The sequence below is a fragment of the Aquabacter albus genome, from assembly GCF_040049275.1.
Classification (GTDB): Bacteria; Pseudomonadota; Alphaproteobacteria; order Rhizobiales; family Xanthobacteraceae; genus Aquabacter.
In genome coordinates, this window is the sequence record NZ_JBDZDT010000002.1 from 448402 (window position 1) to 669693 (window position 221292).

The 221292-nt window shown below is 66.5% G+C and carries 230 protein-coding genes, 5 tRNA genes, 3 pseudogenes and 1 riboswitch (2 of these 239 cut by a window edge); of the genes and pseudogenes, 121 read left to right on the forward strand and 117 right to left on the reverse strand.

The genetic code is table 11. The annotated features are described in order from the left end of the window. The 15 genes from ABLE91_RS05085 to trxA form a co-directional block, all read left to right on the forward strand. Positions 1–403, forward strand: the final stretch of a protein-coding gene (locus ABLE91_RS05085) for a PAS domain-containing hybrid sensor histidine kinase/response regulator (protein ID WP_348928995.1). Its footprint begins 3104 nt before the window's first position; the window shows 403 of its 3507 coding nt (coding positions 3105–3507); its start codon lies off the left edge, out of view; its stop codon occupies positions 401–403. Positions 404–615: 212 nt separating this feature from the next. Continuing rightward, a complete protein-coding gene (locus ABLE91_RS05090; protein WP_348928997.1) occupies positions 616–813 on the forward strand; it encodes a hypothetical protein in 198 nt (65 codons plus the stop codon). A 230-nt stretch (positions 814–1043) separates the two neighbouring features. Further along, positions 1044–1814: a bifunctional demethylmenaquinone methyltransferase/2-methoxy-6-polyprenyl-1,4-benzoquinol methylase UbiE gene (gene ubiE / locus ABLE91_RS05095; protein WP_348928999.1), complete on the forward strand. Its 771-nt coding sequence runs from the start codon at positions 1044–1046 to the stop codon at positions 1812–1814. 33 nt (positions 1815–1847) lie between these two features. Further along, a complete protein-coding gene (gene ubiB / locus ABLE91_RS05100; protein WP_348929001.1) occupies positions 1848–3413 on the forward strand; it encodes a 2-polyprenylphenol 6-hydroxylase in 1566 nt (521 codons plus the stop codon). A 74-nt stretch (positions 3414–3487) separates the two neighbouring features. Then, positions 3488–4702: a bifunctional phosphopantothenoylcysteine decarboxylase/phosphopantothenate--cysteine ligase CoaBC gene (gene coaBC / locus ABLE91_RS05105; protein ID WP_348929003.1), complete on the forward strand. Its 1215-nt coding sequence runs from the start codon at positions 3488–3490 to the stop codon at positions 4700–4702. Next, positions 4699–5172, forward strand: a complete 474-nt coding sequence (dut, locus tag ABLE91_RS05110) for a dUTP diphosphatase (protein WP_348929004.1) — start codon at positions 4699–4701, stop codon at positions 5170–5172. The genes coaBC and dut overlap by 4 nt, the downstream gene beginning before the upstream one ends. 10 nt (positions 5173–5182) lie before the next feature. Continuing rightward, positions 5183–5620, forward strand: a complete 438-nt coding sequence (locus ABLE91_RS05115) for an RrF2 family transcriptional regulator (protein WP_348929006.1) — start codon at positions 5183–5185, stop codon at positions 5618–5620. A gap of 52 nt (positions 5621–5672) precedes the next feature. After that, positions 5673–6635, forward strand: a complete 963-nt coding sequence (cysK, locus tag ABLE91_RS05120; protein WP_348929007.1) for a cysteine synthase A — start codon at positions 5673–5675, stop codon at positions 6633–6635. 92 nt (positions 6636–6727) lie between these two features. Continuing rightward, positions 6728–7897, forward strand: coding sequence for an FAD-dependent oxidoreductase (locus tag ABLE91_RS05125; RefSeq protein WP_348929009.1), 1170 nt, complete (start codon positions 6728–6730; stop codon positions 7895–7897). Positions 7898–8032: 135 nt separating this feature from the next. Further along, positions 8033–10444, forward strand: coding sequence for a sensor histidine kinase (locus tag ABLE91_RS05130; protein ID WP_348929011.1), 2412 nt, complete (start codon positions 8033–8035; stop codon positions 10442–10444). Then, positions 10441–11994 (forward strand): tRNA (adenosine(37)-N6)-threonylcarbamoyltransferase complex ATPase subunit type 1 TsaE, encoded by a 1554-nt coding sequence (gene tsaE, locus ABLE91_RS05135; protein WP_348929013.1) that lies wholly within the window; start codon positions 10441–10443, stop codon positions 11992–11994. Before ABLE91_RS05130 ends, tsaE begins: the two co-directional genes overlap by 4 nt. Before the next feature lie 14 nt (positions 11995–12008). After that, the gene (locus ABLE91_RS05140) at positions 12009–12710 is read left to right on the forward strand and encodes a nucleotidyltransferase family protein (protein ID WP_348929605.1); all 702 of its coding nucleotides are present in this window, start codon (positions 12009–12011) and stop codon (positions 12708–12710) included. Positions 12711–13005: 295 nt separating this feature from the next. Next, complete coding sequence (addB, locus tag ABLE91_RS05145; protein WP_348929015.1) at positions 13006–16041, forward strand: double-strand break repair protein AddB; 3036 nt, start codon at positions 13006–13008, stop codon at positions 16039–16041. Beyond that, complete coding sequence (gene addA / locus ABLE91_RS05150) at positions 16038–19490, forward strand: double-strand break repair helicase AddA (RefSeq protein WP_348929017.1); 3453 nt, start codon at positions 16038–16040, stop codon at positions 19488–19490. Before addB ends, addA begins: the two co-directional genes overlap by 4 nt. Positions 19491–19596: 106 nt before the next feature. After that, the gene (gene trxA, locus ABLE91_RS05155; protein WP_348929019.1) at positions 19597–19917 is read left to right on the forward strand and encodes a thioredoxin; all 321 of its coding nucleotides are present in this window, start codon (positions 19597–19599) and stop codon (positions 19915–19917) included. 74 nt (positions 19918–19991) lie between these two features. Here the strand turns inward: trxA and ABLE91_RS05160 are convergent, their stop codons facing one another. The 4 genes from ABLE91_RS05160 to def all read right to left on the reverse strand — a co-directional run bounded on the left by ABLE91_RS05160 (position 19992) and on the right by def (position 22707). Next, positions 19992–20333, reverse strand: a complete 342-nt coding sequence (locus ABLE91_RS05160) for a hypothetical protein (protein ID WP_348929020.1) — start codon at positions 20331–20333, stop codon at positions 19992–19994. Positions 20334–20493: 160 nt separating this feature from the next. Then, a complete protein-coding gene (truA, locus tag ABLE91_RS05165) occupies positions 20494–21231 on the reverse strand; it encodes a tRNA pseudouridine(38-40) synthase TruA (protein WP_348929021.1) in 738 nt (245 codons plus the stop codon). Positions 21232–21242: 11 nt separating this feature from the next. Continuing rightward, positions 21243–22160: a methionyl-tRNA formyltransferase gene (fmt, locus tag ABLE91_RS05170; protein ID WP_348929023.1), complete on the reverse strand. Its 918-nt coding sequence runs from the start codon at positions 22158–22160 to the stop codon at positions 21243–21245. 28 nt (positions 22161–22188) lie between these two features. After that, entirely contained in the window at positions 22189–22707 is a 519-nt protein-coding gene (def, locus tag ABLE91_RS05175; RefSeq protein WP_348929026.1) for a peptide deformylase, read from the reverse strand. Positions 22708–22788: 81 nt separating this feature from the next. On the opposite strand from def, the gene ABLE91_RS05180 reads away from it, so the two are divergent. From ABLE91_RS05180 to ABLE91_RS05195, 4 genes are all read left to right on the forward strand, one after another. After that, complete coding sequence (locus ABLE91_RS05180) at positions 22789–24006, forward strand: DNA recombination protein RmuC (protein WP_348929028.1); 1218 nt, start codon at positions 22789–22791, stop codon at positions 24004–24006. Positions 24007–24277: 271 nt separating this feature from the next. Continuing rightward, the gene (gene mutM / locus ABLE91_RS05185; protein ID WP_348929029.1) at positions 24278–25159 is read left to right on the forward strand and encodes a bifunctional DNA-formamidopyrimidine glycosylase/DNA-(apurinic or apyrimidinic site) lyase; all 882 of its coding nucleotides are present in this window, start codon (positions 24278–24280) and stop codon (positions 25157–25159) included. An 87-nt stretch (positions 25160–25246) separates the two neighbouring features. Continuing rightward, the gene (locus tag ABLE91_RS05190) at positions 25247–26020 is read left to right on the forward strand and encodes an enoyl-CoA hydratase (protein ID WP_348929031.1); all 774 of its coding nucleotides are present in this window, start codon (positions 25247–25249) and stop codon (positions 26018–26020) included. 116 nt (positions 26021–26136) lie between these two features. Next, positions 26137–26221: transfer RNA gene (locus tag ABLE91_RS05195), tRNA-Leu, on the forward strand. Positions 26222–26470: 249 nt separating this feature from the next. On the opposite strand, the gene ABLE91_RS05200 is transcribed toward ABLE91_RS05195, so the two are convergent. The 3 genes from ABLE91_RS05200 to ABLE91_RS05210 all read right to left on the reverse strand — a co-directional run bounded on the left by ABLE91_RS05200 (position 26471) and on the right by ABLE91_RS05210 (position 29997). Beyond that, positions 26471–26836: a hypothetical protein gene (locus tag ABLE91_RS05200; RefSeq protein ID WP_348929034.1), complete on the reverse strand. Its 366-nt coding sequence runs from the start codon at positions 26834–26836 to the stop codon at positions 26471–26473. A 224-nt stretch (positions 26837–27060) separates the two neighbouring features. Beyond that, positions 27061–28299, reverse strand: coding sequence for an MFS transporter (locus ABLE91_RS05205; protein WP_348929036.1), 1239 nt, complete (start codon positions 28297–28299; stop codon positions 27061–27063). Positions 28300–28368: 69 nt separating this feature from the next. After that, complete coding sequence (locus ABLE91_RS05210; protein WP_348929037.1) at positions 28369–29997, reverse strand: sensor domain-containing diguanylate cyclase; 1629 nt, start codon at positions 29995–29997, stop codon at positions 28369–28371. 657 nt (positions 29998–30654) lie between these two features. Here ABLE91_RS05210 and ABLE91_RS05215 point away from each other — a divergent pair. After that, the gene (locus tag ABLE91_RS05215; protein WP_348929039.1) at positions 30655–31158 is read left to right on the forward strand and encodes a c-type cytochrome; all 504 of its coding nucleotides are present in this window, start codon (positions 30655–30657) and stop codon (positions 31156–31158) included. 7 nt (positions 31159–31165) lie between these two features. Here ABLE91_RS05215 and ABLE91_RS05220 read toward each other — a convergent pair whose 3' ends face one another. From ABLE91_RS05220 to ABLE91_RS05245, 6 genes are all read right to left on the reverse strand, one after another. Continuing rightward, a complete protein-coding gene (locus tag ABLE91_RS05220) occupies positions 31166–31876 on the reverse strand; it encodes an SDR family oxidoreductase (RefSeq protein WP_348929041.1) in 711 nt (236 codons plus the stop codon). A 12-nt stretch (positions 31877–31888) separates the two neighbouring features. Next, positions 31889–33379 (reverse strand): MFS transporter, encoded by a 1491-nt coding sequence (locus ABLE91_RS05225; protein WP_348929043.1) that lies wholly within the window; start codon positions 33377–33379, stop codon positions 31889–31891. A gap of 81 nt (positions 33380–33460) precedes the next feature. Beyond that, positions 33461–33973 carry a DinB family protein gene (locus tag ABLE91_RS05230; RefSeq protein ID WP_348929044.1) on the reverse strand — a complete coding sequence of 171 codons (513 nt, stop codon included), beginning with the start codon at positions 33971–33973 and terminating at the stop codon, positions 33461–33463. A gap of 58 nt (positions 33974–34031) precedes the next feature. After that, positions 34032–35744 (reverse strand): solute carrier family 23 protein, encoded by a 1713-nt coding sequence (locus ABLE91_RS05235; protein WP_348929046.1) that lies wholly within the window; start codon positions 35742–35744, stop codon positions 34032–34034. Between the two features lie 14 nt (positions 35745–35758). Beyond that, positions 35759–36469: a carbonic anhydrase gene (locus ABLE91_RS05240; protein WP_348929047.1), complete on the reverse strand. Its 711-nt coding sequence runs from the start codon at positions 36467–36469 to the stop codon at positions 35759–35761. 172 nt (positions 36470–36641) lie between these two features. Next, positions 36642–39122 carry a carbohydrate-binding family V/XII gene (locus ABLE91_RS05245; RefSeq protein ID WP_348929049.1) on the reverse strand — a complete coding sequence of 827 codons (2481 nt, stop codon included), beginning with the start codon at positions 39120–39122 and terminating at the stop codon, positions 36642–36644. A 221-nt stretch (positions 39123–39343) separates the two neighbouring features. Between ABLE91_RS05245 and aqpZ the strand changes: the two genes are divergently transcribed. Continuing rightward, entirely contained in the window at positions 39344–40030 is a 687-nt protein-coding gene (gene aqpZ / locus ABLE91_RS05250; RefSeq protein ID WP_348929051.1) for an aquaporin Z, read from the forward strand. A 73-nt stretch (positions 40031–40103) separates the two neighbouring features. On the opposite strand, the gene ABLE91_RS05255 is transcribed toward aqpZ, so the two are convergent. Next, positions 40104–42635 carry a carbohydrate-binding family V/XII gene (locus ABLE91_RS05255; protein WP_348929052.1) on the reverse strand — a complete coding sequence of 844 codons (2532 nt, stop codon included), beginning with the start codon at positions 42633–42635 and terminating at the stop codon, positions 40104–40106. A gap of 221 nt (positions 42636–42856) precedes the next feature. Next, the gene (locus tag ABLE91_RS05260) at positions 42857–43489 is read right to left on the reverse strand and encodes a LysE family translocator (RefSeq protein ID WP_348929054.1); all 633 of its coding nucleotides are present in this window, start codon (positions 43487–43489) and stop codon (positions 42857–42859) included. A 20-nt stretch (positions 43490–43509) separates the two neighbouring features. Beyond that, a riboswitch (ZMP/ZTP riboswitch) is annotated at positions 43510–43590 on the reverse strand. 87 nt (positions 43591–43677) lie between these two features. On the opposite strand from ABLE91_RS05260, the gene ABLE91_RS05265 reads away from it, so the two are divergent. The 4 genes from ABLE91_RS05265 to purN all read left to right on the forward strand — a co-directional run bounded on the left by ABLE91_RS05265 (position 43678) and on the right by purN (position 46448). Next, complete coding sequence (locus tag ABLE91_RS05265) at positions 43678–44043, forward strand: DUF4180 domain-containing protein (protein ID WP_348929056.1); 366 nt, start codon at positions 43678–43680, stop codon at positions 44041–44043. 15 nt (positions 44044–44058) lie between these two features. Then, positions 44059–44535: a CinA family protein gene (locus ABLE91_RS05270; protein ID WP_348929057.1), complete on the forward strand. Its 477-nt coding sequence runs from the start codon at positions 44059–44061 to the stop codon at positions 44533–44535. Between the two features lie 79 nt (positions 44536–44614). After that, complete coding sequence (purM, locus tag ABLE91_RS05275) at positions 44615–45676, forward strand: phosphoribosylformylglycinamidine cyclo-ligase (protein ID WP_348929059.1); 1062 nt, start codon at positions 44615–44617, stop codon at positions 45674–45676. 121 nt (positions 45677–45797) lie between these two features. Further along, positions 45798–46448: a phosphoribosylglycinamide formyltransferase gene (purN, locus tag ABLE91_RS05280; RefSeq protein ID WP_348929062.1), complete on the forward strand. Its 651-nt coding sequence runs from the start codon at positions 45798–45800 to the stop codon at positions 46446–46448. 183 nt (positions 46449–46631) lie between these two features. Here the strand turns inward: purN and ABLE91_RS05285 are convergent, their stop codons facing one another. The 13 genes from ABLE91_RS05285 to nagZ all read right to left on the reverse strand — a co-directional run bounded on the left by ABLE91_RS05285 (position 46632) and on the right by nagZ (position 59223). After that, the gene (locus tag ABLE91_RS05285) at positions 46632–48740 is read right to left on the reverse strand and encodes a molybdopterin oxidoreductase family protein (RefSeq protein WP_348929064.1); all 2109 of its coding nucleotides are present in this window, start codon (positions 48738–48740) and stop codon (positions 46632–46634) included. Positions 48741–48874: 134 nt separating this feature from the next. After that, positions 48875–49609 carry a TerC family protein gene (locus ABLE91_RS05290; protein ID WP_348929066.1) on the reverse strand — a complete coding sequence of 245 codons (735 nt, stop codon included), beginning with the start codon at positions 49607–49609 and terminating at the stop codon, positions 48875–48877. Positions 49610–49762: 153 nt separating this feature from the next. Beyond that, entirely contained in the window at positions 49763–50461 is a 699-nt protein-coding gene (locus ABLE91_RS05295) for a TerC family protein (RefSeq protein WP_348929067.1), read from the reverse strand. A gap of 180 nt (positions 50462–50641) precedes the next feature. Next, positions 50642–51064, reverse strand: coding sequence for a nucleoside-diphosphate kinase (gene ndk, locus ABLE91_RS05300; RefSeq protein WP_348929069.1), 423 nt, complete (start codon positions 51062–51064; stop codon positions 50642–50644). 255 nt (positions 51065–51319) lie between these two features. After that, a complete protein-coding gene (gene surE, locus ABLE91_RS05305; RefSeq protein WP_348929071.1) occupies positions 51320–52099 on the reverse strand; it encodes a 5'/3'-nucleotidase SurE in 780 nt (259 codons plus the stop codon). Between the two features lie 186 nt (positions 52100–52285). Beyond that, positions 52286–53692 carry a serine--tRNA ligase gene (gene serS, locus ABLE91_RS05310; protein WP_348929072.1) on the reverse strand — a complete coding sequence of 469 codons (1407 nt, stop codon included), beginning with the start codon at positions 53690–53692 and terminating at the stop codon, positions 52286–52288. 200 nt (positions 53693–53892) lie between these two features. Beyond that, positions 53893–54693 carry a twin-arginine translocase subunit TatC gene (tatC, locus tag ABLE91_RS05315; protein WP_348929074.1) on the reverse strand — a complete coding sequence of 267 codons (801 nt, stop codon included), beginning with the start codon at positions 54691–54693 and terminating at the stop codon, positions 53893–53895. Next, entirely contained in the window at positions 54690–55220 is a 531-nt protein-coding gene (gene tatB, locus ABLE91_RS05320) for a Sec-independent protein translocase protein TatB (protein WP_348929077.1), read from the reverse strand. Before tatB ends, tatC begins: the two co-directional genes overlap by 4 nt. Before the next feature lie 51 nt (positions 55221–55271). Further along, entirely contained in the window at positions 55272–55505 is a 234-nt protein-coding gene (locus ABLE91_RS05325) for a twin-arginine translocase TatA/TatE family subunit (RefSeq protein WP_348929079.1), read from the reverse strand. A gap of 96 nt (positions 55506–55601) precedes the next feature. Continuing rightward, positions 55602–56684 carry an ABC transporter ATP-binding protein gene (locus ABLE91_RS05330; protein WP_348929081.1) on the reverse strand — a complete coding sequence of 361 codons (1083 nt, stop codon included), beginning with the start codon at positions 56682–56684 and terminating at the stop codon, positions 55602–55604. Further along, positions 56681–57403: an SMC-Scp complex subunit ScpB gene (scpB, locus tag ABLE91_RS05335; protein WP_348929084.1), complete on the reverse strand. Its 723-nt coding sequence runs from the start codon at positions 57401–57403 to the stop codon at positions 56681–56683. Before scpB ends, ABLE91_RS05330 begins: the two co-directional genes overlap by 4 nt. After that, positions 57400–58206, reverse strand: a complete 807-nt coding sequence (locus ABLE91_RS05340; protein WP_348929085.1) for a segregation and condensation protein A — start codon at positions 58204–58206, stop codon at positions 57400–57402. The genes scpB and ABLE91_RS05340 overlap by 4 nt, the downstream gene beginning before the upstream one ends. Before the next feature lie 3 nt (positions 58207–58209). Further along, a complete protein-coding gene (gene nagZ / locus ABLE91_RS05345) occupies positions 58210–59223 on the reverse strand; it encodes a beta-N-acetylhexosaminidase (protein WP_348929087.1) in 1014 nt (337 codons plus the stop codon). Positions 59224–59397: 174 nt separating this feature from the next. Between nagZ and ABLE91_RS05350 the strand changes: the two genes are divergently transcribed. Beyond that, complete coding sequence (locus ABLE91_RS05350; RefSeq protein WP_348929088.1) at positions 59398–60744, forward strand: APC family permease; 1347 nt, start codon at positions 59398–59400, stop codon at positions 60742–60744. On the opposite strand, the gene ABLE91_RS05355 is transcribed toward ABLE91_RS05350, so the two are convergent. Then, the gene (locus ABLE91_RS05355; protein ID WP_348929089.1) at positions 60741–61376 is read right to left on the reverse strand and encodes a TetR/AcrR family transcriptional regulator; all 636 of its coding nucleotides are present in this window, start codon (positions 61374–61376) and stop codon (positions 60741–60743) included. The genes ABLE91_RS05350 and ABLE91_RS05355 overlap by 4 nt on opposite strands. Positions 61377–61474: 98 nt before the next feature. On the opposite strand from ABLE91_RS05355, the gene ABLE91_RS05360 reads away from it, so the two are divergent. Beyond that, positions 61475–62461 (forward strand): aldo/keto reductase, encoded by a 987-nt coding sequence (locus tag ABLE91_RS05360; protein WP_348929091.1) that lies wholly within the window; start codon positions 61475–61477, stop codon positions 62459–62461. A 43-nt stretch (positions 62462–62504) separates the two neighbouring features. On the opposite strand, the gene ABLE91_RS05365 is transcribed toward ABLE91_RS05360, so the two are convergent. The 11 genes from ABLE91_RS05365 to ABLE91_RS05415 form a co-directional block, all read right to left on the reverse strand. Beyond that, positions 62505–63479, reverse strand: a complete 975-nt coding sequence (locus ABLE91_RS05365) for an MBL fold metallo-hydrolase (RefSeq protein ID WP_348929094.1) — start codon at positions 63477–63479, stop codon at positions 62505–62507. Positions 63480–63802: 323 nt separating this feature from the next. After that, positions 63803–64816, reverse strand: a complete 1014-nt coding sequence (locus ABLE91_RS05370; protein WP_348929096.1) for an amino acid ABC transporter substrate-binding protein — start codon at positions 64814–64816, stop codon at positions 63803–63805. Positions 64817–64917: 101 nt separating this feature from the next. Continuing rightward, entirely contained in the window at positions 64918–65553 is a 636-nt protein-coding gene (locus tag ABLE91_RS05375) for a L,D-transpeptidase (protein ID WP_510181901.1), read from the reverse strand. 330 nt (positions 65554–65883) lie between these two features. Further along, positions 65884–67488, reverse strand: coding sequence for a GMC family oxidoreductase (locus ABLE91_RS05380; RefSeq protein WP_348929098.1), 1605 nt, complete (start codon positions 67486–67488; stop codon positions 65884–65886). Continuing rightward, a complete protein-coding gene (locus ABLE91_RS05385) occupies positions 67488–69680 on the reverse strand; it encodes an alpha-ketoacid dehydrogenase subunit alpha/beta (RefSeq protein ID WP_348929101.1) in 2193 nt (730 codons plus the stop codon). The genes ABLE91_RS05380 and ABLE91_RS05385 overlap by 1 nt, the downstream gene beginning before the upstream one ends. 27 nt (positions 69681–69707) lie before the next feature. Further along, on the reverse strand, positions 69708–70478 hold the full coding sequence (locus tag ABLE91_RS05390) for an SDR family NAD(P)-dependent oxidoreductase (RefSeq protein ID WP_348929103.1): 771 nt from the start codon (positions 70476–70478) through the stop codon (positions 69708–69710). Beyond that, on the reverse strand, positions 70475–71272 hold the full coding sequence (locus ABLE91_RS05395) for a shikimate dehydrogenase family protein (RefSeq protein WP_348929106.1): 798 nt from the start codon (positions 71270–71272) through the stop codon (positions 70475–70477). The genes ABLE91_RS05390 and ABLE91_RS05395 overlap by 4 nt, the downstream gene beginning before the upstream one ends. Positions 71273–71283: 11 nt before the next feature. Continuing rightward, positions 71284–71988 (reverse strand): ABC transporter ATP-binding protein, encoded by a 705-nt coding sequence (locus tag ABLE91_RS05400; protein ID WP_348929108.1) that lies wholly within the window; start codon positions 71986–71988, stop codon positions 71284–71286. After that, complete coding sequence (locus ABLE91_RS05405; protein ID WP_348929110.1) at positions 71972–73804, reverse strand: branched-chain amino acid ABC transporter ATP-binding protein/permease; 1833 nt, start codon at positions 73802–73804, stop codon at positions 71972–71974. The genes ABLE91_RS05400 and ABLE91_RS05405 overlap by 17 nt, the downstream gene beginning before the upstream one ends. Before the next feature lie 3 nt (positions 73805–73807). Then, positions 73808–74680, reverse strand: coding sequence for a branched-chain amino acid ABC transporter permease (locus ABLE91_RS05410; protein ID WP_348929111.1), 873 nt, complete (start codon positions 74678–74680; stop codon positions 73808–73810). Between the two features lie 254 nt (positions 74681–74934). Continuing rightward, positions 74935–76158 carry an ABC transporter substrate-binding protein gene (locus ABLE91_RS05415; protein WP_348929114.1) on the reverse strand — a complete coding sequence of 408 codons (1224 nt, stop codon included), beginning with the start codon at positions 76156–76158 and terminating at the stop codon, positions 74935–74937. 322 nt (positions 76159–76480) lie between these two features. Here ABLE91_RS05415 and ABLE91_RS05420 point away from each other — a divergent pair, with 322 nt between their 5' ends. Genes ABLE91_RS05420 through ABLE91_RS05435 form a run of 4 tightly spaced genes read left to right on the forward strand, consistent with a single transcriptional unit; the run spans position 76481 to position 79774 of the window. Then, complete coding sequence (locus ABLE91_RS05420; protein ID WP_348929116.1) at positions 76481–77485, forward strand: NAD(P)H-quinone oxidoreductase; 1005 nt, start codon at positions 76481–76483, stop codon at positions 77483–77485. Further along, positions 77482–78252, forward strand: coding sequence for an SDR family oxidoreductase (locus ABLE91_RS05425; protein WP_348929118.1), 771 nt, complete (start codon positions 77482–77484; stop codon positions 78250–78252). The genes ABLE91_RS05420 and ABLE91_RS05425 overlap by 4 nt, the downstream gene beginning before the upstream one ends. An 8-nt stretch (positions 78253–78260) precedes the next feature. Next, positions 78261–79001, forward strand: a complete 741-nt coding sequence (locus ABLE91_RS05430) for an SDR family NAD(P)-dependent oxidoreductase (protein WP_348929120.1) — start codon at positions 78261–78263, stop codon at positions 78999–79001. 32 nt (positions 79002–79033) lie between these two features. After that, the gene (locus tag ABLE91_RS05435; RefSeq protein WP_348929122.1) at positions 79034–79774 is read left to right on the forward strand and encodes a FadR/GntR family transcriptional regulator; all 741 of its coding nucleotides are present in this window, start codon (positions 79034–79036) and stop codon (positions 79772–79774) included. Between the two features lie 254 nt (positions 79775–80028). Here ABLE91_RS05435 and ABLE91_RS05440 read toward each other — a convergent pair whose 3' ends face one another. The 4 genes from ABLE91_RS05440 to ribA all read right to left on the reverse strand — a co-directional run bounded on the left by ABLE91_RS05440 (position 80029) and on the right by ribA (position 84678). Continuing rightward, the gene (locus tag ABLE91_RS05440) at positions 80029–80457 is read right to left on the reverse strand and encodes an acyl-CoA thioesterase (protein WP_348929123.1); all 429 of its coding nucleotides are present in this window, start codon (positions 80455–80457) and stop codon (positions 80029–80031) included. A gap of 96 nt (positions 80458–80553) precedes the next feature. Further along, a complete protein-coding gene (locus tag ABLE91_RS05445; RefSeq protein WP_348929125.1) occupies positions 80554–81303 on the reverse strand; it encodes an SDR family oxidoreductase in 750 nt (249 codons plus the stop codon). Positions 81304–81512: 209 nt separating this feature from the next. Beyond that, the gene (locus ABLE91_RS05450; RefSeq protein ID WP_348929127.1) at positions 81513–83411 is read right to left on the reverse strand and encodes a CASTOR/POLLUX-related putative ion channel; all 1899 of its coding nucleotides are present in this window, start codon (positions 83409–83411) and stop codon (positions 81513–81515) included. 217 nt (positions 83412–83628) lie between these two features. Further along, on the reverse strand, positions 83629–84678 hold the full coding sequence (ribA, locus tag ABLE91_RS05455; protein ID WP_510181902.1) for a GTP cyclohydrolase II RibA: 1050 nt from the start codon (positions 84676–84678) through the stop codon (positions 83629–83631). Between the two features lie 291 nt (positions 84679–84969). Here ribA and ABLE91_RS05460 point away from each other — a divergent pair, with 291 nt between their 5' ends. Together ABLE91_RS05460 and ABLE91_RS05465 are read left to right on the forward strand one after the other, a co-directional pair. Continuing rightward, positions 84970–85674, forward strand: coding sequence for a RibD family protein (locus ABLE91_RS05460; RefSeq protein WP_348929131.1), 705 nt, complete (start codon positions 84970–84972; stop codon positions 85672–85674). After that, positions 85634–86185, forward strand: coding sequence for a cytochrome b (locus ABLE91_RS05465; RefSeq protein WP_348929133.1), 552 nt, complete (start codon positions 85634–85636; stop codon positions 86183–86185). Before ABLE91_RS05460 ends, ABLE91_RS05465 begins: the two co-directional genes overlap by 41 nt. 7 nt (positions 86186–86192) lie before the next feature. Here the strand turns inward: ABLE91_RS05465 and ABLE91_RS05470 are convergent, their stop codons facing one another. From ABLE91_RS05470 to ABLE91_RS05485, 4 genes are read right to left on the reverse strand one after another with little or no spacing between them, the layout of a single operon-like run. Next, complete coding sequence (locus ABLE91_RS05470; protein ID WP_348929135.1) at positions 86193–87026, reverse strand: SAM-dependent methyltransferase; 834 nt, start codon at positions 87024–87026, stop codon at positions 86193–86195. Next, on the reverse strand, positions 87023–88087 hold the full coding sequence (locus ABLE91_RS05475) for a glycosyltransferase family 4 protein (protein WP_348929136.1): 1065 nt from the start codon (positions 88085–88087) through the stop codon (positions 87023–87025). The genes ABLE91_RS05470 and ABLE91_RS05475 overlap by 4 nt, the downstream gene beginning before the upstream one ends. After that, complete coding sequence (locus ABLE91_RS05480; RefSeq protein ID WP_348929138.1) at positions 88084–88482, reverse strand: 6-pyruvoyl trahydropterin synthase family protein; 399 nt, start codon at positions 88480–88482, stop codon at positions 88084–88086. Before ABLE91_RS05480 ends, ABLE91_RS05475 begins: the two co-directional genes overlap by 4 nt. Positions 88483–88505: 23 nt before the next feature. Then, positions 88506–89453 (reverse strand): zinc-dependent alcohol dehydrogenase, encoded by a 948-nt coding sequence (locus ABLE91_RS05485; RefSeq protein ID WP_348929140.1) that lies wholly within the window; start codon positions 89451–89453, stop codon positions 88506–88508. Between the two features lie 156 nt (positions 89454–89609). Between ABLE91_RS05485 and mdoH the strand changes: the two genes are divergently transcribed. Beyond that, positions 89610–91403, forward strand: a complete 1794-nt coding sequence (gene mdoH, locus ABLE91_RS05490; RefSeq protein WP_348929142.1) for a glucans biosynthesis glucosyltransferase MdoH — start codon at positions 89610–89612, stop codon at positions 91401–91403. Positions 91404–91618: 215 nt separating this feature from the next. Here the strand turns inward: mdoH and ABLE91_RS05495 are convergent, their stop codons facing one another. Continuing rightward, positions 91619–93109 (reverse strand): CoA-acylating methylmalonate-semialdehyde dehydrogenase, encoded by a 1491-nt coding sequence (locus ABLE91_RS05495; protein WP_348929144.1) that lies wholly within the window; start codon positions 93107–93109, stop codon positions 91619–91621. 228 nt (positions 93110–93337) lie between these two features. On the opposite strand from ABLE91_RS05495, the gene ABLE91_RS05500 reads away from it, so the two are divergent. Beyond that, on the forward strand, positions 93338–94222 hold the full coding sequence (locus ABLE91_RS05500; protein ID WP_348929146.1) for a LysR family transcriptional regulator: 885 nt from the start codon (positions 93338–93340) through the stop codon (positions 94220–94222). Positions 94223–94544: 322 nt separating this feature from the next. Here the strand turns inward: ABLE91_RS05500 and ABLE91_RS05505 are convergent. The 22 genes from ABLE91_RS05505 to ABLE91_RS05610 all read right to left on the reverse strand — a co-directional run bounded on the left by ABLE91_RS05505 (position 94545) and on the right by ABLE91_RS05610 (position 105435). Beyond that, positions 94545–94619, reverse strand: a tRNA-Thr gene (locus ABLE91_RS05505). 93 nt (positions 94620–94712) lie between these two features. Next, the gene (locus tag ABLE91_RS05510) at positions 94713–95624 is read right to left on the reverse strand and encodes a tyrosine-type recombinase/integrase (RefSeq protein ID WP_348929147.1); all 912 of its coding nucleotides are present in this window, start codon (positions 95622–95624) and stop codon (positions 94713–94715) included. A 20-nt stretch (positions 95625–95644) separates the two neighbouring features. Further along, complete coding sequence (locus tag ABLE91_RS05515) at positions 95645–95962, reverse strand: helix-turn-helix domain-containing protein (RefSeq protein WP_348929150.1); 318 nt, start codon at positions 95960–95962, stop codon at positions 95645–95647. Positions 95963–95965: 3 nt separating this feature from the next. Continuing rightward, complete coding sequence (locus ABLE91_RS05520) at positions 95966–96109, reverse strand: hypothetical protein (protein WP_348929152.1); 144 nt, start codon at positions 96107–96109, stop codon at positions 95966–95968. Positions 96110–96279: 170 nt separating this feature from the next. Continuing rightward, positions 96280–96525: a hypothetical protein gene (locus tag ABLE91_RS05525; RefSeq protein WP_348929154.1), complete on the reverse strand. Its 246-nt coding sequence runs from the start codon at positions 96523–96525 to the stop codon at positions 96280–96282. A 3-nt stretch (positions 96526–96528) separates the two neighbouring features. Then, positions 96529–96981, reverse strand: a complete 453-nt coding sequence (locus ABLE91_RS05530; protein ID WP_348929156.1) for a hypothetical protein — start codon at positions 96979–96981, stop codon at positions 96529–96531. After that, the gene (locus ABLE91_RS05535; RefSeq protein ID WP_348929159.1) at positions 96978–97262 is read right to left on the reverse strand and encodes an ASCH domain-containing protein; all 285 of its coding nucleotides are present in this window, start codon (positions 97260–97262) and stop codon (positions 96978–96980) included. The genes ABLE91_RS05530 and ABLE91_RS05535 overlap by 4 nt, the downstream gene beginning before the upstream one ends. Continuing rightward, entirely contained in the window at positions 97259–97804 is a 546-nt protein-coding gene (locus ABLE91_RS05540) for an XF1762 family protein (protein WP_348929161.1), read from the reverse strand. Before ABLE91_RS05540 ends, ABLE91_RS05535 begins: the two co-directional genes overlap by 4 nt. After that, complete coding sequence (locus tag ABLE91_RS05545) at positions 97804–99279, reverse strand: hypothetical protein (protein ID WP_348929164.1); 1476 nt, start codon at positions 99277–99279, stop codon at positions 97804–97806. The genes ABLE91_RS05540 and ABLE91_RS05545 overlap by 1 nt, the downstream gene beginning before the upstream one ends. Next, positions 99272–99505, reverse strand: a complete 234-nt coding sequence (locus ABLE91_RS05550) for a hypothetical protein (RefSeq protein WP_348929166.1) — start codon at positions 99503–99505, stop codon at positions 99272–99274. Before ABLE91_RS05550 ends, ABLE91_RS05545 begins: the two co-directional genes overlap by 8 nt. After that, positions 99505–99903: an HNH endonuclease gene (locus tag ABLE91_RS05555; RefSeq protein ID WP_348929168.1), complete on the reverse strand. Its 399-nt coding sequence runs from the start codon at positions 99901–99903 to the stop codon at positions 99505–99507. The genes ABLE91_RS05550 and ABLE91_RS05555 overlap by 1 nt, the downstream gene beginning before the upstream one ends. Continuing rightward, a complete protein-coding gene (locus ABLE91_RS05560; protein ID WP_348929171.1) occupies positions 99904–100170 on the reverse strand; it encodes a hypothetical protein in 267 nt (88 codons plus the stop codon). Next, complete coding sequence (locus ABLE91_RS05565) at positions 100163–100462, reverse strand: hypothetical protein (RefSeq protein ID WP_348929174.1); 300 nt, start codon at positions 100460–100462, stop codon at positions 100163–100165. The genes ABLE91_RS05560 and ABLE91_RS05565 overlap by 8 nt, the downstream gene beginning before the upstream one ends. Next, positions 100459–101391 (reverse strand): 5'-3' exonuclease, encoded by a 933-nt coding sequence (locus ABLE91_RS05570; RefSeq protein WP_348929177.1) that lies wholly within the window; start codon positions 101389–101391, stop codon positions 100459–100461. The genes ABLE91_RS05565 and ABLE91_RS05570 overlap by 4 nt, the downstream gene beginning before the upstream one ends. Next, positions 101388–101777, reverse strand: coding sequence for a hypothetical protein (locus ABLE91_RS05575; RefSeq protein WP_348929179.1), 390 nt, complete (start codon positions 101775–101777; stop codon positions 101388–101390). The genes ABLE91_RS05570 and ABLE91_RS05575 overlap by 4 nt, the downstream gene beginning before the upstream one ends. A gap of 59 nt (positions 101778–101836) precedes the next feature. Next, a complete protein-coding gene (locus ABLE91_RS05580) occupies positions 101837–102973 on the reverse strand; it encodes a recombinase RecT (RefSeq protein WP_348929180.1) in 1137 nt (378 codons plus the stop codon). Positions 102974–102980: 7 nt separating this feature from the next. Then, entirely contained in the window at positions 102981–103988 is a 1008-nt protein-coding gene (locus tag ABLE91_RS05585; RefSeq protein ID WP_348929182.1) for a hypothetical protein, read from the reverse strand. Next, positions 103981–104148 (reverse strand): hypothetical protein, encoded by a 168-nt coding sequence (locus tag ABLE91_RS05590; RefSeq protein WP_348929185.1) that lies wholly within the window; start codon positions 104146–104148, stop codon positions 103981–103983. The genes ABLE91_RS05585 and ABLE91_RS05590 overlap by 8 nt, the downstream gene beginning before the upstream one ends. Before the next feature lie 3 nt (positions 104149–104151). Then, complete coding sequence (locus tag ABLE91_RS05595; RefSeq protein ID WP_348929188.1) at positions 104152–104331, reverse strand: hypothetical protein; 180 nt, start codon at positions 104329–104331, stop codon at positions 104152–104154. Then, complete coding sequence (locus ABLE91_RS05600) at positions 104328–104615, reverse strand: hypothetical protein (RefSeq protein ID WP_348929191.1); 288 nt, start codon at positions 104613–104615, stop codon at positions 104328–104330. Before ABLE91_RS05600 ends, ABLE91_RS05595 begins: the two co-directional genes overlap by 4 nt. Before the next feature lie 11 nt (positions 104616–104626). Next, positions 104627–105016 carry a hypothetical protein gene (locus tag ABLE91_RS05605; RefSeq protein WP_348929193.1) on the reverse strand — a complete coding sequence of 130 codons (390 nt, stop codon included), beginning with the start codon at positions 105014–105016 and terminating at the stop codon, positions 104627–104629. A 2-nt stretch (positions 105017–105018) separates the two neighbouring features. Further along, positions 105019–105435 (reverse strand): hypothetical protein, encoded by a 417-nt coding sequence (locus ABLE91_RS05610; RefSeq protein ID WP_348929195.1) that lies wholly within the window; start codon positions 105433–105435, stop codon positions 105019–105021. A 199-nt stretch (positions 105436–105634) separates the two neighbouring features. Here ABLE91_RS05610 and ABLE91_RS05615 point away from each other — a divergent pair, with 199 nt between their 5' ends. From ABLE91_RS05615 to ABLE91_RS05625, 3 genes are read left to right on the forward strand one after another with little or no spacing between them, the layout of a single operon-like run. Then, positions 105635–105856: a hypothetical protein gene (locus ABLE91_RS05615; protein WP_348929197.1), complete on the forward strand. Its 222-nt coding sequence runs from the start codon at positions 105635–105637 to the stop codon at positions 105854–105856. Then, on the forward strand, positions 105857–106207 hold the full coding sequence (locus tag ABLE91_RS05620) for a DUF3572 family protein (RefSeq protein WP_348929199.1): 351 nt from the start codon (positions 105857–105859) through the stop codon (positions 106205–106207). Between the two features lie 9 nt (positions 106208–106216). Beyond that, positions 106217–106465, forward strand: coding sequence for a hypothetical protein (locus ABLE91_RS05625; RefSeq protein ID WP_348929202.1), 249 nt, complete (start codon positions 106217–106219; stop codon positions 106463–106465). Positions 106466–106714: 249 nt separating this feature from the next. Here the strand turns inward: ABLE91_RS05625 and ABLE91_RS05630 are convergent, their stop codons facing one another. Together ABLE91_RS05630 and ABLE91_RS05635 are read right to left on the reverse strand one after the other, a co-directional pair. Beyond that, positions 106715–107599: a hypothetical protein gene (locus tag ABLE91_RS05630; RefSeq protein ID WP_348929204.1), complete on the reverse strand. Its 885-nt coding sequence runs from the start codon at positions 107597–107599 to the stop codon at positions 106715–106717. Positions 107600–107617: 18 nt separating this feature from the next. Beyond that, entirely contained in the window at positions 107618–108430 is an 813-nt protein-coding gene (locus tag ABLE91_RS05635; RefSeq protein WP_348929206.1) for a helix-turn-helix domain-containing protein, read from the reverse strand. Between ABLE91_RS05635 and ABLE91_RS05640 the strand changes: the two genes are divergently transcribed. From ABLE91_RS05640 to ABLE91_RS05680, 9 genes are all read left to right on the forward strand, one after another. After that, positions 108429–108662, forward strand: coding sequence for a hypothetical protein (locus tag ABLE91_RS05640; protein ID WP_348929209.1), 234 nt, complete (start codon positions 108429–108431; stop codon positions 108660–108662). The genes ABLE91_RS05635 and ABLE91_RS05640 overlap by 2 nt on opposite strands. Before the next feature lie 742 nt (positions 108663–109404). Then, complete coding sequence (locus ABLE91_RS05645) at positions 109405–109740, forward strand: phage regulatory CII family protein (protein WP_348929211.1); 336 nt, start codon at positions 109405–109407, stop codon at positions 109738–109740. A gap of 77 nt (positions 109741–109817) precedes the next feature. Continuing rightward, complete coding sequence (locus tag ABLE91_RS05650) at positions 109818–110903, forward strand: KilA-N domain-containing protein (protein ID WP_348929213.1); 1086 nt, start codon at positions 109818–109820, stop codon at positions 110901–110903. A gap of 8 nt (positions 110904–110911) precedes the next feature. Continuing rightward, entirely contained in the window at positions 110912–111541 is a 630-nt protein-coding gene (locus tag ABLE91_RS05655) for a hypothetical protein (protein ID WP_348929215.1), read from the forward strand. Beyond that, on the forward strand, positions 111538–111960 hold the full coding sequence (locus ABLE91_RS05660; protein ID WP_348929217.1) for a hypothetical protein: 423 nt from the start codon (positions 111538–111540) through the stop codon (positions 111958–111960). Before ABLE91_RS05655 ends, ABLE91_RS05660 begins: the two co-directional genes overlap by 4 nt. Continuing rightward, positions 111957–112145 carry a hypothetical protein gene (locus tag ABLE91_RS05665; RefSeq protein WP_348929218.1) on the forward strand — a complete coding sequence of 63 codons (189 nt, stop codon included), beginning with the start codon at positions 111957–111959 and terminating at the stop codon, positions 112143–112145. Before ABLE91_RS05660 ends, ABLE91_RS05665 begins: the two co-directional genes overlap by 4 nt. Continuing rightward, positions 112142–112366, forward strand: coding sequence for a hypothetical protein (locus ABLE91_RS05670; RefSeq protein WP_348929220.1), 225 nt, complete (start codon positions 112142–112144; stop codon positions 112364–112366). Before ABLE91_RS05665 ends, ABLE91_RS05670 begins: the two co-directional genes overlap by 4 nt. Next, positions 112363–112950, forward strand: a complete 588-nt coding sequence (locus ABLE91_RS05675) for an MT-A70 family methyltransferase (RefSeq protein ID WP_348929222.1) — start codon at positions 112363–112365, stop codon at positions 112948–112950. The genes ABLE91_RS05670 and ABLE91_RS05675 overlap by 4 nt, the downstream gene beginning before the upstream one ends. Continuing rightward, the gene (locus tag ABLE91_RS05680) at positions 112947–114758 is read left to right on the forward strand and encodes a DNA cytosine methyltransferase (protein ID WP_348929224.1); all 1812 of its coding nucleotides are present in this window, start codon (positions 112947–112949) and stop codon (positions 114756–114758) included. The genes ABLE91_RS05675 and ABLE91_RS05680 overlap by 4 nt, the downstream gene beginning before the upstream one ends. A gap of 2 nt (positions 114759–114760) precedes the next feature. Here the strand turns inward: ABLE91_RS05680 and ABLE91_RS05685 are convergent, their stop codons facing one another. Continuing rightward, complete coding sequence (locus ABLE91_RS05685; protein WP_348929226.1) at positions 114761–115006, reverse strand: hypothetical protein; 246 nt, start codon at positions 115004–115006, stop codon at positions 114761–114763. Positions 115007–115053: 47 nt separating this feature from the next. On the opposite strand from ABLE91_RS05685, the gene ABLE91_RS05690 reads away from it, so the two are divergent. The 9 genes from ABLE91_RS05690 (at position 115054) to ABLE91_RS05730 (ending at position 122801) form a co-directional block, all read left to right on the forward strand. Further along, positions 115054–115401 carry a LexA family protein gene (locus ABLE91_RS05690; protein WP_348929228.1) on the forward strand — a complete coding sequence of 116 codons (348 nt, stop codon included), beginning with the start codon at positions 115054–115056 and terminating at the stop codon, positions 115399–115401. After that, positions 115398–116138 (forward strand): LvrA C-terminal domain-related protein, encoded by a 741-nt coding sequence (locus tag ABLE91_RS05695; RefSeq protein ID WP_348929230.1) that lies wholly within the window; start codon positions 115398–115400, stop codon positions 116136–116138. Before ABLE91_RS05690 ends, ABLE91_RS05695 begins: the two co-directional genes overlap by 4 nt. A gap of 61 nt (positions 116139–116199) precedes the next feature. Then, positions 116200–116586, forward strand: a complete 387-nt coding sequence (locus ABLE91_RS05700; RefSeq protein WP_348929232.1) for a hypothetical protein — start codon at positions 116200–116202, stop codon at positions 116584–116586. A 2-nt stretch (positions 116587–116588) separates the two neighbouring features. Then, positions 116589–117245 carry a transcription termination/antitermination protein NusG gene (nusG, locus tag ABLE91_RS05705; RefSeq protein ID WP_348929234.1) on the forward strand — a complete coding sequence of 219 codons (657 nt, stop codon included), beginning with the start codon at positions 116589–116591 and terminating at the stop codon, positions 117243–117245. 801 nt (positions 117246–118046) lie between these two features. Next, complete coding sequence (locus ABLE91_RS05710) at positions 118047–118223, forward strand: hypothetical protein (RefSeq protein ID WP_348929236.1); 177 nt, start codon at positions 118047–118049, stop codon at positions 118221–118223. A 524-nt stretch (positions 118224–118747) separates the two neighbouring features. Further along, the gene (locus ABLE91_RS05715; protein WP_348929610.1) at positions 118748–119365 is read left to right on the forward strand and encodes a hypothetical protein; all 618 of its coding nucleotides are present in this window, start codon (positions 118748–118750) and stop codon (positions 119363–119365) included. Further along, the gene (locus ABLE91_RS05720; RefSeq protein WP_348929238.1) at positions 119265–120599 is read left to right on the forward strand and encodes a DNA-packaging protein; all 1335 of its coding nucleotides are present in this window, start codon (positions 119265–119267) and stop codon (positions 120597–120599) included. The genes ABLE91_RS05715 and ABLE91_RS05720 overlap by 101 nt, the downstream gene beginning before the upstream one ends. Positions 120600–120606: 7 nt before the next feature. Beyond that, positions 120607–121995 (forward strand): DUF1073 domain-containing protein, encoded by a 1389-nt coding sequence (locus ABLE91_RS05725; RefSeq protein WP_348929240.1) that lies wholly within the window; start codon positions 120607–120609, stop codon positions 121993–121995. A gap of 152 nt (positions 121996–122147) precedes the next feature. Then, positions 122148–122801 carry a phage head morphogenesis protein gene (locus ABLE91_RS05730; protein ID WP_348929242.1) on the forward strand — a complete coding sequence of 218 codons (654 nt, stop codon included), beginning with the start codon at positions 122148–122150 and terminating at the stop codon, positions 122799–122801. Between the two features lie 57 nt (positions 122802–122858). Here the strand turns inward: ABLE91_RS05730 and ABLE91_RS28935 are convergent, their stop codons facing one another. After that, positions 122859–123275: an Arc family DNA-binding protein gene (locus tag ABLE91_RS28935; protein ID WP_510181903.1), complete on the reverse strand. Its 417-nt coding sequence runs from the start codon at positions 123273–123275 to the stop codon at positions 122859–122861. 74 nt (positions 123276–123349) lie between these two features. Here ABLE91_RS28935 and ABLE91_RS05740 point away from each other — a divergent pair, with 74 nt between their 5' ends. The 20 genes and pseudogenes from ABLE91_RS05740 (at position 123350) to ABLE91_RS05835 (ending at position 135924) form a co-directional block, all read left to right on the forward strand. Beyond that, complete coding sequence (locus ABLE91_RS05740) at positions 123350–123598, forward strand: Arc family DNA-binding protein (protein WP_348929245.1); 249 nt, start codon at positions 123350–123352, stop codon at positions 123596–123598. A gap of 9 nt (positions 123599–123607) precedes the next feature. Then, complete coding sequence (locus tag ABLE91_RS05745; protein ID WP_348929246.1) at positions 123608–124345, forward strand: phage antirepressor KilAC domain-containing protein; 738 nt, start codon at positions 123608–123610, stop codon at positions 124343–124345. Between the two features lie 68 nt (positions 124346–124413). After that, entirely contained in the window at positions 124414–124584 is a 171-nt protein-coding gene (locus ABLE91_RS05750) for a hypothetical protein (RefSeq protein WP_348929249.1), read from the forward strand. Continuing rightward, positions 124584–125198: a hypothetical protein gene (locus ABLE91_RS05755; protein WP_348929251.1), complete on the forward strand. Its 615-nt coding sequence runs from the start codon at positions 124584–124586 to the stop codon at positions 125196–125198. Before ABLE91_RS05750 ends, ABLE91_RS05755 begins: the two co-directional genes overlap by 1 nt. 228 nt (positions 125199–125426) lie before the next feature. Then, on the forward strand, positions 125427–126209 hold the full coding sequence (locus ABLE91_RS05760; protein ID WP_348929253.1) for a Rha family transcriptional regulator: 783 nt from the start codon (positions 125427–125429) through the stop codon (positions 126207–126209). 66 nt (positions 126210–126275) lie between these two features. After that, on the forward strand, positions 126276–127424 hold the full coding sequence (locus tag ABLE91_RS05765; protein WP_348929255.1) for a DUF2213 domain-containing protein: 1149 nt from the start codon (positions 126276–126278) through the stop codon (positions 127422–127424). A 12-nt stretch (positions 127425–127436) separates the two neighbouring features. Then, positions 127437–128183: a structural cement protein Gp24 gene (locus tag ABLE91_RS05770; protein WP_348929257.1), complete on the forward strand. Its 747-nt coding sequence runs from the start codon at positions 127437–127439 to the stop codon at positions 128181–128183. Positions 128184–128202: 19 nt separating this feature from the next. Then, positions 128203–129177: a DUF2184 domain-containing protein gene (locus ABLE91_RS05775; RefSeq protein WP_348929259.1), complete on the forward strand. Its 975-nt coding sequence runs from the start codon at positions 128203–128205 to the stop codon at positions 129175–129177. Between the two features lie 11 nt (positions 129178–129188). Beyond that, complete coding sequence (locus ABLE91_RS05780) at positions 129189–129578, forward strand: hypothetical protein (RefSeq protein WP_348929262.1); 390 nt, start codon at positions 129189–129191, stop codon at positions 129576–129578. Then, on the forward strand, positions 129578–129946 hold the full coding sequence (locus tag ABLE91_RS05785) for a DUF4054 domain-containing protein (protein WP_348929263.1): 369 nt from the start codon (positions 129578–129580) through the stop codon (positions 129944–129946). The genes ABLE91_RS05780 and ABLE91_RS05785 overlap by 1 nt, the downstream gene beginning before the upstream one ends. A 223-nt stretch (positions 129947–130169) precedes the next feature. Further along, positions 130170–130679: a hypothetical protein gene (locus ABLE91_RS05790; RefSeq protein ID WP_348929265.1), complete on the forward strand. Its 510-nt coding sequence runs from the start codon at positions 130170–130172 to the stop codon at positions 130677–130679. Continuing rightward, the gene (locus ABLE91_RS05795) at positions 130676–131047 is read left to right on the forward strand and encodes a hypothetical protein (RefSeq protein ID WP_348929266.1); all 372 of its coding nucleotides are present in this window, start codon (positions 130676–130678) and stop codon (positions 131045–131047) included. Before ABLE91_RS05790 ends, ABLE91_RS05795 begins: the two co-directional genes overlap by 4 nt. Continuing rightward, entirely contained in the window at positions 131025–131591 is a 567-nt protein-coding gene (locus ABLE91_RS05800; protein ID WP_348929268.1) for a phage neck terminator protein, read from the forward strand. Before ABLE91_RS05795 ends, ABLE91_RS05800 begins: the two co-directional genes overlap by 23 nt. Positions 131592–131594: 3 nt before the next feature. After that, positions 131595–132017: pseudogene (locus ABLE91_RS05805) on the forward strand (DUF3383 family protein); the annotation flags it as partial. A gap of 45 nt (positions 132018–132062) precedes the next feature. Continuing rightward, a pseudogene (locus ABLE91_RS05810) lies at positions 132063–132302 on the forward strand (hypothetical protein); the annotation flags it as partial. Positions 132303–132641: 339 nt separating this feature from the next. Next, positions 132642–133019 carry a hypothetical protein gene (locus ABLE91_RS28940; RefSeq protein ID WP_510181911.1) on the forward strand — a complete coding sequence of 126 codons (378 nt, stop codon included), beginning with the start codon at positions 132642–132644 and terminating at the stop codon, positions 133017–133019. 10 nt (positions 133020–133029) lie between these two features. Continuing rightward, positions 133030–133491 (forward strand): phage structural protein, encoded by a 462-nt coding sequence (locus tag ABLE91_RS05820; RefSeq protein WP_348929270.1) that lies wholly within the window; start codon positions 133030–133032, stop codon positions 133489–133491. Further along, complete coding sequence (locus tag ABLE91_RS05825; RefSeq protein WP_348929271.1) at positions 133491–133928, forward strand: phage tail assembly chaperone; 438 nt, start codon at positions 133491–133493, stop codon at positions 133926–133928. The genes ABLE91_RS05820 and ABLE91_RS05825 overlap by 1 nt, the downstream gene beginning before the upstream one ends. A 50-nt stretch (positions 133929–133978) precedes the next feature. After that, a complete protein-coding gene (locus ABLE91_RS05830) occupies positions 133979–134113 on the forward strand; it encodes a hypothetical protein (RefSeq protein WP_348929274.1) in 135 nt (44 codons plus the stop codon). Continuing rightward, positions 134110–135924, forward strand: coding sequence for a phage tail tape measure protein (locus tag ABLE91_RS05835; RefSeq protein ID WP_348929276.1), 1815 nt, complete (start codon positions 134110–134112; stop codon positions 135922–135924). Before ABLE91_RS05830 ends, ABLE91_RS05835 begins: the two co-directional genes overlap by 4 nt. Here ABLE91_RS05835 and ABLE91_RS05840 read toward each other — a convergent pair. Then, on the reverse strand, positions 135899–136294 hold the full coding sequence (locus ABLE91_RS05840; RefSeq protein ID WP_348929278.1) for a hypothetical protein: 396 nt from the start codon (positions 136292–136294) through the stop codon (positions 135899–135901). The genes ABLE91_RS05835 and ABLE91_RS05840 overlap by 26 nt on opposite strands. A gap of 223 nt (positions 136295–136517) precedes the next feature. Between ABLE91_RS05840 and ABLE91_RS05845 the strand changes: the two genes are divergently transcribed. The 13 genes from ABLE91_RS05845 to ABLE91_RS05905 all read left to right on the forward strand — a co-directional run bounded on the left by ABLE91_RS05845 (position 136518) and on the right by ABLE91_RS05905 (position 145651). Then, complete coding sequence (locus ABLE91_RS05845; RefSeq protein WP_348929280.1) at positions 136518–137024, forward strand: phage baseplate protein; 507 nt, start codon at positions 136518–136520, stop codon at positions 137022–137024. Next, on the forward strand, positions 137021–137326 hold the full coding sequence (locus ABLE91_RS05850; RefSeq protein ID WP_348929282.1) for a phage baseplate plug family protein: 306 nt from the start codon (positions 137021–137023) through the stop codon (positions 137324–137326). Before ABLE91_RS05845 ends, ABLE91_RS05850 begins: the two co-directional genes overlap by 4 nt. A gap of 9 nt (positions 137327–137335) precedes the next feature. Further along, positions 137336–138193, forward strand: a complete 858-nt coding sequence (locus tag ABLE91_RS05855; protein WP_348929284.1) for a baseplate hub protein — start codon at positions 137336–137338, stop codon at positions 138191–138193. After that, the gene (locus tag ABLE91_RS05860) at positions 138193–138897 is read left to right on the forward strand and encodes a Gp138 family membrane-puncturing spike protein (protein ID WP_348929286.1); all 705 of its coding nucleotides are present in this window, start codon (positions 138193–138195) and stop codon (positions 138895–138897) included. Before ABLE91_RS05855 ends, ABLE91_RS05860 begins: the two co-directional genes overlap by 1 nt. Further along, positions 138897–139265, forward strand: a complete 369-nt coding sequence (locus tag ABLE91_RS05865; RefSeq protein WP_348929288.1) for a contractile injection system sheath initiator — start codon at positions 138897–138899, stop codon at positions 139263–139265. Before ABLE91_RS05860 ends, ABLE91_RS05865 begins: the two co-directional genes overlap by 1 nt. Positions 139266–139272: 7 nt before the next feature. Continuing rightward, positions 139273–140175: a hypothetical protein gene (locus tag ABLE91_RS05870; RefSeq protein WP_348929291.1), complete on the forward strand. Its 903-nt coding sequence runs from the start codon at positions 139273–139275 to the stop codon at positions 140173–140175. 11 nt (positions 140176–140186) lie between these two features. After that, positions 140187–140885, forward strand: a complete 699-nt coding sequence (locus tag ABLE91_RS05875) for a baseplate wedge 1 family protein (RefSeq protein WP_348929293.1) — start codon at positions 140187–140189, stop codon at positions 140883–140885. A 15-nt stretch (positions 140886–140900) separates the two neighbouring features. Beyond that, a complete protein-coding gene (locus tag ABLE91_RS05880) occupies positions 140901–142187 on the forward strand; it encodes a hypothetical protein (RefSeq protein ID WP_348929296.1) in 1287 nt (428 codons plus the stop codon). Further along, a complete protein-coding gene (locus ABLE91_RS05885) occupies positions 142184–142777 on the forward strand; it encodes a DUF4376 domain-containing protein (protein ID WP_348929299.1) in 594 nt (197 codons plus the stop codon). Before ABLE91_RS05880 ends, ABLE91_RS05885 begins: the two co-directional genes overlap by 4 nt. A gap of 961 nt (positions 142778–143738) precedes the next feature. After that, positions 143739–144443 (forward strand): glycosyl hydrolase 108 family protein, encoded by a 705-nt coding sequence (locus tag ABLE91_RS05890; RefSeq protein WP_348929301.1) that lies wholly within the window; start codon positions 143739–143741, stop codon positions 144441–144443. Positions 144444–144499: 56 nt separating this feature from the next. Continuing rightward, complete coding sequence (locus tag ABLE91_RS05895; RefSeq protein ID WP_348929304.1) at positions 144500–144814, forward strand: Pam3-gp28 family putative phage holin; 315 nt, start codon at positions 144500–144502, stop codon at positions 144812–144814. A 115-nt stretch (positions 144815–144929) separates the two neighbouring features. Next, positions 144930–145199: a hypothetical protein gene (locus ABLE91_RS05900; protein WP_348929306.1), complete on the forward strand. Its 270-nt coding sequence runs from the start codon at positions 144930–144932 to the stop codon at positions 145197–145199. Continuing rightward, positions 145196–145651 carry a hypothetical protein gene (locus tag ABLE91_RS05905; protein WP_348929308.1) on the forward strand — a complete coding sequence of 152 codons (456 nt, stop codon included), beginning with the start codon at positions 145196–145198 and terminating at the stop codon, positions 145649–145651. The genes ABLE91_RS05900 and ABLE91_RS05905 overlap by 4 nt, the downstream gene beginning before the upstream one ends. A 442-nt stretch (positions 145652–146093) precedes the next feature. Here ABLE91_RS05905 and ABLE91_RS05910 read toward each other — a convergent pair whose 3' ends face one another. After that, complete coding sequence (locus ABLE91_RS05910; protein ID WP_348929309.1) at positions 146094–146570, reverse strand: hypothetical protein; 477 nt, start codon at positions 146568–146570, stop codon at positions 146094–146096. Beyond that, entirely contained in the window at positions 146567–147313 is a 747-nt protein-coding gene (locus tag ABLE91_RS05915) for an SOS response-associated peptidase family protein (RefSeq protein WP_348929311.1), read from the reverse strand. The genes ABLE91_RS05910 and ABLE91_RS05915 overlap by 4 nt, the downstream gene beginning before the upstream one ends. A gap of 106 nt (positions 147314–147419) precedes the next feature. Between ABLE91_RS05915 and ABLE91_RS05920 the strand changes: the two genes are divergently transcribed. The 3 genes from ABLE91_RS05920 to ABLE91_RS05930 are packed head-to-tail and all read left to right on the forward strand — an operon-like array spanning position 147420 to position 148187. Further along, positions 147420–147635, forward strand: a complete 216-nt coding sequence (locus ABLE91_RS05920) for a hypothetical protein (protein WP_348929313.1) — start codon at positions 147420–147422, stop codon at positions 147633–147635. Between the two features lie 3 nt (positions 147636–147638). Continuing rightward, positions 147639–147992: a hypothetical protein gene (locus ABLE91_RS05925; protein WP_348929316.1), complete on the forward strand. Its 354-nt coding sequence runs from the start codon at positions 147639–147641 to the stop codon at positions 147990–147992. Between the two features lie 12 nt (positions 147993–148004). After that, the gene (locus ABLE91_RS05930; protein ID WP_348929317.1) at positions 148005–148187 is read left to right on the forward strand and encodes a hypothetical protein; all 183 of its coding nucleotides are present in this window, start codon (positions 148005–148007) and stop codon (positions 148185–148187) included. Positions 148188–148201: 14 nt separating this feature from the next. Here the strand turns inward: ABLE91_RS05930 and ABLE91_RS05935 are convergent, their stop codons facing one another. The 6 genes from ABLE91_RS05935 to ABLE91_RS05960 form a co-directional block, all read right to left on the reverse strand. After that, a complete protein-coding gene (locus ABLE91_RS05935; RefSeq protein WP_348929320.1) occupies positions 148202–148675 on the reverse strand; it encodes a thermonuclease family protein in 474 nt (157 codons plus the stop codon). A gap of 486 nt (positions 148676–149161) precedes the next feature. Then, positions 149162–149494 (reverse strand): GYD domain-containing protein, encoded by a 333-nt coding sequence (locus ABLE91_RS05940; protein WP_348929322.1) that lies wholly within the window; start codon positions 149492–149494, stop codon positions 149162–149164. A 272-nt stretch (positions 149495–149766) separates the two neighbouring features. Then, positions 149767–150042 (reverse strand): hypothetical protein, encoded by a 276-nt coding sequence (locus ABLE91_RS05945; RefSeq protein ID WP_348929325.1) that lies wholly within the window; start codon positions 150040–150042, stop codon positions 149767–149769. 276 nt (positions 150043–150318) lie between these two features. Beyond that, a complete protein-coding gene (locus ABLE91_RS05950; RefSeq protein WP_348929327.1) occupies positions 150319–151989 on the reverse strand; it encodes an MFS transporter in 1671 nt (556 codons plus the stop codon). Positions 151990–152282: 293 nt separating this feature from the next. Next, positions 152283–153158, reverse strand: coding sequence for a TrmH family RNA methyltransferase (locus ABLE91_RS05955; RefSeq protein ID WP_348929330.1), 876 nt, complete (start codon positions 153156–153158; stop codon positions 152283–152285). 57 nt (positions 153159–153215) lie between these two features. Continuing rightward, a complete protein-coding gene (locus tag ABLE91_RS05960) occupies positions 153216–153986 on the reverse strand; it encodes a molybdate ABC transporter substrate-binding protein (protein WP_348929332.1) in 771 nt (256 codons plus the stop codon). Positions 153987–154224: 238 nt separating this feature from the next. Between ABLE91_RS05960 and ABLE91_RS05965 the strand changes: the two genes are divergently transcribed. From ABLE91_RS05965 to ABLE91_RS06025, 13 genes are all read left to right on the forward strand, one after another. Next, positions 154225–154309 (forward strand) — tRNA-Tyr (locus ABLE91_RS05965). 44 nt (positions 154310–154353) lie between these two features. After that, positions 154354–154427, forward strand: a tRNA-Gly gene (locus tag ABLE91_RS05970). Between the two features lie 142 nt (positions 154428–154569). Continuing rightward, a complete protein-coding gene (gene tuf / locus ABLE91_RS05975; protein WP_348929334.1) occupies positions 154570–155763 on the forward strand; it encodes an elongation factor Tu in 1194 nt (397 codons plus the stop codon). A gap of 249 nt (positions 155764–156012) precedes the next feature. Next, positions 156013–156089, forward strand: a tRNA-Trp gene (locus ABLE91_RS05980). A 73-nt stretch (positions 156090–156162) separates the two neighbouring features. Further along, positions 156163–156450, forward strand: a complete 288-nt coding sequence (gene secE, locus ABLE91_RS05985) for a preprotein translocase subunit SecE (RefSeq protein ID WP_348929335.1) — start codon at positions 156163–156165, stop codon at positions 156448–156450. 8 nt (positions 156451–156458) lie between these two features. Next, the gene (gene nusG, locus ABLE91_RS05990; RefSeq protein WP_348929337.1) at positions 156459–156989 is read left to right on the forward strand and encodes a transcription termination/antitermination protein NusG; all 531 of its coding nucleotides are present in this window, start codon (positions 156459–156461) and stop codon (positions 156987–156989) included. A 347-nt stretch (positions 156990–157336) separates the two neighbouring features. Further along, a complete protein-coding gene (gene rplK / locus ABLE91_RS05995; protein WP_348929340.1) occupies positions 157337–157786 on the forward strand; it encodes a 50S ribosomal protein L11 in 450 nt (149 codons plus the stop codon). Between the two features lie 5 nt (positions 157787–157791). Further along, complete coding sequence (rplA, locus tag ABLE91_RS06000) at positions 157792–158502, forward strand: 50S ribosomal protein L1 (protein ID WP_348929343.1); 711 nt, start codon at positions 157792–157794, stop codon at positions 158500–158502. A 609-nt stretch (positions 158503–159111) separates the two neighbouring features. Continuing rightward, positions 159112–159630 carry a 50S ribosomal protein L10 gene (gene rplJ / locus ABLE91_RS06005; RefSeq protein ID WP_348929344.1) on the forward strand — a complete coding sequence of 173 codons (519 nt, stop codon included), beginning with the start codon at positions 159112–159114 and terminating at the stop codon, positions 159628–159630. A gap of 51 nt (positions 159631–159681) precedes the next feature. Beyond that, complete coding sequence (gene rplL / locus ABLE91_RS06010; RefSeq protein WP_348929347.1) at positions 159682–160059, forward strand: 50S ribosomal protein L7/L12; 378 nt, start codon at positions 159682–159684, stop codon at positions 160057–160059. A gap of 242 nt (positions 160060–160301) precedes the next feature. Next, positions 160302–164432, forward strand: coding sequence for a DNA-directed RNA polymerase subunit beta (rpoB, locus tag ABLE91_RS06015; protein ID WP_348929349.1), 4131 nt, complete (start codon positions 160302–160304; stop codon positions 164430–164432). Positions 164433–164554: 122 nt separating this feature from the next. After that, complete coding sequence (gene rpoC / locus ABLE91_RS06020; protein WP_348929351.1) at positions 164555–168733, forward strand: DNA-directed RNA polymerase subunit beta'; 4179 nt, start codon at positions 164555–164557, stop codon at positions 168731–168733. Between the two features lie 209 nt (positions 168734–168942). Next, positions 168943–169446, forward strand: a complete 504-nt coding sequence (locus ABLE91_RS06025; RefSeq protein ID WP_348929353.1) for a methylated-DNA--[protein]-cysteine S-methyltransferase — start codon at positions 168943–168945, stop codon at positions 169444–169446. 53 nt (positions 169447–169499) lie between these two features. On the opposite strand, the gene ABLE91_RS06030 is transcribed toward ABLE91_RS06025, so the two are convergent. The 4 genes from ABLE91_RS06030 to ABLE91_RS06045 all read right to left on the reverse strand — a co-directional run bounded on the left by ABLE91_RS06030 (position 169500) and on the right by ABLE91_RS06045 (position 174486). Then, the gene (locus ABLE91_RS06030; protein WP_348929355.1) at positions 169500–171611 is read right to left on the reverse strand and encodes a DUF4114 domain-containing protein; all 2112 of its coding nucleotides are present in this window, start codon (positions 171609–171611) and stop codon (positions 169500–169502) included. A gap of 225 nt (positions 171612–171836) precedes the next feature. After that, complete coding sequence (locus ABLE91_RS06035) at positions 171837–173222, reverse strand: ATP-binding protein (protein WP_348929357.1); 1386 nt, start codon at positions 173220–173222, stop codon at positions 171837–171839. Continuing rightward, entirely contained in the window at positions 173222–173941 is a 720-nt protein-coding gene (locus ABLE91_RS06040) for a response regulator (RefSeq protein ID WP_348929358.1), read from the reverse strand. Before ABLE91_RS06040 ends, ABLE91_RS06035 begins: the two co-directional genes overlap by 1 nt. A 2-nt stretch (positions 173942–173943) precedes the next feature. Beyond that, positions 173944–174486 (reverse strand): MarR family winged helix-turn-helix transcriptional regulator, encoded by a 543-nt coding sequence (locus ABLE91_RS06045; RefSeq protein WP_348929360.1) that lies wholly within the window; start codon positions 174484–174486, stop codon positions 173944–173946. A 212-nt stretch (positions 174487–174698) separates the two neighbouring features. On the opposite strand from ABLE91_RS06045, the gene ABLE91_RS06050 reads away from it, so the two are divergent. Continuing rightward, positions 174699–175586 (forward strand): branched-chain amino acid aminotransferase, encoded by an 888-nt coding sequence (locus tag ABLE91_RS06050; RefSeq protein WP_348929361.1) that lies wholly within the window; start codon positions 174699–174701, stop codon positions 175584–175586. Between the two features lie 62 nt (positions 175587–175648). Here the strand turns inward: ABLE91_RS06050 and ABLE91_RS06055 are convergent, their stop codons facing one another. Then, positions 175649–176626 carry a putative antibiotic biosynthesis monooxygenase gene (locus tag ABLE91_RS06055; RefSeq protein ID WP_348929362.1) on the reverse strand — a complete coding sequence of 326 codons (978 nt, stop codon included), beginning with the start codon at positions 176624–176626 and terminating at the stop codon, positions 175649–175651. A gap of 236 nt (positions 176627–176862) precedes the next feature. Between ABLE91_RS06055 and ABLE91_RS06060 the strand changes: the two genes are divergently transcribed. From ABLE91_RS06060 to ABLE91_RS06070, 3 genes are all read left to right on the forward strand, one after another. Continuing rightward, entirely contained in the window at positions 176863–177588 is a 726-nt protein-coding gene (locus ABLE91_RS06060; RefSeq protein ID WP_348929364.1) for a transaldolase, read from the forward strand. Between the two features lie 453 nt (positions 177589–178041). Continuing rightward, complete coding sequence (locus ABLE91_RS06065) at positions 178042–178581, forward strand: TRAP transporter small permease subunit (protein ID WP_348929366.1); 540 nt, start codon at positions 178042–178044, stop codon at positions 178579–178581. A 38-nt stretch (positions 178582–178619) separates the two neighbouring features. Continuing rightward, entirely contained in the window at positions 178620–180029 is a 1410-nt protein-coding gene (locus ABLE91_RS06070; RefSeq protein ID WP_348929367.1) for a TRAP transporter large permease, read from the forward strand. A gap of 179 nt (positions 180030–180208) precedes the next feature. On the opposite strand, the gene ABLE91_RS06075 is transcribed toward ABLE91_RS06070, so the two are convergent. Then, positions 180209–182182: a methylmalonyl-CoA mutase family protein gene (locus ABLE91_RS06075; protein ID WP_348929370.1), complete on the reverse strand. Its 1974-nt coding sequence runs from the start codon at positions 182180–182182 to the stop codon at positions 180209–180211. Positions 182183–182411: 229 nt separating this feature from the next. On the opposite strand from ABLE91_RS06075, the gene ccrA reads away from it, so the two are divergent. Further along, on the forward strand, positions 182412–183698 hold the full coding sequence (gene ccrA / locus ABLE91_RS06080) for a crotonyl-CoA carboxylase/reductase (protein ID WP_348929372.1): 1287 nt from the start codon (positions 182412–182414) through the stop codon (positions 183696–183698). Positions 183699–183885: 187 nt separating this feature from the next. Here ccrA and ABLE91_RS06085 read toward each other — a convergent pair whose 3' ends face one another. After that, a complete protein-coding gene (locus ABLE91_RS06085; protein WP_348929374.1) occupies positions 183886–184956 on the reverse strand; it encodes a GGDEF domain-containing protein in 1071 nt (356 codons plus the stop codon). A gap of 130 nt (positions 184957–185086) precedes the next feature. On the opposite strand from ABLE91_RS06085, the gene ABLE91_RS06090 reads away from it, so the two are divergent. Then, a complete protein-coding gene (locus ABLE91_RS06090; RefSeq protein ID WP_348929375.1) occupies positions 185087–186331 on the forward strand; it encodes a TIGR03862 family flavoprotein in 1245 nt (414 codons plus the stop codon). A 100-nt stretch (positions 186332–186431) separates the two neighbouring features. Further along, positions 186432–186755 carry a hypothetical protein gene (locus ABLE91_RS06095; RefSeq protein WP_348929377.1) on the forward strand — a complete coding sequence of 108 codons (324 nt, stop codon included), beginning with the start codon at positions 186432–186434 and terminating at the stop codon, positions 186753–186755. Positions 186756–186800: 45 nt separating this feature from the next. Here the strand turns inward: ABLE91_RS06095 and ABLE91_RS06100 are convergent, their stop codons facing one another. From ABLE91_RS06100 to rpsT, 16 genes are all read right to left on the reverse strand, one after another. Continuing rightward, on the reverse strand, positions 186801–187367 hold the full coding sequence (locus ABLE91_RS06100; RefSeq protein WP_348929378.1) for a DUF924 family protein: 567 nt from the start codon (positions 187365–187367) through the stop codon (positions 186801–186803). Then, positions 187364–188497, reverse strand: coding sequence for a CobW family GTP-binding protein (locus ABLE91_RS06105; RefSeq protein WP_510181912.1), 1134 nt, complete (start codon positions 188495–188497; stop codon positions 187364–187366). The genes ABLE91_RS06100 and ABLE91_RS06105 overlap by 4 nt, the downstream gene beginning before the upstream one ends. Positions 188498–188546: 49 nt before the next feature. After that, the gene (locus ABLE91_RS06110) at positions 188547–189941 is read right to left on the reverse strand and encodes a D-alanyl-D-alanine carboxypeptidase family protein (RefSeq protein ID WP_348929383.1); all 1395 of its coding nucleotides are present in this window, start codon (positions 189939–189941) and stop codon (positions 188547–188549) included. A 355-nt stretch (positions 189942–190296) separates the two neighbouring features. Then, the gene (locus tag ABLE91_RS06115) at positions 190297–192081 is read right to left on the reverse strand and encodes a glucan ABC transporter ATP-binding protein/ permease (RefSeq protein ID WP_348929611.1); all 1785 of its coding nucleotides are present in this window, start codon (positions 192079–192081) and stop codon (positions 190297–190299) included. 8 nt (positions 192082–192089) lie between these two features. Then, on the reverse strand, positions 192090–193274 hold the full coding sequence (gene lhgD / locus ABLE91_RS06120; RefSeq protein ID WP_348929385.1) for an L-2-hydroxyglutarate dehydrogenase: 1185 nt from the start codon (positions 193272–193274) through the stop codon (positions 192090–192092). A gap of 299 nt (positions 193275–193573) precedes the next feature. Next, positions 193574–196000: a DNA topoisomerase (ATP-hydrolyzing) subunit B gene (gyrB, locus tag ABLE91_RS06125; protein WP_348929388.1), complete on the reverse strand. Its 2427-nt coding sequence runs from the start codon at positions 195998–196000 to the stop codon at positions 193574–193576. Positions 196001–196053: 53 nt separating this feature from the next. Continuing rightward, positions 196054–196671 (reverse strand): LysE family translocator, encoded by a 618-nt coding sequence (locus tag ABLE91_RS06130; RefSeq protein WP_348929390.1) that lies wholly within the window; start codon positions 196669–196671, stop codon positions 196054–196056. 168 nt (positions 196672–196839) lie between these two features. Then, complete coding sequence (locus tag ABLE91_RS06135; RefSeq protein ID WP_348929392.1) at positions 196840–197379, reverse strand: arsenate reductase ArsC; 540 nt, start codon at positions 197377–197379, stop codon at positions 196840–196842. A 90-nt stretch (positions 197380–197469) separates the two neighbouring features. Further along, positions 197470–197892 carry an arsenate reductase (glutaredoxin) gene (gene arsC / locus ABLE91_RS06140; RefSeq protein WP_348929395.1) on the reverse strand — a complete coding sequence of 141 codons (423 nt, stop codon included), beginning with the start codon at positions 197890–197892 and terminating at the stop codon, positions 197470–197472. Continuing rightward, a complete protein-coding gene (locus ABLE91_RS06145; protein WP_348929398.1) occupies positions 197889–198590 on the reverse strand; it encodes an aquaporin in 702 nt (233 codons plus the stop codon). The genes arsC and ABLE91_RS06145 overlap by 4 nt, the downstream gene beginning before the upstream one ends. Then, entirely contained in the window at positions 198587–198940 is a 354-nt protein-coding gene (locus tag ABLE91_RS06150; protein ID WP_348929400.1) for an ArsR/SmtB family transcription factor, read from the reverse strand. Before ABLE91_RS06150 ends, ABLE91_RS06145 begins: the two co-directional genes overlap by 4 nt. A 91-nt stretch (positions 198941–199031) precedes the next feature. Beyond that, on the reverse strand, positions 199032–199676 hold the full coding sequence (locus ABLE91_RS06155) for a L,D-transpeptidase (protein WP_348929403.1): 645 nt from the start codon (positions 199674–199676) through the stop codon (positions 199032–199034). Positions 199677–199871: 195 nt separating this feature from the next. Then, positions 199872–201008, reverse strand: coding sequence for a DNA replication/repair protein RecF (recF, locus tag ABLE91_RS06160; RefSeq protein WP_348929406.1), 1137 nt, complete (start codon positions 201006–201008; stop codon positions 199872–199874). Positions 201009–201022: 14 nt separating this feature from the next. After that, a complete protein-coding gene (gene dnaN / locus ABLE91_RS06165) occupies positions 201023–202147 on the reverse strand; it encodes a DNA polymerase III subunit beta (protein WP_348929408.1) in 1125 nt (374 codons plus the stop codon). Between the two features lie 174 nt (positions 202148–202321). Then, the gene (dnaA, locus tag ABLE91_RS06170; protein ID WP_348929410.1) at positions 202322–203791 is read right to left on the reverse strand and encodes a chromosomal replication initiator protein DnaA; all 1470 of its coding nucleotides are present in this window, start codon (positions 203789–203791) and stop codon (positions 202322–202324) included. A gap of 1058 nt (positions 203792–204849) precedes the next feature. Beyond that, on the reverse strand, positions 204850–205116 hold the full coding sequence (gene rpsT / locus ABLE91_RS06175) for a 30S ribosomal protein S20 (RefSeq protein WP_348929411.1): 267 nt from the start codon (positions 205114–205116) through the stop codon (positions 204850–204852). 262 nt (positions 205117–205378) lie between these two features. Here rpsT and ABLE91_RS06180 point away from each other — a divergent pair, with 262 nt between their 5' ends. The 4 genes from ABLE91_RS06180 (at position 205379) to ABLE91_RS06195 (ending at position 208723) form a co-directional block, all read left to right on the forward strand. Continuing rightward, the gene (locus tag ABLE91_RS06180) at positions 205379–206365 is read left to right on the forward strand and encodes a complex I NDUFA9 subunit family protein (RefSeq protein ID WP_348929414.1); all 987 of its coding nucleotides are present in this window, start codon (positions 205379–205381) and stop codon (positions 206363–206365) included. Between the two features lie 149 nt (positions 206366–206514). Then, positions 206515–207192 carry a phosphoribosylanthranilate isomerase gene (locus ABLE91_RS06185; RefSeq protein ID WP_348929416.1) on the forward strand — a complete coding sequence of 226 codons (678 nt, stop codon included), beginning with the start codon at positions 206515–206517 and terminating at the stop codon, positions 207190–207192. Then, positions 207189–208400 carry a tryptophan synthase subunit beta gene (gene trpB, locus ABLE91_RS06190; RefSeq protein WP_348929418.1) on the forward strand — a complete coding sequence of 404 codons (1212 nt, stop codon included), beginning with the start codon at positions 207189–207191 and terminating at the stop codon, positions 208398–208400. Before ABLE91_RS06185 ends, trpB begins: the two co-directional genes overlap by 4 nt. After that, entirely contained in the window at positions 208397–208723 is a 327-nt protein-coding gene (locus tag ABLE91_RS06195) for a hypothetical protein (RefSeq protein WP_348929420.1), read from the forward strand. The genes trpB and ABLE91_RS06195 overlap by 4 nt, the downstream gene beginning before the upstream one ends. Positions 208724–208879: 156 nt before the next feature. Here the strand turns inward: ABLE91_RS06195 and ABLE91_RS06200 are convergent, their stop codons facing one another. Then, positions 208880–209260 (reverse strand): endonuclease domain-containing protein, encoded by a 381-nt coding sequence (locus ABLE91_RS06200; RefSeq protein ID WP_348929422.1) that lies wholly within the window; start codon positions 209258–209260, stop codon positions 208880–208882. A 29-nt stretch (positions 209261–209289) separates the two neighbouring features. Here ABLE91_RS06200 and trpA point away from each other — a divergent pair, with 29 nt between their 5' ends. After that, the gene (trpA, locus tag ABLE91_RS06205; RefSeq protein WP_348929425.1) at positions 209290–210120 is read left to right on the forward strand and encodes a tryptophan synthase subunit alpha; all 831 of its coding nucleotides are present in this window, start codon (positions 209290–209292) and stop codon (positions 210118–210120) included. 222 nt (positions 210121–210342) lie between these two features. Here trpA and mctP read toward each other — a convergent pair whose 3' ends face one another. Together mctP and ABLE91_RS06215 are read right to left on the reverse strand one after the other, a co-directional pair. Continuing rightward, the gene (gene mctP, locus ABLE91_RS06210) at positions 210343–211824 is read right to left on the reverse strand and encodes a monocarboxylate uptake permease MctP (protein ID WP_510181904.1); all 1482 of its coding nucleotides are present in this window, start codon (positions 211822–211824) and stop codon (positions 210343–210345) included. After that, positions 211824–211991 (reverse strand): DUF3311 domain-containing protein, encoded by a 168-nt coding sequence (locus tag ABLE91_RS06215; RefSeq protein ID WP_348929431.1) that lies wholly within the window; start codon positions 211989–211991, stop codon positions 211824–211826. The genes mctP and ABLE91_RS06215 overlap by 1 nt, the downstream gene beginning before the upstream one ends. A 371-nt stretch (positions 211992–212362) precedes the next feature. Between ABLE91_RS06215 and accD the strand changes: the two are divergent. Together accD and ABLE91_RS06225 are read left to right on the forward strand one after the other, a co-directional pair. Continuing rightward, positions 212363–213314, forward strand: a pseudogene (gene accD, locus ABLE91_RS06220) (acetyl-CoA carboxylase, carboxyltransferase subunit beta). Further along, positions 213278–214603, forward strand: a complete 1326-nt coding sequence (locus tag ABLE91_RS06225) for a bifunctional folylpolyglutamate synthase/dihydrofolate synthase (RefSeq protein WP_348929436.1) — start codon at positions 213278–213280, stop codon at positions 214601–214603. Before accD ends, ABLE91_RS06225 begins: the two are co-directional and overlap by 37 nt. 165 nt (positions 214604–214768) lie before the next feature. Here ABLE91_RS06225 and rpoN read toward each other — a convergent pair whose 3' ends face one another. The 5 genes from rpoN to ABLE91_RS06250 all read right to left on the reverse strand — a co-directional run bounded on the left by rpoN (position 214769) and on the right by ABLE91_RS06250 (position 219514). After that, on the reverse strand, positions 214769–216307 hold the full coding sequence (gene rpoN, locus ABLE91_RS06230; RefSeq protein ID WP_348929438.1) for an RNA polymerase factor sigma-54: 1539 nt from the start codon (positions 216305–216307) through the stop codon (positions 214769–214771). Positions 216308–216344: 37 nt separating this feature from the next. After that, on the reverse strand, positions 216345–217244 hold the full coding sequence (gene lptB, locus ABLE91_RS06235) for an LPS export ABC transporter ATP-binding protein (protein WP_348929441.1): 900 nt from the start codon (positions 217242–217244) through the stop codon (positions 216345–216347). Positions 217245–217487: 243 nt separating this feature from the next. After that, positions 217488–218063: an LptA/OstA family protein gene (locus tag ABLE91_RS06240; RefSeq protein WP_348929443.1), complete on the reverse strand. Its 576-nt coding sequence runs from the start codon at positions 218061–218063 to the stop codon at positions 217488–217490. Further along, a complete protein-coding gene (locus ABLE91_RS06245; RefSeq protein ID WP_348929445.1) occupies positions 218060–218815 on the reverse strand; it encodes a hypothetical protein in 756 nt (251 codons plus the stop codon). The genes ABLE91_RS06240 and ABLE91_RS06245 overlap by 4 nt, the downstream gene beginning before the upstream one ends. 78 nt (positions 218816–218893) lie before the next feature. Continuing rightward, positions 218894–219514, reverse strand: coding sequence for a ribonuclease D (locus ABLE91_RS06250; protein ID WP_348929447.1), 621 nt, complete (start codon positions 219512–219514; stop codon positions 218894–218896). A 147-nt stretch (positions 219515–219661) separates the two neighbouring features. On the opposite strand from ABLE91_RS06250, the gene ABLE91_RS06255 reads away from it, so the two are divergent. Beyond that, positions 219662–220198, forward strand: a complete 537-nt coding sequence (locus tag ABLE91_RS06255) for a CVNH domain-containing protein (RefSeq protein ID WP_348929449.1) — start codon at positions 219662–219664, stop codon at positions 220196–220198. A 91-nt stretch (positions 220199–220289) separates the two neighbouring features. Next, positions 220290–220757 carry a CVNH domain-containing protein gene (locus tag ABLE91_RS06260; protein WP_348929451.1) on the forward strand — a complete coding sequence of 156 codons (468 nt, stop codon included), beginning with the start codon at positions 220290–220292 and terminating at the stop codon, positions 220755–220757. Between the two features lie 21 nt (positions 220758–220778). On the opposite strand, the gene ABLE91_RS06265 is transcribed toward ABLE91_RS06260, so the two are convergent. Together ABLE91_RS06265 and ilvD are read right to left on the reverse strand one after the other, a co-directional pair. Further along, positions 220779–221123, reverse strand: coding sequence for an STY0301 family protein (locus ABLE91_RS06265; protein WP_348929454.1), 345 nt, complete (start codon positions 221121–221123; stop codon positions 220779–220781). An 11-nt stretch (positions 221124–221134) separates the two neighbouring features. Beyond that, a protein-coding gene (gene ilvD, locus ABLE91_RS06270) for a dihydroxy-acid dehydratase (RefSeq protein WP_348929456.1) crosses the window boundary here: on the reverse strand, positions 221135–221292 show its 3' portion. 1699 nt of this gene lie beyond the right edge of the window; only the last 158 of its 1857 coding nucleotides appear in the window; its start codon lies beyond the right edge, outside the window — the gene reads right to left on this strand; it ends in the stop codon at positions 221135–221137.

The window sequence follows — 221292 nt, forward strand, 5'->3', positions numbered from 1 at the left end:
CGGCGCGGGCCCGGCGCCGCTGGAAGGGCTTGTCATCCTCGCCATCGACAATGAGGCGACCATCCTCGAGGGCATGGAATTGCTGCTCACCGGATGGGGCTGCACCGTCATCAAGGCGCGGGACGCGGCGAGCGCGCTGCGCGAGGTGCGCGCCGCCAAGCTCCAGCCGGACTATGTGCTGGTGGACTATCACCTAGATGGCGGCCACGGGGTCGATGCGGTCACCAGCCTGCGCTGGAAGCTGGGGCAGCTGCCGGCCGTGCTCATCACCGCCGACCGGACCCGCAAGGTGCGTGACGCGGCCCGCGCCGCCGACATGGCGGTGCTTCACAAGCCGTTGAAACCGGCTGCCCTTCGGGCACTCCTGGCCCAGCGCCGGCTGGCCCGCCCCGCTGCTGAATAGAACCTTTCCACAGGCTGCATCTTGGCCTTGGGATAATCCCGGTTCCTCCGCGCCAGCGCCAAATATTCGCCCCGATCTCTGGCGACGCTCCCGGCCGCCGAAAAGAGGTGATGATAATGTTTAGGCGGCTTTCCAGATGCCTAGACAGTAAATCCCTCTTTTTCGCCCATGCGTGCCGCGTATACGGAACGTTAACCATGTCGGAGATTGCCATGACATTTACCATCAATGTTCCGGTGTTTCCGATGCGGCAGGAAATCGAGATGCGCCGGCCGAAGACATCTTCGGCATTCCGCACCCCGCCGCGCCCCCGCTCGCGTGACGCCCATGGCTTCCTTGAGCTGGAGATGCTGCCGCTGGATCAGATCGACAGCGTGGAGAGCGCCCGGTCCCGCTGGTTGAAGCGGTAGGCGGCCCTGTTCTGCGCCACGATTACCCTCTTGGACCGTCATCCCCGGGCTTGACCCGGGGACCTCCCGCAGCGCCTGGCGCCCTGTCCTGAGGGAGATGGCCGGCTCAAGCCCGGCCATGACGGAGGTGACTGGGAGACGGACAAGGTGTGCGTACCCCGCCGCATGGCGCGGCCCGGCGCGATCCGGTAAGGTTCCGGCGAATTCCGCACGGAACCCCAAGAGCCGCGATGCCACAGGACCATCAGGACGCCGCAGAGACCCATTTCGGCTACCGCACCGTGCCGCTGGGCGAGAAGCAGCACCTCGTGGACGACGTCTTCCACAAGGTGGCGCGCCGCTACGACATCATGAACGACCTCATGTCCGGCGGCCTGCACCGGGCCTGGAAGGACGCGCTGGTCTCAAAGGTGCGCCCGCCCCAGGGCGCACGGCCGTTCCTGCTGCTGGACCTCGCCGGCGGCACCGGCGACGTGGCGTTCCGCGTGGTGCGCGCGGGCGGGGAGGGCACCCGCGCCATCGTCGCTGACATCAACACCGAGATGCTGGAAGTGGGCCGCGAGCGCGCCCGCAAGGCGGGGCTCGACACCAGGGTCGAGTTCACCGAGGCCAATGCCGAATCCCTGCCTTTCCCCGACGCCTATTTCGACGCCGTCACGATCGCGTTCGGCATCCGCAACGTTCCGCGCATCCCCCTGGCCCTGGCCGAGATGCGCCGTGTGCTGAAGCCGGGCGGACGGGCGCTGGTGCTGGAATTCTCCCAGGTCGACATTCCCATGCTCGACAAGCTCTATGAGCTCTATTCCTTCCGGCTCATTCCCGAGATCGGCCGGCGCGTGGCGGGGGATGCGGAGCCGTACCGCTATCTGGTCGAATCCATCCGCCGCTTTCCGCCGCCGGAGACGTTCGCGCGCATGATGCTGGAGGCGGGGTTCGGGCGGGTGTCCTTCACATCCATGACCGGCAACGTCGTCGCGCTCCATTCCGGCCACCGCATTTGATCGCGCTTTAGGCGCCGCTTCTGGGACTGACGCGTGATCTTCCTTCTTGCCGATCTCGCCCGCCTCATCCGCGCCGGCTACGTGCTGGCGCGCGAAGGCGTGCTGAGCCTGATCTCGCCCGGCGCCGTGCCGCCCGCCGCCCGCCCGCTGCTGCGCCTCGGCCAGCTCATCGCGCGCCGCGACGCCGGCAGCCGCGCCGCGCGCCTCTCCGCCGCCTTGAGCCGGCTCGGCCCGTCTTATGTGAAGCTCGGCCAGTTCCTGGCGACGCGCCCGGACGTGGTGGGCGCGACCGTGGCCCGCGATCTCGAGGTGCTCCAGGATCGCATGCCGCCCTTCGGGCAGGCGATCGCCGAGGCAACGGTGGCGGAAGCGCTGGACCGGCCTATCGTGTCCGCCTTCGCGGTCTTCGGCCCGGCGGTGGCGGCCGCCTCCATCGCCGAGGTCCACAAGGCCCAGGTGGTGGATGCGGACGGCACCCGCACGGTGGCGGTGAAGGTGCTGCGGCCCGACATCACCCACCGCTTCACCCGCGACATGGCGAGCTTCCGCCGCGTCGCCGCCTTCACCGAGCGCAACTTCCCCGAGGCCCGGCGCCTGCGGCTGGAGGCGGTGGTGGAGACGCTGGCGCGCTCCGTCTCCATGGAAATGGACCTGCGGCTGGAGGCCGCCGCCTATACGGAGCTGAAGGAGAACACGAAGGACGACGCCGAAATCTATGTGCCGAGCGTGGACTGGGACCGCTCCGGCCGTGAGGTGCTCACCACCGAATGGATCGACGGCATCAAGCTGTCCGACCGCACCGCTCTGGAGGCGGCGGGGCATGATTTGAAGGCGCTCGCGCGCATCGTCATGCAGTCCTTCCTCAGGCAGGCCATGCGCGACGGCTTCTTCCATGCCGACATGCACCCCGGCAATCTGTTCGTGGACAGCGAGGGGCGGCTCGCGGTGGTGGATTGCGGCATCATGGGCCGCCTCGGCGCCCGCGAGCGGCGGTTTTTGGCGGAGATTCTCTACGGCTTCATCACCCGCAACTGGCGGCGTACGGCGCAGGTGCATTTCGAAGCGGGCTACGTGCCCATGCACCATTCGGTGGAGGATTTTTCCCTCGCCATCCGTGCCATCGGCGAGCCCATCCATTCCCGCAGCGCCGAGCAGATCTCCATGGCGAAGCTGCTGTCGCTGCTGCTGGAAGTCACCGCTCTGTTCGACATGAAGACGCGGCCGGAGCTGCTGCTGCTGCAGAAGACCATGGTGGTGGTGGAGGGCGTCGCCCGCTCATTGGACCCACAGCTCAACATGTGGACCACCGCGGCCCCCGTGGTGGAGGACTGGATCGCCCGCAATCTCGGCCCCGTGGGGCGTTTGCAGGACGCGGGAGTGGGGATCGGGGAGGTGGGCCATTTCGTTCTGGATGCGCCCAATCTGCTCACCCGGGCGGGGCGGGTGGTCACCCAGCTCGACGAGGCGACGCGCAACGGCCTGTCGCTCTCGCCCGAGACGCTGGAAGGCATCGGCCGCGCCGAGGCCCGCCGCGCCTTCTGGGGCAATGCGGCGCTGTGGGTGATCGCGGTGGCGCTGCTGCTGCTGGCGTTTAAGTAGCGCGCTTCAAGCCGGCGTCCACATCCGCATCATTTCCTGCTATCCCAAGGGCGGTCCGCGCGGAGACGGGTTCCATGCTTCACGAACGTCGCATCCTGCTCATCATTGGCGGAGGGATCGCCGCCTATAAGTGCCTGGACCTGATCCGCCGCCTGAAGGAACGCGGTGCCACGGTGCGGGTCATCCTCACCGAGGCAGCGAAGCAATTCGTGACCCCCCTCTCGGTGGGCGCGCTCTCCGGAGAGCGGGTGTTCGGCGATCTGTTCGACCTCACCGCCGAGCACGATATCGGCCATATCCGCCTCTCCCGCGATGCGGACCTCGTGGTGGTCGCCCCCGCCACCGCCGACCTCATGGCAAAGGCCGCCAACGGCTTTGCGGACGATCTTGCCTCCACAGCGCTGCTCGCCACCGACAAGCCGGTGCTCATGGCGCCGGCCATGAACCCGCGCATGTGGGGCCATCCCGCCACCCGCCGGAACGTCGCACGGCTGAAGGAGGACGGCGTGTTCTTCGTCGGCCCCAATGCCGGCGCCATGGCGGAGCGGGGCGAGTTCGGCGAGGGCCGCATGGCGGAGCCGCTGGAACTTCTCGCCGCCATCGAGGCGCGCTTCGGCGACGAGGGCGTGCTGCTGAAGGGGCGGCGCATCCTCATCACGTCCGGCCCGACCCATGAGCCCATCGACCCGGTGCGCTATATCGCCAATCGCTCCTCCGGCAAGCAGGGCCATGCCATCGCTGCGGCCGCTGTGGCGGCTGGCGCCGAGGTGGTGCTGATCTCCGGCCCCGTGGACGTGCCGGACCCGCGCGGCGTCACCCTCATCCGGGTGGAGAGCGCGCAGGAAATGCTGGCGGCGGTGGAGGAGCACCTGCCGGTGGATGCCGCAATCTTTGCCGCTGCGGTGGCAGACTGGCGGGTGGCGAGCGCATCCGCGCAGAAGATCAAGAAGGAAGGAGAGGGGGCGCCCGCTCTCGCTTTGGTGGAGAATCCCGACATCCTCGCCTCCGTCTCCCACCATCACACGCTGCGTCCCCGCCTTGTGGTGGGGTTCGCCGCCGAGACCGAGAATGTGGTGCCCAACGCCAAGGCGAAGCGCCTGCGCAAGGGCTGCGACTGGATCGTCGCGAACGACGTCTCCCCCGCCACCGGCATCATGGGCGGGGACGCCAACACGGTGCATCTGGTGAGCGCGGACGGGGTGGAGGACTGGCCGTCCGCCAGCAAGAGCGAGGTGGCGCGCAAGCTGGTGGCGCGCATTGCGGGCTCGCTCGCCGGGAGCGCCGCATGAGCCTTCATGTGGATGTCGAGCGGCTGCCCCATGGGGCCGACCTGCCGCTGCCGGACTATGCCAGCGCGAGCGCGGCGGGGCTCGATCTTTTGGCCGCGATTCCCGTGGACGCCCCCCTCATTCTTGCCCCCGGCATGCGCACCGCCGTGCCCACCGGCCTCGCCTTCGCTCTGCCGGAGGGCTTCGAGGGGCAGGTACGTCCGCGCTCGGGACTCGCCCTGAAGTCCGGCGTCACCGTGCTCAACGCCCCCGGGACGGTGGATGCGGACTATCGGGGGGAAGTGAAGGTTATCCTTATAAATCATGGGCATGAGCCATTCGAGGTGACCCGCGGCATGCGCATCGCGCAGCTGGTGGTGGCCCCCGTCACGCGAATAAAGCTGGTAGAAAACGGAAAATTGAAAGAAACTGCACGCGGCGCCGGTGGATTTGGATCGACCGGTCTGCACGGCGCGCCGGAATTAAAATAGCCACAGCCACATGCCGCGTTTATCGGACAAAAGCCTCCTCGCCATTGCCGCCGTTGTCGATGTCGCCGTTCACGCCCGGGGTACTCCCGTGGCGGCGAAGGCGCTCGCGGCGCGCCACAATCTTCCTCCCCGCCGCCTTGAGCCGGTGCTCCAGGCCCTGGTGCATGCCGGCGTTCTGAAGGGCGTGCGCGGCCCGCGCGGGGGCTATGAGCTGGCCCGCGAGCGCCGCCGCGTCTCGGTGGCCGAGATCGTGCGCGTGGTGGAGGGAGACGAGGAGAAGGAGATCATCCTTCCCCCGCTGGTCACCGAGGTGGTCCAGCCGGCGGTCGCTGCCGCCGAGGACACGTTCGACAGCGCCCTCGACACCGTGACGCTGGAAGATCTGTGCCGCGCCGCCGACAATAAGGGGCACGGCTCGGAGCACGACCGCATCGACTTCACCATCTGAGGGGCGGAGCTTAAGCTCGCCCGCAAGCAATCAGGCAATGGGAGTGCCGTCCATGGCGGAAAGCGCGTTCAAGCCCGGCCGCGGCCGGGTCTATGATTCGATCACCGAGACCATCGGCGACACGCCTCTGGTGCGCCTGAAGCGCCTGCCCGAGCTGCGCGACGTGAAGGCCGAGATCCTGGCCAAGCTTGAATTCTTCAACCCCATCGCCAGCGTGAAGGACCGCATCGGCGTCGCCATGGTGGACGCCATGGACGAGGCCGGCGTGCTGCATCCCGACACCGTGCTGGTGGAGCCCACCTCGGGCAATACCGGCATCGCGCTCGCCTTCGTGGCGGCGGCGCGGGGGCTGCGGCTGATCCTGGTGATGCCGGAATCCATGTCGGTGGAGCGCCGCAAGATGCTGGCGCTGCTGGGCGCCGAACTGGTGCTCACCCCGGCCGCTTTGGGCATGAAGGGCGCTGTGGGCAAGGCCGAGGAATTGCTGCGCGATCTGCCGCGGGCGGTGATGCCCCAGCAGTTCAAGAACAAGGCGAACCCGGAAGTCCACCGCCGCACCACGGCGGAGGAGATCTGGAACGACACCCACGGCAAGGTGGACGTGGTGGTCTCCGGCGTCGGCACGGGGGGCACCATCACCGGCGTCGGCCAGGTGCTGAAAGCCCGCAAGCCGTCCATCAAGATGGTGGCGGTGGAGCCGGAGGACAGCCCGGTCCTCTCCGGCGGCCAGCCCGGCCCGCACAAGATTCAGGGCATCGGCGCCGGCTTCGTGCCGGAGGTGCTGGACCGCTCGGTCATCGACGAGGTGATGACGGTGGGCAACCAGACCGCCTTCGACACCGCCCGCGCGCTTGCTCGTTATGAGGGCATTCCCGGCGGCATCTCCTCCGGCGCGGCAGTGGCGGCGGCGCTGGAACTGGGCGCGCGGCCGGACATGGCGGGCAAGAGCATCGTCGTCATCGTGCCGTCCTTCGCCGAACGCTATCTTTCCACGGCCCTGTTCGAAGGGCTGTGACACGTCCTCCGGCCAGGTGCCGTCAGGCCGTTCTCATGATACGCGCGGTGTGTTTCTGAACGGGTTGAGCAGGCGTCTGCCTGGAGGTCGTCATGATCGATGTGCCGGATGCGATTGACGTTCTGATCATCGGCGCCGGGCCCACGGGCCTTGCGCTCGCCGGCGAATTGCGCCGGCAAGGGGTGGACGCCCTGGTGATCGAAAAGCATGCCGAAGGGGCGAACACCTCCCGCGCGGCGGTGGTGCATGCGCGCACCCTGGAGATCCTGGAGCCGCTGGGCGCAACCCCGCTCCTTCTGGCGGAAGGCATCAAGGTTCCGGTGTTCCGCGTCCGCGAGGGCGGAAAAACCTTGGCGACGGTGACGTTCGACCACCTGCCGTCCGCCTATCCCTTCACGCTCATGATCCCCCAGGACCGCACCGAGGCGGTGCTTCTCTCCCGCCTGAAGGCGCTCGGGGGCGATGTGCTGCGGCCCGCGGAGGCGGTCGCCATTCGTCCGGAAGCGGATCATGCGGAGGTGGACATTGTTCGCGATGGCGTGACGAAGACCATCACCGCCAAATGGGTGGTGGGCTGCGACGGGGCGCGCAGCCTCGCCCGCGAGGCGGCGGGCGTCGATTTCCACGGCGGCACCTATGACCAGGACTTTGTCCTGGCGGACGTCCACATGGCATGGCCCATCAGCCGGGACGAGGTGACGCTGTTCTTCTCCCTGGAGGGCTTCGTGATGGTGGCGCCCCTGCCGGGCGCGCCGGACCGCTACCGCATCGTCGCCACCTCCGATGCCTTGCCCGAGGCGCTGGACACCGCCTTCGTGCAGGAGATGCTGGATGTGCGCGGCACGGGCGTGGGGGAAGCGCAGGTGCGCGAGACCGTCTGGGCGTCGCGCTTCCACATCCACCACAGGGTCGTCTCGACCCCGCGGGCCGGCCGCATCCTGCTCTGCGGGGATGCCGCGCACCTGCACAGCCCGGCCGGCGGCCAGGGCATGAACACCGGCATCCAGGATGCGGTGACCCTCGCCACCCCCCTGGCCGAGGCCCTGCGTTCAGGATCGGAGACGGGGATCGAAGCCTGGGCACCCGCCCGCCACGAGGTGGCGAAGAAGGTGGTGGGCCTCACCGACAAGATGACCCGCGTCGCCGCCTTGTCGTCCACCACCGGGCGCATGGTGCGCAATGCAGCCCTGTCGTTCGTCGGCCATTTCCCGGCCGCCCGCGAGGCGCTGGCGCGCGAACTGGCGGAACTCGACAACGCCTGAACCGCGCAGGGGCACCTCCGACTTCTCTCCCTAAGGCCCCTTCGATAAAGTGACACTGATTCGCGGGCCTCAAGCGCTGGGCGCTGGGGCCAAAGCCCGCTCGATGGGATGGGGCCGAACCATATGTTGGGGCGCATGGCGGACCGAAACCGGAGCACCGCCCGGCTTCGTGCCGCCGGCGCCGTGGGGGCGTTGCTGGGCAGCACCTCCGGGGCATCGGCCTTCGCACTTGATCAGCTTTCCACCCAGGACGGGCTCCTGACCGCGCTCGCGCTCGGCGGCTGCACGGCCGCGCTCGCTCTGGCCGCTTATTACGGCCTGCGCGGCCGCAGCACCCGCACGGCGGAGCATGGCCCCGCCCGCGCGCTCGCCGCCGCCCGCGCGGACCTCCACGCCCTCAAGGCACTCATCGCCGCCGATGCCGAAGGCGGCATCATCTGGAGCGCGGGCGAAAAACCCCATCTGTTCGGCACCGCGCTCGCCCACGACGCCCTCGCGAAAGAGGATGGGGAGGTGGATCTGTCGCCCTGGCTCGGCAACAGCGCGGCCGAGGCTCTGGCCACTCCGCTGGCGCGTTTGCGGGGGGAGGGCGAAGCCTTCGCGCAGACCGTGCTCGGCGCCGACGGTGTGCATCGTCGGGTGGAAGGGCGGGGGGCGGCCGGCAGCCGTATCGTTGTCTCCCGCCTGCTGCCGAAGGAAAATGCAGGAACGCTCGCCGCCCCGTCCGCTGCCGCCTTGTTCGCCGCCGCGCCTCAGCCGGCATGGACGCGCGATGGAAATGGCGGCCTTGCCGCTGTGAATGAGGCATTCGCCAAGGCCGTTGCCGCCACTTCGCCGGCCGATGCGGTGGCCCGCAACCTCGAATTGCTGGATCAGGCGACGCGCGATGCCGCCGCGCTCGCCCGCACGGGCGGTGCGCCCTATCGCGGCCGGGCGCGGGTGGTCTCCGGCGGAGAACGCCGGGTGCTTGATGTCTTCGAGGCGCCGGGGCCGGCGGGCGCGGCGGGCCTCGCGGTGGATGTCACCGAGGAAGAGGGGCTGAAGCGCGAGATCGAGCGCACCGTCTCCGCCCATCGCCGCACCCTGGACCAGCTCGCCACCGCCGTCGTCATGTTCGGCGCCGACGAGCGGCTGATGTTCCACAATTCCGCCTACGAGACCCTGTTCGGCCTCGACGCGCCCTTCCTCGATGCCCGCCCCACCGAGAGCGAGATCCTGGAGCGCCTGCGCACCCAGCGGCGCGTGCCCGAGCAGGCGGACTTCCGCGCCTGGCGCGAGCATTTGCGCGAAGCCTACCGCGCGGTGGAGCCGGTGCATGACTGGTGGCACCTGCCGGGCGGGCAGATGCTGCGCATGGTGGCGACCCCCAATGCGGAGGGCGGCGTCACCTATCTGTTCGAGGACGTCTCCGAGCACATGGCCCTGGAGAGCCGCTATAACAGCCTCATCCGCATCCAGGGCGAGACCCTGGACGGGCTTGCGGAAGCGGTTGCGGTGTTCGGCTCGGACGGCCGGCTGCGGCTGCACAATGAGGCGTTCCTGGCGCTCTGGTCGCTGACCGCGCAGGCCCTGGGTGACAAACCCCATATCGATGCGGTGGCCGCCATGTGCCGGCCACTCCACGGCGAGACGCGGGCCTGGGCGCGCATCCGTTCCGTTGTGACAGCCATCGAGCACCGGCGCGGCGAGACGCTGCGCCTGGAGCGGGCGGACGGGCGGGTGCTGGACGGCGCCGCCCAGCCGCTGCCGGACGGCGGGACCATGGTGACGTTCCGGGATGTCACCGACAGCGTGAAGGTGGCGCGGGCGCTGATGGAGCGCAACCAGGCGCTGGAGGCGGCGGATGCGCTGAAGAACGCCTTCGTCGGCCACGTCTCCTACCATCTGCGTACGCCGCTCAATACGCTGATCGGCTACGCCCATATGCTGGGCGAGCCCGGCTTCGGCGCCTTGACCATGCGGCAGGAGGAATTCCTCTCCCATGTGCGCCAGTCCTCGGACACGCTGCGCGCGCTGATCGACGACATCCTGGACCTCGCCACCATCGATGCCGGCGCCATGGAGCTGGACCGCCACGAGCTGGATGTGCGCGAGACCCTGGACGCGGTGGCGGATGCGGTGCGCGACCTCCTCGCCGAGGCCGGCGTTCAGCTTGCCATCGACGCCCCTGCGGACGTGGGCAGCTTCGTCGCGGACGGGCGGCGGGTGCGCCAGATCCTCTTCAACCTCCTCTCCAACGCGGTCGCCGTCTCGCCTAAGGGCGGCACTGTGACCATCTGCGCCGAGCGGCGGCCGGATGCCCTTTATCTGAAGGTGCGCGACCAGGGCCCGGGTATCGCGCCCGAAATGGCCGAGACGCTGTTCGAGCGCTTCGAGGCGCGCCCCGTGGCGCGCGGCCGGGCGGGCGTCGGCCTCGGCCTCTCCATAGTGCGTTCCTTCATGGAGCTGCATGGCGGCTCGGTCTCGCTCACCAGCGCGCAGGGCGGCGGGGCGCTGGCGGTCTGCATCTTCCCGCTCGACACCCCGCGTCGCGAGGCCGCCGCATGACCATTCACCTCGCGCGGCTCGCCGGCCATCCCGAGGCCTTCGCGGTCGACCTTGCAAGCCTCATCGCCACCCGGCAACTGGCGGCGCTGCTGACGCCCTGGCTCTCTGTCGGCGATGTGATCGCCCTGTCCGGCGACCTCGGGGCGGGCAAGACCGAGCTGGCGCGCGCCATCATCCGGGCGCTCGCCGACGATCCGGCCATCGAGGTGCCGAGCCCCACCTTCTCCCTGGTGATCCCCTACGATCTGCCGCGTGGCAAGGTGCTGCACGCCGACCTCTACCGCGTGGAGGACCCGGACGAGCTGGAGGAGATCGGCTGGGAGGAGCTGTCCGACGAGGCCATCTCCATCGTAGAATGGCCCGACCGCGCCGGCGGCCGCCTGCCGGAGGACCGGCTGGAGATCGCCCTGGAGGCCGCCCCCGACCTCGGCCCCAATGCCCGGCGCGCGGTGCTCACGGGCAGGGGCGCCTTCGTGGAACGGCTCGACCGGCTGCATGTGGCCGAGCTCCTGATCGAGGCCAGCGGTTTTGCCGGGGCGGAGCACCGCTACATGCAGGGCGATGCTTCCACCCGCTCCTATGCCCGGCTCGTCCTGCCGGACCGCTCGGCGGTGCTGATGAACGCGCCGCGCCGGCCGGACGGCCCGCCGGTGAAGCGCGGCTTGCCCTATAGCCGCCTCGCCCATCTCGCCGAGGACGTGCGCGCCTTCGTGGCGGTGGCCAAGGGGCTGAAGGCGGAAGGGCTCTCCGCGCCGGAAATCTATGCCGCCGACCTCGACCGGGGCCTGCTGATCCTGGAAGACTTCGGCGATGACGGCGTCATCGAAGGGTCACCGCCGGAGCCTATCAAGGCGCGCTACGAGGCGGCCATAGAAGTGCTCGCAACGCTGCATGGCCGCCGCCTGCCGAGCCTCCTCCACATTGCCCCGCAAACCGAATATGTCCTCCCCACCTATGGCGTCGAAGCGCTCCTCATCGAGGTGGAGCTGATGCTGGACTGGTATCTGCCATTCCGGGGCATCGCCATCGACCAGGTGGTGCGCGAGGAGTTCATGCTGCTCTGGCGCAATGCGCTCGGCCCGGTGCTGTCCCAGCCCCAGACCTGGGTGCTGCGCGACTATCACTCGCCCAACCTCATCTGGCTGAAGGACCGCGAGGGCATCGAGCGGGTGGGGCTCATCGACTTTCAGGACGCGGTCATGGGCCCGGCCGCCTATGATGTCGCCTCGCTGGCGCAGGACGCGCGCCTCGACATTCCCGAGAGCCTGGAACTGCACCTCATCGGCCAGTATGTGCGCCACCGGCGCAGCGCGGACCCCACGTTCGATGCCCGCACCTTCGCGCACCTCTATGCGCTCATGGGCGCCCAGCGCGCCACCAAGATCCTCGGCATCTTCGCGCGCCTCAACCAGCGCGACCGCAAGCCTCACTATCTGCGGCACCTTCCCCGCATCCGGCGCTATCTGACACGCTGCCTCGGCCACCAGGAGCTGGGCTCGCTGCGCATGTGGTACGAGGCGGTGCTGCCATCGAAGGACTTCCAAACGTGACGATCCATAAGGCCATGGTGCTTGCGGCGGGCATGGGCACCCGCATGCGCCCGCTCACCGACACGCGGCCGAAGCCCCTGGTGGAAGTGGACGGCCGCCCGCTGGTGGACCATGTGCTGGACCGGCTCGCGGCCTCCGGCATCGAGGACGCGGTGGTGAATGTGCACCACCATGCCGACCTTCTGGAACACCATGTGAAAGGGCGCAACGGCACGCCGCGCATCCACGTTTCCGACGAGCGCGGCCGGCTGCTGGAGACCGGGGGCGGCACCAAGAACGCGCTGCCGTTGCTGGGAAAAGAGCCCTTCATCGCCATCAATGCCGACACCATCTGGATCGAGGGCGTGCGGCCGAACCTCTCGCGCCTCGCTGCGAATTTCGATCCCGAGCGCATGGACTGCCTGCTGCTGGTGGCGGCCACCGCGCTCTCCGTCGGCTATGACGGGGTGGGCGACTTCACCATGGACGGGGAGGGCCATCTCTCCCGCCGCCCGGAGCGGCTGGTGGCGCCCTTCGTCTATGCGGGCGCGGGGGTGTTCGCGCCGCGTCTGTTCGAGGATACGCCGGACGGGCCGTTCTCCCTGAACCTCGTGTTCGACCGCGCGCGGGAGGCTGGGCGCCTCTACGGGCTGCGGCTCGAAGGCGTGTGGATGCACGTGGGGACGCCCGACGCCATCGGCGAGGCGGAAGCGGCGATCCGGCAGTCGAGCGATTGAGCGGCCTTTGTCCCGGACAAGCGACGGCGAAGCCGAAGCGCAGATCCGGGACCCAGCGCAAGGCTCCGGCGAAGCCGGCAATAAGCGACCAGCGTAAAAGCACCATCGCCGCGTGGCGGCAATGGTGGGTTGAAGCACCTTCGGTGGGCTTCTGTGCTGGGTCCCGGATCTGCGTTCGAGCTGCGCTCTCACTTGTCCAGGACAACGATGCCATGAAGGCAGGGACAAGCCCTGAGATCACGGGTTACCCTGTGACCCTGGCCACGCGCCGATTCCCAGGATGACGCAGCGGTTCATGACGCGCCTCTTCACCATCCCGCCCTCCGCGCCCTTCCTGCCCACATTGGCGCAGGCGCTGCTGGACGGCGCGCTCATTCCCGGCTTCGCGCCGCGCGGTGACCCGTTCGCGCTGGCCTCCGCCACCATCTATCTGCCGACGCGCCGCGCGGGCCGGCTGTTCGCGGAGACATTGCTGGAGACCATGGGCAGCGAGGCGGTGCTGCTGCCGCGCATCGTGCCGCTGGGCGATGTGGACGAGGACGCCCTCGCCTTCTCCGACCTTGCCTCCCCGCTCACCGCGCCGCTGGCGGTTCCCCCCGTCCACCGGCGCATCGCGCTCACCGCTCTGGTGGAACGCTGGAGGGACACGCTGGCGCGGGCCAACGGGCAGGAGGCGGTGGCGGCGGGGCCGGCCTCCACCGTGGCGCTGGCGGACGAGCTGGCAAGCCTGTTCGACCAGATGGCCATTGCCCGCATCGACTGGGGGCGGCTCGATGGGCTGAACCTCGAAGAGCACGACGACTACTTCAACAAGAGCCTCGATTTCGTGCGCATCGCGCGCCAGGCGTGGGCGGCCCACCTTTCCGCCAACGGCCTCGTGGAGGCGGCGGAGCGGCGCGATGCCCTGGTGGCGGCGGAAGCCGCGCGCCTCTCGACCCTGGGCACGGCCGCAGGCCCCGTGATCGCCGCCGGCTCCACCGGTTCGCTGCCCGCCACCGCCCGGCTGTTGGCCGCCATCGCCAACCTGCCCCAGGGCGCCGTGGTGCTGCCGGGGCTCGACCTGGAAATGGAGGATGCTGCCTTCGCGCTGGTGACGGACGCGGCGGCGGGCGCGCCGGACCATCCCCAATACAATCTCGCCCGGCTGCTGGGCACGCTTGAGGCGGAGCGCCGGGACGTCGCGCCGCTCGGCCCACCTCCCTCCGCGCGGGTGCGGCTCATCAGCGAGGCCATGCGGCAGTCGGAGACCACGGACCTCTGGGCCTCGCTTCCCGAGCGGCTGACGATCCCCGTGCTGGACGCGGCCCTGTCGCGGGTGAGCGTGATCGAAGCGGCGGATGCGCGCGAGGAGGCTCTCTCCATCGCGCTCCTGCTCCGTGACAGCCTGGAGCGGCCGGGCGAGCGCGCCGCCCTCATCACGCCGGACCGCGATCTCGCCCGCCGCGTCGCCGCCGAATTGGCGCGCTTCGGCGTGGCGGTGGATGATTCCGCCGGCGAGCCCCTGGCCGAGACCGCGCCGGGCCGCCTCGCCCGGCTCGTGGTGCGGGCGGCGGCGGAGGGCTGCGCGCCGGTGCCCCTGTTCGCCCTTCTGAGCCATCCTTTGGCGACCTTCGGCCTTGCGCCGGACGACAAGCGCGAGGCGGTGACGGCGCTGGAACTGGTGGCCCTGCGCGGCCCGCGCCCGCGCACCGGCATCGCCGGATTGCAGCAGGCCGTGGAAGCGTTCGACCGCGACGCGCTCCACCGCCTCGACCCACGCCGACGGGTGGATGCCGCCGCGCTGGAGCGCGCGCGGGATCTCGTCGCGCGCATCGCGGCGGCGTTCGCGCCGCTGGTGCCGGAGCCGGTGCCTTTGACTGAGCGGGTCGCCGCCCACCGCGCGGTGCTGGAGGCAGTCGGCGGCTCGCTGGACCCCGAGGACGAGGACGCGGCCCGCGCCGCCCTCGCGCGGGCCTTCGATGAGATCGCCGGCGGCGCACAACACGGGCCGGTGCTGTCGCTGGCCGACTATGCCGACATGACCGGCGCGCTGCTCTCCGGCGAGATGGTGCGCCCGGCTGCTGGCGATGGCCTGCCGGTGCGCATCCTCGGCCCCCTGGAAGCGCGCCTCGTGACACTGGACCGTGTCGTGCTCGGCGGCCTCGTGGAGGGTTCCTGGCCGCCCGAGACCCGCACCGACCCCTGGCTCTCCCGCCCCATGCGCGCCGAGCTGGGGCTGGACCTGCCGGAGCGGCGCATCGGCCTGTCCGCCCACGATTTCGCGCAGGCCGTGGCCGCGCCGGAAGTGTTCCTCACCTTCCCCGGCAAGGTCGAGGGAGCGCAGAGCGTGCCTTCGCGCTTCGTCCAGCGGCTCGCCACCGTGGCGGGCAAGGACAGATGGGAAGCGGCGCGCGCGCGCGGCGTGTCCTGGCGCATGGCTGCCGCCGGGCTGGACGAGGCGCCCCCCGTGCCGCGCGTCACGCAGCCGGCGCCGACCCCGCCTCTGGCCCTGCGGCCCCGCCAGCTCTCCGTCACCGAGATCGAGACCTTTCTGCGCGATCCCTATTCCATCTTCGCCAAGCACGTCTTGAACCTCCAGCCCCTGGAGCCGCTGGACGCCGCGCCCGGCGGCGCCCAGCGCGGCACGGCACTGCACGATGCGCTGGGCGATTTCGCCAAGGCTTTTCCCGAGCACCTGCCGGACGATGCGCTGGAGCAGCTTCTGGCGCTGGGCCGCAAGGCGTTTGCGCGGCTCGCCGTGTTCCCGGCGGAGCATGCCTTGTGGTGGGCGCGGTTCCAGCGGGTGGCCGGCTGGGTGGTGGAATTCGAGCGCGAGCGCCGCGCCAAGGTGCGGCGGGTGGCGGCGGAAATCGGCGGGTCCCACGAGATGGCGCTGCCGGGCGGGTCGTTCCGCCTCACCGCAAAGGCGGACCGCATCGATGTGCTGAAGGACGGCCGCCTCGCCATCATCGATTATAAGACCGGCTCGGCGCCTTCCGCCGCGCAGGTGCGCTCCCTCTCGCCCCAATTGCCGCTGGAGGCCGCCATGGCGGCGCGCGGCGCCTTCAAGGCGGTGCCGCCGGAAAAGGTGGAGGACTTCTTCCATGTGGAGCTGAAGGGCGGCGCTGAGCCAGGCCAGGAGAAGGCGGCGGTGGCGAAGGGCATGACTGCCACCGAATTGGCCGACGAGGTCTATGGCAAGCTGATCGACCTCCTATCCGCCTTCGATGACGAGGCCCAGGGCTATCGCTCCCTCGCCGCGCCCCAGTGGCGCGGGCGCTTCGGCGATTACGATCACCTTGCGCGGGTGAAGGAATGGAGCCTCGGCGGCGACGGGGAGGACGCCCCATGACCCGCGAGATCGCAACCGGCCCCATTGCCGAGGCAACCCGCCGGCAGGGAGATGCCTCCGCGCCCGGCCGCTCGGCTTGGGTGTCCGCCAATGCCGGCTCGGGCAAGACCCATGTGCTCGCCCAGCGTGTGATCCGCCTGCTGCTGGCCGGCACGCCGCCGGGCCGCATCCTCTGCCTCACTTATACCAAGGCGGCGGCCGCCAACATGGCGAACCGGGTGCTCTCCATTCTCGGGCGCTGGGTGAGCCTGGGTGATGCCGCGCTCGATGCGGAGATCCTGCGCACCGAGGGTCGGATTCCGACGCCCGAGCTGCGCGCGCTGGCGCGGCGCCTGTTCGCAGCGGCGCTGGAGACGCCGGGCGGGCTGAAGATCCAGACCATCCACGCCTTCTGCGGCGGCCTGCTCCACCGCTTCCCGTTCGAGGCGGGCGTCGCCGCCGGCTTCCGCGAGCTGGACGATGCGGGCCGCCTCGACCTCATGGCCCGCATCCGCGCCGAGCTGATCGTGGAGGCGACGCAGAAGCCCGAAAGCCCCCTCGGCATCGCGCTCGCGCGGCTGATGGATGAGCGGAGCGATGCCAGTGTGGACGCGCTGCTGGAGGCGGCGGTGGCGCTGCGGGCGCAGATCCTGCCTCTGGCGGAGGACACGTCCGGCCGCCGCACCCGTATCGCCCGCGTGCTGGGCCTTGCCCCCGGCACGACGCGCGGAAGCGTCGAGGCGGAGATGCTGGAGAGTTACAACCTGCCCCGCAGCGAATGGGCCTCCGTCGCGGCCTTCCTGATGAGCGGCAGCCAGACCGACGCCGATCTCGGCCGCGCGCTGGCCGCCGCCGATGCGGCACGGCACCAGAGCGAGGCGCTCGCCGCTTATCTCTCCGTCTTCCTCACGGACAAGGGTGAACCGCGCAGCCGCTTCATCACCAAGGCGCTGCGGGCGCAGGAGCCGGACCTCACCGCCCATCTCGATCTGGAGAAGGAGCGCATTGCGGGCCTCATGGACACGCTGCGCGCCGCCGCGATCCTGGAGCGCACCGAGGCGGCGCTGACCCTCGGTGCCGCCGCTGCCACACGCTATGAGGCGGCGAAGGGGGCACGGGGGCTCCTGGATTTCGACGACCTCATCGAACGCACCGCGAACCTCCTGAAGCGCGTGCCCGCCTCCTTCGTGCACCTGAAGCTCGACAAGGGCATCGACCATGTGCTCGTGGACGAGGCGCAGGATACCAGCCCCCGGCAATGGGAGGTGGTGGAGGGCCTGGTCTCGGACTTCTTCGCGGGGGAGGGCGCCCGCGCGGGGCTCACCCGCACCTTGTTCGTGGTGGGCGACGAGAAGCAGTCCATCTTCTCATTCCAGGGCGCCGACCCGCGCGCCTTCGGCGCCATGCACGGCCGCGTCGCCCGCGCGGCCGGGGAAGACGCGTTCCGCGACATCAGCCTGCCCCACTCCTTCCGCTCCGCGCCGGGCGTGCTGGAGGCGGTGGACCAGATTTTTGCGCGCGAGAGCGCCCATGCCGGCCTCGTGGTGGACGGCGCCCCGCCGCCCCACGCCGCCATCCGCGCCGATGCGCCGGCTTTGGTGGAGATCTGGCCCACCGTCACGCCCGCGCCCAAGCCCAAGATGGACGACTGGCGCCGCCCGCTGGACGAGGTGCCCACCGACGATCCTGTCAATATCCTCGCCCGCCGCATCGCCGCCTTCGTGAAGTGGGGCATCACGGAACGCCTCGCCATTCCCGCGCGCCAGGGCCGGGCCATGCAGGCGCGGGATGTGATGATCCTGGTGCGGCGCCGGGGAAAGCTGTTCGAGGCCGTCATCCGGGCGCTGAAGGGCACCACGGGGGTGGAGGTTGCTGGCGCCGACCGGCTGGTGGTGGCCGACCACATCGCCGCGCTCGATCTGATGGCGCTGGGCGATGCGCTGCTCTCGCCGGATGATGACCTTGCGCTGGCGGGGGTGCTCAAGAGCCCGCTCTTCGGCTTCACCGACGACGACCTGATGGCGCTGTGCCCCGGCCGGGCCGGGCGGCTGCGCGGCGCCATGGCGGGAGATGCCCGCTGGGCGGGGGCGCTGGAGCGGCTGGCGCAATGGGGCACGGAGGCGCCGCTGCTGCGGCCGTTCGATTTCTATGCCCGCGTGCTGGGCCGGGATGGCGGGCGGCGGGCCATGCTGGCGCGGCTCGGCCCCGAGGCGGGCGATGTGCTGGACGAGTTCATGGCCCTCGCCCGTACCTATGAGGCCAGCGAGCCGGCGACGCTGGCGGGGTTCCTGGCCTTCCTGCGGCGCGGCGGGGCCGAGACCAAGCGCGACATGGAGAGCGGGCGCGACGAGGTGCGGGTGATGACCGTCCACGGCGCCAAGGGGCTGGAAGCGCCCATCGTTATCCTCGCCGACACGGTGGATACGCCCCGCGCGCGCATCCAGGGCGGCCTTCTGCCGGTGGCCGATGAGGACGGCGCCTTGGTGCCCGTGCTCGCCGCCCGCAAGGATGACGACCCGTCGGCCCTTGCCCGCGCGCGGGCGGAGGCTGCGGCGCGCGAGGGCGAAGAGTATCGCCGGCTGCTATACGTCGCGCTCACCCGTGCCGAGGATGCGGTCATCGTCTGCGGCGCCGAAACCCGCGTGGCCGGCAAGGACAAGCCCCATGCCCGCGCCGAGGGCTGCTGGTATGACCTCGTGAATGACGCGCTGGCGGGAGATGCGACGACCGTCTCATCTTCTTATGCGGAAGGCGACGTGCTCCGTTGGCGGCGAGAGGATCATTTCCCGCCCAGCACCCGCGCGCACGTGGCACCGGCCGAAGTTCGGTCCAGCCCGGTCCTCCTGTCCGCCGTCGCTCCGCCCTCGCCCCGCCTGCGGCTGCGGCCGTCCCGCGCGCCGCGCGCGGAGGGAGAAGCCAAGGCTGCGCCTGCTCCGGCCGCCATGGACCCCATCCTGCGCGGCGACCTGATGCATCGGCTCCTCGCCGGCCTGCCGGGGCAGCCGCCCGAAAGCTGGCACGCGGCGGGCCTGCGTCTGTTGCAGCAGGCGGCGGGCAGCCTTTCCCCGGCGCTCCACGAGGAATTGCTGGCGGAAGCGCTGGGTGTGCTCGGCCATGCTCCCATCGCGGAGCTGTTCGGCGCCGGCAGCGTGGCGGAGGTGCCTGTTGTCGGCCGCTGGAGGCTGCCGGATGGACGTGAGATAGATGTCTCGGGACGCATCGACCGCCTGGCGCGCCGGGACGGCCGAGTCGTGCTGGCCGATTTCAAGACCGACCGCGTGCCCCCTGCGGACCCCGCAGATATCGGCGGATCCTATGTTTCCCAGCTCGCCCTCTATGCGGCGGCGCTTCGCCGCGCCATGCCCGGCGGCAGCGTGGAGGCCATGGTCATTTATACGCGCGGGCCGCTCGTCCACAGGATTCCCCCCCATCGGCTGGCAGCGGCGCTGGCCGAACTTGAAGCAGGCTAAGGATCCCGTTCTCGTCACGAGGCCGCGACCTGCCTTGACGTGACGGGGAGGGGCTTCCTACGTTGCGGTCACGTTCCCGTATCGCGTTCACCCCGTGAGGTGTGCCATGGCAGTTGAAAAAGTTTCCGATCAGAGCTTCGAGCAGGACGTCCTGAAGTCGGGCGAGCCTGTGGTGGTTGATTTCTGGGCCGAATGGTGCGGCCCCTGCCGCATGGTGGCGCCCATCCTCGACGAAGTGTCCGGCGAATTGGGCGACAAGCTCAAGATCGTGAAGCTGAATGTGGATGAGAATCCCGAGACGGCTTCGAAGTATGGCATCATGTCGATCCCGACCCTGCTCCTGTTCAAGGATGGCAAGATCGCTTCCCGCCAGGTGGGCGCCGCCCCGAAGGCGAAGCTGGTGCAGTGGATCAACGGCGCCATCTGAGCGCCGCACCAGGACCTGAAACGAAAAGAGGCGGGCCCATGGCCCGCCTCTTTTCGTTTGCGGCCGGTCGGGCGTTAGCGGGAGAAGGTCCTGCCGCGCGCCTGCGGCTCGGCCACCAAGGGCGTGAAGCCGTTCAGCCCGGCAATGACGCGCCGCGCCGCGATGGCGACCCAGGATTCGTCTGCGCCGGCCGCGAGCTTGTTGAGGCGCTGCGCCTGCGCCTGGGCCTGCTCGGGATTGGAATAGGAACGGGCCTCGTCCAGGAAGAAGGCGCCGCCCGGCACCAGCGTGGGCACCCCGGCCTTGTCCTCCACCACGGTCTCGGACCCGTCGAAGAAGACCCAGGCCGACGGGGCAGCGTTCACCCAGCGCGCGACAACAAAGTCTTCGGGCTGAATGGTTTCCGTCTGCTGCAACAAGGACCGCCTGCGGCGGTCGAGAAATGCAAAACCGAGGTTCATTGCGCTCTCACCCCACGTGCCTCGCCTCCAGGGCGGCACGTACACAAGCGCAATTCCGCAACCGCGAAATGGTTCCGGACCCCGTGGACGCTGCGTCGTTTCTTCCCCGGTGTGCTTAATAATCCACAGCGGTGAGGTAGAGCCCTGCCGCCGGCGCCATGGGCCCGCAGCGCGTCCGGTCCCGGGCGGCGAGCGCATCTGCGAGATCGTCCGCGCTCCAGCGTCCCTCGCCCACCCGCAGCAGGGAGCCCACCATGGAACGCACCTGGTGGTGCAGGAAGGAGCGGGCGGAGGTGGTGACGCGGATCTGCGTGCCCTCCCGGCTCACGTCCAACTGGTCCAATGTCTTGATGGGGGAGGCGGCCTGGCACTCGGCGGCGCGGAAGGTGGAGAAATCGTGCCGGCCCAGAAGGCGCTGGGCGGCCGCATGCATGGCCTCCGCATCCAGCGGCTGGGGGATGCGCCACGCCCGGTCGCGGTCAAGGCTGAGGTCCGGCCGGCGATTGACGATGCGATAGAGATAATGCCGCCTCACCGCGGAAAAGCGGGCGTCGAAATCGTCCGGCACCTTCTCTGCGGCCAGGATGGCCACCGGATGGGGCCGGAGCTGGGCGGTGAGGCCGTCGCGGATGGTGTCTGTCCGCCAGTCGCGGGTGAGGTCGATATGGGCCACCTGGCCCGTGGCGTGGACGCCGGCATCGGTGCGCCCCGCGCCCGCCACCTGGACCCGTTCTCCGGAAAGCTTCTCCACGGCGTCCGCGAGCACACCCTGCACGGTCTCCTGCGCGGCCTGGACCTGCCAGCCGGCGAAGGGCGTGCCGTCATATTCGATGGTGAGCTTGTAGCGGGGCATCCCGTGGCGTCTCAGGCGAGCCGCGTGCCGGCGGGCAAAGGATTGCCGTTCAGGAACGCTTCCGCCCCCATGGGCTGCTTGCCGGCTTTCTGCAGGTCCGTGAGGCGCAGGGCCCCCTCGCCGCAGGCGATGGTGAGACCTTCCAGCACGGTGCCCGGCGCGCCGCTGCCGGGGGCGACGGTGGAGCGCAGCACTTTCACCCGCGTGCCGTCCTCCAGCGGGAACCAGGCGCCGGGGAAGGGAGAGAGCCCGCGGATGCGGTTGTGCACCTCGCGGGCGGGAAGCGACCAGTCGATCTTCGCCTCGGCCTTCTCGATCTTGCGGGCATAGAGGACACCGTCCTCCGGCTGGGGCGTGAAATGGAGCCCGCCACGCTCCAGCGCCGCGAGCGCCCGGCCCATGAGATCGGCGCCCAGCACCATCATGGTGTCGTGCAACTCGCCCGCGGTCATGTCCGGGCCGATGGTGATGCGCTCCAGGAGGCCCACGGGCCCGGTATCGAGCCCGGCTTCCATGCGCATCACCGCAACGCCGGTTTCCGCGTCCCCCGCCATGATGGCGCGCTGGATGGGCGCCGCGCCGCGCCAGCGGGGCAGGAGGGAACCGTGGAGGTTGAGGCAGCCCAGCGCGGGCGCGTCGAGCACGGCCTGAGGCAGCAGCATGCCGTAAGCCACCACCACCGCCACGTCGGCCTCGAAGCCGCGCATCTGCTCGGCGGCTTCTTCCGTACGCAGCGTGGCGGGCGTGAAGACCGGAATGCCGAACTTCTCCGCCACCGCATGGACCGGGGAGGGCACCAGATCGAGCCCCCGCCGTCCGGCGGGCGCCGGCGCGCGGGTATAGACGGCGGCGACGTCATGCCCCCGCGCGACGATCTCCGTGAAGGTGGGCACGGCGAAATCCGGCGTGCCCATGAAGACGATGCGCATTGCTAATTCCGTATCGGGAAGCGCCGGCTTAGCCGGTGGTCTCGCGCTTGGCCGCCTTGGCGAATTTCTTGGTGACCCGGTCGCGCTTCAGCTTGGACAGATGGTCGATGAAGAGCACGCCGTTGAGGTGGTCGATCTCGTGCTGCACGCAGGTGGCGAGCAGCCCGGCGGCCACCTGCTCCACCGTTTCGCGTTCGAGGGTCTGGTAGCGCACCGTGACCTCGGCGGGCCGCTCCACCTCTTCGTAATATTCCGGGATGGAGAGGCAGCCCTCGCTATAGACCGACTTCTCCTCGGAGACGGCAACGATCTCCGGATTGATCATCACGAGCGGCTGCTTCGGCTCGTCCTCGCGCGCGATGTCGATGGTCACCACCCGCTTCAGCACGCCCACCTGGGGGGCGGCCAGCCCGATGCCCGGCGCGTCGTACATGGTCTCGAACATGTCGGCCACCAGCGTCCTGATCTCGCCGTCGATCTTGTCGACAGGGGCGCAGATCAGCCGCAGCTTCGGCTCGGGGATGATGAGGATGGGACGAATGGCCATGCTTGGCAGATAGGCGATGGCGCGCGCAGGGTCAACATGTTCGCTCTTTGTTCGTGGCGCGGAATCGGCTAAGGAGGGAGAATGAGCGACGTTCTGTTCCAAATTGGCTCTTTGGCTGTCTCCACGGGCGAGGCGCTGGCCGCCTGCGCCGCCGCCGCGCTGCTCCTGCTCGGGCTCATGACCCTGTCCGCGCGCCGCGCGGCCGCAGACCGGGCCGCCGAAGCGGAAGAGATGGCCGCCCATGCCCGCGAGATGGAGGTGCGGCTGCGCGATCTTGCCCGCAGCCAGGCCGAGACCACGGGCCGGGTGCAGAATATGGGGGAGGTCCTCGCCCAACGGCAGAGCGAGCTGGCCCGTGCGGTCTCCGAACGGCTCGATTCCACGTCCCACCGCCTGGGCGAGAGCTTTTCCACCGCCGCGCGCGCGACCCATGAGAGCCTGACCAAGCTCGCCGAGCGGCTGGTGATGGTGGAGAAGGCGGAAAAGAGCCTTACCGACCTTTCCAGCCAAGTGGTCTCGCTGCGCGAGACGCTCTCCAACAAGCAGGCCCGCGGCGCCTTCGGGCAGGCGCGGATGGAGGCCATCGTCTCCGACGGCCTGCCCAAGGACAGTTTCGTGTTCCAATACACGCTGTCCAACGGCAAGCGGCCGGACTGCGCCGTGTTCCTGCCCGGTGATCCCCGGCCGCTCCTGCTGGATGCCAAATTCCCTCTGGAGGCGGTGACCGCGTTCCGCGAGGCGCCGACGCCGGAGGCGAAGAAGACGGCGGCGTCCCGTCTCACCACCGACATGATGAAGCATGTGAACGACGTGGCGGAGCGGTATCTGGTGCCGGGGGAGACGCAGGATATCGCGCTGATCTTCGTGCCCTCCGAATCCGTCTATGCCGAATTGCACGAGAGCTTCGACGAGGTGATCCAGCGTGCCTTCCGCGCGCGGGTGGTCATCGTCTCGCCCTCGCTGCTCATGCTCGCCATCCAGGTGGTGCAGGCCATCTCCAAGGATGCGCGCATGCGCGAGCAGGCCGACCGCATCCGCGCCGAGGTGGGTGCTCTGGTGGCCGACGTGACCCGGCTGCGCGACCGCGTGGGCGATCTTTCCAAGCATTTCGGGCAGGTGGGCGACGACGTCTCCAAGGTGCTCGTCTCCGCCGACAAGATCGCGAAGCGAGGCATGCGGCTGGAGCAGCTTGAGTTTGAGGATCTGCCGCAATCCCCGCCCAAGGCCGAGGCTGTGGCCCCGCCGGCAGAGCCGCGCGGCGGCCTGTTCGGCCTCACCTTGCCGGGCGCGGCGGAGTAGCTTTTCCGCCGTCATCCCCGGGCCTGACCCGGGATCTCCCTTCGTCGTCGTGAAATGGCCGCGCCAAGCCCAGGCATGATGGCTTCAGCGTAATTATTAGCCAACTATTTTACTCGCCCTCACGGAGCCGCTTTTCCCCGCTTTTTTACCCTCGGTGGACATCGCGAGAAATCCATCTTGCGCGGGACGGTTGCGTCGTTAGCTTCATCAACACGTCATGAATCAGGCCGGTGCTTCCGATTCGGAAGGCGCCACGGAGTTAAAGGACCAGATGCCCGAACTGCCCGAGGTGGAGACTGTCCGCCGCGGCCTCATGCCCGTACTTCAGGGCGCCGTCATTGAAGCTGCCGAGGCGCGGCGCCCGGATCTGCGCTGGCCGCTGCCGGACCAGTTCGCCGACCGGCTCGCCGGCCGCCGCATCGAGGCGGTGGGCCGCCGCGCGAAGTATCTGCTCGCGGATCTGGACGGGGGCGAGGTGCTCATCCTCCATCTCGGCATGTCCGGTTCCATCCGCATCGAGGGCTGGCAGGGCAGCACGCGGCCGGGTGCCTTCCACCACCCGCGCGGGGCGCCGGGGCCGCACGACCATGTGGTGTTCCACCTTGCCAGCGGCGCCACCGTCACCTTCAACGATCCCCGGCGCTTCGGGGCCATCCTGCTGGTGCCCTATGACCGCCTCGACAGCCACCCTCTGCTGCGCAATCTCGGGCCGGAGCCGCTGGGCAACCATTTCAGCGCGGCCCATCTCGCCCAGGCCTTGGCGGGCCGGCGCACCAGCCTGAAGGCCGCGCTTCTCGACCAGAAGGTGGTGGCCGGGCTCGGCAACATCTATGTCTGCGAGGCGCTGAGCCGGGCGCATTTGTCCCCCCGCCGCCTCGCCTCCACCCTCGCCACCAAGGCCGGCGCGCCGACGCAGCGGGCCGAGCGGCTGGTGGTGGCCATCCGCGACGTGCTGAGGGAAGCCATCCAGGCCGGCGGGTCAAGCCTGCGCGATCATCGTCGGGTGGACGGCGAACTGGGCTATTTCCAGCATTCCTTCCGCGTCTATGACCGCGAGGACCAGCCCTGTCCCACCTATCGCTGCAAGGGCCGGGTGCAGCGCATCGTCCAGGGCGCCCGCTCCACCTTCTTCTGCCCGGTCTGCCAGCGCTGAGCCTGCGAAGGGACCATGGGCGGCCATCGCCGGGGATGCTAGAGAGCACCCATAAAGCGAGGCGCCCAGCCCTTCGGGAGGCAGAAGATGACGTATGAGACGGTGAAGGTGGAGATCCACGGCGGCGTGGGCCTCATCCGGTTCGACCGGCCCCAGGCCATGAACGCCATCAACACGCAGCTGGTGCGCGACCTCTCCGCCGCCCTCGACGCCCTGGAAGCGGACCGGTCCATCGGCTGCCTCGTCCTCACCGGCTCGGAGCGCGCCTTCGCCGCCGGGGCGGACATCAAGGAGATGCAGAACTTCACCTATCCCGACACCTATCTGGATGATTTCATCACCTCGTGGGAGCGCCTGTCGCGCACCCGCAAGCCCATCATCGCGGCGGTGGCCGGGGTGGCGCTGGGCGGCGGCTGCGAGCTCGCCATGATGTGCGACTTCATCCTCGCCGCCGACACCGCGCGCTTCGGCCAGCCGGAGATTCGCCTGGGCGTGATGCCCGGCTCCGGCGGCACCCAGCGCCTGGCGCGCTTCGTGGGCAAGTCCAAGGCCATGGAGATGTGCCTCACCGGGCGCATGATGGACGCGGTGGAAGCGGAGCGCTGCGGGCTGGTCTCGCGCATCATCCCGGCGGCGGAGCTTCTGGACGAGGCGCTGAAGGTAGCGACCGCCATCGCCGCCATGTCGCTGCCCGTGGCCATGCAGACCAAGGAAAGCGTCAACCGCGCCTTCGAGACCAGCCTTGCCGAGGGCATCCGCTTCGAGCGCCGGGTGTTTCAGTCCCAGTTCTCCTTTGCGGATCAGAAGGAGGGCATGGCCGCCTTCATCGCGAAGCGGACGCCGGACTTCAACCAGGGCTGAGCCTTCACTAAACCCCCGCGCCGCCGTTTTTCCTTTGGGCGGCGCGCGGGGGCCGTTGACAAGCTATGACCTGCTCCCTTATGTGACGCCTCCCGCCGTTCCTCGGAGCGGCGTGGGCCCAGGTGGCGGAATTGGTAGACGCGCTGGTTTCAGGTACCAGTGGGTAACACCGTGGAGGTTCGAGTCCTCTCCTGGGCACCACTCTTTTCAGCCCGTTATTGCAGATGGATCTCCGGCTCTCGCCGGGATGTGCAGCGGGCGGGGCGCTGAGTGCGCCATTGGCGGCGGCAAGCCGCTTTCATCTTCCAGATGAGATTTCGTCCGACCCGGCCACGGATTCCCCATAGGAACCCGGCGGGGGCGTGCGCTCGTCCGACAAACTGAGCCGTATCGGCCCTTCAGGCCCGGCTGAGCTGCCACAGCAGGTGGAGAAGATCTTCGGCGCTCGAATCAGTGCCTCCACCCGTTGCAGTGCGCGGTCTCGTGTTCGAGCAGGTCCCGCCACCACTGGGAGCCATCGTCCGGCGGCATGTAGAGGATGCAGCTGCGTGCAAGCGGGACGGCGCAGGCATTGTGGTGATTGAAGGTGCGCCCGAACAGAACGCGTTCGAAGGCTGCGCCGCACTTCTCGTTCACCTGATGGGCCGGGAATATCCTGATCCGCACCGGGACCTTCGGCTTATGGCGATATTGGGCCGGTGGCGGCTCGATAAACCCGCGCGCCGCCGTCTCCATGGGAAGGGGCAGCACTGGCTGCGCACCAAAGGCCGGCGCCGCCATGAGCGCCGCCGTCAGTGCCGTCAGGACGACCTCCATCTTGCGCCATCTCCCCGCCCACGCGGGGAGGCCTTGCCGGCGGCGGGCGATATGTGTTTCCACGATTGCGCCGAACACCTCTCGCACATGAAAGCGGCCGCGCGCGGCCACCAGTTCAGGTTGCACCCGATATCACGCGCGAAAAGTGCGGTGATGCCAAGGACTCGTCTCTGAACGGCGCCTGCCGTCCACAGGTGAACGGCAGGCGCGGCACCAACGAACGATCAGGCCATGTCTTCGGCCTCCGCCGCGCCTTTCTCAGGCTCGGCGCCGCTCTTGATGGCGAGGGCCGGCAGGACGGCGAGCAGCACGAGGACGCCGCCGGCGGCCAGAAAGATATTGGCCGGGACCAAGCTGAGAAACTGGGTGAGGAGGCCGGAAATGAAGACGCAGACCGCGACGCTGGCAGCGGAGAGGCCCAGGAGCCAGCCGCGCTCGGTCTCATCCACCACCCCCGAGGCGGCGGACAGCAGCGACACATAGGCGAACACGTTGGTGATGCAGATGGCCAGGGCCAGCGCCACCTGCGCGGGCGCGCTCACGGGGAGGGCGGTGAACAGCAGGAGCCCGCCGCACAGGGAGGTGCCGAGCACCGCGATCAGCCGCTCCTGCTTCAGCCAGCGCGAAACGGGGGCGTAGCCCATGGCGGAGCCGAGCATGAAGCCGACGCCCATCACCACCGAGAACAGGCCGATCTGCGCGGTGCTGAAGCCATGGTCGCGCTGCATCACCACGAGGATGAAGGTGTAGTAGATGAGGAAACCTAGCTGAAACAGGAAGAAGGCGAAGAGCGGCGGGATCGCCAGAGGCCGGTCCTTCAGGCGGGCGAACAGCAGGAAGGGCTGACGCCAGTCGAAATGGAAGGCGCGCCGGCGCGTCTCTTCGCCGAACCGCGCCCGCGCCAGCATCACGGCGTTGAACGCGCACAGGATCAGGGCGAAGCCGAGGGGGAAGCGGAAGTCGTAATGGCCGAGCACGCCGCCAATGGCCGGGCCGGCCATGAGGCCCACGGTGTTGACCACCGTGATCTGGGCCATGGCGTCGCCGCGCTGCTCGGCCGGCACCGCGTCCACCATGCTGGCTTGCGCGATGGGCGCGGTGCCGGACATCAGCCCTGCTAGCATGCGCCCGGCGAAGAACAGCCAGAGATGATCCGTCTCCAGCGACAGCCACATCAGGCCATAGGCCGCCGACAGGCCCGCCATGCACACGACAAGGGTCCTGCGGCGCCCGAGGGCATCGGAGAGATCCCCCAGGAGCGAGCAGCCGAAGAATGCGCCGATGGGAAACAGGGAGAAGGCAAGCGCCATGAGCGTATCGCGGTTGGCATTGGCCACCGCGCCGGAAAATCCCGGACCGTCGAACAGGCCGACGATCAGCGGATACATCAGCCCGAACGATAAAATGTCCAGGAACACCGCCAGGAAGAGCGCGCCGTGGCTGCGATACAAAGCAAGGTTCATTATGTCCCCGGAGCTAAAAAGGACGGCCCTCGCACGTGATTGATGAAGACCGGGCCGGGAAGGGAATGCCTAAGCCGCTTCCTGCGCGGACGGATCGGAGCTGGCCGCGGCATCCGACGGCTCGCTTCCCGCCGCGGCGGCGCTTTCCCGCCACACCACCCGGTTCCTGCCGCTGGCCTTGGCTTCATAGAGCGCGTCGTCGGCGAGCTTGAGCAGATCGTTCGGGCTGCCGCGCGTGCCGGGCTGGGCCGTCACGATCCCGATGCTGACCGTGGTGCCCACGCGCAGCCCGGTCTCGAGGGAAATGGACGTCCGCTCGATGTCCGTGCGGATGCGCTCGGCAATGTACATGGCGCCTTTCACATCGGTGCTCGGCAGGAGCACCGTGAACTCCTCGCCGCCGAAGCGCGCCGCTACGTCGCCGGGCCGCACGGCGGAGCGCTGGATCTGCCGGGCGAGCATGCGCAGGAATTTGTCCCCTGTCAGGTGGCCGTGGCTGTCGTTGACGGCCTTGAAATGATCCACATCGATCAGCAGCAGGGCCATCTGCGTGCCTTCGCGCGCCATGCGCCGGAATTCGCTGTCGAACCGCTCCTCGAAGGCGCGGCGGTTGGGCAGGCCGGTCAGGACGTCGGTGAGCGACATGGTCTTCAGCAACTGCTCCATCTGCGTGCTGCGGATGAGGCCGAGCTGGAGCCCGCGCACCAGGAAGACGAGGGCGACGCAGAAGGCGAGCGTCAATGAGCCGAAGACGATCGCCTGCCGGTTCCACTCCGCATAGATGTCGTCGATGGACAGGCCGACGGAGAGGAGGAGCGGAAACGACCCGACGCGGCCGAAGATGTACAAGCGGTCCTTGCCGTCGACGCTCGCCGTTCCCACGAAGGGAGAGTTCGAGGTCAGCATTCGCTCGAAGACGGGCTGGCGGTTCAGGTCCATGCCGATATTGCCCTCGCCGTCGGTCGAGGGGGAGCGCATGAGAATGGAGCCGTTGAGGCCTATCAGCGATATGATGCTGTTGGGGCCGAGCTTCACATTGTCGAACAGGGTGCGGAAGTAAGCGAGCCGGAGGGACGCCATCACCACGCCGTTGAAGGAGCCGTCGGGGCTGGACAAGCGACGGCTCATGGCGACGCTTGGATCCCCGCCCTTGAAGCGGCTGCGGAAGGGCGGGCTCAGATACGTGCCGGCATTCTTCCTCACATGGGCGAGGAAGTAGTCGCGGTCGGAGAGGCTCAGGGTCGACAGGCTGGCGTCGCCAGATTCAATGACGACCTCGCCGCGCCGGGAAATCACCATCATCGAATTGATGAGGTCCGCGGAGGGCGTCCGGTCAAAAAGGAAGAGGTCGCGCTGTCGCGGCGAAAGGCCGTCCAGCTCGCCGCTCTCCAGCGAGACCTGGGCGGCGGTCACCGAGAACTCGACCCTGGCAAGCTTCTGATCGACCGCGTCCAACAGGGCATGCATGACGTTTTCGCCGGAGCGCACGGCGCTGTTCCACGCTTCCTGGCGCGATTGCCACAGCATGAAACCCTGGATGGCGAGCACCGCCGCAATGATCATGCCGGTCAGCGCTGGAACGTAGAGCCCGCTGGTGAACCGCTTCGGGACAGATTTTTGCTTCTGCAGGTTCGCGCTCGTGTCCAGGAGCGCGTGACCGACCCATGTGTCGTTCAGGTCGTCATTTACAACGGACATGTGGGACCAACCCCCGTCGGCGTGCTTGAAGCCTTTTCTTGATACCATACGGTAAATGCTTGCGCAGGGCTGTCGTGATTCGCAGGCGGATAAGGTTAAGCTACCGCTTGAGAATTCGGCTGCCGAGGCTGGCATCCTCCAATGTTGGACGTCGCTTGTTTGTGACGTGCCTATGACGAAGGTGAAATATTGAGCTGAACAGAAATATCCAAATCTATGAAGGTGTTGGGCTACGCACTGGACGGCATTGTGATTCCATTCCTTTTACAGTCCAGGCCGGTCAAACCCTTTCCGGCGCCTTCCGCAATGAACACAGTGCTTTAGCTTAGCCAGCCAGCAAGCGACACTATGGCGCGTATTCTAAAGGGCGGGAGGCCCTTGCGCACCTTAAGCTTGTGCGATTTTCCGCACTTTACCCCCGTCGCTTTTCCGCTTTCCGGCCATCCCGGCGCCGTGCGCCCCATCCAGTCGCCCCCGCGTGCTCCTTCTTTGGTTGTCCTTTGGTGCGCGTCAAGGGTTTCGTGACGTTGCATTCCGCGTCTTACCCAGGTGCGCCGTAGCCTCCGCCGAAAGAGGAATTGGCCATCCGCGCGCTGGTGGATGTTTGTTGGAGGTGGAAAAATATCCAAACCACTGGGGAGGCGAGGGAGCGGAGCTATGCGCAGATCGGTGACTCTTGCAGCGACTGTCGCGGTCGGTGTCGTGGGTGGAAGCAGCATCGCCGAGGCGCAGACCCCGCAGGAGCGCGTGAAGCGCGGCCAGTATCTTGCGACCATCATGGATTGTGGCGGATGCCACACGCCCGGTGCGCTTGTGGGCAAGCCGGACCACGCGCTGCATCTTGCCGGCTCCGACGTCGGCTTCCAGGTGCCCGGCCTCGGTGTCTTCTACCCGCCGAACCTCACCTCGGACCGGGAAACCGGCCTTGGAACCTGGAGCGAGAAGGACATTGCCAAGGCCGTGCGCACCGGCGAGCGCCCCGATGGGCGGATGCTGGTTCCGGTCATGCCCTGGCCGAACTATGCGAAGCTGACCGATGCGGACGCCCTGGCGCTCGGCACCTACATCAAAAGCCTGAAGCCCATCCGGCGGCAGGCGCCGGCCATGGTGGGCGCGTCGCAGAAGCCGATCGCGCCCTATCTCTCGCTCGTGCAGCCCTGAGGGCGCCTCAGGCGATGGCGCCGCCGCCGTCCAGATAGACGACGCTGCCCGTCATGTAGGGATTGGCCATGAAGGCCAGCACCTGCACGGCGATATGCTCGGGCAGGCCCACAAGGCCGGCGGGAAGGCGGGCCGCGGCATTCTCGAACATGGCCTGCCGGCTGTCGCCGGCAAGGCCGGCGAACATCTCCGTGGCCACGAGGCCGGGAGAGACGCAGTTCACGCGTACAGGGGCGAATTCCAGCGCGAGGCCCTTGGTGAGGGCCTCCACAGCGCCGTTGATGGCGCCCTGGATGGCTGCGCCCTTGCGGGGACGGATGGCGAGGAAGCCGGAGACCAGGGTGAGCGAGCCGCCGGGCGCGATGCGCACGGCGCGGGCGATGCGGTAGGCGCCCCAGAATTTCGAGTTCATGGACTGGCAGGCGTCGGCGAGCGGCAGCTCGCGCACGGCGGCAACCTTGGTCTGGGAGGCCGAGACCACCACATGGTCGAACGGCGCATGCCGGGAGAAAAAGGCTTCGATGCCGGGCTCATCGCCCGTATCGAGCACTTCGCCCACCGCCCCATCGCCGAGGCGGGAGAGGGCGCCTTCCACCTTCGCGAGCGAACGGGAGGCGATGGTGACGTGGGCGCCTCGCGCCTGCGCCGCCTCTGCTACGCCGAAACCGATGCCGGAACTGCCGCCGACGACGAGCACCCGTTTTCCCTGAAGGTCCATGACCCGTTCCCCCTATTTGCCTGACGCGGTCGTGAGAGGCTTGCTTTCCGCAGGCGCCGTCCCGGCGGGCTTTGTGTCTGAGGGCTTGGGCTTGCGTGCGATGTGGTCGCCGGCCGAGGGATCGAGCCGGATGCTGTCATAGAGAGCCAGCAATGAGACCAGCGCGACGATGAGGAAGGCGGCGCGATAGCTGGCGGCCGGTGCCCCGGCGAGACCGGCCGCCTCCACCAGGACGCCGCCCAGGCGCACGGCGATGGCGCCAAGCGCGATGCCGAGCCCCATGGCGATCTGGAAGGCGGTGGAGAACAGGGTGTTGGCGGCGCTCATGCGCTCCTGCGGGATATCGGCAAAGGCGATGGTGTTGAATGCGGTGAACTGCATGGAGCGCGTGAGGCCGCCCAGGAACAGGATGGCGGCGATCACCGGCACGGGCGTCGTCGGCGTGAACAGGGCACAGGAGGCGAGCGCGGCCACGTTGATGAGGCCGTTGACGATCAGCACCCGGCGGAAGCCGAAGCGGCGCAGGATCGGCGTCGTGCCGGGCTTCATCAGGAGGTTGCCGGCGAACACCGCCATCATCAGCAGGCCGGACTGGAAGGCGTCGAGCCCGAAGCCCACCTGGAACATGAGCGGCAGAAGGAACGGTACGGCGCCGATGGCCATGCGGAAGATGGAGCCGCCCCGCATGGTCACGCCGAAGGTCGGCACCCGCATGGCGGAAAGCTCGATCATGGGATGGGGCGTGCGCCTGAGATGGCGGATGCCAAAAGCCAGCAGCACGGCGCCGATGATGAAGGTGACGCCCGCCAAGGTCCATTCCGCATCGGGCTGGCCGAGCGTCTCCGCGGTCCACAGGAGGCTGAACAGGGCGGTGCCGGTGAGCAGGAAGCCCAGCCAGTCGAACGGGCGCCGCGTATGGGTGTCATCGCGCGGGATCAGGATCAAAGCGGCGACGAGCGCGATGAGACCGAGCGGCAGGTTGAGATAAAAGATCCAGCGCCAGGAGGCGTAGTTGGTGATGAAGCCGCCCACTGGCGGACCCAGCACCGGCGCGGCCAGCGCCGGCCAGGTGAGGGTGGCGATGGCGGCGATGAGCCGTTCCTTGGGCGTCGTGCGCAGCACCACGAAGCGCCCCACGGGCACCATCATGGCCCCGCCAATGCCCTGGAGGATGCGCAGCAGGACAAATTCCGTGAGCCCCTGGGCAAGGCCGCAGAGCAGGGACGCGAAGGTGAAGATGAAGATGGCGGTGGCGAACACCCGCCGCGAGCCGAACCGGTCGGCCACCCAGCCGCTGATGGGGATAAACACGCCGAGCGTCAGAAGATAGGCGCTGACGCCCACATTCAGCGCGATGGGCGCGACCCCGAACGTGCGCGCCATATCAGGCACGGCGGTGGTGATGACCGTGCCGTCCAGGTTTTCCATGAAGAAGGCGCCCGCCACCAGAAGCGCGATGGCGATGCTGCGCCGGCGGCTGGGCGGGGAGGGAGGAGCGTGCATGGGCTTTTTTCATACCTGTCCCGCCGCGCCGGCGCCACCGCTCCCAAGCGTCAGCGGGCACATTGGGGAAGGATTGAGGCGTCAGCCTTCGGTTGGCTTTTCCCGCTGGAACACGATCATGTCCAGCGATGGTGCGGCGTCCCTGCCGGCGATGAGGGAGAGAAGGGCGTGCGCCTGGCCGCGATGGTGGGTCTGGTGGTTGAAGAAATGGTCGAGCGCGCTCCACAGCGTCTGGGAGAAGGCCTTCCCCGAGCTGTTGGTATAGGTGATCACCGCTTCGAGCTCGGTCTCATCCAGGATTTCCACGAAGGCGCGGATGCGGGTGTCTTCCGCCGTGCGGGCGTTGCGCAGGGCGAACAGCTCTTCGAACAGGATGGTGTCCAGGGCCGGCGCCGGGCAGTTGAACCGCATGAAGCGGTCCATCCAGATGCGGTCGGTGACGAGGAGGTGGTTCAGCGTGCCATGGACCGAGCGGAAGAAGGCTCCGCAATCGCGGCGGTAATCGGCGTCGGGCAACCGGGCGGCGGCATCGTAGAGGCGCGCGTTCGCCCATTCATTATAGGCGGCGAAGTCGTGGTAGGCGCGATGCGGCATGGCATATCCCTCAAAGCAATGGCCCAGCATAGCCGCATGGGGGAAAACGCTGCAAAGCTCAGACGTTCAGGCGGAAATGCAGCTCCCACATCGTGCCGGTGCGCTGGATGCGGAAGTCCGGCACGAGGCGCGTCAGGAGAAAGCCCGTCAGCGATTGGGCGAGGTCGGGTTGCTCCATCAGCTCTTCGGCCGTGGGCGGCTTGGTGGCCAGCGAGGGAGCGGTGCCCTCATAGCGCAGGATGACGTCCAGCATGATGTCGTTATAGCTGGTCGCCACCTCGATGACCGGCTTCTCCGGATCGACGAAATCCCGTCCGATGAGGTCGATGGCCTGCCAAGCCACATGGGCGCCGCGCTGGACCACATCCACCCGCGCGCCCCATCGCGCGCCCTCGGATTCCAGGAAGTCCGCCACCTCGTTGTGCGACGCCATGTGGGCCGGGAAGCGCTTCACCACCCGGCGGGTGACGCCGATGCGGAACACGGCGAGGAGCGCGACCGTGACGAGCATCGACACCGCGAAGGCCGAGAAGGTGACGAGGCGCAGCTCCGGCACATGCCCTTCGAGGAGGGCCCGCACCGGCTCATAGGCGATGGCGGTGACGAAGCCCATGCCGAGGGCCAGGACCTTGCGTGAATCGAGCACGCGGCTGGCGACGAGCTGGATGCCGTTCACCGTGGTGAAGGTGGCGAGGAACAGGAACAGCGCGCCGGTCACCGAGTCCGGCATCAGGAACCAGAAGCCGATGAACTTCGGCAGCACGCTGAACAGGATGAGGAGGCCGCCGGTCCAGAAGGCGAGGGTCCGCGCGGTGCAGCCCGACGCCGCCGCCAGCGCCACGGCGCCGCCCGAGGCCACCATGGGCAAGGCATTGAAGAAGCCCGCCAACAGATGCATCACCCCCTCCGCCCGCACGCCGCGGCTGATGGCGACGAGGTCCGGCGCCTTCCAGTCGCGGTCATTGTTGCGCTGGGCGATGGTCTGCACGCCGATGGAGGTGAGGGCGAAGACGAAGCCGGTGATGACGAAGGGGACGATGGCGCCGACCTGATAGTCCCAGCCGAACACCGGGGGGACGGGGAAGCTGATCCAGGGCGCGCGGTAGAAGAGAGCGACGTCGGAAGGATCCAGCTGGCCGGCGGCCGCGCTGACGCCGAGGCCCACCGCAAGGCCGATGAGATTGGTGAAAAGCCGCAGCCGGTTGGCGACATAGACGTGGAGGAAGATGAGGGTCGCCAGCGTCAGCCCCGTCACGCCTACATGCGCAACCGCATCGGTCAGCTCCTCGGGAACATCGAGGATCAGGACCAGGCCCTGCTGGCCAAGACCCACGCCGATGAGGAACACGGCGAGGCCCGCCACCTCCATGGTGAAGATGCCGCGCAGGCGCACGATGACGAAGGAGAACAGGAACTGGGTGATCCCGATCACCGCCACCATGGTGAAATTCTGGGCGAGATTGAGCCCGGCCGAATTGGCGTAGAGCAGCGCAGGAATCGCGGCGGTGGTGCATTGGAGCGGATAGAACAGCCGGGAGCCGATCCCGAAGCGCCCGAAGCCCTGGAGGATCACCACGACGCCGGAGCAGAACAGGGTCGTCGCGGAAAGGTTGTAGAAGTCCTGATCGGACAAGTGGAGCCGCGCGGCGGCGACCCCGGGAACCGCGAGGAGGGCCACCAGGAAGGCCACCTGCTGGAGCGCGGCGAAGAACGCCACGCGCGCCGGTGGCAGGTCGTCTACACCGTAGACGAGGTTTTCCGGTTTGCGCATGCTCCTCCGCCCGCTCAGGTGACGGGCATGAGCGGGGCGGTCGGGGTATCGGTGGCCCACAGGTCGCCGCTGTCGAGGTCGAACCACCAGCCATGAAGCTGGAGCGTTCCCGCCTCCACACGCTCGCGGACCCAGGGATAGGTCATCAGATTGTTCAGCGAACCGAGGATGGAGGCCCGCTCGGCGAGGAAGGGCACTTCCTTCAGGTGTTCAAGCGGCATTTCCCGCTTCCCGCCCGTCTCATCGGTGACGTAGAGGCGGCTCGCATTGAGCGCCATCTCCACCCATGGGGTGACGAACTCGCGCGGCGGCCGCTCGCCGCCTGCGGTAGAGAGCATGGCCTTGATGCCCCCGCAATGGGCGTGGCCGAGCACGACGATGTGATCGACCTTGAGGTCGCGCACCGCATATTCGAGCGCGGCGCCGGTGCCGTGGAGGCCGTCGTCGGGCCGGTAAGCCGGCACGAGATTGGCGACATTGCGCACCACGAACAGCTCGCCCGGGTTGGCGCCGGAAAGGATCGCCGGATCGACGCGCGAATCAGAGCACGAGATCATGAGGGTGGCCGGCGCCTGGCCTCTTTCCGCCAGGAGCTTCATCATCGATGGCGACTGCTCGTAGAACCGCGCCTTGAAGCGGCGGATACCCTCTACGAGATGGGAGATGTCACGGCAGCCGGGACCTTCAGAATGGTCATGGCCATGGTGGGACGTTTCATCAGTCACGAGCCTCTCCTATCCCCAGAGCACTGCGGCTGACATCCGGCCGCAGCTTGGCGCAGCCGAACGCGCCTCTGCGTAGCCCAATTGTCGCGCTGCGAAAAGAGCTTAAGAATCAATCCAAAATGAAACAGGCGCCCGGTGGGGCGCCTGTCTTGACGTCAAGTCTGGCAATTCCTCAGCGGCGGAAGCCGCCGCCGCCGAAGCGCTCGCCGCCACCGCCCCAGCCGCCGGAACGCTGCGCGCCCCATTCGCGGGCCTGGCGCTCGCTGTCCAGGTTCTGCGTGTTGTAGGAGCGGTCCACCGGCTGCCAGCCGGAGGAGGTGTTGCGGTTCCAGCCGTTATTGTCGTGCTGGTACACGTTGCCGTCGTGGTCGGCATAGACGTTGCCATTGTTCCAGGCGACCGAGTTGCCGGTGCGCTGGTTGGTGGCGACGCCTTTGCTGTCCACGTCCACTTGGCCGTTGGTGCGGCTCACCGAGGTGGAGGAGGCGTGGGCCGTGCCGGCGGTGGGATTGGCGCCGGCCGACTGGCGGTTGGCGTCGAAGTTGCCGGTATAGGCGTTGCCCGTCACCGATGCGCTCGAGGCGCCGCGCGCGCCCGTGGTGGGATTGGAGCGGGTCGTGTCCCGGTCCGCGGCATAGTTGCCGGTATAGGCATTGCCCGTCACCGCGGCGCTCGTGGACCCGCGGGCGCCCGTATAGGGATTGTAGCGGCTGGTGTCGCGGGCCGCGGCATAGTTGCCCGTATAGGGGTTGAACGCGGCGGCGGAACGGCCGGCCACATCCGTGCCGCGGGCCGTGGTGCCATAGCCGGAGCGGGCGCCCCATTCGGTGCCGTTCCAGGTGGTGCCCCAGGCGCGGGTCACGGTGGCAGAACCGCCCCAGCGGCCATAGACGTTGGCGGTGTTGACGTTGGCATAGCCCCAGCGGCCCCAGCCGCCGGCGCCCCAATAGGGACCCCAATAGGGCCCGACCGCCGCGCCCCAGGCCCAGCCGGCGGCAAAGCCGAAGCCGAAGCCCACGGCCGCGCCGAGGGAGAAGCCGGCGCCGTAGCCGTAGGTGGTGGGGCAGGGATACCAGTAGGTCGCGCCCACATAGCCGTAGCAGCTATAGCCGGTGCCGTAGACGACGGTGCCGCCCGGGGCGACGACGACGCCCATATAGCCCGGCGTGTAGCCCACCACGACCGCGTCCGGCTGCACGGAATAGACCCGTACATAGGTGACGTAGTGCACCGGAGAGGCGACCGGGATGGTGTAGATGACCGGGGGGATCTCCGCCGCCACCACCCAGGGGCCGGCGGGCGAGCGGGAGGTGAACCACACGCCGTTCGCCACCATGAAGTAGCTGGTCGGCGAGACCATGATGACCGGCGAGGCGGTGTTGACCGCATATTTCAGCTGCGTGCCGGAAATCTCCGCGAACTGCGGCGCGCCCGAATAGGCCACCGTGGCGGTGGTTGAGCGCTTCACCGTGGAGGTCTGCGGGATGGTGGCGGCAACGGCCGCCTCCTTGGCCTGCGGGGTGCCGGCCACGGAGACCAGCACGTTCGCCTTGGGATCGTTCGGGGAGATCTTGGCGAAGTCGGCCGGCAGGGCGTCGGAGGCGACGAAGGCCCACGGCCCCTCGAGGCTCGCGGAGCGGAACCAGCGGCCGGAGATGAGCACGTAGAAACTGTTGTTGCTCGGATCCATGAACACGGCGTGATCGGCATTGCTCATGGTCAGGAGCTGCGTGCCGTCCACGGGGAGCATCAGCGGCTGCCCGTTGGTCTGGACCAGCTCGGTTGCCACCGTGGAGATGAGGATGGCCGGCGGCGGGGTGATCGCCTTGCCGTCCTTGCTCAGGAGCGGGTCGGCTGCGGCGGCCTTGTTGGCGGCGGCGCCCGCACTGACCAGGGCGTCGGACGGCTTCGGCGTCACCAGCCAGGTGCCGGTCAGGCTCGAGCTCTCATACCAGGTGCCAGCGGCCTGGAGGTGGAACACGCCGTTGGCGTCCTGCAGGATCAGCGGGCGGGTGTTGATGACCCGCTGGAAGGTCGGCGCGCCCTCCACCGGCCGCATGGCCGGCTCGCCGGAGATGGGCACCAGGATGGTGGTGGTGTCGGCGAAGACGATCTTGGGCGGGGTGTTGTCCACCGGCTGGGTGCGCAGCTCGGCGAGCTTCTGGTTCACCGCATAGCTCGCCTGGAGCTGGTCGAGGCGCACCGTCATCCCGTCCTTGGGCAGGCGCTGCTCCATGGCGGCCTTGATGGTCGCGGCCTTGTCCGGCGCGGTCGCCACTTCGACCTTGTCGACGGTGATCTGGTCGAGGTGCACGAGGCCCGCCGCCTTGTCGATGGTGGCGCGGGCGACGAAATGGGCGAAGCCGTACGTGGGCGCGCCGGTCTTCGGCCCGATCGCCAGTGCGGCGCGGCCGGAAATCTTGTTGCCGTCCCAGGTCTCGATCTGGGGCTGGTAGATTTCGAGGCGATTGTCGCCCATGTCGAAATCGCGCGGCCAGGCGAGGGCCGGGGCGCCGGTGGTGGCGGCCTGCCCCGCCGGAGCGCCTTGCTGCGCATACGCATATGGGGGAAGCACCAGCCCCGAAATGGCGAGCGCGATAGCCGCGCTCTTGCCGGCGAACCGGCTTTGTTCCATCAACCGCGCGATGCCCATGCGTGATCTCCCTCGGCCTCCCAGCCGTGCGCGGAGAACTAGCACTTTCGTTGGCAGGCGTCAGCGCGAACGGCCGCTGCATGAAGGAATGTTTAGGAAACTTTTTGGCCCATACGGCAGCCCTCCCCCAGAGTGAGCCATCGCACAGGATGCAATTTTGCGTAGCATTCGCCGGTGATGCCGCTTAGCGCATCGCGATTCGCGGGGCTTGGGAGGGCTTGATGCAAAAATATATCGCGGAGTTCCTTGGGACTGCGGTGCTGGTCCTGTTCGGTTGCGGCTCGGCGGTGCTCACCGGCTACGGTTCGGCACCCATCGGCATGCTGGCGATTGCCTTCGCCTTCGGGCTTTCGGTGACGGCCATGGCCTATGGCATCGGCCACGTCTCCGGATGCCATATCAACCCGGCGGTGACGGTGGGCGTGTGGGCGGCGGGTCGGCTGCCCACCTCCGAGCTGCCGGCCTACATCATCTCGCAGATCCTCGGCGGCATTGCCGGCGCGGCCATCCTCTATTTCATCGCTTCCGGCAAGCTCTCGGGCTTCGACATCGCCGCCTCCGGCCTCGGCCAGAACGGCTGGGGCGAGGGCTATCTCGGCGGCTACGGGCTGGGGGCCGCCATCGTCGCCGAGCTGGTGGGCACCTTCGTCTTCCTGGTGGTGATCCTCGGCTCCACGTCCAAGGCCGGCATCACGCAGGCGGCGGGCCTCGCCATCGGCCTCTCGCTGGTGATGATCCACATCGTCTTCATCCCCGTCACCGGCGTGTCGGTGAACCCGGCGCGCAGCATCGGGCCGGCGCTGTTCGTGGGCGGCAAGGCGCTGTCACAGCTCTGGCTGTTCATCGTGGTGCCAGTGGTCGGCGCCTATCTCGCCGGCCTGCTCTACAAGCACCGCTTCCCCGAGTGAGGTGAAAGCGGGCGCGGCCTGTGCTGCGCCCGCTGATGTCTCTGGGAGGCGAGGCCTTCTGCGCGACGCGGCCTCAGCGGCGGCGCCCACCGCCGCCATGGCCACCGCCGTGGTTGCCGCCTTCGTGCCCGCCGCCGCTGTGGCCGCGATCTCCGCCGCCCCGATCTCCACCACCACGGTCGCCGCCGCGGTCGCCCCCACGATCTCCACCGTGGTCGCCGCCGCCATGGTCGCCCCAATAATGGTCATAATCGCCGTGGGCGACGCGGTCGGCGCCCTGGTTGCGGGCCGCGCGCTCATCGTTCAGCTGGTGGGTGTCGGCGCCGTGGTCCGCCGGGTGCCAGTTGTCGCCGGAGCGCTGGTGCCAGTCCCCATTGTCGTCGTGATAGACGTTGCCGTCCCGGCCGGCATAGACGTGGTTGCCGTTCCAGCCGTGGTCCCCGTCGGGCCTGTCGGCGCCATGGTTGCCGTCGTCCGGACGGTTGCCCGCGTCGGCGCCGCGATTGTCGCCGCCGTTCCGGCCGGCATTGTTGTTGCCGTTGCCGGGGCCCCTGTTGTCCCCGTTGCGGTTATCCCCGTTCCGGTTGTCACCGTTGCGATTGTCGGTGTTGTTGTCGCCGCGGTTGTCGGTGTTCCTGTTGTCCCAGCTGCGGGAGTTGTTCCAGCTATGGGAACTGTTCCAGCTCTCATGGCTGCTGGAGTGGGAGCTCCAGTGCTCGGACGTGTAGTGATAGCTGTAGGCGCTGAAGCTGTGGAACGAATAGCTTGAGTGGAATGACTCGCTGGACCAGGTGTGGCTGGACCATTCCACGGTGTGGCTGCTGTAGCTCCAGGAATAGCGGACGCTGACGCTGCTGCCCCAGCGGCCGTAAATGTTGGCCTCGTTGACGTTGAAGGCGCCCCAGCCGCGACCCCAGGGGCTGCCGCCCCAATAGGGCCCCCAATGCGGGCCAACGGAAGCGCCCCAGGCCCAGCCGCTGGCGAAGCCGAAGCCGAAGCCCACCGCCGTGGTGAGCGAGAAGCCCACGCCGTAGCCGTAGGTGACCGGTGGCGCGTACCAGCGCTGGCCGACATATCCGGGATAGGTATAGCCGGTGCCGTAGACCACCGTGCCGCCGGGCTGCACAAGCACGCCCATATAGCCGGGCGTGTAGCCCGCCACCACCGTGTCGGGCTGCACCGAATAGACCCGCACATGGGTCGCGTAATAGACCGGCGAGGTGGTGGGGATGGTGTAGATCACATCCGGCACCGAGGTCGCCACCTGCCACGGCCCGCTCGGCCCGCCGGCGGAGAACCACACGCCCTGGGCCACCATGTAATAGCTCTGCGGATCGACCTGGATCACCGGCTGCGGGCTGTTCACCGCATACTGCATGGAGGTGCCGGAGATGGGCTGGAACCGGGGGGCGCCGTCATAGGTGGCGCTCGCCTTCGTGGAGCGCTGGACCACCGCCGTCTGCGGGATGGTGGCCGCGATGGCCGCCTCCTTGGCCTGCGGAGTGCCGGCCACCGAGGTCAGCACGTTGCCCTTGGGATCCTGCGGCGGGATCTTGGAGAAGTCGGCCGGCAAGGCGTTATTAGCCGCATAGGTCCAGCCGCCGGTGAGGCTGCCGGAGCGGAACCAGCGGCCGGAGATCAGCACGTAATAGCTGTTGCTGTCCGGATCCATGAACACGGCATGGTCGGCATTGCTCATGGTGAGCAGCGTGGTGCCCGTGACCGGCAGCATCTCCGGCTGGCCGTCGGTCTGGATCAATTCGGTGGGAACGGTGGAGACCACGATCGCCGGCGGCGGGGTGACAGCCGTGCCGTCCTGGGACAGCATGGGGTCGGCTTCCTGCTGCGCGCCGGAGGTCTTGGCGGCGGCGAGGAGATCGGCGGAAGCCTGGGGCGTCACCACCCACGGGCCGTCAAGGCTCGTCGCCGTGTACCAGCTTCCGGCAGCCTGGAGGTGGTAGGTCCCGGCATCATCCTTCAGCAGCAGGGCCTGGGCATTGATGACCCGCTGGAAGCGGGGAGACCCGTTGATGGGCCGCAGCGCCGGATCGCCGGAGACCGGCACCAGGATGGTGAGCGTGTTGGCGAAGAGGATGCGCGGCGGCGTGTTCTGCACCGGATGGGTGCGCAGCTCGGAGAGCTCCTTGTTCACGGCATAGCTCGCCTGGAGCTGGTCGATGGGGATAGTCAGGCCGTCCTTGGGCAAATGGGCGGCAAGCGCTGCCTTCACCTCGGCCGACTTGTCCTGGGCGGTGGGGACGTCGGCTTTGTCGATGGTGATGGGGTCCAGGTGGACGACGCCGGCATACTTGTCCACCGCCACGGTGGCGGTGAAATGTACGTAGCCGAAGGTGGGCGCACCGCTTTTCGGGCCAATGGCCACGGCCGCGCGGCCGGTCATGGCAGTGCCGTTCCAGCTCTCGATCTGCGGCTGGTAGAGCGCGAGCCGATTGTCGCCCACATCATAATTACGCGGCCAGCTCGGGTCGGGCGCCTGGGTGGCGGCCTGGCTTGCCCCGCTGGAGGCTGCGGCGGGCTGAGGCTGGGATTGCGCGTGGGCGCCGGAGGCCGAGAGAAGCGCCGTGGCCGCGAAAATGGCGGCCATTTTTCTGATCCGGAAGGTCGGCATGTCACCGATCCCCTTGCAATGAAGAGAAGTCCCGTTGGTACCCCTTTTCACGGCATCCGTCGTGATCAATCTATTCCAAGATAGAGGTAAAACAGAACGGGCGCGGATGGTGCCCGCGCCCGTCACATCAATGCCTCTGGGGAAGGTACACTCGGCGGCTTCGACGCCCTGGAGCTTCCTTCCGCCGCTTGGGTGGCTTACCGCCGCGCTTCCGTCACCATGCGGATGGCGAGGGCCGCCAGCACCGTTCCCATCAGCCAGCGCTGAACCACCAGCCACACAGGGCGCCCCGCAAGGAAGGTAGCGATGGAGCCGGCGGTCACCGCGATCATCGCGTTGACGCTCACGCTGGTGACGATCTGGATGGAGCCGAGCATCAGGGATTGGGCGAGCACGCTGCCATGGTCGGGGTTGATGAACTGCGGCAGCAGGGACAGGTACATCACCGCGATCTTCGGATTGAGCAGGTTGGTCAGGAAGCCCATGGTGAAGAGCTTGCGGGGGCCATCCTTGGGCAGGTCGCGCACCTGGAACGGCGAGCGCCCGCCGGGCCGCACTGCCTGCCAGGCGAGATAGAGCAGGTAGATCGCGCCGCCGAAGCGCAGCGCGTCATAGGCATAGGGGACGGCGATGACGATGGCGGTGATGCCGAAGGCGGCGCACAGCATGTAGAAGACGAAGCCGAGCGCGACCCCGCCCAGCGAGATCAGCCCCGCGGAGCTCCCCTGCGAGATCGAGCGGGAGATGATGTAGATCATGTTCGGGCCGGGGGTCAGCACCATGCCGAACGCGATGAGGGCAAAGGCGACGAGGCTGGACATTTCGGGCATGGCGGCTCCATTTCTGTCGGGAAAGGGGCCCAGACGCGCGGCGATCAGCGCCCGCGCTCCCCGATGGAGACCCATCTTCAGCGTCAGTCACGCGAGCGCCGGGACCATGCCGCAGGACCGGACCGCCGGGCAAGCTCGGCCGCGGAAAAATCTGTAAGCTGCATCGGGAAAAGGATGGTGCTCTCTTCATGGACACGCCCAGGGACATTCACGGCACGCGCGTGCTCATCTGCGGCGCGGAGGGGCCTTTGCTTGAAGGCGAAGGCGATATCGGCACCTTCCTCGGCGCCGCCTGGAGCGAAGACGCGGCCATGGTCGCGATCCCGGTCTCGCGCCTGAGCCCGTCCTTCTTCCAGCTCAGCAGCCGGCTCGCCGGAGAGGTGGCGCAGAAGTTCGTGAACTACCAGATCCGGCTGGCCGTGATCGGCGACATCTCGCAATGGAGCGAGCAGAGCAAGGCGCTGCGGGATTTCGTCTATGAATCCAACCGCAGCAAGGCTCTGTGGTTCGTGGACGACTTGGATGCGCTGGAACGCCGGCTGGCGTCGGCATAGGGCAGGGGACATCGCATGCACACATTGCTTCCATTGGCGGCCGACCTCGGCGAGAAGCTGCGGGCGCGGGGCGAGACCGTTGCCGTTGCGGAATCCTCCGCCGGCGGGCTGATCGCCGCCTCGCTCCTGGCCCAGCCCGGCGCTTCCGCCTTCTTCCTGGGCGGCGCGGTGGTCTACACCCTGAATGCGCGGGAAGGGCTGCTCGGGATCACGCCGGAGGACATGGCCGGCATGCGCAGCGCGAGCGAGCCTTATGCGCTGCTGCTCGCCCGCCGCCTGCGCGCGCGCCTCGGCGCCACCTGGGGCCTTGCCGAAACCGGGGCGGCCGGGCCGTCCGGCAACCGCTATGGCGATGCCGCCGGCCATAGCTGCTTTGCCATTTCGGGGCCCATGGAGATGGTGCAGACCCTGGAAACAGCCTCCGCCGACCGGCAGGCCAACATGCGCGTCTTCGCCGCGACCGCACTCGCTTTCCTCAGCGAAAAGCTCTGAAGGCGGCCGGCGGACACCCCCGCCGCCTTGCCACTGGTGCGGTTCGCGGCTAAGCCGCCCCATAAGACGGAAGGACACCATGGCGAAGGACGGGCTTAATTATCGCGATGCGGGCGTCGACATCGATGCCGGCAACCGGCTGGTGGATCTCATCAAGCCGCTGGTGAAGGCCACCGCGCGTCCCGGCGCCGATGCCGATATCGGCGGCTTCGGCGGGGTGTTCGACCTGAAGCGCGCGGGCTTCGAAGACCCGCTTCTGGTGGCCACCACGGATGGGGTGGGCACCAAGCTGAAGATCGCCATCGAGACCGGCAAGCACGACACCATCGGCATCGACCTCGTCGCCATGTGTGTGAACGATCTGGTGGTGCAGGGCGCCGAGCCCCTGTTCTTCCTCGATTATTTCGCCACCGGCCGCCTCTCTCCCGAGGTTGGCGCGCAGATCGTCCGGGGCATCGCGCTGGCCTGCAAGGATTCTGGCTGCGCGCTGGTGGGCGGCGAGACCGCCGAGATGCCCGGCATGTATTCTGATGGCGACTATGACCTTGCCGGCTTCTCCGTGGGCGCCGTGGAGCGCTCCCGCCTCCTGCCGCGCGCCGACATCGAGCCCGACGACGTGATCCTCGGCCTTGCCTCCTCCGGCGTGCATTCCAACGGCTTTTCGCTGGTGCGCCGCGTGGTGGAGCATGCGGGCCTCACCTGGCACGACCCGGCCCCGTTCGCGGCGGGCAAGTCCGTGGGCGAGGCGCTCCTCACCCCCACCCGGCTCTATGTGAAGAGCGTGCTCTCCGTGGTGCGCGAGACCGAGGCGGTGAAGGCTCTGGCGCATATTACCGGCGGCGGCATCACCGAGAACCTGCCGCGCGTGCTGCCCAAGGGCATGCTGGCCCGTGTCGATCTCTCGAACCTCATCGTGCCGCCGGTGTTCCGCTGGCTCGCCAAGGCCGGGGGCGTCGCGCCCGAGGAGATGCTGCGCGCCTTCAATTGCGGGGTCGGCATGGCCGTGGTGGTGGCGGCCGAGGAGGAGGAGCGTGTCGCCGATGCCTTCGCCGATGCCGGTGAGTGCGTGATCCGCCTCGGCGTCATCGAGCCGGGCGAAGGCGCCGCACACGTGGTGTATGACGGGACGCTGGGCCTCTGAGGGGGCTGTCTCTTTTTGCCAACTTCCGCCGAGTGCCGCGCATGTCTTTGTATTGCAGTGCATTTCCGGCTTAGATGGGGTAAGGGCGATTCCCCTTAAAGCGGGATAGGCTGGATACGAGATGCAGAAGAAGCGTACGGCGATCCTTATATCAGGGCGCGGCTCCAACATGTCGTCGCTCATCAAGGCCGCGCAGGCGCCGGACTTCCCCGCCGAGATTTCGCTTGTGGTCTCCAATCGCCCGGATGCGGCCGGCCTCACGGTAGCCAAGGCGGCGGGCGTGCGCACCATGGTGCTCAACCACCGCGAATTCGCCGACCGCATCGCCTTCGACGCCTCCCTGGATGCCCATCTGCGCATCGAGAGCATCGACATCGTCTGCCTTGCCGGCTTCATGCGCCTGCTCACGCCCTGGCTGGTGGAGCGCTGGCGCAACCGCATGATCAACGTGCATCCCTCGCTGCTGCCGAGCTTCCCCGGCCTCGACACCCATGGGCGTGCGCTGGAGGCCGGCGTGCGCTTCCATGGCTGTACCGTGCATTTCGTGCGGCCCGAAATGGATAGCGGCCCCATCATCCTGCAATCGGCGGTGCCTGTTCAGCTGGACGACACGCCGGACTCTCTTGCCGCGCGGGTGCTGCGGCAGGAGCACATCATCTACCCCTCCGCCTTGAACCTCCTCGCCGCGGGGCGCCTGACGGTGGAAGACGAGCGCGTGGCCATCGAAGGCGCCCGCATGTCCGCCGAAGTGATGGTGGCGCCGCGGGTGTGAGGTTTGTCCTGGACAAGCGACGCCGCAGGCGGAGCGCCGATCCGGGACCCAGCGCAGAACACCGCCGAAGGCGCTTCACCCCGCCGGCGCCGCCACGCGGCGATGGCGTTTTCACGCTGGTCGCTGATTGCCGGCTTCGCCGGACTCTTGCGCTGGGTCCCGGATCTGCGTCGAGCTGTGCTCTCACTTGTCCAGGACAAGGGGATCGGTTTCCAGCTTCCTGATCCGCACCCTGTTGTCGTGGAACGCCGCGCCGCCGGCAGGCGCCACCGGGTCGGCGCCGGTCAGCGTGTTGATGCCGTGGTCGCCTTCATGGGCATGGTTCGGCTTGATCTGCTCGGAGACTACCACCCCGCGCCGCAGGCCGTCGAACAGCCGCGCCATCAGGATCACGCGCCCGCGCGGGTTCGACACCTCGACCCGCTCGCCTTCCGCAACGCTTAGCGCCTCCGCATCCCCCGGGTGGATGAGCAGGGACGGCGCGCCCTCGCGCTTGGCGGACGTCGGCGTCTCGTTGAAGGTGGAGTTCAGGAAGTTGCGTGCCGGCGCCGTCACGAGGCGGAAGGGATGCTCGGGCGTCGGCTCCTCGATCACGCGCCAATGATCCGGAAATTCCGGCATCTCCGCCACGGGGCCGAACGTGGCGGGCGTGGGGATCGAGGGCTTGTCCCAGCGGGGCTTCAGGCGGAAGCGGCCGTCCTTGTGGCCGAAGCCCTTCAGGTAGTGGGCCGTCTCGAAATCCGGCTGCACGTCGAGGAAGCGCGCGGCCTCAAGCTCGACCAGCGAGCCGCGCCCGGATTCCAGCAGCGTGTGGTCCACCAGCTCGCGGGCGGTCATGGCGAAGCCGGGATGCTCCGCGCCGAGACGGGAGGCGAGGGCACAGACCACGTCGTGATTGGAGCGGCACTCGCCGGGCGGCTCCACCACCTTGGGGCCGAGCAATATGTGCTGGTGCCCGCCCGCTGTGTAGAGGTCGTCATGCTCCGTGAACATGGTGGCGGGCAGCACGATGTCCGCCTGCCGGGCGGTGTCGGTCAGGAAATGCTCGTGCACGGCGACGAACAGGTCGTCCCGCGCAAAGCCCCGCCGCACCGCCTCCTGGTCGGGAGCGATGTTCATGGGATTGGTGTTCTGGATGAGGAGGGCGGTGACGGGCGGTCCGTCCCAGAGCGCCTCCCGGTCGCCGCAGAGGACGGCGCCGATGCGGGATTGGTCCAGCGCGCGGGTTGAGGGATCGCGCACGTCGAGGCCCTCGATCAGCGTCTTGCGCAGGCGGTAGATGCCGGAATTGGAGTGGAAGGCGCCGCCGCCCTCGTGCTTCCAGGCGCCCGAGACGACCGGGATGGAGGCGACGGCGTGCATGTTCACCGCGCCGTTGCGGCTGCGGGAGAGGCCGTAGCCGATGCGGAAATAGGCCCGGTCGGTTTCTCCCACCAAGCTGGCGAAGGCCTCGATCTCCTCCACCGACAGGCCGGTAATGGCGGCGGCCCAGGCGGGATCGCGGGTGCGCAGATGCGCTTCCAGCCCCTCCGCGTCATTGGCATAGCGGGCGAGATAGTCCCGGTCGGCGAGCCCGTCCCGGAACAGCACGTGCATGACCGCGCAGGCGAGCGCCCCGTCCGTGCCGGGGCGCAGGAGGAGGGGGATGTCCGCCTGCTCCATAGTGGGGGTGCGGTAGACGTCCACGACGGCGATCCTGGCGCCGCGCTCCTTGCGCGCCTTGATGGCGTGGGTCATCACGTTCACCTGGGTGGAGACCGCATTGGTGCCCCAGATGACCACAAGGTCGGAGCGCCCCATCTCCCGCGGATCGGCGCCCGCGAGCCGGCCGGTGCCGGCCATGTAGCCGCTCCAGGCGGGGTTCACGCAGATGGTGGAGAAGAAGCGGGAATAGCGCTTGGCGTGGGTGAGCCGGTTGATGCCGTCGCGCATCACGAGGCCCATGGTGCCGGCATAGACGTAGGGCCACACCGCTTCCGGGCCGTGGGCGCGCTCGGCGGCGAGCAGCGCCTCGGCGATCCGGTCGAGGGCCTCGTCCCAGGAGATGGGGGTGAACTGGCCGGAGCCCTTGGGGCCGGTGCGCTTCAAGGGCGTGGTCAGCCGGTCCGGATGATGCGCCCGCTCGGCATAGCGCGCCACCTTCGCGCAGATGACGCCGGCCGTGTAACTGTTATCCGCCGCCCCGCGCACCCGCCCGATGCGCCCGTCCTCCAGCACTTCCACTTCAAGGGCGCAGGTGGAGGGGCAGTCGTGGGGGCAGACTGAGGCGCGGATCGCCACGTGCTTGGTCATCGGGGGCTCCTTCGCCCGCGATCATAGCCGGCTGCATGGGAGCCGTCATGGCCGGGCCCGCCACGGCGGTGAGGCCCAAAAAAATCCCCGGGCAAGGCCCGGGGATGATGTGTGTCGAGGGTGAGGCGCGCGCCTCACGCCTCCTGGGCGCGCTGGCGGCCGCGGATGAGCCAGCCCAGCGCCACCACGAATATTGCGCCGACGGTGCTTGCCAGATAGTGCGGCAGGTCGGCGGGCTTGATGCCGATGGGGGAGTCCTCGTCGGCCTTCACCAGGCTCGGGTCGTAACCCTGCATGTATTGCAGCGCCACCACGTCGCTCACCACCATCTCGCCGGCGATCCAGCCGAGGAGCGCGGCACCGGCCCAGACCAGGATCGGGAAGCGGGTGAGGAGCGCCATGACCAGCTGGGAGCCCGCAATGATGAGCGGGATGGTGAGCAGCAGGCCGAAGATGAACAGTTCGGGATGGCCGCGGGAGGCCGCCGCGATGGCCACCACATTGTCGAGGCTCATCACCGCATCGGCGATGGCGATGGTGCGCACCGCCTTCCAGAGGCTGTCGGAGGCGGCCACCTCGTGGGCCTCCCCATCACCATCGGTGATGAGCTTCACGGCGATCCAGAGCAGCAGCAGACCGCCGGCCACCTTCAGCAGCGGCACGCCGAGCAGGTAGGACACCACCAGCGCGAAGAGAATGCGCAGGCCCACCGCCGCACCGGCGCCGAGCAGGATGCCCCACTTGCGCTGGTTGTCGGGGAGCGAGCGGCAGGCGAGCGCGATGACCACCGCGTTGTCGCCGGAGAGCAGCAGATCGATCCAGATGATCTGCAGCAGGGATACCCAGAAGGTGGGAGAGGCAAAGTCCATCTCGGTCCTCGTCGTTTTCACGGCGCCCAGAGGGTGCGACTACATGTCGTAACGTAAATCCAGCTTTCGCGGTTGCGTCGTTACGTTGGGTAACTCGTTACGCGAAAGAAAAGGGGACGCTCGCGTCCCCTTTGAAAACCGCCGAGGCGGTGTTCAGGCCTCGTTGTGGGCCCGTGCCTTGCGCATGCGCCCGACCGTGTAGGCGATGCCCACAACGAGGACCGCGCAGAGAGCCGCCACCGGATATTCCCAGTGGTGGGACGCCTCGATGCCGCCGATGCGGTCGATGATGGCAGTGTCAGATACGAGCATCTCACCCGCCACCCAGCCGAGCAGCGCCGCGCCGGCCCAGACCAGGATGGGGAAGCGGTCCAGCAGGCTCATGACCAGCGAGGAGCCGGCGACGATGAGCGGGATGGAGATGGCAAGGCCGATGCCGAGAAGCAGCCAGCTGCCGTTCGCCACGGCCGCCACGGCCACCACGTTGTCGAGGCTCATGACGATGTCGGCCACGGCCACCGTGCCGACAGCCTTCCAGAGGTTGTCGCTGGCCTCGACCGCCTCGTCGGCCTCATCGCTCGGCAGAGCGAGGTCGACGGCGATCCACATCAGCGCGAGCGAGCCCACCAGCTTCAGCCAGGGCAGCGCGAGCAGGGTCGCGACGATGCCGGTGAAGAGGATGCGCAGGCCCACCGCGACGCCCGCGCCGGTGATGATGCCCCATTTGCGGGTCTTTTCCGGCAAGGAGCGGCAGGCCATGGCGATGACCACGGCATTGTCGCCCGAAAGCAGGATGTTGATCCAGATGATCTGAAGCAGCGCCAGCCACAGCGCCGGAGAGTCGAGCGACATCGTTCCCCACCTCACCAAAAACGTTTCCGACAGGCCTGCAGCGTCTGGTGCGCCGTATTATGCATGCCTGAGGGGAAGCTAATCGACAGTCAGTAGCCCCACAACCAAAACCGGACACCGCACTGCGCAAAAACATATTGCAACGCGGCCGGCCCTGAAGGCCAGCCGCATTGTAAACCCTCAGCCGACGATCTCGTTGCCGGCGAAGAACTGGGCGATTTCGATGCCGGCATTCTCGACGCTGTCGGAGCCGTGCACCGAGTTGGCCTCGATGGATTCCGCGAAGAGCTTGCGGAGCGTGCCCTCGGCGGCATTCGCCGGGTTGGTCGCGCCCATCACTTCGCGGTACTTCGCCACCGCGCCTTCGCCTTCCAGAACCTGGACCACGACGGGGCCGGAGGTCATGAAGGCGACGAGGTCGCCGAAGAAGGGCCGCTCGCGATGCACGCCGTAGAAGGTCTCGGCCTGGCCGCGGGTCAGCTCGATCCGCTTCTGGGCGACGATGCGCAGCCCGGCCTTCTCAATGACGGCATTGACGGCGCCAGTAAGATTGCGGCGCGTCGCGTCGGGTTTGATGATCGAGAAGGTGCGCTCGATCGCCATGATCACCGTCCTGTTGTTTTCTGAAGTCTGAAATTCCGCCCCGAGGCGCGGACGCGGGCTCTTAGCAGCGATGCCCTTCGACGGCAAGGGAAGGGGAGGGGACTGGGGCATGAGGCGCGCTCCGCCCGCCCCGAAAGAACCGTCATGCCCGGGCTTGACCCGGGTATCCACGTCTCGCCTTTAGCCCGCACTTGCCGGAGCCGCGTGGATGGCCGGGTCAAGCCCGGCCATGACGGCTCGGAAAGAAGGCAATGGCTACCCCTGCTTCTCGCCCTCATGCTCGAACACCAGAGCGAGCTTGGTCATGAACGGCTCGTCGGTCTGGTCGATGCGCAGGGGGGTGACGGAGATGCGGCCCTCGTCCAGCGCGCGCAGGTCCGAGCCCGGCGCGGTGTTCTGCACGCGGCGCTCGAAGGCGATCCAGAAGTAAGGGTTCTGCCGCCCGTCGCGCCGCGCCTCGATGCGCATGAGGTTCTGGTCGCGCTTGCCCTGGGCGGTGACTGCGATGCCGGTCACGGCGTCCGGCGGGCGGTCGGGGAAGTTCACATTGATGACGATGCCCGGCGGCACGCCTTCCTTCAGGAGGGTGCGGATCACCTGCGGCCCGTGCTGCTCGGCGGTGTCGTAGCTGGGATTGTCGCGGGTGGTGGGGCCGAAGGCCTGGGAGAGGGCGATGGAGGGGATGCCCAGGATGGTGCCCTCGATGGCGCCGGCCACCGTGCCGGAATAGCTCACATCCTCGGCGATGTTCTGGCCCCGGTTGACGCCGGAGAGCACCAGGTCCGGCGGCGCATCGAGGATATGGCGCACGGCCATGATGACGCAGTCCGTGGGCGTTCCCTTCACCGCGAAGCGGCGCGGGGCCACTTCGCGCAGGCGCAGCGGGTCGGAGAGCGAGAGGGAATGGGCGACGCCCGACTGGTCGAACTCGGGCGCGACCACCCACACGTCGTCCGACAGCGTCTGCGCGATGCGCATGCAGGCGTCGAGGCCGGGGGCGTGGATGCCGTCGTCGTTCGTCACCAGGATGCGCATCAGCTTCTCTCCCCACCCTCGCCGTCCTTGGCCCTCCCCCCTTGCGGGGGAGGGTTGGGAGGGGGGTGATGCCCTCTCCACTTGCTCAACACACGCCGTACCCGGCGGAACCCGCTTTACCCCCCTCCCCAGCCCTCCTCCGCAAGGGGGGAGGGAGCTTGGGGTGCAAGGGGAGAGCGCCGCCCGCTACGCCTTCTCGATCTTCGTCACCCCACCCATGTAGGGCAGGAGCGCTTCCGGCACGATGACGGAGCCGTCTTCCTGCTGGTAGGTCTCCAGCACCGCCACCAGCGCCCGGCCCACCGCCACGCCCGAGCCGTTGAGCGTGTGGACGAAGCGCGGCCCCTTGCCCTCCTTGGGGCGATAGCGGGCATTCATGCGCCGGGCCTGGAAATCGCCGCAGACCGAGCAGGAGGAAATCTCACGGAAGGCGTTCTGCCCCGGCAGCCAGACCTCGATGTCGTAGGTCTTCTGGGAGGCAAAGCCCATGTCGCCGGTGCACAGCGTGACCACGCGATAGTGCAGGTCCAGCCTTTTCAGCACCGCCTCGGCGCAGGCGAGCATGCGGTCATGCTCCTCCAGCGATTTTTCCGGCGTGGTGATGGAGACCAGTTCCACCTTGGTGAACTGGTGCTGCCGGATCATGCCGCGCGTGTCCCGCCCCGCTGCACCGGCCTCGGCGCGGAAGCAGGGGGTGAGCGCGGTGAGGCGCATGGGAAGCTCGTCCTCGGAGAGGATGGCCTCGCGCACGAGATTGGTCAGCGGCACTTCGGCGGTGGGGATGAGCCAGAGCTTTTCCGTGTCGAGCCCCGTGAGTTCGGCGCATGCGTTGGCATAGCGACCGCTCACGTCATCGTCCGGGGTGCCCAGCAAGTCGTCCTTCATCTGCCGAAGACGATGGCCATGGGCCGCGAAGAACTGGTCCGATTCGAACTTGGGAAGCTGGGCCGTTCCGAACATGGCGTCATTGCGCACCAAGAGCGGCGGGTTCACCTCGAGATAGCCGTGCTCGGGGGAGGTGTGCACGTCCAGGAAGAGCTGGCCCAGCGCCCGCTCCAGGCGCGCCAGCGGCCCCTTGTTCACCACGAAGCGCGCGCCCGAGAGCTTGGCGGCGGTTTCGAAATCCATGAGGCCGAGGCCTTCGCCCACCTCGAAATGCTGCTTCGGCGCGAAGGCATAGGCGCGCTTTTCGCCCACCACCTTCAGCTCCACATTGTCGTGCTCGTCCTTGCCGTCGGGCACTTCATCCAGAGGCACGTTGGGGATGGCGGCAAGCTCGTCGTGAAGCGCCGCCTCGATCGCCTTCACCTCGGCTTCGAGCGCGGGAACGTCGGTCTTGAGCTTCGCCACCTCTTCCATGAGGGCGGCGGCCTTGGCCTCGTCTTTGGCGGCCTTGGCCTGGCCGATCTCCTTGGAGGCGGCGTTGCGGCGGGCGAGGAGGGTTTCCAGCGTGGTGAGGTTGGCGCGGCGGTCCTCGTCCAGCTTCAGGAGCCTGTCACGAAGCGCGCTCGCCTCGGCCGCGTCCGTGCCGCGCCGCTTGAGGGCGCTGACAAGGCCCTCGGGCTCGTCGCGTATCCATTTGATGTCGTGCATGTCGACCGACTCCGGCGGACACCGACAGACAAAATCCCCGGTCGCCGTCATGCCCGGGCTGTCCCGGGCATCCACGGTCCGCCGTCAGCTTGCGCCCGGCGAAACCGCGTGGATGGCCGGGACGAGCCCGGCCATGACGGTGGAGGAAACAGACGGCCGTCGTCCGAAAAGACTTAGGAGATGCCCACCAGTCCGAGGCGTCAGGTGGCGGAGGACGATGCCTCTCGGGCCTTCTCCTCCGCTTCCCGGCGCTTCTCGACGATGCGCACCAGATAGACGGAAATCTCGTAGAGAAGGAGGGTCGGGATCGCAAGGGCGAGCTGGGAGATCACGTCCGGCGGGGTCAGCACCGCGGCGAGGATGAACACGCCGACAATGGCGTAGCGCCGCGCCTTCTTGAGCTGGTCGGAGGTGAGCACGCCGATGCGCGCCAGCAGCGTCAGGATCACCGGCAGCTGGAAGGTGATGCCGAAGGCGAGGATCAAGGTGGTGATGAGCGAGAGATATTCGGAGACGCGCGGCAGCAGCGAGATTTCCGCCCGCCCTTCGCCGCCGATCTGCTGCATGTTCAGGAAGTAGCTCATGGCCAGCGGCATGGCGATGAAATAGACGAAGGCCGCGCCGGCGAGGAAGCAGAAGGGGGTGGCCACGAGATAGGGCAGGAAAGCCTGCTTCTCGTGCTTGTAGAGCCCCGGCGCCACGAACATGTAGACTTGGCTGGCCACGATAGGGAACGACAGGAAGGCCGCCCCGAACATGCCGAGCTTGATCTGGGTAAACAGGAACTCTTGGGGAGCCGTATAGATGAGCTTCACGCCCGAGGCGAAGCCGGAGGCGAACTCATAGGGCCACAGCAGGATGTTGTAGATCTGCTTGGCGAACAGGAAGCAGACGAAGAAGGCGATCAGGAAGGCGATCACCGACTTGATCAGCCGCGAGCGCAGCTCGATCAGGTGATCGATCAGGGGCGCCTTGGAGGCGTCGATTTCCTCCTCGCTCATGTGGGCGTTCCGCTCTCGCGAGGCTTTTCGTCGGTGGTTGCGGGCTCGATCGGGGAGATGGGCAAGGGAAGGTCGATCACGGGTTCGTCGGCCGGCTCGGGCAAGGGCACCAGAGGCTCAGTGGCGACGGGCGTGGTGGGTGCGGCATCCACCGGCGCCGCATCCGACGCGACCGTGGTCGCCGTCGCGGCGGCAGCCACCGCGGCGGGTTTGGTGGCCCCTTCCACGGTGGAGCGGATTTCCTCGCGGATGGAGCGCAGCGGGTCCAGCACGTCCATGCCGGGGAAGCTCTTCTTCACGCTGTCCGTGGCGCCGTCGGCGATGTCGCCGATTTCCTTGCGCATTTCGGACAGCTCGGCTTCCCTAAGGGCATCCTGGAACTGGCCCTGGAATTCCCCCGCCATGCGGCGAAGCCTGGCGATGGTCTTGCCCACCGTGCGCAGCACGCCGGGCAACTCCTTAGGTCCGATGACGATCAGCGCAACAACGCCGATCACCATCAGCTCAGACCAGCCGATGTCGAACATGCAGGCTTATTGCCGACGGCCGTGCCGCCGCCCTCCTCGCAGGATGCCGCGTCAGACCGGCTTCTTCTCGGCCTCGGCCGCGCTCGACACCTGGTGAGGGATGTTGCGCGGGGCCTCGGGCGCGGTAGACGGCGCAGGTGTCGTGTCGTCCTCGGCCATGCCCTTCTTGAAGGACTTGATGCCCTTGGCCACGTCGCCCATCAGGTCGGAGATCTTGCCGCGACCGAACAGGAGGAGCACCACGGCCAGCACCACGATCCAGTGCCAGATGCTCATCGAACCCATCACTCACCCTCCGTGAGAGTCTCGTTTCCGAGAGTCTTGTATGTTGGGCGGACCGCAAGATGGTTCTCGCGCCCGCACGCCCTTCGAACGGCGACACTAGGACCCGGACAAGGCGAAAACAAGGACTTCCGCCGGGTCGACCACAAGCGCCACGTCCTGACCCTGCTGCACGCTCAAGTTGGCGCGCAGCCGCGCCGTGAGCGGACGATCTAGCCCTTCCACCGCCACCAGCACAAGGACGATTTCCCCAAGGGAACGCCGTTCCAGGATACGGCCGGCGGGGCCGGCGCCCTCGGGGGCGAAGGCAATCCCTTGAGGGCGCAAGGCGGCGATGGCTTTTCCATCCGGCATTCCGGGCGCGGGGAAACGGCCCAGCAGGGTGTCGGCCACGCCATCACGAATAATTGCCTGAAGTTCGTTCAGCTCGCAGAAGAAGCGGGCGACGCCGATGTCGGCGGGCGCGTGGTAGAGCACCTCAGGTGGGCCCACCTGCACCAGTTCCCCGTTGCGCAGCAAGGCGATGCGGTCGGCGAGGCGCATCGCCTCCTCGGGATCGTGAGTGACGATCATGGCGGTGGCGCGCACGTCGCGCAGCACCTGGAGCGTGTCGGCGCGCACCTGGTCGCGCAGCCGCCGGTCGAGGCCGGAGAAGGGCTCATCCAGCAGCAGGATGCCCGGCCGGGGCGCCAGCGCGCGGGCGAGCGCCACCCGCTGCTGCTGCCCGCCGGACAATTCATGGGGATAGGCGCCCGCATAATCCGCAAGGTCCACGCGGGCGAGCGCCCGCAGCGCCTCCCCCTCCGCCCCGGCGCGCGGCAGGCGGGCAAGGCCGAACATCACATTTTGGAGAATGGTGAGGTGGGGGAAGAGGGCATAGTCCTGGAACACCAGCCCCACCCCGCGCCGCTCCGGCGGCACGAAGGCGCGGGGGCCGGCCACTTCCGCCCCGTCGATGACGATGCGGCCCGCATCCGGCTCCTCGATGCCGGCGGCGAGGCGCAGAAGCGAGGTCTTGCCGCAGCCGGACGGGCCGAGCAGGCACATCACCTCGCCCGGCTTCACATCCAGCGTGATGCCGCGCACCGCCTCCACCTGCCCATAGGTGAGGCGGACATCCTCGAAGGCGAGGCCCTTGGCGAAGCTGACGGGGGAATGCTGGCGCACGGCGAGGGCTGTCACTGTTCTTCCCCGCCCTCTTCCGGTTCGGGCTCGGGCGTGAGGATGAGGTCCAGAAGCTCCGGCTCCAGGGGCTCCTCGTCTTCCCGCAGGCGCTCGTCGTCGGAGGGCAGGGGGATGGCGAAGCCCGACGGCACGCGCGGATCGATGAGGCCTGCGCCCTTCATCTCCTCGATGCCCGGCAAATCGTGCACCGCATCGAGGCCGAAATGGATGAGAAAGGCGGACGTGGTGCCGTAGGTCACCGGGCGCCCCGGCGCCCGGCGCCGGCCGCGCAGGCGCACCCAGCCGGTCTCCATCAGCACATCCAGCGTGCCCTTGGAGGTGGAGACGCCGCGAATATCCTCGATCTCGGCGCGGGTGACGGGCTGGTGATAGGCGACGATGGCCAAGACTTCAGTGGCCGCGCGGGAGAGCTTGCGCACTTCCGGCGCGGCTTCGCCCGCCATCTCGGCAAGGTCCGGCGCGGTGCGCAGCATCCAGCCGCCGGCCACCTTCGCCACATTCACGCCGCGCCTGGCGTAATCGGCGGTCAGCGTGTCCATGAGGGCCAGGATGTCCGTGTCCTTCGGCAGGTGCTTGGCGATGGTGGCCGCATCGATGGGCAGGGAGGACCCGAACAACAGCGCCTCCACCACGCGCAGATCGCGGACGAGGGCGGCTTCGCGCTCGTCCAGCGGACGAGCATCGAACAGATCGATGCGCGGCGCCACGCGGTTCATAGCAAGGTCTCCTGCGTTCCACGGGGCCGCAGCCAGAGCGGGGCGAAGGCCGCATCCTGGCGGATGTCCAGCACGCCCTCTTTCACCATTTCCAGCGTTGCCGAGAAGCTGGAGGCGAGCGCGGTGGCGCGCTGCTCCGGCTCGGCCATGTAGTCGATGAGGAACGAGTCGAGCCGCATCCAGTCTCCCGGAGATGCGCCCACGAGGCGTTCCAGCCGCGCCCGCGCCTCCGCCAGCGACCACACTGCGCGGGTCTTTAGCGTGACGTAGGAGAGCGCCGTGCGCTGGCGCTGGGTCGCATAAGCCGAGAGCAGGTCGTAGAGGCTGGCGTCATAGACCACCCGGCCCGGCACGGTCTCGTTCTTCTCCGGCACGCGGCGGGGGAACACGTCGATGCCCATGCGGGTGCGGGACATCATCAGCTCGGCCGCCTTGCGGATGCGCTCAAGGTGGCGCAGGCGCCTCGCGAAGGCGTCCGCCATCTCCTCCGCGCTCGGCCCGTCCTCCTTGGGCGGGGGCGGCAGGAGCAGGCGGGATTTGAGGTAGGCGAGCCAGGCGGCCATGACAAGATAGTCCGCCGCCAGCTCCAGCCGTACCTTCCGCACCGCCTCGATGAAGGACAAATACTGGTCCGCCAGCGCCAGGATGGAGAGGCGAGTGAGGTCGATCTTCTGCGTGCGGGCCAGCGCCAGTAGTAGGTCCAGGGGGCCCTCGAACCCGTCAATGTCCACCACGAAGGCGCCTTCTCCCGCCGAGGCCGGGGCGTCCTCGGCGAATTCGGGGGGAAGAGGCGCCTCACTCATGGCTCAGGCCGGTGCTCCGGCAAGCGCCGCGAGGTCGCGGCGGCCGGCTTCGATATCGAACGGGGCCGGCGGGCGCCGGGCGAGGAGCGCCTCCGCCGCGCGCTCGCCCGCTCGCCCGGCCAGGGCCGGGGCCTCGGCGGCGATGGGCGTCATCTCCTCCATCTTGCCGTTGCAATGGAGGAGCATGTCGCAGCCGGCGGCGAGCGAGGCCACGGCGCGGGTCGCCACCGTACCGGAGAGCGCGCCCATGGAAAGGTCGTCGCTCATGACGAGGCCGGAGAAGCCGATGAAGCCGCGCACGATCTCGTCCATCACCACTTTCGAGGTGGTGCAGGGCGCCGAGGGGTCGATGGCGGCGTAGACCACGTGGGCGGTCATGGCGAGCGGCAGGTCGTTGAGCGGGCGGAATGCTGCGAAATCGGTGCGCTCCAGCTCCTCGCGAGAAGCCTTCACCTCCGGCAGGCGCTCATGGCTGTCCACCGGGGCGCGGCCGTGGCCGGGAATGTGCTTCACCACCGGCAGCACGCCGCCCTCCAGCAGCCCCTCGGCGGCGGCGCGGGCGAGGGCTGACACTTGCTCCGGCGTCTCGCCATAGGCGCGGTTGCCAATGATGCCGTGGCCTTCGGGCAGGCGCAGGTCCGCCACGGGCAGGCAGTCCACGTCGATGCCAAGCGCGTGGAGATCCGAGGCGATGAGGCGGGAATTGAGGCGGACGGCGGAAAGTCCGGCCTCGGGGTTGGTCCTATAGAGCGCGCCGAACGCTTCGCCCGGCGGATAGTCCGGCCAATGAGGCGGCCGGAGGCGCTGCACGCGGCCGCCTTCCTGGTCGATCAGCACCGGCGCGTCCCAGCCCAGCGCGTCGCGGGCGTCGGCCACGAGGGCGCGGACCTGCTCGGGCGTTTCCACGTTGCGGGCGAACAAGATGAGGCCCCAGGGCGCGGCCTCCCTCAGGAAGGCGCGCTCCTCGGCGAGGAGCTTTGCGCCGGCAAGGCCGGTGATGAAAGCGCGCGACGTCATGCTACGGGCGTATCGGTGGCCCGCCGCGCCGTCAAGGATTGCGGGGCCGTAGGGCCGGGTTGTCCCACACTTGAAGGGCGTGGAATGCGGCAGGGCGCGGATCCGGCCAATCTCTGCCGTTGGCATGCGGCACCGCGTACCGCATAGAGCCGGGACAGGGCAGCGGGGGCAGTCGTGGCGAAGCTCAAGCGTAATCTGGGCCTCATGGAGGCCGTGGGCCTGTCCTTGTCGGTCATCGCGCCCACCATGGGCATGGCGCTCAACGTGACCCTGGCGGTGGGAGCGGCGGGCATTGCGGCGCCGCTCGGCTTTGCGGTGGGCACGCTGGTGGTGGCGCTGGTCGGCTTCTCCTTCGTCTTCTTCTCCCGCCGCGTCACCCAGACCGGCTCGGCCTATGCCTATATCGGCCAGACCTTCGGCCCGCGCGCCGGCTTCATCGCCGGCTGGTGCATGCTGCTGCTCTATGTGGCGGCGGGCTCGGGAAGCGCGGCCCTGGTGGGGGACTTCCTGCGCGCGGCACTGGCCGATCACGGGGTGCATATCGGCGGCTTCTGGCTGGTGTTCGGCGTGGCGGCGCTCCTCATCGGCATCGTGTTCGCCTATCGCGACATGTCGGTCGCGGCGCGGCTGATGCTGGTGCTGGAACTCTGCTCCATCGCCGTCATCATCTATCTGGGGGTAAAGATCCTCCTGGCGGTGGGCGCCGGGGGCGGCCTGTCCGCCGCGCCCTTCCAGCCGGACCCGGCGACCGGCTGGTGGGGCATCGGCTATGCGGTGGTGTTCGCCGTTCTTTCCTTCGCCGGTTTCGAGGCCGCGACCACCCTTGCCGAGGAGACCGGGCAGCCGGGCCGGGCCATCCCCATCGCGCTTCTGGGCACGGTGGTGCTCGCCGGCCTGTTCTTCGTCTTCGCGTCCTACATCCAGGTGATCGGGTACGGCCTCGACAACATGAAGGCGCTGGCGAACGACGAGGCGCCCCTCAACACGCTGGCGCTGAAATACGGCACCCTGCGCATGGCGACGGCGCTGGACATCGCGGCATCCGTCTCCGCCATCTCCTGCGTGCTCGGCTGCCTCTCCGCTGCCGCGCGCATGCTCTATGCGCTGGGGCGGGCCGGGCTTTCGCCAATGGCCGCCGCCGTGCATCCCCGCTATGGGACGCCGGCGGTTTCGGTGTGCATCGTCGGCGCCCTGATGCTCGCCGGCCTTTTGGGCTGGGCGCCCTTCATTGGGCCGGCCGATTATTATGACGATGTGGGCACCATCGGCGTGCTGGCGCTGATCCTTGCCTATCTGGGCGTCACCGCCGCCGTGGCCGCCCATGCCGTGAAGGCCGGCAAGATCGGCTGGGTGGTGCTGGGCGGGCTCGGCACCCTCGCCATGATCTGGCCGCTCTATAATTCGGTCTATCCGGTGCCGGACTTTCCAGGGGATCTGTGGCCCTACGTGGTGCTCGCCTGGGTGGCGGTGGGCATGGGCCTGCTGGTGCTCAAGCCCGCCATCAGCCGGGCGGAGCCTTAGTCAGCCCGGCGGGCCTTGGAGAGCAGCGCGTCGATGGCGCGGTCGGTGGCGACCTCCACCGGAAAGGCGCTGGGCACGCCCAGGACGCGCGGCCAGAACAGCGGCTCCTTGATGGCGCCCATGAACTGCGCCGCCGCCAGCATGGGGTCGGGCGCGCCGGCGAGCTTTCCCGCGCGGGAAAGCCGTTCCAGATAGGCGGCGAGCGCCTGCACCGTCGGCTCCTTGGTGGAGCGGAAATAGGCGGCGGACAGCTCCGGCGCCCGGGGCGCCTCGGCGATGATGAGGCGCAGGAAGGCGATCACCTCCGGCCGCTCCCAATGGGAGACGAGGCTCTGCACGAAGGCGTGCAGCACCGCGCGCGGATCCGCCTCGCCGGCTTCGGACAAAACGGGCGCGCCGGTGAAGGCCGACCAGACCTCCTCGATCACTGCGGCGAACAGGTCCTCCTTGCTGGCATAATATTGGTAGAGCGTGCGCTTGGAGACCGGGGCGGCAGCGGCGACGGCGTCCATGCTGGTGGCGCCATATCCCTTGGACAGGAACAGCATGCGCGCCGCCGCGCGGATGCGCACCGCGGTTCCGCGCGGGTCCTTCGCGCGGGGCGTGTTGCCGGGGGCCGGTCGGGCTGCCATTCTTGACAAAGTAAACGATCCAGTGTACTTTTCCAGGGTGCCCATCAGAACTCCCGGGCACCTCATCCAACATCATTCTTCCTGTCATGAGGTCAATCATGAACCGCCGTCCTCTCGGCCGGTCCGGCATATCCGTGTCGGCCATCGGCCTCGGCTGCATGGGCATGTCCGAATTCTATGGCCCCAGCGATGACGAGGAGTCTCTGAAGACCCTCGATGCCGCGCTGGAAGCCGGCATCAATTTCCTCGACAGTTCCGACATGTATGGCTGGGGTCATAATGAGACCCTGCTGGGTCGCTTCCTGAAGGGCAGACGGGACAAGGTGGTGCTCGCCACCAAGTTCGGCGTCATGCGCGGGCCGAACGGCGAATGGCTCGGCATCAACGGCAAGCCGGATTATGTGCGCGCCGCCTGCGAGGCCAGCCTGAAGCGGCTCGGGGTCGAGACCATCGACATCTATTACCAGCACCGCGTGGACCCGCAGACGCCCATCGAGGACACGGTCGGCGCCATGAAGAGGCTGGTGGAGGAAGGCAAGGTGCGCGCCCTCGGCCTCTCGGAATGTGCAATCTCCACCTTCGAGCGGGCCAATAAGGTGCACCCCATCGCGGCGGTGCAGAGCGAATATTCCCTGTGGAGCCGCGAGCCCGAGGCGGGGATGCTGGAGGCGGTGCGCAAGACGGGCGCGTCCTTCGTGGCCTACAGCCCGCTCGGCCGCGCCTTCCTCACCGGCACGGTGTCCGCGCCGGATGCGCTGGCGGCCACCGACTTCCGCCGCAACAATCCGCGCTTCCAGGGCGCGGCGCTGGAGACCAACAAGAAGCTGACGGACGCCTTGGCCGGGATTGCAGAGAAGAAGGGCGTGAAGCCGGCCCAGCTGGCGCTCGCCTGGCTCCTCAACAGGAATGCCGACGTGATCCCGATCCCCGGCACGCGGCGCATCAAGTACATCCACGAGAATGCCGCCGCCACCGACATCACGCTCTCGGCCGGCGAGATCGCGGACCTCGACACCCTGTTCCAGCCGGAAGCGGTGGCGGGCACGCGCTATCCCGAAGCCGCCATGGGCGCGCTCAACAGGTAGGACCAGAACGCCGCCATGGCCGGGCCATGGCGGCGTTTCTTTCTTAGAGCACCGGGCTCCAGTTGATGGGCACGTAGCGATAGTTCGCCCCGTCCTTCTCCACATAGGCCGCGGCCGGGAAGGGGAAGTGGAAGCCGGCCACCAGCATGCGCTCGGCGGACACCATGTCGTAGACCTTCCGTCGGGTTTCCTCGGCCTTGGCGGCGTCCATGTCGTACACCGCGTGCCAGCCGGGATTGCGCATGAACAGAACGGGGATGTTGGTCACATCCGACTGGATGAACAGCTTCCCGTTGCCCGACGTGAGATTGTAGGAGGTGTGCCCTGGCGTGTGGCCGACGGTGGCGACCGAGGTGAGGCCGGGAACGACTTCCTTGTCCCAGCCGTACTTCTCTACCTTGCCCTCGAACGGCTTGAACACCCGGCGCACGTTCTGGAACGCGCCCTTCATGGCCTCGGGGGCGCGGCTCATATTGCCCTCGTCCATCCAGAAGGCCCATTCCGCCTCCGGCACCAGCACCTGGGCATTGGGATAGGTGGGCGTGCCCTGGGCGTTGACGAGGCCGTTGATGTGATCGCCGTGGAAATGGGAGATCACCACCGCATCCACGCTCTTCGGGTCGATGCCGACGGAGGCGAGCGTGCCCTGGGTGAGGCCCACCGTGCCCTGGGCGGGGCCGTTGCCGGTGTCGATCACCACCAGCTTGCCGGCGGTATTGATGAGGTGGACGTTGAAATTCACCGTCACCTGATTCTCCGGCAGGTAGCCGGCCTTCAGGGCCGCATTCACTGCATCGCGCGGCTGGTTGCGCACGAAATTGTCGGCCAGCGGGAAGGTGCGGATGCCGTCGCTGATGACGGTCACCTCGATGTCGCCCACCTTGTAGCGATAGGCGCTCGGTACCTGATTGGGGGCCGGCGGCGCGGCCGCCAGAGCGGGGGCGCTGAGGGGGAGGGTGGAGCCGGCCGCCGCTGCGGCGGTGGCGGTGAGGAAATGGCGGCGCGACAGCTCGGACATGCTCTCTCCTTGGCCTCAGGCGGGCGCGGGGAGACTAAAGTGGGGCGGTAGAATGGTCGATGACGTAAGGGAGCCTTCCCGCTCACATTTTGGCGAGCGGACCTCCCATCGCCCGCTATCCTTCTCCATCCCACACAGCCGTCATGCCCGGACTTGATACGGGCATCCACACCTCTCCCTTAAGCGCCCGCCCGGCGGAGCCCCGTGGATGGCCGGGTCAAGCCCGGCCATGACGGTGGTTCTGCTGGAGGGTGAACACCTGCCGCCACAAAAGAAAACGGGGGCCGAAGCCCCCGTCGCCGTCACTTGTCTCGGAGCCGCGCTCAGCGCAGCGGCGGGGCGTACTGGATGCCGCCGACGCTCCAGAGCTGGTTGATGCCGCGCGGGATGCCCAGCTTGGAGCCGGTGCCCACGTTGCGCTCGAACACTTCGCCGTAATTGCCCACCGCCTTCACGATGCGCACCGCGAAATCCTTGGTGAGGCCGAGCTGCTCGCCATAATTGCCGTCGGTGCCCACAAGGCGCTTCACGTCCGGCTTCTGGGACTTCAGGGCCTCATCCGCATTGGCCTTCGTGACGCCCAGCTCCTCGGCATTCACCATGGCGTAGTGGGTCCACTTCACCACGTTGAACCACTGGTCGTCGCCCTGGCGCACCACGGGGCCGAGGGGCTCCTTGGAGATGACGTCGGGGAGGACGATGTGGTCGGTCGGCTTCTTCGTCACGAGGCGCAGGGCATAGAGCTGGGACACGTCGGTGGTGATGGCGTTGCAGCGCCCGTCCTCATAGGCCTTCACCAGCTCGTCGGAGGTCGGAACCGTGACCAGCTCCAGCTTCATGTTGTTGGTCTTGAAGAAGTCTTCCGTGTAGCCGACCGCGGTGGTGCCGCTCTGCACGCAGACCTTCGAGCCGTCCAGCTCCAGCGCGGAGAGCACGTTGCGGGCGTTCGGGACCAGGAAGCCCTGGCCGTCATAATAGGTGATGGCGCTGAACAGCAGGTTCTGCTTCGCCTCGCGCTCCAGCGTCCAGGTGGAGTTGCGCGAGAGCAGGTCGATGGAGCCGTTCTGCAGCGCGGGGAAGCGCTCGTCGGCCGAGAGCGGCACGAACTTCACCTTTGTGGGGTCGTTCAGCACGGCGGCAGCCACGGCGCGGCAATAGTCCACGTCGAAGCCGGACCACGCGCCCTTGGCGTCGGGGGCGGAGAAACCGGGCAGGCCGCGGCTGACGCCGCAGATGAGTTCGCCGCGATCCTTGACCGTCTTGAGGGTCTGGGCGGATGCGCCATGTGCCGAGAGCGCCACTACGGCGCCGGCCATCAGGGCCAGGAAGGTCTTCATGACAGAAGCCTCGTTCGATGAGGGGTTCGGGACGATGCGCGCCGCCACGTCGCGGCACGCGACAGAAAAAGGCCGCCCGGAGGCGGCCTATAAGGGAAGGATCAGAGCGTCACCGCCTGCCGGATGATGACCTTCGTGCCCACCGGCACGCGGCTGTAGAGGTCGATCACCTCGCTGTTCACGAGGCGGAAGCAGCCGGAGGACACCGCATAGCCGATGGTCTCGGGCTGGTTGGTGCCGTGGATGCGGTAGACCGTCTGGCCGAGATAGAGCGCGCGGGCGCCCATGGGGTTGCCGGGGCCGCCCGCCATGAAGCGCGGCAGGTAGGGCTGGCGCTGGATCATTTCCGCCGGCGGCGTCCAGTCCGGCCATTCGGCCTTGCGCGAGATGTTCACGAGGCCCTGCCAGGTGAAGCCGTCGCGGCCGACGCCGATGCCGTAGCGCAGCGCGCGGTTGTCGCCCTGGACCAGGTACAGGAACCGGTCATTGGTGGAGATGATGATGGTGCCGGGTGCCTCGGTGGTGCGGAAATAGACCGGCTGGCGCTTATAGGCCGGGTCCATGTTCACTTCGTCGTCGGCGGCCGGGACGGCGCCGGGCTGGTCGCCGATGTCCATGGTGGCGCCCACGCCGCGCGGCGGCACGGGGCTCGACTGGGCCATGGCGAGGGTGCCGAAAGCGAGCGCGCCGACCTGAAGCAGAGCCGTCAGCGCAAGTGTCCTGAACGTGAAAGCCATTTCCTCGGCCTCTCCTGATCGCCCCAAGAGCTGCAAGCAGCCCCCGCGCCGTTCCCAGCGGCGCGCTTCCTGAAGGGATTATCCGAGCCGGAAGCGAAGGAAAAGTGAAAAACCTTGTGCGTTGCAGTCTTGGCGCTCGTGTCCGGACGGGCCGGCATTGCATTTGTCCTCCCTCTCCCCGAGGGGGAGAGGGTTGGGGTGAGGGGGACAACCCTCTCCAGTTCTAAAGCTCCGGAGCCCCCTCACCCGGCTGCTGCGCAGCCGACCTCTCCCCCTCGGGGAGAGGTGGTTCAGCCTCGAAACAGCACGTTATCATAGGGTTGGCGGCAGTTACCCCTTCTCATCCGCCACGATCAGGTCCGCCGCTTTCTCCGCGATCATCATCACCGCCGCCTGGGTGTTCGCCGACACCAGCGTCGGCATCACGGACGCGTCCACCACCCGCAGGCCGAGGATGCCGCGGAGCCGGAGGCGCGCGTCCACCACGGCGGAGGTACCCTGGCCCATGGCGCAGGTGCCGACCGGGTGATAGATGGTCTGGCCGGTGCGCCGCGCGAAATCGAGCCATTCATCGTCGCCATTGACGTCGGGGCCGGGATTCATCTCGAACGCCCGATATGGATCCATGGCCGGCGCCTCCATGATGCGCCGGGCGATGCGCATGCCCCCCACGAGGCTGTCGCAATCCTCCGGGACGGCGAGGAAGTTCGGGCGGATGGAGGGCTGGGCGAACGGGTCCGCCGACTTCACATGGATCGAACCCACCGATTGCGGGCGCAATTGCGCGACGCCGATGGTCATGCCGGGCAGGCGGTCCAGCGCCCGGTCGGCGGCGTTGGCGTAGCTGGCGTGCATGAAGAAATACTGGATGTCGGGCGTCTCTAGCTCCGGCCGGGTCTTCACGAAGCCGAAGGCGAGGCCGGTGCCGAGCGTCAGGATGCCGGTGCGGGTCAGGTAGTATTGCGCCACCGCCTTGCCGAGCCGCCAGCCCCGGCTCTGCTCGTTCAGCGTGATGGGTTGGCTCACCCGCCAGTTCATGCGGGTGGCGAAATGGTCCTGGTAATTGTTGCCGACGCCGGGCAGCGCGTGGCGCACCACGATGCCGGCGCGGGTCAGCACATCAGGATGGCCGATGCCTGAGAGTTCGAGCAATTGGGGCGACTGCACGGCGCCGGCGGTGAGGATGACCTCCGCCTTCGCCTTCGCCGTCACATCCTGCCCGCCGCGCCGGTAGTGCACGCCGGTGGCGCGTCGGCCCTCGATCTCCAGGCGGGTGACGTGGGCGTGGGTGACCACCGTCAGATTGGGACGGCCGAGAGCCGGGCGCAGATAGGCGTCCACCACGGTCCAGCGCCGGCCGCGCTTCTGGTTCACCTGGTAATAGCCGACCCCTTCCTGCTCGAGGCCGTTATAGTCCGGATTCTCGGGAATGCCGGCCTGCTGCGCGGCGGCGATGAAGGCTTCCGCCAAAGGCGCGCGCTCGCCCACCCGCGTCACGTTCATGGGGCCGGAGGTGCCGCGCAGGTTCGGGTCCGCGTCGGGCGCGTCGAAGGTCTCCAGCTTCTTGAAGTAGGGCAGCACCTCCCCGTAGCTCCAGCCGGTGGCGCCCCGCTGCGCCCAGCCGTCGAAATCCTGCGGCTGGCCGCGCACATAGATCATGCCGTTGATGAGGGTGGAGCCGCCCAGCCCCTTGCCGCGCGGCACCACGATGGCGCGGTTGCCCGTGCTCTCCTCGGGCTCGGTGGTGAAGCGCCAGTTGAAGGCATCGCCCGAGAGCAGCTTGGAGAAGCCGGCGGGGATGGAGATCCAGAAGCCGTCATCCTTGCCTCCCGCCTCCAGCAGCAGGACGGTGCGGCGCGGATCCTCGGTAAGGCGCGCGGCGAGGATGCAGCCGGCGGTGCCGCCGCCCACGATGATATAGTCGAACGTTTCCATCAGGGGGCGGGCACCGCGATGGGGGCGCCCTTCGCCGCCATGGCGAGGGCAAGGCCGGCCACCACTTCCTCCGTGCCGGCGAAGGCGGCGCGCTCCAGCACCTTGGAGATGGTGGGCGAGGCTTCCTTGCCCGAGACGCGCTGCACCGGCTGGTCGAGCCAGTCCATGTAGCGGCGCTGGATCTCGTCGGCGAGGAAGATGCCGTAGGCGGTGGAGGAGGAGCCCTGCTCGCAGATGAGGACGTTGTTGGTCTTCATGATGGAGGCGCCGATGGTCTCCCAGTCCAGGGAGGCGCGGTCGAGCGAGCGCAGGTCGATGACCTCCACATCGAGGGCGAGGCGCTCCGCCGCCTCCACGCAGCGATGGACCATGGCGGAATAGGTGAGGACGGTGAGTTCCCGCCCCGGCCGCGCCACCCGCGCCTTGCCCAGGGGGATGACATAATCGAGGTCGGCCTCGGGGATGGGGCCGGAGGTCTGGTAGAGGTCCACGTGCTCGATCATCAGCACGGGGTCGTTGCAGGCGAGGGCCGCGTTCATGAGGCCCACATAGTCGAACGGCGTGGATGCCGCGACGATGCGCCAGCCGGCGGAGGTGGCGAACATCCCCGCCGGGTCCAGCGAATGCTGGGAGCCGTAGCCGGTGCCCATGGCGATTTTGGTCCGCAGCACGAGCGGCACGTCCACATTGGCCCCGAACATGTGCCGCGCCTTGCCGATCTGGTTGAACACCTGGTCGGCGGCGACCCACATGAAGTCTGGATACATGAATTCCACCACGGGCCGGAAGCGCCCGTCCATGGCGAGGCCGCCGGCGAGCCCCGCGAACGCGCCCTCGCTGATGGGGGTGCCGAAGACGCGGCCGGGAAACGCCGCGGCGAGGCCGCGTGTGGCGCCGTTGGTGCCGCCCTTCAGCTTGTGGATGTCCTCGCCCATGATGACCATGCGCGCGTCCGTCTCGAAGCGGCGGTGGAGCACGTCGGCGATGGCGTCCACGAATTTGCGCTCGACGGTGGCGCCGGAGAAGGTCGCGGCCTCGGCGGCTTTGGCGGACTTCAATTCGGAGAGATCGCCCCGGATGCCGTCATCCACATAGCCCGTGTCCGGCCACAAAGCCGGCTTGATGCGGCGGCGGTTCTCCAGCGGCTCCACCAGCTTTTGCGCCACCTCGGACATGATCGTCTGGCAGCGGTGGCGCAGGTCATCCAATTCGCCCTGCGTGAGGAGCCCGCGCGCGATCATGGCGCGCCCCGTGCGGTCGATGGGATCGCGGGCGCGCCACGCGGCCTCCTCCTCCTTGGTGCGATAGCCGAAGGCGGAGCCGGGCAGCGGGCCGTTCTGGTGGAAATAGCGGTAGACCTCCGCCTCGATCACAGCGGGGCCGCGCCCGGAGCGCATCTCGGCGAGCGCCTCCTGCATGGCGAGGTGGACCGCCAAGGGGTCCATGCCGTCCACCCGCCAGGAGGGGATGCCGAAGCCGGGGCCGCGGCCGGAGAGGCGCGGGTCGCGGGTCGCCTCCTCCACGGTGGTGGCGACCGCATAGCCGTTGTTCTCGATGAAGAAGAGCAGCGGCAGGTTCCAGGCGGCGGCGAGATTCATGGTCTCCAGCACGGCGCCGATATTCACCGCGCCGTCGCCGAAATAGGTGACCGCCACGTCCCCCGTGCCGGCGAGCTTGTGGGCCATGGCCGCGCCCGCCGCGAGCGGCACGCCGCCGCCGACGATGGCATTGGTGCCGATGGCGCCCGCCTCGCCCCAGCGCAGATGCATGGAGCCGCCGCGCCCGTGGCCGAAGCCGGGCTCCAGGCCGCAGATCTCGGCCAGCGACCTGTAGAGGAGGGGCTCCACGGGCGCAGGGAAATCGGCCTTGGGGCCGATGCCCGGCGCCACATAAGCGAGGGCCTTGGCGAGGAACTGGTGGTGGCCGCGATGGGAGCCGTTCACCTGGTCTCCGGGCCGCAGGCCGACGATGGAGCCCGCCGCCCCGCCTTCCTGGCCGATGGAGGAATGGGCGGGGCCATGGACGAGGCCTTCGCCGGCGAATTCCAGCACCGTCTCCTCGAAGGCGCGGATGAGGCTCATCTGGGTGAGGAGTTCGCCCAGCAGTTTCGGGTCGGCCGTGTCCCAATCCTCCTGCGTGGTGCGAAGTTGGATCCAAGGCGCTGCGGCGAAGAGGTCTGTGCGGTCCGGCATGGTGATCTCTCCAGAAGCGCACAGCGCTCAGATGTACCCGTAGGCGGTCCAGCCGCCGTCCACGCTCAGCACGTGGCCGGTGACGCCGTCGCTCTCGTCGCGGGCGAGGAAGACGGCGGCGCGCGCCACCTCTTCCGGTGAGATGAGGCGGCCGATGGGCGTGCGGCCCTTCAGCTTCGCGGGGTCGAGGCGGCCGCGGTCGAAGAGGTCCTGGAGGAAGGGCGTGTCCACATAGCCCGGCGCGATGGCGTTCACGCGGACGCCGTGGGCCGCCCATTCCACGGCCAGCGCCTTGGCCATCATCACGACGCCAGCTTTGGAGACGCAGTAGCCGAGGCGGCCGGGCGCGGCGACGAGGCCGTACATGGAGGCCATCATGAGGATGACGCCGCCACCCTGGTCGATCATGCGGCGGCCGGCTTCCTGCGCGGTCAGGAAGACGCCGGTGCAGTTGATGTCCATGACGCGCTGCCAGTCGGCGTCGGTCACATCGAGGGTGGGCTGGTTCTGCGAGACGCCAGCATTGGCGAGCACGATGTCGAGGCTGCCGAATTTTTCCAGCGCGGCATCGCAGGCGCGGGCCACGTCGGCGCGCTGGGTGACGTTGCCTTGAATGGCGATGGCCTTGCCCAGCGATTGCGCCGCCGCCTCGGCCGCCGGAAGATCGGTATCCAGCAGCACAAGCCGCGCGCCCTCCGCCGAGAAGGCGCGGGCGATGGCGAGACCGATGCCCGAGCCGCCGCCGGTGATGAGCGCCGTCTTGCCCGCAAGGGCGCGGCTGGTGCCCGGCGCTGTCATGGCCGCATCCCCATGAAATCGCCCATCAAGGCGAGCTGGGAGAGAAGCATGGGACGCCCCGGATGGGTGCGGCACCCCAGCGCCTTTGCGGCGGCGAGGATGGCGGTCTCCTCCGGCTGCATGATCACTTCGGCGACGATCTGATCCGGCGTCAGGCGGCTTGCGTCGAAGGGCAGGGCATCACCCGCCTTCAGGCCGAGGGAGGTGCCGTTGACCACGATGTCATGGCCGGAGGGATCGTCCGTGCCGATCTCCACGGGAACGGCGGGATAGGCTTCCGCGATGCGGGCCTTCAGCTCCTCCACCTTGGCGCGGGTGCGGTTGGCGAGGGTGAGGCGCGCGACGCCGGCATCGGCGAAGGCAAAGGCGATGGCACTGGCCGCGCCGCCCGCGCCGGCGAGATAGACACGTTTTCCGCGCGGCGCGATGCCGTTGGCGATGAGGCCGCCCACGAAGCCGGGGCCGTCCAGCATCTCGCCCACGAGCCGCCCGTCCGCCTCGCGCCGCACGGTGTTCACGGCGCCGATCCGGCGCGCGTTCTCGCTTACCTCGTCGCAGAGCGCGAGCATGGCGGTCTTGTGGGGCACGGTGACGATGAAGCCGCCGAGATTGCGCAGCAGGCGCAGGCCGGCCACCACGCCTGCAAGGTCCTCAGGGCTGGCATGGAACGGCACGAGCACCCCGTCATAGCCCCGCTCGTGCGCCAAGGCGTTCATCGCCTGGGGCGTGCGCACATGGTGGATGGGGTCGGCGAGGATGCCGAAAAGGCGGGTGGTGCCGGTAATCTCGGCCATGACGTTTGTCCTCAAATTCCCAGATACACGGTCTTCACGTGCGGGTCGGCGAGCAGCCCGGGCCCGGTATTCTCCAGCGCGATCTGGCCGTTCTCGATCACATAGGCGCGGTCGGCGATCTTCAGCGCGTGGAACGCCTTCTGCTCCACCAGCAGCACCGTCGTGCCCATCTTGCAGATGCGGTCGAGCACATCGAACATCTGCTGCACGATGAGGGGGGCAAGGCCCAAAGAGGGCTCGTCCAGCATCAGGAGCTTGGGGGCGGCCATGAGCCCGCGGGCGATGGCCACCATCTGCTGCTCGCCGCCGGAGAGGGAGCCGGCCATCTGGTCCAGGCGCTCGCGCACGCGGGGGAAGATGTCCAGCACCTCCTCCAGCCGCTTGGTGGAGCCTTCGCGCACCTTCGGGTGGTAGCAGCCCATGAGGACATTGTCCTTCACGCTCATGACCGGGAAGAGCTGGCGCGCCTCCGGCACCATGACGAGGCCGCTGCCCACGATGTCTGCGGGGGCGAGCTTGTCGATGCGCTGGCCGTCGAAGGTGATGCTGCCGGACTTCGGCTTCACGAGGCCGGAAATGGCGCGCAGCAGCGTGGTCTTGCCGGCACCGTTCGAGCCGATGATGGTGACCACCTCGCCTTGGCCCACCTCGATGGAGATGTCCTGGAGGATGACTGTCTGGCCGTATCCGGCGGTGACGTCAGATACCTTGAGCATCGACGTAGTCCTCCCCGAGATAGGCTTCGATCACGCGGCGCTCGCGCACCACATCCTGCGGCGCGCCCTCGGCGATCACCCGGCCGGAATCGATGACGATGATGCGGTCCGAAAGGCTCATGATGGCTTGCATGTTGTGCTCGATGGCGATGACCGAGACGCCGGTGTCGCGGATGGCGCGGATGAGCTGGACCATCTTGGCGGTGTCCGCCTGGCTCTGGCCCGCCATCACCTCGTCCAGCAGCAGGACAGAAGGCTCGGTGGCGAGCGTGCGGGCGACTTCCAGCCGCTTCAGGCCGCCGATGGGAAGCGTCGCCGCCTCCGCGTCCTTCATCTCTTCCAGGCCTACCAGCTTGGCGACGCGCAGCGCCGCCGCGCGGGCGTCCTCCACCTTATGATGGCGCAGGAAGGCGCCGATCATGATGTTCTCCAGCACGGTGAGCTTGCCGAAGGGCTGGACGATCTGGAATGTGCGGCCCACCCCGAGGCGGGCGAAGGCATCGGGCGTGGAGGGCGAATGGCTCACCCCGTCCGGGCCGATGACGGCGACCGTGCCGGCATTGGGCTTCAGCACGCCGGAGAGCTGGTTGAACACCGTGGTCTTGCCGGCCCCGTTGGGGCCGATGACGCCCAGGATCTCGCCGCGCTTCAGGGTGAGCGAGACATTGTCGGTCGCGGTGAGGCCGCCGAATTTCTTCACGAGGTTCTTCGCCACAAGGATCGGCTCGCCGGGTGGGCCGGTGATCTCGAACAGCGCCGGGGCGGGGAGGGGCTCGGGGCGGGCGCCGCCGGGCAAGGCGTCGATCCAGGAGGTGACGCGGCGCCCCAGCGTGCCCACAAGGCCACCGGGAAGAGTGAGGGTGATGAGCACCAGCACCGTGCCGTAGACGAAGCCGTGGAGGCCGTTGGCGGAGGCGCCGAGCCAGCCGCGCGCCAGCTCCGCCAGCGGCACCACCAGCACCGTGCCGAGCAGCGGCCCCGCCACGGTGCCGAGCCCGCCGATGAGGGCGAACATGGCGATCTCCACCGAGGTCGCCAGCGAGAACATGGTCGCCGGCTCCAGGAAGGTCAGGTACATGGCGTGGAACGCGCCGACCAGGGCCGTGAGCGCCGCCGAGATGGCGATGGCGATGAGCTTCACCGTCGTGTCGTTGATGCCGGCCGCCTGCGCCGCGCTGTCCCGCTCGCGCACGGCGGTGAGATAATAGCCGAGGCGCGAGCCGCGGATCGCCCACGAGACCAGGAGCGTCAGGCAGAGCAGGCCGAAGGCGATGTAGAGATAATTGATCTTTTCGCGGAAGATCATCCAGGTCCAGCCGAGGTTGAGCGGCACGATGAGGCCCGCCGAGCCGCCGGTGACCCCGTGGAAGTGGATGGAGAGCAGGCGCACCACTTCCAGGAAGGCGATGGTGGCGAGCGAGAAGAACGGCCCGCGCAGCCGGAAGCAGGGATAGCCGATGGCAAGCCCCACCAAAGCGGCGAGCGCCGCGCCGACGATCATGCCGAGCCAGGGCGTGAGCCCGAAATGGGCGATGAGCAGCGCGGTGGTGTAGCCGCCGATGCCGTAGAACACCGTGTGGCCCAGCGAGAGCTGGCCGGCATAGCCGCCGACGATGTTCCAGGCGGTGGAGAGCGCCGCGAACACGCAGATGGTGACGAAGACGTGCACCATGAAGGACGAGCCCGACGCGATGGGCACGATCAGCAGCAGGGAGAGCGCGATCAGCGCGCAATAGAGGCGCGGATGGGTGAGGCGGGTGAGGAGGCCCGCCCGCCGGGGCGCTGCGGCGGGGGCCGGAGTGGCTCTGGCGGTCATGGTCTACTCCGTGCCCCGGCCGAGGCCGAACAGGCCCGTGGGCTTGAAGATCAGGATGGCGATGAAGATCGCGAAATAGACCACTTCCTTGAGGTCGGGCGCGATGTAGTAGCCGGAGAGGCTGTCGACGATGCCGATGATCATGGCGCCGAAGAAGGCGCCGTACATGGAGCGCATGCCGCCCAGCACCACCACCACGAAGGCGGTGAGCACGAAGTATGTGCCGATGGTGGGCGTCACGGGATAGAGCGGCATGACAAGGGCGGAGGCGAGCCCCACACAGGCGGCGCCCATGCCGAAGGCGATCACATAGATGCGATCCACCCGCACCCCCATGAGCATGGCGGCGGTTCGGTTCTGCGCGGTGGCGCGGATGGCGCGCCCGAGCGGCGTCGTCTGCATGAAGAAGTGCAGGCCCGCCACCAAGGCGAGGGCGCAGGCGAACATGACCATCTGGCCGATCACCAGCGAATAGCCGCCCACGAACACCGAATGCTGCACGGCGGACTGGGGCACCGAATAGAGGTCCGCGCCGAACAGGAGCAGCGCGAGGTTCACCAAGGCGGTGGAGAGGCCGACGGTGGCGAAGATCTGGATGTGCTCATCCGCCGAGAGCAGCGGCTGGATGATGAAGCGCTGCACGATGGCGCCCATGGCGAACAGCAGCAGCACGACGGGCACGGCGGCGGCATAGGGGTGCAGGCCGAACTTCATGGCGAGCAGGTAGGCCGCGTACATGCCCACCATGAGGAACTCGCCATGGGCGAAGTTCACCACCCGCACGATGCCGAAGATGAGGGTGAGGCCGACGCTGATGATCGCGTACATGCTGCCGAGCAGGATGCCGTTGATCAGGAGCTGGATGAAAACGTCCATCGCGGATTATCCGTGCGGGAGCTGCGAAGAGTCCCTCTCCCGCTTGCGGGGGAGGGCTGGGTCGTATCGAGGCTCAGAGCCGGCCCGGCCGATTTCCCCTCCCCCCCTTGCGGGGGAGGGCAGGGAGGGGGGTGAAACGCTCTCAGTCAGAGCAGCCTTGGAGGCGTCGTCCCCGGCCGAGGCCGCATCACCCCCCACCCCAACCCTCCCCCGCAAGGGGGGAGGGGGCAGGTTGCGCAAGCGGCGAGGCGCGATCAGTTCGTACCGACGCCCATCTTCATCTTCGCGACCGCCGCGTCGGGCGGGAACACGGTGACCAGCTCGCCGCCCTGCCACTGCATCAGGAAGGGGACGGCGCGGGTGTTCTGGCCCTGCTCGTTGAACTTCGCGCCCCAGCCCGTGGGCGTGGTGCCGAGCGGGATATCCACCTTCATCACTTCGGCGCGGATGGTGTCCGCCTTCAGGTCCTTGGCGGAGGCGATCACGTCGAAGAACACCCTGGCGCCCATGTAATTGGCGAGGCTGTGGCCGGAGCGGGGCTCCATATTGTACTTGGCCTTGTACTTCTTCACGAAGTCTTCCATCCCCGGCGCGGCCTTGGGATTGGTCTTGTACTGGGTGAAGTCGACGTCCAGCGCGCCTTCCATGTTCTCCGCGCCGATGGCCTGCATGGTATCGCGCAGCGAGTAGCCGCCGCCGGCGCCGATCACGGCCTTGGGCTTGAAGCCCTGGTCCTTCATCTGGCGGAAGAACAGCACGGTGTCGTTCTGGTAGGAGGTCTGGAGCACCACGTCCACATTGGCGCTCTTCAGGCGCAGGATGACCGGGGTGAGGTCAACGGACTTGGCCGAATAGGGCAGGATCTCCACCACGTTCAGCTTCTTCTCGGCGGCGCGGGCCTTCTGGAAGCCGGCGAGCGTCTGGCCGTAGAGCGAATCCTCGTGGACGATGCCGATCTTCAGCTCTTCCGGCTTCTTGCCCAAAGCGGGAGCGATGGCGTCGATCACCGAATCCACCATGCGCACGGAGAAGTCCTTCGCCGTGGCGTTGGAGCGGAAGACGTATTTGAAGCCGCGCTCGGTGATGGGATCGGAGATGGCGCCCATCTCGAAATAGGGGACGCCGGCAAGCTCGGCCACCTGCGTCGCCGCCAGCGAGAGCGAGGACGAATAGGTGCCGAAAATGACCGAGACGTTCTCCACCGAGGTGAGCCGCCGCGCCTCGCCCACCGCCTGGTTGGGATCGACCGCATCGCCCTTCACCAGGGTGATCTGCTTGCCGTTGATGCCGCCCGCCGCGTTGCGCTCCTCGGTGGCGATCTCGAGGCCCCGGAAGCTCTCGTCGCCCAGCAGCGCGAGGCCGCCGGAGAACGGGAAAAGCGCACCGAATTTCAGATTCTGGGCGCTGGCGGGGGCCGCCATATAGGCAGCGCCAAACATCACAGCAGCGGCGAGCGCCGCTTGTGCCACCTTCCTCATTGTCTTCCTCCCATAGATGCCGTTCCCGGCCATGCCGCCCTTTAGGACAGTCTTGAGTATGATTGTGCAGATAACCAAGTTGCCTGACAAGTGGGAAATGGCTAGGCTCGGACCATCATTTCGCGGTCGCCCGTTCGGGCTATCCATAAGAACGAAGTGCCAAGGGAAGAGCGCCACTGCCTCGCTATAAGGCTCCTCTCGCGCGTCATGGCCGGGCTCGACCCGGCCATCTCAGGGAGGTGGGCGAACGGCGGGAGATCCCCGGATCAAGTCCGGGGATGACGGCTTCTTCTTCAGGCGCGGACACTGGAGGAAGACATTCATGCCCGCCATTCCCGACACCATGCGCCAGGTCATTTTCGCCGGTTCCGGCGGCCCGGAGGTGATCCGCCTGGAAACCGCGCCGGTGCCCAGGCCCGGCCCCGGGCAGGTGCTGGTGGAGGTGGTGGCCGCCGGCGTGAACCGGCCGGACTGCCTGCAGCGCGCGGGCGGCTATCCCCCGCCTCCGGGGGCGAGCGACATTCCGGGGCTTGAGATTGCAGGGCGCGTGGTGGCGGTGGGCGAAGGGGTCTCTTCGCCGAAGCTCGGGGACGAGGTCTGCGCCCTGGTCATTAGCGGCGGCTATGCGGAATATTGCCTCGCCGACGCGCCGCTCTGCCTTCCCATCCCCAAGCCCCTCTCGCTTCTGGAGGCGGCGGGGCTGCCGGAGAATTACTACACCGTCTACGACAACCTCTTCACCCGCGGGCGGCTGGCGAAGGGCGAGACCATCCTGATCCATGGCGGGTCCAGCGGCATCGGCTCCACCGCCATCCAGCTCGCCCATCAGGCGGGCGCCACCGTCTACGCCACCGCCGGCTCGGCGGAAAAATGCGCCTTCTGCGTCTCGCTGGGCGCCGACGAGGCCATCGATTATCGCAACGCGGATTTCGTGGAGGAGGTGAAGCGCCTCACCAATGGCCGGGGCGTGGACGTGATCCTCGACATGGTCGGCGGCCCCTACGTGCAGCGCAATTTCGCTTCGCTCGCGCTGGAAGGCCGCCTGGTGCAGATCGCCTTCCTCCAGCCGAGCCGAGTGGACATCGATCTGGCGCCTGTGATGCTGCGCCGCCTGACCTTCTGCGGCTCGACGCTGCGCGCCCGCTCGGTGGCGCTGAAGGCGGCCATCGCCGACCATCTGCGTCGTGACGTGTGGCCCCTGCTGGATGCGGGCAAGGTGCGTCCCGTCATCCACGCCACCTTCCCGCTGGAGGCCGCGCGCGAGGCCCATGCGCTGATGGAATCCTCCGCCCATTCCGGCAAGATCATGCTGGAGACCGGCCGATGAGCAGCCATTCCGGCCGCGTCGCCTTGGTCACCGGTGCCGGACGCGGCATCGGTCGGGCCATGGCGGACGCCCATGCGGATGCCGGCGCGGCGGTGATCTATCTCGACCATGACCGCGAGCTTGCCCGCGCGGCGGCGGAAGATGCCGCAAAGCGCGGCGCGAAAGCGGTGGGCCTTGCGGCGGATGTGGCCGATTTCGCCGCCATGGCGGCGGCGGTGGAGGAAGGGACGGACGCCCTCGGCCCCATCGACATCTTGGTGAGCAATGCCGGCATCTCGCCCAAGAGCGGCGTGGACGGCCGGCGCGCTGACACCTGGGACATGGACGCCGCCGAATGGCGCCGGGTGATCGACGTGAACCTCACCGGCGCCTTCAACTGCGTGCGGCTGGTGGCGCCCGGCATGCGGGATCTCGGGCGCGGGCGCATCGTCTCCACCACATCAGTGGCGGGGCGCACCTTCTGCGACATTGTCGGGGTGCATTATGCGGCCTCCAAAGCGGGGCTCATCGGCTTCACCAAGCATCTGGCCGGCGAATTGGGGCCGTTTGGCATCACGGTGAACGCCATCGCGCCGGGGCGCATCGATACGCCGCTCATGCGCGGCACGGCGCCCGAGGCCAATGAGGCCGCGCGGCTCGCCACTCCGTTGCGGCGCCTCGGCTCGCCCGAGGATGTGGCCTCGACCTGCCTCTTCCTCACGTCTGACGCGGCCTCATTCGTCACCGGCCAGGTGGTGGACGTGGCCGGCGGCTGGCTGATGACGTGAGGCAGGCCATGTTCGACTTCGAAGGCAAGACCCTGTTCCTCACCGGCGCGAACGGCGGCATCTCCCGCGCCATCGCCCGCACCTTCTTCGATCTCGGCGCGAATTGCGTGCTGACCGACCTGAACGCGGAGGGCGTCTCGGCCTTTGCGCGGGAGCTGGACCCCTCCGGCGCGCGCACGCTCGGCCTCCGCCAGGACGCTGCCGTGGCGGGCGACGCTGACGCGGCGCTGGCGGCGGCCCGGGAAAAATTCGGCGCCATCCATTTCCTCGTCACCTCCGCCGGCCTCTATCGCGAGAAGCGGGTCGCGGAGATGAGCGATGAGTATTGGCGCACCGGCATCGCCGTTAATCTCGACGGCGTGTTCTATACGTGCCGCGCCGCCATCCCTCTCATGGCGGAGGGCGGGGCGATGGTGAACGTCTCCTCCATGGCGGGCCATCGCGGCAGCCACAGCCATGCGGACTATGCGGCGGCGAAGAGCGCGGTGCTCGGCTTCTCCCGCTCGCTGGCCATCGAGCTTGCGCCCAAGGTGCGGGTGAATGCCGTCTCGCCGGGGCTCATCGATACGCCCATGGTGCAGCCTTTGATGAAGCTGAAGGGCGACATCCTCCTCGACATGACCCCCATGAAGCGGCTGGGGACAGTGGAGGAAGTGGCGAAGGTGGTGGCGTTCCTGTGCTCGGACTGGGCCGGTTTCGTCACCGGAGAGACGGTGCATGTGAATGGCGGGCTTTATATTGCCAGCTGAGCGGCGCGCCGATTCGGCGCGATGAGGTGAAGATGACGCGACGCGCGGGAGCAGGCATGGGCACGGCGCACGACATTATCGGTCGTGGCCCCTCGCTCGCCGAGGTGGTCGCCCAGCGCTTGCGCGAGGAGATTTCCTCGGGGCGCCTGAAGGCCGGCGAGCGCCTGCCCACCGAGCAGCAGATGGCGGAGAATTACGGCGTCTCGCGCCCCATCGTGCGCGAGGCGGTGGGGCGGCTGAAGCATGACGGGCTGGTGCTGAGCCGCCAGGGCGCCGGCGCCTTCGTGGCCGAGCCGGGGGCGGTCTCCACCTTCCGCATCGACATCGCCGATTTCAGCAACAAGGACGAGATCCGCAACATCGTCGAGCTTCTCATGGCGGTGGAGGCGAACGCCACTGCGCTTGCCGCCGTGCGCCGCACGGCCGAGAACCTGGAGCATATCCAGGCGCAGCTCGATGCCATGCAGGTGGCCATCGACCGGGGCGATCCCGGCGTGGACGAGGACGTGGCCTTCCACCGCGCCATCGTGGAGGCGACGGACAATCCCTTCTTCCGCGACCTGTCCGATTTCCTCGACCGGCGGGTGCGCAACTTCATCCGCACCGCCCGCTCCAATTCGGCGCGCCTCCAGGGCCTCACCGAGGCGGTGCAGCAGGAGCACCAGGCCATCTTCGACGCCATCGCCAAGGGCCATGCGGGCGAGGCGCGGGCGGCGGCGGAAGCCCATCTGAAGAACGCGGCGGCGCGGCTGGCGCTCTATCTGCATCCTTGAGGCAAGGACTTGGGCTGATGGGTTTTCACCTCTCTCCGAGGGGCGCAGCCTGATTCCCTCTCCCGCTTGCGGGGGAGGGTTAGGGAGGGGGCAATAGCGAGGAGTGGGCGGGTGCGGCGTCGGCGATCAAGCGCCGGCCCCCTCCCCAGCCCTCCCCCGCAAGCGGGAGAGGGGGCACGGTGCTCGCATCCCGGCCGTTCCTCTACCTAACATCGTCAAGCCCGGGCATGACGGCCGGAACAGGCTGGCGCGGCCTATTTCGCCTCCGGCACCAGAAACGCCGACAGCCGCTCGATCGCCGCGTCCGGCAGCGCGCGGGCCTTGCGGGTGGCGAGGTCCACCATGACGATCACCGTGTCCGCATTGGCGGCGCGCTTGCCGTTCTGGAACACCACCTGGTGGAGCTTGATGGAGCTGCGGCCGAGATCGGCGACGCGGGTGCCGATCTGCACCTCGCCGGGCCATTTCACCTCGGCGCGGAACTCCAGCATCAGCCGCGCGATGACGAAGGCCGTACCCGGTTCGGCGATGGGATCGTCGGGCGCGTAGAGGATTTCGGCGCGCCCGGTCTCGAGAAAGGTGGAGAAGACGGCGTTGTTCACATGGCCCTGGCGGTCCATGTCGGCGTACCGCAGCTTGTCGAACGTCTTGAGCGGGAAATCTTCAAGGACAAGCTCGCGCATCATTGTCTCTCCGTGCCTGGCTGCGCCGCACTGCGAAGCACGGTCTGGATCGGGAAATCAAGAGGCGGTGGTACCGGCCACCGCCTCCCTGGCGGGTCAGCCGCGCCCGACGAAGGGCATCTTCGTGGCCATGACCGTCATGAACTGCACGTTGGCGTCCAGCGGCAGGCCCGCCATGTAGACCACCGCATCGGCCACGTGCTTGGGGTCCATCACCGGCTCGATCTCGATGGAGAGGTTCGCCTGGGGCACGCCGGCCTTCATCCTCTGCGCCATCTCCGTGTCCGCATTGCCGATGTCGATCTGCCCGCAGGCGATGTCATAGGCGCGGCCGTCCAGGGAGGTGGACTTGGTGAGCCCGGTGATGGCGTGCTTGGTGGAGGTGTAGGGGGCGGAATAGGGCCGGGGGGCGTGGGCGGAGATGGAGCCGTTATTGATGATGCGCCCGCCGCGCGGCGACTGGTCCTTCATGATGCGCATGGCTTCCTGGGTGCACAGGAAGGGGCCGGTGAGGTTGGTGTCCACCACCTTCTTCCACTCATTATAGGACAGCTCGTACATGGGCACCGCGCGGGCGCCGGTGCCGGCATTGTTGAACAGCACATCGAGCCGGCCGAAGCGCGCCTTCACCGCCTCGAACAGAGCTTTCACCGAGGCTGGGTCGGTGACATCAGTGGGCACGGCGAGGAAGGTGCCGCCATTCCCGGCCGCAGCGGTTGCGTCCAGCGCATCCTTGCGCCGCCCCGCCAGCGCCACGGCATAGCCCGCCCCGCAGAGCGCAAGGGCGACGGCACGCCCGATGCCGCTGCCGGCGCCGGTGACGAGGGCGATCTTCTGGCTGTCCATGGCGTTTTCTCCGCGCTGCTGTTCTCGTTTCGCCGGCGGGGCCGGCCCCAAGAACGCTCTACCCGAGAAGAGACGCTTTGATAATTCCCCCTGCGGCTTGAGGCTGTCTCATTCCAGCTTCCGTTGCTCTCCCCCTGGAGAACTGCCTCACTCCCTCTCCCACAAGCGGGAGAGGGAGCCTGATGGAGCGTATCGCAGCGTCCGGATCGTCAAGCGTGCGCCAGCACCACGATCCGGTCATTCTCCTCAAAGACCACCGAGGCGGCCTTGTCGGGATTGATGATCACGCCGCCCAAGCGGCGCGCGGACGCTTCGCCGGCGCGCTGGCGCCGATAGCCGAGGGCGATATGCCCGGCACGGCGCGCGGATTCCGTCACCGTCGCAAAGTTGACCGGCTTTCCCAGCGCGATGTAGTCGGAGGCGGGGTGGAGGCAGATTTCCGAGCCCTGCTCATCGAGCAGATCCTCGAAGATGGCGGACATATATTCGTTCTCGGCCGCCTGCGTCAGCATCAAACTGACGAGCTTGTTGCTGACGACAAAATCATCAGCGCGGCTGACTTCGGCCAGTTCGCGGTTGCGTACGTCGATCATCTCGCTCACGACGCTGATGTGCTTTCCGGTGGCTTCCGAAATCTTGCGCAGGTGCAGCAGGGTGACGAGGGTTTTGGTGTCAGCCGGTTGCGCCGCCAGATCTTCCGTGTAGCCAAGCACCAAAACGTGGTCGTAGGAGGTGATGTCCAGGCGCTCCAGCGAGGCGCGATGGCTTGTGTCGATCTCGGCGAATTCGATCGCGAGGTTCGGACCGTGGGCGATGGAGCCGACCTTCTCGCTGAGATCGCCCACGTCGGCGATGATGGTGAGTTGCGATCCCGGCGGCACATAATGCGAGAGTTCGGAGGCGATGATCGGCGCACGACGGTTCCAGCCGAGCATCAGCGTTCGTTCCGGCGCCCGCGACCGGGGGGCCGGTTTCCGCAAAGCGGAGCCGTTCACCGGCGCGCCGGGCCGTGTGATTGCGATCTTGTCATCGTCCTCGGCGATCAGCACCAGCTTCTCGCCCGCTCGGAGCGGGCGGTTCATGTCGGGATTGAGCTCGACGAGGCGGGATGATGCGGCGATGCCGATCGGCACGCATGCACCGAATGCCATGAGGATCTCGCCGAACGGGCGGCCGACGAGGTCAGGCTGCTCGGTCGCATAGATTTCGCAGCCGTCGAAATCGAGCAGTTCGGTATAGACCGCGCTGAGGCCTGACTGGCGGCTCGACTGCACCATGATGCGGGCGATCAGGTCGTCGGCCAGGACCAGCTGGAGTTCGTCGCCGCCGACCACCTGCGCCAGCTCCGCATTCTTCATGTCGCGGATTTCGGCGGCGATCTGATAGCTGGCCTCGCGCCGATCCGGTGCGTTGACCAGCGCCAGAACGGTCTTGATCACCTGGGAGTCTGGATCGTCCCCCTCGGGCGAGAGGATCACCACGGAACGGGACGTCTGCGGGTTGACGAGGGAGAGGTCGTAGAGGTCGGTGGGATCCCCCGAGCGGCAGATGATGCGGGTGTTGTGAAGCTCCGCCACCTTGTCGGCGATCTCGTCTTCCATCTCCACCTTGTCGCGATGGGCCATGATGACGATGCGCGGCCGGCGGCGGCTCTCATTGGCCACCACCAGTTCGGAGATGACATCGAAGATGGACGGCGACCAGTTCAGGATGACGGTGTGGTCCTTTTCAAGGACCTGGCTGCGGCCTTTGCGCAGGTCATCGAGCTTTGCCTCCATGCCGGAGCTTAGGACGCCGATCAAAGCGGACACCACGAAGATGCCCGCCAGCGTCACTAGGAGCATGACGATACGGTAGGCCCAGCCGCTATCGGCACCCATGGTGCCGGCGTCGAGGGTGCGCATGAGCGCTTCCCAGGTCGCCTCCACGAAATCGAGTGGCTCGGCATCATCAGGAGCAATGCCGGCCGCCGCCAGAAACAGTCCCGCAACGACAATGGTTATGAGGGAAATCAGCCCGAGCCAGCCGATCAGGGCGATCGGGCCCGCGGCCATGGTCTTGTCGAACTCGTATTTCAGCCGCTGCTGCCAGCCCACGGATTTCATCATGTCATCGGCGCCAGCGGCGCTCCCCCCGGTATTACGATAACATTCATGTATCCATAGTTCTTATCCGTCTCATGACCGATTCACCTCACGGAAGGCCGGTCCTGGGGTATGCCGGCCTTTATCTTCCGCGTGATCTCCGTGCCCGCTCGCGCGCCATCATCCCGACTCCCGCAAGCGGGAGTGGGGATGCGTTTCACAGAGACGAGGGGGAGAAGCTTCAGTCCGAGGCGCGGGCGGCCAGGGCTTCGAAGTCGATATGATGGCCGGCGCGGTCACGCTTGGAGGCGAGGTAGCGCACGTTTTCCTGGGTGGGCCGGCCGAGCACGCGCTGCTCGGCCGCCACATCCAGCCCCGCCGCCTTCAGCGCGGCGATCTTCTGCGGGTTGTTGGTGATGACCTGCACCGAGGCGATGCCGAGCTGCCGCAGCATCTCCGCCGCAAAGTCGAAGCGCCGCTGGTCGAGGCCGAAGCCGAGCACCTCGTCGGCATCATAGGTGTCGAAGCCCTGGGACTGGAGCTTGTAGGCGCGCATCTTGTTGGCGATGCCGTTGCCCCGCCCTTCCTGGTCCAGATAGAGCAGCACCCCGCCCTCGTCCTTCGCCATGCGCTGGACGGTGTCGCGGAGCTGGTCGCCGCAATCGCATTTCAGGCTGCCGAACAGGTCGCCGGTGAGGCAGGCGGAATGCAGGCGCACCGGCACGGGCTTTGAGAAATCCGGCTTGCCGACGATCACCGCCACCTGGTCGCGCAGGCCCTCGCCACCGCGGAAGACCACGAATTCGGTGTCCGGCGCGCCTTCCAGGGGCACCGGCGCGCGGCCGACTATGCGCAGCGCCTTCGCCTGCCGTCCGCGATGGGCGAGGATGTCGTCCGCCTTCACGTGAAGGGCCTCGCCATAGGCCGCATCCTCCGCCACCGGGGCGATCACGGCGGCGGGGAGCACCAGAGCGAGCCGGAGCAATTCGAGTGCCGCAACGTCAAGTGGCTCGCTGCAGGCCACGGGCGCATCGATGCGCGCATCCACCTGCAAGGCGAGCGTCTCCACCCGCTCGGGATCGATGCCGGGAAGGGCAATGCTGCCGGGCGAGGTGCGGGCAGTGCCGAGGCGGGACAGGCGCTGGGCAGGCAAGGCAAGGCGCGCGCGCAAAGGAGAGGCGGCCGCAAGGGCGGCGGCCGCCTCCGCGTCCAGCGCTTCAGCGCCGAGGACGAGGGCGCGCTCGCCGTCCGTTTCCAGCAAGATCGGGCGTCCGGACCGAAGTTCGGCCATGGCGCGCTCCACTGCCGTGTGGCCTGCGCGCTCTTCGGGTCCTAAAGTCGGGGGAACGGGTGGCCGCTCAGGGGACATGCAAACCTCACAGACGCTCGGTACTTGTGCGGTGCCGATGATTTGTTCAAGCCCCGCAGCTTTCGAAATGCCATTTCATCGAAGCGGACCCACACTCTATCTCAACCGTTAAACCGGCCTGTGCGTTCCCGATACAGCGCGCAGGCGGATGAGGCCAAGGCCAAGTGCATGCAGGACTATGACCCATTTTCCACCGCAGGTGCAGGCTCCAGCTTGGCTGATCGCTCTCTCGTGATCGGACAGCTCGGCCAGTCCCTTGACGGGCGGGTCGCAACCTTGTCCGGGGAATCGAAATATATCAGCGGGGCGTGCGCGCTCGACCACCTGCACCGTCTGCGTGCGGCAGCGGACGCCGTCATCGTGGGCATCGGCACCGTGCTGGCGGACGATCCGCTTCTGAACGTGCGGCGTGTGCCGGGCCGTAATCCCGCGCGGGTCATCATCGATCCCTCGGGCCGGCTCGACCATTCGGCGCGGTGCCTGGGGGATGACGGCACGCGCCGGATCGTGCTGCGGCGCGCGGGTGCTGTCGGGACCTTGCCGCCGGGTGTCGAGGCCATGGCGGTGGCTGCCGATACGGAAGGTCGCCTGCCGCCGGCTTCCATTCTTGCCGCCCTGCGCGCGGCGGGCCTCCGGCGCGTGCTGGTGGAAGGCGGGCCGGCGACCCTCGCGTCCTTCCTTGACGCAAGGGCAATCGACCGGCTCCATATTCTCGTCTCGCCGGTGATCCTCGGATCCGGCCGCACGGGCCTTGATCTTCGGCCCATTGGCGGCCTCAAGGATGCCTTGCGCCCCGCGAGCCGGGTGACAGTGTTCCCGGACGGCGACGTCCTGTTCGACTGCGACATGCGCCAGGCGGCGCTAGAGGAGAACGGTCATGGAGAGCGCACTGATCACGCCGTATTCGCGCCCGGCTAGGTGGATTCACTGGATTACCGCCGCTCTGGTGCTGTTGGTGATCCCGTTCGGCCTCATCATGATGCGCCTTCCCTCCGGGCCGGCGCAGGACCAGCTTTTCGACCTGCATCGCTCCATCGGCTTCACCATTCTTTGCCTCGCCGTTTTGCGGGTCTTCGTGCGCATCATCAACGGCGCCCCGCCGGCGGCTGCCGCCTTGCCGGCGTGGCAGCGCGTGGTCTCGCAGGTGGTGCATTATCTGCTCTATGTGCTGATCTTCGTCATGCCCCTGCTGGGCTGGGCGACATCCTCGGCCTTCGGAGCGCCGGTGAGCGTCTTCGGCCTGTTCACGCTCCCTGATCTGGTGGCGAAGAACGAGCCTTTGTCGGACGCCCTCGGCGCAGCGCACACCTATCTCGGCTATGCCATGACCGTGCTGGTGCTGATCCATATCGGCGCCGCGGTGTTTCATGGCGTGATCCAGCGCGACGGCGTGCTGTCGCGCATGATCCCGGCGCTCAGCCGGCGCTAGAAGGGCATCAGCGCCACGCGAGAAGGTCGGTGTGGCCGATCTCGCAGCTGGCGCTCCTGCGCGCTTCGGCCCAGGCGGCGGCTTCGGTGGCGGCGATGCGGCCCGTTTCCACGGCCGCAGCCGCCGTGCCTTCGGCCAGGGCCCGGACGAGCCCGCCATCTTCCGGTCCCAGGCGCCAGGGGCTGTCGGCGCGTTCCACCGCGTAGTCGTGGCTGCGGAAGGCGCGCTCCAGATGGTCCGAGGCGGCGTTGCCCAGAGCGGGGCCGAAGCCCTTGTCCTTTCCCTGGTCAGCCGCGAAGGCGGCGGCGATGGCCGCATCGCCCGCATGGGGCGGCGCCCACATATCCCGGCCGTTGCAGGTGAGGACGGTGAGGAAGGCCGCGTTGAGGTGCGCCACCTCTGCCGCGAAGGCGTCGATGAAAGGCGCCGAGACGAGGTCGAAGAAGGCCGAGGCGGTGACGAGATGGGGCCGTGGCCGGCCGATCTCGGCCAGGGACCGCGCAAGGTCCGCCACGGTGAAATCAACAGTGATTCGCCGGCTATCCTTGGTGAGCAGAAGCGCGTCGTCCTGCGTCTCGCAGCCATCGGCCCAGGCGGCGAGGGCGCGCCGGGCCTGTGCGAGGAGGGCGGGCTCATAATCCAGCAGGTGCCAGTGCTGGTGCGGGCCGAAATAGGGCGCGCTGGCCCGGAGGTTGGCGCCGGTCCCGGCGCCGAGGTCCACGATCCTCAGGGGATCGTGCCCGGCGAGCTGGTGCACAGCCGCCTCCGCCAATGCGGCATTCCGGGCGCGGGCGTCGGCCGGCTCGCGCAAGGCGAGCCATTCGGCGGAAAAGCCGCTCATCTGGCGGCGCTCTGGCGGGCGGCGACGGCTCTGAGCACCTCGGCGATGGTCCCCGCGGTCTCGTCCCAGGTCGGGAAAAGCTGCCCCGCTTCAAAGGCGTAATCTGCGAGGCGCCGGCGGCCGATGGGGTCGGACAAGAGGGCGCGTAATGCGGCAGCCAGGGCCGGGGCATCGCCCGGCGGCACTTTCAGGCCGGCGCCATCAGGCACGGTGTCGTCCGCGGCGCCGCCGGTGGTGCAGACCAGCGGCAGCCCGCGCCGCAGGGCCTCCGCCAGCACCATGCCATAGCCCTCGTAGAGCGAGGGATGGACGAAGATGTCGCTCGCCTCATAGGCACGGGCGAGCTGGTCGGCGGCGAGGGCACCGGTCAGCTTCACCCGCGCGTCCAAGCCGGCGGCGACGATGGCCGCGCGCAACGCGCTCGCCTCCGTGGGGTCGAAATCCAGGCTGCCGACGATGGTCAGCGTCCAGGGGAATTCCTTCACTGCCGCAAGCGCTTCCATGAGGATGCCGTAGCCCTTGCGGGGGATGACGGACCCCACGGCCAAAAGGCGCGGCGGGTCGCCATCCGCCGCCGCCCGGGCGACCGGCTCCGTGCCGGGCTCGGCGACGGTGAGGCGGAGGGCCGGCACGCCATATTCGGCGTCAAGGGTGAGGGCGGTGGGGCCGCTGGTGACGACCACGGCGGAACAGATTGAGAGCGCAGACTTCTCGCTCTCGAACAGCCGCGCACGGGCGCTCTCCGCCAAGCCCTCTTCCAGCGCCAGCGGATGATGGACCAGCCCCACCAGCCGGCCGGAAAGGGGCTCCAAGCGGTCGGAGGGAATGGCGCCGAGGGCAAGGCCGTCCACCAGGAGGACGCTGGACGGGTCCGAGTCTACAAGAGCCTTAACAGCGCCCTCGATTGCGTCGTCGGTCGGGAAAGGAAAGCCGGCCGGCAGGGGCAGGGGTGCGGCGTCCACCCCATGGGCGGGCAGATGCGCCAGCACCTGCCGGTCATAGGCATAGCCGCCGGTGGGGGTGGAGAGCGCCCCGGGAAAGGCGAGCAGGGCCTTGATCATTCAGGGATATCGCCTTCGTACCAGGCGCGGGCCACATGGGATTCATGCAGCGTCACCCGCAGCCGGGTCGGGGCATCCGGGCCGAGGTTCCCCCCTTGGACGGCATCGGCGAAGCGGTCGAAGATATGCCGGCAAAGGACTTCGGTTGAGGTGTTCCGGCCGGCGAATTCGGGCAGCTCGTCCAGGTTCCGGTAGGCGAGGGGGGCGAGGATCGCCTTCAGCACCTCGTGCGCCCAGCCCATGTCCACCACGACGCCGTCGGCCGTGAGGCCCGGGCTGAACAGGGCGACATCCACAATAAACGTGGCGCCGTGGAGCGCTTGCGCGGGCCCGAACAGCGCGCCCTTGAAGCTGTGGGCGATCATGATGTGATCGCGCACTTCGACCGCGTACATTTTCGACCCCCTCGGGTGGATTTTCAGGATGGATAGCGCACTACGGTCGCGACGTCTGCCGCCCCGCCATCCAGGATGCCGCCGAGCGCAGCCGGGAGGTCGGCGAAGGCCACTTCGCCCGTGATCAGAGCGTCGAGCCGGTCGTCGCGCAGCAGGTCCAGCGCCTTGGCGAGGCGGCGGCGGTGGGTCCAGCGCGGGCGGCGCGCGGGGGGCAGGGCGCCCACCTGGGAGGAGATGAGCCGCAGCCGCTTGCAGTGGAAGGGGCCGCCAAGGCCCACTGTCACCGCCTCATCGCCATACCAGCTTACTTCCACGAGGCTCGCCTCGGTGCCACAGCAGGCGAGGGCGGCTTCCAGGCCCTCAGAGGTGGCACTGGTGTGGAACACCACGTCCGCCTCCGCGATCCGGCCGGGGCAGGCCATGAAGCGGGCACCGAAGGACTCCACCAAGGGGCCTCGGGTGGGGTTTGGGTCGAGCGCGGTCACGTCCGCCCCCGGCAGCCGCGCGGCGAGATAGGTGATGAGAAGGCCGATGAGCCCCGCGCCCACCACAGCGATGCGGTCGCCGGCGCCGGCGCCGGAATCCCACAGGGCGTTGAGCGCCGTCTCCATATTGGCCGCGAGCGTCGCGCGCCGGGCGGGCACGCCCTCCGGCACCAACATGGCCATGCTCGCGGGCACGATGAAATGGTCCTGGTGCGGGTGCAGGGCGAACACGTCGCGGCCGGTGAGGGCGTCGTCTCCGGCAACCACCCGGCCGACGCTGCAATAGCCGTATTTCACGGGAAACGGGAAATCGCCCACCTGCATGGGCGAGCGCATGCGCTCGCGATGGGTGGGATCGGTGAGGCCGGCATAGATGAGGCGCTCCGTGCCCCGGCTGATGGCGCTCCAGGAGGTGCGCACCAGCAGTTCGCCCGTCTTGGGCGCGCAGAGCGGCTCGGCCTCCAGCCGCGCGGTGCGGGGCGCCACGTACCAGAGCGCCCGGGCCGACGCGGTTTCGGCATCCTCGGAAGCTCTGGAGTGTCGTTTTGCCACAGCGGCCATGTTCATAGGTCCCGACCTCGTGATTGCGGCTTCACCGCCCGCCTGACTTAACGTTCTGTCCGCGCGCCCGCCGGAGCTTCCATGACCCTTCGCATCGATCCCGTCACCCTGGCATCCGGTATCCACGGCTCGAGCGCGGAGGCTGCGCGGCTGATGCGTCGGCGGCGCCTGATGCTGGGCCTCAATCTCATCACCCTCGCCGCCGTGGCGACTGTCGCTGCGATCATCGCGTCGGCGGGCGGGTGGACGGTGGCCAGTATCATCCTCTTCCTTTGCGTCGTTGCTGTAACGCCCTGGAATGCAATTGGTTTCTGGAACTCGCTGGTGGGCCTCATCCTGCTGCACGGCACCCGTTCCGGCCCCGCCGCCGCCGCGCCTTTCCTCGGCGCAGGAGAGGGCGATGCGCCGATCCTGGTACGTACCGCCATTCTTATGACCCTGCGCAACGAAGATCCCGATCGTGCCATTTCACGTCTTCGTGCAGTGAAGGCCCAGCTTGACCGCATGCCCTCCGCCGGCCTGTTCGATTACTTCCTTCTCAGCGACACCTCGCGGCCCGAGGTCGCAGCGGCCGAAGAGGCGGCGGTGGCCCGCTGGCGGGCGGAGGAGGGCACGCGCGGCATCCATTACCGCCGCCGTTCCGACAATGCAGGGTTCAAGGCCGGCAATGTCCGCGACTTCTGCCTGCATTGGGGCAGCCATTACGAACTGATGCTGCCGCTGGATGCGGACAGCCTCATGGGGGCCTCCACCATCCTGCGCATGGTGCGCATCATGCAGGCGCAGCCGCGCATCGGCATCCTGCAGAGCCTGGTGGTGGGGCTTCCCAGCGCCAGCGGGTTCGCCCGGCTGTTCCAGTTCGGCATGCGCGCGGGCATGCGCTGCTACACCTTGGGCGCCACGTGGTGGGCGGGCGATTGCGGGCCGTTCTGGGGCCATAACGCGCTCGTGCGCATCACCCCCTTCCGCGACCAGTGCGACCTGCCTCTCCTGCCGGGAACGCCGCCCATGGGCGGGCACATCCTCTCCCACGATCAGGTGGAGGCGGTGCTGATGCGTCGCGCCGGCTATGAGGTGCGGGTGCTGCCGGTGGAGAGCGAGAGCTATGAGGAGAACCCGCCCACGCTGCCGGACTTCCTCACCCGCGACGCGCGCTGGTGCCTCGGCAATCTGCAATATCTGAAGCTGCTGGGCCTGCCCGGCCTGCGGCCCATGGGGCGCTTCCAGCTCATCTGGGCGATCCTCATGTTCCTCACCGTGCCGGCGGTGCCTCTGGCGCTGCTGGTCCTGCCCTTCGCCGCGCCCTCCGTTCCGGCGGAGATGGCGCCGCTGGCGGCGGGGCTCTATCTCGCGCTGCTGGGGCTCTGCCTGTTCCCGAAGCTCGCCGGCTTTATCGATGTGGCGCTGACGCCCGGCATGGCGGCGCGCTATGGCGGGCGGGCGCGCTTCGCCCTCTCGGCTGTGATGGAACTGGCCTTCTCCTTCCTGCTCAGCGCCATCAGCGCGCTGTCCACCACGGGGGTGCTCGCGCGCCTTCTCGTGGGGCGCGTGCGCGGCTCGTGGGGAGGGCAGGCGCGTGACGCCCATGCGGTGTCCTGGGGCGTGGCGGCGCGGGCGCTGGCGGTGCCCACCGCCTACGGGCTGTTCGTGGCGGGCGCGTTGCTCGCCATGGCGCCGGGATTGCTCTGGTGGGTGATGCCTTTGGTGGCGGGATGCTGGCTCGCCATTCCCTTCGCGGTGCTGACCGCGGATCCCCGGCTCGGCGCGTTCCTGGCGCGCCACAGGTTGTGCGCGCTGCCGGAGGAGCGGGACGTGCCGGACGTGGTGCGGCTGTTGTCCGGGGCGCCGGCACCGGAGTTGGAGCGGGCTGCGTAGGCGGCGCCGCCGAACTTCGCATCTCCCAGTGTGCGGCGACACTGGCGAGTACGGAAATACGGGCCTATCGGGCGGGCCTGCAGATTTTGACGACCGCGTAAGTCTTCTTCATGCTGGCCGCGGCGTCGGCCCCGGTTATCAGCACCGTCGTCCTTCGGCCTCCCTCCCCCGCAAGCGGGAGAGGGAGTCTTAATCAGGGGGAGGGAGCCCTCACCTCACCGCAGAACGGGCATGACGAATTCCGCGCCCGTGCGCACGCCCGAGGGCCAGCGCGCGGTGGTGGTCTTCACCCTGGTGTAGAAGCCGACGCCTTCGAGGCCGTAGACATTGCGGTCACCGAAGATGGACCGCTTCCAGCCGCCGAAGGAGTGGTAGGCGATGGGAACCGGGATCGGCACGTTGATGCCCACCATGCCGGCCACCACGCCATAATCGAAGGCGCGGGCCGCCCCGCCGTCATTGGTGAAGATGGCGGCGCCGTTGCCGTATTCGTGCTCGTTCACCAGGGCCAGGGCCTCGTCGAACGTGTCGGTGCGCACCACCGAGAGCACCGGGCCGAAGATCTCTTCTTTGTAGATCTTCATGTCCGGCGTCACGTTGTCGAACAGGCAGCCGCCGATGAAATAGCCGTCCTCATGGCCCTGAAGCTTCAGCCCGCGGCCGTCCACCACCAGATCCGCGCCCTCGGCAATGCCGGCTTCCACGTAGCCCGTGACCTTGGCGAGGTGCTCCTTGGTGACCAGGGGGCCCATCTCGCTCTCGGGGTCGAGGCCGGGGCCGACCTTCAGCGCCTGGACGCGGGGAACCAGCTTCTCCATGAGCGCATCGCCGATGCCGCCCACCGCCACCGCCACGGAGACCGCCATGCAGCGCTCGCCGGCCGAGCCATAGCCGGCGCCCATGAGGGCATCCACGGTCTTGTCGAGGTCGGCGTCGGGCATCACCACCAGATGGTTCTTGGCGCCGCAGAGCGCCTGGGCGCGCTTCCCGTGGGCGGTGGCCGTGCGGTAGACATATTCGCCCACCACAGTCGAGCCGACGAAGCTCACCGCCGCCACCTTGGGATGAGTGAGGAGGGCGTCCACCGCCTCCTTGGCGCCGTTCACCACATTGAACACGCCGGCGGGCAGGCCGGCCTCGGCCAGAAGCTCGGCGAGGCGCAGGCCGCAGGAGGGGTCCTTCTCCGAGGGCTTCAGCACGAAGGTGTTGCCGCACGCCAGCGCCACCGGGAACATCCACAGCGGCACCATTGCGGGGAAGTTGAACGGCGTGATGCCGGCGCATACGCCCACCGGGTGGCGCATGGAGAAGGTGTCGATGCCCCGGCCCACCTGGTCGGAGAACTCGCCCTTCAGAAGGTGCGGGATGCCGCAGGCGAACTCCACCACCTCGATGCCGCGCGCCAGCTCGCCCTTGGCGTCATCGAAAGTCTTGCCGTGCTCGCGGGTGATGATGGTCGCGAGTTCGTCCATGTGCTTTTCAAGCAGGTCCTTGAACTTGAACATCACGCGGGCGCGGGCCGGGGCCGGCAGGGCGGCCCAGGCCGGGAACGCCTTGGCGGCGGCGGACACCGCCCCGTCCACAAGAGCGGCATCGGCGAGGCCGAGATCGGCGATCTGCTCGCCGGTGGCCGGATTGAAGGTGGGGACGGTGCGCGCGCCGGCGCCCACGGGCTTGCCGGCGATGAAATGGCCGATGGTCTGCATGATGCGTTCTCCCTGGAGGGAACCCTTGCGGCGGACGGGTGAGGGAGACGAACCACGTCAGGGCAGATCCTCGCCCCTCACCCCGGCCTCCCCCCGAGGAGAAGGCCGTTCCCGTCATCCAGGCGCGTGCCTGGAACCGCAAAGATCTCGGGATGCACCAAAGCTGTGGAAAGTTCGCGGATCAACGCCTAACAAGGCGCAGTCATTCCGCGAAAACAGGCTTAACCTGTGAATTGGGACCATGCCCGCATCTTCCTCGCCGTCGCCCGCGCCGGGCAGATCCTCTCAGCGGCGGTGCGGCTCGGCCTCGATCACGCCACCGTCACGCGGCGGCTAAACGCGCTGGAGGCGGGCCTCGGCGCCAAGGTGTTCGAGCGCCGGCCCACGGGCTGCACGCTCACCGCCGTGGGCGAGCGCCTTTTACCCATCGCCGAGCGGGTGGAGAGCGAGATGCTCCAGGCGCAGGCGCTGCTGGGCGGGGCGGACCTCAAGCTGGAGGGCACGGTGCGCATCGGCGCGCCCGATGCCTTCGGCACCTATTTCCTCAGCCCCCGCCTCGCGCGCTTCTCCGAGCAGCATCCGGACCTGCTGCTCCAGTTGGTGCCGCTGCCGCGCACCTTCTCGCTCTCCAAGCGCGAGGCGGACATCGCCATCATCCTGGAGCGGCCGCAGGAGGGGCGGCTCATCGGGCGCAAGCTCACGGACTATTCGCTCAGCGTCTATGCCTCACGGGCCTATCTGGCGCGCACGGGGCCGGTGCATGGACGGGAGGACCTGAAGGACCGCACCCTCATCACCTATGTGCAGGACCTCGCCTACAGCCCTGGCCTCGACTACATGGACGCGCTCTCGGACGTGGCGGGGCGGCGCTTCGAATGCGCCAGCGCGGTAGGGCAGCTGGAGGCGGTGAAGGCGGGGGCCGGCATTGCCATCCTCCACGATTATGCCGCCGCCGCGCATTCCGACCTCGTGCGCATCCTGCCCGAGACACGGTTCCAACGGACCTATTGGCTGGTGATGCACGCGGACATGCGCGACCTCGGCCGCATCGCCGAGACCGACCGTTTCATCGCGGATGAGGTGCGCGCCTGTCGGGCGCAGTTTACGGGATAGGGGAGTTCAAGGGCCGCTTCGGGGCAATCCCGGAGGAAGGGCTGAGCGGCGCGGGGGGGTGCCGCTCAGCCCTTTACCCATCGGCGGGGCGGTGCCTCCGGGCAGGTTTGATCATCGCCGGATTCGTTTCTGAAGAAAGGGCGCAAAGGTTGGAGCAAAAGGGTTCGAAAGCAGTGAATTCCATTCGCCCAAAAGTGGTACGTACGGGAGTAGTATTATTTCAGGTGGAAAGTTTAATATTTCAATGAGATATGCGAAGCGCCCGCCAACTCTTTGGCCGCAGACGGATTTAGCGTGCGGGCTGGCGGCTGAGCTCGGGAAATGGTGCCGGTTGAGGGGATTGAACCCCCGACCTTCGGTTTACAAAACCGCTGCTCTACCGCTGAGCTAAACCGGCGCTACCATCAAAATCATTCGACTTATCATATACTTACTTACTGTCCGGCACACGTAAAACCGATTGTCTTGTGCCGTATTTTGTGCCGTCCGCTTATCTCCTCTCTTCACCTGTCAGCCGCCCTTCGTCAACCCCTCCGCGCTTCGCGCGCTCGGCTTCCTCGGGCGTTAAAAATTCCAGATACATCTCCGTCGTCTTCACCGAAGAATGGCGCAGATGCTCCTTTAGCGCATAAATGCTGCCTCCGTCGCGGAGGTATTCAACGGCATAGACATGCCGCATGTCGTGGAAGCGAAACCCCCGGAACGGACGCCTCTCTTTCTGTGCCGCCTTCTGTGCCGCCCGCCTCGCACGGGAATAGACGAAAGCCGCCTGCGAAATTGGCTTGCCGTCGTGGTGGAAGATCCGCGAGCACGTCATGGATGCCGGCTGGCGGCTGAATATTTCGACGGCCTCCGATGACAGGCTGATCGCCCGCTGCTTATTTCCCTTCCCTCGGATAAGAATGCTCGCGCGGGCGGCGTTGAAGTTCTTCCGCTCTGCCGTCGCGAGTTCATCCTGCCGCATTCCGGTCGCGCGGGCCGCGCGCAGCATCTCGCCATAGACGGGCGCGAGGCGTGACAGGACAAAAAGATAATCGTCCTCGTCCGGCAACATGATTGGGTCGCGCCTCTCTTTCAGGCGGCGCATCTTATCCAAGGCGGGGTTGCCCTCGCGCCAGTTTTCATCCTCGCAGAAATCCAGCAGCGAAGAAATCGCCTGCAAGTCGCGTCGGATGGTGGCGTTTGTGATGCCTTCGTTCCTGCGCGCGGACACGAAGCGATTGATGCTTTCCTTGTCCAGATCTGCGATGGGGAGCGTGTTGAATGTGCGGCCTGCGATAGATAGGGAATCCGCGTACCGCTTCGCCGTCCGGGGCGCCACTTGCTGTTTGATATAATCTGCCCAGGCTGTGACCGCATCGACCCACAACAGATCGTGCTCGCGGAACCGCGCGCGCCCCACAGCCTTGTCGCGAAGCTCCTTTACACGCCGCGACGCAACTGCTGGAGAGCCTGTTCGCAGGCTTTCACGGACTTCTCCACCTTCAACGGAAAACCGCGACCATAGCGTGTCTCCCCGCCAGTAGGTGTGTTTCGGCGCTTTTGGTCGTTCTGGCATTGTGTGCGCTCCCTGATCCAGTTGCGAAGCGCGGCTTCGTCGAAGGTCCATAGGCCGCCGATCTTGCACGCCCCTGGAAGCTCGCCGCGCGCGGCCAAGGCTTGCACGGTCCTCGTCTCAATGCCAAGGATGCCGGCCGCCGCGTGGGCTCGGATACGTTCGAAGGTGACCGTGCGAGCCATGGCCTACCCGCCCCTCTTCTTGAGCGAGAAAGGCCACGAAAGGGCAATGCCAGCGATCACAAGGCAAACCCCAACAACAGAGCGTCCGCTGGCGATCATCCCGCCGCCGGCCGAACAGAGCCCCCATCCTGCGATGATGAATTTCATTGGGGGCTCCCCTTAGGAGTAGAGGGGCGGGAGGCGTCAAAGCCCTTGCGCCAGATGATCTTCATGCCGGACTTGTAGGGCTCGGGGCAGATCCACCAGCCGAACTCGCTTATGCGCCTGAAGGTCCACCACCGGGCCGCACGGATAGCGCTCGTGAGCTTTGCCATGGCCTACCGCTCCTCTTCTAAGGCGCGGAGGCCGGCGGGGGTGATGCGATAGCCGTGGTGGGCGCGCATGAGGCTTTTGCCATATTGAATCACGCCTGCCTCTTTCATCTCCTTCAAATTTGTCCCGCTGGCGCATCGCCCATTGCCAATACGTCCAAATCCATCGGGTAGGAGGCGGGCCGGGATATAGTCGTCGGCTTTTCCAAGCGCGGTCAGCACGAAGCGCCATGAAGGTTTCAGCTTCGCCATGGCTCAAGCACCTCCAGGGGTGCGAGAGCGGATGCCCTGGGCCAGGGCTATGCCGAAGCGCGCACGGTTAGTGCTTTTCTGGATGAGGGCTTCGGTCGCCCCGGCGCGAGCTAAAGCCTCCGCCACCTGCACCTCCTTTTCCACCTGATCTTGGAGGTATTGGTGGCACGCCTCGCGCTCTGCCAGCACCGCCGCGTCCCGCTCGGCTTCCAGTTCCTTGATGCGGGCTTCGTCTTCCGCGCGCTGTTCGGTGAGGTCGCGAACCTCATTCGACAGGCTCAGAACGTCGCCGGCATGAAGCTGCTTCCACGCCGAAAGTTCGTCTCTCTCTGCCTTGAGGCGGGAGAGTTCGGCGGCCGCTTCTCTTTTGAGGGATGACGCGCGGTGCCAATAGCGCTCCTTCAGTTCGTCTCGCATATCGGCTGCCTGGAGCAGCCTTTCCACCAGATCGCTCATTGGGGCGCCCTCACGTCGATGGCGAACACCTCGACCGGCTTCGGACCGAAGTGCGGGTGCGTGATCGTTTTGTAGGTGAAGCCGCGCCACGGGCGCTCAATGCGCCGGCTGGCGTCATCGGCCTTAGGGTAGCCGCGCGTCAGGACGATCCGGTCGTAGGTGCGACCTTCAAGGCGCCTGATCCAGAAGGGGGTGACGAGCCGGTATTCCTCGGTCTTGGTGCCGGCGGCGATCTGATCGAAGTACTCGCCATTGAGCGGCAGCGTGAGGGTCTCGCTCATGACGCACCTCCGTCCTCGGAGAGGGCGCCCCATGCGCCCCAGCCAAGCGCAACCTTGTCTTCGGTGGGATGCTTGTCGGTGCGCGGGCGAGAGGGGCAATCCCAGCTTCGTCCGTCCACTCGCCATAAGAAGCGATAGCCCGCAGCTCGTGCGCCGGCCCCGCCGATGCGGCGGGCGCCGATGTCAGTTTCCTCACAGGGCTCGCCCGCATCGGTGACGAAACGGTCCCATTCACTAGCGAGAATGTAGGTGAGGCCACGCCGGTAGCCCTTCGCATCAGCCGCCCGCCGGGCTGCGCCGTAGAGCATGCTGTCGGCGTTTGGCGTGCCAAGGGTGCAAAGGCGCGTCACCTCCACGCTTAGGCCATCATCAAGCCCGCGCGCGACTGGTCTGCCGACTACGGCAACCCCCACAATCAGGCCGCTGTCATCATGGACGGCATGGCGCCAGAGATCGCCAACGGGGGCGCCGTGATGCCGGTGATGCTCGCGGACAAAGTCCTTCGCCTGATCTCGTGTGATGGGCCGAAGCTCAATGCCCATCATGCCTCTCCCTTAGCGGGGAGGGGGAGAGCGCGGATCCCTTCGATGATTTCTTCCAGATCGCCGACATACTCTTCGCCGGTGCCGGGAAATTCGGTCATGCCGGTGGATGGGTCGTATGAGCCGTGCTCAGACACATAATCGTCAAGGCGCTTTTGGACCCACCTTGCTGCCGCCTCCGCTGAAGGTCGCCGCAGGATAGCCGCGACGTGGCGCAGTCCGGCCGCCGTGCGCGCGTCGTGCGTGCAGACTGCGGTCGCCTCGACCCATGGCGCCATCTCTGCCGGGCCGTCGCTTTCTTTCCACGCCACCGCCTCCTCCGACACGGGCGCCTCGGGGGCGGACCCGGTTGCCAGCGCTGCAATACGTTCGGGGAGCGTGAGCCACTTTCCGCCCGTTCCCTGGCAAGGCGCGTCCGCCTTATCGAGCGCGTCTTGGACCGTTTCATAGGTGGCGTCGTCCAGCATCCCTCCGGGGAGCACCTTCGTGAAGTCGGCGGTCAGTGGCGCCTCGGGGGCAGGCTCCGTGACGAGGGCGGAGCGAATACCGCGAAGCTCGGAAAGAACCCACGCGATACCGACCTTATCGAGCGACGGACGCGGGTATTTTCCGATCCCGGTATCGCTCCACTCGATCCGCTCCATAAGCGCATCCAACCCCGCCACCCCGGCAGAGACGGCCTCTTCCCGTGCTGTATTGTCGGGTGTGGGTGAGAGGGGGGCCATAATCAATCGGAGATGAGCCTTCTCCACCTCTTCAAGGGCATTAAAGCGATCAACGATGCGTTGGATCATGGTGGCCGGGTCGGGGCAATGCCGCTCCGGATCAAGATTGGTGCAGAAACGATATTCCCCGTCGCCTCCGGTGAGCCTGTCGATCTCCTGGGCAGCCTCCTCGTAACCGTCGCGCTTGCCCATGTCGTAGGCTTCGTCTGGATCATCCCCCTCCTGCACAACGGGAGGGGTGGGGGCGGCATTCTCAATGGGGCCCTCGCCAGTCTCCACGTGGTGGAGGATGTTCCGAGCCCGCGTCCTGTCACACACGAGGCCGTCCAGTTCGCCTTCGATGGCGACCTGAAGCCGCTCAATGCGCGCCTCGTCATTCCACCCCTCTCCCGCAGGCGCAGAGAGGGAGCGGGCGTATGCGAGCGCTGCGTCAACAGCGGCGGACAGAGCGCCAATCTGGTCATTCGCGTCTATGTCGCGAAGGTGAGCAGTTCGGGCGTCATCCGCCACCACATAGATAGTCGCCTCCCGCTCCGATGCTGCTGGCTCTGCCGCAAGGGCGGCATGGGAAGCGAGGGCGGCTTCTGCAGCTTCGATATGAGCCCAGGAATCCGCGAGCCACCCCGGTAGTCCCTGAGTTTCAAAATCGACGGCATAATGATTGACTGCGCAGCCCACCGCATTCTGGTAGAGCAGCTTTGCGGTCAACAGCAGGTGTTTGAACGCCTCTCGTTCCAGCGCTTCACGCATCGGTCTGTTCCTTTGAGAGGGTGGGGGCTTGCGGGTAGACGCGCAGGGAATTGGCGCCCCATTTCATGCCGTAGTACTTGCCATCGAAGCGCGCCCCGGTGAGGTTCGATCTCGGGCGGCCGTCGCGCAGCACGTAGTCGGCGGCCTGCGCTTGAGCCACTAGGTCGCCTTGGGCGTCGAGGATCACGCGGGTTGTCGGCTTCGGCCGCGCTTTGCTGTCCTGCATCACCTTCTCCCAATCGGTTCGCCGGTCAGGCGGTCCACCACAACTCCGGAAATCTTCTTCTTCCGCCGGCTCTCCCGGCTGCATGCGAAGGTGGAAGGCTTGCGGATGCCGATGTGCTTGGAGCGCACACGCCGGGCGCGGGACTTCTCCGCAACGTCGTCGGCTGTCTTGGTCTTGTGGCACCAGCCGCAGACGCAGCGGAGGTTGGCTTCACGGTTCTCGCCGCCGTTCACGAGCGCGATGGTGTGATCCGCCTGCCAAGCATCGCCGGGGGCGAGCTTGCGGGTGCAGACCTCACACCGGCCGGCAGCTCGCTCGAAAACCCTGAGGCGCACGCGCGGCGGGATCTGCGTGTCAGGCGTCGCGCCAATCCATTCCTCTACGCTGCGGGCGGCCATCTATGCGGCCTCCACAGGTGGTAGAGCCGCGGCTATGTCGCTAGGCGTCGGCTCATAGCCGCAGGAGCGGACGGCTCGGTTGTAGCCCTGGCAGTAGAGCCACGGCTTCTTCCGGCGGGCCGCCTCGTCAAAACAGTCGTCCACGTCCTTGTGGTAACGAGAGCGCGGGTTATTATTCGCGAAGGCCGAAAGCCACACGTACTTCTCGGTGACCTTGACGAACTCCTCGTCGGAGAGCGCCGGAAGATCTTCGGGGCGGTCAGACATTGCTCTCCTCCGTAGGTGGGGAGGGGAGAAGACCTCCGCGGAAGAAATACCGGACCGGAAAGGCGTTCTCGTCACGGGCGCGCATGAAATCAGCGCCAATGTGGCAGCGGCGCCCCTTCGTATCGACACAGAAAGCGCGCAGCTCTTCACCCATAGACCCGGTTTCGCCGGTGAGGGCGCGGCTGGCATGGCTTACCCAGTCGTTGAAGGTGTCGAACTGGCCGGCCCATTCGGGGGAAAATCCGACAAGCGGCGTCGGCGCATGCCATGGGCGAGGGCGATTGATGCTCATGCTGCTTCTCCCCGGCGGCGCGGTTCGTCAGGCGAGGCATCACCACAGATGCGCGCGGCGACGCTGTCGAGATCCCAATGGCGCAGGAAGGCGCCGAAAGTGGCGAGGTCGGGCTCGACGCGCCCGAAATGGGCCAGCGACACGGTGACGGGCACCGTCGCATCAAGCGCGGCGAGGCGGTGCGATAGCCGGGCGAGGTCAGCATGCTCGGCGACGCGCAGCACGTGCTTGTGCTTTGAACCGCCGGCGGCGAGGGACAGGATCTCCTCGACGCCGCCGAACTCGCGCACCAGTGCGGGCGCGCCCTTGGCGCCGATGCCCGGCACGCCCGGCACGTTGTCCACGGCGTCGCCGCAGATCGCCAGCACGTCCAGCACCTGGGCCGGCGGCACGCCGAACCGTTCGAACACGCCTTCATCGCGGATGGTGGCGCGCTTGGCTTGGTCGAACATGCACACGCCGTCGGCATCGCTGACGAGCTGCATCATGTCCTTGTCGGCGGTGGCGATGGTCACCGCCGCGCCGGCGCCGACCGCGCGCCGGGTGTAGGTGGCGATCAGATCGTCAGCCTCATAGCCGGCCATTTCGACCACCGGAATGGGCAGGGCCCCGCAGGCATCGCGCACGGCCTGGAACTGGCAGGTGATTTCGTCGGGCGCCGGTGGCCGGTTCGCCTTGTAGGCGGGTGACAGGTCGTGCCGCCAGTTGCGCCGGCCGGCGTCGAAGATGACCGCGGCGTGTGTGGTGCCAGCGATGGCCCGGTCCTCCAGCAAGGACCAAAGACGACCGCAGAATCCCGCGATTGCGCCGACGGGGTGGCCGTCGCTGCTGCGCGTCACCTTGGCGTTGGCGTGGTATCCGCGCCATAGAAGGCCGGAGCCGTCGATCAAGAGGAGGTGGTCGCCGGAGCGCATGGGGCGGAAGCTCATCCTTCGCTCCTCCGCTCGATCTCCGACCACTCGACACCGCACATGCGCGCCACATTGGCGAGAAGGCGATCGCGAGGCATGTCGCCGAGATAGTCGGACACGAGGAGGTCGATTGCCTCGTCGAGGAAATCTCGGAACTCGCCTACCTTCATGGCGGCGATGGAGCGCGGCACCGCATGCATCTCGCCGTCACTGAAGCGGAAGGCATCGACGCGGCCCAAGCGCACCAGCATCTCTGTGGCAAGCGCACGTTTGTCCATGCCGATCCCGGCGCCGACATGCGTCATCAGCCCCCAGAAGAACTTGATGGCGCGGTCGCTCTTCTTCGGCATCTCAACCTTGACCTGAGTGCCGAGGGGGATCGCCTGCGCGTCGTCGGCGTCCATCTGGGATGCCGGGATGAAGCCGCGCGCTGTCTTTTCGAGATAGATCACATCCATGACGGTCAAGCCTTCCGATGAATGCGGGCGAGGTGCTGCTCGTACAGCGCTTCAGCCTTCTGGCGCACCGCCATGGGTTGCTGGTTCACGTCCTCCTCGGCGAAGGCCCACATGCGCTGAAGCATCTGGTCGTTCATTGCGTGGGCGAACCGGCCTTCCAGTTCGGTGAGGAGATCTTCGCCAGCCGGCGGGTTCGGCCGGTCGCCGGGAAAGTCGTCTTCGAAGAGGTCGGCCCCGGCGGCGGGCGGCGCTGGGGGGCGAGGCGCGCCTGCCGCCGGGGTGGGTGCGCGCTCATCGCGCGCGGTGCTGCCAACCTGATCCGGGGGAGGGGGAACCGGAGGGGTGGGCGGCTTCGGGGGCGCCTTCGCCATCTGGGGCGGCGCCGATGGGCTGCTCTCGACCATTTCCCGAACCTCGGGGTTCGAGAGCTTGTCGAGCGGGTTCTGGACTTGGGCCTGTGCATCGGGCGAGGGAAGCGCGGCCACCGGCTTCGGCGGAGCGGGCGGCCTGGGCATCGCGCGCATCGGCTCCGCCTCGACAACCTGCTCTTCCTCGATCTCCTCGCGCAGGTATAGGCCGCCCAACACATCGGCGAAGGCGTCGCGCAGCGCGAAGGCACGGGCGCGCATCTTCATCATGCGCTCGGGGAAGCGGTGCCAGGGCGCGTCGTTGGCGGCCTCATAGGTGCCGCTGCCATCACGCCGACGGCGGGTGACCTTCATCCGGTCATCCCAGAGCCCGGCGCGCCGGGCGTCCGCGACGCTGAAACTCCCCACCACCGGCTCGGGCTCGCCCTTCCGCTTCACGGTGCAGAGCGCAACGCGGTTCTCGCCTTCTCCGGTGATCTCTTCCTTGATGCTCTCGGCGGCGCCGGACGCGCGCACCAGGGCGAGAGCAAGGTCGCCCCAGATCGTCGGCCGGCCGTTGATGACGGCGATCCGCTGAAGGGCGGTCATGGGCGGGACGCCGAGCTCCAAACCGTGGAGGATGGCGATGGCGACGGCCTGGGGATTGTCCAGACCCGCCGGGGCGAGCTTGGACTTGTGGACCGCGTCCGCCAGATAGAACACGTCCTCCATGGTCTGCGGGACCATGGCGCGGATGGCGGGAACCTGCGTGCTGATCTGGGCGAGCGCGTTCATGGTGTCCTCACGCAGCGATCTGCTTGGTGCCGACGGTGACGCCGGGCGGGGTGACGCCAGCGCCGATATTCCGGCGGGCGAGCTTCAGGAGGACTTCGGCAAGGTCCGGGTTGATCGGCTTCATGCCGGCGTAGAAGGCGGCGAGCGCCAGAGGGTCCGAGATCTGCACGTCCGGCACGGTGCGCAGGGAGACCTTGGCCCCCGTTCGGCCGGCGCCGCCACGCTGGGGCTGGGCCTCACGGGCGGCTTCGGCGGCGCGCGCCTGCGCCTCGGCAATGGCGGGATCGTCCGGCGCCTGGGCGGCGAGCAGATCGGCTTCCTCCTGCCGGCGGCGCGCTTCCTCGGCCGCAAGCCGGGCGCGCTCCTTCTCCTCGGCATCCTTCTTCTGAAGCCACGGCGTCAGGTGCGCCTTGAGCTTCTTCACCAGGGCGTCGGCGTCGTCGCGCCAACGGAAGCGTTCGTCCACCTGACGGCCGGCTTCCAGATGAGGCGTCTTCTCGGTCTTGTGGGCGTTGTCGCCGCGCGCTCGGAGATCAGACACACGCTTCGCCCACACGGCGACCTTGTCGGCGTCTTCCTGGGTCGTGATCGGCTGGGCCAGGAACCTCTTGGCAAGCTCCTGCTCGCCGGCCAGTTCCAGGCGAAGATCCTCCGCCGGGTCGCCGGTGGTGGCGTTGTTGCCCATGACGGCGCGCGGGTTCTCCGCGCCGGCCTCGGGCGCCGTCGGCTCGGGAAGCGCGGGCGCGTCGTCCGGCCAGCCCTGGCCATCGGCCGCCGCCTGATAGGCTTCATAGGTCACGGCGTTCTTCGCAGCCGCCGGCCACACCTCGCCCACATCGACATAATCCGTGCCGAGCATGGCGAACACGCTGCCGTCCGGCTCCTGCCAGATGGCGACGGGCGCCCAGATGTCGCCACGCCGCAGTCGGTAATAGCCGCTGGCGGCCTCGCTGTCGGAAATGGTGACGGTCTTGCGCATGAGCATCGCGCGCCACGTGTCGAACTGGTCACCCACGGCTTTTCCCCTTTGAATGGTTCGGATTGTCGAGGCGGTTCTTTGCCATCCGCCGGTCGGTGATGGTGGCGTGCCAAGCCAAGGCCAGAATGATCCCCGCGCTGAAGACGATGGCGCCGGCGAGGAGCAGAATGCGGACCTCGAAGTACGGGTCGGACATGGGTCAGCCCTCCTTCTTTTCGGCGCTGAAATCAGCGGCGACGGCGCAGAGGACCAGGGCGAGCGCGAACCACCAGCCGGAGAAGCCGAGCCAGAAAACCGCGTAGGCGCAGAAGCCAAGGATCGCGGCCCGGAATGCGAGGGTGGAAAGCGCGAGGATGAGGACTACGGTGTTGTTGCTCACAGGCCGTCTCCCGTCTTGCGGGAGGAGGAGAGGGCGGCACAGAGACTTTCCTTGGCCGCCGCATACTCAAGCATCAGGGCGGCGTCGCTACTTTCGCTATCTGTCGCGTAGGCATCTCCGGCCGCGAGGAAGCGATCGGCAGACCTCTCCAACTCGTCATAGGAGTGCAGCACCGCCTCAGCGTCATCCCACGCCACGAAGGGAATGCCGCTACCGCGACCGGCGACAAACTTGCGGAAACGCTCCAGCGCCCCACCGTCCTTCTTCTCGCTGTCCTGGGTCATGGGGGAGGACATCAGGCGGTCCTCCCTTCGGAGAGGGCGAGAGCGGCTTTGGCCCTGCGCAGTTCGCCATAGCTGATGCGCATGCCGGTCATTGCGTCATCGGGCCGGCCTGGGTCATCCGGCATTGATGCGAAGGGCGCCATGGCCTCGTGCAATGCTGGAGGCGCCGCGATCTGGCGGTGATCTGAGCCGGACGTAAGGGCCGCAGAGTGGATGTGATGTTCGGCCGCCGCATGCCAGCCCTCGCAAAATTCTCGCGCGGCGGTCATCTTCTCACGGCGCTGGGCTTCGGAGTTGTATCCCCAGCCGCGAAGCTCCTCCCCGCCGAGCATGACGGTGATTTCGTCCAGGTCGTTATCGACCACGCGGGGCGCGGGTGCGCTTTTAGCTTCGGCGCTCATGGCTATGCCGCTTCCATCTGTTCGGAGGAGGGGAGAGAGGCGAGGCGCGCATCGATGCGCTCGACCTCGGAGGTGAGCGCCGCGGTGTCCCCGCCCACGCTGATGCCGAAGTGGAAGGGCCGGGTCGCGGGGTTGGTGATGCGGTCGCGATAGGTGAGGAGTTCTTCCCGCTCGCGCTCGGCCGCCGACAGCTTGCCCAGCCGGTCCCGCTCCACCGCTTCAGCGAGGCGATAGCCCGCCATCGTGTGCATGCGGCGCAGGTGCATCCGCAGGAGATCGCGATAGGCCGGCGGCGTGTTCGGGTTGAACCGGCCCGCCTGCTTCCGGTGATAGTCCCGGTCGGCGCGCGCGTTCCTGATGGCTTCCGCCTGGACCGCTGCCGTGTCGATTTCGAGCTGTTCTGTGACCAGAGCGGGCATTGCCGTCCTCATCGGGTTGATAACGGATATTCCCCCGAAAGGGGAAGATCGTCAACCCCTATGAGGGGAATATTTCCCAGAATGTGGGGAAGGTTGCCGCGAATCACTTTCCACGCTGCGTCGTATTGACTCGCGTTTGGAATGAGAACGAAATAGGAACATCGGAACGTGGGAGGATGAGATGCAGGAGGGGGAGCGCATGCCGATCGCGCGTCAGTTCAAGCTTTTCGTGCGATGCGAATGCTGCCGGCGGGAGTCGTCCCGCGTGATCGATGTGCCGGATGTGGAAGATGCGCCGACGGATGTTGAGGAACTGCTTTGCAGCACGCTCTTGGAGCGCCAGGTGTTCGACTGCCGCGAATGCCATGGCACCATCGGGCTGATAACCGGCGTGGCCACGCTTGAAGCGGAGGCGGCTTAAATGAAGCCGTCGGGCATAACACCGCGAGACGAAGCCGAACTGGTGGCGGCACAAACTTTAGCTTTCTTGGCCGGCGATGCAGAGCTTCTCGTGGGCTTCCTTAGCCACACTGGCCTTACCTCGGACAGCATCCGCGCGGCAGCGCAAAGCCCGGGTTTCCTAGTGGGCGTGATGGACTACGTGCGCGAGCGTGACTGGCTCATTGAGGAAGCGGCCGAGCACATCGGTATCACCATTCCCACTTGGATCAACGCCTGCCTAAGTCTGAGCGGCGCCCACGCGGTGCTCGTCCAGGCGTCCGGACCTAAGGCAGATCTTCCGTCGCTCCCGCGGCGCTCTCTTTATAGATAGGAACACATGATGGCCAAGAAGACGTTCTTCGTGGTGCAGCCTTACGAGCTCAATAAACGGGGGAAGCTCAAGGCGAGTCCGGCAATGGAGGTTCGATCCGCCGATGATGCTCGCAGGGTGGCGGAGCGAATGAGTGTAGCTAAAGCCGGCGCCGTTGCGTTCTCCGCAGACGTGGACACCGACTTCGGAGACGCTGATCCCCCGGTGTTCATTGCGAGCTTTGGTCAGGTGCCGGACGAGGCCGCGGAGATGGGATAGGGCGACGCCACTATGTGATATGCTGGCCGCTGGAAAGAAGCGTGGATTGACCGGTAATGGCGCCTACGAACCCAGAGACAAGGAAGGAGTCGCTCCGCGCCTGGGTGTCGGGTTTGGCTGTCACCCTCACGACGATTGTTGCCTATCTCGCATTCTGGCGACTGGCGCCAGGAACCACATTCATAGTTGGTTGCGTGGCTTTCATTGGTCTGGTGGCGGCAGGGTGGGTGCTTGGGCGTGAAAGTGGTCCTAATCGACGCTAGGGGAAATGACCTCGACTACACTTCGCCCTTGCCGCGCAACCTTCCATTCGTCACCAACCAGTTGCTGCTTAATCTCTAGCCTGATTGTCATCGGGATATTGGCACGAAGTCTCTCCCGAATACCGCTCTTGTCTAGCTCGGCAAGGAAGCGTTTGTCCCTCATTACTGCATTGAAAGTTCCGGGCAATCCCTCTTGTCGAAATGTCCAAGACCTGGGGGCATTCTCAAGTCGTGGAGTTACAAGAACGACTTCAAGAACCTGTGGTATCGTTCGTTCTTTCTGCTTGTCCTCTTCAAGTTCAAACAACCCGTCGGCCTCAGGGAACTGATTGGCGGGTATGGTTGCCCTGGGCTTCCAATTCTCCCCTTCTGGAATTCCCGTTCCGATTGCGGTGATCTTTTTGTCTCGCGGGGCGACTTGATACATCGCCTTTCGATGGGCCTTCACGGTTTCTGCGCCGGATGCTTTCTCGAATAGCTCACGAAGCTCTCGCTTCTGAGTTTCCGTGAAACCGTCATCGCCCAACCAATAATCGAGAGTTGGCTTAGCCGTTGTTGGGATTACCACGGCAAGCCCCATTGCTAGCCGCAGGATGGCGGGGACCTTCTTCCATCCCTCTACTACTCTCTTAACCGCTTGATTGGGGCCGGATCGCTCAATCTTGGCAATCCAATTGGATGAGCCCGGTTTGGCGGCAACCAAGCTGACCCGATATAAGCAGGTTGGGTCAACGACCGCCGCTGCCGCCCTGAGTCCCTGAGCCCACTGGATTGCTGCTGTCGCGGCGACCTCGAGGTCCGCTAGTTCACCCATCTCCGTCGCAAAATAGAGGCTAAGTTCGCCGTTATCGCCGTCGGCAACTTCGTCCATAGCAACGCCCCCCAGCGGCTACCAACTGAACTCATTCGTGACCCGGCGCACGATGGCGAGGATGGAAACCTCGCGGCCATCGTCCGCCCATAGATCCCGCTTGATCACGATCGGCTTGTGCCTAGCGTTAGTCGATCGCGGGTGAAATTCGACACGGTCGTCGTAGAGCTCGATCTGCTTCACCGACCATTCGCGGATATGGCCGCCATCCCTCGTTTGTTCCACCACGACTACCATGCCATCGCGGAGCGGGACCCGGTTGTCGAGGTCCTCGAAATTGATCCCTATGACGCGGTCGCCGGGAAAGATGGGCCGGGGTTTCAAGGCGTTCATACTGTCGCCAGCCACGTCCCATGCGGTGATGCGAGCGTGTGGGAAATCAGGATCTACCGGAACGGAGAGCATCACCGGCTCATCCTGGTAGATGTCCTCGTTCATGCGAAAGGCGCCGGCTTCAACCACGCCTATGACGGGCACATCGATAAAGCGAACCGAACTCGGCGTGAGTTCGACCGTCGCTGCGGGTTCCGCTTCCGCGGGCCCGGCTTCTTCGACGATCGCTGCCCGCGGCACGCTAAATGCCTTCGACGCAAGTTCGATCGTGCGTTCTGTAAGGCCCCGCTCGCCACGTTCGAGTTTTATGAACTGGCCGCGGGACAAGCCCATGGCGGCGGCCGCCTCATCGTGCGTCCAACCTTTGGCCAGTCTCAGTTTTCTAAGGCTCGTCCCCATAGAGGGGACATTGCCCCAATTGGCTTCGTCGCGTCTTTCCCCTATCTGGGGAAGAATGGGTTGACAATCTTCCCCCCAAAGGGGAATATCCGTCGCCATGAAGCTGCTCGACTATATGCGCGATCAAAAGCTTGACGACGAGGCCATGGCCTCGCTCGTCGGCGGGATCACCTCGCACGGCATCCGCAAGCTCAAGTATGGCGAGCGCAATGCTTCGCTTGAGGTCGCGATGCGCATTGAAGGTGCAACTGGTGGGCTAGTGCGGCCTTCCGATCTCGTAAAGCCGAGCCGAGCTTCGGCGAGCCATCACCCGGAGGGGATGGTGGCATGAGGCTCGCATCAAATTACTATGTCGTCTCGCCTGCCTCCGCGATGACGGCTACGCCACGGCGGGCACGCTGCCCTGACGCACCGTCCCGCCGTGGCGCATTCCACCTCGCAAATGTCGAGGCGGATCTAGGAAACCTCCACCGGCCCGCCCGCGTTTCTCACGTGCCGACCTTGGCATGGGCATGCTGGCGGCCGCGTCACGGCTCAAGTCCTCTCCCTGAAGCGCTGGGCCGTGGCGCGTTATTCTCGGTCCGCGCCAAAGCGGAACCAGTTTCCGATCGCGCCGTGCTGGAGCCCCGCCCCCCAGCAGTCCAGTACGGCCCCCGTACTTCACGGGGCAGGGCAGGGAGCTTCCCCCGGCTTTCTGTCCTGGCGTGCCCTTCTCTGCCGCCGGCATTCGCTCACGGCTTCCGCCGCCAACGCGCCGATGTGCTTCCAGGTTTCCTCCGGGACGGTTTCCAGCGTGACCGTCTCAACTGCCGCGCCCTCACCGGCGCGGCCTCTCTCTTCGTCCAGCATGTCATCGCCGCCGCCCGTCTATCCATGGGCTGGAGCATGGCCGGTGGCTCGCTGCATCGCACCATGATAATCGCGAGGAACATCACGTGAACGGATATGCTCGCCTGAAGGCTGGGTCGCGCGATCTCGTGGATCTCGCAGGTGGATGCACGCGTGCCGCCGGAAGAAGCCGAGCAACCCCGCAGTACCTGTCGGACTACGGTCTTTCGCACAAGAGCCCGTACATGCCGGTCGACGTCGTGGCGGACCTAGAGCAGGACGTGGGCCGTCCGATCATCACGGAAATATTGGCCGATCTGGCTGGGTTCGTCTTGGTGCCCAAGGCGCAGGCCGAGGCGCTGGGTTTGAATTTCCACGGCCACTTCGCCGACGTGTCCCGAGCCGACACCGACGTGGAGGCCGGAATGGCGGACGCTCTGCGCGACGGGCAGGTGTCGCCGGCCGAAGCCGCATCGCTCCTTCCGAAGGTGCGCCGTGCAGAACAGGAAATGGCCGAGCTGGAAAAGGACCTGATCCAGCTCGCCGCCGCCAATGTCACACCCATGAGACGCGGCGCCTAAGCGCCTCGCCCACACCGCATCACCACGTCTACCGGCATTTCGCCGGGCGCTTTCGTGCGCCCTGAAGGAGGTCTTTCATGTCGATCGGCCATTACCGTAGCAGCGACACCTATCGCGCTCTGGAGCGAGTGCTGAAGGAGTTCGGCGTCGAGCGTCACGAGGTGGAGGACAGGCGCCCCCACCCCTGTCTCCGGTTCGACTACGCCGGCGCCGAGCGGAAGGTGACCTTCGCTTGCACGCCGAGCGACCGGCGCGGCCCTACGCTGTCGGCCGCGAACCTGCGCCGCGACATGAAGAAGTGGCAGATGGAGGCGCTGGGCCGCCCGGCTCCAGTGGAGATCGAGTCCGATGCCGCCGGCCGCGAGGCGATGCCGCGTCCCGTCGTGCTCGCCTTCAACGGCGCGCCGATCCAGATCGATGCCGAAGCGCTCTGCCTGACGGACATGTGGCGCGCCGCCGGCTCCGACATGTCCAAGCGCCCCGTGGAATGGCTCCGGTCCAAGGCCGCTCGCGACTTCATTGAGCACCTGGAGATAATGGTGGGAAATTCCCACCTTTTACAGGTCGAGGCCGGCCGGGGCGGCGCCACCTTCGCTCACTGGCAGATCGGCGTTGCCTACGCCAAGTACCTGTCCCCCGACTTTCATATCTGGTGCAACACCATCGTGCGCGCCCACATGGATGGCCGCGCCGCCGCGCCGTCCGGGCTCGCGCCTGACCAGTCCGAATTGATCCGGCGCATCGACGGCATCGCCCGCATGCTGTCCCACAAGGTGACCAACATCGAAGCCGCGCTCCCGCTCATGGTCGGGCAGGCGCTCGAGGCCCATCTCGCCGCCGACCCGCGCCGGGCGGTGCTGGACTATGTGTCCGTCCGCCAGATGCTGGACGACGCTAAGGCCCTCCCGAAGGGGCGGAACCGGGTCAATCGGAAGATCGGCTTCGAGCTGCGCGCCCTTGCCGCCGTCGCCGCGCCGCCGGTCCCGCTCCGGCGCTGCCCGCACTCGGCCGTGTGGCTGTTCCCCATCGAATTTGCCTCCAGCTTCATGGCCGGGCGCGGCGCCGCGCTGGTCTCCGACCACAACGCCGCCGTGATGGGCCAAGGCGTCATCGACTTCCGCGCCGCCAAGCGCGCGACCTTCCAGAACAATCATCCTGCCTGAGGCTCGCCATGTCCGACCAGATTATTCCCACGATGGCCATGCCTGAAGTGGCCGCCCAGGTGGTGGCTTTGACTGAGCGCCTATCCCCCACCGACGCCCGGCTCAACTATGTGGCGGATCTTCTGAAGCCGATGATCGGCTTTGCGGAGGAAGAAGGCAGGAACGCCTTTTATGCGGCGTCGCGTCTGTTGGGCACCACACCCAACAACGCGAAGCACATTGTCGGGAATGTAGCGCGCCGAGGGTCCGCCGAGGCCTTCCGTGCGTGGCGCGCCGGGCCGTGCCCTCTCCCGGTCTTCGAGGTTCCCGCGCTGGCCCCACATCTGGTGGGCTTCGTCTATTTCGCCAATCCGGTTTCCGCTCCGAACGTGGTGAAGATTGGCATTTCCCCCAACCTCGTGCGTCGCATGAGCGACCTGGAGGGCGAGACCGGGGAAGAGCATGTTCTTCAGCGCTGGTTCGTCGGGACGACGCTGGACGAGGCCGTGGCCCAGTTTGCGCTCGCCGGCCGGCGCATCTCCGGCAAGTGGTTCGCCACCGGAGAGCCCGGCGGCCAGATCCCCGGCTTCATCGCCATGGGCGTGGAAGGCATGCGCGCCGCTCTCGGCCCCGACCTCCAGAAGGGGAGGGCGGCATGAGCGATCTTCCCTTCGGCATCGATATCGCTGCGGATCAGAACTTCTGCCGGGACGGACAATACACCGGCCGGCTGCGGCGCGCCGAGTGGGTGATTGCGCTGGCAATGCTGCGCTCTCACCCCGAGCCGGCAACCCGCGAAGTCCTCAAGGTCGCCATCTGGCCGCAGAAGGTGAACCGGGACAGGTGGTCGGAAGGTGCGTTCTCGGCCGCTGTCAGCGACACGCGGGCGAAACTGGCGCGCATCGGGATTGGCGTCGTCCGCGTCGGCGATGACCACATCCTGGTGGATCACACCGTCGAAGAGGAAGAGGTAACCGCGCCGGCCCCGCCCCAACGGGACGACGTGGTGACGGTCGCCATGGGGGAGGCGCTGATCTCCCTTCCGCGCCTGCGCTGGCTGGAAAGGGCGCTCCCATGAGCCGCCGCGCCCTCTCCAACATTCCGCGCCCGGTCCCACCCATCATCGGCATGCGCCGGATCTTCTGGACGCTCCATCCGCCGCGCCGGGTGGTGGTCGATGGCGTGCGTCCGCCCTTCACCCTGGACGGCCCGGTGGAAATCACCATGCCGTTCGTCCGCTGGATGGAAAGGCGGGCAGCATGAGCACGGAAAGCTTCACCGCCCAACAACAGGCAGACGAAGTCCTCGGCACCTATCAGGAGCGCCGAGACCATATCGACATTCTGGCCTCCAAGCCGGTGGGTAAGGGCGGGGTGGATGAATCCGACATCCGCCGCCGGCGCGAGCGCCTGAAGGTGCTGGAGGCCGCCTATCTCACGCTGAAGGGCCTTGCCGCCACCGGCGCGGAAAGGGGCGCAGCATGAGGGCGCCTTGGCAGTTCGGCAGCTTGCGCACCTTCGGCTACGACGTGATCGCGTGCGATCCGCCGTGGGACTTCGAGCTCTATTCCGAGGCTGGCGAGGGGAAGTCTGCCAAGGCCCACTACGCCACCATGCCGCTTGCCCAGATCGAGGCCCTTCGCGTCGGTGATCTTGCGCGGGGCGACTGCCTCCTTCTCCTGTGGTGCTGCGAGTGGATTCCTCCTGCCGCCCGGCAGCGCGTCCTCGACGCCTGGGGCTTCACCTACAAGACCACGATCGTTTGGCGGAAGACGACGCCGGCCGGCAAGGTCCGTATGGGGCCGGGCTATCGCGCGCGGACGATGCACGAGCCGGTGCTCATCGCCACCGCCGGAAACCCGCGCCACACAGCGTTCCCGTCGATCTTCGACGGCATCGCGCGCGAGCACAGCCGCAAGCCGGAAGAGTTCTTCGCCATGGTGGAGAAAGTCGCGCCGCATGCCGCCCGTGCGGATCTCTTCTCACGTCAGCGCCGGCACGGCTGGGACGGATGGGGAAATGAGGCCGACAAGTTCGACGCCTCCGAACAGAAGGTGGCGGCGGAATGAAGCGCAAGATGCTCGTGGCCGACCTCCTTTGCGGTGCCGGCGGATCTTCGACTGGGTGCCAGCGCGCGCTTGCCGATCTGGGGCTGGAGATGGATCTCGTTTGCGTCAACCATTGGCCGGTCGCGATCGATACCCACCAGCGCAATCACCCCGAGGCCCGGCACCATGTGCAGGACATTTCGACGGTGCGCCCTCATATCATCGTGCCGGAGGGCTATCTCGACCTGCTGATGGCCTCGCCGACGTGCACGCACCATTCCGTGGCGCGTGGCGGCAAGCCGACCAGCGACCAGCAGCGTAGCGACCCCTGGCACATCATCACGTGGCTCACCGAGCTTCGGGTGAAGCGCATCATCATCGAGAACGTCTGGGAATTCATAGGGTGGGGTCCGGTTGATCATCGGAACGGAAAGCCCATCGCCTCTCGCAAGGGCGAATATTTCCACGCCTGGATCGACACCATCAAGCGGCTCGGTTTCGAGCCTGAATGGCGGAAGCTCAACGCGGCCGACTATGGCGACGCCACCACCCGGCAGCGTTTCATCCTCATGGCCCGCTCCGACCGGCGGCGCGTGTCCTGGCCGATGCCCACCCACAAGAGGCGCGATGAGGTCAACGGCGACCTGTTCTCCGGCTCCAAGCCGTGGCGCCCAGCTCGGGAAATCATCGACTGGCAGATCAAGGGGCGGTCGATCTTCGGCCGGAAGAAGGACCTCGCGCCGAAGACGCTTTCTCGGATCTATGCCGGGGCGGTGAAATTCGGCTGGCCTGAGCCCTTCCTCGTCATCCTTCGCAACCACATGGCTGCGCAGGGCCTCGACCAACCGTTGCCCACCATCACGGCGACCGGAACCCACATCGGGCTTGCTGAACCCGTCATCATCAACATGAAGAAGGCGACCGCGCCGGCATCTGCGGACACGCCGCTGCCGACGCAGACCTCGGCGGCAAGCCATATCAGCTTGGCCGAGCCCGTCATCATGAACGGTCGCAAGGGCAATCAAGCCAAGGGTGTCTCGACCGAACCGATTCCGACGCTCGACACGAAGGGCGGGGTGTGGCTGGCTGAGCCCTTCGTTCTTTCCCAGGCCTCTTGCGGCGCACCTCGCACGGTCAGAGAGCCTATCCCAACCGTCACGACCGGCGGCAATGGCGCGTCGCACGCGCTGATTTCTCCCTATTACGGCTCCGGTTCGGGCGAGACCTGCGCCAGCGCTGATCAGCCCCTACCGACCGTGACCTCAAAGGGCCGGTTCGGCATGGTGGTGCCAGTGACGCAGTCGAATGGCGGCCCCTCGGCGCGGGACGTGGGGGAACCTATCCCCACCATGACCACTGCGAAGGGCGGCGAGTTCGCCATTGTCATGCCGGTGACCCACCATGACGGCAGCGACCGGAGCCGCGATGCGTTCGTGGACCCGCTACCCACCGTCACCGGCGCCAATCGTGGCGAGTTGGCCTTCATCGCCGCTCAGTTCGGCGAGCGCGAGGGGCAGGCGCCGCGCGTCCATGACATCGAGGAACCGGCGCCAACCATCTGCGCCACCGGCCGAGTGAACCTCGTCGAGGCCACTGAGCACTACGACATCCTGTTCCGCATGCTGGAGCCGCACGAACTCGCCGCCGCCATGGGCTTCACCACGGAAGACCAGAGCTATGAGTTCGCCGGCACGAAAACCGAGCAGATCAAGCAGATCGGCAATGCCGTGTCCGTGGCGAAGATGAAGGCCTGCGTCGGCGCCCTGATGGCGGACGCCGCGCCGAAACGCCGGGAAGCGCCCATCCTGTTCCAGGAGGCCGCTGAATGACCTCACATCATCCTCTGCGCTGTCAGATATCGCTCAAGCTGGGTGGTGGCCTCTGCGATGTCCACTTGATCCCCGCTCTCGGCTGCCTGCATGAGCAGCGTCATGGCGTGCGCCAGCACGTCGTTGCGCAGCACGCCCTTGGAATTGCCGAGGAGGAATCTCCCCGCCTCTTCCAGCGTGGACAGCGTCCCGCTCCCTCGTCCTTTGAGCGTGATCGTATGGGCGAGGGGCTTCTTCCAGTCGGTCATGGCGAACTGCAACGCCTGAGCGCGGGAATCGTTTCGCGGGGCGCGGCATGACCGAAGCCCAGCACCGCGCCTTCCGCTTCATCTGCACCTACATCGAGATGCGCGGCCGCTCGCCGACGTTTCAGGAGATCGCCGACGGCATCGGACTGAAGACGCGCAGCGCCGTGCATCGGATCGTGGACATTCTCGTGTCCGAAGATCTCATTAGCCGTGCGCTAGGCCGGCCGTGCTCCATCCGGCTCACGGCCAAGGCAATGTGTGAGGACACCAGCCTCATCGCCTTGCCGCTGGCGCTGCGCATGCGGCTTCAGGACCGGGCGATCGCAGCCGGCGTTTCGCCCTCGCAGCTCGCCCACAGGTTCATCCGTGAAGGCCTCGACGGGAGGGCAGGGTGAGCATCAGCCCAGCCATACTCGACGCCCTCCTCGCGGCCGGCGCCACGGCCGACATGATCGTGGCCGCCGTTAAGGCGGATGCCGCCCAGGAAGAGCAGCGCCTGATGGAGAAGCGGGGGAAGGACGCCGAGCGCAAGCGGCGCTCCCGTTCGTCCGCGATGTCACGCGGACAAGACGTGACGGACGCGGACGGACGCGGACAGGGTGTGACGGCGGCGGACACCCCCCATCCCGAGGAAAGAAAGGTCTCCCCAGACCCCTCTAAAGAAACTCAACCCTTACCCCCCACACCTTCGGCTTCGCCTCAGGCTCTCACACCCCGAGGGCGAGCGGGCGATTTCGAGACCTTCTGGCAAGCCTACCCCCGAAAGATCGGCAAGGACGGGGCTGAGAAGGCGTTCGCCAAGGCCATCCAGCGCACGCCGGGCCTGACAGTCGAAGCCATGGTCTCCGCCTTGGAAGCCTACCGCCGCTTCAAGCCGCCCGATCAGGACTTCTGCCACCCCGCGACATGGCTCAATCAAGGACGATGGAACGATGACTGGACAGGAAATTGCGAGGCAGACCGAGGCTCAGGGACGCTCGCTTTCCGCGGCGCCGCCCATTCCCGTGCCGGAGGTGGTTCCAGGGTCGGTATATCCGATCCGCTCATTGCCGCCGTGGGTGATCTCCTGCATGAACGCTCTGACGGCAGGGGACCAGAAGGAATTGCCCGCAGACCGGGCGCCTACGGCTGACCAGCGGGCGGCGTTGGAAGCGCATGTCGCACACGTCGATGGGCTGCTGGCGCCGGCCGCGATGGATCAGGTCGCCGCGCAATTCACGGGCCTCCTCGTTTCCTTTCCAGCGCAGGCCATCAGCGACACCGCGGCGAAGGCCAAGGCGCAGGCATACTTCATCGCTCTGGAAGGCTTGCCGGCTTGGGCAGTCCAAGAGGCATGCCGCCGGTGGCTGCGCGGCGAGCCCGGCCCGAACAAGGACGCCAACTTCGCCTTCGCCCCGAGCGCGCCGCAGCTCCGCATCCTGGCGGATTCGCTTACGGCCGATCTGCGCATGCACCGGCTGAAGATGAGGAGGATTTTGGACGCCAAGGTGCGCGTGGAACTCCCCGAAGCCGACCGCGCCCGCATGGTCCAGCGACTTCGAGATGTGATCGCGCCGCACACCAATGAGGGGAGTGCCTGACCATGGCAAGCCATCAGCGGCAGATCGAGCTTGCGGTGAAGGCGGCGCAGGAATCGCGCCGGGCCAAGCGTCGCCGTGTGGTGCGGTTCCCGACCGAGCAGCCCACGGCGGAAACCCTGATGCAGATGGTCAAGGGCCTGCAATGGTATGCACTTCGCGTCGCCACACAGAAGGAGTTCGCGGCGCAAGAGATCCTGCTGCGCAAGGGTGTGACCACATATTGCCCATCGGATCGCCGCTGGCGGAAAGTGAGCCGGTATGTGCGGGAGAAGGAGTTGAAGGACTTCCCGCTCGTGCCCGGATATGTGTTCGCCGGCTTCCCCTTGCATCGCGCCGCGTGGTTCGAGGTCTTCTCAGTTCCGATCATTCTCGGCTGCATCGGTGTGGACGGCGTGCCGAAGCGCATCAAAGCTGATGCCATGGAGCGCATGATAGGCTGCTACCGGAACGGCTTCACCCGGCCGGCCGAAGAAAAATTCATGGTCTCCAACCACGAATTCAAGGTGGGGCAGATCGTGCGCGTCGCCAAAGGCCCGTTCGAAGGGCACGAAGTCCCGGTTGTGGAACTGAAGGGCAAGCATGCCCGCGTGCTGCTGGAGTTGTTTGGCATTGAACATCAAATTAAGATCGAAGCGGAAATCTTGGAACCTGCGGCTTGACTTGCAGGGCAAATCACTTCAGCTTCCAATATCAGGACGACCGGGGCTCCCTGCGCCAGACGCATAACCCGATCCAGCGGACGCAAAATGCGATCCGCACCCTTGGCGAAGCATGCCAAATTTCAGCGCCCGGCCGGAAGGTGACGGGCGCTTCGTTTTTCCGAGCTCTTAGACGCTCCCCGCGAAACCATCTCTGGAATAAGACGTTTCCCAGACAAGAGATGGGCAACGGTAGGAGATCGTCGTGTGGGTCTGCGTAGTTGCTGCGGGGGCGTTATTCACCGCCTACGTGGCTGTCGAATTAGGTGCAATTCTACGCTTGGGGCGCTAGTCGCTACCGCTGCTCGTGTGATTGAAGGGCCTGTTTCGCGACGACGACCGCGAGAGCCGAGACAGCCGCGATGAAGACCCAGCCGAAGATAGTCATCATCCACCTCATAAGGCCCCCTTACACAGGTTAAGCGGAATACGCTTACCGTGGGGAACAAGGATGCGTGATGAAGTTCTGCCGGCGCCGCTCGCGTCGAGAAGGCTGGGAGGCCCGGCCGTTGCCGCGAGCTAATTCCTTAGAGATGAGAGTTTCTTCCCGCGCCATGTCACGGGCGGTGGGAGAGCTTCATGCGCGGTCCCGATGACTTCAAGCCACGCGGCCACGCCGGGAGGGATGGGGACCTCCCCCGAGGCCCAAGCCTGAACCAATTCGTCATCGCATTGTAGGGCCGCAGCCAGTCCTTCCTCCGTCCATCGAAGGGCAGCGAGGCATTGGCTGAAGCGTTCTGGCGTCATGAAGGAAAGCCTACCATGGCCTGCCGCTCTTGCCAGGAGGCCCGCTCTGCTGTGAACCGCACCGCCCGCGCCGCCGTCTCTGGCGACCTCCGGGGGGCTGCATCCGGCTTGAAGGACACCGCCACTCACCTCGCCACCAAGGCCAAGGATGAAGCTGCGCGTGTCCGGGCCATGGTGATGAGGCGGAAGTGATGTCGCCAAATGGGCAAGCTCAATCTCTCAGAAAGCCTGAAACTATCCAGCCAGTGCACCACACGAGTGCGAAGAGGACAGCCGCGACAAATACCGTGATGGCCAGCCCAAAGGAAAACGGTCGCGCGAACGAGGCGAGCCAGACCGGTGGCGGACTATCGTAGCTAGAAACGGCGCTCCAAAGTAAGAAAGTTGCGCCAACACAGCCGGTCGCTACGCCATCAACTAGGCTTCGATCTGCAGCGATGGAATGTGCCCGGCCATCCGCTAAGGCCTTCTTAGCGCACAAAAACGATTCATGGTCGCGCTGCAACTTATCGGCATAGTCCGCGGCTTTGTATGCGGAGATGCTCATCCCGATGATCAATAAGATGCCCGCGACGACGATCCCAAATCGTCGGAACCCGCGGTTCACTAGCCGGCTGGGCGAAAGCTGAAGTCGGCCCGCCGTATCTCGATCAGCGTTCATTATTCACCCTCTCGGACCCTGTTTCCCTCAGGGCGAAATAAGGTCATTGATCGCGATGCCCGACAAGCCCCGCACCGACTGGGAGGCCATAGAGCGCGAGTACCGCGCCGGGCAGCTCAGCATCCGCGAGATCGCCAAGAAGCACGGCATCAGCGACACCGCCATTCGCAAGGAGGCAAAGGCGAGGGGCTGGGAGCGTGCTCTCGCCGACAAGGTCCAAAAGGCGGTTCGCGAAAAGCTGGTTCGCAGTGATGGTTCGCAGTCAGGTTCGCAGGAGCAACGTGCGAACGACAAGGAGATCATTGAAGGGGCGGCCGTTCGCGGCTTCGAGGTGGTGCAGTCCCATCGTCGGGACATCCAGCAGCTCACTGCCATCTCCAGCATTCTCGCAACCCGCTTGGCGGCAGTGATTAACGGCGATCCCCACGAGGGGCCATGCCTGGGCGACAAGGAAAGCCCAGGCGACCTCCTTGAGAAGTTGACCCGCGTTCGTGGCCGCCTGATCCCGCTTGAGCGGCAGGCTTACAATCTCGATCAGCCGGAGCGCGATCCGAGCGATACGGACGCACACGATGGAAGCGCCCTCGATCTCCTCGCTCGCCGGCTCGATCGCATCGCTTCCCGCGGCGGACCGGGCGAAGGTTCTGGCGGGGCTAACGAAGAAGCAGGCTGAGGCGGTTCTTTGGGATTGGCGTTTCTGGGCCAGGCCGAACCAACTTCCCCCGCCGGGTGATTGGCTGACGTGGCTCATCCTCGCCGGGCGAGGATACGGGAAGACGAGGACCGGGGCGGAATGGGTCCGCTCCATGGTGTGCGGGAAGACGCCGCTGGCGCGCGGCCAACTCGGGCGCATTGCCCTGGTGGCAGAGACGGCGGCGGACGCCCGCGACGTGATGGTGGAGGGAGAGAGCGGCATCCTGTCGGTGCATCCGAAGGAGTTCCGCCCGCTCTATGAGCCGTCCAAGCGCAGGCTGACATGGCCCAATGGAGCCGTGGGCACGCTGTACAATGCGGTTGAGCCGGACCAGCTTCGCGGCCCGCAGCATGACGGCGGATGGTGCGACGAGCTCGCGAAATGGCGCTACGCGCAGGACACGTGGGACCAGCTTCAGTTCGGTCTTCGCCTTGGGGATAAGCCCCGACAGGTGGTGACCACCACGCCCAGGCCTATCCCGGCGCTCCGGCAGATCATGGGCGCGAAGACGACGCGGATCACGCGGGGCGCCACACACGAGAACAGGGCGAACCTCGCCCCGAGCTTCTTGCAGGAGATCGTCGGCAGGTTCGAAGGGACGCGCCTCGGTCGGCAGGAGCTGAATGCCGAGGTGCTGGACGATGTGCCCGGCGCGCTGTGGACACGGGAGGTGTTCGATCAGCAGCGCCGCACGGTAGCGCCCGAGATGCGGCGCATCGTGGTGTCAGTGGACCCGTCCGGCACCAAGGGCGAAAGCGACGATGGCGACGAAATCGGCATCGTGGTGGCGGGCCTGGGCGTAGACGGACGGGGCTACATGCTGGCGGACCGGACCTGCAAATTGTCTCCGGACGGGTGGGGGCGCCGAGCGGTAGAAGCCTATCGCGAGTTCAAGGCGGACCGCATCATCGCTGAGCGGAACTTTGGCGGCGCCATGGTTGAGCACGTCATCCGATCCGTTGACCCTCTGGTGCCATACACCGAGGTCACAGCGAGCCGAGGGAAAGCGGCCAGGGCCGAGCCGGTGGCGGCTGTGTATGAACAAGGGCGCGTCAGCCATGTCGGGTCCTTCCCAGAGATGGAGGATCAGATGTGCTGCATGACCCCGACCGGGTACTTGGGAGACGGTTCGCCAGATCGGCTTGATGCCGGCGTGTGGGCCATCACCGACTTGATGCTGACAGGTGGCACCTTCACCCTTGCGAACCTCTGAGGCCGGAATGGGCGCCGTCTCCACTGCCAGCGTCACCGATGGCCTGCAGAGCTTCGTCTCTGGTCTCGGAACGTCTCGGGACAAGGCCGCGACGACCTTCTACGGCGTTCCGATGTGGACGGACGATCAACTCGTCAACGCCTATCGCTCGTCTTGGATTGCCCGGAAGATTGTCGACGTGCCGGCACTGGATAGCTGCCGGCGCTGGCGCTCCTGGCAGGCTGAGCAGGATCAGATTGAGGCCATCGAGGCGGAGGAAAAGCGTCTCGGCCTGAAGGCGAAGACCCTGGAAGCCAGGATCAAGGCCCGGTTGTTCGGTGGCGCCGCGCTCCTCATCGGGACGGGCGATGCCAACCCGGCCGAGCCACTCGACCCCGCACGCATCGGCAAGGACGGCATCAAATACCTGACGGTCCTCACGCGCCGCCAGCTTGCCGCCGGCGATATCGAGACCGATCCGCTGAGCCCGCTCTACGGACAGCCGAAGTTCTATCAGGTGTCGGGCGCCGCTGCCCAGGTCACGATCCACCCCTCGCGGCTGGTGCGCTTCATCGGCGCTCCGCACCCCGACGAGGATCTTGCGGTCGGCGCAAACAAGGGCTGGGGCGAGAGCGTGCTCGTCGCAGCTATGGAGGCGGTCAAGCAGGTGGATGGTTCCGCGGCGAATGTCGCCAGCCTCATCTTCGAGGCGAGCGTCGACGTGATCCGCATCCCGGATTTCATGGCGAGCCTCGCCAGCCCGGATTATGAGGCGCGCCTTCTGAAGCGTTTCGGCCTCGCCATGACGGCGAAGGGCATCAACCGTGCGCTGATCCTCGACAAGGAAGAGGAATTCGAAAAAAAGACGGTCTCCTTCGCGACGTTGCCGGACGTGATGGACCGCTTCATGCAGCTTGCGTCCGGCGCGGCCGACATCCCGGCCACTCGGCTTCTGGGACAGTCGCCGGCGGGAATGAGCGCCACCGGCGAGAGCGACCTGCGCAATTACTACGATAGGATTTCCGCCGGCCAGGAACTGGAGATGACGCCGGCCATGGAGCCGCTGGACGAATGCATCATCCGGTCGGCGCTCGGTGCCCGGCCGCAGGAGGTGCACTTCATCTGGAGCTCGCTCTGGCAGATCTCGGATATCGACCGCTCCAAGATCGGCGAGAGCATCGCGAACACCATCTCCAAGCTGGAGAGCACGGGCCTGTATCCCCAGGAAGCGCTCGCCAAGGCCGGCGCCAACACGCTGGTGGAGCACTCCATCCTTCCGGGCCTGGAAGAGGCCATCGAGGAAGCCGGCGGCTTGCCGGATTACGACGCCGAGCTTCAGGCCGAGCAGGAATCGGAGATGGAGCGGCTGGCGGCGCAGGGACAGCAGGGGGCCCCGGGCACGTCCCGGGAAGTCTGATGCTTACCTATCAGCTCACAGCCATGGCGAAGCGCCGGCGTGGTGAGGTTGTGTTACCCGGCCTCCATGGATCGATTGGAGCGGAAACGACGTACCTCGCCGCTCTGCGCGTAATGCTCCGATCCACGGCGGCATGGTCGCGTGAGAATCTTGTGCCGTCCTATGAGCGTGAGCTTGAGGCGGCAAGGCGAGAAGGCCTCACCACAGACGCGGAGGGGTTCATCTGGGGCGCATTGGAGGCCCTGCTTTATGGCCTCGCAGGCGTGGCGGTCGATAAGGTGCTCGACATCTTCCGCCGAGAAGCCCACCGCCACACCAATGGCTGGAAGGCAGCGGTCAACGGGGCAATCGGCATCGACCTTGAGGTAGTGGTCAAAGAAGAGGATCTGACCGGCTACCTCGCCTTGGCAGCGGATCGGAGCGCGAACCTCATCACAGGCCTGGTGGACGATCTCAGGAAGCGGATCCGGGATCGGTCCATTCAAGCGGTTCTGCAAGGGGAGTCGCTGGCGTCATATCGGAAGGTGCTGGCGGAACAGTTCGAGCTCTCGGACAACCGGGCCCGCCTCATCGCCCGGGACCAGGTCGCCAAGCTGACGTCGGATCTCAACAGGATCAGGCAGCAGCAGGCCGGCATCGGAGAATACCAGTGGTCGACCGCACATGATGAGCGTGTGCGCCTGCTGCACCAGCACCTCGAAGGCAAGCAGTACCGATGGGGAGAGCCTACCGGCGCCGAGCAAGGCCTGCCACCAGGACAGCCGATCCAGTGCCGATGCGTGGCGCGGGCAGTGTTGAAGTTTTAGGAGGCGTCCATGCAGGTGGGGCCGCTCAAGCGTAGCCTTCTCTAGGTCCTAGTGCGTCTAGTCTTTGGGAGGATCGAGTTTGGCCGATAGCTCTGCGGCCCTGATCTTGGTGTTTTTACGCGGATGCGTTTCATCGTAAACAATATTTGGTTCGCCTTCGATTTTATCGAGAAGATCTTTTAATTCATCTTGAAGAATTCGCCAAAGAGACTCGCTTCTGCGCGTTGCTAAAACCCCGATCGTCCTCTGAAGAGACCCCGCGATGTCTTCAGCTGAAGGTGGGATTGGGTATGCTTTTTCTAGCGTGCGGACGATTTCGGCATTCATGGACCTTCCATGTCGCCTTGCTTCCACGGCAATGCGCTCCCGCATGCCGTCAGGTAGGCGGAGCATGAATTTGTCCTGAAGGGTTCGGCTCTCTTCACTCATGATGTCCATTGGACGCAGAAAATCGCTTGACGCAATGGCGTCCATTGGACATACATGAATGGTGTCCAATGGACGCAAGGGAGACGTGATGATTATTTGCTTGAGCGAGGGGTTGGCTGATGAGTGAGCCGCACCGTCTCACGGCCGACAAGATCATGCTCCGGGTGCCGGACGGCATGCGGGAGCGGATCAAGGCCGCGGCGGCAGACAGCCGGCGGTCAATGAATTCGGAGATCGTCTTTCATCTGGAGCGGGCGTTGCCGGCTCCTTCGGCAGCGACGGGGGCAGGTTTTGCCGACACGACCCCCGCCGCTGCTCAGAACCACGCCGCCCTGGCAGGCGGCGAGATCATCAACCCCGATGTATGAGGCATCAGAGTGACGCACACAGATATCGTCCCGTTCGGTCCCCAAGGCAACCCGGGCGAACCGCTCACCATGTCGACTTTGGAGGTGGCCGAGCTCACCGGGAAGCGCCATGACAATGTCATGCGTGACGCACGTGTCATGCTGGTGGAACTGCACGGGGAGGGGGGTCTCCTCAGTTTTGAGGACACCCACCAGAACCCGCAGAACGGGCAGAGTTATCCTGTCCTCCGCTTGCCCAAGCGCGAAACCCTGATCCTTGTCTCCGGCTACAACATCGAGATGCGCGCCCGCATCATCGACCGATGGATGGAGTTGGAGGAGGGGCTCGTTCGCCCTCGCCTCGTGGTCGATCCCTCCGACCCCAAGGTCATGCTGGCGGTCTTCGACCACCTTCAGAAGCAGGTGGCCGAGAAGGACGCCATCATCGCTGACCAGATCGAGAAGGTGAAACAACTCGACCGGCTCGCGGCAGCGGAGGGCAGCATGAGCCTGACGCTCGCCGCCAAGACGCTGAATTCACGACCGAAAGACCTCATCGCGTTCATGTCGGCTCGGCGCTGGATCTACAAGCGCCCGGGGAATTCCAGTTGGGTCGCCTACCAGGACAAGATCCAGGCGGGGCTCATGGAGCACATCGACCATCCCTTCCTTGATGATCAGGGGCGCGAGCGCATTGCCACGCGCGCCCATGTCACCGCCAAGGGCCTCGTCAAGCTCGCTGAGCTTCTGAACCAGCCGCTCCACTGAAATAAAGCGGCCGCGCCACGGTGTTCGAGCACCCGGCGCGGCCTTAACCCCAGGCAAGGACCAGAACCATGCCCGAAGCTGTCATCACTTATACCACGTCGCGCCGCAGCCCCAAAGACGCGGCGACCATCGCCATCCTCCTGTTGAAGGCCGGCCTCGGCATCGATCTCGATCCGGCGCCGGTCTCTGCCCCCAAGCGGCCCGTCCTCACCGGCGGCGCGATGGCGGAGGTCGGATGATGGACCGCCGCTCCATTCTGAAGGGCGCCTTGGCGCTCACCGCTGTCGCGATCCCTGCGACCGCCGTCGCCGCGCAGTCGAAGACCGAACGGCTTTGGCCTGAATTGCAACGCCGGCTTCGCGCCTTTGAGCTTGCAGACGCCGCCCTCGACGTCGCTGAGGCCAAGTTCAAGGAGATGTGCCCGGTGCGGCCCAAAGAGGTGTATGCGAACCAGTTTTACTGGTGCGATGCCCGCTGGCTTGTCGATGGCGAGGGAAGGCACTACGGCGGTCCCGAGCAATGGCGGGTGGTGCTGCACAAGTCATCCAATTTGCCCCATGTTCTGCCCGACGTAGAGCGGCGGCTGGCGGCAGCTGAGGCCTTTGAAGCGAGGCGGGATGAGATCAAGGAAAGCCTCAATCTTAACGCCTTGGGCCATGCCTACGACGCTGCGTTTAGCGCTCTTTGGGACCTCGACGAGGAGATCCTGGCGGCGCCTTCGGTCAGTCTCTCCGACGTGATGAAGAAGATCGAGATCGTCCGCCGTCGCGAGGTCGATGAGTTGGATGACCACAACAACAGGTTCACGCTCGATGTCTTCGCTGACATTGAGCGGCTCGCCGCATCCACATAATTACCCCCTGTGGACAACTTAGCCTGTGGAAAACGCGAAGAGCGCGCACAACTCACATCCGCGCTTCCGCCGACACCTTGGATCGATCAGGTTTTCACAGATGCCCTCGGTTCGCCGGGGCTAGCCGGGGTCGGGGAGCAATTGCTGTCGAGGCGCGCTCCCCGCCCCGTTTTCCCAGCCGCCTTACCAGGGCGGCCAGTTTCACCGCCAACGGAAAGGCCATTGGCAATGACAAACGAAGACATGCTCCCGCTGGACGCCGCGCGCAACCCCATCGTTGAGGTGCGGAACGGCGAGGCGCTGACGAACTCGCGCGACGTCGCCGCCTACTTCGAGAAGGAGCACCGCGACGTGCTCCGCGCTGTCGACAATTTGCTTCAGCAGGAGCCGAATTTGGCCCTGCGCAATTTTACGCATGCCCCCTACAGGTTGCATTCGACGGGTGATCAGTTGCATCGCTCGTTCGACATGACGCGCGACGGCTTCACCTTGTTGGCGATGGGCTTCACTGGCCCGAAGGCGCTGAAGTGGAAGCTCCGCTATATCGAGGCATTCAACCTCATGGAGGGTGAGCTTCGCGCCCGGCCGGCTGTGGACCCCGCGAAGGTTTTGAACGATCCCGCCGCGATGCGCGGCCTTCTGCTCTCTTACACCGAGAAGGTGCTGGAGTTGGAAGCCAAGGTGGCCGAGCAGAAGGACGATGTCGCCGCCCTCGACCGCATCGCCAAGTCTGAGGGTTCGCTCTGCGTCACCGATGCCGCGAAGGCCTTGCAGGTCCGTCCCTCCGACCTCTTCGCCTATCTCCGGTCCCACAACTGGATCTACCGCCGCGCCGGCACCGCGCACGACATCGGCTATCAGAACCGCGTGAACTCCGGTGATCTGGAGCACAAGGTCACCACCGTTCTCCGGGCCGACGGCAGCGACAAGGTGACCGAGCAGGTGCGGGTGACGCCGCAGGGCCTCGCCAAGCTGGCGAAGCTTATGAGCCCGGCGATCAAGGCGGCTTAGCTAAGAAGCGATGCACATCCAAAAGGGCGGTTCTTCGGAACCGCCCTTTTTCATGGGAACTCCAATATGCAATTCGTTGACGCGGCACAGATCGCGGGCACTCGCCTGCGCGCTGACGGCACTCTTGTTGCCGATGCGCGCGTCGCCCGTACCGGCATCCAGCTTTATGCCGGCCATGAGGTCGGCAAGCCGGAAATGTCCGTGGTGCGCGTGTATCGCCCCGCGGAAGAAGTCTTCAGCGTGGATGCTCGGGCATCTTTCGCGCACCGACCACTGACGAATGACCACCCGAAGGAGTTGGTCACTGCTGCGAACTGGAAAGCCCTCGCCGTCGGCCACACGGTCGACGAGGTGACCATCGACGGGAATCGCCTCCGCGTTCCTCTTCTCGTGTCGGATTCCGCCGCCATCGAGGATGTGCAGGGGGGCAAGCAGGAGCTTTCCGCCGGCTACACCTGCAACTTGGATTGGACCGCCGGCACCACCCCCGAGGGAGAATCCTTCGACGCCGTCCAGCGCGATATCCGCGCCAATCACATCGCCATCGTCCAGCGCGGCCGCGCTGGCTCCGAATGCCGCATCGGCGACGCCGATCTGCATACCTGGGGCGCTGCCCCTCTCACCATCGATCAAAAGGACCAGACCATGCCGGACAATCTCCGCACGGTGGTCGTGGACGGCCTGTCGGTCCAGACGACCGACCAGGGCGCCCAGGCCATTGAGAAGCTGACCAAGGACCGCGACGACGCTCGCAAGGCGCTGTCCGATGCCCAGGCCGAGCACGCCAAGGCGCTCGCCGCCAAGGACGCCGATCTCGCCAAGAAGGACGCCGCGCTTGATGCCGAGAAGGCGAAGGTGCTGTCCGACGCCGACCTCGACAAGCGGGTGGCAGCGCGCGCGGCGCTCGTCACTGTCGCCAAGGCCATCGCCAAGGACGTGAAGACCGACGGCCTGTCCGATGCGGGCATTCGCAAGGCGGTGGTGACCGCTGTGCTCGGCGATGCCGCGGTGGCCGGCAAGGCGGAAGCCTACATCGATGCCCGCTTCGAAATCCTCGCCGAGGATGCCGCGAAGAAGGGCAGTACGGACCCGTTCCGCGAAGCCGCCGCCGGCGGTCTTCGCACCTCCGATGGCGCCGATAAGGCTGCGTCGGACGCCTACGCCCAGATGGTGAAGGACATGCAGTCCGCCCATCACCCCGCCCAGGCCAACTGAGGAGCCACGAACATGGCGACCTATCAGACCACCTATACGAACGCTCCTCCGAAGGGCCTGCCCGGTCAGATCGCGAATGAGGAGAAGTGCAACAAGGTGAGCCGCACGGTGGAATCCGCTGCCGGCATCGCCTTCGGCCAGCCCGCATTCCGCGGCACTGGTGATCATGGCGTGGTCACGGGCGGCACCTTCGCCGCCACCGGCGCGGGCTCTGCCGCGGCCTCCGGTAACGTCGGCACCGGCACCATCACGGCGTCGCCCGCCGTTGCCGCCGGCGCCAAGGAGGGCCGCTACACGATCGTCCTCACGGCGACCGGCGCGACCGCTCCCTGGATCATGCAGGACCCGAACGGCAACATCGTGGGCGATGGCGTCGTCGCTTCGGCCGCGACCATCGACGGCATCGGTCCGTTCACCATCTCGAACGCCGGCACCATGACGGCGGGCGACACCTACTACATCGACGTGACCTACACCGCGAATGCCGATTTCCTCGGCCTTGCGGTGCTGAACCCGGCGGTGCCGCCCAACGCTTCGGCGCCCGACGCCTACCCGCAGTACTTCACCGGCGCCTTCATGACGATGGGCCAGATGTACGTCACCGCGGGCGCGACGGTCGTTCAGGGTGACCCGGTCTACTGGAACCCCTCGAACGGCCGCTACACCAAGACGACGACGCACATCCGCATCCCCGACGCCACCTTCGACACTGGCGGCGGAAACGGCGACATCGTCGAAATCTCTCTGAAGCTCCGCTGATCGCGAAAGGACCAGCACCATGAACATGATCGTTCAGCAGCCTTTCGCTGATGCGCAGGCCGCGTACCCCTTCGTGCTCGCGCAGGGGCGCAATATCGAGACGCGGATCTATCAGCGCCGCTACCCGACCTTCAATTACGGTGCCCACGTCCCCGTGGTCACGGAAGGGAACGCATGGGCCATCGGCACCACGTTCTTCACCGTGGACACGGCGGGCGAGGCCAAGTTCCTCTCCGGCGCCGGCACCGACATGCCCTTCAACCAGGCCACGAAGGACATGGCGAGCCATGACTTCGCGATGATCGGCTCCGGTTGGGAATGGAACCTGGAGGAGGTCAATCAGGCCGCCCTCTATGGCATCGATCTCAACGGCACGAAGGCGACCTCTGCTGCCGACAAGGTCGAGCGCCTGCTCAACTCCGTCGCCATGGTCGGCTCCACCGAGAAGAATTGGACCGGCTTCGTGAACAACGCCGCGGTGTCCCGCGTCGATGTGGCGAACGACGGCACCGGAACCTCCACCTACTGGTCGGCGAAGACCAATGACCAGATCCTCCGGGACATCAACGACCTGATCTCCAGTGTGCGGGCGAATACGGAGGAGGTCGAATGGGTGGACGCCCTGCGCTTGCCTCCGGAGGCCTTCCGCCTCATCGCCACCCGCCGGCTCGGCGCAGGCGATGGCCTGATGACGCTGCTGGAGTACATCCGGCAGAACAACGTCTACACGGCGGAGACCGGCCAGCCGCTGGACATTCAGCCGCTCCGGGAACTCGCCACGGCGTCCCAGGACGGCGGTGGCCGCATGGTGGTCTATCGGCGCGCTGAGGAAGTTCTTCGCTTCCACCTGCCCATGCCGCGGCGTGTTCTGCTGCCGCGGCAGAAGTCCATCATGGGCTGGGAGACCGGCATCATCGCCCGCACCGGCGGCACCGAATGGCGCCTGCCCGGTGCCGCCGCCTACGGCGACGAAATCACCGCCCCGCCGGTCTGAGGAGGACAGCCATGGACGTGACGAACAAAGCGCCCGGTCTCCAGGGCGTTCACACCAGCACCGGCGTGGTCTACCTCAAGCCGGGGCAGACACGCGACCTCACCTTCGGCGAAGGGCAGGAAAAGCGGGCGCGTCGCCTGCCATTTCTCACCTTCGGCGGGGCGCCCAAGGCGGCAGCCGAGCCCCGCGAGCCCAAGCACGTGGAGTCGGTCGCGGGCGGGGAGGGTGTCGAACTCACCGAGGCCGAGAAGGCCAAGGCGGCAGCCGATCTCCTTGAGCAGGCCGACAAGCTGCACTTCCAGACCTGGAAGAAGGCCGCCGGTGAATTGCTCGGCCCGGACAACCTCCCGGACACCAAGGACGAGATCCTCGCCGCCCTGAAGGCCAAGGCGGAAGCCTGATGGCCTACACGCCCCCGACCGTCGCCGAGCTGAAGGCTCGCTTCCCCGAGTTCGCCGCACGCGGTGATGTCCTCCTCGGCCTTGTGCTCGATGAGGCCATTGCCCAGGTGGGCGAAACCTGGATCGAAGCGGATCGGAAGCCGGCGACCCTCTACCTCGCCGCCCACCTCCTTGCCTCTCAGGGCTCGGGAGCAGGCGGCGATGTGGCGATCTCCGGTCCGGTCAAACGTGATCGGGTCGGAGACAGCGAAACCGAATTCGCCGGCGTCGGCGGCGCGGCGGGGCAGGGGGACTACGGCAGCACAGCCTATGGGCAGCGCTTCGCAACCTATCTGCGCCGAAACTTTCCAGCCGTGGCGGTGGTCTGATGTTCTTTCACATCTCAAACCGATCCGGAGTTCGGCAGGCCGTTGAGACCCCGGGGGGCCTCGACCATATTCCCCCCTTCAGTGCCAAGACGGTCGAGCTCACTCCCAGGGGCGAGGCCAAGGCACGGCGGTTCGTCTATCTCGCACTCCGACCGACGGCCCCCCTTCCGCGGCGCATGTCATCGCTCGTTGTCAAGCGGGCGCGGAAGCGCCGGAAGTCGTCATGATCCGCGTCCGGATGAACGTGTCCACGGTGAAGAAGGGCGATCTGGAGAAGAAACTGGCCGAGTTGCGGACGGCCTTTTCCGGGCCGAAAGAGGTCAAGGTCGGCCTACCCGTAGGTAAGGCCGACGCCAACGTCATCGAATACGCCTTCTTCAACCATTTCGGCACGAAGGGTTCCGGCAAGGGCTTTGTACGAAATGGCATTGGAGGCTTCGGCGGTCCGATCCCGGCGCGCCCCTTCATCAAAGCCGCCATGTTCGAAGGGCAGGGCGAGGTCAAGGCTGCGATGCAGAGCGTCGCAAAGATCACCATCAATGGCGGTGACCTTCAGGCGGGAATGATGAAGCTGGGCCTGCTTGGGCAGAACCTCATCCAGGACAAGATCAAATCGGGAATGGCCCCGGCCAATTCTCCTCTCACCATCAAGATCAAGGGATCGAGCGGGACCCTTCGCGATGAAGGGCGCCTCTTCGGTTCCATCACCTGGAAGCTCGATGGTGTCACATGACATGGGCCGTTCTCGCGATTGACCGCCGGGCGAAGCCGGCGACGCTCCAACGGTACGATGACGGTGTTTATGTCGGTGGCCGCTGGGTGGCGGGCGATGCGACGACTTCAACAATCCAGGCCGTGATCCAGCCGCCGGGCGCGGCCGATCTGCGCATGATGCCGGAAGGCGAATGGGTCGAAGGCGACGTCGTCATCTGGACGCGGACGCCGCTGCGAACCGCCGATGAGGATGCCGGCACCACTGCCGACGAAATCACGACCGCTCTCGGCGCCACCTACAAAGTGATCAAGGTCGCCACCCGCTCGGAAGCGGGGTTCACCCGCGCCATCGCGAGGCTGACGAATGACCGAGGACGAACTGTTTGACGGCCTGCGGGCCTATCTGGTCCGCACCGACGCCGAACAGGCGATCATCAATCCATCACATGACCCTCTCGAGGACATCGTCGCCGACCATCAGAGCGCACCACGCTTGAAGGGCGCTCATGCCGTCATCAATCTCGTCGGCGAACGGGTGCTTCTGGAGACGCTATGCATCTCATATGAAGCGATGACGGTCGGTGCTGCGCCCAGGGTGATTGAAGCCACGGCCCGGGCGAAGGAATGGCGGTTCACCGTCGACGTGTTCGCCTCGCGCGGGCTGGATTTTGCCGGCCCCATGATCAACGCGCTTCAGTCCGCGCATGCTTCCGTGGATCTGCACCCCGCCATGGTGCGCCACGTGTCCGAACCCCGCCGCGTGCCCAGAATGGTTGAAAGCCAGTGGGAAGGCCGGGTGCAGTTCGATGTCGACCTCGCCGGCATCGTCGTCGACCGTCTGCTCATCGACGTGATCGAGAGCGGGACCGTCCAGTTCCACGACGCCGCTGCCGAGCGGCTCTTCGCAACGCTTCACTTTCAGAAGGGCTAAAGCATGGCTACTCGCCTGCCTTATTCGCGCGTCGTCGACGTAAGTCTCACGCGCCAGGACAACTTCGCGACCGCGACGGGCTTCTCCGTCGCGCTTCTTCTCCAGCCGACGGAGGTCGCAGGAAAGGTCGACTCGACGACGCGGACGCGGGTCTATTCCGACCTTCTGGAGGTCTCCACGGACTTCCCGTCGAATTCGGAGACCTATGCCGCCGCAGCGGCTGTGTTCTCGCAGAACCCGCGGCCTCGCCAGATCAAGATCGCATATCGCGACGACTCGGAGGACATCACCGACGAACTCAACGCGATCTATGCCGCAGATCCTGACTGGTACTGGCTCTTTCATACCGACGAGCTGCGCGACACGCCGGAGCAGCGTGCGCTGGCGGACTGGGCCGAGACCAAGACGGCGCTCGTCGGCCTGGACAGCAACGACGTCTCGACGGAGACGCCCTCATCCGAGGCCGACCTCTCGGCGACGGTAACCATGACCATCGCGAGCCCCGGCGTGGTCACGTGGACCGGCCATGTCTTGCAGGCTGGTGACCCGGTGGTGTTCAGCACGACGGGAGCTTTGCCGACCGGGCTTGTCGCCGGCACCACCTACTACGTGGTTTCTCCGGCGACCAGCACCTTCTCGGTGGCGGCAACCGTCGGCGGGAGCGCGATCAACACGTCGGGCACCCAGAGCGGCACCCACACTGCGACCTCTCCCCGCTTCGGCGGCTCCATCGCCGAGTATATCGAGAGCAAGAACTACGACCGATCCTTCGTGTTCTACCACACGGACGCTTCGCTCTACCCCTCGGCGGCGCTGATTGGCTTCCTTGCTACCCGGGATCTGGATCGGTCGAACATCCAGACCGCGCGCCGCGGCGACATCAACTCCGGCCAGGCCTACACCGCGAAGTTCAAGCGGTTGCGTGGCATCACCGTGCTCAACAAGCCCAGCGCCATCGTCCAGGCTATCACTGGGTTTATTCCCGGCAGCGGCCTGGACAAGGCCCAGGGCCATCTCGCGAACGTCTATGTGAACATCGGCGGCCTGGACATGGTCGTGGAAGGCAACGTCGGGTCCGGCGCCTTCATCGATGAAATCCACGCCGGCGACTGGATCGTTGCACGCACCCGCGAGGCGCTCCTGTCTACCCTCGCGAACAATGCTCGCGTGCCCTACACGAACGCGGGCGTGGCCATCCTCACCAATGCCATCGACGGCGTTATGCGCCGCGCCTTCGCCGCTGGGATCATCGCCAGCGACACTGGCGAGGACGGTGAATTCCTGCCGGAATACGAGATCTCGGTGGACCGGGTGGAGAACATCCCGGCCACTCAGCGCCGGAACCGCATCGCCCCCGATATCCGGGTCGATTTCCGCTATACGGGCGCGTTCCACTACGTGTCCTCGTCCCTGATCATGCGCTTCTGAGGAGGGGCCAATGCCCACCGCCTGCCTGCCCCTTACCGTCTATTCCTTCCAGAACGTCGTCCTCACGATCGATGGCCGCGAGGTCACCGGGGTTTGGGAGGGCGACGACGCCATCCAGGTCGAGCGCCATGCCGATCTTGGCACTCCGGTGGTGGGAGCGGACGGCTCTCCCATCCTCTCCATCACCGCGGATCAGTCGGCCACGCTGACCTTGAAGCTTCAGCCGACCTCCGCATGGAACCGCTACCTGTCCCAGAAGGTGAAGAAGATGCGCGCCGGCGCGGTGGTTGACGTCATGACCATCGGTCTGCGCGATACCGGGACTGGAGAAGGTGGCGGCTGCTCCTCCGCCGTCATCATGAAGGAGCCCCCGCTGAGCCTGGGCACCAGCGCCACCGAACGGGAATGGGCGATCTACTGCGGGTGCTGGCAGGAGAACGACATTCAGTACACCGATGTGAGCGCAATCTGATGGCTGAGAAGAAGATCAACGGCGTCACCTATCGGTACGACCGCCTTCCCGCGGACCAGGGCTTCCCGCTCCTGCTTCGCGTGCTCAAGATGCTGGGGTCGGCGAAGGGCGCTGCGGCGGTCCTCACCGATGCCAACCTGTCGCTGGCAAGCATCGCCGCGGCCGCCGCAAATCCGGCCATCGTCGGGTCGGCGCTGGAGTTCCTCGGCGACATGGACACGACCGAGGTCTATGCGCTGGTCGAGGAGATGGTTTCCAACTGCCGCGCCGACGGCGAGCCGGCGGTGATTGGCGTCAAGCCGTCGGACACCGCCGAGATGTTGCAGGTCGCCTTCTTCGCCTTCCAGACGGAGTTCGGCGGTTTTTTCGGCGACGGCACGGGGAGCGGTGGAAAGAAGCCAGCGCCAGCTCCACTTCGCTCACCCCGGCCGAGGTGAAGGTCATAGCTCCAAACATCACGGATCGGATGTGGCTGCTGCGTCCGGTGATGAGCGAGCCCCCGCTGTGCTCCTACCAGGAAATCCGCACAGTCCTGACCATCGATGACGTCGCCAACCTCAATGAAATCCTCGACCTGCGCGAGGCTGCGTCCTCCAAGGCCATGGCGAGATCCAGCAAATGATCATTGAAGAACTGGTCGCGCTCATCGGCTTCAAGGTCGAGGGCGAAGAGCAGATCAAGCGTGCTGCGACTTGGTTCGATCGCCTGAAGGTGAAGATCCTTGAATTCGCAAAGGCTGTGCAGACGAAGCTCCGCGCCGCCTTTGCGAAGATCGGAGATTTCGTCCGTCGGGAGGCCGGGCATTTCGGCAGGGGTATCCGGCTGATCGGCGGCGATATGGCTGGGCTTGCGGCCGGCGCCTCCCGTCTTGCTATGGGTGTCGCTGCTGGTGCTGCTGCCTTCGCTGGGCTCGCCGTCGCCGGCGGGGTGGTCATCGGCGTTGTCGCCGCGCTCGCGACCGTGATCGCCAGCGTGGGCGGGAAGATCGCTCAGGCGCGTCGGGAGCTTCAGCTCATGGCCGCCGGCATGGGGACCTCGGCGCGCGGTATCGACGTGCTGGGGAATGCGTTCAGCGCGATCGGCGGAATGAGCCCCGAGGACGGCAGGAAGCAGGCTGAGGATTTCATAAAGGGCTTCAGTAAGGCCCGGGAGGATGCGCTTCGCGGCGACGAGAAGGCGCAGGAGAAGTTTCGGAAACACGGACTTGACCCCCGCGACCCCAGCGGACGCGCGCGCGATTCCACTGCGCTCGGGCTCGACCTGATCGAGCGCCGCTATGATCTCATGCAGAAGCGTGAGAAGGCGTTCCAGAAAAGTCGAAAGGCCGGTGAGGCCGCAGATCAGCGGCTACGGCAATTCGATGAAGAGTTCGGAATCTCGCCCCAGGCAGCGGCGCTGCTTGAGCAAGTTGGCCCGGAAGAGTTTCGTCGCCGCACTCTAGAGGCTAATGCTCGACGCCCTGCCCCTACATCACAACAAGAAAGCATGAACGCACGAGTGGCTGAAGAGTGGTCGAAGCTTCAGAACCAACTTGAAACCGTAACTGACGCAGCCAAGCGGCTGGCCGTTGCCCTCTCGGACAAATTGCTTCCACCTCTCAATGATTTTCTCGGATGGGTAATCTCGATAGGCAAGAAGCTTGGCTTAGTCCCCGAGACGCAGGACGAAGTTAAGCAGCGCCAGGCGGCTGCAAAGGAGCGCGTTGACGTCGCGCAGGACGAGGTCGACATTCTGACCCGGCCGGCATCTCCCGAGGAAACCCCGCAAGAGGCCCGCGCCCGATCGCTCCGCGCGAAGAGGGCCAAGGCTAAGCTTCAAGCGGCCCAGGAAGCCTACGATAGGGTCATGGCAGAAGGAGTGCCGATCCCTCCGCCACGACCGGCCGAAGCCACGCCCCCCGCTCCCCCGGCGCGCCCCGGGGATGCGCCGCGGCCATCAACCCCGTTGCCCCAGGCTCGTCCGAATGAGGCTCCAACCGGAGGGGCATCTGCGTCGCAGTCGCGCCCACAGGATGCCCAGACCGCTCCATTGACCCCGCCGAATAGCGGAGGGAGGGGGGCGGAAGCACTGCCCCGCTCAGGCGGTAATCCTCAGGCGCGACCCGCCGAAGATCCTGGTCCGACAGTGGGGCAAGCCTTCGCCGGCTGGATGCAGGAGTTCGGTGCATTTCTCAGGGATGCCGCGGTAGCAGCCGCGACCATCCAGCATCAGGTGTCTCCGTCCGTGAATGCGGAGAAGGTCGCGAACGGTGAGGCGGCGAAGGCCGTCACCAACAATGTCACCAACGACCAACGAGATCAGCGGCAGGTGAGTGTCACAGTGAACGCGGAGGTCAATGAGGTCCCGCAGCTTGGTCCTGTGGTGACTGATGCAGTGTCGTCGGCGTTGGTGAAAAGTTCAAACGCTACTACTGCCGCGGCCCCTGGCCCGTAGAAACGCTGAGCATTAGCTCAAGATCTTCCAGTGACTTGAACTTAATGGCCTTTCCAGAGATTAACGCCACCACACCATCGGGCTCGGTTCGGTACGGCGTTCCTGAAATGACACCGTCCGCAGTGAAGTCAATTGAAAGGGTCTTCACCGGCGATACACCCTCATCTCCGGCCCAGGTGCCAGCGAGCTTCATCGCGGTAGGGCTTCCAGGATAGGGCTTCAAAAGAAACGAATGTATGAGGGCGATTAAGAACAGGAAGAAGCCGTAAAAATACCAAGGGAAAAATTCTCGCCCTTTGTTTTCGGCGATTTTGGCCGGGATGAAGGCCAGTCCCAGACCAATCAGAACGAATACCAAGAAGACTTCCATCGTTTCCCCCTATCAGCGCCCTGCGATTATCTTAGCTCATAAGCAGCGGAATCCGCGATGGGGCTCGTGCCGGGGCCAAGAGCAGAAACGGAACGACAAGCCACACCCGACGCATGCTCACCTCCCCAGGTTATGGGGAGGCATTGTGGGGTGTCGGCGGGGGAGGGGCAACAGATCGCCCAGTGGCCTTCCGCATCGTGCACTTTCTTTCTGAGGAAAGCTGATGGCATTCTTTTTTCTGGTGGCTCGCACGTTGGGTCCCATCGGCATCAACGTGGTCATCGTGGAAGAGCATCGCGCCGAGATGACGATCGCCGACCATCCGGTGGAGCGCGGAGCGAAGATCAGCGATCACGCATGGCGCGAGCCCTATCGTCTCCGGATTGAGGGCGCGATCGATGCGCCGGCGGCGTTTGCTTCCTATCAGGCCATCCTCGCCCTACAGGCGGCGGCCGAGCCTTTCACGATGGTGAGCGGTCTGAAGGTTTACACCAACATGCTCATTGAGCGGGTGAGCGCGCTTCGCGACACCGTTTATCCCCGCGTGCTGATGTTCAATGCCGAGCTGCGCGAGGTGATCATCGTTGACACCGAGGCCTCCTCCGGCTCAGCGGGAAGCCCGGAGCCGGGCAGCACTGCTGATCGGGCGGGCGCGGTGCAGAACAGGGGCACTGTCCAGGCGCGACAGGTTCAATCGAATGACCTCTTGAACTCGGCCCTGCCTCGATGACCACCTTCTACGAGATCCCCATCACGAACGCGGCTCGGCAGCGGTTCATTACGACCCTCAATGGTCGCTCCTGCCAATTCGACGTGAACTTCAACGTGACCACGCAACGGTGGTCGTTTGATCTTGAGATTGAGGGCACGCTGGTCCTGGCCGGTCGTCGGATCGTGCTTGGGGTGGATCTGCTTGAGCCCTTCAAATTGGGCTTGGGGCAGATCTTCGCGGTGGCGTGGACGCCGGGCGCACTCCCAGATCGAGAAGGGCTCCCCAGCGGGGCCGTGCGCCTCATCAACGCGGTGGACTGAATGTCTCGCATGTGGAAACGCCGGGTCGTCGCGACGGTGTCGGGACGAGCGGGGGAACTTGTCGTCAGGGATCTCCGCATCGACTTCCAGGCGCAGCGCTCCATCGGCTCCAAGCAGAACGAAGGCGTGGCGACCATCTGGAACCTGAAGCGCGAGAATCGCGGAAAGCTGGGCGAGGAATTCGACACCCTGAAGATTGAGGCCGGATACGAGAGTGGCGAGTTCGGGATCATTTTCAAAGGGCAGATCCGGGACGTCACCATCGACCAGGAGGGCGCTGACATCCGCTCGTTTCTCCAATGCGGCGACGGCGACAAGGGCATCAATAAGGGTGTGGTGACGAAGACCTTTCCGGCCGGCACGAAGCCCCGTGAGGTCGCGGACTATCTGGTCTCCCAGATGCCTGACGTCGATGTTGGAGACCTTCGGGGGTTCGACGATCTTCCGGCCTATAAACGCCCCATCTCGCTCTACGGCTATGCCTCACGGGAACTGGACGAGCTTGGCCGGCAGCATGGCGTTTATTGGAGCGTTCAGAACGGCGCCGCGGAGGCCATCAAGAGCGATGGCTACATCAATGACACCGTGGTGATTTCGAGCGCGAGCGGCCTCATTGGCGCGCCGAAGGTCACCGATAAGGGCGTATCCCTGCGCTCGCTTTTACGCCCAGCCATCGGCCCGGGCCGAGTAGTGGACGTTCGCTCGAACTTCCTCGACGAGGCCAGCGGCCGAGACAAGGCCGCGTCGGACCAGGGGGGCGGCCTCTTCCGTGTCGCCTCGGTGAGCTTCGCCGGATCAAACCGCGATAAGCCGTTCTACTGCGACATCGACGGCAACCGCATCCAGGGTGGAAAGGTCGTCAAATAATGGCCGGATACCAGGGCTCCTCGACGCGTCGGTCTCTTCAAGAGGCGATCGCAGCCATCATCGAGGCCGAGCGCCGGGACATGTTCACCGCGCTTCCCGCTCGTGTGACAGCTTACGATCCTGGCAAGCAAAACGGCGGCATGCAGCCCGCCTTGAAGCAGACGTTCGGCGACCAAGAGCTGACCGCACCGGAGCTCCAGAGCGTGCCGCTGCTTCATCCAAGGGGAGGTGGATTCGGCATCCATTTTCCAATGCAGGCGGGTGACCCGGTCACGCTGCTGTTCGCCGGCCGGTCGCGCGACGCGTTCCAGAGCGAAGGTCAGAGCATCAGCAATGCGCCGGGCCGAATGCATGACTTGTCTGATGCTGTCGCTATCCCCGGGGGCTATCCCGACGACGCCCCAATGACCGGCGTCAACGGCACCGATTTCTTTGCCGGTTCGAACGACGGCAAGAAGGGCGCGAAGGTCACGCCCGGGGGGAAAGTGTCTCTCACCGGCGGCGCGTCGGGGGCGGACAAGGTGATCATTTCGGCCGAAGGCAAGATCGACCTAAAGGGCGAGACCGGGGACAGCCTCCTTCAAATCTTTCGTGACTTCATGGTGGTGTTCAATGCCCACCTTAATGGGGGTGCCGCGGTGGATAGCGCATATCAGGCACAGGTCACGGCGCTGATCGCGAAGCTCGATGGGATCAAAGCCTGATGTCCTCTTTCCTCGGGCTGTCCATTCAGCCGCACAATGATCTGCATCTCGACGATGATGGCAATCTCGTCGTGGTTGTGGATGCCGAGGCCATCGGCCAGCACATTCGGCAGCGGCTCATGTTCTGGCAGGGCGAGTGGTTTCTCGACCAAGACGCCGGTGTGGCGTGGACCGAATACGTTCTCGGCCGCCCGCCGTCGGAAATGCCGATCGCCGAGGCGACGATCAAGGCAGAGGTCATGGCCACGCCGGGCGTGACCGAGATCCTGGAATTCGACGCTAGCTACGACCGGGCCTCCCGCGGCCTGCGCATCAACGGCCTCGTCGTCGCGACGGTCTTCGAAGACACGGCTGAAATCCAGTTCTGAGGTGATCATGGCGGACTACGGTGTTCTGCCAGTTGGCTTCGCCCGCAAGCCCCTGGCAACGATCCTCGCTGAGATCGAGGAGGCAAACCGAGGCACGTTCGGGGTTGGCGTTATTCAGGCGCCACAGTCTCCCTTGGGGCAAGTCAACGGCCTCATGACCGATCTCATCGCGCAACTATGGGAGGTGAGTGAAGACACCTACCAGTCGTATGACCCGGACCAAGCCGAGGGCGTTCGTCTCGATATGCTTGCCAAACTGCGCCTTCTGGCGCGGGCCACCGATGAGCCGGACGACGAGCTGCGCCAGGCCATCACGAACGCCGGCCGTGCGCGCATTGACCTGCAAGACCTACTCCGGGCGGTGCGCGGCATCGACGGCGTGACCTACGCTCAGGTTTTTGTGAACGACACGGACAGCACCGATGCCAACGGCCTCTCCGCTCATTCTGTCGGCGTCGCCGTCATCGGAGGTGATGATGCGGAGGTGGCGGCCGCGGTCCGAGCCTATGTGGTGCCCGGCATCGGCACGAGCGGCAATGTCCGGATTGACGTGAACATTGACGGGGTGTGCCGGTCCATCTGGCTCGTGCGGCCGACGGCCGTTCCGATTACGCTGGAGGTGGAGGTCATCCGCCGCTCGGATCGGCTGGGGTGCCCGCCGGCGGCGCTCACCGCCATCGCGGAGGGGCTGGTGGCTGACCTTTCTGGCGACCGGCAGCTCATCAACGGCGAGGATGTGACGCTGCACACGATCCGGGCCGCAATCGAGGCGCGATATCCCAATGTCGAGGTGGTCGATGTCCAAGGCGCGCGGGACAGCGGTGCGCCTGACGATCTCCCAATTCCCATCGCCTTCGACGAGATCGCCACCTTCGCCCTTGTCGATATCACGGTGACGAACGCGCCATGACGACCTGCCCAGTGACCGGCGTGCTGGTCGAGGAAGAGATCGACCGCGTCGCGACGCAGTATCGCGAGAGTCCGAAGCTCCTGGGGCTCATCCGTGCCTATCTTGGGCAGGTGGAAGAGGCCATTCAGGTCGCATGCTCTGTCCCGAGCTTCTTTGATCTCGACACCGCAGTTGGCGATCAACTCACGCTGCTGGGAAAACGCCTCGGCTTTCCGCGATGCCATTGTGGATGCGTGATGCCGCCTGTGATCGGTTTCGACTGTGATGGGGCCTATCAGGGCCCGTACACGATCGTCGGAGCGTGCGAGGGCGGCTCGCTGCTTTCCTGCCGCGAGACGGGCTCCTCGACCATCTGCATCGACGATGATGACCTGTATCGGCCGATCCTCAAGGCTCGGCGCTACCAGATGCTCGGGCTGTATGACATCGATTCCTTAAACGCTGCGGCGGAACTGATCTGGGGGCCGACCGCCTCCGCTCACACTCTTGGTGGTGGAGTGGTGGCCGTGGCGCCTGGCCGCGAGCTGACCGACGATGAATTCATGCTTCGGCCAATCGCCTTCCGAGCGCTACCGATCGCGCCGGGGATCAAGGCCATGACCAGTGACGCGGCCGGCCCGATCGTGGGATTCGGCGACGGCTGGGGAGGGGCCTGTGACGGCTCCGAAATCCTCTGCCCGATCGATCCTCATCCCTACGACTGCCCCTGATCTAAAGGAAATATCATGACCGCTATCTCGCTGCCCTTCGCGAGCGATGTCGCGCGCCGTCGTGTCCCTGACGCAGGCGAGCTTGCCCAGGGCATCCCTTGCGGGCCGCTCGACGAGAAGATGTTCAATTGGTTGTTCTGGTACGCAACCGGCCAGCTCGGCAGCTTCATCTCAAATTCGGGCGGCACGCCAGATGATGCTGACCTGGATCAGGTCTCAAGCTATGCGCGCCTTCAGTCGCTGAACTACAGGGTTGCAAGCGGCACCGCCAATGCGCTCTCGGTCACTCTCGATCCGGCCCCGGCCTCCAACGCCGTATTGGAAGGCATGCCGATCCGGTTAAAAATCACCGCGTCCAATACAAGTGCCGCAACACTCAACGTCGGTGCTGGAGCGCTGCCTATCAAAACACTGCGCGGTGCTGACGTTGAACTTGGAGACCTCGTTGTCGATTCAATCACCACCTTGATTTGCACGGGTACTGCCTGGATTTTCACTGGGATCGCCTATAGCGAAGTTCCCCGCATCGCACCAAGCGGAGTCGTGCTTTGGGTTCGCACGGACGGGAGCGACAACAACGATGGACTGACCAATAGTGCGTCGGGTGCCTTCGCAACCGTCATGGGAGCGATCACAAAAGGACTCGCCCGCTATTCACTCCCTCCGGGCCAGACGGCGCTTATCCGGCTCGGCATTCCTGGGACTTATGCGGCGCCGGGCTCCCTGCCGTATGTTGGAGCGCCTCTTGAAATCCGAGGCGATGCCGCTGCTCAGGCGAGCTATGTATTGTCTGGGGCTGGAGCAGGCTCAGGAGTAATCGCCGTTGGTGTGGGGCAATTGTCATTAACCGGGCTGACCATCACCAATACTGGAACTATCAGCCATAGTGTAAACGCTGATAATAGCGGGTACGTCCTTCTAACTAATGTGACGTTCCTTACGTCTGTAACCACAACCTTTGCTCTTATGGCAGCGACAGGAAGCGGTGTCATCCGGATGGGAGCTGGATGCATTGTGAATGCGAGCGCCGGGTATTTGTGGCTGGCTGGCGGTGGGACAATCGTCATGGGCGCAAATCTCGCCCTGCAGTCTACCCCAAACTACACTACGGCCACTGCCCAAGCGTTGGACGGCGGCAAGATATTGCGTGGCTCTCCCGCCACCGCATTCACTGGCACCGGAGCACTTGGGCTTCGATACAACGCTCAAATGAATGGCATCATCGATATGCTTTTCGGCGGGGCGAGTTTTATTCCTGGCAATTCGGCCGGAACTACTGCGACTGGAGGCCAATATCAATGACCCCCGACATCCGGAACTACTATTGGCGTGCCGACGACGGGCGCATTTTCTCCTCTGCGGCCGGGGTTATCGTCTCCGACGCGGACGCGGGCTATCTCTCCTTTGTGGAAGCGTTCGGTGGGCCTTGCCCTTGGCCGCGTGATGAGACGGGAGAGCAGAGTGACGCCGCGCTGGAGGAGGTGTTGGCGCAACATGGCCTGTCGCTTTACCCGCCGTCTCCGGCCCTGGCCAAGGTGGCGGAACTCACGGGAGCCTGCGCGGCGAGCATCGTGGCGGGCTATTCATCCGCCGCCCTGGGCGCCAGCCATGAATATCCGGCGCAGCCGGTAGACCAGCTCAATATGATGGGCTCGGTCACCGCCTCGCTGCTGCCTGGGCTTCCACTCGATTGGAGCACGCCGTTTTGGTGCGCAGACGAGGATGGGGTGTGGAGCTTCAGGCCGCACACGGCGGCACAAATCCAGCAGGCCGGAGCGGATGGCAAAGCGCACGTTGTAGCGTGCCAGGAGCACCTTGCGGCACTCAATGCTGATGCGATGGCCGCCTCACCGGAAGCGCTGGCCGCCATCGTGTGGAGCGAGCCGGAATAGGCACCGGCGGCGAACCCGCGTCGTGCTGAGACCTGCAAACCTGACCATCCACGCCCCCCTCCGAGGCGGCTTTTTCATGTCCAGCACAGGAGGGCCCGTGTGATCGACGTGGTGCGCAAGCTCGCACCGCGAGGGAACGCCGATCGCAAGGGGCATGGATATTGGGAGGTGATGAGCCGAGCCGACGCGGGGGAGGCCGGCTCGGCTCATCGAAGCCCGAGAGGTCCCATGGGGAAGAACCTGTAGGGAAAGAAAAAATAACAAACTAAAATTCAACGGGAGATGAACAGCCTCACCACGCGAAAAAAATGGGCGAGAAAACGGGAGGGGGAGGCTGGGCCGGTTGCTGATCTCGGCCCAGCCCCTCCGCTTCGGCCGGTGGCTGACCTGTCCGAAGGCGGAGCCGGCAAATTATCCAGCAGCGTCCGCCCTGCCAAGACATTGAATTTGCTGATCGCTACCACGCCGGATGCAATTTGGGGTGGCGGGAGCCGGCCGCCTGCGGGAGAGCTGGGCGGCAAAGGCCCCCCTTCGCCGCCCAGCTCCGCCCGAGGGTGAGGACGGAGATACACCGTCGAGCATCTCCAGAGTATCACGCCGGTATTTGGCAAAGGGTGACGCAAAGGTAGATGACCGGGCGACATGCAATTGCCGCCCAGCCCTACCCACCGGGTGAATGTCGGATAGCCCCGCGGGACGCAGACCATGCCATAGTTCAATGTCGGTGGGGTGTAATCGAAAGCGGTACGGGCTGAGCACTTTGGGTGGTAGAGCCCAGCCCGGGTCGCGCTTGGCCGTTGCTGAGAGGACTAAGCGCTGCCGAGTGTGAATATAGCACATGGAAGACGATCTGAGCGGCCGTGATGGTGGATGCCGACCGCTCAGATCAGGAACGACCATCGGTCACGTCAACAGTCGCACCCTTCACTTAGCACATCATTTCCAGAATAGGAGAGAACTCATGGTCGCCGCGAACTACTCGCGCGCCTACGCGCTCGTGCGCAAATACGAAGGCGGGAACGACGACGACCCGCACGACCCCGGCGGGCGCACCTCGCGCGGCATCATCCAGAGCGAATATGACCGCTACCGGGCCGCCATCGGCCAGCCGAAGAAGGACGTGTGGACCGCGTCCGAGGATGAGATCGCGAGCATCTATCGCTCCGGCTATTGGGACAAGCAGCACTGCGACCAGATCCAGTCCGGCGTTGATATCGTGGTCTGGGATGCCGGCGTTAACTCCGGGGTGGCTCAGTCAGCGAAGTGGGCGCAGCGCGGCGCCAATGCCCAGGGCAAGGCTCTGACAGTGGACGGCAAGCTCGGCCCGGCCACCATCGAGGCGCTTAACGCCTGTGAGCCCGTCGCCCTGATTAACAGCATGTGTGATCAGCGTCTTGCGATGCTGAAGGGCCTGCCCACCTGGGGCCGCTATGGGAAGGGTTGGACGAGCCGGGTGGTGGACCTGCGCAAGGCGGCGCTCGCTCTCGCTGGCAAGCCCTCCTCCCCCTCTGAAGGGAAGGGCCTGAGCATCCGCGACCTTCAGGCCGCGCTCAACGTGTTCGGCTACGGCCTCACCGCTGACGGCAAGCTCGGCCCAAAGACCGACGCCGCCCTGAACGATTTCGAAAAGCGCCTGGCCGCGTTCAAGGCCGCCCGCGCCGCCTGATCCCGCGCCCGGCCGGGTCTGCCGCGCACCTCCATCTCCATCCCATCGAGGATCACATGTCAGATATTCTCACCGACGCCCTAAAGGGGGCGGCGATCGCTGTGGCGCGCCGCTCCGACAATTCCCTGGACGTTGCCGATGCCACGAAGGTGGCAAGTGCCATGGCGCAGGAAATGCCCGCGCCCGCCGCGCTGGAATCGCTGTGGCCGCAGCTCGTCCGCTACGGGATCACGATGCTCGGCACCGCACTCGCCGCCCATGGCGTCGGAGACGAGGCCACGTGGCAGGCCGTAGCCGGCGGCGTGATTGCCATCGCCCCGCCGATCTGGCGCATCGGCACCACCTGGTGGGAGCGCCGCAAGGTCGCGTGACACGTCCGGGCGCCGCGGGCCGGCGCCCCTTTCCCTCATGGCCGGCGGGGGCGAGATGCCTGACCAAGAACGAACAGAGCGTACGCCTTCGCGTGACGAGGTTTTCGAGCGCTTCATGCAGATGGGCACGGATGATGTTGAAAAGCTCCTCAGGCTGTCACGCATGGGCGAGCGCGAGTGGGAGCGCCTCAAGGACGTCGTTGGGCTGAGCGACGAGGAATGGGCCCTGGCGAAGCGCGGCATTGCCGCCACGCGGATGGTGTCGACGGCCGGGGCGCTGATGCGCGGTGCGGCCTACGCGCTGTTCGCCGGGGCCGCGGCCTTCGCGCTGTTCGGCGAGCACCTGAACAAGATCAAGGCCTTCTTCATGGGAGCGCCGAAATGATCCCACGCACCATCGTTTGGCTGGTGGCCGGCGCGACCGGGGCCTATCTCTGCTCCCTCGTGATCGACCGCGAGCCGCCCGTCATCGTCACCGATTCCCGCCTCATCACGCCCCAGGTGGAGCCGGGCGGAACCCTCAAGGTGGAGGTGGAGATCTTCCGCACACGCCGGTGCGAAACGTCCATCGACCGCTTCATCTTCGATTCCCAGGGCGGCCGCCACATCCTTGAGCCCTTGGAGCTTCGATCCGCCGGCGGGGCTCGAGGTGAGGAGCGCTACACCAACCTAATCCCCGTGCCGCTGGACGCTGCGCCCGGCCCGGCGCGCTATCGCTCCAGCGCCACCTATCGCTGCAACCCCCTGCATCGGCTCAGCCCGATCACGGCAGAGCCGCGGGAGGTTCAATTCGAGATCATGCCGCCAGGGATTGCGCAGCCAAACGCTCGCAACTGATTTCCTCCGGCAGAGGGCGCCACCCCTCCGGCCTTATGCTCCAACGGTTTTCGACCGATTTCCTCTCGATACAGCACCGCCCCCTTCAGCCCCGCCGGTCACCGCCGCGCGGGGCTTTTCGTTTCTGCGCCCGGCGCCGGCAGTTCGTGCACACGCGCACGCGACGACGCCGTGTTCGTCCCCATGTGGTCGGGCCGGTCCACGAGGTTGAGCTTGTCCGGCCGTCCGCCGCACCTTGAGCACGTCAGGCGGGCCGTCACCTCCTCCAGCGTCGGGTTGCTGGGTCGCTCTGCCGCCATGAGCCGGAGCGGGTAGTTGACTATGTTTCCGCACGCGCACCTGATGCCAAGCCACCAGCCGTTGAGTTCCCGGAGCCGCTGACGTTCTGGGTTAGGCCCCAACGGCCGAGGGTCTTCAAGAGGTGGCAGGCGCAGATCATCCTTCACATCGGCCTCGGGGAGCTGTTCAAGAGCTCCTCCAACTCGTCGGCACCGATCTCCCCGCGCTCCATCAGGATGGCAGCAAGCCGATTGATCGTGACGCTGTGCAGCTGGACGAGCGCGCGCGCTGTCGTGCGTTGGGTGCCCATCAGATCGTGGGCCACCTCCTCATCCCCATCCGAAAGGGTTCGGGCGACGGCAGCGTAATGCGTTTCCACGTCTGCCCCGATGGTGCCTGCAAGGACGGCCTCCGCTTCTTCCCCCGCCATCTCAGCGATCGACCCGGCGTTCATGTAATACTCCGCGGCGACATACTCTGCATTCTGCTCTTCAGCTTCCTCGCTGTTGAAGGTCGGGTCCAAGATGATCGTGAGGTCCGGACGATCGAGCCGGATGCTGGACGAAACCATAAGATCCAGATGCCAGCCGGCGACAACGCGGCCTGCCATATTGAGGGCGTCGTGCCGGCGGTCGGTCATAGTAGGGCCCCTTGCGGCTCCTCCGCCGGGTTCAGCGCGCCGCGCGCCACGATCTGAAGTGATCCGTCCGGCAAAGGCCGCTGGAGGTGCTTCGCCTCCTCCCAGGGCGCTCGCATCCATATGTCCCGCTCTTCTTCCGTGGTGAGGATCGCGGGCATGGCCTTCTGATGGACCGCCCCCACCTCGGCATTGGGGTCCGTGGTCAGGAAGGCATAGAGGTCGGTTGCGACCCATCCCTCCTTGATCTTCCTCACGCCCTCCCAGGCTGTCCAGCAGCCAGCGAAGAAGGCAAGGGGGCGGCTCTCATCGAGGGCGAACCACACGTTCTCGTTCTTGCCCTCGGCATTCCGGCTGGGTTCGGCGAAGGCGGTCAAGGGGACGAGGCAGCGATTGGCCGGGCCGAGCCAGGGTTTCCAATGTGAGCTGCTGGTGTTGCGGATGTTCGTGGTGCCGCCGTCGGGCTCCATCTTCAGCAGCTCGGTGAAATCCACCTCCTTGCCCTTAGCCCTGAGAGCGTTCGCGCGCTTCGTCGCGGCGTCCATCTGGGCCTTCTTGGAGGAGGGCATGCCCCACCGAGCCAGCGCAAGCTCCCGCTCGCCCGCCGCGTTGTTGCGAACGATTGGGCCTGCATAGTCGGGATATAGCTGCGGCTTCCACGGCGCGCCGTTGGTGATGTCCCAGAGAAACCCGGTGAGGGCCCGCATGGCCTCCCGGGTGGTGGTGGCGTCATAGAGATTGCACATCAGGGCCTGCCTCCGCTGCCTGCCCATTCACCCTACCACATCTAGCGGCTTGTTCTCTATTCGTTCTCATGGAATCCATATGGCAGACAAGCCGATGGAGAGTGCCATGCCGAGCGAGCCCCTGCGCGCGGAACCGATCCCTTTTGACGTGAGCGAGGACGAAGTCGATGCAGCACTAGCCGTCTGCGATGGCGACGCTCGGGCGACGATCCGGGCCTTGCTGGTGGAGCACGCCTTCCTGGAGCATCAGCTTTCGAAGCTGGCGTCGGCCGGCTTCAGCCGGCGTCTTCCCCTGGCGAAGCTGTCTGACGTTCAAGGCTGATCCATGGGGCGCGAGGTGCGCAAGCTCGTGGACTATCCGTTCGCGGTGGTGCGCGTGGCATGCCGTTTCTGCCCTCATCGCATCAAGGGGTACAAACTGGCGCGTCTGGCCGCGCGCGCCGGGCCGGACATAGAACTTCAGGTGCTCATCGACTTGCTGGAATGCGGCCGCGGCCGGCCGGCAAAGGTCAGAAAGGTCCAATCCTTCTGCGGGGTCTATTATCTGGACCTGCACTCGGAGCCGCTTCCGGAAGGCGCGCCGCTGAATGTGCCGGAGCGGCTGTTCGTCAAAGCGAAACGTGATCGCAACCTTCGTCAATCGGAAGTTGCGAATCCTGTATATGATCGCCCCAGTTAAGAGGGGGCCATCATGCGAGACGATGACGCCGTCGAATATCTGAAATCCATTGTCCCGGAGCTATGCCAGATCGCCAAAAGCGCGAAACTGCCGACGGTCGCTTATCTGCTGGGGCTCGCCGCAGATGAACTGCGGAGTTCCGATTGGCCGGAGCCGGACCCCGACGACGACGACGAAGTTTCCCTGGAACACTGATCGGCTCGGCTCGGTCAGGTCCTACGGCGCCAGTCCCAAGGCGGTATGAACTCATAGGCCCACATGCCGGCGCGGGCCTTCCGCGCCGCGGCCTCGCACAGCTCGTACTCCCGGCTATAGGCCACATAAGCGAGCGCCCATCCGGCATCGACCATGGCCGCTGCGATGTCCCTGCCGGCGGCCTTGCACTGCGCCAGCACCCGCTTGTAGCGGTCGCGGCCCTTCGGCTCGCAGCTCACGACGCGCGCCTCGATCATGTCGGCCAGGAAGAAGGCGGCCCGCTGTCCACACCGAACCGCGGCCCCCGTCTTCTTGTCGGTGCAGGTCTGCCGGCTCTCGGGTGCGTCAATTCCTTCCAGCCGAATCCTCTGCCCGTGGATCTCGATGGTGTCGCCGTCGATCACGCTGGCGCGGCCGACGATGTGCTCGGCAAGGGCGGGGGTGGCGAGGAGGAGGAGGGAGGCGACGCCAACGCGAATACAGATCATGCGTGCTCTAAGCACATTCGCTTATCGAGAGCGACCCAGCCCATCAACCCCTCCATTCTCTCACTGCATGGGAACGGGTGCGGAACAGACCTAAAACTCACTGTGCCGTGTGCCGTGCCGTCGCGAACCGATGTTCCATGCGCAAGATGCGGGATAAACGCACCTTGCGCATGGCGAGAGCCGTTGATTTTGCTGGGTTTCTCCGTGTGGAGAGGCGCCGGAATGCGGAATGCTAGCTGGTTTACAAAACCGCTGCTCTACCGCTGAGCTAAACCGGCGACTCACTTAAATCCACTTATACGTCACACACTTAAGGTCGATCAGGCACAGCAAAACCGATCGCCCTGTGCCGCAGAACGTGCCATCACCTTTCGGCGCGCAGCGCGCTCTATTCTCCCGACCGCTCCCGCGCGTCAAGCTTCTCCCCGCCGCCGCGCTTGGCTATTTCTGCCGCACGGCGACGCCGGGTCTTGCGAAAATACGGGCTTATCGGGCGGGCTTATAGACTTTAGCGACCGCGTCGGCCTTCTTCATGCCGGCCACGGCTTCGGCCCCGGTCAGCAATACGGTGGTCCTTGATGACTTGAGGGCCCCGCCTGCGGCAATGCCAAGCGCGATGGCAACCATGCTCTCATTGTCAGGCACGTCGGCAATGAGCGTTAAATCGTAGTCGCCGAAGCAATACCAGCCTCCGACGAATTTCCCTCCAACGGCTTCGCACACCGCGCGGCCGACGGTTTCGACCCGGTTCTGCGGATTCTTGAGCTGGGCGGCGATCGATTCTGCAGTATAGGCAGCCTGATACATGTAGAGTGGCATGTTCAATCTCCCTCGTTACCGTGCGTCCAGTCGTGGAATGCGCCGAACAGGGACTTTGCGATCGCCTCTCTTTGGTGGGTGTCACTCTCCCGGTTACAGCGCCGATCACTGCGACTGCATCAATTGTCCAATGTCGCTGTGTTGAAAGCGCGGCCGAACAGGCCTCTGAGGCCGAGCCGGCCGACATGCGGCGTGGGAGATGCCGGCCCGGTGGGAGGGGGCGGGCGCTTCGCTTTTCGGGAACGCAAAGATCGCCCGCGCTCCGTGGCGGTTCAGATGAGGAGGGAGCGCGCCACGATATCGAGAAAGGCTGTGGTGTCGGGCGGCACGGGAGAGGCCTCCGCGCGATAGCCGGTGCGGGAGAGACCGTCTTCCTGATACCAGTAGAAGATATCCGTTTCCGGATCATAATGCCTGAGGTGGGGCAGGATCTTCGCTTCCGCAGCCTTCCGGGCATCGGCTTCGTCGATATAGGGCACCACCTGTCCGCGCGCGATCCATTCGTCTTCGCCGGCGGCGCATTTATAGGTTCTGACGACCCATCCCATCTCTCAAAGCCTTCCGGGCTGGCGTTTGCCTCTGCCAGCGCGGCGGCCCCCAAAAGGGACCGCGCATGCCTCCTCGTTTTTTCCTCTCCCGTACGGGAAAGAGGAAGAGGCAAAATAGTAGATCATTCCAGATGCTTAGGACGAAGGATGTAGGGCGCCTCTCCGCCGGGCTCGCCGCGCCCTGATGGTAGCCCGGAAAAGAAAACGGCCCCGCCTTGGGGGGCGGGGCCGTCTTGTCTCGGGAAGAGGGCGGGCCGAGGCCCGCCCGGCCGGCGTTTAGTGCCAGTCTTCGAGGTTCCGGTCCTTGGTCTCCGGCAGGAAGAAGAAGCCGATGATCAAGGTCATCACCGCGATGACGATGGGATACCAGAGGCCGGCGAAGATGTTGCCGGATGCCGCCACGATGGCGAAGGCGGTGGGGGGCAGGAAGCCGCCGAACCAGCCGTTGCCGATGTGGTAGGGCAGCGACATGCCCGTGTAGCGGATGCGGGTGGGGAACAATTCCACCAGCATGGCCGCGATGGGCCCGTACACCATCGTCACGTAGAGGACGAGGACGAAGAGGAGGCCGATCAGGTAGAGCGAGCGCCCGTCCGTCAGCACCCCGCCGACCGACGGCTGCTTCAGGATGGAGGCGTCGCCCGCCTTGGGATAGCCCGCCGTCTGGGCCGCCGCGACCAGGGCCGCGCCGGTCTTGTCGGTGTCGGGGATCGCCACGGCGGTGCCGTTGATGGTGGCGGCGAGCGGCGAGCCCGCGGGGCCGTTCACCAAGTCATAGTGCATGGAGTTGGTGGCCAGCGTCCGGCGCACCACATCGCACGGCCGGGTGAAGACGCGCACGCCCACCGGGTCGAACAAGGTGCCGCACTGGGCCGGATCGGCGGTGAGCACGATCTTCACATTCTCGGTGGCCGCCATCAGCTTCGGGTTCGCCGTCTGGGCGATCATGTGGAACAGCGGGAAGTAGGTCACCGCCGCGATGAAGCAGCCGAACAGGAGGATCGGCTTGCGGCCGACCTTGTCCGACAGCCAGCCGAAGAGGATGAAGAACGGCGTGCCGATGAGCAGCGAGAAGGCGATGACGAGGTTCGCCGTCGTGCCGTCCACCTTCAGGGTCTGGGTCAGGAAGAACAGCGCGTAGAACTGTCCGCAATACCAGACCACCGCCTGGCCGGCGGTGCCGCCGAGCAGGGCGATGAGCGCGATCTTGGCGTTGCTCCAGCGGCCGAAGGCCTCCTTGAGCGGCGCCTTGGAGCGCGTGCCTTCCGCCTTCATCCGCTGGAACGCCGGGGATTCCTGCAGCTGCAGGCGGATCCAGATGGAGAAGCCGAGCAGGATGATGGAGAGCAGGAACGGAATGCGCCAGCCCCAGGCCGCGAAGGCTTCCGGCGACATGGACAGGCGCAGCGTCAGGATGACGAGCAGCGAGAGGAACAGGCCCACCGTCGCGGTGGTCTGGATCCACGACGTATAGAAGCCGCGCCGGCCCTGGGGGGCGTGCTCGGCCACGTAGGTCGCCGCGCCGCCATATTCGCCGCCGAGCGCGAGGCCCTGGAGCAGGCGGCAGATGATGAAGGCCACGGGCGCGAGATAGCCGATGGTGTCGAAGCCGGGCAGCAGGCCGACCACGAAGGTGGCGATGCCCATGATCACCATGGTGATGAGGAAGGTGTATTTGCGGCCGATGAGGTCGCCGAGGCGCCCGAAGAAGATGGCGCCGAAGGGCCGTACAGCGAAGCCGGCGGCGAAGCCGAACAGCACGAAGATGAACTTCGCGGTGTCGTTGGTGCCCGGCACGAAGGTGGCGGCGATGTTCGCGGCCAGCGAGCCTGCCAGATAGAAGTCGTACCACTCGAACACGGTGCCGGCGGAGGAGGCGACGATGACCTTTCGTTCCTCCTTCGTCATTGGCGCGTGTGCAGCGGCCGGTGCGGTCGTTACAGCCATGGATTTCTCCTCCCAGATCAATCGCCAGTCCCGCTCACGCGGAGCAGGAGGCGCCGGCCCGGGGCCCGGAGGATGCGCGGGAGGAAAGAATATGGCCCGGCCGCGCAGTGCGCGGCGTCAGACGGGCTTTTCCTCCAGCGGTTTCATCATGTCCGCGTCGTTGGTCGCGCGGATTTCCGAGTCGGGCACATAGCGCCATGGCAGAAACATGACTGAGCGTGCACAATCGTACGATTGGTCAATGGTCTATAGGCCGTTGGTCTTAGGAAGAAGGGATGACGCAACGTCAGGCCTCAGCTCGGCGCGCGCCCGTCCCGCTTGAGCGCCCTGCGTGCGATGCCGAGCGAGAGCGCTGCGGCATTGGACACGTTGAGGCTCTTGATCACGCCCGGCAGATCGATGCGGGCGAGCACGTCGCAGGTTTGGCCGGTGAGCTGGCGCAGGCCCTTGCCCTCGGCGCCGAGCACCAGCGCCAGAGGCGCCCGCAGCATTGTGTCCTCGATGTCGGCCGGGCCCTCGCTGTCGAGGCCGACCACCAGCATGCCGTTGTCCTTCAGTTCGGTGAGCGCGCGGGCGAGGTTCTGCACCAGGCAGAAGGGCACGTGCTCCAGCCCGCCCGAGGCGCTTTTCGCCAGGACGCCGGTGGCCACCGGGCTGTGGCGCGCGGTGGTGACGATGGCGCCCACGCCGAACGCCGCCGCCGAGCGCACGATGGCGCCCACATTGTGCGGGTCGGTGATCTGGTCGAGCACCAATACGAGGTCGTGCTTTGCCACCTTCGACAAAGGCGGGGAGGGCAGGTGGTCGCTCTCGGCCAGCAGGCCCTGGTGCACCGCGTCGGGGCCGAGCAGCTTGTCGATCTCGGAGGGGCGGACCACTTCCGGGGCGATGGGCAGCGCGATCCCCTCTTCCGTGAGGCGGTGCGCGGCATTCTCGGTGACCAGGATGCGGCGGAAGCGGCGCTTGGGGTTGCGCAGTGCTTCGGCCACCGTGTGCCAGCCATAGAGCAGCGCGACGTCGCTCTCGCCCTCCCAGGCGGGCGGGCGCCCGCTCTTGCGGCCGGCGGGGAAGGGGCGAGGACCGCCGGGCGCCCCGCCTTTGCCGAAGGGCCGGCGCGCGCCGGAACGGGGAGGGGGGCGGCTCGGCCGGCCGGAGCTGGTGTCGGACATGAAAGAGCCTTTGTCAGAGCCGCGGGGCGGGCGCAAGGGGCGCCTGAAGTCCGGCCGTCACCGCGCCGGCGGCACCATGCCTTTGGCTTCGAGCACGGAAGCGGCCTGCGGGCCCGACAAGAGATTCAGGAACGCCCCGGCCTCCGGCTGGTGCGCGGTAGGTGAGGCGGCCGCCGCATAGACGGTGAAGTTCTGGATCTCCGCCGGCAGGGGACCGACCAGCACCGCGCCCTTCACGGCGAGGATCTCGCTGATCTGGTGGATGGCGATGTCCGCTTCGCCGGAGACGACGCGGGTGGCCACCAGCCCGCCGGGGACCAGCACCGCCTTCGCCTTCATCTCCTGGGCGATGCCGAGGCGCTCGAACAGCTTCTCCAGATAGATGCCGCTGGAGCCACCCGCCGCCGGGTCGATCATGGCCACGGATTTGGCTGCAAGGAGCGTGCGCTTGAACCCATCCACGGTGGCGATGTCCGGCCGCGCTGCGCCCTCCTTGACGGCGACGCCGATGCCGACACGAGCCAGCTCTGTCACGGGCTCGGCCACCTTGCCCTTCTTCGCGAAGTCCGCGAGCGCGCCGGGCGTGAGGATGAGGACATCGAAGGTGGCGCCGCCTTCCACCTTGCGCACCAATGCGCCGGCGGTGTCGTTCTCCACCTTCACCGTCGTGCCCGTCTCCGCCTGGAACCGTGCGGCAAGCTCGGCGGCCACGGGCTTGAAGGCGCCGGTGGTGAGCACGGTGATCTCGGCTGCGCCTGCGTTGCCAACCCCGGTGAAGGCGGCGAGGAGCAAAGCGGCGAAACGGCGGGAGAGCGGGGCCTTGAGCATGACGGTCGATCCCAGGCTGGCGTGCGCGGCGCGCATCATAGAAGCGGGGGCAGGCTGCGGCTATGGTATCCACGGACGGACGGCAGCAATTCGCAGGGCCTGTGAAGAGCGTTCATTTCCGGTTGACTTCATCGAACCGCTTCCACATAAAACCGCTCCTTGAGGCGCCCGGACCATCCGGGCCGCTGCGCCGTTGCGGCGTCAGCGCCACGGCCTCATGGATGACGGGCTCATCAGTGGAGGGGTGCCCGAGTGGTTAAAGGGGACGGACTGTAAATCCGTTGGCTCTGCCTACGTTGGTTCAAATCCAACCCCCTCCACCACCCGTCGTCCATATGCTACGAACTGCGGCGCCGCCGCGGCGCGCGCGGGTGTAGCTCAATGGTAGAGCAACAGCCTTCCAAGCTGATGACGAGGGTTCGATTCCCTTCACCCGCTCCAGCCCGTTTCCGCTTCCGAGTTCCAGACGCAAGCCCGCTCCTCTTGCGGTTCCTGCGGAAACCCCCTATCCCACGGCGTCTTTTTCCGCCCCCGCAAGGGCGTGCCGTGGACTGACCTGAGCCAGGGATACCGAGAGAGAACGATGGCCAAAGCAAAATTTGAACGCAACAAGCCGCACTGCAACATTGGCACGATTGGTCACGTTGACCATGGCAAGACGTCGTTGACGGCTGCGATCACGAAGGTGCTTGCGGAGACGTCTGGCGGCGCGACGTTCACGGCCTACGACCAGATCGACAAGGCGCCGGAAGAGAAGGCGCGCGGCATCACGATCTCCACGGCACACGTGGAATACGAGACCGCGAACCGCCACTACGCCCACGTGGACTGCCCCGGCCACGCCGACTATGTGAAGAACATGATCACCGGCGCGGCGCAGATGGACGGCGCGATCCTGGTGGTGTCCGCCGCCGACGGCCCGATGCCGCAGACCCGCGAGCACATCCTCCTGGCCCGCCAGGTGGGCGTGCCGGCGCTGGTGGTGTTCCTGAACAAGTGCGACATGGTCGACGATCCCGAGCTCCTGGAGCTGGTCGAGATGGAGGTGCGCGAGCTGCTCTCCAAGTACGACTTCCCGGGCGACGACATCCCGATCGTGCGCGGCTCGGCGCTGATGGCGCTGGAGAACAAGTCTCCGGAGCTGGGCACCGAGGCGATCCTGAAGCTGATGGCCGAGGTGGACAAGTACATCCCGCAGCCGGAGCGTCCGATCGACCTGCCGTTCCTGATGCCGATCGAGGACGTGTTCTCGATCTCGGGCCGCGGCACTGTGGTGACCGGCCGCGTCGAGCGCGGCATCGTGAAGGTTGGCGAGGAAGTCGAGATCATCGGCATCCGCCCGACGCTGAAGACCACGGTGACCGGCGTCGAGATGTTCCGCAAGCTGCTGGACCAGGGGCAGGCGGGCGACAATGTCGGCATCCTGCTGCGCGGCACGAAGCGCGAGGACGTGGAGCGCGGCCAGGTTGTGTGCAAGCCGGGTTCGGTGAAGCCGCACACCAAGTTCAAGGCCGAGGCCTACATCCTGACGAAGGAGGAGGGTGGCCGTCACACGCCGTTCTTCACCAACTATCGTCCGCAGTTCTACTTCCGCACGACCGACGTGACGGGCGTGTGCACGCTTCCCGAAGGCACCGAAATGGTGATGCCGGGGGACAACGTGTCGATGGACGTGCACCTGATCGTGCCGATCGCCATGGAGGAGAAGCTGCGCTTCGCCATCCGTGAAGGCGGCCGCACCGTCGGCGCCGGCGTCGTCGCGTCAATCATCGAGTGATCCCGGCCCTCACGGGCCAGAATCGACGGGCCGGCCTCGCGCCGGCCCGTTTTGTTTTGAGGGTTGGTGCTTCGCTGCCCCCTCCCTAACCCTCCCCCGCAAGCGGGAGAGGGGACGTGTCGCATCATGAACAGGGGAAAGCGCGCAGTGCCCCTTTACAGGCGCTCTTTCGCTGACTAGACACACAGGCCCCGATGCGCTGGATCGCTTTCCGGCGCGAGGGCGCATACCCTCGAGTGCTCAGGCAGTAGGAGTGTAGCTCAACTGGTTAGAGCACCGGTCTCCAAAACCGGGGGTTGGGGGTTCGAGTCCCTCCACTCCTGCCAGCACCGAGGGAATGAGCGCGGACCATGTCGCGCACAGGCATTTGAAGACCGCAGGCAGGTGGCCTGACGTTTCATGACGGCGATCCATCGAAGCTCTGCTCCGACGGCCGCCGGAACCGAGGAGAAGGCGAAGGCGGGCGCGAGCCGGCCGGGCCGAGGCAATATGGCGAAGATCAGTCCCGTCGAATTCTTCCAGCAGGTCCGCAACGAGACTGCGAAGGTCACGTGGCCGACGCGGCGCGAGACGCTGATCACCACCGGCATGGTGTTCCTGATGGTGCTGATCGCCTCGCTGTTCTTCCTGGCCACGGACCAGGTCATACAGTTCGCCGTCAGCCAGATCCTCCGCATAGGGCATTGAGAACCGCCATGGCGAAGCGCTGGTACATCGTCCACGCCTATTCCAATTTCGAGAAGAAGGTGGCGGATTCGATCCGCGAGCAGGCCGACCAGCGCGGCCTCGCCGACCTGTTCGAGCAGATCCTCGTGCCCACCGAGAAGGTGGTCGAGGTGCGCCGCGGCCGGAAGGTGGACACCGAGCGGAAGTTCTTCCCCGGCTACGTGCTCGTGAAGATGGACCTCACGGACGAGGCCTTCCACCTCATCAAGAACACCCCGAAGGTGACGGGATTTTTGGGCGCCGACAACAAGCCCATGCCCATCTCCGAGAACGAGGCCATGCGCATCCTGCAGCAGGTGCAGGAGGGCATCGAGCGCCCGAAGCCGTCCATTTCCTACGAGGTGGGCGAGACGGTGAAGGTGTCAGACGGCCCCTTCGCCTCGTTCAACGGCATCGTGGAGGAAGTGGACGAGGGCCGCTCCCGCCTCAAGGTCGCCGTCTCCATCTTCGGCCGCGCGACGCCAGTGGAGCTGGAATTCGGCCAGGTTGAGAAGGTCTGAGGGCCTCTCAATAGCCGCGTCATGCCCCGGCTTGACCCGGGCACCCACGGGGCTCCGCCAGGTGCACTTTTGGGACGGCGGTGGATCCCCGGATCAAGTCCGGGGATGACGGATTGTCCGCTTCATGCGGTCCCGCCCTTGCTTCCGGTGACCCGATACATTATGTGAACGCCCTTTCCTGAAGCGCCCTGCGCTTGAGGAAAGGCGGACCGGAGGTTTTCCTCCGGACGTGAACGTGGGAGGTGACGGGGCGTCTCGCCAATGCCCCTGAGATCCGGACCACGGACCCCGGCCGATCCGGCCCTGCTCCCTGAGCGGGCTGTCGGCCCCTATTGTGGGAGTTAGACATGGCGAAGAAAATCACCGGCTATATCAAGCTGCAGGTCGCTGCCGGCAGCGCCAATCCGGCGCCGCCCATCGGCCCCGCGCTCGGCCAGCGCGGCCTGAACATCATGGAGTTCTGCAAGGCGTTCAACGCCCAGACGCAGAAGGAAGAGAAGGGGATGCCCATCCCCGTCGTCATCACGGTCTACCAGGACCGCTCCTTCACCTTCGAGATGAAGAGCCCCCCGGTCTCCTACTTCCTGAAGAAGGCCGCTGGCCTCGAGACGAAGAAGAAGCCCGGCACTGGCTCCAAGACTCCCGGCAAGGGCGCGACCGTCGGCAAGGTCACGCGCGCTCAGCTCAATGAGATCGCCGAGAAGAAGATGAAGGATCTGAACTGCGACACCGTCGAATCGGCGGTCCGCATGCTCGAAGGCTCGGCCCGGTCCATGGGCCTCCAGGTTCAGGGGTGACGACGATGGCACAGCATGGCAAGCGCATCCGCGCCGCGAGCGAGGGCATCGATCGCCTGAAGCTCTATCCCCTGGACGAGGCCATCGCGCTCCTGAAGGAGCGGGCGACCGCCAAGTTCGACGAGACCATCGAAGTGGCGATCAACCTCGGTGTCGACCCGCGCCATGCGGACCAGATGGTCCGCGGCGTGTGCAACCTGCCCAACGGCTCGGGCCGCACGGTGCGCGTGGCGGTGTTCGCCCGCGGCGCCAAGGCGGATGAGGCGAAGGCGGCGGGTGCCGACATCGTCGGCGCCGAGGACCTCCTGGAGACCATCCAGGGCGGCACCATCGAGTTCGATCGCTGCATCGCGACCCCGGACCTGATGCCCCTCGTCGGCCGCCTCGGCAAGATCCTCGGCCCGCGTGGCCTGATGCCGAACCCGAAGGTCGGCACCGTGACCATGGACGTGAAGGCCGCCGTGGCCGCCGCCAAGGGCGGCGCGGTGGAGTTCCGCGTCGAGAAGGCCGGCATCATCCATGGCGGCATCGGCAAGGCCTCGTTCCCGGTGGACAAGCTCGCCGAGAACATCCGCGCCTTCGCCGACGCGGTGGTGAAGGCCCGTCCGACCGGCGCGAAGGGCACCTATGTGCAGCGCGTCGCCGTGACCTCCACCATGGGTCCCGGCATCAAGGTCGAGCCTGCGAGCGTGCTCTCGGCCGGCGCCAGCGCCTGATAAAAGGACCGCCCGTTCCCTTTCCCGCAAGCGGGAGGGGGAATGGTGTGCGTCTCCCTTGGCGACGTGACGGAATCACGACACCGTCAGGTGGAAAGCCGGGAAAGGGCGTGACAACGCGCCCTTAACCCTCTATAGAACCCGTTCCTGAACCGTGGAAACGCGGCCGGGAGGTATTAAGTTATCGGCTTCCGCGCTGGAGACAGCGTCGGAGGGGCTGGGAGGGTTCGCCCGCCCGGCCTTTAAGTTCGTCTCTAAAGTCAGCTTCAGCGCTGGCCGGAGGGGCGGACGAGAGTCCTGTCCGAGACTGCAGGCGCCGTGCTTTGCGCGGCTTAATCCTCGCCAGACGTCCCATCCGGGGCGTCCTCTGGAGGGCCAGCATAGACGGGGAAGACCGGAATTTGGACGGCGCTCCGGCGTCGCGCAAAAGAAGGTTCGAACCAGCACCTTGTGGCCGGTGACCCGGATCCCGAGGGGACAGGGCATGTGAGCGTCGCGCGTTTCGCGACCGGCATGTCCCTTTGTGGACAGTCCGGGCACGGACGGGCGGCAAGGTGCAACCGGCGGAGCCAGCCCTTGGTTCCGCCACAGGCTTAAAGAGAGCCAGACGTGGATCGAGCGGAAAAACAAGAGCTCGTCACGACGCTCACCGATGTGTTCAAGAACACGTCGGTCGTCGTGGTGGCCCACTATTCCGGCCTCACCGTGGCCCAGATGTCGAACTTGCGTCGGCAGATGAAGGCCAATGGTGCGACCGTGAAGGTGGCGAAGAACCGCCTCGCCAAAATCGCTCTGGAAGGCTCCGACGTCGCCCATGTGGCGTCCCTCCTGAAGGGACCCACCGTGATCGCTTATTCAAACGATCCCGTTGCGGCGCCGAAGGTTGCCGTCGACTTTGCCAAGGCGAACGAGAAGTTCGTCATCCTTGGCGGGGCGATGGGCAAGACGGCCCTGAATGTCGACGGTGTGAAGGCGCTAGCCACTCTGCCGTCGCTGGATGAACTGCGTGCGAAGCTGGTCGGCCTGATCCAGGCCCCGGCCACCAAGATCGCCCAGCTCACCACCGCGCCGGCGGCGAAGCTCGCCCGCGTGTTCGGGGCCTATGCCAAACAGGACGAAGCCGCGTGAGGCGGTTGGATCTCGCAAACCTGAAATTCGAACCTATCTTAGGAACATACTATGGCTGATCTGTCGAAGCTCGTTGACGAGTTGTCCTCCCTCACCGTCCTCGAGGCCGCCGAGCTCGCGAAGCTCCTCGAAGAGAAGTGGGGCGTGTCCGCCGCTGCCGCCGTCGCGGTTGCGGCTGCCCCCGGCGCTGGCGCTGCCGCTGCCGCCGTGGAAGAGCAGACCGAGTTCACCGTTGTCCTGGCTGCCGCCGGCGACAAGAAGATCGAGGTCATCAAGGAAGTCCGCGCCATCACCGGCCTGGGCCTCAAGGAAGCCAAGGATCTGGTGGAAGCTGCTCCCAAGCCCGTCAAGGAAGGCGTGGCCAAGGACGAAGCTGAGAAGCTCAAGGCTCAGCTCGAGAAGGCTGGCGCCAAGGTCGAGCTCAAGTGAGCTTTTGAACAAGGGCGGCCCCGGATTGATCCGGGGCCGCTTGCTCCGTTTCGGCGGGGCGGTGTGAAGACGGTTCTCCAGGCAGCCTTTGACCGGCTGCCCGGCGAGCCGTTTCGGTGCGGAAAGGGATGGCTTCATGCCCTCAACCTTTCCGCCGTGGCGGTGATGGGTCAGAGGGCCGGCGCGGATGCCTTTCTTCGAGAAAGGCCGGGCCCCAGGGACCAGGACGGACGAGGATCGAGATGGCGCAGACGTTCACCGGTCGCAAGCGTATCCGCAAATTCTTCGGCAAGATTCAGGAAGTCGCAGAGATGCCGAACCTCATCGAGGTTCAGAAGGCGTCCTATGACCAGTTCCTGCAAATCGAGGAGCCGAAGGGCGGACGCGCGGACGACGGTCTCCAGGCGGTGTTCAAGTCGGTATTTCCGATTTCGGACTTCTCCGGCGCCGCCATGCTGGAGTTCGTGAAGTACGAGTTCGAGCAGCCGAAGTATGACGTGGACGAGTGCCGCCAGCGCGGCATGACCTTCGCTGCCCCGCTGAAGGTGACGCTCCGCCTCATCGTGTTCGATGTGGACCCGGACACCGGCGCCAAGTCCGTGAAGGACATCAAGGAGCAGGACGTCTACACCGGCGACATCCCGCTGATGACCATGAACGGCACGTTCATCGTCAACGGCACGGAGCGCGTGATCGTCTCGCAGATGCACCGCTCGCCGGGCGTCTTCTTCGACCACGACAAGGGCAAGACCCACTCCTCGGGCAAGCTGCTCTTCGCCGCCCGCATCATCCCGTATCGCGGTTCCTGGCTCGACATCGAGTTCGACGCCAAGGACATCGTCTATGCGCGCATCGACCGTCGCCGGAAGATCCCGGTGACGAGCCTGCTCTACGCGCTCGGCCTCGATTCGGAAGAGATCCTCGACACCTTCTACGAGAAGATCCCCTACAGCCGCGCCAAGGACGGCTGGCGGATGCCGTTCGACCCCAAGCGGATGAAGGGCTACAAGGCCGTCTCCGACATGGTGGACGCGGACACCGGCGAAGTGGTCGTCGAGGCCGGCAAGAAGCTGACCGTGCGCGCCGCCCGCCAGCTGGCCGAGAAGGGCCTGAAGGCCCTTAAGATCTCCGACGGCGAGATGGTCGGCCAGTATATCGCCGAGGACCTCGTTGACCCCGCCACCGGCGAGATCAACGCGGAAGCGGGCGACGAGATCACCGAGAAGCTGCTGAAGCAGCTCGAGGAAGCGGGCTACAACGAGATCCCGATCCTCGACATCGACCACGTCAATACCGGCGCCTACATCCGCAACACGCTCTCGGCCGACAAGAACGTGACGCGCGAGGATGCGCTGTTCGACATCTACCGCGTGATGCGTCCCGGCGAGCCGCCGACCATCGACAGCGCCCAGGCCATGTTCCACTCGCTGTTCTTCGACAGCGAGCGCTATGACCTGTCCGCCGTCGGCCGCGTGAAGATGAACATGCGCCTGGACCTCGACGCCGAGGACACCGTGCGCACGCTGCGCCGCGAAGACATCCTCGCGGTCATCAAGACGCTGGTGGAGCTGCGCGACGGCAAGGGCGAGATCGACGATATCGACCATCTCGGCAACCGCCGCGTGCGCTCGGTCGGCGAGCTCATGGAGAACCAGTACCGCATCGGCCTGCTGCGCATGGAGCGCGCCATCAAGGAGCGCATGTCGTCCGTCGACATCGACACCGTGATGCCGCAGGACCTGATCAATGCGAAGCCGGTGGCGGCGGCGGTGCGCGAGTTCTTCGGCTCGTCCCAGCTCTCGCAGTTCATGGACCAGACCAACCCGCTCTCCGAGATCACCCACAAGCGCCGCCTCTCGGCGCTTGGCCCGGGCGGCCTCACCCGCGAGCGGGCGGGCTTCGAGGTGCGCGACGTGCACCCGACCCATTATGGCCGCATCTGCCCCATCGAGACGCCGGAAGGCCCGAATATCGGCCTCATCAACTCGCTGGCCACCTTCGCCCGCGTGAACAAGTACGGCTTCATCGAGACGCCCTACCGCAAGGTGGTGGACGGGCACGTGACCGACGAGGTGGTCTATCTCTCCGCCATGGAGGAGGGGAAGTACCACGTCGCGCAGGCCAACATCCCGCTCGACGCCAACGGCCGGTTCGAGGAAGACCTCATCGTCTGCCGCCATGCGGGCGACGTGCTTCTCGTCACCCCGGACCGCGTCGACTTCATGGACGTGTCGCCGAAGCAGTTGGTCTCGGTCGCCGCCGCGCTCATCCCGTTCCTTGAGAACGACGACGCGAACCGCGCGCTCATGGGCTCGAACATGCAGCGCCAGGCGGTGCCGCTGGTGCGCTCCCAGGCTCCGCTGGTCGGCACCGGCATGGAGGCCGTGGTGGCCCGGGATTCCGGAGCCGCCATCGCCGCCCGCCGCACCGGCATCATCGACCAGGTGGACGCGACCCGTATCGTCATCCGCGCGACGGAAGAGGCCGATCCCTCCAAGTCGGGCGTCGACATCTACCGGCTGATGAAGTTCCAGCGCTCCAACCAGTCCACCTGCATCAACCAGCGTCCGCTGGTGCGCGTGGGCGATATCGTGCGCAAGGGCGACATCATCGCCGACGGTCCCTCGACCGAGCTCGGCGAGCTGGCGCTCGGCCGCAACGTGCTCGTCGCGTTCATGCCGTGGAACGGCTACAACTTCGAAGACTCGATCCTGCTCTCGGAGAACATCGTCAAGGAAGACGTGTTCACCTCGATCCATATCGAGGAATTCGAGGCCATGGCTCGCGACACGAAGCTCGGGCCTGAGGAAATCACCCGCGACATTCCCAACGTCTCGGAAGAGGCGCTGAAGAATCTCGACGAGGCCGGCATCGTCTATATCGGCGCGGAAGTGCGCGCCGGCGACATCCTGGTGGGCAAGATCACCCCCAAGGGCGAGAGCCCGATGACGCCGGAAGAGAAGCTGCTGCGCGCCATCTTCGGCGAGAAGGCTGCCGACGTGCGCGACACCTCGCTCCGCCTGCCCCCGGGTACGACGGGCACCATCGTCGAAGTGCGCGTGTTCAACCGCCACGGCGTCGACAAGGACGAGCGTGCGCTGGCCATCGAGCGGGAAGAGATCGAGCGTCTCGCGAAGGACCGCGACGACGAGCAGGCGATCCTCGACCGCAACGTCTACGGCCGCCTCACCGAGATCCTCGACGGCAAGACCGCCATCGCGGGTCCGAAGGGCTTCAAGAAGGACACCGAGATCACTCGGGCGATCCTCACCGAGTTCCCGCGCTCGCAGTGGTGGCTGTTCGCGGTGGCCGACGATGCGCTCATGAGCGAGATCGAGGCGATCCGCGCCCAGTACGACGAATCGAAGAAGCGCCTTGAGCAGCGCTTCCTCGACAAGGTCGAGAAGCTGCAGCGCGGCGACGAGCTGCCCCCCGGCGTGATGAAGATGGTCAAGGTCTTCGTCGCGGTGAAGCGCAAGATCCAGCCCGGCGACAAGATGGCGGGCCGCCACGGCAACAAGGGCGTGGTCTCGCGCATCGTGCCGGTGGAGGACATGCCGTTCCTCGAGGACGGCACCAATGTCGACATCGTGCTGAACCCGCTCGGCGTGCCGAGCCGCATGAATGTGGGGCAGATCCTGGAGACCCATCTGGGCTGGGCCTGCGCGGGCCTCGGCCGGCAGATCGCAGCCGCCATGGACGCCTATTACGGCTCGAAGGATCTCAAGAACGTGCGCTCCACCCTGGAGGGCATTTACGGTCCCGACGACATCACCGTGCTCAATGAGGGCCAGGTGCTGGAGCTGGGTGAGAACCTGCGTAAGGGCGTGCCCATGGCGACCCCGGTCTTCGACGGTGCGCACGAGGCGGACATCGAGCACGAACTGGAGCGCGCGGGTCTCGACCGCTCGGGCCAGTCCACGCTGTTCGACGGGCGCACGGGCGAGCCGTTCGATCGTAAGGTCACGGTCGGCTACATCTACATGCTGAAGCTGCACCATCTGGTGGACGACAAGATCCACGCCCGCTCCATCGGCCCCTACTCGCTCGTCACCCAGCAGCCCCTGGGCGGCAAGGCGCAGTTCGGCGGCCAGCGCTTCGGCGAAATGGAAGTGTGGGCGCTGGAAGCCTACGGCGCCGCCTATACGCTGCAGGAGATGCTGACGGTGAAGTCGGACGACGTCGCCGGCCGCACGAAGGTGTACGAATCCATCGTGCGCGGCGAAGACACGTTCGAGAGCGGCATCCCCGAGAGCTTCAACGTGCTGGTGAAGGAAATGCGCTCGCTCGGCCTCAACGTCGAGCTGCTCAATTCCAAGACCGGGCGCAATGTCAGCCCCGGCACCCGTGAAAATCTGCCCGCGGCCGAGTGAGGCCACGCTTTTAGGGGCGGAGGCGTCGCGCCTCCGCCAGTCGCCGCTGCGCTTATGAATTTTCCGGCCGGTACCCCTCAGCGGCAAGAGGGGAGGTTCCGGCCGAGCCGAAGGAGATGGCCATGAATCAAGAGGTGATGAATCTCTTCAATCCGGCGACCCCGGCTCCGACCTTCGATCAGATCAAGATCTCGATCGCGAGCCCGGACAAGATCGCCTCCTGGTCCTATGGCGAGATCAAGAAGCCTGAGACCATCAACTACCGCACGTTCAAGCCCGAGCGTGACGGCTTGTTCTGCGCGCGCATCTTCGGTCCCATCAAGGACTATGAGTGCCTGTGCGGCAAGTACAAGCGCATGAAGTACAAGGGCATCATCTGCGAGAAGTGCGGCGTGGAAGTCACGCTCTCGCGGGTGCGGCGCGAGCGCATGGGCCACATCGAGCTCGCCGCGCCCGTCGCCCACATCTGGTTCCTGAAGTCGCTCCCGAGCCGCATCGGCCTGCTGCTCGACATGACGCTGAAGGACCTGGAGCGCATCCTGTACTTCGAATATTTCGTCGTGCTGGAGCCGGGCCTCACCCCGCTCAAGTATCGCCAGCTGCTGTCCGAGGACGACTATCTGCGCGCCCAGGACGAGTACGGGGATGACAGCTTCACCGCCATGATCGGCGCGGAAGCCATCCGCGAGCTGCTGCGCTCCATGGACCTCGACAAGATCGCCGCCGATTTGCGCGTGGAGATCTCCGAGGCCACCACCGAGCTGAAGCCCAAGAAGCTCGCCAAGCGCCTGAAGATCGTCGAGGCCTTCCAGCTCTCCGGCAACAAGCCGGAATGGATGATCCTGACACACGTTCCGGTCATCCCGCCGGACCTGCGCCCGCTCGTCCCGCTGGACGGCGGCCGGTTCGCCACGTCTGACCTGAACGACCTCTACCGCCGCGTCATCAATCGCAACAACCGCCTGAAGCGGCTGATCGAGCTGCGCGCGCCTGACATCATCATCCGCAACGAGAAGCGCATGCTTCAGGAAGCGGTGGATGCGCTGTTCGACAACGGCCGCCGCGGCCGCGTCATCACGGGCGCCAACAAGCGTCCCCTGAAGTCGCTCGCCGACATGCTGAAGGGCAAGCAGGGCCGGTTCCGCCAGAACCTGCTCGGCAAGCGCGTCGACTATTCCGGCCGCTCGGTGATCGTGGTGGGCCCGGAGCTGAAGCTCCACCAGTGCGGCCTGCCCAAGAAGATGGCGCTGGAGCTGTTCAAGCCCTTCATCTACGCCCGCCTCGACGCCAAGGGCCATTCGGCCACCGTCAAGCAGGCGAAGAAGCTGGTGGAGAAGGAGCGTCCCGAGGTTTGGGACATCCTCGACGAGGTGATCCGCGAGCATCCCGTGATGCTGAACCGCGCGCCCACCCTTCACCGCCTGGGCATCCAGGCCTTCGAGCCGGTGCTGATCGAAGGCAAGGCGATCCAGCTTCACCCGCTGGTCTGCGCCGCGTTCAACGCCGACTTCGACGGTGACCAGATGGCCGTGCACGTGCCCCTCTCGCTGGAAGCCCAGCTGGAAGCGCGCGTGCTCATGATGTCCACCAACAACATCCTGCATCCGGCGAACGGCCAGCCCATCATCGTGCCGTCGCAGGACATTGTGCTCGGCCTCTATTATCTCTCCATCATGCGCGAGAACGAGCCCGGCGAGGGCATGATGTTCGCGGACATGGGCGAGATCGACCACGCCATCGCCGCCAAGGCGATCACGCTGCACACGAAGATCCGCGGCCGCTATATCGGCGTGAACGCCGAGGGCCGCCGCTACTCCAAGATCTATGAGACCACTCCCGGCCGCATGAAGATCGGGGAGCTTCTGCCGAAGCATCCGAAGGTTTCCTACGACGTCGTCAACAAGCTGATGACGAAGAAGGAAATCTCCAACATGATCGACGCGGTGTACCGCCACTGCGGGCAGAAGGAGAGCGTGATCTTCTGCGACCGGATCATGGCGCTCGGCTTCTACAACGCGTTCCGCGCGGGCATTTCCTTCGGCAAGGACGACATGGTCGTGCCGAAGAAGAAGTGGGATCTCGTGGAAGAGACCCGCTCGCTCACCAAGGAATACGAGCAGCAGTACAATGACGGCCTGATCACCCAGGGCGAGAAGTACAACAAGGTCGTCGATGCGTGGGGCAAGTGCACCGACCGCATCGCCGACGAGATGATGAAGGAAATCTCGGCGGTCCGTAAGGATCCCAAGACCGGGCGGGACCGACAGATCAACTCGATCTACATGATGTCCCACTCCGGAGCGCGTGGGTCGCCCGCCCAGATGAAGCAGCTGGCCGGTATGCGCGGCCTCATGGCGAAGCCCTCCGGCGAGATCATCGAGAGCCCGATCATCTCGAACTTCAAGGAAGGCCTGACCGTGATGGAGTACTTCAACTCCACCCACGGTGCCCGTAAGGGTCTCGCCGACACCGCCTTGAAGACCGCGAACTCGGGCTACCTGACCCGCCGCCTCGTCGACGTGGCGCAGGACTCGATCATCACCGAGGTGGATTGCGGCGGCGACAGCGGCATCCACATGCGCGCCATCATCGACAGCGGCCAGGTGGTGGCTTCGCTCTCCTCGCGCGTCCTCGGACGCACCGCGGGCGAAGACATCGTCGACGTGGTCTCCGGCGACATCATCGTGCCGAAGGGCACGATGATCGAAGAGTGGCACGTCGAGCGGATCAACAAGTCGGGCATCCAGGAGATCAAGATCCGGTCGGTGCTGACCTGCGAGACCCGCAACGGCGTCTGCGGCACCTGCTACGGGCGCGATCTCGCCCGCGGCACGCCCGTCAACATGGGCGAAGCGGTCGGCGTCATCGCGGCGCAGTCCATTGGCGAGCCGGGCACCCAGCTCACCATGCGCACCTTCCATATCGGCGGTGCGGCGCAGCTGGCGGATTCCTCCTTCGTGGAGAGCAACTTCGAAGGCGTGGTCCGCATCCGCAACCGCAACGTGGCGCGGAACTCGGAAGGCGATCTCATCGTCATGTCGCGCACCCTGGCGGTCGTGATCGTCGATCACGACGGCACCGAGCGCGCTGTCCACCGCATCCAGTACGGCTCGCGCCTGAAGGTGGATGAGGGCGACACCATGAAGCGCGGCCAGCGCATCGCGGAATGGGACCCCTACACCCGTCCCATCCTGACTGAGGTGGACGGCACCGTCGGCTTCGAGGACCTGGTGGAAGGCCAGTCCCTCAACGAAGTGATCGACGAGGCCACCGGCATCGCCAAGCGCGTGGTCACGGACACCCGTGCCGTGCGCGGGGCGGACCTGCGGCCGGCCATCCTCATCAAGGGCAAGGACGGCAAGATCCTGAAGCTGGCCCGTGGCGGCGATGCCCGCTACTCGCTTCCCGTCGAGGCCATCATCTCGGTGGATCCCGGCCAGGTCATCAAGGCCGGCGACGCGGTGGCCCGCGTGCCCATGGAGAGCGCCAAGACCCGCGACATCACGGGCGGCCTGCCGCGCGTGGCGGAGCTGTTCGAGGCGCGCCGTCCCAAGGATGCGGCCATCATCGCGGAGATCAGCGGCACCGTCCGCTTCGGCCGCGACTACAAGAACAAGCGCCGCCTGACCATCGAGCCCGGCGAGGGCGGGGATGCGGTGGAGTACCTGATCCCGAAGGGCAAGCACATCCATCTCCAGGACGGCGACGTCGTGGAGAAGGGCGACTTCCTCGTCGACGGCAACCCGGCGCCGCACGACATCCTGGCGATCAAGGGCGTGGAAGAGCTCGCGGCCTTCCTCGTCAACGAGATCCAGGAGGTCTACCGGCTCCAGGGCGTGAACATCAACGACAAGCACATCGAGGTGATTGTCCGCAACATGCTCCAGAAGGTGGAGATCGATGATGCGGGCGAGACCGAGTTCCTGGACGGCGAGCAGGTGGATCGCATCGAGCTTGTCGAGGCAAACGAGAAGGCGGCGGAAGAGGGCAAGAAGCCCGCGACCGGCCATCCCGTGCTCCTCGGCATCACGAAGGCAAGCCTGCAGACCCGCTCCTTCTTCTCGGCGGCCTCGTTCCAGGAAACCACCCGCGTCCTCACCGAGGCGGCGGTCAACGGCAAGATTGATCCGCTCGATGGCCTGAAGGAGAACGTCATCGTCGGCCGCCTCATCCCGGCCGGCACCGGCGCGCAGATGAGCAAGCTGCGGGCGGTTGCGAACTCCCGGGACGACCTCATCGTCGCCACCCGCGACGGCGACAACCAGCAGATGGTGGAAGGCCCGGCCGACGCGGCCGAGTGATCCTCACGGGATCTGTGAAAACGACGTTGAGAGCCGCCTTCGGGCGGCTCTTTTCGTTTGGGAGCCACGCTGGTCGGACAGGGGATATCGGGTTGGCCCGGCGATGAATTTCATCTCTCCTGCTATGGGAGGTTTCCGAGCTTCCCTGCATCACGCCCGGTCCGTGACAGGGGCGCCCGCCGGCGCGCCGGGGAACGAGGATTGGAGAGATGGCCTACGCCTACAAGATGACGAAGACGCCGGTCGGCCTCCTGAAGCTCGTGGCAAGCGATATGGGCCTGGCGGCGATCCTCTGGGAGAATGACGACCCGCGAAGGGTGCGTCTCGGCCCTCTCGTTGAGGTTCCGGACCATCCCATCCTGCTGGAGACCGAGCAGCAGCTCGGCGCCTATTTCGCGGGGCGGCTGAAGGCCTTCACCGTACCGCTCGATTTCAAGGGCACCGCTTTCCAGAAGAGTGTCTGGGCAGCGCTCCTGACGATCCCGTTCGGCAAGACCCGCAGCTATGGCGAGATCGCCCGGCAGATCGGCAAGCCCACGGCTTTCCGGGCGGTGGGCGCTGCAAATGGCAGGAACCCTATCTCCATCATCGCGCCCTGCCACCGGGTGGTGGGATCGACGGGCGCGCTCACCGGGTTCGCCGGCGGCCTTGAAGTGAAGGAGCGCCTGCTCGGGATCGAGAGCGGGATAAGCGTGGAAGACGACCGCCCATAGCAAAAGAGCCGCCCGGGAAGGGCGGCTCCAAGCTTTGGTGGTGAGGCGTACGCTCAGACGAGGAGCAGGCCGCTCAGATCGGTGTGGATGCTGAAGACCACGTCCTGGAAGTCGTTGTCGCCGGCGCTGGTCGCCACGTCCTCGAAGCCGATCCGCAGGAAGTCTCCGCCCACAGAGGTGCCGGAGAGGACGTGCTGCTCGTCCCCCGCATTGAGGTCCGCGAAGGAGTGGAAGATCTGGGCGCCGTCGAGGAGCCCACGGCTGGCGCTGTAGAGCACCGGAGGCGCTCCGGCATCGATGTCCGCCGGGTGCGACGCGTCCGATCCGACGAAGGAGAGATCGTCCGGCAGGCCGCCATAGAGGCTGAAGCCGTTCTGGATTAGGAAGAAGCCTATGTGCTCGCCGGCGTCCGGCGTGCCGATATCGATGAGGTGGGACGCGTTGCCGGCCGCCAGCGTGTTCGCGAATGCCAGATGCACGTCCGAGATCGTGCCGTCCACGGACACCGTGTAGTAGCCCAGCATGTTGCTGTAGTTCGAGACCGCGGACTCCATCTGCATGGAGAAGCCGACGGTGCCGTCGCCGGTGAGGAACGGCGCGTTGGCGATGCCGTTGACGGCGGCGAGATTGACGCTCACCCCTTCCGACAGGGTCGGCAGGAAGTTCACGTAGCTGAGCTCGGTGTGCGAATCGGCACCGCCGCGGGCGGCCGCCATGAAGTCGCCGCCGCTGAAATTCCCACGCAGCTCGAAGGACGAGCCGTGGGTAGTGATCAGGGTAGAATCGGCGGTCGTCGTGACGGCGAGGCTCGAATGGGCGAGAAGAATCCCCTGGATGTCAACCCTGTTGTTCACGCCGAGATCCATGACCACGTCGCCGTTCAGGTCGGCGAGCTGGTCGCGCAGCACATTGGACCCGGCATCGAACTGCACGAGGTCCGCGCCCGCGCCGCCGCTGATGGTGTCGTTGCCGCGGCCGCCGAAGATGGTGTCGTTCCCGGCATTGGCAGAGATGGTGTTGTCGGCTTCGTTGCCGACGATGGTGTCGCTGCCGACGCCGGTGATGACGCTGCTCACCAGCGAGCGCTGGTCGCCATTGTAGAGAAGGGCGTTGTAGATGTTGCCTTGCGCCTGATACTGCGCCGTGCCCGCGGGCACGGCGTTGTTGAGATCGGCAATCTGGCTTTGCGAGAAGGCCAGCCAATGTCCGGGCCGCAGGTCAACTTCCTGGTTCTCGCTGAAATTGCTGAGGTCGTAGGTGGAGGCCGCGCCCCCCGTCCACACGGTGGAGAAGATCTTGCCGGTGCTGCTGACGCCGGTGTCCGCCGCGGGCACGCCGTTGATGTATTGCTGGCCGGTGACCGGATCCCAGGTATAGATCGCCTCGGTGCCGACCTTGTCGAAATTGGCGCCGTAATAGGCCTGCAGCGCCGCGATATCGTACATCATGTAGCTCTGCGGCGCCGAGCCGACCCAGGCCTCCGTGGCGCCGTTGGTGTCGGCGCCAAAGTAGCTGGCATAGGTCATGACCGAGAATTCGTTGTCATTCACCGTTGCAGCAAGGGCGCCGTTATAGGTGGTGTCGTGCCCGTGCTTCAGGCCGAAGGCGTGCCCCATCTCGTGCATGATCGTGTTGAAATGATCAGTGCCGAAATAGTTGGCGGGGGGATTGCCGTTGCCGCCGAGATAGGTGTCGCCCGCGGTGCGGCTGTCGCTGGGTGCGTAGGAGCCGCTATTGGCCGGGAACCGGGATTCCGAACCGCCTTCGCCATATTGCGCGAAGCGGAACGCGGCGTCCTGCGCCGAGCCGGAATTCACCTCGACGAACGTCAGGTTGGTGTAGGACGAGACGAGGTCGAAGGCCGTGTGCACCGCGGCCTTCTGGGCGGCGGTCAATTCCTGGAAGGTGTTGAGGACCTGGGAGCCGGGATATCCCCCCGCGGCATTGGTATAGTCGGTCGCGCTGGTGGGGAAGGAATAGGTGATGGTGGTGGCAGCCTGGAGCCCGCCATAAGACGTCGTCCAGCGATAATCCATCATCACCGAGCGGATGTTGGGATCAAGGCTGGAGGAATCGAACGCGCCCCCATAGAGGCCGCCCTTGGGCAGCGAAAAGACGGCGGGAATCCACCCTTCAGCGTCGGTATCTGCGATGTCGGCTGGCATGACTCCCCCAAAAAAGAAGAAAGAATATGTAACAATGAGATGGCGCGGATCGCGCATCGCGAGTGACCGTAATGGCTTACTTTATACTGTCAAGAAGCAGATGCAGGGCTTCGTGCCGCAAGATCGGCGGGAATACGATGCATTTTTGTCACAAATGATCTGGGGTTGCTCTGGGGTATAGCCTCGCGAATCGCGATCTAGCTAGAGCGGGGCAATTGCGAAAAACTATACTGGAAGCCGCAGCGTCGCTTTCAGCCCGCCCATGGGGCTGTCCGCCAGGATGATGTCGCCCCCGTGCGCCCGCGCGATGTCGCGGGCGATGGAGAGGCCGAGGCCAGTGCCGCCGGCATCCTGGTTGCGGGCATCGTCCAGCCTGAGGAAGGGGCGGAACACCTCTTCGCGCATCTCCGCTGGAACGCCGGGGCCGTCATCGTCCACCGAGACCATGAGCCAGCGGGCATCGCGCGTGCCGGTGATCTCCAGGGAGCGGGCATAGCGCACCGCATTGCCCACGAGATTGCCGATGCAGCGGCGCAGCGAATCCGCCTTCACATGCACCAGAGGCGGGCCCATGAAGCTGGACGTCGCCTGCGCGCCCGAGCGCTCGGCATTGGTGCGCAGCTCCTCGATCACCTGCGCCATGTCGGTGAGCGCGCTCTGCTCGCCTGGATCGCCGCGGGCGAAGGCGAGATAGGCTTCCAGCATGCCCTGAAGCTCATCCACATCCTTGCGCAGCGCGTCCACCTCCGGCCCCTCGGGCAGGAAGGCGAGCTCCAGCCGGAAGCGGGTGAGGATGGTGCGCATGTCGTGGGAGACGCCCGCCAGCATGGTGGTGCGCTGCTCGATCTGCCGCTCGATGCGCCGCTTCATCTCCAGGAAGACCACCGCCGCGCGCCGCACCTCGCGGGCGCCGCGCGGGCGGAAATTCTCCACATCGCGCCCTTTGCCGAACGCCTCGGCGGCGTCCGCGAGATTCTCGATGGGACGGATCTGGTTGCGCAGGAACAGGATGGCGACGGTGAGCAGCACCAAGGAGGTGCCCACCATCCAGAGCAGGAAGATGTGGGTGTTGGAGGCATAGGCGGAGCTGCGCGGCGCGAAGATGCGCAGCACCGCGTCCGGCATCTGGACCCGCACCTCGATGAGGTCCGAGCGGCCCACCGTGTCCACCCAATAGGGCTGCTTGATGCGCTCGGCGATCTCGTTGGAGAGGAAGCTGTCGAGGATGGAGAAGAAGGGCCGGCTGCCGGCGGCGGGGAGGGGGCCGGGCGGCAGCACGTCCACCGCGAGCTGAAGGTCCTGCCAGGCGATGCGGCGGATGGCGGCGCCTTCCTTCTCCTCGGGCAAAGCGGCGTAGAGCGAGACCACGGCGGCGACATCGCGGCTCACGGCGGCGGAGAGTCGCCGCGTGACCATGTTGTAGTGGCGCTCCATGAAGACGAACGCCACCACGGACTGGAGCAGCACCATGGGGATGACGATGATGAGCAGGGAGCGCGGATAGAGGCCTTTGGGCGTGATGCGGTTGAACCACGCACCGAACCGCCCGTTGAGCTCGCGCACGCGCGCCCAGAAGCGCCTGCGCTCCGTGCCTTGGCCCCCTGCCAGCATCACGGCGTCACCACGAGGCGATAGCCGATCCCCCGAACGGTCTGGACGTGGACCGGATTGGTGGGGTCGCGCTCGATCTTCCGGCGCAGCCGGTTGACCTGCACATCCACCGCCCGCTCGCTCGCCGTGCCGTTGCCGGCCAGAGCGAGGCGCGGAACCGTGTCGCCCGGCGCTTCGGCCAGCGCCCGGAGCATGTCGCGCTCGCGCTCGGTGATGCGCACCGGCTCCCCGCCGCGCAAAAGCTCGCCCCGGCCGAGATGGAAGCTGAAATCGCCGAAGCGCACTTCCTCGATGGCCTTTTGCGGGGCGGGGGCGGCGCGCTTCAGGATGGAGCCCACGCGCAGCAGCAGCTCGCGCGGCTCGAAGGGTTTGCCGAGATAGTCGTCGGCGCCCACCTCCAGGCCGGCGATGCGGTCCTGCGCCTCCGAGCGGGCGGTGAGCATGAGGATGGGCACGCTCGACCCCTTACGCAGGGAGCGGGCGAGGTCGAGGCCGGATTCGCCCGGCATCATCACGTCCAGCACCAAGAGGTCGAAGGAGAGGCCCTCCATCCGCCCGCGCGCCTCGGCGGCGGAGGCGGCGGTGGTCACACGGTAGCCGTGCTCGCTCAGAAAGCGCGAGAGCAGGGTGCGGATGCGGCTGTCGTCGTCCACCACCAGCAGATGCGGGGCATCGTCGGGCAGCGGCGGCGGGGCGGGTCTGGTCGCGGTCAGGTCCATGATCAACGGGTTCGCCGGTTGCGTTCGGCACGCTGTATCAGCCGCTCGACGCTGGCGCGATCCTCCGGGTCGATCATGGCGATAAGAAAGCGCCGCGCTGCGTCACGCGATCCGACCCCGCATTCCTCCAGCGCATTGGTGATGCGGCGGCTCTGGATGGCGACGAATTCTTGGGCGAGGGCTTCCCCCTTGGCGGTGGGATAGAGAAGCCGCTGGCGCCGGTCGGAGGCGCCGGCGCGGCTCTCCACGAAGCCTTCCTCCACCAGTTCCCGCAGCACACGGCCAAGGCTCTGCTTGGTGATGCGCAGGATGTCGAGGAGGTCCGTCACCCGCATGCCCGGATGGCGGTTCACGAAATGCACCACGCGATGGTGCGCGCGGCCGAAGCCCAGGGGCGCCAGGATCTCGTCCGGGTCGCCGACGAAGTCCCTGTAGGCGAAGAAGAACAGCTCGATCAGCTCGACCAGGGGCTCGGCCTTGGGCTCGCTTTGAGGTGCCTTCTGATCTGGCCTCGCAACCGCGAGAGGGGAATTTATGTCAGTCATGTTGACTTTTTTCGATCCGATCGTTACTCACATCCCCGCGGCGACGAAAGGATCGGTCTCCAAGACGCATTCAGGAGTTCGATCATTGCGCCATCGCCGGCTGTACGTCACATCTCAGCCGTGAAAATATTCTGTACAGGGCACGACTGCAAAGGTGCGGTCGTTCGGGGGTTGAAGGCCGCCTTGAAGACGGCCCCACAGGAGTGAAGACCATGAGCGGAGAGCCCTTCGACAAACGTGACGGCTGGATCTGGTATGACGGCGCCTTGGTGCCGTGGCAGGACGCCAAGCTGCACGTACTCTCCCATGGCCTGCATTATGCGAGCTGCGTGTTCGAGGGCGAGCGCGCCTATGGCGGTGAGATCTTCAAGTCCACCGCCCATTCCGAGCGCCTGCGCTTCTCGGCCGAGCAGCTGGACTTCACCATCCCCTATTCGATCCAGGAGATCGATGCGGCCAAGCGCCTGACGCTGGAGAAGAACGGGCTCGTCAACGCCTATATCCGCCCGGTCGCCTGGCGCGGCAGCGAGATGATGGGCGTCTCGGCCCAGAACAACACTATCCACCTCGCCATCGGCGTGTGGGAGTGGCCGAGCTATTTCGACCCCGCCCAGCGCGAGAAGGGCCTGCGCCTCGATCTTGCGGAATTCCGCCGCCCCGACCCGGCGACCATTCCGTGCAAGGCCAAGGCCGCGGGTCTCTACATGATCTGCACCATCTCCAAGCACAAGGCCGAGCGCCGGGGCTATGCGGATGCGCTGATGCTCGACTATCGCGGGCTGGTGGCGGAATGCACCGGGGCGAACATCTTCTTCGTGAAGGACGGCGTGATCCACACACCCACGCCCGACTGCTTCCTGGACGGCATCACCCGCCGCACGGTGATCGAGCTTGCCAAGCGTCACGGTCTGGAAGTGGTGGAGCGCCATATCAAGCCCGAGGAGCTGGCCGGCTTCACCGAATGCTTCATCACCGGCACGGCGGCGGAAGTGACCCCCGTGGGCGAGATCGCCGACTGGCGCTTCACCCCCACCGGCATCACCCACCAGCTCATGGACGCCTATACCCGGGAAGTGCAGCCGAAGAAGGCCGCCGCCTGATCTGATGTGTCCTGTGTGAATTGAGAACCGGACCCGAGCCATCGGGTCCGGCTCTTTTCATATTAGCCCGCTGCCCGCCAGGCGAGCAGGGCCGCGAAGCCAGCCATGGAGAGGGCGTAGAGAAGCGCGAGGGCGGCATAGCCCAGGATGTTCCGGCGCAGGCCGGGATCGGGCGCGAGCCACCAGCCGAAAACCTTGAATATGGCTGGCACGGCCCACCAGCCGAGGATTTGCGTGCTCACCACATTGCCGACGAACAGGCTCAGCCAGAGCGGCGCCTCGTGGGCGGCGAGCAGCGGGTGGTCAACGAAGAAGCCCCAGAGATAGACGATGGGATAGAGCACCAGGAGCACCAGCAGGCAGTTCTTGAAAATCTGCCAGCTGCCGGGCTTCGGGTCGCCCGCGCCACGGAACCAGAAATCGAAGCCATAGGCGGCGCGGCTCAGGTGGAAGTCGGCCTTCAGCTTCCGGCTTTCCTCCAGAAGTGCCTTGCGCTTGGGGGATTCCAGCCAATGGGTCAGGTTGGCGTCCGTGTCGAAGGTGAGGATGATGATCCATTCATCGCGCAGCCTCGCCACCGGCCGCTCCAGCTTGTGGCGCATGAAGCCGGGGGCCTGGGCCTCCGCCGCATAGATGGAGCGTTGCCAGACAAGGAAGGCCGTCTCGTCCTCGGGAGCGACCTTGTAGGCGATGAAGGCGGAAGCGCCGGCCTGGGGCCGCGGCCCGGCATCGGCGAGGAGGTGCACCTCCTCCTCTTCCAGGAGATGCGGCTTGATCTCCTCCAGCAGGCCGGCGCGCACCGGCGAGCCGAGCCAGCTTTGTGCGGCCCCGGCGCTGGAGAAGCGCTGGATGATGATCCAGTCCATCTGCGCCGGCGGGACGGGAGGGATCAGTTCATGGGCGACGAAGTCGGGCCAGGCGCGCAATTGCTCCACGACCCGGGCCTGCCAGCGCGCATAGGCGGCATAGCTCGCCTCGGCGACCCGGCGCCGGGCCACCAGCGCCACGGGGCTATGCCCGTCCACGGTGCTTTCAGACATTGCCATCCCCCCGCCGTCCACCATTCGGTTGTCGCCCAACATCATGAAGAAGAAAGGAAAAATCGCCCCGTCGGCTGCGCTTATCTGCTAAGATACGCAAGCTGTTGCGGCGACGTTAGAGCCAAGCTGGCGTGGGGACAATGACGCCGCAGGCGCGTCATGTGTGGCTGGCCCGAGGGGGCCTTTTGTGCCACAAGCTCACCCGCGACCGGATACTCGAAAGTGGGACAATCGCGATGGACGTGACCTCCTTGAGCGTCAAGATCTATGCCGATGGCGCCAACCTGGACGGCATGATCGAGACCTATAGGAAATATCCTTTCGTGAAGGGGTTCACGACCAACCCGACCCTCATGCACAAGGCCGGCATCACCGATTACGAGGCCTTCGCCCGCAAGGTGCTCGAAGTGATCCCCGACCGGCCCATTTCGTTCGAGGTGTTCTCTGACGACTTCGCCGAGATGGAGCGGCAGGCCCGCTACATCACCACCTGGGGCGAGAACGTCTATGTGAAGATGCCGGTGACCAACACCGCCGGCGAGAGCGCCGCGCCGGTGATCCGCCGCCTCGCGGATGCCGGCGTGAAGCAGAACGTCACCGCCATCATGACAGTCCGGCAGGTCTACACCATCGCCGAGGCGTTGGCGGGCGGGCCGCCCTCCAACATCTCCATCTTTGCCGGCCGGGTGGCGGACATCGGCATTGACCCCATGCCCATGATGTATGTGGCGGCCGAGATCGTGGCGCCGGAACCGCAGATCGAGCTGATCTGGGCGAGCGCGCGTGAGGCGGTGAACATCGTTCACGCCCATCAGGCGGGATGCCACATCATCACCGCGACAGCCGACCAGATCGCCAAGGCCGCCGCCTTCGGCAAGAAGACGCCTGACGACCTCTCTTTGGAGGCGGTGCGCATCTTCCGCCAGGATTCGCTGGCGGCGGGCTTCACGCTGAAGGCGTGATGCGGCCGGCCTGTCATCCCCGGGCTTGGCCCGGGGATCTTCGGGCCTCGGGAGCACCCAGGCTGAACAGATGGCCGGATCAAGTCCGGCCATGGAAAAGTAGCCGTCCCTTCCCCAGCGCAACGTCAAAAAAATCAGTACACCCCCTATTGCCTGTCCGGCCCAGTCCCTTATGGTGCTGGCTAATGGTGCCCCAGCAAGGACGGCGCCGACACGCAATTTGCCCTTCGAGGGGGTTCGATGAACATGCAGTGCGCTCCCATGGGCCGCCCACCCGCCTCTGCGCGTGGGAAAATCGGTCGCTCGGTTGATTTTTCCTGCTCTCCCATGTGCTTAAGTGGGGCTGTCCCGGCAAACCATTGCGCCGCAATGGCTGCTGTCGCAGGGTGACCGCCGGATGGCCAATGGACTCCTCTGGAGTAACCGGCTAACAGCCCCCCACGAGGGACAAGAATGAACATCCTGCTCAAGCTCAGCCAGGCTATAGACCGCCTCGGCGCCGTGTGCGGCATCATCGCCAATTGGCTGGTGCTGTTCGCTGTCCTGATCAGCGCCGGCAACGCCACCATCCGCTACCTGCTGAATTCCAGCTCCAATGCGTGGCTTGAGATCCAGTGGTACATGTTCGGCGGCATGGTGTTCCTGGGCGCCGCCTATACGCTGAAGCTGAACGAGCATGTGCGCGTGGATCTGGTCTACAGCGCGGTGTCCGACCGGGTCCGCCTGTGGATCGACACCATAGGCTTCACGGTCTTCTTCCTGCCGATCATGGGATACCTGACCTTCCTGTCCTACAGGTTCTTCTGGGAATCCTTCGTGTCCAAGGAAGTCTCCATGAATGCCGGCGGGCTCATCCTGTGGCCGGCGAAGGCGCTGCTGCCGCTCGGCTTCGCCATCCTGTTCCTTCAGGGCGTTTCCGAGCTGATCAAGCGCGTGGGGGGCCTGACCGGTCAGATCCAGATCGACACCCATTACGAAAAGCCGGTCCAGTAGGGCCAAAGGCGCAAAGACGCTCCGAGGGGAAGTAGGGCATGTTTTCTCACGGCATTATGCCGCCGCTGATGTTCGGCGGGATGATCCTGTTTCTTCTGGCAGGATTTCCCGTCGCCTTCTCCTTGGCGTCGGTGGGCATCGTCTTCGGCCTGATCGGCATCGAGACCGGCTATTTCGTGCCGAGCTTCCTCCAGGCTCTGCCGTTCCGCTTCTACGGCATCATCTCCAACGACCTGCTGCTGGCGATCCCGTTCTTCACCTTCATGGGCGCGATCCTGGAGCGCTGCGGGTTGGCGGAAGACCTTCTGGAAGGCACCGGCCAGCTCTTCGGCAAGGTGCCCGGCGGTCTTGCTTATGCGGTGATCATCGTGGGCGCCATCCTCGGCGCCATCACCGGCACGGTGGCGGCCTCGGTCATCGCCATGGGCATGATCTCGCTGCCGGTCATGATGCGCTACGGTTATGACGTGCGCCTCGCCACGGGCGTGATCGCGGCCTCGGGCACCATCACGCAGCTTATCCCGCCGTCCCTGGTGCTGGTGGTGCTGGCCGATCAGCTCGGCCGCTCGGTGGGCGACATGTATCTGGGCGCCATCGGCCCCTCGATCCTCCAGGTGGCAATCTTCGTCCTCTACATCGTCATCCTGTCCATCTTTAAGCCCCATATGGTGCCGCCCTTGCCGCCCGAGGCGCGGGGCGAGATGGGCTGGCGGCTGGTGGCGCGCGTGCTGTGGGGCATGATCCCCTCGGTCGTGCTCATCTTCCTCGTGCTCGGCACCATCTTCATGGGCCTTGCGACCCCGACGGAATCCGGCGCCATGGGCGCGGTGGGCGCCATCATCCTCGCCGCCTTGCACCGCCGCCTCACCTGGGATCTGCTCTATCAGGGCATGGCGACCACCATGCGCATCACCGCCATGGTGGTGTTCATCCTCATCGGCTCCACCGTGTTCTCGCTGGTGTTCCAGGGCATGGACGGCGCACGCTGGATCGAGCACCTGCTCACCGGCCTGCCGGGCGGCGCGGTCGGGTTCCTGATCTTCGTCAACATCTTCGTCTTCTTCCTGGCGTTCTTCCTCGACTTCTTCGAGATCGCCTTCATCGTCATCCCGCTGCTGGCTCCGGTGGCGGCGAAGCTGGGCATCGACCTCATCTGGTTCGGCGTCCTCTTGTGCGTGAACATGCAGACCTCGTTCATGCACCCGCCGTTCGGCTTCGCGCTGTTCTACCTGCGCGGCATCGCGCCCAAATCGGTGAAGAGTTCGGACATCTATTGGGGCGCCATCCCCTGGGTGGTGATGCAGCTTCTGCTGGTGGTGATCGTCATCGTCTGGCCCGAGAGTGTCACCTATTGGCTCGACAAGCCGCCGGTTGATGACGGCAAGACGTTGGAGATGCTGGCGCCGCCCGACGCCAACGCCCCGCCGCCGCCGGAGCTGAAGTTCTGAGGGTGTGATCTTGGGACCGCGCGGCGGTGTCTCCCTCTCCCCTTGCGGGAGAGGGTGCCGAGCGGAGCGAGGTGGGTGAGGGGTGTGGCGTCGCCTGGTGCTTCACCTGAAGGGGCTGTTCTCCCGGAGAGACCCCCTCACCCCAACCCCTCTCCCGCGAGGGGAGAGGGGCTTTGCCCTCACGCTGCCTTCTGCGCCTCGCGGTCCACAATGGACACGATGTCCGCCATGATGCGGTTCAATTCGAAATTCTTCGGCGTATAGACCGCCGCCACGCCGAAGCCCTTCAGCTGGGCCTCGTCCTCCGGCGGGATGATGCCGCCCACCACGACGGGCACATCGCTCAATCCCTCCGCCCGCAGCCGGTCCATCACGTCCTTCACCAGCGGCACGTGGGAGCCGGAGAGGATGGAGAGGCCGATGACGTGGACGCTCTCCTCCAGAGCCGCATTGACGATCTCGGCGGGGGTCAAGCGGATGCCCTCATAAACCACCTCCATGCCCGCATCGCGGGCGCGCACGGCGATCTGCTCGGCGCCGTTGGAATGGCCGTCGAGGCCCGGCTTGCCCACCAGGAACTTGATGCGCCGGCCGATCCGCTCGGACACCGCCTCCACGTCCTTGCGCACCTCGTCGAGCCCCTGCGTGTCCGCCCGCGCGGCGCGGCCGACGCCGGTGGGGGCGCGGTATTCGCCGAACACCTCGCGCAGGCATGTGCCCCATTCGCCGGTGGTGACACCCACCTTGGCGCAGGCGATGGAGGGCTCCATCACATTGCGCCCCTCCTGGGCGGCGGCGCGCAGCTCGCTGAGGGCCTTTTCCACTGCCGCCGCATCGCGCGCCGTGCGCCAGGCGACCAGACGGGCGATCTGCTCGGGCTCCACATGGCCGGGCACGGTGAGGATGGAGCCTTCGCCCGTCGTGAGGGGGGAGGGCTCGGTGTCGGTCCAGCGGTTGACGCCCACCACCACCTGATCGCCGCGCTCGATGGCTTCCAGGCGACGGGTGTTGGATTCCACCAGCGCCTGCTTCATGTAGCTGTTCTCGATGGCCGCCACGGCCCCGCCCATATTGCCGATGCGCTCCAGCTCGGCGCGGGCTTCTTCCTTCAGCTCCTCCACCTTGCGGTCGATCTCGGTGGAGCCGTCGAAGATGTCGCCATAGTCGAGGAGGTCGGTCTCATAGGCCACCACCTGCTGCATGCGCAGCGACCATTGCTGGTCGAACGAACGCGGCAGGCCCAGCGCCTCGTTCCAGGCGGGAAGCTGCACCGCACGGGCGCGGGCCTTCTTGGAGAGGGTCACCGCCAGCATCTCGATGAGGATGCGGTAGACATTGTTCTCCGGCTGCTGCTCGGTGAGGCCCAGAGAGTTCACCTGCACGCCGTAGCGGAACAGCTTCTGCTTGGGGTCTGTCACCCCGTAGCGGTTGACGCAGATCTCGTCCCAGAGGTCCACGAACGCGCGCATCTTGCACAGCTCGGTGATGAACTTCATGCCGGCATTCACGAAGAAGGAGATGCGCCCCACCACCTCGCCGAACACCGCGCCTTCCGCCTCGCCGGATGCCTTCACCGTGTCGAGGATGGCGATGGCGTTGGCGAGCGCGAAGGCCAGCTCCTGCACCGGCGTCGCTCCTGCCTCCTGCAGGTGGTAGGAGCACACGTTCATGGGGTTCCAGCGCGGCAGGTTCTTCGTGGTGAAGAGGATCACGTCCTTGGTGAGCCGCATGGAAGGCGCGGGCGGGAACACGTAAGTCCCGCGCGAGAGATATTCCTTGATGATGTCGTTCTGGGTGGTGCCGTTGAGCTTCGAGCGGTCCGCGCCCTGCTCGTCTGCCACCGCGATATAGAGCGCCAGCAGCCAGGGGGCGCAGGCATTGATGGTCATGGACGTGTTCATCTCGGCCAGCGGGATGCCGTCGAACAGGGTCCGCATGTCGCCGAGATGGGAGATGGGCACGCCCACCTTGCCCACCTCGCCCCGCGCCAGGGGATGGTCGCTGTCATAGCCGGTCTGGGTGGGCAGATCGAAGGCGACCGAGAGGCCGGTCTGGCCCTTGGCGAGATTGCTGCGATAGAGCTTGTTGGACTCCGCGGCCGTGGAATGGCCGGCATAGGTGCGGAACAGCCAAGGTTTGTCGCGGCTCGCCATCGTCACGTCCCCGTCATGCGGCCCTATTTCGCCTAGTGTGCGCTGCAACCGCGTCGTCGTCGACGGGAAAATTCCGCCCGCAGCCGCAGTGTCTTCAAGAAGAAGATCAGGCCCCCTTAGATTCCCTCGACTGCACATAAAGAGGGGGCTCGCCAGACGGTTTTTCTCTGCTACGCTGCGATGCGAAACAACGGCCATAAGGCCCACAGAGGAAGGAAGGAAAGACGCTATGAGCCAGACAGCGATGGCGAGCGCGCCCGCCGGCTCTGAGCTGAAGGATCTCTACGAGCTCGGTGAGATCCCGCCCTTGGGCCATGTTCCCGCAAAGATGTATGCCTGGGCGATCCGTCGCGACCGGCACGGGCCGCCCGAGGAGTCCTTCCAGGTCGAAGTCGTGCCCACATGGGAGCTGGGCGAGACCGACGTGCTGGTCCTCGTGATGGCCGCCGGCGTCAATTATAACGGCATCTGGGCCGGGCTCGGACAGCCGATCTCTCCCTTCGACGTGCACAAGGCGCCGTTCCACGTGGCGGGCTCCGATGCCTCGGGCATCGTCTGGGCGGTCGGGCCCAAGGTCACCCGCTGGAAAGTGGGCGACGAGGTGGTGGTCCACTGCAACCAGGATGATGGCGACGACGAGGAATGTAACGGCGGCGACCCCATGTTCTCCCCGTCCCAGCGCATCTGGGGCTACGAGACGCCGGACGGCTCCTTCGCCCAGTTCTGCCGCGTGCAGGCGCGCCAGCTCATGCCGCGGCCCAGGCACCTCACCTGGGAGGAGGCGGCCTGCTACACGCTCACCCTCGCCACCGCCTACCGCATGCTGTTCGGCCATCCGCCGCATGACGTGAAGCCCGGCAACTATGTGCTGGTGTGGGGCGCCTCGGGCGGCCTCGGCGTGTTCGGTGTGCAGCTCGCCGCCGCCTCCGGTGCGCACGTGATCGGCGTCATCTCCGACGAGACCAAGCGGGACTACGTGCTCGGTCTCGGCGCCAAGGGCGTGATCAACCGCAAGGACTATAATTGCTGGGGGCAGCTGCCCAAGGTGAACTCGCCGGAATATGTGGAGTGGACCAAGGAGGCGCGGAAGTTCGGCAAGGCCATCTGGGACATCACCGGCAAGCGCGACGTGGACATCGTATTCGAGCATCCCGGCGAGCAGACCTTCCCGGTCTCTACCCTGGTGGCCAAGCGCGGCGGCATGATCGTGTTCTGCGCCGGCACCACCGGCTTCAACCTCACCTTCGATGCCCGCTATGTCTGGATGCGCCAGAAGCGCATCCAGGGCTCCCACTTTGCGCACCTGAAGCAGGCCTCCGGCGCCAACCAGTTCATCATCGACCGGCGCGTCGACCCTTGCATGTCCGAAGTGTTCCCGTGGGACCGCATTCCCCACGCCCATACCAAGATGTGGAAGAACCAGCACGCGCCCGGCAACATGGCCGTCCTGGTGAACGCCCCCCGCGCCGGCCTGCGCACCTATGAGGACGTTCTGGAAGCCGCGAGCGGCGGCTGAGGTTCTCGAGATCAGCGGAAACGGCTGAGTTTTCCACCTCTCCCCGAGGGGGAGAGGTCGGCTGCGTAGCAGCCGGGTGAGGGGGCTCCGGCGCTTCAGGATTGGAGAGGGTGGCTCCTTCTCACCCCACCCCTCTCCCCCCGCGGGGAGAGGGGGCACGGCGCCGGCATCCCCGGGGGGCGCCTCCTCAGGCCGAGGGCTCCGCTTGCTCCAAAGCGGTGCGGTCGCGGCCCTGTTCCTTGGCCACATAAAGCGCCCGGTCCACCCGGCGCAGGGCCTCTTCGAGGCCGCCGCGGCCGTCCCAGGTGGTGATGCCCGCACTCAGCGTGACGCCGCCGCTGGTCGAAGCGGGAAGGCGCCCCACCGCCTGCCGCAGGCGGTCGGCGAGTTGGCGCGCATCCTCCAGCGACGTGTCGCTCGCCAGAACCAGGAACTCATCGCCGCCCCAGCGGCCGAGCACGTCCGAGCTGCGCAGGCCCTGGCTGACGCTCTCCACCACCGCCTGGAGCACCCGGTCGCCGAACAGGTGGCCGTGCAAATCGTTGACGCCCTTGAAATTGTCCATGTCCAGCAGGATCAGTGCCATGGGATGGATGGGCCGTTCCGCATGGCGCATGAGGATGCGCTCCAGCCCGCGCCGGTTAGCGACGCCGGTGAGCGAGTCCGAGAAGGCGGCGCTCTCCAGCACCTGCGCCTCGTCCCGCATGCGCTCGAACGCCTGGTTGGTAAGGACGAACAACGAGAGGGCGATCAGCGTCAGGAGGTGGACCACGTAGGAATTCACGATCAGCGAGCCGTAGATCATGTCCCAGGTGGCCGTCTCGCCCGTGGCCAGCACCCACACCAAAGCGGCGATGGAAAGGGCGAAGACGATGGCCGCGGCGGCGATGGCCTCCCACCTGCGGAAGAAGATGTAGGCCGTGACATACATCAGCGGCATCCACTGCAGCGTATTGGCGATGGTGTAGATGCGCGTGGAAGGGTCGAGCGTGCCGAAGGAGAACACCGCCGCGATGCAGTAGCTGGCAAAGCCGAGATAGGCCAGCCATTCCGCCAGCCTCTGCCATCGCGGCACCACGAAAAGGAGCGCGAAGCTCACACAGAACACGGTCACGAGGTATGGGTAGCCGTAGCGGTCATAGTCCGAAATCAGCCCGGTCGAGGCTTCGAACGTCCACAGGCTGATCGCGACGACGATGCCAATGCCGATCAGTAGCCGGACGATCAGCGCCCGGTGCGCCGCGAGTTTCTTTTCCATCCACCGGCCCCTTACCCCCGAGCCTCAAGTTGCATGGCAGAAATCACCGCAAGCGTCCATACGCGCCGCGGCAGGTCCGCTCTGCGCCGGTGCATGGACAGGAGCGCGGATCGCGGGCAAAAGCCTCGCCATGGCTTCCTCCTCCGTCTGCGTGATCGGCGCCGGCCCCGCCGGCCTCATGGCCGCCAGCCGCCTTGCCGAAGCGGGCCTCGTCGTGACGGTGTTCGAGCGCATGCCGTCCCCCGCCCGCAAATTCCTGATGGCCGGGCGCGGCGGGCTCAACCTCACCCATAGCGAGCCGCTGGATCAGTTCCTGGCCCGCTACCAGCCGGCCGCGCCGCTGCTGCTGGACGCGGTGCGCGCCTTCCCGCCGGAGGCGCTGCGGGCCTTCGCGGCCGGGCTCGGCGAGGCGACCTTCGTCGGCTCCAGCGGGCGGGTGTTCCCGGAGAGCTTCAAGGCGTCGCCCTTGCTGCGCTCCTGGCTGCGCCGGCTGGGCGAAAAGGGCGTCGCGCTTCGCACGCGCCATAGCTGGCTCGGCAGGTCCCCCGCCGGCGCGCTGCGCTTCGCGACACCGGACGGGGAGGTGGACGTGACCCCCGCCGCCACCGTCCTCGCTCTGGGCGGCGCCTCTTGGCCACGGCTTGGCGGCGATGGCGGCTGGGGGGAGATGCTGGCGGGGCGGGGTGTGGCGCTCGCACCTTTCGCGCCGGCCAATATGGGCGTGCAGGTGGCGTGGTCGGACACCTTCGCCGCGCGCTTTGCCGGCGCGCCGCTGAAGCGCATCACGCTGTCCTGCGGGGAGGCCGCCGTGCGCGGCGAGGCGGTGGTGACGAAGGAGGGGCTGGAAGGCGGGGCGGTCTATGCGCTCTCCGCCGCCATCCGGCAGGCCATCGCCGCGTCCGGCCATGCCGACATTCTCATCGACCTGCGGCCGGACCTCACCGAGGCGCAGCTTGCCGCGAAGCTGAAGGCCGTGCCGGCCAAACAGTCCTCATCGAGCCGCCTGCGCAAGGGGGCATCGCTCTCGCCCGCCGCCGCCGGCCTGCTGCGGGAGGGTGGCTCTCTTCCTTCCGATGCCGCCGCCATCGCCAAGCGCATCAAGGCGGTGCCGCTCCGCATTATGGAGACCGCCGGGCTGGAGCGGGCCATTTCCAGCGCGGGTGGCATCGTTTGGGATGCGCTGGACGAGCGCTTCATGCTGCGTGCCATGCCGGGCGTGTTCGCCTGCGGCGAGATGCTGGACTGGGAGGCGCCCACCGGCGGCTATCTGCTCCAGGCCTGCTTCGCCACCGGGCGCGCCGCGGCGGAGGGCGTGCTGAAACATCTCTCGGAGCCGGGATCACCCCACGCCATGCCTGTTACGGCTGGGTCTTAGAATTGGCGTATCTTCTTTAAGATGGATTGAGTGTGTCCCGCCCCGGGATCGTCTTCACGCATTTCAGATTTATCATTCTCTGAAGCTTGAGGAGATTTATATGCAGATCAACATTCTGGATATCATCATATTCTTGACGACGATCGCAGGTGGGATGCTGGGGACCTATATCGCAGGCGCTTCAGCCTGGAAGGGCGGGGTTATTGCGGGGCTTGCTCTGATCATTAGCGTAGCGATTGTGGAAGTCGCAAACCTGGAGCAGCCCATTGTTGAAAGCCTGATCTATCTTGTGGCGGTCGGGCTTGTGGGCGGCCGCTTTGCGATGAAGCTGACGACGCGCCAACTGATATCCGTCGTCCTTGGAAGCTTTCTTGTGCCGTTGGTCGCGGCGCTGGTCGCAATCTACGCATTCGGCCTCAGCTAGGGCCCCGAGATCGCGGACGATCTCAGCCCGCAGGCAATTGCCGCTTTATCCCGAGAAGCCGCCGTCCGACAGATATTGCTGTTCCTCCGGCTTCATATCCCGCCCCAGGATGGGGTTGCGGTGGGGGAAGCGGCCGAAGCGGGCGATGATGTCGTGATGGATGTGGGCATATTTCAGCTCCTCCTCGTCGCCGAGCTGCTCATAGAGGGCAACACAGCGCTCCTGGTGCGCCAGGTCCTCCGCATGCGTGAAGGGCAGATAGAGGAAGCTGCGGAGCTGTTTGTTCTCCACCAGCTGGTCGAAGCCGCGCGCCAGGGCCCGCTCCGTCACCTGGAGCGCCGCAGCGTCCGTGGTAAAGGCGCGGGGGGTGCCGCGGAACACGTTGCGCGGCACCTGATCCAGCAGAAGGACGAGGGCGAGGGCGCCTTCCGGCGTGGCTTCGTAATCGGGCAGCGGGGTTGCCCCCGCGCCGCGCCGCACCGCGTCTTCGTAGGCGGGAAGAAGGCGCGCGCGCACCTCTTCATCAAAGGCCGGATCGGACGTGAACCAGCGCTCATATCCGGCCGCCAGCCAGAAGGCGACGATGTCTGAGGGGGAGGGCAGGGCGCTCATCGGGCGGACCTCATTCCGGCTGGGGCGAGCGGGTTGTCGGTGAGGGCGTCACGGTCCGGCGTGTCGATCTGCGGCACGCCGAGGAAGGCCGCGAACAGGCGGCGCACCACGGCCGGGTCGAGGTCGCGCACGATGAAGACGAGCCGCGTGCGCTCATCATCGTCGGGCCATTCGGCGAGCCGGGCCGGCGGGTGCATCACGTGCTGCACGCCGTGCAGCACCAGAGGGGAAGCGGGATCGTCCGCCAGCTTCACGATGCCCTTCATGCGCAGCAGGTTCGCGCCATAGGTGGCGCGCAGCAGCTCCAGGAACATGTCGAGGGTGGAGGCGGAGACGGCGGCATCGGTGGCGATGGTGAAGGCCTGGATGCGGTCGTCGTGCCGGTTCGGGTCGTGCCCGCCATGGGTCTCGGCGGCAGCGACCCGCTCCTCGGCGAGCCAGCGGGCCACGTCCGGGATCTTGCGGGAGGGATCGTAGAGGCCGGCCTTCAGCAGCGCCTCGGCGGTGGCCTCGCCTATAGCCGCATCCAGCACCGGGGCAGCCGGTGCGAGCCGCTTCAGGCGCGCTTTGAGATGGGCCAGCGCCTCCGGCGCGTCGCCCATGAGGTCGGCCTTGGTGAGGACGATACGGTCCGCCACCGCCGCCTGCTTCACCGCCTCTTCCTGGGCGTCGAGGGTGGCGTCCCCGTTCACCGCGTCCACCACCGTCACCACGCCGTCGAGGCGATAGCGCAGGACGAGATAAGGGTGGCTCATGAGGGTGAAGAGGATGGGCGCGGGATCCGCGAGGCCCGTGGTCTCCACGATCACCCGGTTGAACGGCGGCAGGCGGTTATTGTCGCGCCCGCGCAGCAGATCCTCCAGCGCCGCCACGAGATCGCCGCGCACGGTGCAGCACAGGCAGCCGCTGGCCAGCAGCACGACGCCGTCCTTCACCTCGCGCACGAACAGATGGTCGAGGCCGATCTCGCCGAACTCGTTGATGAGCACGGCAGTGTCGGCCAGCGCCGGGTCTCCCAGCAGCCGGTTGAGGAGCGTGGTCTTGCCGGCGCCGAGGAAGCCCGTGAGCACGGTCACCGGGATAGGCTCGGGCGGCCCCGGACGCTTCGCGGCGGGCGGGGCGGCAGAGATGTCGGTCACGAGGTCGCCTTAGGTTCAGTAAGACCTAGGGGCGTCCCGGTCAGGTGCCGGGACGGGTGGTGGGCGGCGGGCCGAAGGTCAGGGGCTCGCCGCCGTCGTCCGCATCCGGGGCTTTCGGCTTGGGCTTCGCCGCCGGAGCGGCATTTGCCGCCTTGTCGCCGCTGGTCGGCTTGGCTGTCGCGGGCTTGGCCGCAGGCTTGGAAGCGGCAGGCTTCGCGTCGGCCTTGGCATCGGGCTTCGCCGCAGCCTTGGACCCATCCTTGGGCGCATCGGCGGCGTTGGGCGTGATCACCGCGGTCTTCTGCTTGCTCTTCTTGTCGCCGTCGGTCTTCGCCGCCGTAGCGGGCGGGGCCGGCTTTGCGGCCTGCAAGGCGTCGTCCTGCTGGGCGGGCGCGGCGCCGGCGGGGCCGACGAACACGCGGATGGGCGGCATGGAGGGCGGCAGGTTCTGCAGCAAAGCCGCGCCCTCGCCCTTGCTGAAGCCCGCCGCCACCGCTGCGGAGACCGCGTAGGAGGCGGCGCCCTCGCCCTGATTGTAGAGGTTCTCGTCCTCGTTTTCCGCCGCCGCCACCGCGCGCTTGCGGTTGCAGACGTTCATGTCGGTGGCCGGGCCGCCCGAATTGGCAATGGCCTCCAGCGTCGGAGAGGAGGCGCCGAAAATGGACCAGGAGGGCTGGAAGCCCTTCTCGAACAACAGCGCCGCCTGCTCCGTGCGGGCGACCGCCGAGGGCGCGCCGAGGATCACCGCGATCAGCCGCTTGCCGTTGCGCGAGGCCGTGGCCACGAGATTGAAGCCGGAGGCGCAGATGAAGCCAGTCTTCATGCCGTCCGCGCCGGGATAGCGGTCGATCAGGCGGTTATAGTTGCGCAGCACGATCTTGCCGAGCCGGATGGCCGGGATGCGGAACAGCATCTCGTGCTCGGGGAAATCATAGATGAGATGCCGGGCGAGGACTGCGAGGTCGCGGGCGGTGGTGATCTGCCCCAGGTCCGGCAGACCGTTGGGGTTTTCATAATGAGTGCCGGTCATGCCGAGGCGGGCGGCGGTGGCGTTCATCTCCTGGATGAAGTCGGCATGGGAGCCGCCCACGCCCTCGGCGATGACCACCGCCATGTCATTGGCGGACTTCACCATGAGCATCTTCAGGGCGTTGTCGAGCGTCACCTTGGTGCCGACGCCGAACCCCATCTTGGTGGGCGACTGGGATGCCGCCAAAGGCGAGACCGTGAGCAGGGTGTCCGGCGTGAGCCGGCCTTCCTTGATGGCATTGAGCGCCACATAGACGGTCATGAGCTTGGTGACCGAAGCCGGATACCAGGTCTTTCCGGCCTCCTGCTGCTCCAGCACCTTGCCGCTCTCGGCATCGACCAGGAGGACAGGCGTGGCACGGGCGGCGCCGCCGAGCATGCCCAGCGTGAGGGCCACAAGGGCCATTCGGTGCAATGCGCTCTTCGCGCGCAGACTGGTCAAGCCCGGCAAAGCTCGCTCCGTAGCAGGAAAATACCCCAGCCTGTTCTTTAGCCTTTTTCGCAGGCGCGGAAAAGCCGAAACGGCTTCAAGGATCCTTCCTCCCCAGCAGAGCCTTGGCCGGCCTTGCGTGACGCAGGGGCGTATCGACATTCGAAATGGAGAACGACCTTCGCTTCCGCCGTGCCGGGCTTGGCCCGGGCATCCACGTCTTTCCCTTAGTCTGTATCCGGCGAAGCCCCCATGGATGGCCGGGGCAAGCCCGGCCATGACGGTAGTTATTTAAGGCGATGCCGAGCTTGAGCGCCGGTATAGCCCAAGGTCAGGTCTCCACGATCGGCCTTGGCGGGCGGGGCGCTTCCACTAGGAATTGCGCCCGTGCAAGGGCCGCGAAACGGCCGCCCAGGGCCACCAATTCCTCGAACGAGCCTTCTTCCGCCACCCGCCCGCGCTCGAACACCAGGATGCGGTCGGCCCCCCTCACGGTGGCGAGCCGGTGGGCGATGACGAAGGTGGTGCGGCCCTTCATCACCTCGTCCAGCGCCGCCTGCACCTTCGCCTCGGTGGCGGCGTCCAGCGCGCTTGTGGCCTCGTCGAGGATCAATATGGGCGGGTCCTTCAGCAGCGCGCGGGCGATGGCGAGGCGCTGGCGCTCGCCGCCGGAGAGCGCCCGGCCGCGCTCGCCCACGTTCGCCTTGAGGCCTTCGGGGCGGTTCTCCACCAGCTCCAGCGCCTGGGCGCGCTCCAGCGCGAGCCGCATCTCCGCCTCGGTCGCGTCCGGTTTGCCCACCCGCAGATTGTCCTCGATGGAGCGGTTGAACAGCAGCGCCTCCTGGAACACCACGCCGATCTGCCGGCGCAAGGAGGAGAGGGTGGCGTCGCGGATGTCCATGCCGTCCACGGTGATGCGGCCGGACTGCGGGTCGAACACCCGGTGCAGCAGCGCAAGCGCCGTGGACTTGCCGGCGCCCGTGGAGCCCACCAGCGCCAGCGTCTGCCCCGGCGCCGCGCGGAAGGTGACGTCGGCGAGGGCGGAGCGCTTGCCGTCATAGGAAAAGGAAACGTCCTCGAAGGCCACGTCGCCCTTCACCGGGCCGAGGTCCTTCGCGCCGGGCCGGTCGCGCACCTGGCCTTCCGTGTCCATCACCTCGAAGAATTCCGCGAGCGTCGGCGCGCTGAGGACCAGGCGGTTGACGAAGCCCACCGTGTGGTCGAGCCGGCCGATGAGCATGGTGGCGAAGCCCACATAGGTGACGATCTCGCCGATATCCGCGAGGCCGTGCAAGTGCAGCCACGTGCCGATGATGAGGATGACGAGGATGGTCAGCGTGGTGGCGGCCTTGGTGGCCATGGAGACGAGGGCCCACCAGGAGAGCACGGGGATCTGCGCCGCCAGCAGCTGGGTGGCGGTGTTGCGCAGGTCGCTCACCTCCGTCTCGATGCGGGTGTAGCTCTGGATCAGCGCCACGTTGCCCAGCGCGTCCGTGGCGTGCTCGGCGAGACTGGAGCGGTGGCTCTCCACGGCCTGCTGCATGGCCTCGGTGCGGCGGAGCACATAGGCGGTGATGATGGCGAAGGCGAACACCAGCACGATCAGCACCAGGCCGAGCCGCCAGTTGATCCAGATGCCCACCGGCACCAGCACCACGAGCGCGACGATGGCCGCGCAATCCTCGCGGAAGAAGGAGAGCCACAGGCCCCAGAGCGCGTCCGTGCCCTGGAGCATGATCTTCAGCAGCCGCCCAGAATGGGTCTCGCCATGGAAGGAGAGGGGGAGCTGGAGGACGTGCTCGAAATATTCCGTGAGCACGCCCAGCCGGCGGCGATGGGCGAGCCGGTCCGCATGCAGCGAGACGGTGACGCCGGCCAGGATGGAGAACAGGCCGAAGGCGGCCCAGACCCCCAGGAGCGGGGCGAGCTGGTCAAAGGACGGCGTCGTGCCTTGCCCCTGCGCCCCGGCGAGCGCATTGACGATGCGGCCGAACAAGATGGGCTCGGCGAACTGGGCCAGCGCCAGAGCAAGGTTGCCCAGTGCAAGGAAGGCGCCGAGCCGCGCCTGCGGCCCCAGCAGCTCCAGGGCTCGTCCGTAGATCCGCAGCAGGCGCATCATGGCGGTCAGACCACTTTGTCGGCGATCATGGCGCCGATGGGGATGGCCGAGGTGGCGGCGGGGGAGGGGGCGTTGCAGACATGCAGCATGCGCGGCGTCTCCAGGAACAGGAAATCATGGACCAGCGTGCCGTCCGAGAGCACGGCCTGCGCCCGGATGCCGGCCTCGCAGGGGCCGAGATCGTCCAGCGCCAGCTCGGGGCAGTATTTGCGGCACTCGGCGAGATAGCCAGAGGTGAGGAGGGAGTTGCGCAGCTCCTTCACGGTGGCGCCGGGGTGCTGGAGCAAGGTGCGCCAGAAGCCGGGGAAGGAGAGGGTGGAGGCCATGTCGGCGGGGTTGAGCGAGAGCTTGGGATAGCCCTCCCGCGCCATGCCGAGCACCGCATTGGGGCCGACGGTAACCGAGCCATCGATCATGCGGGTGAGGTGGATGCCGAGGAAGGGCAGCCCCGGGTCCGGTACCGGGTAGATCAGGGTCTTCACCACATCGTTGAGGCGCGGCGGCAGGCGGAAATATTCGCCCCGGAACGGGATGATGCGGTGGTTGATCTTCAGCCCCGCCATCTGCGCCAGCCGGTCCGACTGGAGCCCGGCACAGGCGATGAGCTTGCGGCCGCGATAGGCGGTGGCGCCCGCCACCACTTCCACCGCCTCGGGGCCTTCCTTGATGGCGGTGACCTTGGTGCCGAGATGGATCACCCCGCCGGCCGCCTGCACCTCGCGCCCCATGGCCGCGCAGACGCGGCGATAATCGACGATGCCGGTAGAGGGCGCGAACAGAGCGGCGATGCCGGCGATGCGCGGCTCCCGGCGCTTCAGCTCGGCAGCGTCCAGGCGCTCCAGGGGCACGCTGTTCGCGCGCGCCCGCTCATAGAGCGCATCCATGCGGGTGCGCTCCGCATCGCTGGTGGCGACGATGGTCTTGCCGCACACCTCGAAGGGGATCTCGTGGGCGGCGCAGAAGGCCTTGGTGGCCTCCGCCCCGCGCCGGCACAGCTCCGCCTTGAAGCTGCCGGGGGCGTAATAGATGCCCGCATGGATGACGCCGCTATTGTGGCCTGTCTGGTGCCGGGCGAGCGTGTCTTCCTTTTCCAGCAGCAGGATGCCGGCGCCGGGGCGGCGCTCGCTGAGCTGCATGGCCGTGGCGAGCCCGACGATCCCTCCGCCGATGACGATGAAATCATAGAGCATAGGCGGCTCCGGCGCGGGCTCAGGACGGCATCACGTGCGCGAACATACCATCAGGATATCCGTCATGGCCGGGCTTGTCCCAGGCCCTTCTCGACGCACACCGTCGCCCCTCCCCGACGAGAACTGCCGCAAGATTCCCTCTCCCGCTTGCGGGGGAGGGTTAGGGAGGGGGAAAGGCGCTTGCCGCAGATTCGGATGCGTCGCTATGCTTGAGGTGCCCCCTCCCCAGCCCTCCCCCGCAAGCGGGAGAGGGAGACCAATCGGGGAGAAGGAACGTGCATTCCCGAGCGGCGACCCGCTCAGACGTCTACGCTGGCCTTCAGCGCATTCTCCTGGATGAACTCGCGGCGGGGTTCCACCACGTCGCCCATCAGGCGGTTGAACAGGTCGTCGGCCGCGTCCAGCTCCTTCACCCGCACCTGGAGCAGCGAGCGGGCGTTCACGTCGAGCGTGGTCTCCCACAGCTGGCTGGGGTTCATCTCGCCGAGGCCTTTGTAGCGTTGGAGGCTGAAGCCCTTGCGGCCGGCATCGGTGACGGCGTCGAACAGGTCCACCGCGCCGAACAGATGCGTCTCATCGCTCTTGCGGCGCAGCTTCGCGCCGCCGTCGAACACGCCGTCCAGCTCGGTCGCTAGCGTATCGAGGCGCTTGGCCTCGGGGGACGCGAGGAAGGCCGCGTCGAGCAGGCTCGTCTCCAAGACGCCGCGCACGGTGCGCGAGAAGCGCATGCCGAGCTCATCCGCGGTGCCGACCCAGCCGCGCTCGGTCTCCTCCGCCAGCGTGTCGAGCCGCGCGGCGACGCGCTGGGCGGCTGCGCCGGCGTCATCGAGCTCGTGCAGAATGCCCGGCTTCAGCGCCCCGGCGAGGGCCGCCTGTTCCGCCACCGCCTTGTTGTAGCGGGGATGCAGGCCGTTCAGCGCGCCGCGCATCTGGCGGCTCACCTCCACCACGGCGGCGAGGTCCGCGCTGGTGCGCACTTCGCCTGAGGCGAGGTAGAGGCCGGCATCGTCGAGGCCGGCGGTGATGAGGTAGTCCTCTAGCGCCCCCTCATTCTTGAGGTAGCTCTCGGACTTGCCGCGCATGACTTTGTAGAGCGGCGGCTGGGCGATGTAGAGGTGCCCGTGCTCCACGATCTCCGGCATCTGCCGGAAGAAGAAGGTGAGCAACAAAGTGCGGATGTGGGAGCCGTCCACGTCCGCGTCGGTCATGATGATGATCTTGTGGTAGCGCAGCTTCGAAATGTCGAAGTCGTCGCGGCCGATCCCGGTGCCGAGCGCGATGATGAGCGTGCCGATCTGCTCGGACGACAGCATCTTGTCGAACCGCGCCCGCTCCACGTTCAGGATCTTGCCGCGCAGCGGCAGCACGGCCTGGAAGGCGCGGTCGCGGCCCTGCTTGGCGGAGCCGCCGGCCGAATCGCCCTCGACGATGAACAGTTCGGACTTGGCGGGGTCGCGCTCCTGGCAGTCGGCGAGCTTGCCGGGCAGGGAGGCCACATCCAGCGGGTTCTTGCGGCGGGTGAGGTCGCGGGCGCGGCGCGCGGCCTCGCGGGCGGCAGCGGCCTCGGCCACCTTGCCCACCACCGCTTTGGCTTCGGTGGGGTTCTCTTCAAGCCAGGTGCTCAGCGCCTCGCCGACCAGGGATTCCACCACCGGCCGAACTTCGGAGGAGACCAGCTTATCCTTAGTCTGGGAGGAGAATTTCGGATCCGGTACCTTCACGGAGAGCACGGCGGTTAGCCCCTCGCGGCAATCCTCGCCGGTGAGGGTGACCTTCTCCTTCTTGGTCACGCCCGAGCTTTCCGCATAGCTCATCACCTGCCGGGTGAGAGCGGCGGCAAAGCCCGTGAAATGGGTGCCGCGGTCGCGCTGGGGGATGTTGTTGGTGAAGCAGAGCACGTTCTCGTGGTAGCCGTCGTTCCACGAGAGAGCGGCTTCCACGGTGATGCCGTCGCGCTCGGCGCGGATCACCACGGGCTTGGTGAGGAGCGCCTGCTTGGAGCGGTCGAGATAGCGCACGAACGCCTCGATGCCGCCTTCGTACATCAGGTCCTCGACCTTGGGCTCGCCGGCCCGCGCGTCGGTCAGGATGATGTGCACGCCGGAATTGAGGAAGGCCAGCTCCCGCAGCCGGTGCTCGAGGGTGGCGTAGTCGAACTGGATGTGGGTGAAGGTCTGCGGGCTCGGAACGAAGGTCACTTTGGTGCCGCGCTTGCCGGCCGGCGCATCGCCCACCACCTTGAGCGGCGCTTCCGCGTCGCCGTGGCGGAAGCGCATGAAATGCTCCTTGCCGTCCCGCCAGATGGTGAGGTCCAGGGTGGTGGAGAGCGCGTTCACCACCGAGACGCCCACCCCGTGCAGGCCGCCGGAGACCTTGTAGGAGTTCTGGTTGAACTTACCGCCCGCATGGAGCTGGGTCATGATGACCTCGGCGGCGGAGACGCCCTCCTCGGCGTGGATGTCGGTGGGGATGCCGCGGCCGTCATCGGTCACGGTCACCGAGCCGTCGGCATTGAGTGTGACGGTGACTTCCTGGGCCCAGCCGGCCAGGGCCTCGTCGATGGCGTTGTCCACCACCTCATAGACCATGTGGTGCAGGCCGGAGCCGTCGTCGGTGTCGCCGATATACATGCCCGGGCGCTTGCGCACCGCGTCGAGGCCCTTCAGGACCTGGATCGACTGGGCGCCGTAATCGTTGGGGGATGCCGCGGGCACGGGTTCGACCATGAGGTGTCTCGAATCGTTGAAAGCGTTGAACTCTTTGTACCGCAAAGACGCGGTTATTTGGTGGCGACGGTGATCGCGGCGCCGGCCATGGCCACCCCGCACGTGCGGTTCAGCCAGCGCATGGCGCGGGTTGATGCGACGAAGCCTCGCGCGCGCTCCGCGACCATCACATAGGCGGCGAAAACGAGGGTGATCACCACGGCGATGATCCCGCTCATCTCCACGAAACCCAGCACGGACAAGCGCTCGAGGTCCACCAGCGTCGGCAGCAGCGCGAGATAGAAGGCCATCGTCTTGGGGTTGCCCATGGACACCGCAAGGCCGGCGCCAAACAGCCCGAGGTTGCTGCGCTCAGAGGGGGCGGCCACTGCCAGGTCCGGCGGCTTGGGCGCCGCTGTCCACAGGCGATAGGCGAGATAGAGCAGATAGGCGGCGCCGGCGAGGCGCACGATGAAGAACAGGGAGCCCAATGCGGCCGCGAGCGCGGCAAGGCCAAGGCAGGCCGCCGCGAGCCACAGAATGTCGCCGAGGGCCAAGGCGGCGATGAAGGCGGGGGCTCCACCGCGCCCGCGCGCCAGGGTCCGCGCAACGATCGCCACCACGGCGGGGCCCGGCGAAATCGCAGCCAGAGTCAGGATGCCCGCGAAGAAGGCGAGGGTGCCGAAATCCATCCCTCACGTGTGCGCGCATGCGCGTGCAGGGTCAACCCCTGAGCCGAATACGGGATCAGGAGAGCACTCCCTTCACACGGGAGGGGTTTCGGGCCAGTGCGGGAGAACAGATCAACCGTCATGCCCGGACCGAGCCCGGACATGACGACAGTGCAGGGCGGCGTGCCTTCAGCCGACCTTAGCGCGGAGCTGGGTCGCGCCTTCCAGGCGGCCGATCTCCTGGAGGTGGCTGTGAAGCGAAATGTGGTCGAGCTTCTCAAGCGGCAGGGCCGCGAAGGCCAGGAGGCGGTTCTTGAGGTACTTGAAGGTGGTCTCGAAGGCGCGTCCCTTGTCCATGGGGGAGCCCTCGACCACGCATGGGTCCTCGATGCCCCAATGGGCGGTGACGGGCTCGTCCGCCCAGTCGGGAAGCGGCTCGCCGGCCGCCTCGTCGCAGAGCGTGAAGATGAAATCCAATTCCGGTGTGCCGGGGCCGATGAATTCCGAGACGTTCTTCGAGCGCAGCCCGGCGATGGGATACCCCTCCGCCGACAGCGTCTCGAGGGCGACGGGGTTGACCGCGCCAGTGGGGTTCGTCCCGGCCGAATAAGCACGGAAAAGGCCACGGCCGTCCTGGTTCAGGATGGCTTCGGCCATCAGCGAACGCCCTGCATTGTGATTGCAGAGGAACAGCACGTTGTACGGCTCGATGTCCTGGGATTCGGTCACTGGCCCCTCCAAAGTACCGGCCCGAAGGCCGTTTGGGAGACACTTCCCACAGGGTACATGACCTGGATGTGACAGTCGACGACGGGCCGTTTACCGCACGCGGCGGCCGGACGCGTCGACCACGGCTTCGCCATCCTCCTTCGTGAAGGCGCCTTGTTGCGGGGCGGGAAGGATGTCGAGCACCACCTCCGAAGGGCGGCACAGGCGCACGCCCCGTTCCGTCTCGACAAACGGTCGGTTGATGAGAATCGGGTGCGCCATCATGGCGTCGAGAAGCTGGTCCTCGGTCAGATAGGGATTGTCGAGACCGAGCTCCGTATAGGGCGTCCCCTTCTCCCGCAGGGCGCCGCGCGCGGTCAGGCCGGCGGCGGCAATGAGCGCGCGCAGCCGCTCGCGGCTCGGCGGTGTCTGCAGATATTCCACCACCACGGGCTCGATGCCGGCATTGCGGATCAGGCCCAAGGTGTTCCGGGACGTGCCGCAGTCGGGGTTGTGATAGATGGTGACAGTCATGGAAGCCTCTCCAGCGGACGGCAGTTGTCGGGTTCATTGGCTGGCCGCAGGAGCCAGGCCATGGCGGGTAGCGCACAGGCGGCGCCCAGGAGCTGGGCCAGGATGAAGGCCGGCGCGTCCCAAGGCCGGATACCGGAAAAGGTGTCCGTCAGGGCGCGTGCGATCGTCACCGCCGGGTTGGCGAAAGAGGTGGATGCGGTGAACCAATAGGCCGCGCCGATATAGAGGCCCACCAGCGCGGGAACCGCAGCCGGCCTTGCCTTCAGTCCCGCCAGGATGGTGGCGAGGAGGCCGAAGGTCGCGACCCATTCGGAGAACCATTGGGCGGGCCCGGTGCGCACTCTGGCGCTGGCGGCGAGCGGCGCCAGGTCGAACATCACATGGGCGGCCAAAACGCCGGCAATGCCGCCGAGCACTTGCCCCAGGGCGTAGAGGATCGCTTCGCGCCGGGGCAGCTCGCCCTTGAGCGCGAAGGCGAGCGAAACGGCTGGGTTGAAATGGGCCCCGGAAATAGGTCCGAGCACTGTCACCAGCACCACGAGGATGGCCGCAGTGGGCAGTGTGTTCGCCAGCAGCGCCACCGCCCCATCCGGGGTGAGCCGCTCCGCCATGATGCCGGATCCGACCACCGTTGCCACCAGGATGGCGGTTCCGGCGGCCTCCGCGGCGATGCGCTGGGGCAGGGGGCTCTGGGTCATTCGGGCACCGCAGGCGCCGGGCAGCAGGGGGAAAAGTCCGCGATCAGCGGCGCGCACAGCTCGGGCGCGCCGTTGCAGCAATCCTTCAGCAGGAACAGCACCAGTGCGCGGACCCGCTCCATGCGCGCGCGGTAGATGATGGTGCGTCCGCGCCGTTCGCTGTCCACGAGGCCGGCGCGGGCCAGGATGGCGAGATGGGCGGAGAGCGTGTTGTTCGGCACGTCGAGCGCGCCAGCGATTTCACCGGCCGCGCAGCCTTCGGGCTCCGCCCTGACCAGCCGGCGGAAGACATCCAGCCGCGTGGATTGCGCGAGGGCGGAAAGCGCGAGAATGATCTCAGATGAATCCATATTTCCAGAAATATGGAAATAATAAGCTGCCGTCAATCGCGCACTGGAATGCGGTCCATGTTGATGAGAGGCCGGCGCGAAGCCGGCCGCCTCACATCACATAGACGCGGGTGCCGAGCGGGACGCGCTCGTAAAGGTCGATGATGTCCTGGTTCAGCAGGCGGATGCAGCCGGAAGACACCTGGGTGCCGATGCTCCAGGGCTCGATGGTGCCATGCAGGCGGAACATGGTGTCCCGGTCGCCGTCATACAAATAGAGCGCGCGGGGGCCGAGGGGGTTCTCCTCGCCGCCCGGCAGGCCGCTGGCATAGGGGCCGTAGCGCTGGGGCTGGAGGCGGATCATGTTCGCCGTCGGCGTCCAGGTCGGCCACTTCTCCTTGCGCTTGATGGTGGCCCAGCCGCGATAGGAATAGCCCTGCTTGCCCACGCCCACGCCGTAGCGCACGGCTTTTCCATCCTTCAGGACGAAATAGAGGAACTTGTCCTCCACATCCACGACGATGGTGCCGGGCGGGTACTTGCCGGGATAGTTCACCACCTGCCGCAGGTATTGCGGGTCGATCTCGGTGGTGTCGACGGCCTCCACCGCGAACGGCTCGCCGTTCACTGGCCCGTACATGGACAAGGACGGCGCCGGGGTGGTGCCGTCCGTCTGGCAGGCTGCGAGGAAGAGGGGAGCTCCGAAAACGAGGAGACGACGGCTGATTTCGGCAGGCTTGTGTCTGTCGCTGGCCATGGGTCCCCGATGTGTAGAGCGAATCACCTTATCCATCGGTAGCACGCACCGCAGCAGGGTGGGTTGCACCACGGCCACACCTTGGCAAAACACGAACCTTGGCTGGAGGTACTCGCGGAAACGTGAGTCTGTAAGTAGAGATGTTCTCAGGTGCCCACGCGGCTGCCGTCTCTACTTTTGAGGGCGGGGGTTGCGCTATGCCACCCGCGTTACCTCGCCGGGTCGCACGGAGAGCCGCTCGGCGCCTTCCAGTGCCGCGAAAGCCGTCTCGTCCGCGCCGGTCATGAAAACCTGGGCGCCAAGGCGGGCCAGCGCCTGGAACAGGCCGGCGCGGCGGTCCGTGTCGAGATAGGCCACCACATCGTCCAGCAGAACCACCGGCGCTATGGCCTGCATGGCCGTGACAAGGCGCGCATGGGACAAGGACAGGCCGATGAGGAGTGATTTCTGCTCCCCCGTGGAGCAGCGGGCGGCGGGCAACTGCTTCGGCCCGTGGGAGACCAGAAGGTCGCACAGATGGGGGCCTTCCAGCGTGCGCCCTGCCATCCGGTCGCGCGGGCGGTTGTCGCGCAGCAAAGCGCGGTAGCGGTCCTCCACCTCCAGAGCGGGCCTGGCGGCGAGCATGCGCTCGATGGCGCCGTCCAGCGCGATTTCGGCAAACGGGAACGGCGAGGCGTCATCGCGCGCGGCGGCGATCTCGGCGGAGAGGCGCGAGACCGTCTCAAGGCGCGCGGCGGCGACCGCCACGGCCAGCTCCGCCAGTTCGTGCTCCAGCGCGTCGAGCACGCGGGCGTCACCATTCTCCTCCAGCAGGCGGTTGCGGGAGCGCAGGGCGCGCTCCAGCGCGTTCACCCGCGTGCCGTGCCCGGCATCCACCGCCAGGACCAGCCGGTCGAGGAAGCGGCGGCGGTCGGAAGGCGGGCCGAGGAACAGGCCGTCCATTTCGGGGGTGAGCCAGACCACTTTGAGATGATCGAGGAAGGCGACGGGGGAGGAGACGCTCTCCTGGTCGATACGGCAGCGGCGGGTTGCCGTGGCATCGGAGCGTGCATCGATGCCGGTGCCGAGCTGGGCCGGGCCGAGGGCACCTTCAATCTGCGCCGCCACCGCCCAGGAGCCGTCGCCGGCGGTGTTCGCCACATCCTCCAGCCGCGCGCGGCGCAGGCCGCGCCCGGGCGAGAGGAAGGAGATGGCTTCCAAGAGATTGGTCTTGCCGGCCCCGTTCGGGCCGGTGATCACCACAGGCCCGTCGCCGACGCTGATCTGCGCAAAGGGATAGGAGCGGAAGCGGGTGAGGGTCAGCCGCCGCACCCGCGCGGCGGGCGCTGTCATGTGATCGGCGGCGCTCACACCCGCATGGGCATGAGCACGTAGAGCGCGTCCGTCTTCGTGCTGTCGCGCACCAGGGTCGGCGAGCCGGGATCGGCCAGCTTCAATTCCGCCGTGTCGCCTTCGAGCTGCGAGGTGATGTCCAGCAGATAGCGGCTGTTGAAGCCGATATCGAGGGGCTCGGCGGCATAGTCCACCTCCAGTTCCTCGGTGGCGCTGCCGGAATCCGGATTGGTGACGGAGAGGACGAGCTTCCCGTCGGACAAGGAGAGCTTCACCGCCCGCCCGCGCTCGGAGGACACGGTGGAGACGCGGTCCACGGCAGCGGCGAAATCGGCCCTGTCCACCATCAGGGTCTTGTCATTGGCCTGCGGGATGACGCGGCCATAGTCCGGGAAGGTGCCGTCGATGAGCTTGGAGGTGAGCACGATGGCGCCCACTGCCACGCGGACCTTGGTGGGGGAGAGGGAGACGGTGACTTCCGCGTCCTTGTCCTCCAGCAGCTTCTGCACTTCGGCCACCGTCTTGCGGGGCACGATGACGCCGGGCAGGCCTGCCGCACCTTCCGGTGCCTCCAGCTCCGCCTGGGCGAGGCGGTGGCCGTCGGTGGCGACCGCGCGCAAGGCGGACTTTCCAAGGCCGCTCGATTCCGCCACGTGCAGGTAGATGCCGTTCAGGTAATAGCGGGTCTCTTCCGTGGAGATGGCGAACTGTGTCTTGTCCACGAGGCGGCGGAATTCGGATGCCTTCAGCTTGAAGGAATGGCTGAATTCGCCGGCCGCGAGATCCGGGAAGTCGGCCTCGGGCAGGGTCTGGAGGGTGAAGCGGGCGCGGGAGGCGCGCACCAGGAGCGAGCCACGGTCGCCGCCGGCTTCGAGCTGCACCTGCGCGCCCTCGGGCAGCTTGCGGACGATGTCGTAGAGCACATGGGCGGGCACGGTGGTGGCACCCGGCTGGCTCACTTCCGCCGGCATGGTCTCCACCACCTCCAGGTCAAGGTCGGTGGCCTTGAGCTCAAGCCCGTTCGCGCCGGCGCGCATCAGCACGTTGGCGAGGATCGGAATGGTGTTGCGGCGCTCGACAACGCGGTGAACATGGCTGAGCGACTTGAGCAGCTCGGCGCGTTCGACGATGACCTTCATGGCCGGACCCGTGACCCTTCGCTCAGGGAAAATCTAGACGCGGTGCGGCGGACGCCGCTCCCGGCCCGCATGCTCGCATCCGCGAAGCGTGGGGGCGCCGACATTGCCGCCGGTGTCGGCGCAAAGCAAGTGCGTGGCCGTGAAATCCCGTGGGTGGGCGGCCGAACCGCCGCTTTACTCGTTCACGAGGCGCTTCAGCACCTCGATCTCCTCGGCCAGCGCGCGGTCGGTAGCGAGCAGCCCGTCGATCTTGCGCACGGCATGGAGCACGGTGGTGTGGTCGCGCCCGCCGAAGCGCCGGCCGATCTCGGGCAGCGAGCGCAAGGTGAGGGTCTTCGCCAGATACATGGCGATCTGGCGCGGCTTCACCACGTTGGCGGTGCGGCGCTGCGACAGGAGGTCGGCGCGGGAGACGTTGTAGTGCTTCGCCACCACCCGCAGGATGTCGTCCACCCGCACCCGCTTGGGGTCGGACGGGCGCACGAGATCCCGGATGGCGTTCTCGGCCATCTCCAGGGTCACCGGTTCACCGGTGAGCTTGTTGTAGGCCAGCAGCTTGTTGAGGGCGCCGTCGAGGTCGCGGCCGCTCTGGCCCACATTGCGGGCGATCAGCTCCAAGACGGCCGGCGGCACGGCGAAACCGCGATGCTGTTCGACCAGCGCCTGCGAGCGGGCTTTCAGGATCTGGTGGCGCAGCTCTTCCTCGAGCGGGAACAGCTCCACCACGAGGCCGCCGGCGAGGCGCGAGCGCACCCGGTCGTCGAGGGCGTCCAGCTCGGAGGGCGGGCGGTCGGCGGCCACCATCACCTGCCGGCCGGAATCCATCAAGGCATTGAGCGTGTGGCAGAATTCCTGCTGCATGTTCTTGCCGGTCAGGAATTGCAGGTCGTCGATGAGCAGCGTGTCGATGCTGCGCAGCGCATCCTTGAAGGCGATGGCCGCATGGCTCTTCAGCGCGGCGACGAAGCCGTACATGAAGCGCTCGGCAGTGAGATAGACCACGCGGCGGCCGCGGGCGGCACCGGCCCAGGCGGCGGCCTGGAGCAGGTGGGTCTTGCCGAGGCCGACCGCCGCATGGAGATAGAGCGGGTTGAAGATGGGGCCGGCGCCGGGCGCCGCATCCGCCACCTGCCGCGCGGCGGCATGGGCGAGCGTGTTGGACTTGCCCACCACGAAGCTCTCGAAGGTGAGGCGCGGGTCGAGCGGAGAGCCGGCGGCGACGTCCGAGGAGGCGGCGGGGGCGGCCGGAGCGGGCGCCGGACGCGGCTCCACCGGCTGCTCCACGACCACTGCACGCGGCTCGCGGGCCTTCAAAGGCTGGCTGCGGAGCACGGCGGAACGCACCGCCACATCCACCTTACGGGGGGAGCCGGTCTCTTCACGCCAAAGGTCGGCGAGGCGATCGACGTAATGGCCTTGGATCCAGGACTTCAGGAAGCGCGTGGGCACCGAAAGGTGGACGCTGTCGGGACCGACCTTGTCCAACTCCAGGCGGACGAACCAGGAGGAGTAGACATCCTCGCCGATTTCCTCACGCAACCGGGCCCGCACCCGCTCCCATTGCTGGGCACCGATGTCCGCGGCAGTGGCGCCGGCGATCGCGGGTCCGAATTTGGCGAGGTCCACGGCTTCAGGTTTCAACATGAGGGTGTCTTCCGCGCGAGGCGGCTCCCTGTTTGGAGCGCACGGGCGTCGGCGCCAACGCAGGCGCGCGTCTCCGTGCAGGAAAGGTGAATTTTCAGAAGGGCCGGCGACGAAGCCTAGCCACGTGGCCTTAAGGCCTCGATGGCGCTCGCTCGTCCTCGCTGTCGGAGCCCAAATCCTCGCTCAGTAAGGAGGGAGGATCGCAAATATGCGCACTGATCTCGGCGCCGATACAACAAGTCATAGCCGCCCCACCTGCCGTGAGCCTATTGGTCCACGGACCGTCGTTAGTAAGGTTTTTATGGGTTGAAACGCGAGATCCCGAACGACTACAAGTTCAGGCACAGAACAATATCAGCAAACTCAGGTGACCTCACGCTCGGAGGTCGTGCGCCAGAAGGGGAGTATGTAAATAAAGCGCACATGCCATACCCCTCCCTTGCCCACGAAGAGTCGTGAAACCTTCAATCTGTTGATGAAGTCCGGGTCAGCCCCCGAAGTGAGATTGAACATACACAGGGGATGGGGGGCGTGCAACGCCTTTCCCCGAGGGGCAGGATTGCGGGGGAAAAGGCACTGTGTCGCTGATACAAAGCCGCTTTTACTTCAGCCGGCAAACCTCTGAAGGGACAGTGAGATTCGAAGGCTCTGCGGCGGCGCATGACACTTCTAGGACTTCTGTCTTTAAGTATTGTGATACCAAAATCCCAGACCGCTCCCGAGCCGTTTTCGAGCTTGGGTTCTAAGCCGTTCCAGTTTCTCATTTTTTCTTGCTCGCCTTCAGGGGCTTTTTTCCCCAGCCCCTCAAGCTCAAGCTGGCTCACGGACTTGACGAGCGGCTTTTCCGTGGTGCAGGCGGCTTTGTCAGGGAATCGCCGGGCGGAAACGTCACACACTGTTGCCAATCTGCAACTCTCATCGGCCGCAAGGTGCGGAAGCGTCCGCCAGACGCCTGCTGCCGTAGGGTGAATGGGCCTCCCGCAAGGGCCAAAACGCAGAAAAGGGCCCGGCGCGAGCCGGACCCTTCTCAAACTCATCAAGCCTTTAAAGGCTGGCGCTCAGGCGCTCAGCTTGCGCAGCTGGCTCGCGAGGCGAGACACCTTGCGGGAGGCGGTGTTCTTGTGGAGCACGCCCTTGGTCACCGCACGCATGATCTCCGGCTCGGCGGCCTGGAAAGCGGCGGTGGCGGCAGCGGCGTCGCCGGTGGCGATCGCATCGTCGAACTTGCGCAGGAAGGTGCGCACACGCGAACGGCGCGACCGGTTGACTTCGGTCCGACGCTCGATTTTCCGCGCCGCCTTTTTGGCGGAGGGCGTATTGGCCATAGGCCGTCCTCTATCCCTTGTCGCGCGCGGAGATGCCCAAGGGCGGGACCGCGCAGCAGTAAATGGCTGTTTATGCCGGCAGGGCGAGCCGCCAGCGAAGTGACGGGGCTTATACGGGTGGGGGCGCCCCGCGTCAACTGCGCCGGCTGTGAAAGGTACCTTGCGACGCCGTGTTCCCTGGACGCGAGGCCGGTGGCTCACGTATGGCTCTTCCCACCATATATAAGGTGGCGCGCGCGCCCAAGAGACCGAGGGAGTAGGCATGAGCGAAGTGGCGGTGGCCGATCGGCCCGTGACCGACAGCCTTGTGACCGTCTTCGGCGGCTCGGGTTTCCTGGGCCGCTACGTGGTGCGCGCGCTCGCCAAGCGAGGCTATCGGATTCGCGTGCCGGTGCGGCGCCCGGACCTTGCCGGCTTCCTCCAGCCGCTGGGCTATGTGGGCCAGATCCAGGTGACGCAGGCCAATGTGCGCTATCCCGATTCGGTGATGGCCGCCGCCGAGGGTTCCGAGTGCATCGTGAACCTCGTGGGCATCCTCGCCCCCGGCGGGCGGCAGAGCTTCGAGGCGGTGCATGCCTTCGGCGCCCGCGTCATCGCGAACGCCGCAGCGCAAGTGGGCGCCTCCCTCGTTCATATCTCGGCCATCGGCGCCAACCCGGCGTCCGAGGTGGCCTATGCCCGCACCAAGGGCGAGGGTGAAGAGGCCGCGCGCGCGGCGGTGCCCTCCGCCATCATCATGCGCCCGTCCATCGTGTTCGGGCCGGAAGACGACTTCTTCAACCGTTTCGCTGCGCTTTCGCGCTTCTCGCCGGTGCTGCCGCTCATCGGCGGCGGGCACACCCGCTTCCAGCCGGTGTTCGTGGGCGACATCGCCGCCGCCGTGCAGCGCGCGGTGGAAGGCAAGGCGACCGCCGGTGCCACCTATGAACTGGGCGGCCCCGAAGTGCGCACCTTCCGGGAACTGATGGAGATGATGCTCCACGAGATCGGTGCCAAGCGCATGCTCGTGGACCTGCCGTTCGGCCTCGCCGATTTCCAGGCGCGCTTCCTGGAGAAGCTGCCGAAGCCCATGCTGACCCGCGACCAGGTGGCCATGCTGAAGGTGGACAATGTGGTGAGCGATGCGGCTGCCGCCGAAGGGCGCACGCTCCCGGGCCTGGGCATCGCGCCGGCGTCCCTCTCCAGCGTGCTGCCGAGCTATCTCTGGCGGTTCCGCAAGGCCGGCCAGTTCACCCGCGTGGTGACGTAAAAGGCGGTTTGAGGCTTCCAGGCCGTCAGCCCCATCCCCAGGAGCCTGTAAGATCCCCGGATGACATCCGGGGATGACGCCCGTGTATGCGAGGCCGCTCGCACCTTATATAGAGAGCGCCGAGGACGCCTTCCTCGCCGGACAAGCCGATGACCCTCGACGTCAAGATCTGCGGCGTGAATACGCCCGATGCGCTCGCCGCAGCGCTGGAGGCGGGGGCGGATTTTGTCGGTTTCGTGCATTTCCCCAAAAGCCCAAGGCATCTTTCGGTGGAGGCGGCGGGGGCGCTCTCCGGTGAGGTGAGAGGGCGCGCGGGAAAGGTCATCCTCACGGTGGATGCGGACGATGCGCTGCTGCGCGCCTTGGTGGATGCCGTCTCGCCGGACCTTCTTCAGTTGCATGGCCACGAAAGCCCGGAGCGCGTCGCCGCCGTCCGCGCCACCTTTGGCGTACCGGTGATGAAGGTGCTTCCCGTGCGGACCTCTGCGGACCTCGCCTCCGTTCCGGCCTTCGCCGCCGTTTCCGATCGGCTCCTGTTCGACGCCAAGCCCGATCCCGGCGCGCTGCTGCCGGGGGGAAACGGGCGGGTGTTCGACTGGAACGTGCTGCATGGTCTTGACCCCGGTCTGCCGATCATGCTTTCCGGGGGGCTCGATCCGTCGAACGTGGCGCAGGCGCTTGCCAGCGTGCGGGTGGACGGCGTCGATGTCTCCTCGGGCGTCGAGAGTTCGCCCGGGGTGAAATCGGCGGAAAAGATATTCGCCTTCGTCCGCGCCGCGCGGGCGGCCCGGCGTTTCCAGCCCCCTGTGGAAGGCCAAGCTTCGTGACCGTCCTGAATTCCTTCCGCACCGGGCCCGACGAGCGTGGTCATTTCGGCATCCATGGCGGGCGCTTCGTCGCCGAGACGCTGATGCCGCTGATCCTCCAGCTGGAGGATGCCTACGAGGCCGCCAAGGTCGACCCCGCCTTCAAGGCGGAGATGGACTTCTATCTCGAGCATTATGTGGGCCGGCCCTCGCCGCTCTATTTCGCCGAGCGGCTGACCGAGCACCTGGGCGGCGCCAAGATCTATTTGAAGCGCGAGGAGCTGAACCACACCGGCTCCCACAAGGTGAACAATGTGCTCGGCCAGATCCTGCTGGCCCGCCGCATGGGCAAGGAGCGCATCATCGCCGAGACCGGCGCCGGCCAGCACGGCGTCGCCACGGCCACGCTCTGCGCGCGCTTCGGGCTCAAATGCGTGGTCTATATGGGCGCGGTGGATGTGGAGCGCCAAAAGCCCAACGTGTTCCGCATGAACATGCTGGGCGCCACCGTCATCCCCGTCACGTCAGGTTCGCGCACCTTGAAGGACGCCATGAACGAGGCGCTGCGCGACTGGGTGACCAACGTCCACGACACCTTCTATTGCATCGGCACAGTGGCGGGGCCGCACCCCTATCCCTCCATGGTGCGCGACTTCCAGTCCATCATCGGCCGAGAGACCCGCGCGCAGCTTCTGGAAGCCGAGGGCAGGGGCCCCGACAGCCTGATCGCGGCGGTGGGCGGCGGCTCCAACGCCCTGGGGCTGTTCCACGAATTTCTGGACGACGAGGGTGTGGAGATCTTCGGTGTGGAGGCGGCTGGCCACGGCATCGCCACCGGCCAGCATGCGGCTTCCATCACCGGCGGTCGGCCGGGCGTGCTCCACGGCAACCGCACCTATCTGCTGATGGACGATGACGGGCAGATCACCGAGGCCCATTCCATCTCCGCCGGGCTCGACTATCCCGGCATCGGCCCCGAGCATTCCTACCTGCACGATGTGGGACGGGTGACTTACATTCCCTGCACCGACGATGAGGCGCTCGCCGGCTTCCAGCTCCTCGCCAAGCTTGAGGGCATCATTCCGGCGCTGGAAACCGCCCACGCCATCGGTAAGGTGATGGAGATCGCGCCGAAGCGGGCGAAGGACCATTTGATGGTGGTCAATCTCTCGGGGCGCGGCGACAAGGACATCTTCACTGTGGCCGAGCATCTCGGGGGGCGGGTATGAGGAAACTTGCAGCAGGCGCGTTCCTGATTGCGGCGATGTCTCCGGCTTTGGCCGATCCGCCGGGGCTGAAGCTCACCTATGGCCAGGTGGTCACCGACCCGACAGGGGCCTTCGTGAGCGTTCAGGTGGCGAACACCGGCACCATCACGCTGAGCCAGATCGTGGTGACGTGTAATTTCTTCGCCAAGAAGAAGAATGTGGGCTCGTCCTACACCACCTTGTTCTCGTCCTTCCCCGGCATCACCGGCCAGGACCAGGTGCGCCTCATGGGCGCCACCTCCGCCACCACCGCCACCTGCGCCATCACCACCCCCGCCAGCTGATTTTTTCTTCGCATTGCTGCTGTTTCACCTCTCCCCGAGGGGGAGAGGTCGGCTGCGCAGCAGCCGGGTGAGGGGGCTCCGGCGCTTCAGGATTGGAGAGGGCGGCCCCCCTCACCCTAACCCTCTCCCCCACGGGGAGAGGGGATTGAGCCTGTGCTATCGGGATGGAAGGCTCAGCTCGAGGCGGATCATCTCCAGGACGCCGTCCAGGTTGTCGTAGATATCCTGGTTGGAAACGCGCACCACGCGTAGGTTTCTGTGTTGCAGATAGGCCGTGCGCGCAGTGTCGCGCTCAAGGTCTCGCGGCTCTGAATGGGTCACTCCATCCACTTCGATCACGAGCGCGGTCGCGAGGCAGATGAAGTCCACCACATAAGGCCCCACCGCATGCTGTCGCCGGAATTTCCACCCCTCGAAGCGCCGTCCCCGCAAAGCGCGCCACAAGACGCCCTCCGCTGAGGTCTGGCGGCTGCGCAGGGCTTGTGCTTTTGTCCTTGGACCTTCCATCGTCCGAGCCATCCAGCCGGCCTTTCCCATTCGGGCAAAAGTAGATTACACGGCCTCCTATGACACGCATCTCCACCCGCTTCGCCGACCTTGCCGCCGAAGGGCGGCCCGGTCTCGTGACCTTCATCACCGCCGGCGATCCGGACGGGAAGACTTCGCTCGCCATCCTGAAGGCGCTGCCCGGCGCCGGGGCGGATGTGATCGAGGTGGGGGTGCCGTTCACTGACCCCATGGCGGACGGTCCCGCCATCCAGGCCGCAGGTCTCCGGGCGCTGAAAGCCGGGCAGACGCTGGAAAAGACGCTCCAGTTGGTGCGCGACTTCCGGGCGGGAGACGATGCCACCCCCATCGTCCTCATGGGCTATTTCAACCCTGTCTACGTCTATGGCGTGGAGCGCTTCCTCGCCGATGCGCGGGGCGCCGGCGTGGACGGCCTCATCGTGGTGGACCTGCCGCCGGAGGAGGATGACGAACTCTGCCTGCCGGCGCTGAAGGCGGGCCTCGACTTCATCCGCCTCGCGACGCCGACCACCGACGACAATCGCTTGCCGGCAGTGCTGAAGCACACGGCGGGCTTCGTCTATTATGTCTCCATCACCGGCATCACCGGATCGGCGACGCCTGATGCGGACCTCGTCTCGGCGGCGGTCGCGCGCATCAAGGGGCACACGACGCTGCCGGTGGCGGTGGGCTTCGGCGTGAAGACGCCGGCCCAGGCCGCCGCCATCGCGGCGGGGGCCGACGCCGTGGTCGTCGGCTCGGCGCTTGTGGAGGCGGTGCGCACCTCTCTGGACGAGACCGGCGCGGCGACGCCTCGCACCCTCTCCGACGTGGAGACCTTGGTGCGCGGCCTCTCCGAAGCGGTGCGCGGCGTTCCCCGCCGCGCCTGAGGTTCGGATTGCCATTGTTCGAGCGCAGTGGTGCCAAAAGAGCTGCAGTCATGGCCGGGCTTGTCCCGAAGTCGGATGTTTCCGACTTCGGCTTTCAAGTGGGGAAGTCGGAAACATCCGACTTCCCGGCCATCCACGCGGCTCCGAAGAGTGGTGATTAGGGGATAGACGTGGATGCCCGGGACAAGCCCGGGCATGACGCATGAGAGAAGAGGCTGGGCCTCAGGCCGTCCGCGTTCGCGGCGCGGCCATATCCAGCACCAGCGTGCCCACAGCCGCCACGATCAGGTTCGCGATCAGCGCCAGCAGGCCTACATAGACCGTATAGGGCGCGCCGCCGAGGATGACGGTGTGCACCGGCACGAGGCCGTCCGCGAACACGATGGCCGTGCCACCGACGATGCCAACCAGCCAGCCCAGCAGCAAAGCGGGCGCCCGGAACCAGCGGGTGAAGAGCGAGAACACCAGCGCCGGAAAAGTCTGCAGGATCCACAGGCCGCCCAGGAGCTGCAAATCGATGGCGAACTTGGTGGGCAGGAACAGGATGAAGGCGAGCGCGCCCACCTTCACCACCAGCGAGACGATCTTCGCCACCTGCGCCTCCCCCGCATCGGTGACGGCCGGGTTCACATAGGCCTTCCAGACGTTGCGGGTGAACAGATTGGCGGCGCCGATGGACATCACCGCCGCCGGCACCAGCGCGCCGATGGCGATGGCCGAGAAGGCGAAGCCCGCAAACCAGGACGGGAACAGCGCCTTGAACAAGGCCGGCACCACGTCCGAGGCGTTGGACACCGTCACCCCCGCCGCATGGGCCATGTAGCCGAGCAGCGCGATGAGCCCGAGCAGCACCGTATAGGCTGGCAGGAGGATGGCGTTGGTGCGGATGGTGTTCGCGCTTTTGGCCGCGAAGATGCCCGTGAGCGTGTGCGGATACATGAAGGCGGCGAGCGCCGAGCCCAGAGCGAGGGTCGCATAGGGCAGGTATTGCTGGGGCTGGAGGAGGATGCCCGTGGCCCCGCCTTTCGCCGCATAGACCTTGTCGGCAGCGGCGAAGATGGCGCCGTAGCCGCCGAGATGCATGGGGACGATGATCACTGCCACCAGCACCACGATGTAGATCATCAGGTCCTTGACGAAGGCGATGAGGGCCGGCGCCCGGAGGCCCGCCGAATAGGTATAGAGGGCGAGGATCACGAAGGCGGCGACGATGGGGATTTCCCCCTGGAGCCCCATGGCGCTGATCACCACCTGCATGCCCACGAGCTGGAGCGCGATATAGGGCATGGTGGCGACGAGGCCGGTGAGGGCCACCGCCAGCTCCAGCGCCCGGCTGCCATAGGCGCCGTGCACCACGTCCGCGGCCGTTACGTGGCCGTGGCGATGGGCCACCTCCCACAGCTTCGGCATCACCAGGAACACGAAGGGGTAGACGATGATGGTGTAGGGGAGGGCGAAGAAGCCATAGGCGCCGACCGAATAAACCAAGGCCGGCACGGCGATGACCGTGTAGGCGGTGTAGAAGTCGCCGCCCACGAGGAACCAGGTGATCCAGATGCCGAACTGGCGGCCGCCCAGGCCCCATTCGTCCAGCTTGGCGTGATCCACCGCGCGCTTCCAGCGCGAGGCGATGAAGCCCATGACGGTGACCAGGGCGAAGAAGAAAAGGAAGACCGACAGCGCGGTCCAGTCGAGCGCGCCCATCACTTCTTCTCCGCCTTCCAGGCCACGAAGGTGAGCAGCGCCGTGAGCGGCACCCAGGCGAGCTGGTACCAGTAGAAGAAGGGGAAGCCGAACAGCTCGGGGAGCCGGTGATTGTAGAAGGGGACCCAGAGCAGGCCGATGAAGGGGAGGAGGAGAAGGAGACGCATGGGGGGACGCCTTCCAAGAGAGGTGAGAGATGCGCTCTCTGCCTTTAGGGAAGCCCGCCCCGCTTCCTTTTCAGGAGCGCGTATCTATCCGCGATAATCCCTTTTAGGCCCGCCGCGCAAGACATCGCGCATGCGTGGTGCGCAGGGCTTTTCGAGCTTGCCTGCGGTGGCCGGGGGCAAGAAACTATCCTGGGCACGGCGCGCGCCCGAGGCTTCAGGCCATCCCCACGCCGCATTTGCACCGCAGCGAAGAAGCCTTCCGTCGGCGCCTCAGCGGTATTACATAGAGCGCGCCGCCGCTCTCTCTTTTTGCAGGGATGGCTCAGTGCCTGTGCTCAGCACGGCGCGGGCTTGCCCTGAGGAGTTGCCTGTTGAACTGGATCTCCAACGTCGTCCGCCCGAAGATCCGCGATTTCCTGGCCCGCCGCGAGGTGCCGGAGAATTTGTGGGTGAAATGCCCCGAGACCGGGCAGATGGTCTTCCACAAGGACCTGGAAGCCAATCTGTACGTCATTCCGGGCTCCGGCTACCACATGCGCATGGACGCGGCGACGCGCCTGAAGACCACGTTCGACGATGCCGCCTATGAGGAGGTGGCGCTGCCGGATGTGGTGGCCGACCCGCTGAAGTTCCGCGACGAGCGGCGCTATGCCGACCGCCTGAAGGACGCCCGCACCAAGACCGGCATGCAGGACGCCGTGAAGGTGGCGACCGGGCTACTGGACGCCCTGCCCGTCACCATCGCGGTGCAGGACTTCAATTTCATGGGCGGCTCCCTGGGCATGGCCGCCGGCGAGGCGGTGGTGACGGGCCTTGAGACCGCCGCCGCCAAGGGCACGCCCTTCATCATCTTCGCCGCCTCGGGCGGCGCGCGCATGCAGGAGGGCATCCTCTCCCTCATGCAGATGCCCCGCACCACGGTGGCGATCCAGGAACTGCGCGAGGCCAAGAAGCCCTACATCGTGGTGATGACCAATCCCACGACGGGCGGTGTCACCGCCTCCTATGCCATGCTGGGCGACGTCCACATCGCCGAGCCCGGCGCGCTCATCGGCTTTGCCGGCCCGCGGGTGATCGAGCAGACCATCCGCGAGAAGCTGCCCGACGGCTTCCAGCGGGCGGAATATCTGCGCGAGCACGGCATGATCGACATGGTGGTGCACCGCCACCAGATGCGCGACACCCTCGGCCGGCTCTGCCGCCTCATGGTGAAGGCGCCCGCTTTGCCGCCCAAGGCGCGCCTGCCGCGCCCGGCGACGGCTTGAGCATCGCCACCCGGAGGTGACATGGCGCTTCCCGCCCCCGCCGCCCGGCCCGATGTGATCCTGGAGCGCCTCGCCGCGCTCCACCCCAAGCGCATCGACCTGTCGCTGGACCGCATCCACCGGCTGCTGGCCGCTCTGGGCAACCCCGAGCGGCGCCTGCCGCCCGTGGTCCATGTGGCCGGCACCAACGGCAAGGGCTCCACCATCGCCTTTATGCGCGCGGCGCTGGAGGCGGAGGGCCGGCGTGTCCACGTCTATACCTCGCCCCATCTGGTGCGCTTCAACGAGCGCATCCGCCTCGCCGGCCGGCTCGTGGACGACGATGCGCTGAGCGATGCGCTGGACCGCGTGGAAGCGGCCAATGACGGCGCGCCCATCACCCTGTTCGAGATCACCACGGTCACCGCCTTCCTGCTGTTCGCCGAGACGCCGGCGGATGTGCTGCTGTTGGAGGTGGGTCTCGGCGGGCGGCTCGATGCGACCAATGTGGTGGACGCCCCGCTCGTCAGCGTCATCACGCCCGTCTCCATCGACCATGTGGAATTCCTCGGCCCCACGGTGGCGCAGATCGCCGGCGAGAAGGCCGGCATCATCAAGCGCCGCGTGCCTGTGGTGGTGGGCGAGCAGCCGCCCGAGGCCCTCGACGTGATCGAGCGCACGGCTGCGCGCAACCTCGCCCCCCTGTTCGCGCGCGGCCAGCAATGGACGGTGCATGAGGAGGCGGGCCGCCTCGTCTATTCCGACGAGGACGGCCTTCTGGACCTGCCGCGCCCCCGCCTCATGGGCGCGCACCAGATCGACAATGCTGGGCTTGCGGTGGCGGCGCTGCGCGCGGTGCCCCAGCTGCGCCTGCGCGCGGCGGCCTTCGAGGCCGGCATCCGCGCCGCCGAATGGCCTGCCCGCATGCAGCGCCTGACGCCGGGCCCCCTCGTGGGCCGTGCGCCGGAGGGCGTGGAGGTCTGGCTCGATGGTGGCCACAACGCCGCCGGGGGCGTAGCGGTGGCGAGCGCGCTGGTGGAGCTGGAGGAGCGCTATGCGCGGCCTCTGGTGCTGATCGTCGGCATGCTGGGCACCAAGGATGTGACCGGTTTTCTCTCCCATTTCGCCGGGCTCGCGCGGGAGGTGATCGCGGTGCCGGTTCCGGGCGACCATGTGGCACTGCCCCCGGCAGAGGTGGCTTCTGCCGCTGCCGCCTTGGGCATGTCGGCCTCGACGGCGCGCGACGTGGGCGCGGCGCTGGACGGGCTTTCGGCCTTTCCGCTGGTGCCCCCGCCGCGGGTGCTGATCTGCGGCTCGCTCTATCTGGCCGGCACAGTGCTGGAGGCGAACGGGACGCTGCCGGGGTAGGGGATGGCCCTTCGGCAGTTCCTTTACGCCGTCATGGCCGGGCTTGTCCCGGCCATCCACGGGGTTCCGCCGGGTGCAGCTTAAGGGAGAGGCGTGGATGCCCGGGACAAGCCCGGGCATGACGGCTGGAAGGATTGGGAAGCGCGCCCCTCGCGCCCAAACTCCTCACGCCATCGACGCTTCCGCGCGCGCGGCCTGTTTCTCCCGCCGACGCTGGACGGAGGAGGCGATGTTCATGCTCTCGCGATACTTCGCCACTGTGCGGCGGGCGATGTCGATGCCGTCATTCTTCAGCTTCTGAACCAGCGTGTCGTCGGAGAGGATGTCGTCGGCATTCTCGGCGTCGATCAGCCCCTTGATGCGATGGCGCACGGCTTCCGCCGAATGGGCCTCGCCGCCGCCGGAGGAGGCGATGGCGGAGGAGAAGAAGAATTTCAGCTCCAGCACCCCGCGCGGGGTGGAGATGTATTTGTTCGAGGTCACCCGCGAGACGGTGGATTCATGCATGCCGATGGCGTCCGCCACGGTGCGCAGGTTCAGGGGCCGCAGGTGGCGCACGCCGTGATCCAGGAAGCCTTCCTGCTGGCGCACGATCTCGCTTGCCACCTTCAGGATCGTGCGCGCCCGCTGGTCCAGCGAGCGGGTGAGCCAGCTTGCGCTCTGAAGGCAGTCGGCGAGGAAGGTCTTCTCCTTCGGCGAGCGCGCGGCGCGCACGACGGTGGCGTGATAGGTCTGGTTGATGAGGACACGGGGCAGGGTCTCGGAATTCAGTTCCACCAGCCACGTCCCCTCCGGCCCCGGCCGCACGAACGCGTCGGGAACCAGCGGGTGCACTACGCCGCCGCCGAAGGCGAGGCCGGGCTTGGGATCGAGCCGGCGGATCTCGGAGATCATCTCCGCGAGATCCTCCGCATCCACCCCGCACAGGCGCCTCAGGCTGTTGCGGTCATGGCGCGCGAGGAGTTCGAGATTGGCGAGCAGCGTCTGCATGGCCGGGTCGCAGCGGTCGCGCTCGCGCAGCTGGATGGCGAGGCATTCGGACAGCGTGCGCGCCCCGACGCCCGAGGGCTCGAAGGTCTGGATCAGGCGAAGAACGCTTTCCACCTCCTCGATGCTCGCATCGAGCTGTGCGGCGACCGCCTCGATCTCGCCGGAGAAATAGCCGGTCTCGTCTATGAGGCCGATGAGGTTGATGCCGATGAGCCGGCGCGCCGGGTCGGTCTCCGCCACGGAGAGCTGGGCTTCCAGATGGTCCGCCAGCGTGGTCTGGCTGGCGAGGAAGGCTTCGGGATTGTAGTCCTCGCCCCGCTCGCCGCCGCCCCAGTCCGTGACCGAGGAGCCGCTGGCGCCAATGGCGCTCGGGCGCTCCACCGGGGCATCGTCGGGGAAGACATTGCCGAGATCGGTGTCGAGGCGTGCTTCCATGGAGGCACGGCTGGGCTCGGCCTCCTGCTCCATCCAGTCGCCGGAGCGGGCTTCGTCGGGCTCCGGGGCAGGGGGCTCGTCGCGTGAGCCTGGCCCTTCGATGTCGCCGTCGCTTTCCTCGCTGACGCGCTCCAGCAGCGGATTGCGCTCCAGCTCCGCCTCCACATAGGCCACCAGTTCCAGGTTGGAGAGCTGCAGCAGCTTGATGGCCTGCATCAGCTGCGGCGTCATCACCAGCGACTGGGTCTGGCGGAACTCCATGCGGGGAGCGAGGGCCATCAGCCGGGCTCCCCGTCGCGAGGTCGGGCGGGGGTGCTCATAGGCGGAACTCTTCGCCGAGATAGAGCCGACGCACGTCCGCGCTGTTCACCACCGAGTCCCGGTCGCCCTCCATCAGCACCGCGCCGGAATGGATGATATAGGCGCGGTCGATGAGGCCCAGCGTCTCGCGCACATTGTGGTCGGTGATCAGCACGCCGATGCCGCGGGTGGTGAGGTGGCGCACCAAGGCCTGGATGTCGCCCACCGCGATGGGGTCGATGCCGGCGAAGGGCTCGTCCAGCAGCATGAAGGAGGGGCGGCTCGCCAGCGCCCGGGCGATCTCCACGCGCCGCCGCTCGCCGCCCGATAGGGCGATGGAGGGCGATTTGCGCACATGGGTGATCTTGAACTCCTCCAGCAGCGCGTCCACCTCCTCGCGCCTTTTGCGGCGGCTGGGCTCGGTCACTTCAAGCACGGCGAGGATGTTGTCCTCCACGGACAGCCCGCGGAAGATGGAGGCTTCCTGGGGCAGATAGCCGATGCCGAGCCGTGCCCGCTGGTACATGGGCATGGGCGTGACGTCGTGGCCTTCCAGCTCGATGCGCCCGGCATCCGCCTTCACGAGGCCGGTGATCATGTAGAAGACGGTGGTCTTGCCGGCGCCGTTGGGGCCGAGCAGGCCCACGGCCTCGCCGCGCCGCACGTTCACGCTGACGCCGCGCACCACCTTGCGCCCGCCATAGCTCTTGGCGAGGTCGTAGGCCGCAAGCGAAATCTCCGCTTGGGCCGCATGGGGCACGCCATAGCCGAGGTCGGCCCCGGCATGGTCCTCGAAGACGGCGCCGTTCTCGTCCTGGAGCTCATCGTCCCAGGCGAGATCGGCGCGCGGCTCCGTCCGCCCGGCCGATGCGGCGCGCGTGGAGGATTTGGAGCCGAACATGGCAAGGACGTTCAACGCGACGCCTCCGCTGGCGGGATACCCGCGAAGCGGCCGTTCTGTCCGGAAGGAGCCCGGACCCACAGCCGCCTCGGTTCATTGGAAGGGCGCGTGCCGCAGCCGCGGACAAGGATATCCGCGCGGGCCGCGCCCCAGAGGCGCCTAGTGTTCCCCGCGCGACCAATCTTTGCAACATGCAAAATTCAGGCCGTGTTCAAAATGGGTCGACCGCGACGATACGCCTCCGGTCTGGAACAGCCCTCAACGCTTGGGCGGCGCCGGCTGCTCGCCCTGCTTCACGCTGCCGGGGACGATAATGCTCCTCACGCGGCCGCCCTCTATTTTTGACACGCCGGTCACGAGGTCAACCGTGAGCTTCTCGCCCTGGACCACGTTTGGGCCCTGGGTGAGGACTACGGGCTTGCCGGTCATGGTCACAGTGTTGGTCTTCATCTCGAATATGCCGAGATCGCCGGTGGCGGTCTGCTCCTTGGTCTGCACCACCACGCCGCCCCTGGCCTCCAGGCGCTTGATGGAACTGGTGCTCTGGGGCGCATTGTCGGCGGGCGCCGCGGAGCCCTCATAGAACACCAGAAGCTCCGGGCTACGCATGGTGGTGTCGCCCTGCACCACAACAACATTGCCGGCAAACAAGGCGGTCTTTTCCTTGTCGCGCACTTCCAGCGTGTTGGAATTGATGCGCACCGGCTGGTCGCGGTTCTTCGCGAAGCCCTGGAGGGCGTTGGGCACGTTGCCCGCGCCCGGCGCCGGCTGCTGAGCGAGGGCCGGGGCGGCGGTGAGCAGCGCAAGGCCCAGGACGGCGAGGCGCACTCTCATCGCTTGGCTCCCTTCGGGGCTGCCGGCGCCGCCGGAGCGGCGGGCGCGGGGGCCGCAGGCGCAGCCTGCTGCTTGTCGGAAAGGTCGGACATAGTGAAATCCAGCTGCACGTGGCCCTGGAAGAACGCCCGGCTGCCCCGGTCCGTGATCGTCATGCTGTCCGCCACCAGCTTCCCGTCGCGATAGGTCAGGACGACCGGATTTGTGGTGACGAGGGTGCCGGCCTTCGCGTCCACGTCCGCATCCTTTAGGCGGCCGGCATAGCCGCCATTGGTGGAGAGGTCCACTCCGTTCATCAGCTTGATGAACTGCCGCTTGGTCTCCACCGAGCCGGTGGCCGATTTCACGTTGGCCCAACCCTTGTTGGCCAGCTCGATCTGGGCGTCGATGTCGGTCAGGTCGAGGACATCGGGATTGGTGAGATCCTGCGAGGCGGTGGAAGCGTTCACCTTGTAGGCGCGCCCGTCATCGGTGAAGCCGGAGAGCTTCGGCACTTCCATGGTGAGGCGCGTGCCGGAGAGGTGCAGAGCACCCAGCTCGAAGGGAAGCTCGATCTTCAGGCTGAGCTGCCGCACGAGCGGCACCAGGATCATCGCCAGAAGCGAGCCGATGAGCAGCACGGGCAGAACGCGCTTCACGAAGCGCACACGGGCGCTGTGCCGGTTGGCACGGGCGAAATTGGGGGCGTTGTAGGCGCCGAAATTTGCGGCGTCGCGCCGGCGATCGGCTGCCGACGATGCGGATTGACTCATTCTTCCCCTTCAGGCGCGAGGCCCCTTGCCCTGCAACATGGGGCGGAACCGCCGCTCGGGCAAGTCGCGGGGCCGATATCAGGAATGGGAGAAAATGTCCTCTTCCCCCCAGCCGGCGAGATCCAGCGCCGCGCGCGTGGGCAGGAAGTCGAAGCAGGACTGGGCCAGGGCCGTGCGCCCGTCGCGCGCCAGCATGGCCTCCAGCTTCTGCTTGCAGCCGTGCAGATAGAGTACGTCGGAGGCGGCATATTGGAGCTGCGCCTCGGACAGCTCCTCCGCCGCCCAGTCCGAACTCTGCTGCTGCTTGGAGAGGTCGACGCCGAGCAGCTCGCGCACCAAGTCCTTCAGGCCGTGCCGGTCGGTATAGGTGCGGGTCAGGCGCGAGGCGATCTTGGTGCAGAACACCGGGGTGGGCGCGACCCCGAACGTGTGGCCGAGCACCGCCACGTCGAACCGGGCGAAATGGAACAGCTTCACCACATTGGGGTCGCCCAGCAGCCGCACGAGGTTCGGGGCGCTCGCCGCCGAGGCGCCGCGCGGCACCTGCACCAGATCCGCGCTGCCGTCCCCATTGGAGAGCTGCACCAGGCAGAGCCGGTCGCGATGGGGATTGAGACCGAGCGTCTCGGTGTCGATGGCGACGACCGGGCCCGGACGAAATGTGTCCGGCAGGTCGCCCTTGTGGAGGCGGATGGTCATCGGTGCGTCTTCATGTTCTGGATAGGTCCGGCTTTTAGCGAAGCAGGGCGGGACTGTCGATGCCCGGGCGCGGCTCCGCGCCACCGTTGTGGCGGGCGGGCTGCTCCGATAGACGTCAGGCAGTGTCAGCGGAAGTGAGGCGAGATGATGCGCGCGCGTATCGGGCTCCTAGGGCTTGTGGGTTTGTTGCTTGGCTTTGCCATCCTTCCGGCTGCTGCGGCGCCGCCGGTGCCGCCGGGCAGCTATCTCGGCTCCTGCCAGAGACCTGCGATCAACAAGGGCATGATCACGGCCTTCTGCCTGAATCCGGCCGGGGCCTGGGTGCCTGCCGGCTTGCCGCTCGTGCAGTGCCCGCCGGGCCGCGACATCGTCAACGATAAAGGCGTTCTTGTTTGCGGAGGGCCATTGCCCGGATACAGGCCTCCGCCTCCCCCGCCCGGATCCGGTTGGGGCGGAGGCGGCGGTGGCGGCGGATGGGGTGGAGGCGGTGGCGGATGGGGTGGCGGATCGGCCCTGCCGCCCGGCTCCTACACGGCGACCTGTCAGAACGCCAACGTTGACAGGGGTATTCTGAACGCCGTCTGCCGTGACAGGCGCGGTAACTGGAACGCCACGAGCATCAATCTGAATGCGTGCAGGGGACGCGATATCGCCAATTTCGGCGGACGACTCTCCTGCCAATGAGCAGGGCCATGCATCGGCCCTCTCGGCATTAACCCTCCGCCGCCCGTCGCGAAATCCCGCGCCGGGCGGCGCAATGGCTAAGGGGAAGGACATGCGTGTGCACGCTGGGATATTCGCTCTTGCGGCGTGGCTCCTCGGCCTCGTGGTTCTTCCGGCCTCGGCCCAGCAGATTCCACCGGGCAGCTACCTGTCCTCCTGCCGGGACGTGCGGGAGGTGGCCGGCTGGCTCAAGGCGACGTGCCAGGACGGCTCAGGCGGTTGGGTGGAAGCGACCACCGCGATCGGGTGGTGCGCGCCGGGCAAGGACATTGCCAACGAGAACGGGCGCCTCGTCTGCAAGAGTGCGTCGTCGGGCTTTGGTGGATCTTCGAGCTTTGGCGAGCGGCCGCCCTCCGGCTCCTACATGTCCACCTGCCGGGATATCCGCATGGTCGCGGGCTGGTTGAAGGCCACCTGCCAGGATTCTCGCGGGAAGTGGGTGGATGCCACCACGGCCGCAAGCTGGTGCACCACGGGACGCGACATCGCCAATGTCGACGGACAGCTCACCTGCCGGTGAGCGGGGTCCATCACCCCTGATCTAGCGGCAGGCGATGCTTCGATAGGTGTCGTCCGCCCTGCGAACGCCCTCGCAAATGCGGGTGCCCGCCGGCAGGGTGAATTCGGCGGTCCGGCTGAGGCCCTTGTAGCGGCAGACCAGGGTGGCGAGGCGGTCGCTCTTGTCGAGGTCAGGCCACATATCGGTGCGCCCGCGCCCCTCCGGGCGCAGGTCCACCATGTCGGCAGGCGGCCCATCGAACACGGACACCCGCTCCAGCGGATGTCCGTCCATGGATGCGGGGCAGTCCACAGCGCCCCAGGCGGCACCGCAACTTACCAGGACGCCGGTGACGAGCCCGGTGAATGCCGCCGTGGCGCGGTGCATGGCGCTGCGGCTCAGCGCTTCAGCGCGCTCACGTCCCGCACCGCGCCGCGCGAGGCGGAGGTGGTGAGGGCGGCATAGGCCTGGAGGGCCTGGGAGACGATGCGGTTGCGCGACACGGGCTTCCAGGCGGCATCGCCCTTCGCTTCCATGCGGGCGCGGCGATGGGCCA

Coding starts and splice junctions, on each gene's coding strand:
- ABLE91_RS05210 (WP_348929037.1), bottom strand. CDS start 29,997: ATGTCCGTTGTAAATGACGACCTGAACGACACATGGGTCGGTCACGCG.
- dnaA (WP_348929410.1), bottom strand. CDS start 203,791: ATGTTGAAACCTGAAGCCGTGGACCTCGCCAAATTCGGACCCGCGATC.
- ABLE91_RS06155 (WP_348929403.1), bottom strand. CDS start 199,676: ATGGCCAGCGACAGACACAAGCCTGCCGAAATCAGCCGTCGTCTCCTC.
- ABLE91_RS05850 (WP_348929282.1), top strand. CDS start 137,021: ATGACCACCTTCTACGAGATCCCCATCACGAACGCGGCTCGGCAGCGG.
- ccrA (WP_348929372.1), top strand. CDS start 182,412: ATGAGCCAGACAGCGATGGCGAGCGCGCCCGCCGGCTCTGAGCTGAAG.
- def (WP_348929026.1), bottom strand. CDS start 22,707: ATGGCCATTCGTCCCATCCTCATCATCCCCGAGCCGAAGCTGCGGCTG.
- ABLE91_RS05435 (WP_348929122.1), top strand. CDS start 79,034: ATGACGCGACGCGCGGGAGCAGGCATGGGCACGGCGCACGACATTATC.
- ABLE91_RS05835 (WP_348929276.1), top strand. CDS start 134,110: ATGATCATTGAAGAACTGGTCGCGCTCATCGGCTTCAAGGTCGAGGGC.
- ABLE91_RS05790 (WP_348929265.1), top strand. CDS start 130,170: ATGATCCGCGTCCGGATGAACGTGTCCACGGTGAAGAAGGGCGATCTG.
- ABLE91_RS05285 (WP_348929064.1), bottom strand. CDS start 48,740: ATGACCAAGCACGTGGCGATCCGCGCCTCAGTCTGCCCCCACGACTGC.
- ABLE91_RS05420 (WP_348929116.1), top strand. CDS start 76,481: ATGCCCGCCATTCCCGACACCATGCGCCAGGTCATTTTCGCCGGTTCC.
- ABLE91_RS05545 (WP_348929164.1), bottom strand. CDS start 99,279: ATGCGTGAAGCGCTGGAACGAGAGGCGTTCAAACACCTGCTGTTGACC.
- ABLE91_RS05700 (WP_348929232.1), top strand. CDS start 116,200: ATGGATCAGGTCGCCGCGCAATTCACGGGCCTCCTCGTTTCCTTTCCA.
- ABLE91_RS05495 (WP_348929144.1), bottom strand. CDS start 93,109: ATGCAGACCATCGGCCATTTCATCGCCGGCAAGCCCGTGGGCGCCGGC.
- ABLE91_RS05415 (WP_348929114.1), bottom strand. CDS start 76,158: ATGAGGAAGGTGGCACAAGCGGCGCTCGCCGCTGCTGTGATGTTTGGC.
- ABLE91_RS06150 (WP_348929400.1), bottom strand. CDS start 198,940: ATGGATTCATCTGAGATCATTCTCGCGCTTTCCGCCCTCGCGCAATCC.
- ABLE91_RS05290 (WP_348929066.1), bottom strand. CDS start 49,609: ATGGACTTTGCCTCTCCCACCTTCTGGGTATCCCTGCTGCAGATCATC.
- ABLE91_RS05915 (WP_348929311.1), bottom strand. CDS start 147,313: ATGTGCAATCTCTATGACGCCACCACCACCCGGGAGGCCATGCGGGCC.
- ABLE91_RS05255 (WP_348929052.1), bottom strand. CDS start 42,635: ATGGCCGCCATTTTCGCGGCCACGGCGCTTCTCTCGGCCTCCGGCGCC.
- ABLE91_RS05590 (WP_348929185.1), bottom strand. CDS start 104,148: ATGTCCGACCCGTACTTCGAGGTCCGCATTCTGCTCCTCGCCGGCGCC.
- ABLE91_RS05655 (WP_348929215.1), top strand. CDS start 110,912: ATGTCCGACCAGATTATTCCCACGATGGCCATGCCTGAAGTGGCCGCC.
- ABLE91_RS05605 (WP_348929193.1), bottom strand. CDS start 105,016: ATGAGCGCCGAAGCTAAAAGCGCACCCGCGCCCCGCGTGGTCGATAAC.
- ABLE91_RS06035 (WP_348929357.1), bottom strand. CDS start 173,222: ATGCTGGCAGGGGGCCAAGGCACGGAGCGCAGGCGCTTCTGGGCGCGC.
- purM (WP_348929059.1), top strand. CDS start 44,615: ATGGCGAAGGACGGGCTTAATTATCGCGATGCGGGCGTCGACATCGAT.
- ribA (WP_510181902.1), bottom strand. CDS start 84,678: ATGGCCGAACTTCGGTCCGGACGCCCGATCTTGCTGGAAACGGACGGC.
- ABLE91_RS05270 (WP_348929057.1), top strand. CDS start 44,059: ATGCACACATTGCTTCCATTGGCGGCCGACCTCGGCGAGAAGCTGCGG.
- ABLE91_RS05820 (WP_348929270.1), top strand. CDS start 133,030: ATGCCCACCGCCTGCCTGCCCCTTACCGTCTATTCCTTCCAGAACGTC.
- ABLE91_RS05125 (WP_348929009.1), top strand. CDS start 6,728: ATGATCGATGTGCCGGATGCGATTGACGTTCTGATCATCGGCGCCGGG.
- ABLE91_RS05635 (WP_348929206.1), bottom strand. CDS start 108,430: ATGGCGACGGATATTCCCCTTTGGGGGGAAGATTGTCAACCCATTCTT.
- ABLE91_RS05355 (WP_348929089.1), bottom strand. CDS start 61,376: ATGGCAGCCCGACCGGCCCCCGGCAACACGCCCCGCGCGAAGGACCCG.
- ABLE91_RS05675 (WP_348929222.1), top strand. CDS start 112,363: ATGAGGGCGCCTTGGCAGTTCGGCAGCTTGCGCACCTTCGGCTACGAC.
- ABLE91_RS05740 (WP_348929245.1), top strand. CDS start 123,350: ATGAGTGAGCCGCACCGTCTCACGGCCGACAAGATCATGCTCCGGGTG.
- ABLE91_RS06065 (WP_348929366.1), top strand. CDS start 178,042: ATGAACATCCTGCTCAAGCTCAGCCAGGCTATAGACCGCCTCGGCGCC.
- rplA (WP_348929343.1), top strand. CDS start 157,792: ATGGCACAGCATGGCAAGCGCATCCGCGCCGCGAGCGAGGGCATCGAT.
- ABLE91_RS05200 (WP_348929034.1), bottom strand. CDS start 26,836: ATGGAGGTCGTCCTGACGGCACTGACGGCGGCGCTCATGGCGGCGCCG.
- ABLE91_RS05560 (WP_348929171.1), bottom strand. CDS start 100,170: ATGTCTGACCGCCCCGAAGATCTTCCGGCGCTCTCCGACGAGGAGTTC.
- coaBC (WP_348929003.1), top strand. CDS start 3,488: ATGCTTCACGAACGTCGCATCCTGCTCATCATTGGCGGAGGGATCGCC.
- ABLE91_RS06180 (WP_348929414.1), top strand. CDS start 205,379: ATGAGCGAAGTGGCGGTGGCCGATCGGCCCGTGACCGACAGCCTTGTG.
- ABLE91_RS06050 (WP_348929361.1), top strand. CDS start 174,699: ATGAGCGGAGAGCCCTTCGACAAACGTGACGGCTGGATCTGGTATGAC.
- ABLE91_RS05445 (WP_348929125.1), bottom strand. CDS start 81,303: ATGGACAGCCAGAAGATCGCCCTCGTCACCGGCGCCGGCAGCGGCATC.
- ABLE91_RS05600 (WP_348929191.1), bottom strand. CDS start 104,615: ATGACCCAGGACAGCGAGAAGAAGGACGGTGGGGCGCTGGAGCGTTTC.
- ABLE91_RS05520 (WP_348929152.1), bottom strand. CDS start 96,109: ATGAAATTCATCATCGCAGGATGGGGGCTCTGTTCGGCCGGCGGCGGG.
- ABLE91_RS05475 (WP_348929136.1), bottom strand. CDS start 88,087: ATGATCAAGGCCCTGCTCGCCTTTCCCGGGGCGCTCTCCACCCCCACC.
- ABLE91_RS05220 (WP_348929041.1), bottom strand. CDS start 31,876: ATGGACCTTCAGGGAAAACGGGTGCTCGTCGTCGGCGGCAGTTCCGGC.
- ABLE91_RS05955 (WP_348929330.1), bottom strand. CDS start 153,158: ATGTCCGACACCAGCTCCGGCCGGCCGAGCCGCCCCCCTCCCCGTTCC.
- ABLE91_RS05715 (WP_348929610.1), top strand. CDS start 118,748: ATGCCCGACAAGCCCCGCACCGACTGGGAGGCCATAGAGCGCGAGTAC.
- mutM (WP_348929029.1), top strand. CDS start 24,278: ATGCCCGAACTGCCCGAGGTGGAGACTGTCCGCCGCGGCCTCATGCCC.
- ABLE91_RS05830 (WP_348929274.1), top strand. CDS start 133,979: ATGAGCGAGCCCCCGCTGTGCTCCTACCAGGAAATCCGCACAGTCCTG.
- ABLE91_RS06115 (WP_348929611.1), bottom strand. CDS start 192,081: ATGCGCCTGCTGCGGATCTACGGACGAGCCCTGGAGCTGCTGGGGCCG.
- lhgD (WP_348929385.1), bottom strand. CDS start 193,274: ATGCTCTATGATTTCATCGTCATCGGCGGAGGGATCGTCGGGCTCGCC.
- ABLE91_RS05760 (WP_348929253.1), top strand. CDS start 125,427: ATGACAAACGAAGACATGCTCCCGCTGGACGCCGCGCGCAACCCCATC.
- ubiE (WP_348928999.1), top strand. CDS start 1,044: ATGCCACAGGACCATCAGGACGCCGCAGAGACCCATTTCGGCTACCGC.
- mdoH (WP_348929142.1), top strand. CDS start 89,610: ATGACCCTTCGCATCGATCCCGTCACCCTGGCATCCGGTATCCACGGC.
- ABLE91_RS05650 (WP_348929213.1), top strand. CDS start 109,818: ATGTCGATCGGCCATTACCGTAGCAGCGACACCTATCGCGCTCTGGAG.
- ABLE91_RS05260 (WP_348929054.1), bottom strand. CDS start 43,489: ATGCCCGAAATGTCCAGCCTCGTCGCCTTTGCCCTCATCGCGTTCGGC.
- ndk (WP_348929069.1), bottom strand. CDS start 51,064: ATGGCGATCGAGCGCACCTTCTCGATCATCAAACCCGACGCGACGCGC.
- ABLE91_RS05670 (WP_348929220.1), top strand. CDS start 112,142: ATGAGCACGGAAAGCTTCACCGCCCAACAACAGGCAGACGAAGTCCTC.
- ABLE91_RS05910 (WP_348929309.1), bottom strand. CDS start 146,570: ATGACCGACCGCCGGCACGACGCCCTCAATATGGCAGGCCGCGTTGTC.
- secE (WP_348929335.1), top strand. CDS start 156,163: ATGACGGCGATCCATCGAAGCTCTGCTCCGACGGCCGCCGGAACCGAG.
- purN (WP_348929062.1), top strand. CDS start 45,798: ATGCAGAAGAAGCGTACGGCGATCCTTATATCAGGGCGCGGCTCCAAC.
- ABLE91_RS06225 (WP_348929436.1), top strand. CDS start 213,278: ATGGCGCTTCCCGCCCCCGCCGCCCGGCCCGATGTGATCCTGGAGCGC.
- ABLE91_RS05140 (WP_348929605.1), top strand. CDS start 12,009: ATGGTGCTTGCGGCGGGCATGGGCACCCGCATGCGCCCGCTCACCGAC.
- rpoN (WP_348929438.1), bottom strand. CDS start 216,307: ATGGCCCTCGCTCCCCGCATGGAGTTCCGCCAGACCCAGTCGCTGGTG.
- ABLE91_RS05840 (WP_348929278.1), bottom strand. CDS start 136,294: ATGGAAGTCTTCTTGGTATTCGTTCTGATTGGTCTGGGACTGGCCTTC.
- ABLE91_RS05575 (WP_348929179.1), bottom strand. CDS start 101,777: ATGGACGCCGACGACGCGCAGGCGATCCCCCTCGGCACTCAGGTCAAG.
- ABLE91_RS05450 (WP_348929127.1), bottom strand. CDS start 83,411: ATGATGAAATCCGTGGGCTGGCAGCAGCGGCTGAAATACGAGTTCGAC.
- addA (WP_348929017.1), top strand. CDS start 16,038: ATGACCCGCGAGATCGCAACCGGCCCCATTGCCGAGGCAACCCGCCGG.
- ABLE91_RS05555 (WP_348929168.1), bottom strand. CDS start 99,903: ATGGCCGCCCGCAGCGTAGAGGAATGGATTGGCGCGACGCCTGACACG.
- fmt (WP_348929023.1), bottom strand. CDS start 22,160: ATGCGCATCGTCTTCATGGGCACGCCGGATTTCGCCGTGCCCACCTTC.
- ABLE91_RS05625 (WP_348929202.1), top strand. CDS start 106,217: ATGGCCAAGAAGACGTTCTTCGTGGTGCAGCCTTACGAGCTCAATAAA.
- ABLE91_RS05775 (WP_348929259.1), top strand. CDS start 128,203: ATGAACATGATCGTTCAGCAGCCTTTCGCTGATGCGCAGGCCGCGTAC.
- ABLE91_RS05405 (WP_348929110.1), bottom strand. CDS start 73,804: ATGACCGCCAGAGCCACTCCGGCCCCCGCCGCAGCGCCCCGGCGGGCG.
- ABLE91_RS05340 (WP_348929085.1), bottom strand. CDS start 58,206: ATGAGTGAGGCGCCTCTTCCCCCCGAATTCGCCGAGGACGCCCCGGCC.
- nusG (WP_348929234.1), top strand. CDS start 116,589: ATGGCAAGCCATCAGCGGCAGATCGAGCTTGCGGTGAAGGCGGCGCAG.
- ABLE91_RS06195 (WP_348929420.1), top strand. CDS start 208,397: ATGAGGAAACTTGCAGCAGGCGCGTTCCTGATTGCGGCGATGTCTCCG.
- ABLE91_RS05115 (WP_348929006.1), top strand. CDS start 5,183: ATGCCGCGTTTATCGGACAAAAGCCTCCTCGCCATTGCCGCCGTTGTC.
- addB (WP_348929015.1), top strand. CDS start 13,006: ATGACGCGCCTCTTCACCATCCCGCCCTCCGCGCCCTTCCTGCCCACA.
- ABLE91_RS05390 (WP_348929103.1), bottom strand. CDS start 70,478: ATGACAGCGCCGGGCACCAGCCGCGCCCTTGCGGGCAAGACGGCGCTC.
- ABLE91_RS06260 (WP_348929451.1), top strand. CDS start 220,290: ATGCGTGTGCACGCTGGGATATTCGCTCTTGCGGCGTGGCTCCTCGGC.
- trpA (WP_348929425.1), top strand. CDS start 209,290: ATGACACGCATCTCCACCCGCTTCGCCGACCTTGCCGCCGAAGGGCGG.
- ABLE91_RS05640 (WP_348929209.1), top strand. CDS start 108,429: ATGAAGCTGCTCGACTATATGCGCGATCAAAAGCTTGACGACGAGGCC.
- surE (WP_348929071.1), bottom strand. CDS start 52,099: ATGCGCATCCTGGTGACGAACGACGACGGCATCCACGCCCCCGGCCTC.
- ABLE91_RS05620 (WP_348929199.1), top strand. CDS start 105,857: ATGAAGCCGTCGGGCATAACACCGCGAGACGAAGCCGAACTGGTGGCG.
- truA (WP_348929021.1), bottom strand. CDS start 21,231: ATGCCCCGCTACAAGCTCACCATCGAATATGACGGCACGCCCTTCGCC.
- ABLE91_RS05375 (WP_510181901.1), bottom strand. CDS start 65,553: ATGGCTTTCACGTTCAGGACACTTGCGCTGACGGCTCTGCTTCAGGTC.
- ABLE91_RS05395 (WP_348929106.1), bottom strand. CDS start 71,272: ATGGCCGAGATTACCGGCACCACCCGCCTTTTCGGCATCCTCGCCGAC.
- tatB (WP_348929077.1), bottom strand. CDS start 55,220: ATGTTCGACATCGGCTGGTCTGAGCTGATGGTGATCGGCGTTGTTGCG.
- ABLE91_RS05755 (WP_348929251.1), top strand. CDS start 124,584: ATGGACCGCCGCTCCATTCTGAAGGGCGCCTTGGCGCTCACCGCTGTC.
- ABLE91_RS05950 (WP_348929327.1), bottom strand. CDS start 151,989: ATGGCTGTAACGACCGCACCGGCCGCTGCACACGCGCCAATGACGAAG.
- tuf (WP_348929334.1), top strand. CDS start 154,570: ATGGCCAAAGCAAAATTTGAACGCAACAAGCCGCACTGCAACATTGGC.
- ABLE91_RS05370 (WP_348929096.1), bottom strand. CDS start 64,816: ATGAAGACCTTCCTGGCCCTGATGGCCGGCGCCGTAGTGGCGCTCTCG.
- ABLE91_RS06095 (WP_348929377.1), top strand. CDS start 186,432: ATGCAGATCAACATTCTGGATATCATCATATTCTTGACGACGATCGCA.
- ABLE91_RS06030 (WP_348929355.1), bottom strand. CDS start 171,611: ATGCCAGCCGACATCGCAGATACCGACGCTGAAGGGTGGATTCCCGCC.
- ABLE91_RS05895 (WP_348929304.1), top strand. CDS start 144,500: ATGTCAGATATTCTCACCGACGCCCTAAAGGGGGCGGCGATCGCTGTG.
- ABLE91_RS06055 (WP_348929362.1), bottom strand. CDS start 176,626: ATGTCTGAAAGCACCGTGGACGGGCATAGCCCCGTGGCGCTGGTGGCC.
- ABLE91_RS05630 (WP_348929204.1), bottom strand. CDS start 107,599: ATGGACGAAGTTGCCGACGGCGATAACGGCGAACTTAGCCTCTATTTT.
- ABLE91_RS06255 (WP_348929449.1), top strand. CDS start 219,662: ATGCGCGCGCGTATCGGGCTCCTAGGGCTTGTGGGTTTGTTGCTTGGC.
- ABLE91_RS05205 (WP_348929036.1), bottom strand. CDS start 28,299: ATGAACCTTGCTTTGTATCGCAGCCACGGCGCGCTCTTCCTGGCGGTG.
- ABLE91_RS05580 (WP_348929180.1), bottom strand. CDS start 102,973: ATGAACGCGCTCGCCCAGATCAGCACGCAGGTTCCCGCCATCCGCGCC.
- ABLE91_RS05925 (WP_348929316.1), top strand. CDS start 147,639: ATGGGGCGCGAGGTGCGCAAGCTCGTGGACTATCCGTTCGCGGTGGTG.
- nagZ (WP_348929087.1), bottom strand. CDS start 59,223: ATGACGTCGCGCGCTTTCATCACCGGCCTTGCCGGCGCAAAGCTCCTC.
- trxA (WP_348929019.1), top strand. CDS start 19,597: ATGGCAGTTGAAAAAGTTTCCGATCAGAGCTTCGAGCAGGACGTCCTG.
- ABLE91_RS05225 (WP_348929043.1), bottom strand. CDS start 33,379: ATGCACGCTCCTCCCTCCCCGCCCAGCCGCCGGCGCAGCATCGCCATC.
- ABLE91_RS05795 (WP_348929266.1), top strand. CDS start 130,676: ATGACATGGGCCGTTCTCGCGATTGACCGCCGGGCGAAGCCGGCGACG.
- ABLE91_RS05470 (WP_348929135.1), bottom strand. CDS start 87,026: ATGAGCGGCTTTTCCGCCGAATGGCTCGCCTTGCGCGAGCCGGCCGAC.
- tatC (WP_348929074.1), bottom strand. CDS start 54,693: ATGAGCGAGGAGGAAATCGACGCCTCCAAGGCGCCCCTGATCGATCAC.
- ABLE91_RS05525 (WP_348929154.1), bottom strand. CDS start 96,525: ATGGCGAAGCTGAAACCTTCATGGCGCTTCGTGCTGACCGCGCTTGGA.
- ABLE91_RS06085 (WP_348929374.1), bottom strand. CDS start 184,956: ATGGAAAAGAAACTCGCGGCGCACCGGGCGCTGATCGTCCGGCTACTG.
- aqpZ (WP_348929051.1), top strand. CDS start 39,344: ATGCAAAAATATATCGCGGAGTTCCTTGGGACTGCGGTGCTGGTCCTG.
- nusG (WP_348929337.1), top strand. CDS start 156,459: ATGGCGAAGCGCTGGTACATCGTCCACGCCTATTCCAATTTCGAGAAG.
- ABLE91_RS05865 (WP_348929288.1), top strand. CDS start 138,897: ATGTCCTCTTTCCTCGGGCTGTCCATTCAGCCGCACAATGATCTGCAT.
- ABLE91_RS05870 (WP_348929291.1), top strand. CDS start 139,273: ATGGCGGACTACGGTGTTCTGCCAGTTGGCTTCGCCCGCAAGCCCCTG.
- ABLE91_RS05215 (WP_348929039.1), top strand. CDS start 30,655: ATGCGCAGATCGGTGACTCTTGCAGCGACTGTCGCGGTCGGTGTCGTG.
- ABLE91_RS05180 (WP_348929028.1), top strand. CDS start 22,789: ATGAGCGACGTTCTGTTCCAAATTGGCTCTTTGGCTGTCTCCACGGGC.
- rpsT (WP_348929411.1), bottom strand. CDS start 205,116: ATGGCCAATACGCCCTCCGCCAAAAAGGCGGCGCGGAAAATCGAGCGT.
- ABLE91_RS06145 (WP_348929398.1), bottom strand. CDS start 198,590: ATGACCCAGAGCCCCCTGCCCCAGCGCATCGCCGCGGAGGCCGCCGGA.
- ABLE91_RS05465 (WP_348929133.1), top strand. CDS start 85,634: ATGGAGAGCGCACTGATCACGCCGTATTCGCGCCCGGCTAGGTGGATT.
- cysK (WP_348929007.1), top strand. CDS start 5,673: ATGGCGGAAAGCGCGTTCAAGCCCGGCCGCGGCCGGGTCTATGATTCG.
- ABLE91_RS06110 (WP_348929383.1), bottom strand. CDS start 189,941: ATGGCCCTTGTGGCCCTCACGCTGGGCATGCTCGGCGGCGCCGCCCGT.
- ABLE91_RS05725 (WP_348929240.1), top strand. CDS start 120,607: ATGGGCGCCGTCTCCACTGCCAGCGTCACCGATGGCCTGCAGAGCTTC.
- ABLE91_RS05385 (WP_348929101.1), bottom strand. CDS start 69,680: ATGCCGGACCGCACAGACCTCTTCGCCGCAGCGCCTTGGATCCAACTT.
- ABLE91_RS05540 (WP_348929161.1), bottom strand. CDS start 97,804: ATGGGCATTGAGCTTCGGCCCATCACACGAGATCAGGCGAAGGACTTT.
- ABLE91_RS06045 (WP_348929360.1), bottom strand. CDS start 174,486: ATGACTGACATAAATTCCCCTCTCGCGGTTGCGAGGCCAGATCAGAAG.
- ABLE91_RS05425 (WP_348929118.1), top strand. CDS start 77,482: ATGAGCAGCCATTCCGGCCGCGTCGCCTTGGTCACCGGTGCCGGACGC.
- ABLE91_RS05960 (WP_348929332.1), bottom strand. CDS start 153,986: ATGCTCAAGGCCCCGCTCTCCCGCCGTTTCGCCGCTTTGCTCCTCGCC.
- ABLE91_RS05680 (WP_348929224.1), top strand. CDS start 112,947: ATGAAGCGCAAGATGCTCGTGGCCGACCTCCTTTGCGGTGCCGGCGGA.
- ABLE91_RS05325 (WP_348929079.1), bottom strand. CDS start 55,505: ATGGGTTCGATGAGCATCTGGCACTGGATCGTGGTGCTGGCCGTGGTG.
- ABLE91_RS05480 (WP_348929138.1), bottom strand. CDS start 88,482: ATGTACGCGGTCGAAGTGCGCGATCACATCATGATCGCCCACAGCTTC.
- ABLE91_RS06200 (WP_348929422.1), bottom strand. CDS start 209,260: ATGGGAAAGGCCGGCTGGATGGCTCGGACGATGGAAGGTCCAAGGACA.
- ABLE91_RS05535 (WP_348929159.1), bottom strand. CDS start 97,262: ATGAGCGAGACCCTCACGCTGCCGCTCAATGGCGAGTACTTCGATCAG.
- ABLE91_RS05230 (WP_348929044.1), bottom strand. CDS start 33,973: ATGCCGCATCGCGCCTACCACGACTTCGCCGCCTATAATGAATGGGCG.
- ABLE91_RS05710 (WP_348929236.1), top strand. CDS start 118,047: ATGGCCTGCCGCTCTTGCCAGGAGGCCCGCTCTGCTGTGAACCGCACC.
- ABLE91_RS05900 (WP_348929306.1), top strand. CDS start 144,930: ATGCAGATGGGCACGGATGATGTTGAAAAGCTCCTCAGGCTGTCACGC.
- ABLE91_RS05685 (WP_348929226.1), bottom strand. CDS start 115,006: ATGACCGACTGGAAGAAGCCCCTCGCCCATACGATCACGCTCAAAGGA.
- ABLE91_RS06040 (WP_348929358.1), bottom strand. CDS start 173,941: ATGGACCTGACCGCGACCAGACCCGCCCCGCCGCCGCTGCCCGACGAT.
- ABLE91_RS06075 (WP_348929370.1), bottom strand. CDS start 182,182: ATGGCGAGCCGCGACAAACCTTGGCTGTTCCGCACCTATGCCGGCCAT.
- ABLE91_RS05615 (WP_348929197.1), top strand. CDS start 105,635: ATGCCGATCGCGCGTCAGTTCAAGCTTTTCGTGCGATGCGAATGCTGC.
- serS (WP_348929072.1), bottom strand. CDS start 53,692: ATGCACGACATCAAATGGATACGCGACGAGCCCGAGGGCCTTGTCAGC.
- ABLE91_RS05360 (WP_348929091.1), top strand. CDS start 61,475: ATGAACCGCCGTCCTCTCGGCCGGTCCGGCATATCCGTGTCGGCCATC.
- ABLE91_RS05440 (WP_348929123.1), bottom strand. CDS start 80,457: ATGCGCGAGCTTGTCCTTGAAGATTTCCCGCTCAAGACGTTCGACAAG.
- ABLE91_RS28935 (WP_510181903.1), bottom strand. CDS start 123,275: ATGGACGCCATTGCGTCAAGCGATTTTCTGCGTCCAATGGACATCATG.
- ABLE91_RS05530 (WP_348929156.1), bottom strand. CDS start 96,981: ATGAGCGATCTGGTGGAAAGGCTGCTCCAGGCAGCCGATATGCGAGAC.
- ABLE91_RS05400 (WP_348929108.1), bottom strand. CDS start 71,988: ATGCTCAAGGTATCTGACGTCACCGCCGGATACGGCCAGACAGTCATC.
- ABLE91_RS05090 (WP_348928997.1), top strand. CDS start 616: ATGACATTTACCATCAATGTTCCGGTGTTTCCGATGCGGCAGGAAATC.
- dut (WP_348929004.1), top strand. CDS start 4,699: ATGAGCCTTCATGTGGATGTCGAGCGGCTGCCCCATGGGGCCGACCTG.
- ABLE91_RS05665 (WP_348929218.1), top strand. CDS start 111,957: ATGAGCCGCCGCGCCCTCTCCAACATTCCGCGCCCGGTCCCACCCATC.
- ABLE91_RS05570 (WP_348929177.1), bottom strand. CDS start 101,391: ATGAGCTTCCGCCCCATGCGCTCCGGCGACCACCTCCTCTTGATCGAC.
- ABLE91_RS28940 (WP_510181911.1), top strand. CDS start 132,642: ATGGTCGTGGAAGGCAACGTCGGGTCCGGCGCCTTCATCGATGAAATC.
- ABLE91_RS05410 (WP_348929111.1), bottom strand. CDS start 74,680: ATGGACGTTTTCATCCAGCTCCTGATCAACGGCATCCTGCTCGGCAGC.
- ABLE91_RS05940 (WP_348929322.1), bottom strand. CDS start 149,494: ATGCCACTCTACATGTATCAGGCTGCCTATACTGCAGAATCGATCGCC.
- rplL (WP_348929347.1), top strand. CDS start 159,682: ATGGCTGATCTGTCGAAGCTCGTTGACGAGTTGTCCTCCCTCACCGTC.
- recF (WP_348929406.1), bottom strand. CDS start 201,008: ATGACAGCGCCCGCCGCGCGGGTGCGGCGGCTGACCCTCACCCGCTTC.
- ABLE91_RS06250 (WP_348929447.1), bottom strand. CDS start 219,514: ATGACCATCCGCCTCCACAAGGGCGACCTGCCGGACACATTTCGTCCG.
- ABLE91_RS06060 (WP_348929364.1), top strand. CDS start 176,863: ATGGACGTGACCTCCTTGAGCGTCAAGATCTATGCCGATGGCGCCAAC.
- ABLE91_RS05265 (WP_348929056.1), top strand. CDS start 43,678: ATGGACACGCCCAGGGACATTCACGGCACGCGCGTGCTCATCTGCGGC.
- arsC (WP_348929395.1), bottom strand. CDS start 197,892: ATGACTGTCACCATCTATCACAACCCCGACTGCGGCACGTCCCGGAAC.
- ABLE91_RS05380 (WP_348929098.1), bottom strand. CDS start 67,488: ATGGAAACGTTCGACTATATCATCGTGGGCGGCGGCACCGCCGGCTGC.
- rpoC (WP_348929351.1), top strand. CDS start 164,555: ATGAATCAAGAGGTGATGAATCTCTTCAATCCGGCGACCCCGGCTCCG.
- ABLE91_RS05885 (WP_348929299.1), top strand. CDS start 142,184: ATGACCCCCGACATCCGGAACTACTATTGGCGTGCCGACGACGGGCGC.
- ABLE91_RS05515 (WP_348929150.1), bottom strand. CDS start 95,962: ATGGCTCGCACGGTCACCTTCGAACGTATCCGAGCCCACGCGGCGGCC.
- ABLE91_RS05800 (WP_348929268.1), top strand. CDS start 131,025: ATGACCGAGGACGAACTGTTTGACGGCCTGCGGGCCTATCTGGTCCGC.
- ABLE91_RS05855 (WP_348929284.1), top strand. CDS start 137,336: ATGTGGAAACGCCGGGTCGTCGCGACGGTGTCGGGACGAGCGGGGGAA.
- ABLE91_RS06100 (WP_348929378.1), bottom strand. CDS start 187,367: ATGAGCGCCCTGCCCTCCCCCTCAGACATCGTCGCCTTCTGGCTGGCG.
- mctP (WP_510181904.1), bottom strand. CDS start 211,824: ATGGGCGCGCTCGACTGGACCGCGCTGTCGGTCTTCCTTTTCTTCTTC.
- ABLE91_RS05890 (WP_348929301.1), top strand. CDS start 143,739: ATGGTCGCCGCGAACTACTCGCGCGCCTACGCGCTCGTGCGCAAATAC.
- ABLE91_RS05610 (WP_348929195.1), bottom strand. CDS start 105,435: ATGCCCGCTCTGGTCACAGAACAGCTCGAAATCGACACGGCAGCGGTC.
- ABLE91_RS06070 (WP_348929367.1), top strand. CDS start 178,620: ATGTTTTCTCACGGCATTATGCCGCCGCTGATGTTCGGCGGGATGATC.
- ABLE91_RS06245 (WP_348929445.1), bottom strand. CDS start 218,815: ATGAGTCAATCCGCATCGTCGGCAGCCGATCGCCGGCGCGACGCCGCA.
- ABLE91_RS05785 (WP_348929263.1), top strand. CDS start 129,578: ATGGCCTACACGCCCCCGACCGTCGCCGAGCTGAAGGCTCGCTTCCCC.
- ABLE91_RS06090 (WP_348929375.1), top strand. CDS start 185,087: ATGGCTTCCTCCTCCGTCTGCGTGATCGGCGCCGGCCCCGCCGGCCTC.
- ABLE91_RS05550 (WP_348929166.1), bottom strand. CDS start 99,505: ATGCAGGACAGCAAAGCGCGGCCGAAGCCGACAACCCGCGTGATCCTC.
- ABLE91_RS05945 (WP_348929325.1), bottom strand. CDS start 150,042: ATGGGATGGGTCGTCAGAACCTATAAATGCGCCGCCGGCGAAGACGAA.
- ABLE91_RS05235 (WP_348929046.1), bottom strand. CDS start 35,744: ATGCGCAAACCGGAAAACCTCGTCTACGGTGTAGACGACCTGCCACCG.
- ABLE91_RS05295 (WP_348929067.1), bottom strand. CDS start 50,461: ATGTCGCTCGACTCTCCGGCGCTGTGGCTGGCGCTGCTTCAGATCATC.
- ABLE91_RS05930 (WP_348929317.1), top strand. CDS start 148,005: ATGCGAGACGATGACGCCGTCGAATATCTGAAATCCATTGTCCCGGAG.
- ABLE91_RS05845 (WP_348929280.1), top strand. CDS start 136,518: ATGGCATTCTTTTTTCTGGTGGCTCGCACGTTGGGTCCCATCGGCATC.
- ABLE91_RS05880 (WP_348929296.1), top strand. CDS start 140,901: ATGACCGCTATCTCGCTGCCCTTCGCGAGCGATGTCGCGCGCCGTCGT.
- ABLE91_RS05565 (WP_348929174.1), bottom strand. CDS start 100,462: ATGAGCATCAATCGCCCTCGCCCATGGCATGCGCCGACGCCGCTTGTC.
- ABLE91_RS05645 (WP_348929211.1), top strand. CDS start 109,405: ATGCCGGTCGACGTCGTGGCGGACCTAGAGCAGGACGTGGGCCGTCCG.
- tsaE (WP_348929013.1), top strand. CDS start 10,441: ATGACCATTCACCTCGCGCGGCTCGCCGGCCATCCCGAGGCCTTCGCG.
- ABLE91_RS05825 (WP_348929271.1), top strand. CDS start 133,491: ATGGCTGAGAAGAAGATCAACGGCGTCACCTATCGGTACGACCGCCTT.
- ABLE91_RS05190 (WP_348929031.1), top strand. CDS start 25,247: ATGACGTATGAGACGGTGAAGGTGGAGATCCACGGCGGCGTGGGCCTC.
- ABLE91_RS05430 (WP_348929120.1), top strand. CDS start 78,261: ATGTTCGACTTCGAAGGCAAGACCCTGTTCCTCACCGGCGCGAACGGC.
- ABLE91_RS05690 (WP_348929228.1), top strand. CDS start 115,054: ATGACCGAAGCCCAGCACCGCGCCTTCCGCTTCATCTGCACCTACATC.
- ABLE91_RS05365 (WP_348929094.1), bottom strand. CDS start 63,479: ATGTCCGAGCTGTCGCGCCGCCATTTCCTCACCGCCACCGCCGCAGCG.
- dnaN (WP_348929408.1), bottom strand. CDS start 202,147: ATGAAGGTCATCGTCGAACGCGCCGAGCTGCTCAAGTCGCTCAGCCAT.
- ABLE91_RS05720 (WP_348929238.1), top strand. CDS start 119,265: ATGGAAGCGCCCTCGATCTCCTCGCTCGCCGGCTCGATCGCATCGCTT.
- rplK (WP_348929340.1), top strand. CDS start 157,337: ATGGCGAAGAAAATCACCGGCTATATCAAGCTGCAGGTCGCTGCCGGC.
- ABLE91_RS06215 (WP_348929431.1), bottom strand. CDS start 211,991: ATGCGTCTCCTTCTCCTCCTCCCCTTCATCGGCCTGCTCTGGGTCCCC.
- ABLE91_RS05935 (WP_348929320.1), bottom strand. CDS start 148,675: ATGATCTGTATTCGCGTTGGCGTCGCCTCCCTCCTCCTCCTCGCCACC.
- ABLE91_RS05130 (WP_348929011.1), top strand. CDS start 8,033: ATGGCGGACCGAAACCGGAGCACCGCCCGGCTTCGTGCCGCCGGCGCC.
- ABLE91_RS05660 (WP_348929217.1), top strand. CDS start 111,538: ATGAGCGATCTTCCCTTCGGCATCGATATCGCTGCGGATCAGAACTTC.
- ABLE91_RS05780 (WP_348929262.1), top strand. CDS start 129,189: ATGGACGTGACGAACAAAGCGCCCGGTCTCCAGGGCGTTCACACCAGC.
- ABLE91_RS05750 (WP_348929249.1), top strand. CDS start 124,414: ATGCCCGAAGCTGTCATCACTTATACCACGTCGCGCCGCAGCCCCAAA.
- scpB (WP_348929084.1), bottom strand. CDS start 57,403: ATGAACCGCGTGGCGCCGCGCATCGATCTGTTCGATGCTCGTCCGCTG.
- ABLE91_RS06265 (WP_348929454.1), bottom strand. CDS start 221,123: ATGCACCGCGCCACGGCGGCATTCACCGGGCTCGTCACCGGCGTCCTG.
- ABLE91_RS05905 (WP_348929308.1), top strand. CDS start 145,196: ATGATCCCACGCACCATCGTTTGGCTGGTGGCCGGCGCGACCGGGGCC.
- ABLE91_RS06185 (WP_348929416.1), top strand. CDS start 206,515: ATGACCCTCGACGTCAAGATCTGCGGCGTGAATACGCCCGATGCGCTC.
- ABLE91_RS05770 (WP_348929257.1), top strand. CDS start 127,437: ATGGCGACCTATCAGACCACCTATACGAACGCTCCTCCGAAGGGCCTG.
- ABLE91_RS05920 (WP_348929313.1), top strand. CDS start 147,420: ATGCCGAGCGAGCCCCTGCGCGCGGAACCGATCCCTTTTGACGTGAGC.
- ABLE91_RS05860 (WP_348929286.1), top strand. CDS start 138,193: ATGGCCGGATACCAGGGCTCCTCGACGCGTCGGTCTCTTCAAGAGGCG.
- ABLE91_RS05765 (WP_348929255.1), top strand. CDS start 126,276: ATGCAATTCGTTGACGCGGCACAGATCGCGGGCACTCGCCTGCGCGCT.
- rpoB (WP_348929349.1), top strand. CDS start 160,302: ATGGCGCAGACGTTCACCGGTCGCAAGCGTATCCGCAAATTCTTCGGC.
- gyrB (WP_348929388.1), bottom strand. CDS start 196,000: ATGGTCGAACCCGTGCCCGCGGCATCCCCCAACGATTACGGCGCCCAG.
- ABLE91_RS06240 (WP_348929443.1), bottom strand. CDS start 218,063: ATGAGAGTGCGCCTCGCCGTCCTGGGCCTTGCGCTGCTCACCGCCGCC.
- ABLE91_RS05245 (WP_348929049.1), bottom strand. CDS start 39,122: ATGGGCATCGCGCGGTTGATGGAACAAAGCCGGTTCGCCGGCAAGAGC.
- ABLE91_RS06025 (WP_348929353.1), top strand. CDS start 168,943: ATGGCCTACGCCTACAAGATGACGAAGACGCCGGTCGGCCTCCTGAAG.
- ABLE91_RS06130 (WP_348929390.1), bottom strand. CDS start 196,671: ATGGATTTCGGCACCCTCGCCTTCTTCGCGGGCATCCTGACTCTGGCT.